This is a genomic window from Erwinia papayae (genome assembly GCF_058241465.1).
This window is the reverse complement of the sequence record NZ_JBZCHT010000009.1, coordinates 1661551-1892236: the sequence shown is the minus strand read 5'-3', so window position 1 is coordinate 1892236 and position 230686 is coordinate 1661551. Positions and strand designations below refer to the sequence as shown.

General features: G+C 53.4%; 207 protein-coding genes, 8 tRNA genes, 12 pseudogenes and 1 riboswitch (2 of these 228 running past the window's edge). Of the genes and pseudogenes, 118 read left to right on the top strand and 109 right to left on the bottom strand.

What is annotated here, in order from left to right; all coding sequences use genetic code 11:
• The 11 genes and pseudogenes from mrdA to leuS form a co-directional block, all read right to left on the bottom strand.
• A protein-coding gene (mrdA, locus tag AC3RPL_RS13775) for a peptidoglycan DD-transpeptidase MrdA (protein WP_034941717.1) crosses the window boundary here: on the bottom strand, positions 1-148 show its 5' end (the start). Its footprint begins 1757 nt before the window's first position; the window shows 148 of its 1905 coding nt (coding positions 1-148); the start codon lies at positions 146-148; its stop codon lies beyond the left edge, outside the window.
• A gap of 32 nt (positions 149-180) precedes the next feature.
• Positions 181-651 carry a 23S rRNA (pseudouridine(1915)-N(3))-methyltransferase RlmH gene (gene rlmH, locus AC3RPL_RS13770; RefSeq protein ID WP_034941715.1) on the bottom strand — a complete coding sequence of 157 codons (471 nt, stop codon included), beginning with the start codon at positions 649-651 and terminating at the stop codon, positions 181-183.
• A 3-nt stretch (positions 652-654) separates the two neighbouring features.
• Positions 655-972, bottom strand: a complete 318-nt coding sequence (gene rsfS / locus AC3RPL_RS13765) for a ribosome silencing factor (RefSeq protein ID WP_490740418.1) — start codon at positions 970-972, stop codon at positions 655-657.
• 588 nt (positions 973-1560) lie between these two features.
• Positions 1561-1872: a hypothetical protein gene (locus tag AC3RPL_RS13760; RefSeq protein ID WP_490740417.1), complete on the bottom strand. Its 312-nt coding sequence runs from the start codon at positions 1870-1872 to the stop codon at positions 1561-1563.
• On the bottom strand, positions 1869-2930 hold the full coding sequence (locus AC3RPL_RS13755; RefSeq protein ID WP_490740416.1) for a glycosyltransferase: 1062 nt from the start codon (positions 2928-2930) through the stop codon (positions 1869-1871). Before AC3RPL_RS13755 ends, AC3RPL_RS13760 begins: the two co-directional genes overlap by 4 nt.
• Positions 2851-3180, bottom strand: a complete 330-nt coding sequence (locus AC3RPL_RS13750) for a hypothetical protein (RefSeq protein WP_490740415.1) — start codon at positions 3178-3180, stop codon at positions 2851-2853. Before AC3RPL_RS13750 ends, AC3RPL_RS13755 begins: the two co-directional genes overlap by 80 nt.
• A gap of 189 nt (positions 3181-3369) precedes the next feature.
• Positions 3370-4464, bottom strand: a pseudogene (locus tag AC3RPL_RS13745) (chitinase); the annotation flags it as partial.
• Between the two features lie 846 nt (positions 4465-5310).
• Positions 5311-6039 (bottom strand): nicotinate-nucleotide adenylyltransferase, encoded by a 729-nt coding sequence (gene nadD / locus AC3RPL_RS13740; RefSeq protein WP_490740414.1) that lies wholly within the window; start codon positions 6037-6039, stop codon positions 5311-5313.
• Positions 5963-6994: a DNA polymerase III subunit delta gene (gene holA, locus AC3RPL_RS13735; protein ID WP_490740413.1), complete on the bottom strand. Its 1032-nt coding sequence runs from the start codon at positions 6992-6994 to the stop codon at positions 5963-5965. The genes nadD and holA overlap by 77 nt, the downstream gene beginning before the upstream one ends.
• Positions 6991-7587: an LPS assembly lipoprotein LptE gene (gene lptE / locus AC3RPL_RS13730; protein WP_034941701.1), complete on the bottom strand. Its 597-nt coding sequence runs from the start codon at positions 7585-7587 to the stop codon at positions 6991-6993. The genes holA and lptE overlap by 4 nt, the downstream gene beginning before the upstream one ends.
• A 14-nt stretch (positions 7588-7601) precedes the next feature.
• The gene (gene leuS / locus AC3RPL_RS13725; RefSeq protein ID WP_490740412.1) at positions 7602-10184 is read right to left on the bottom strand and encodes a leucine--tRNA ligase; all 2583 of its coding nucleotides are present in this window, start codon (positions 10182-10184) and stop codon (positions 7602-7604) included.
• 212 nt (positions 10185-10396) lie between these two features.
• Between leuS and AC3RPL_RS13720 the strand changes: the two genes are divergently transcribed.
• Both AC3RPL_RS13720 and cybB read left to right on the top strand, forming a co-directional pair.
• Complete coding sequence (locus AC3RPL_RS13720) at positions 10397-10879, top strand: zinc ribbon-containing protein (protein WP_490740411.1); 483 nt, start codon at positions 10397-10399, stop codon at positions 10877-10879.
• Between the two features lie 201 nt (positions 10880-11080).
• Complete coding sequence (gene cybB, locus AC3RPL_RS13715) at positions 11081-11617, top strand: cytochrome b561 (protein WP_490740410.1); 537 nt, start codon at positions 11081-11083, stop codon at positions 11615-11617.
• A 71-nt stretch (positions 11618-11688) separates the two neighbouring features.
• Here the strand turns inward: cybB and AC3RPL_RS13710 are convergent, their stop codons facing one another.
• From AC3RPL_RS13710 to miaB, 9 genes are all read right to left on the bottom strand, one after another.
• The gene (locus AC3RPL_RS13710; protein WP_261642693.1) at positions 11689-12414 is read right to left on the bottom strand and encodes an amino acid ABC transporter ATP-binding protein; all 726 of its coding nucleotides are present in this window, start codon (positions 12412-12414) and stop codon (positions 11689-11691) included.
• Positions 12415-13092, bottom strand: a complete 678-nt coding sequence (gene gltK, locus AC3RPL_RS13705) for a glutamate/aspartate ABC transporter permease GltK (protein WP_034941691.1) — start codon at positions 13090-13092, stop codon at positions 12415-12417.
• The gene (locus tag AC3RPL_RS13700; protein WP_490740409.1) at positions 13092-13832 is read right to left on the bottom strand and encodes an amino acid ABC transporter permease; all 741 of its coding nucleotides are present in this window, start codon (positions 13830-13832) and stop codon (positions 13092-13094) included. The genes gltK and AC3RPL_RS13700 overlap by 1 nt, the downstream gene beginning before the upstream one ends.
• A gap of 197 nt (positions 13833-14029) precedes the next feature.
• On the bottom strand, positions 14030-14932 hold the full coding sequence (locus AC3RPL_RS13695; protein ID WP_490740408.1) for an amino acid ABC transporter substrate-binding protein: 903 nt from the start codon (positions 14930-14932) through the stop codon (positions 14030-14032).
• Positions 14933-15493: 561 nt separating this feature from the next.
• Positions 15494-17029 carry an apolipoprotein N-acyltransferase gene (gene lnt / locus AC3RPL_RS13690; RefSeq protein WP_490740407.1) on the bottom strand — a complete coding sequence of 512 codons (1536 nt, stop codon included), beginning with the start codon at positions 17027-17029 and terminating at the stop codon, positions 15494-15496.
• Positions 17030-17035: 6 nt separating this feature from the next.
• Positions 17036-17920 (bottom strand): CNNM family magnesium/cobalt transport protein CorC, encoded by an 885-nt coding sequence (gene corC, locus AC3RPL_RS13685; protein ID WP_490740406.1) that lies wholly within the window; start codon positions 17918-17920, stop codon positions 17036-17038.
• Positions 17921-18008: 88 nt separating this feature from the next.
• Positions 18009-18482 (bottom strand): rRNA maturation RNase YbeY, encoded by a 474-nt coding sequence (gene ybeY / locus AC3RPL_RS13680; protein ID WP_034941679.1) that lies wholly within the window; start codon positions 18480-18482, stop codon positions 18009-18011.
• On the bottom strand, positions 18479-19543 hold the full coding sequence (locus AC3RPL_RS13675) for a PhoH family protein (RefSeq protein ID WP_490740405.1): 1065 nt from the start codon (positions 19541-19543) through the stop codon (positions 18479-18481). Before AC3RPL_RS13675 ends, ybeY begins: the two co-directional genes overlap by 4 nt.
• 208 nt (positions 19544-19751) lie before the next feature.
• The gene (gene miaB / locus AC3RPL_RS13670; RefSeq protein WP_034941885.1) at positions 19752-21176 is read right to left on the bottom strand and encodes a tRNA (N6-isopentenyl adenosine(37)-C2)-methylthiotransferase MiaB; all 1425 of its coding nucleotides are present in this window, start codon (positions 21174-21176) and stop codon (positions 19752-19754) included.
• 183 nt (positions 21177-21359) lie between these two features.
• Here miaB and ubiF point away from each other — a divergent pair, with 183 nt between their 5' ends.
• A complete protein-coding gene (gene ubiF / locus AC3RPL_RS13665; RefSeq protein ID WP_490740404.1) occupies positions 21360-22550 on the top strand; it encodes a 3-demethoxyubiquinol 3-hydroxylase in 1191 nt (396 codons plus the stop codon).
• Positions 22551-22698: 148 nt separating this feature from the next.
• On the opposite strand, the gene AC3RPL_RS13660 is transcribed toward ubiF, so the two are convergent.
• The 10 genes from AC3RPL_RS13660 to nagB all read right to left on the bottom strand — a co-directional run bounded on the left by AC3RPL_RS13660 (position 22699) and on the right by nagB (position 29797).
• Positions 22699-22773 (bottom strand) — tRNA-Gln (locus AC3RPL_RS13660).
• A 122-nt stretch (positions 22774-22895) separates the two neighbouring features.
• Positions 22896-22972 (bottom strand) — tRNA-Met (locus AC3RPL_RS13655).
• Positions 22973-23013: 41 nt separating this feature from the next.
• Positions 23014-23088 (bottom strand) — tRNA-Gln (locus AC3RPL_RS13650).
• A gap of 23 nt (positions 23089-23111) precedes the next feature.
• Positions 23112-23196: transfer RNA gene (locus AC3RPL_RS13645), tRNA-Leu, on the bottom strand.
• Between the two features lie 8 nt (positions 23197-23204).
• Positions 23205-23281, bottom strand: a tRNA-Met gene (locus tag AC3RPL_RS13640).
• 548 nt (positions 23282-23829) lie between these two features.
• The gene (gene asnB / locus AC3RPL_RS13635; RefSeq protein WP_490740403.1) at positions 23830-25503 is read right to left on the bottom strand and encodes an asparagine synthase B; all 1674 of its coding nucleotides are present in this window, start codon (positions 25501-25503) and stop codon (positions 23830-23832) included.
• Between the two features lie 279 nt (positions 25504-25782).
• Complete coding sequence (locus AC3RPL_RS13630) at positions 25783-26535, bottom strand: HAD-IIA family hydrolase (protein WP_034941882.1); 753 nt, start codon at positions 26533-26535, stop codon at positions 25783-25785.
• Between the two features lie 32 nt (positions 26536-26567).
• Positions 26568-27788 (bottom strand): DNA-binding transcriptional regulator NagC, encoded by a 1221-nt coding sequence (gene nagC / locus AC3RPL_RS13625; protein WP_490740402.1) that lies wholly within the window; start codon positions 27786-27788, stop codon positions 26568-26570.
• 7 nt (positions 27789-27795) lie between these two features.
• Positions 27796-28944, bottom strand: coding sequence for an N-acetylglucosamine-6-phosphate deacetylase (gene nagA / locus AC3RPL_RS13620; protein ID WP_490740401.1), 1149 nt, complete (start codon positions 28942-28944; stop codon positions 27796-27798).
• A 52-nt stretch (positions 28945-28996) separates the two neighbouring features.
• Positions 28997-29797, bottom strand: coding sequence for a glucosamine-6-phosphate deaminase (gene nagB / locus AC3RPL_RS13615; protein ID WP_034941667.1), 801 nt, complete (start codon positions 29795-29797; stop codon positions 28997-28999).
• A gap of 331 nt (positions 29798-30128) precedes the next feature.
• Here nagB and nagE point away from each other — a divergent pair, with 331 nt between their 5' ends.
• The 5 genes from nagE to AC3RPL_RS13590 all read left to right on the top strand — a co-directional run bounded on the left by nagE (position 30129) and on the right by AC3RPL_RS13590 (position 39058).
• Positions 30129-32153, top strand: a complete 2025-nt coding sequence (nagE, locus tag AC3RPL_RS13610) for an N-acetylglucosamine-specific PTS transporter subunit IIBC (protein ID WP_490740400.1) — start codon at positions 30129-30131, stop codon at positions 32151-32153.
• Between the two features lie 230 nt (positions 32154-32383).
• Positions 32384-34048 (top strand): glutamine--tRNA ligase, encoded by a 1665-nt coding sequence (glnS, locus tag AC3RPL_RS13605; protein WP_490740399.1) that lies wholly within the window; start codon positions 32384-32386, stop codon positions 34046-34048.
• Between the two features lie 705 nt (positions 34049-34753).
• Positions 34754-36169, top strand: a complete 1416-nt coding sequence (gene chiP, locus AC3RPL_RS13600; protein ID WP_490740398.1) for a chitoporin ChiP — start codon at positions 34754-34756, stop codon at positions 36167-36169.
• A 26-nt stretch (positions 36170-36195) separates the two neighbouring features.
• Entirely contained in the window at positions 36196-36390 is a 195-nt protein-coding gene (gene chiQ / locus AC3RPL_RS13595; RefSeq protein ID WP_490740397.1) for a ChiQ/YbfN family lipoprotein, read from the top strand.
• Between the two features lie 16 nt (positions 36391-36406).
• The gene (locus AC3RPL_RS13590; protein WP_490740396.1) at positions 36407-39058 is read left to right on the top strand and encodes a beta-N-acetylhexosaminidase; all 2652 of its coding nucleotides are present in this window, start codon (positions 36407-36409) and stop codon (positions 39056-39058) included.
• 224 nt (positions 39059-39282) lie between these two features.
• Here AC3RPL_RS13590 and fur read toward each other — a convergent pair whose 3' ends face one another.
• The 4 genes from fur to ybfF form a co-directional block, all read right to left on the bottom strand.
• A complete protein-coding gene (gene fur, locus AC3RPL_RS13585) occupies positions 39283-39726 on the bottom strand; it encodes a ferric iron uptake transcriptional regulator (protein WP_034941654.1) in 444 nt (147 codons plus the stop codon).
• Positions 39727-40092: 366 nt separating this feature from the next.
• Positions 40093-40623 (bottom strand): flavodoxin FldA, encoded by a 531-nt coding sequence (gene fldA / locus AC3RPL_RS13580; protein WP_034941651.1) that lies wholly within the window; start codon positions 40621-40623, stop codon positions 40093-40095.
• 153 nt (positions 40624-40776) lie between these two features.
• Complete coding sequence (ybfE, locus tag AC3RPL_RS13575; RefSeq protein ID WP_490740395.1) at positions 40777-41058, bottom strand: LexA regulated protein; 282 nt, start codon at positions 41056-41058, stop codon at positions 40777-40779.
• Positions 41059-41208: 150 nt separating this feature from the next.
• Entirely contained in the window at positions 41209-41973 is a 765-nt protein-coding gene (gene ybfF, locus AC3RPL_RS13570; protein WP_490740394.1) for an esterase, read from the bottom strand.
• Between the two features lie 262 nt (positions 41974-42235).
• Here ybfF and seqA point away from each other — a divergent pair, with 262 nt between their 5' ends.
• On the top strand, positions 42236-42784 hold the full coding sequence (gene seqA / locus AC3RPL_RS13565) for a replication initiation negative regulator SeqA (protein ID WP_490740393.1): 549 nt from the start codon (positions 42236-42238) through the stop codon (positions 42782-42784).
• 30 nt (positions 42785-42814) lie between these two features.
• Positions 42815-44455 (top strand): phosphoglucomutase (alpha-D-glucose-1,6-bisphosphate-dependent), encoded by a 1641-nt coding sequence (gene pgm / locus AC3RPL_RS13560; RefSeq protein WP_490740392.1) that lies wholly within the window; start codon positions 42815-42817, stop codon positions 44453-44455.
• Between the two features lie 93 nt (positions 44456-44548).
• On the opposite strand, the gene kdpE is transcribed toward pgm, so the two are convergent.
• Positions 44549-45232 carry a two-component system response regulator KdpE gene (gene kdpE, locus AC3RPL_RS13555; RefSeq protein ID WP_490740703.1) on the bottom strand — a complete coding sequence of 228 codons (684 nt, stop codon included), beginning with the start codon at positions 45230-45232 and terminating at the stop codon, positions 44549-44551.
• Between the two features lie 302 nt (positions 45233-45534).
• Between kdpE and AC3RPL_RS13550 the strand changes: the two genes are divergently transcribed.
• The 9 genes from AC3RPL_RS13550 (at position 45535) to nei (ending at position 53314) form a co-directional block, all read left to right on the top strand.
• Positions 45535-45741 carry a YbfA family protein gene (locus AC3RPL_RS13550; protein WP_490740391.1) on the top strand — a complete coding sequence of 69 codons (207 nt, stop codon included), beginning with the start codon at positions 45535-45537 and terminating at the stop codon, positions 45739-45741.
• 247 nt (positions 45742-45988) lie between these two features.
• Complete coding sequence (locus AC3RPL_RS13545) at positions 45989-46945, top strand: YbgA family protein (protein ID WP_490740390.1); 957 nt, start codon at positions 45989-45991, stop codon at positions 46943-46945.
• Positions 46946-46966: 21 nt separating this feature from the next.
• Positions 46967-48388, top strand: a complete 1422-nt coding sequence (gene phrB, locus AC3RPL_RS13540; RefSeq protein ID WP_490740389.1) for a deoxyribodipyrimidine photo-lyase — start codon at positions 46967-46969, stop codon at positions 48386-48388.
• A gap of 114 nt (positions 48389-48502) precedes the next feature.
• Entirely contained in the window at positions 48503-49246 is a 744-nt protein-coding gene (locus AC3RPL_RS13535; RefSeq protein ID WP_490740388.1) for a type 2 GTP cyclohydrolase I, read from the top strand.
• 111 nt (positions 49247-49357) lie between these two features.
• Entirely contained in the window at positions 49358-50014 is a 657-nt protein-coding gene (pxpB, locus tag AC3RPL_RS13530) for a 5-oxoprolinase subunit PxpB (protein ID WP_490740387.1), read from the top strand.
• Positions 50008-50940: a 5-oxoprolinase subunit PxpC gene (gene pxpC, locus AC3RPL_RS13525; RefSeq protein ID WP_490740386.1), complete on the top strand. Its 933-nt coding sequence runs from the start codon at positions 50008-50010 to the stop codon at positions 50938-50940. Before pxpB (AC3RPL_RS13530) ends, pxpC begins: the two co-directional genes overlap by 7 nt.
• The gene (gene pxpA, locus AC3RPL_RS13520; RefSeq protein WP_490740385.1) at positions 50930-51688 is read left to right on the top strand and encodes a 5-oxoprolinase subunit PxpA; all 759 of its coding nucleotides are present in this window, start codon (positions 50930-50932) and stop codon (positions 51686-51688) included. The genes pxpC and pxpA overlap by 11 nt, the downstream gene beginning before the upstream one ends.
• A 172-nt stretch (positions 51689-51860) precedes the next feature.
• On the top strand, positions 51861-52508 hold the full coding sequence (gene pcp / locus AC3RPL_RS13515; protein WP_490740384.1) for a pyroglutamyl-peptidase I: 648 nt from the start codon (positions 51861-51863) through the stop codon (positions 52506-52508).
• 14 nt (positions 52509-52522) lie between these two features.
• The gene (gene nei, locus AC3RPL_RS13510) at positions 52523-53314 is read left to right on the top strand and encodes an endonuclease VIII (RefSeq protein ID WP_490740383.1); all 792 of its coding nucleotides are present in this window, start codon (positions 52523-52525) and stop codon (positions 53312-53314) included.
• Between the two features lie 51 nt (positions 53315-53365).
• On the opposite strand, the gene AC3RPL_RS13505 is transcribed toward nei, so the two are convergent.
• Entirely contained in the window at positions 53366-54649 is a 1284-nt protein-coding gene (locus AC3RPL_RS13505; RefSeq protein ID WP_034941623.1) for a citrate synthase, read from the bottom strand.
• Between the two features lie 622 nt (positions 54650-55271).
• Here AC3RPL_RS13505 and sdhC point away from each other — a divergent pair.
• From sdhC to cydX, 11 genes are all read left to right on the top strand, one after another.
• A complete protein-coding gene (gene sdhC, locus AC3RPL_RS13500; protein ID WP_034941621.1) occupies positions 55272-55661 on the top strand; it encodes a succinate dehydrogenase cytochrome b556 subunit in 390 nt (129 codons plus the stop codon).
• Positions 55655-56002: a succinate dehydrogenase membrane anchor subunit gene (gene sdhD / locus AC3RPL_RS13495; RefSeq protein WP_490740382.1), complete on the top strand. Its 348-nt coding sequence runs from the start codon at positions 55655-55657 to the stop codon at positions 56000-56002. Before sdhC ends, sdhD begins: the two co-directional genes overlap by 7 nt.
• 1 nt (position 56003) lies before the next feature.
• Positions 56004-57770: a succinate dehydrogenase flavoprotein subunit gene (sdhA, locus tag AC3RPL_RS13490; RefSeq protein WP_261642646.1), complete on the top strand. Its 1767-nt coding sequence runs from the start codon at positions 56004-56006 to the stop codon at positions 57768-57770.
• An 18-nt stretch (positions 57771-57788) separates the two neighbouring features.
• Positions 57789-58505 (top strand): succinate dehydrogenase iron-sulfur subunit, encoded by a 717-nt coding sequence (locus tag AC3RPL_RS13485; protein WP_034941613.1) that lies wholly within the window; start codon positions 57789-57791, stop codon positions 58503-58505.
• 276 nt (positions 58506-58781) lie between these two features.
• Positions 58782-61589, top strand: a complete 2808-nt coding sequence (sucA, locus tag AC3RPL_RS13480) for a 2-oxoglutarate dehydrogenase E1 component (RefSeq protein WP_490740381.1) — start codon at positions 58782-58784, stop codon at positions 61587-61589.
• A 14-nt stretch (positions 61590-61603) separates the two neighbouring features.
• Positions 61604-62815: a 2-oxoglutarate dehydrogenase complex dihydrolipoyllysine-residue succinyltransferase gene (gene odhB / locus AC3RPL_RS13475; RefSeq protein WP_379892773.1), complete on the top strand. Its 1212-nt coding sequence runs from the start codon at positions 61604-61606 to the stop codon at positions 62813-62815.
• A gap of 106 nt (positions 62816-62921) precedes the next feature.
• Positions 62922-64088, top strand: a complete 1167-nt coding sequence (gene sucC / locus AC3RPL_RS13470) for an ADP-forming succinate--CoA ligase subunit beta (RefSeq protein ID WP_490740380.1) — start codon at positions 62922-62924, stop codon at positions 64086-64088.
• Positions 64088-64963 carry a succinate--CoA ligase subunit alpha gene (gene sucD, locus AC3RPL_RS13465; RefSeq protein ID WP_034941607.1) on the top strand — a complete coding sequence of 292 codons (876 nt, stop codon included), beginning with the start codon at positions 64088-64090 and terminating at the stop codon, positions 64961-64963. Before sucC ends, sucD begins: the two co-directional genes overlap by 1 nt.
• A 658-nt stretch (positions 64964-65621) precedes the next feature.
• Positions 65622-67190, top strand: coding sequence for a cytochrome ubiquinol oxidase subunit I (gene cydA, locus AC3RPL_RS13460; protein ID WP_490740379.1), 1569 nt, complete (start codon positions 65622-65624; stop codon positions 67188-67190).
• A gap of 15 nt (positions 67191-67205) precedes the next feature.
• Complete coding sequence (gene cydB, locus AC3RPL_RS13455) at positions 67206-68345, top strand: cytochrome d ubiquinol oxidase subunit II (RefSeq protein WP_490740378.1); 1140 nt, start codon at positions 67206-67208, stop codon at positions 68343-68345.
• Positions 68346-68359: 14 nt separating this feature from the next.
• Complete coding sequence (gene cydX / locus AC3RPL_RS13450; RefSeq protein WP_071995069.1) at positions 68360-68455, top strand: cytochrome bd-I oxidase subunit CydX; 96 nt, start codon at positions 68360-68362, stop codon at positions 68453-68455.
• Positions 68456-68593: 138 nt separating this feature from the next.
• On the opposite strand, the gene AC3RPL_RS13445 is transcribed toward cydX, so the two are convergent.
• Complete coding sequence (locus tag AC3RPL_RS13445; RefSeq protein ID WP_490740377.1) at positions 68594-68899, bottom strand: hypothetical protein; 306 nt, start codon at positions 68897-68899, stop codon at positions 68594-68596.
• A 2-nt stretch (positions 68900-68901) separates the two neighbouring features.
• Positions 68902-69252 (bottom strand): hypothetical protein, encoded by a 351-nt coding sequence (locus AC3RPL_RS13440; protein WP_490740376.1) that lies wholly within the window; start codon positions 69250-69252, stop codon positions 68902-68904.
• A 20-nt stretch (positions 69253-69272) separates the two neighbouring features.
• Here AC3RPL_RS13440 and AC3RPL_RS13435 point away from each other — a divergent pair, with 20 nt between their 5' ends.
• The 11 genes from AC3RPL_RS13435 (at position 69273) to AC3RPL_RS13385 (ending at position 75806) form a co-directional block, all read left to right on the top strand.
• On the top strand, positions 69273-69497 hold the full coding sequence (locus AC3RPL_RS13435) for a hypothetical protein (RefSeq protein ID WP_490740375.1): 225 nt from the start codon (positions 69273-69275) through the stop codon (positions 69495-69497).
• Between the two features lie 188 nt (positions 69498-69685).
• Positions 69686-70090 carry a tol-pal system-associated acyl-CoA thioesterase gene (gene ybgC, locus AC3RPL_RS13430; RefSeq protein ID WP_034941601.1) on the top strand — a complete coding sequence of 135 codons (405 nt, stop codon included), beginning with the start codon at positions 69686-69688 and terminating at the stop codon, positions 70088-70090.
• Positions 70087-70770, top strand: coding sequence for a Tol-Pal system protein TolQ (tolQ, locus tag AC3RPL_RS13425; protein ID WP_034941599.1), 684 nt, complete (start codon positions 70087-70089; stop codon positions 70768-70770). Before ybgC ends, tolQ begins: the two co-directional genes overlap by 4 nt.
• An 8-nt stretch (positions 70771-70778) precedes the next feature.
• Entirely contained in the window at positions 70779-71207 is a 429-nt protein-coding gene (tolR, locus tag AC3RPL_RS13420) for a colicin uptake protein TolR (protein WP_034941597.1), read from the top strand.
• A gap of 29 nt (positions 71208-71236) precedes the next feature.
• On the top strand, positions 71237-72496 hold the full coding sequence (tolA, locus tag AC3RPL_RS13415; protein WP_490740374.1) for a cell envelope integrity protein TolA: 1260 nt from the start codon (positions 71237-71239) through the stop codon (positions 72494-72496).
• A 120-nt stretch (positions 72497-72616) separates the two neighbouring features.
• On the top strand, positions 72617-73909 hold the full coding sequence (tolB, locus tag AC3RPL_RS13410) for a Tol-Pal system beta propeller repeat protein TolB (RefSeq protein ID WP_490740373.1): 1293 nt from the start codon (positions 72617-72619) through the stop codon (positions 73907-73909).
• A gap of 44 nt (positions 73910-73953) precedes the next feature.
• The gene (pal, locus tag AC3RPL_RS13405; protein ID WP_490740372.1) at positions 73954-74469 is read left to right on the top strand and encodes a peptidoglycan-associated lipoprotein Pal; all 516 of its coding nucleotides are present in this window, start codon (positions 73954-73956) and stop codon (positions 74467-74469) included.
• 9 nt (positions 74470-74478) lie between these two features.
• Positions 74479-75279 carry a cell division protein CpoB gene (gene cpoB / locus AC3RPL_RS13400; RefSeq protein ID WP_490740371.1) on the top strand — a complete coding sequence of 267 codons (801 nt, stop codon included), beginning with the start codon at positions 74479-74481 and terminating at the stop codon, positions 75277-75279.
• A gap of 164 nt (positions 75280-75443) precedes the next feature.
• Positions 75444-75519 (top strand) — tRNA-Lys (locus AC3RPL_RS13395).
• A gap of 71 nt (positions 75520-75590) precedes the next feature.
• Positions 75591-75666, top strand: a tRNA-Lys gene (locus AC3RPL_RS13390).
• A gap of 64 nt (positions 75667-75730) precedes the next feature.
• A tRNA-Lys gene (locus AC3RPL_RS13385) sits at positions 75731-75806 on the top strand.
• A gap of 66 nt (positions 75807-75872) precedes the next feature.
• On the opposite strand, the pseudogene AC3RPL_RS13380 reads toward AC3RPL_RS13385, so the two are convergent.
• Positions 75873-77323 (bottom strand): annotated as a pseudogene (locus AC3RPL_RS13380) (AlkA N-terminal domain-containing protein).
• Between the two features lie 174 nt (positions 77324-77497).
• Between AC3RPL_RS13380 and AC3RPL_RS13375 the strand changes: the two are divergent.
• The 3 genes and pseudogenes from AC3RPL_RS13375 to pnuC all read left to right on the top strand — a co-directional run bounded on the left by AC3RPL_RS13375 (position 77498) and on the right by pnuC (position 79937).
• Complete coding sequence (locus tag AC3RPL_RS13375) at positions 77498-78028, top strand: methylated-DNA--[protein]-cysteine S-methyltransferase (RefSeq protein WP_490740370.1); 531 nt, start codon at positions 77498-77500, stop codon at positions 78026-78028.
• 128 nt (positions 78029-78156) lie between these two features.
• Positions 78157-79196, top strand: a pseudogene (nadA, locus tag AC3RPL_RS13370) (quinolinate synthase NadA).
• Positions 79197-79232: 36 nt separating this feature from the next.
• A complete protein-coding gene (gene pnuC / locus AC3RPL_RS13365; protein ID WP_490740369.1) occupies positions 79233-79937 on the top strand; it encodes a nicotinamide riboside transporter PnuC in 705 nt (234 codons plus the stop codon).
• Here pnuC and zitB read toward each other — a convergent pair.
• Both zitB and AC3RPL_RS13355 read right to left on the bottom strand, forming a co-directional pair.
• Positions 79931-80854 carry a CDF family zinc transporter ZitB gene (gene zitB / locus AC3RPL_RS13360; RefSeq protein WP_490740368.1) on the bottom strand — a complete coding sequence of 308 codons (924 nt, stop codon included), beginning with the start codon at positions 80852-80854 and terminating at the stop codon, positions 79931-79933. The two genes, pnuC and zitB, sit on opposite strands and share 7 nt — an antisense overlap.
• A 308-nt stretch (positions 80855-81162) precedes the next feature.
• Positions 81163-81507: a protein YbgS gene (locus AC3RPL_RS13355; RefSeq protein ID WP_034941576.1), complete on the bottom strand. Its 345-nt coding sequence runs from the start codon at positions 81505-81507 to the stop codon at positions 81163-81165.
• Between the two features lie 283 nt (positions 81508-81790).
• On the opposite strand from AC3RPL_RS13355, the gene aroG reads away from it, so the two are divergent.
• Positions 81791-82855 carry a 3-deoxy-7-phosphoheptulonate synthase AroG gene (aroG, locus tag AC3RPL_RS13350; protein ID WP_367166563.1) on the top strand — a complete coding sequence of 355 codons (1065 nt, stop codon included), beginning with the start codon at positions 81791-81793 and terminating at the stop codon, positions 82853-82855.
• A 48-nt stretch (positions 82856-82903) separates the two neighbouring features.
• Here aroG and gpmA read toward each other — a convergent pair whose 3' ends face one another.
• From gpmA to modE, 6 genes are all read right to left on the bottom strand, one after another.
• Positions 82904-83656 (bottom strand): 2,3-diphosphoglycerate-dependent phosphoglycerate mutase, encoded by a 753-nt coding sequence (gene gpmA, locus AC3RPL_RS13345; RefSeq protein WP_034941572.1) that lies wholly within the window; start codon positions 83654-83656, stop codon positions 82904-82906.
• Between the two features lie 152 nt (positions 83657-83808).
• Positions 83809-84849 carry a galactose-1-epimerase gene (gene galM, locus AC3RPL_RS13340; RefSeq protein ID WP_490740367.1) on the bottom strand — a complete coding sequence of 347 codons (1041 nt, stop codon included), beginning with the start codon at positions 84847-84849 and terminating at the stop codon, positions 83809-83811.
• The gene (galK, locus tag AC3RPL_RS13335; protein ID WP_490740366.1) at positions 84843-85991 is read right to left on the bottom strand and encodes a galactokinase; all 1149 of its coding nucleotides are present in this window, start codon (positions 85989-85991) and stop codon (positions 84843-84845) included. Before galK ends, galM begins: the two co-directional genes overlap by 7 nt.
• A 2-nt stretch (positions 85992-85993) precedes the next feature.
• Positions 85994-87040: a galactose-1-phosphate uridylyltransferase gene (gene galT, locus AC3RPL_RS13330; protein WP_490740365.1), complete on the bottom strand. Its 1047-nt coding sequence runs from the start codon at positions 87038-87040 to the stop codon at positions 85994-85996.
• A 336-nt stretch (positions 87041-87376) separates the two neighbouring features.
• A complete protein-coding gene (modF, locus tag AC3RPL_RS13325; RefSeq protein WP_490740364.1) occupies positions 87377-88849 on the bottom strand; it encodes a molybdate ABC transporter ATP-binding protein ModF in 1473 nt (490 codons plus the stop codon).
• A gap of 75 nt (positions 88850-88924) precedes the next feature.
• Positions 88925-89704: a molybdenum-dependent transcriptional regulator gene (gene modE, locus AC3RPL_RS13320; RefSeq protein ID WP_490740363.1), complete on the bottom strand. Its 780-nt coding sequence runs from the start codon at positions 89702-89704 to the stop codon at positions 88925-88927.
• A gap of 143 nt (positions 89705-89847) precedes the next feature.
• On the opposite strand from modE, the gene AC3RPL_RS13315 reads away from it, so the two are divergent.
• From AC3RPL_RS13315 to modC, 4 genes are all read left to right on the top strand, one after another.
• Complete coding sequence (locus AC3RPL_RS13315) at positions 89848-90003, top strand: AcrZ family multidrug efflux pump-associated protein (protein WP_490740362.1); 156 nt, start codon at positions 89848-89850, stop codon at positions 90001-90003.
• Between the two features lie 149 nt (positions 90004-90152).
• Positions 90153-90926, top strand: a complete 774-nt coding sequence (gene modA, locus AC3RPL_RS13310) for a molybdate ABC transporter substrate-binding protein (protein WP_490740361.1) — start codon at positions 90153-90155, stop codon at positions 90924-90926.
• On the top strand, positions 90923-91618 hold the full coding sequence (modB, locus tag AC3RPL_RS13305) for a molybdate ABC transporter permease subunit (RefSeq protein ID WP_367166556.1): 696 nt from the start codon (positions 90923-90925) through the stop codon (positions 91616-91618). The genes modA and modB overlap by 4 nt, the downstream gene beginning before the upstream one ends.
• Complete coding sequence (gene modC / locus AC3RPL_RS13300) at positions 91612-92670, top strand: molybdenum ABC transporter ATP-binding protein ModC (protein ID WP_261641576.1); 1059 nt, start codon at positions 91612-91614, stop codon at positions 92668-92670. Before modB ends, modC begins: the two co-directional genes overlap by 7 nt.
• 6 nt (positions 92671-92676) lie before the next feature.
• Here the strand turns inward: modC and AC3RPL_RS13295 are convergent, their stop codons facing one another.
• Complete coding sequence (locus AC3RPL_RS13295; protein ID WP_490740360.1) at positions 92677-93495, bottom strand: pyridoxal phosphatase; 819 nt, start codon at positions 93493-93495, stop codon at positions 92677-92679.
• Between the two features lie 147 nt (positions 93496-93642).
• Between AC3RPL_RS13295 and pgl the strand changes: the two genes are divergently transcribed.
• A complete protein-coding gene (pgl, locus tag AC3RPL_RS13290) occupies positions 93643-94638 on the top strand; it encodes a 6-phosphogluconolactonase (RefSeq protein WP_490740359.1) in 996 nt (331 codons plus the stop codon).
• A gap of 77 nt (positions 94639-94715) precedes the next feature.
• Here the strand turns inward: pgl and AC3RPL_RS13285 are convergent, their stop codons facing one another.
• Genes AC3RPL_RS13285 through AC3RPL_RS13275 form a run of 3 tightly spaced genes read right to left on the bottom strand, consistent with a single transcriptional unit; the run spans position 94716 to position 96942 of the window.
• Positions 94716-95192 carry a kinase inhibitor gene (locus AC3RPL_RS13285; protein ID WP_034941547.1) on the bottom strand — a complete coding sequence of 159 codons (477 nt, stop codon included), beginning with the start codon at positions 95190-95192 and terminating at the stop codon, positions 94716-94718.
• A gap of 15 nt (positions 95193-95207) precedes the next feature.
• Positions 95208-95888 carry a type 1 glutamine amidotransferase domain-containing protein gene (locus AC3RPL_RS13280; protein ID WP_490740358.1) on the bottom strand — a complete coding sequence of 227 codons (681 nt, stop codon included), beginning with the start codon at positions 95886-95888 and terminating at the stop codon, positions 95208-95210.
• A 10-nt stretch (positions 95889-95898) separates the two neighbouring features.
• Entirely contained in the window at positions 95899-96942 is a 1044-nt protein-coding gene (locus AC3RPL_RS13275) for an NADPH-dependent curcumin/dihydrocurcumin reductase (RefSeq protein WP_490740357.1), read from the bottom strand.
• A gap of 627 nt (positions 96943-97569) precedes the next feature.
• On the opposite strand from AC3RPL_RS13275, the gene AC3RPL_RS13270 reads away from it, so the two are divergent.
• From AC3RPL_RS13270 to AC3RPL_RS13255, 4 genes are read left to right on the top strand one after another with little or no spacing between them, the layout of a single operon-like run.
• The gene (locus AC3RPL_RS13270) at positions 97570-98169 is read left to right on the top strand and encodes a fimbrial protein (RefSeq protein WP_490740356.1); all 600 of its coding nucleotides are present in this window, start codon (positions 97570-97572) and stop codon (positions 98167-98169) included.
• Between the two features lie 58 nt (positions 98170-98227).
• Positions 98228-98965: a fimbrial biogenesis chaperone gene (locus AC3RPL_RS13265; protein ID WP_490740355.1), complete on the top strand. Its 738-nt coding sequence runs from the start codon at positions 98228-98230 to the stop codon at positions 98963-98965.
• A gap of 27 nt (positions 98966-98992) precedes the next feature.
• Positions 98993-101536, top strand: a complete 2544-nt coding sequence (locus AC3RPL_RS13260) for a fimbria/pilus outer membrane usher protein (RefSeq protein WP_490740354.1) — start codon at positions 98993-98995, stop codon at positions 101534-101536.
• Positions 101536-102549 carry a fimbrial protein gene (locus AC3RPL_RS13255; RefSeq protein WP_490740353.1) on the top strand — a complete coding sequence of 338 codons (1014 nt, stop codon included), beginning with the start codon at positions 101536-101538 and terminating at the stop codon, positions 102547-102549. The genes AC3RPL_RS13260 and AC3RPL_RS13255 overlap by 1 nt, the downstream gene beginning before the upstream one ends.
• A gap of 46 nt (positions 102550-102595) precedes the next feature.
• On the opposite strand, the gene bioA is transcribed toward AC3RPL_RS13255, so the two are convergent.
• Positions 102596-103885, bottom strand: coding sequence for an adenosylmethionine--8-amino-7-oxononanoate transaminase (bioA, locus tag AC3RPL_RS13250; RefSeq protein ID WP_490740352.1), 1290 nt, complete (start codon positions 103883-103885; stop codon positions 102596-102598).
• 88 nt (positions 103886-103973) lie between these two features.
• Here bioA and bioB point away from each other — a divergent pair, with 88 nt between their 5' ends.
• The 6 genes from bioB to AC3RPL_RS13220 all read left to right on the top strand — a co-directional run bounded on the left by bioB (position 103974) and on the right by AC3RPL_RS13220 (position 108608).
• Positions 103974-105005: a biotin synthase BioB gene (bioB, locus tag AC3RPL_RS13245; protein ID WP_490740351.1), complete on the top strand. Its 1032-nt coding sequence runs from the start codon at positions 103974-103976 to the stop codon at positions 105003-105005.
• On the top strand, positions 105006-106163 hold the full coding sequence (gene bioF / locus AC3RPL_RS13240) for an 8-amino-7-oxononanoate synthase (protein ID WP_490740350.1): 1158 nt from the start codon (positions 105006-105008) through the stop codon (positions 106161-106163).
• Positions 106147-106902: a malonyl-ACP O-methyltransferase BioC gene (gene bioC, locus AC3RPL_RS13235; protein ID WP_490740349.1), complete on the top strand. Its 756-nt coding sequence runs from the start codon at positions 106147-106149 to the stop codon at positions 106900-106902. Before bioF ends, bioC begins: the two co-directional genes overlap by 17 nt.
• Positions 106895-107569, top strand: a complete 675-nt coding sequence (bioD, locus tag AC3RPL_RS13230; RefSeq protein ID WP_490740348.1) for a dethiobiotin synthase — start codon at positions 106895-106897, stop codon at positions 107567-107569. Before bioC ends, bioD begins: the two co-directional genes overlap by 8 nt.
• Positions 107570-107878: 309 nt before the next feature.
• Positions 107879-108106, top strand: coding sequence for a hypothetical protein (locus AC3RPL_RS13225; RefSeq protein WP_490740347.1), 228 nt, complete (start codon positions 107879-107881; stop codon positions 108104-108106).
• A 175-nt stretch (positions 108107-108281) separates the two neighbouring features.
• Positions 108282-108608 (top strand): hypothetical protein, encoded by a 327-nt coding sequence (locus AC3RPL_RS13220; RefSeq protein WP_490740346.1) that lies wholly within the window; start codon positions 108282-108284, stop codon positions 108606-108608.
• 429 nt (positions 108609-109037) lie between these two features.
• Here AC3RPL_RS13220 and AC3RPL_RS13215 read toward each other — a convergent pair whose 3' ends face one another.
• Positions 109038-109757: an ABC transporter ATP-binding protein gene (locus AC3RPL_RS13215; protein ID WP_034941501.1), complete on the bottom strand. Its 720-nt coding sequence runs from the start codon at positions 109755-109757 to the stop codon at positions 109038-109040.
• A 203-nt stretch (positions 109758-109960) separates the two neighbouring features.
• Here AC3RPL_RS13215 and AC3RPL_RS13210 point away from each other — a divergent pair, with 203 nt between their 5' ends.
• Positions 109961-110344, top strand: a complete 384-nt coding sequence (locus AC3RPL_RS13210) for a hypothetical protein (RefSeq protein ID WP_490740345.1) — start codon at positions 109961-109963, stop codon at positions 110342-110344.
• A 301-nt stretch (positions 110345-110645) separates the two neighbouring features.
• The gene (gene uvrB / locus AC3RPL_RS13205; RefSeq protein ID WP_490740344.1) at positions 110646-112670 is read left to right on the top strand and encodes an excinuclease ABC subunit UvrB; all 2025 of its coding nucleotides are present in this window, start codon (positions 110646-110648) and stop codon (positions 112668-112670) included.
• 174 nt (positions 112671-112844) lie between these two features.
• On the opposite strand, the gene AC3RPL_RS13200 is transcribed toward uvrB, so the two are convergent.
• The gene (locus AC3RPL_RS13200) at positions 112845-113753 is read right to left on the bottom strand and encodes a gluconeogenesis factor YvcK family protein (protein WP_490740343.1); all 909 of its coding nucleotides are present in this window, start codon (positions 113751-113753) and stop codon (positions 112845-112847) included.
• 181 nt (positions 113754-113934) lie between these two features.
• Positions 113935-114065, top strand: a riboswitch (molybdenum cofactor riboswitch).
• On the opposite strand from AC3RPL_RS13200, the gene moaA reads away from it, so the two are divergent.
• The 7 genes and pseudogenes from moaA to AC3RPL_RS13165 all read left to right on the top strand — a co-directional run bounded on the left by moaA (position 114052) and on the right by AC3RPL_RS13165 (position 118920).
• Positions 114052-115041 carry a GTP 3',8-cyclase MoaA gene (moaA, locus tag AC3RPL_RS13195; RefSeq protein WP_490740702.1) on the top strand — a complete coding sequence of 330 codons (990 nt, stop codon included), beginning with the start codon at positions 114052-114054 and terminating at the stop codon, positions 115039-115041. Its footprint overlaps the riboswitch before it by 14 nt.
• 17 nt (positions 115042-115058) lie before the next feature.
• Positions 115059-115574, top strand: coding sequence for a molybdenum cofactor biosynthesis protein B (gene moaB, locus AC3RPL_RS13190; protein WP_490740342.1), 516 nt, complete (start codon positions 115059-115061; stop codon positions 115572-115574).
• 3 nt (positions 115575-115577) lie between these two features.
• On the top strand, positions 115578-116063 hold the full coding sequence (gene moaC, locus AC3RPL_RS13185) for a cyclic pyranopterin monophosphate synthase MoaC (protein WP_490740341.1): 486 nt from the start codon (positions 115578-115580) through the stop codon (positions 116061-116063).
• The gene (moaD, locus tag AC3RPL_RS13180) at positions 116056-116301 is read left to right on the top strand and encodes a molybdopterin synthase sulfur carrier subunit (protein WP_490740701.1); all 246 of its coding nucleotides are present in this window, start codon (positions 116056-116058) and stop codon (positions 116299-116301) included. The genes moaC and moaD overlap by 8 nt, the downstream gene beginning before the upstream one ends.
• A 2-nt stretch (positions 116302-116303) precedes the next feature.
• Positions 116304-116756: a molybdopterin synthase catalytic subunit MoaE gene (gene moaE, locus AC3RPL_RS13175; protein WP_490740340.1), complete on the top strand. Its 453-nt coding sequence runs from the start codon at positions 116304-116306 to the stop codon at positions 116754-116756.
• Between the two features lie 112 nt (positions 116757-116868).
• Positions 116869-117972: a DUF1615 domain-containing protein gene (locus tag AC3RPL_RS13170; protein ID WP_490740339.1), complete on the top strand. Its 1104-nt coding sequence runs from the start codon at positions 116869-116871 to the stop codon at positions 117970-117972.
• Positions 117973-118210: 238 nt separating this feature from the next.
• A pseudogene (locus AC3RPL_RS13165) lies at positions 118211-118920 on the top strand (Bax inhibitor-1/YccA family protein).
• Positions 118921-119007: 87 nt separating this feature from the next.
• Here the strand turns inward: AC3RPL_RS13165 and AC3RPL_RS13160 are convergent.
• The 3 genes from AC3RPL_RS13160 to AC3RPL_RS13150 are packed head-to-tail and all read right to left on the bottom strand — an operon-like array spanning position 119008 to position 121954.
• Positions 119008-119958, bottom strand: a complete 951-nt coding sequence (locus AC3RPL_RS13160; RefSeq protein WP_490740338.1) for a lysylphosphatidylglycerol synthase domain-containing protein — start codon at positions 119956-119958, stop codon at positions 119008-119010.
• A complete protein-coding gene (gene clsB, locus AC3RPL_RS13155) occupies positions 119958-121190 on the bottom strand; it encodes a cardiolipin synthase ClsB (RefSeq protein WP_490740700.1) in 1233 nt (410 codons plus the stop codon). The genes AC3RPL_RS13160 and clsB overlap by 1 nt, the downstream gene beginning before the upstream one ends.
• 2 nt (positions 121191-121192) lie before the next feature.
• Positions 121193-121954, bottom strand: a complete 762-nt coding sequence (locus AC3RPL_RS13150) for an endonuclease/exonuclease/phosphatase family protein (RefSeq protein ID WP_490740337.1) — start codon at positions 121952-121954, stop codon at positions 121193-121195.
• Positions 121955-122136: 182 nt separating this feature from the next.
• Here AC3RPL_RS13150 and AC3RPL_RS13145 point away from each other — a divergent pair, with 182 nt between their 5' ends.
• The 5 genes from AC3RPL_RS13145 (at position 122137) to AC3RPL_RS13125 (ending at position 127912) form a co-directional block, all read left to right on the top strand.
• Positions 122137-122526: a YbhQ family protein gene (locus tag AC3RPL_RS13145; protein ID WP_034941476.1), complete on the top strand. Its 390-nt coding sequence runs from the start codon at positions 122137-122139 to the stop codon at positions 122524-122526.
• Between the two features lie 277 nt (positions 122527-122803).
• A complete protein-coding gene (gene rhlE / locus AC3RPL_RS13140) occupies positions 122804-124237 on the top strand; it encodes an ATP-dependent RNA helicase RhlE (RefSeq protein WP_490740336.1) in 1434 nt (477 codons plus the stop codon).
• Positions 124238-124390: 153 nt separating this feature from the next.
• Positions 124391-125338 carry a tRNA dihydrouridine(16) synthase DusC gene (dusC, locus tag AC3RPL_RS13135; protein WP_490740335.1) on the top strand — a complete coding sequence of 316 codons (948 nt, stop codon included), beginning with the start codon at positions 124391-124393 and terminating at the stop codon, positions 125336-125338.
• A gap of 198 nt (positions 125339-125536) precedes the next feature.
• A complete protein-coding gene (locus AC3RPL_RS13130) occupies positions 125537-126718 on the top strand; it encodes an MFS transporter (protein ID WP_490740334.1) in 1182 nt (393 codons plus the stop codon).
• A 165-nt stretch (positions 126719-126883) separates the two neighbouring features.
• Positions 126884-127912, top strand: a complete 1029-nt coding sequence (locus AC3RPL_RS13125; protein ID WP_490740333.1) for a CorA family divalent cation transporter — start codon at positions 126884-126886, stop codon at positions 127910-127912.
• A gap of 88 nt (positions 127913-128000) precedes the next feature.
• Here AC3RPL_RS13125 and AC3RPL_RS13120 read toward each other — a convergent pair whose 3' ends face one another.
• From AC3RPL_RS13120 to AC3RPL_RS13110, 3 genes are all read right to left on the bottom strand, one after another.
• Positions 128001-129233 carry a L,D-transpeptidase family protein gene (locus AC3RPL_RS13120; protein WP_490740332.1) on the bottom strand — a complete coding sequence of 411 codons (1233 nt, stop codon included), beginning with the start codon at positions 129231-129233 and terminating at the stop codon, positions 128001-128003.
• A 182-nt stretch (positions 129234-129415) separates the two neighbouring features.
• On the bottom strand, positions 129416-131230 hold the full coding sequence (locus AC3RPL_RS13115) for a glycoside hydrolase family 15 protein (RefSeq protein WP_490740331.1): 1815 nt from the start codon (positions 131228-131230) through the stop codon (positions 129416-129418).
• Between the two features lie 57 nt (positions 131231-131287).
• Positions 131288-131881 carry a DedA family protein gene (locus AC3RPL_RS13110; RefSeq protein WP_490740330.1) on the bottom strand — a complete coding sequence of 198 codons (594 nt, stop codon included), beginning with the start codon at positions 131879-131881 and terminating at the stop codon, positions 131288-131290.
• 297 nt (positions 131882-132178) lie between these two features.
• Between AC3RPL_RS13110 and AC3RPL_RS13105 the strand changes: the two genes are divergently transcribed.
• The 3 genes from AC3RPL_RS13105 to AC3RPL_RS13095 all read left to right on the top strand — a co-directional run bounded on the left by AC3RPL_RS13105 (position 132179) and on the right by AC3RPL_RS13095 (position 136541).
• Positions 132179-132766, top strand: coding sequence for a Yip1 family protein (locus AC3RPL_RS13105; protein WP_490740329.1), 588 nt, complete (start codon positions 132179-132181; stop codon positions 132764-132766).
• Between the two features lie 289 nt (positions 132767-133055).
• Complete coding sequence (gene pbpG / locus AC3RPL_RS13100) at positions 133056-133997, top strand: D-alanyl-D-alanine endopeptidase (protein WP_490740699.1); 942 nt, start codon at positions 133056-133058, stop codon at positions 133995-133997.
• A 90-nt stretch (positions 133998-134087) separates the two neighbouring features.
• On the top strand, positions 134088-136541 hold the full coding sequence (locus AC3RPL_RS13095) for a DUF3772 domain-containing protein (protein WP_490740328.1): 2454 nt from the start codon (positions 134088-134090) through the stop codon (positions 136539-136541).
• Positions 136542-136553: 12 nt separating this feature from the next.
• Here AC3RPL_RS13095 and dld read toward each other — a convergent pair whose 3' ends face one another.
• On the bottom strand, positions 136554-138263 hold the full coding sequence (gene dld, locus AC3RPL_RS13090) for a D-lactate dehydrogenase (protein WP_490740327.1): 1710 nt from the start codon (positions 138261-138263) through the stop codon (positions 136554-136556).
• A 198-nt stretch (positions 138264-138461) separates the two neighbouring features.
• Between dld and bglX the strand changes: the two genes are divergently transcribed.
• From bglX to idi, 3 genes are all read left to right on the top strand, one after another.
• Positions 138462-140759, top strand: a complete 2298-nt coding sequence (gene bglX / locus AC3RPL_RS13085; protein ID WP_490740326.1) for a beta-glucosidase BglX — start codon at positions 138462-138464, stop codon at positions 140757-140759.
• A 416-nt stretch (positions 140760-141175) separates the two neighbouring features.
• Positions 141176-143071, top strand: coding sequence for a methyl-accepting chemotaxis protein (locus AC3RPL_RS13080; protein WP_490740325.1), 1896 nt, complete (start codon positions 141176-141178; stop codon positions 143069-143071).
• Between the two features lie 150 nt (positions 143072-143221).
• Entirely contained in the window at positions 143222-143764 is a 543-nt protein-coding gene (gene idi, locus AC3RPL_RS13075) for an isopentenyl-diphosphate Delta-isomerase (protein WP_490740324.1), read from the top strand.
• 66 nt (positions 143765-143830) lie between these two features.
• On the opposite strand, the gene AC3RPL_RS13070 is transcribed toward idi, so the two are convergent.
• The 8 genes and pseudogenes from AC3RPL_RS13070 to AC3RPL_RS13035 form a co-directional block, all read right to left on the bottom strand.
• Positions 143831-143935 carry a protein YohO gene (locus AC3RPL_RS13070; protein ID WP_034941461.1) on the bottom strand — a complete coding sequence of 35 codons (105 nt, stop codon included), beginning with the start codon at positions 143933-143935 and terminating at the stop codon, positions 143831-143833.
• Positions 143936-144020: 85 nt separating this feature from the next.
• Positions 144021-144551, bottom strand: a complete 531-nt coding sequence (locus tag AC3RPL_RS13065; protein WP_034941458.1) for a DUF3833 domain-containing protein — start codon at positions 144549-144551, stop codon at positions 144021-144023.
• 23 nt (positions 144552-144574) lie between these two features.
• A pseudogene (locus AC3RPL_RS13060) lies at positions 144575-145798 on the bottom strand (class I SAM-dependent methyltransferase).
• Positions 145799-145801: 3 nt separating this feature from the next.
• Positions 145802-146515 (bottom strand): DUF1365 domain-containing protein, encoded by a 714-nt coding sequence (locus AC3RPL_RS13055; RefSeq protein ID WP_490740323.1) that lies wholly within the window; start codon positions 146513-146515, stop codon positions 145802-145804.
• Positions 146512-147789 carry an NAD(P)/FAD-dependent oxidoreductase gene (locus AC3RPL_RS13050; RefSeq protein WP_490740322.1) on the bottom strand — a complete coding sequence of 426 codons (1278 nt, stop codon included), beginning with the start codon at positions 147787-147789 and terminating at the stop codon, positions 146512-146514. Before AC3RPL_RS13050 ends, AC3RPL_RS13055 begins: the two co-directional genes overlap by 4 nt.
• 3 nt (positions 147790-147792) lie before the next feature.
• Positions 147793-148509, bottom strand: a complete 717-nt coding sequence (locus tag AC3RPL_RS13045) for an SDR family NAD(P)-dependent oxidoreductase (RefSeq protein WP_034941454.1) — start codon at positions 148507-148509, stop codon at positions 147793-147795.
• Positions 148510-148559: 50 nt separating this feature from the next.
• Positions 148560-148937: a nuclear transport factor 2 family protein gene (locus tag AC3RPL_RS13040; RefSeq protein ID WP_490740321.1), complete on the bottom strand. Its 378-nt coding sequence runs from the start codon at positions 148935-148937 to the stop codon at positions 148560-148562.
• Positions 148938-148945: 8 nt separating this feature from the next.
• Positions 148946-149677, bottom strand: a complete 732-nt coding sequence (locus AC3RPL_RS13035) for a MerR family transcriptional regulator (RefSeq protein WP_490740320.1) — start codon at positions 149675-149677, stop codon at positions 148946-148948.
• A gap of 172 nt (positions 149678-149849) precedes the next feature.
• On the opposite strand from AC3RPL_RS13035, the pseudogene AC3RPL_RS13030 reads away from it, so the two are divergent.
• Together AC3RPL_RS13030 and AC3RPL_RS13025 are read left to right on the top strand one after the other, a co-directional pair.
• Positions 149850-150364: pseudogene (locus AC3RPL_RS13030) on the top strand (GNAT family N-acetyltransferase).
• Positions 150365-150604: 240 nt separating this feature from the next.
• Positions 150605-151180 (top strand): Ail/Lom family outer membrane beta-barrel protein, encoded by a 576-nt coding sequence (locus AC3RPL_RS13025; RefSeq protein WP_490740319.1) that lies wholly within the window; start codon positions 150605-150607, stop codon positions 151178-151180.
• Between the two features lie 50 nt (positions 151181-151230).
• On the opposite strand, the gene speB is transcribed toward AC3RPL_RS13025, so the two are convergent.
• Positions 151231-152199, bottom strand: a complete 969-nt coding sequence (gene speB / locus AC3RPL_RS13020) for an agmatinase (protein WP_490740318.1) — start codon at positions 152197-152199, stop codon at positions 151231-151233.
• Positions 152200-152327: 128 nt separating this feature from the next.
• Here speB and AC3RPL_RS13015 point away from each other — a divergent pair, with 128 nt between their 5' ends.
• From AC3RPL_RS13015 to ybiB, 3 genes are all read left to right on the top strand, one after another.
• Positions 152328-153227, top strand: a complete 900-nt coding sequence (locus AC3RPL_RS13015; RefSeq protein ID WP_490740317.1) for a LysR family transcriptional regulator — start codon at positions 152328-152330, stop codon at positions 153225-153227.
• Positions 153228-153295: 68 nt separating this feature from the next.
• The gene (dinG, locus tag AC3RPL_RS13010) at positions 153296-155458 is read left to right on the top strand and encodes an ATP-dependent DNA helicase DinG (RefSeq protein ID WP_490740316.1); all 2163 of its coding nucleotides are present in this window, start codon (positions 153296-153298) and stop codon (positions 155456-155458) included.
• A gap of 71 nt (positions 155459-155529) precedes the next feature.
• Positions 155530-156501, top strand: a complete 972-nt coding sequence (gene ybiB, locus AC3RPL_RS13005; protein WP_490740315.1) for a DNA-binding protein YbiB — start codon at positions 155530-155532, stop codon at positions 156499-156501.
• 127 nt (positions 156502-156628) lie between these two features.
• Here the strand turns inward: ybiB and AC3RPL_RS13000 are convergent, their stop codons facing one another.
• The 4 genes from AC3RPL_RS13000 to hutH form a co-directional block, all read right to left on the bottom strand.
• The gene (locus tag AC3RPL_RS13000) at positions 156629-157219 is read right to left on the bottom strand and encodes a flavin reductase family protein (protein ID WP_490740314.1); all 591 of its coding nucleotides are present in this window, start codon (positions 157217-157219) and stop codon (positions 156629-156631) included.
• A 33-nt stretch (positions 157220-157252) separates the two neighbouring features.
• Complete coding sequence (locus AC3RPL_RS12995) at positions 157253-158431, bottom strand: M20 aminoacylase family protein (protein WP_490740313.1); 1179 nt, start codon at positions 158429-158431, stop codon at positions 157253-157255.
• A 116-nt stretch (positions 158432-158547) separates the two neighbouring features.
• A complete protein-coding gene (hutU, locus tag AC3RPL_RS12990; RefSeq protein WP_490740312.1) occupies positions 158548-160233 on the bottom strand; it encodes a urocanate hydratase in 1686 nt (561 codons plus the stop codon).
• On the bottom strand, positions 160233-161801 hold the full coding sequence (gene hutH, locus AC3RPL_RS12985) for a histidine ammonia-lyase (RefSeq protein WP_490740311.1): 1569 nt from the start codon (positions 161799-161801) through the stop codon (positions 160233-160235). The genes hutU and hutH overlap by 1 nt, the downstream gene beginning before the upstream one ends.
• A 206-nt stretch (positions 161802-162007) precedes the next feature.
• Between hutH and hutC the strand changes: the two genes are divergently transcribed.
• The gene (gene hutC, locus AC3RPL_RS12980; protein WP_490740310.1) at positions 162008-162763 is read left to right on the top strand and encodes a histidine utilization transcriptional repressor HutC; all 756 of its coding nucleotides are present in this window, start codon (positions 162008-162010) and stop codon (positions 162761-162763) included.
• A gap of 38 nt (positions 162764-162801) precedes the next feature.
• Here hutC and AC3RPL_RS12975 read toward each other — a convergent pair whose 3' ends face one another.
• Together AC3RPL_RS12975 and AC3RPL_RS12970 are read right to left on the bottom strand one after the other, a co-directional pair.
• Positions 162802-163377: a HutD/Ves family protein gene (locus AC3RPL_RS12975; RefSeq protein ID WP_490740309.1), complete on the bottom strand. Its 576-nt coding sequence runs from the start codon at positions 163375-163377 to the stop codon at positions 162802-162804.
• The gene (locus tag AC3RPL_RS12970; RefSeq protein WP_490740308.1) at positions 163374-164729 is read right to left on the bottom strand and encodes a formimidoylglutamate deiminase; all 1356 of its coding nucleotides are present in this window, start codon (positions 164727-164729) and stop codon (positions 163374-163376) included. Before AC3RPL_RS12970 ends, AC3RPL_RS12975 begins: the two co-directional genes overlap by 4 nt.
• Before the next feature lie 76 nt (positions 164730-164805).
• On the opposite strand from AC3RPL_RS12970, the gene hutI reads away from it, so the two are divergent.
• Entirely contained in the window at positions 164806-166026 is a 1221-nt protein-coding gene (hutI, locus tag AC3RPL_RS12965) for an imidazolonepropionase (protein ID WP_490740307.1), read from the top strand.
• Positions 166023-166802 (top strand): N-formylglutamate deformylase, encoded by a 780-nt coding sequence (gene hutG, locus AC3RPL_RS12960; protein WP_490740306.1) that lies wholly within the window; start codon positions 166023-166025, stop codon positions 166800-166802. The genes hutI and hutG overlap by 4 nt, the downstream gene beginning before the upstream one ends.
• A gap of 18 nt (positions 166803-166820) precedes the next feature.
• Here the strand turns inward: hutG and AC3RPL_RS12955 are convergent, their stop codons facing one another.
• Positions 166821-167348, bottom strand: coding sequence for a 5' nucleotidase, NT5C type (locus AC3RPL_RS12955; protein WP_490740305.1), 528 nt, complete (start codon positions 167346-167348; stop codon positions 166821-166823).
• A gap of 69 nt (positions 167349-167417) precedes the next feature.
• Positions 167418-168050, bottom strand: a complete 633-nt coding sequence (locus AC3RPL_RS12950; protein WP_490740304.1) for a flavin reductase family protein — start codon at positions 168048-168050, stop codon at positions 167418-167420.
• Positions 168051-168168: 118 nt separating this feature from the next.
• On the opposite strand from AC3RPL_RS12950, the gene rlmF reads away from it, so the two are divergent.
• Positions 168169-169062 carry a 23S rRNA (adenine(1618)-N(6))-methyltransferase RlmF gene (rlmF, locus tag AC3RPL_RS12945; protein ID WP_490740303.1) on the top strand — a complete coding sequence of 298 codons (894 nt, stop codon included), beginning with the start codon at positions 168169-168171 and terminating at the stop codon, positions 169060-169062.
• A gap of 98 nt (positions 169063-169160) precedes the next feature.
• Here the strand turns inward: rlmF and glnQ are convergent, their stop codons facing one another.
• The 5 genes from glnQ to rhtA form a co-directional block, all read right to left on the bottom strand.
• Entirely contained in the window at positions 169161-169883 is a 723-nt protein-coding gene (glnQ, locus tag AC3RPL_RS12940; RefSeq protein ID WP_490740302.1) for a glutamine ABC transporter ATP-binding protein GlnQ, read from the bottom strand.
• The gene (gene glnP, locus AC3RPL_RS12935) at positions 169880-170539 is read right to left on the bottom strand and encodes a glutamine ABC transporter permease GlnP (RefSeq protein ID WP_490740301.1); all 660 of its coding nucleotides are present in this window, start codon (positions 170537-170539) and stop codon (positions 169880-169882) included. Before glnP ends, glnQ begins: the two co-directional genes overlap by 4 nt.
• A 75-nt stretch (positions 170540-170614) precedes the next feature.
• Complete coding sequence (gene glnH, locus AC3RPL_RS12930) at positions 170615-171358, bottom strand: glutamine ABC transporter substrate-binding protein GlnH (RefSeq protein ID WP_490740300.1); 744 nt, start codon at positions 171356-171358, stop codon at positions 170615-170617.
• A 352-nt stretch (positions 171359-171710) separates the two neighbouring features.
• Positions 171711-172214, bottom strand: coding sequence for a DNA starvation/stationary phase protection protein Dps (gene dps / locus AC3RPL_RS12925; RefSeq protein WP_490740299.1), 504 nt, complete (start codon positions 172212-172214; stop codon positions 171711-171713).
• A 364-nt stretch (positions 172215-172578) separates the two neighbouring features.
• Positions 172579-173478, bottom strand: coding sequence for a threonine/homoserine exporter RhtA (rhtA, locus tag AC3RPL_RS12920; protein WP_490740298.1), 900 nt, complete (start codon positions 173476-173478; stop codon positions 172579-172581).
• Positions 173479-173839: 361 nt separating this feature from the next.
• On the opposite strand from rhtA, the gene ompX reads away from it, so the two are divergent.
• Entirely contained in the window at positions 173840-174352 is a 513-nt protein-coding gene (ompX, locus tag AC3RPL_RS12915; RefSeq protein WP_490740297.1) for an outer membrane protein OmpX, read from the top strand.
• 45 nt (positions 174353-174397) lie between these two features.
• Here ompX and AC3RPL_RS12910 read toward each other — a convergent pair whose 3' ends face one another.
• Complete coding sequence (locus AC3RPL_RS12910) at positions 174398-174523, bottom strand: hypothetical protein (protein WP_261641632.1); 126 nt, start codon at positions 174521-174523, stop codon at positions 174398-174400.
• A gap of 165 nt (positions 174524-174688) precedes the next feature.
• On the opposite strand from AC3RPL_RS12910, the gene mntR reads away from it, so the two are divergent.
• The 8 genes and pseudogenes from mntR (at position 174689) to AC3RPL_RS12870 (ending at position 184313) form a co-directional block, all read left to right on the top strand.
• Positions 174689-175141, top strand: coding sequence for a manganese-binding transcriptional regulator MntR (gene mntR, locus AC3RPL_RS12905; RefSeq protein WP_034941397.1), 453 nt, complete (start codon positions 174689-174691; stop codon positions 175139-175141).
• A 19-nt stretch (positions 175142-175160) separates the two neighbouring features.
• The gene (locus AC3RPL_RS12900) at positions 175161-176276 is read left to right on the top strand and encodes an SLC13 family permease (protein ID WP_490740296.1); all 1116 of its coding nucleotides are present in this window, start codon (positions 175161-175163) and stop codon (positions 176274-176276) included.
• 117 nt (positions 176277-176393) lie between these two features.
• Positions 176394-177512 (top strand): HlyD family secretion protein, encoded by a 1119-nt coding sequence (locus AC3RPL_RS12895; RefSeq protein WP_490740295.1) that lies wholly within the window; start codon positions 176394-176396, stop codon positions 177510-177512.
• Positions 177509-179077, top strand: coding sequence for a DHA2 family efflux MFS transporter permease subunit (locus AC3RPL_RS12890; RefSeq protein ID WP_490740294.1), 1569 nt, complete (start codon positions 177509-177511; stop codon positions 179075-179077). Before AC3RPL_RS12895 ends, AC3RPL_RS12890 begins: the two co-directional genes overlap by 4 nt.
• Before the next feature lies 1 nt (position 179078).
• Complete coding sequence (locus AC3RPL_RS12885) at positions 179079-180635, top strand: efflux transporter outer membrane subunit (RefSeq protein ID WP_490740293.1); 1557 nt, start codon at positions 179079-179081, stop codon at positions 180633-180635.
• Positions 180636-180912: 277 nt separating this feature from the next.
• Positions 180913-181761: pseudogene (locus AC3RPL_RS12880) on the top strand (YPO3983 family protein).
• Positions 181751-182211, top strand: a pseudogene (locus AC3RPL_RS12875) (DUF943 family protein). The pseudogenes AC3RPL_RS12880 and AC3RPL_RS12875 overlap by 11 nt, the downstream one beginning before the upstream one ends.
• A gap of 508 nt (positions 182212-182719) precedes the next feature.
• Positions 182720-184313, top strand: a pseudogene (locus tag AC3RPL_RS12870) (ABC-F family ATPase).
• Between the two features lie 80 nt (positions 184314-184393).
• Here the strand turns inward: AC3RPL_RS12870 and moeB are convergent.
• Together moeB and moeA are read right to left on the bottom strand one after the other, a co-directional pair.
• A complete protein-coding gene (gene moeB / locus AC3RPL_RS12865; protein WP_490740698.1) occupies positions 184394-185146 on the bottom strand; it encodes a molybdopterin-synthase adenylyltransferase MoeB in 753 nt (250 codons plus the stop codon).
• Between the two features lies 1 nt (position 185147).
• Positions 185148-186383, bottom strand: a complete 1236-nt coding sequence (gene moeA / locus AC3RPL_RS12860) for a molybdopterin molybdotransferase MoeA (RefSeq protein ID WP_490740292.1) — start codon at positions 186381-186383, stop codon at positions 185148-185150.
• A 292-nt stretch (positions 186384-186675) separates the two neighbouring features.
• Here moeA and AC3RPL_RS12855 point away from each other — a divergent pair, with 292 nt between their 5' ends.
• Positions 186676-187140 carry a helix-turn-helix domain-containing protein gene (locus AC3RPL_RS12855; protein ID WP_490740291.1) on the top strand — a complete coding sequence of 155 codons (465 nt, stop codon included), beginning with the start codon at positions 186676-186678 and terminating at the stop codon, positions 187138-187140.
• A gap of 257 nt (positions 187141-187397) precedes the next feature.
• Here AC3RPL_RS12855 and AC3RPL_RS12850 read toward each other — a convergent pair whose 3' ends face one another.
• Positions 187398-188309 (bottom strand): LysR family transcriptional regulator, encoded by a 912-nt coding sequence (locus tag AC3RPL_RS12850; RefSeq protein ID WP_490740290.1) that lies wholly within the window; start codon positions 188307-188309, stop codon positions 187398-187400.
• Between the two features lie 73 nt (positions 188310-188382).
• On the opposite strand from AC3RPL_RS12850, the gene AC3RPL_RS12845 reads away from it, so the two are divergent.
• Complete coding sequence (locus AC3RPL_RS12845) at positions 188383-189102, top strand: AzlC family ABC transporter permease (protein WP_490740289.1); 720 nt, start codon at positions 188383-188385, stop codon at positions 189100-189102.
• Positions 189099-189407: an AzlD family protein gene (locus AC3RPL_RS12840; protein WP_490740288.1), complete on the top strand. Its 309-nt coding sequence runs from the start codon at positions 189099-189101 to the stop codon at positions 189405-189407. Before AC3RPL_RS12845 ends, AC3RPL_RS12840 begins: the two co-directional genes overlap by 4 nt.
• On the opposite strand, the pseudogene AC3RPL_RS12835 reads toward AC3RPL_RS12840, so the two are convergent.
• Positions 189404-189882 (bottom strand): annotated as a pseudogene (locus AC3RPL_RS12835) (DDE-type integrase/transposase/recombinase); the annotation flags it as partial. The gene AC3RPL_RS12840 and the pseudogene AC3RPL_RS12835 overlap by 4 nt on opposite strands.
• Before the next feature lie 490 nt (positions 189883-190372).
• Here AC3RPL_RS12835 and AC3RPL_RS12830 point away from each other — a divergent pair.
• Complete coding sequence (locus AC3RPL_RS12830) at positions 190373-191404, top strand: IS630 family transposase (RefSeq protein ID WP_490740287.1); 1032 nt, start codon at positions 190373-190375, stop codon at positions 191402-191404.
• 19 nt (positions 191405-191423) lie between these two features.
• Here the strand turns inward: AC3RPL_RS12830 and AC3RPL_RS12825 are convergent, their stop codons facing one another.
• A complete protein-coding gene (locus AC3RPL_RS12825; protein ID WP_490740286.1) occupies positions 191424-191711 on the bottom strand; it encodes a hypothetical protein in 288 nt (95 codons plus the stop codon).
• 445 nt (positions 191712-192156) lie between these two features.
• Here AC3RPL_RS12825 and AC3RPL_RS12820 point away from each other — a divergent pair, with 445 nt between their 5' ends.
• The 6 genes from AC3RPL_RS12820 to AC3RPL_RS12795 all read left to right on the top strand — a co-directional run bounded on the left by AC3RPL_RS12820 (position 192157) and on the right by AC3RPL_RS12795 (position 198917).
• Positions 192157-193131 carry an isoaspartyl peptidase/L-asparaginase gene (locus tag AC3RPL_RS12820; RefSeq protein ID WP_490740285.1) on the top strand — a complete coding sequence of 325 codons (975 nt, stop codon included), beginning with the start codon at positions 192157-192159 and terminating at the stop codon, positions 193129-193131.
• Positions 193128-194990 (top strand): glutathione ABC transporter ATP-binding protein GsiA, encoded by a 1863-nt coding sequence (gene gsiA / locus AC3RPL_RS12815; RefSeq protein WP_490740284.1) that lies wholly within the window; start codon positions 193128-193130, stop codon positions 194988-194990. The genes AC3RPL_RS12820 and gsiA overlap by 4 nt, the downstream gene beginning before the upstream one ends.
• Before the next feature lie 43 nt (positions 194991-195033).
• Positions 195034-196566 carry a glutathione ABC transporter substrate-binding protein GsiB gene (gene gsiB, locus AC3RPL_RS12810; RefSeq protein WP_490740283.1) on the top strand — a complete coding sequence of 511 codons (1533 nt, stop codon included), beginning with the start codon at positions 195034-195036 and terminating at the stop codon, positions 196564-196566.
• A 61-nt stretch (positions 196567-196627) separates the two neighbouring features.
• Positions 196628-197548, top strand: a complete 921-nt coding sequence (gsiC, locus tag AC3RPL_RS12805; protein ID WP_490740282.1) for a glutathione ABC transporter permease GsiC — start codon at positions 196628-196630, stop codon at positions 197546-197548.
• Between the two features lie 9 nt (positions 197549-197557).
• A complete protein-coding gene (gene gsiD / locus AC3RPL_RS12800) occupies positions 197558-198463 on the top strand; it encodes a glutathione ABC transporter permease GsiD (RefSeq protein ID WP_034941306.1) in 906 nt (301 codons plus the stop codon).
• A gap of 4 nt (positions 198464-198467) precedes the next feature.
• Entirely contained in the window at positions 198468-198917 is a 450-nt protein-coding gene (locus tag AC3RPL_RS12795; RefSeq protein ID WP_490740697.1) for a DUF4385 domain-containing protein, read from the top strand.
• 126 nt (positions 198918-199043) lie between these two features.
• On the opposite strand, the gene rimO is transcribed toward AC3RPL_RS12795, so the two are convergent.
• Together rimO and AC3RPL_RS12785 are read right to left on the bottom strand one after the other, a co-directional pair.
• Positions 199044-200402: a 30S ribosomal protein S12 methylthiotransferase RimO gene (gene rimO / locus AC3RPL_RS12790; RefSeq protein WP_490740281.1), complete on the bottom strand. Its 1359-nt coding sequence runs from the start codon at positions 200400-200402 to the stop codon at positions 199044-199046.
• A 208-nt stretch (positions 200403-200610) separates the two neighbouring features.
• On the bottom strand, positions 200611-201264 hold the full coding sequence (locus AC3RPL_RS12785; protein WP_034941303.1) for an HAD family hydrolase: 654 nt from the start codon (positions 201262-201264) through the stop codon (positions 200611-200613).
• A gap of 272 nt (positions 201265-201536) precedes the next feature.
• On the opposite strand from AC3RPL_RS12785, the gene AC3RPL_RS12780 reads away from it, so the two are divergent.
• Positions 201537-202742, top strand: coding sequence for a serine hydrolase (locus AC3RPL_RS12780; RefSeq protein ID WP_490740280.1), 1206 nt, complete (start codon positions 201537-201539; stop codon positions 202740-202742).
• A gap of 110 nt (positions 202743-202852) precedes the next feature.
• Here AC3RPL_RS12780 and ybjG read toward each other — a convergent pair whose 3' ends face one another.
• Together ybjG and AC3RPL_RS12770 are read right to left on the bottom strand one after the other, a co-directional pair.
• The gene (gene ybjG / locus AC3RPL_RS12775; RefSeq protein ID WP_490740696.1) at positions 202853-203458 is read right to left on the bottom strand and encodes an undecaprenyl-diphosphate phosphatase; all 606 of its coding nucleotides are present in this window, start codon (positions 203456-203458) and stop codon (positions 202853-202855) included.
• Between the two features lie 372 nt (positions 203459-203830).
• On the bottom strand, positions 203831-205519 hold the full coding sequence (locus tag AC3RPL_RS12770; RefSeq protein WP_034941299.1) for an aspartate:alanine antiporter: 1689 nt from the start codon (positions 205517-205519) through the stop codon (positions 203831-203833).
• Between the two features lie 398 nt (positions 205520-205917).
• On the opposite strand from AC3RPL_RS12770, the gene ybjM reads away from it, so the two are divergent.
• Positions 205918-206289, top strand: a complete 372-nt coding sequence (ybjM, locus tag AC3RPL_RS12765; RefSeq protein WP_034941296.1) for an inner membrane protein YbjM — start codon at positions 205918-205920, stop codon at positions 206287-206289.
• A gap of 200 nt (positions 206290-206489) precedes the next feature.
• Here ybjM and AC3RPL_RS12760 read toward each other — a convergent pair whose 3' ends face one another.
• The 7 genes and pseudogenes from AC3RPL_RS12760 to nac all read right to left on the bottom strand — a co-directional run bounded on the left by AC3RPL_RS12760 (position 206490) and on the right by nac (position 211888).
• Positions 206490-207227, bottom strand: a complete 738-nt coding sequence (locus AC3RPL_RS12760; protein WP_490740279.1) for an amino acid ABC transporter ATP-binding protein — start codon at positions 207225-207227, stop codon at positions 206490-206492.
• A gap of 120 nt (positions 207228-207347) precedes the next feature.
• Positions 207348-207992: pseudogene (locus AC3RPL_RS12755) on the bottom strand (amino acid ABC transporter permease); the annotation flags it as partial.
• A 4-nt stretch (positions 207993-207996) separates the two neighbouring features.
• Positions 207997-208692 (bottom strand): amino acid ABC transporter permease, encoded by a 696-nt coding sequence (locus AC3RPL_RS12750; RefSeq protein WP_490740278.1) that lies wholly within the window; start codon positions 208690-208692, stop codon positions 207997-207999.
• Positions 208693-208732: 40 nt separating this feature from the next.
• Positions 208733-209482, bottom strand: a complete 750-nt coding sequence (locus AC3RPL_RS12745) for an SDR family oxidoreductase (protein ID WP_490740277.1) — start codon at positions 209480-209482, stop codon at positions 208733-208735.
• A 117-nt stretch (positions 209483-209599) separates the two neighbouring features.
• Positions 209600-210397: a LamB/YcsF family protein gene (locus AC3RPL_RS12740; protein ID WP_034941286.1), complete on the bottom strand. Its 798-nt coding sequence runs from the start codon at positions 210395-210397 to the stop codon at positions 209600-209602.
• Positions 210394-210825: an acetyl-CoA carboxylase biotin carboxyl carrier protein gene (locus AC3RPL_RS12735; RefSeq protein ID WP_490740276.1), complete on the bottom strand. Its 432-nt coding sequence runs from the start codon at positions 210823-210825 to the stop codon at positions 210394-210396. The genes AC3RPL_RS12740 and AC3RPL_RS12735 overlap by 4 nt, the downstream gene beginning before the upstream one ends.
• A 139-nt stretch (positions 210826-210964) precedes the next feature.
• On the bottom strand, positions 210965-211888 hold the full coding sequence (nac, locus tag AC3RPL_RS12730; RefSeq protein ID WP_490740275.1) for a nitrogen assimilation transcriptional regulator NAC: 924 nt from the start codon (positions 211886-211888) through the stop codon (positions 210965-210967).
• Between the two features lie 359 nt (positions 211889-212247).
• Between nac and AC3RPL_RS12725 the strand changes: the two genes are divergently transcribed.
• Complete coding sequence (locus AC3RPL_RS12725; RefSeq protein ID WP_490740274.1) at positions 212248-213450, top strand: pyridoxal phosphate-dependent aminotransferase; 1203 nt, start codon at positions 212248-212250, stop codon at positions 213448-213450.
• An 85-nt stretch (positions 213451-213535) separates the two neighbouring features.
• On the opposite strand, the gene AC3RPL_RS12720 is transcribed toward AC3RPL_RS12725, so the two are convergent.
• The 3 genes from AC3RPL_RS12720 to AC3RPL_RS12710 are packed head-to-tail and all read right to left on the bottom strand — an operon-like array spanning position 213536 to position 216084.
• Positions 213536-214522, bottom strand: a complete 987-nt coding sequence (locus tag AC3RPL_RS12720; protein ID WP_490740695.1) for a 5-oxoprolinase subunit C family protein — start codon at positions 214520-214522, stop codon at positions 213536-213538.
• 8 nt (positions 214523-214530) lie between these two features.
• Complete coding sequence (pxpB, locus tag AC3RPL_RS12715; protein ID WP_490740273.1) at positions 214531-215241, bottom strand: 5-oxoprolinase subunit PxpB; 711 nt, start codon at positions 215239-215241, stop codon at positions 214531-214533.
• A gap of 3 nt (positions 215242-215244) precedes the next feature.
• Positions 215245-216084 carry a transporter substrate-binding domain-containing protein gene (locus AC3RPL_RS12710; protein ID WP_490740694.1) on the bottom strand — a complete coding sequence of 280 codons (840 nt, stop codon included), beginning with the start codon at positions 216082-216084 and terminating at the stop codon, positions 215245-215247.
• A gap of 224 nt (positions 216085-216308) precedes the next feature.
• Between AC3RPL_RS12710 and AC3RPL_RS12705 the strand changes: the two are divergent.
• Positions 216309-217240 (top strand): annotated as a pseudogene (locus AC3RPL_RS12705) (DMT family transporter).
• Between the two features lie 300 nt (positions 217241-217540).
• Here AC3RPL_RS12705 and AC3RPL_RS12700 read toward each other — a convergent pair.
• Positions 217541-217804, bottom strand: a complete 264-nt coding sequence (locus tag AC3RPL_RS12700; RefSeq protein WP_034941273.1) for a GrxA family glutaredoxin — start codon at positions 217802-217804, stop codon at positions 217541-217543.
• 62 nt (positions 217805-217866) lie between these two features.
• Positions 217867-218076 (bottom strand): hypothetical protein, encoded by a 210-nt coding sequence (locus AC3RPL_RS12695; RefSeq protein ID WP_490740272.1) that lies wholly within the window; start codon positions 218074-218076, stop codon positions 217867-217869.
• A 204-nt stretch (positions 218077-218280) separates the two neighbouring features.
• Between AC3RPL_RS12695 and nfsA the strand changes: the two genes are divergently transcribed.
• Complete coding sequence (gene nfsA / locus AC3RPL_RS12690; RefSeq protein ID WP_490740271.1) at positions 218281-219003, top strand: oxygen-insensitive NADPH nitroreductase; 723 nt, start codon at positions 218281-218283, stop codon at positions 219001-219003.
• A gap of 262 nt (positions 219004-219265) precedes the next feature.
• Positions 219266-219745, top strand: a complete 480-nt coding sequence (locus tag AC3RPL_RS12685; RefSeq protein WP_490740270.1) for a YbjN domain-containing protein — start codon at positions 219266-219268, stop codon at positions 219743-219745.
• Positions 219746-219789: 44 nt separating this feature from the next.
• Here AC3RPL_RS12685 and AC3RPL_RS12680 read toward each other — a convergent pair whose 3' ends face one another.
• Positions 219790-219915, bottom strand: coding sequence for a hypothetical protein (locus AC3RPL_RS12680; protein ID WP_490740269.1), 126 nt, complete (start codon positions 219913-219915; stop codon positions 219790-219792).
• Between the two features lie 266 nt (positions 219916-220181).
• On the opposite strand from AC3RPL_RS12680, the gene potF reads away from it, so the two are divergent.
• From potF to potI, 4 genes are all read left to right on the top strand, one after another.
• Complete coding sequence (gene potF / locus AC3RPL_RS12675; RefSeq protein WP_261641657.1) at positions 220182-221291, top strand: spermidine/putrescine ABC transporter substrate-binding protein PotF; 1110 nt, start codon at positions 220182-220184, stop codon at positions 221289-221291.
• Positions 221292-221538: 247 nt separating this feature from the next.
• Positions 221539-222672: a putrescine ABC transporter ATP-binding subunit PotG gene (potG, locus tag AC3RPL_RS12670; protein WP_490740693.1), complete on the top strand. Its 1134-nt coding sequence runs from the start codon at positions 221539-221541 to the stop codon at positions 222670-222672.
• Positions 222673-222682: 10 nt separating this feature from the next.
• The gene (gene potH / locus AC3RPL_RS12665) at positions 222683-223645 is read left to right on the top strand and encodes a putrescine ABC transporter permease PotH (RefSeq protein ID WP_034941262.1); all 963 of its coding nucleotides are present in this window, start codon (positions 222683-222685) and stop codon (positions 223643-223645) included.
• Positions 223642-224487, top strand: coding sequence for a putrescine ABC transporter permease PotI (gene potI / locus AC3RPL_RS12660; RefSeq protein ID WP_034941260.1), 846 nt, complete (start codon positions 223642-223644; stop codon positions 224485-224487). The genes potH and potI overlap by 4 nt, the downstream gene beginning before the upstream one ends.
• Before the next feature lie 303 nt (positions 224488-224790).
• Here the strand turns inward: potI and AC3RPL_RS12655 are convergent, their stop codons facing one another.
• From AC3RPL_RS12655 to AC3RPL_RS12645, 3 genes are all read right to left on the bottom strand, one after another.
• On the bottom strand, positions 224791-226464 hold the full coding sequence (locus AC3RPL_RS12655) for a cyclic peptide export ABC transporter (RefSeq protein ID WP_490740268.1): 1674 nt from the start codon (positions 226462-226464) through the stop codon (positions 224791-224793).
• Positions 226465-226586: 122 nt separating this feature from the next.
• Entirely contained in the window at positions 226587-227465 is an 879-nt protein-coding gene (locus AC3RPL_RS12650; RefSeq protein WP_490740692.1) for a thioesterase domain-containing protein, read from the bottom strand.
• 120 nt (positions 227466-227585) lie between these two features.
• Positions 227586-230686, bottom strand: the 3' portion of a protein-coding gene (locus AC3RPL_RS12645; RefSeq protein WP_490740267.1) for a non-ribosomal peptide synthetase. Its footprint extends 748 nt past the window's final position; the window shows 3101 of its 3849 coding nt (coding positions 749-3849); the start codon falls outside the window, past its right edge; it ends in the stop codon at positions 227586-227588.

Here is a 230686-nt window from a genome sequence, read left to right as displayed (position 1 = left end):
CGTTATAACGAATAATTTGCAGGTGATAGAGATTGACCACCAGGATTATGGAAAGCAAAAAAATGCCCAGAAAAGCGACCAGCGCCCGGCGAACGAACAGTGCCTGTTCGGCTGTGTAGTCACGAAAAAAATTGCGCTGTAATTTCATCCGCTGTTTCAGGGTATCCGTATGTTTATGCGTTATTCACGATGATAGGGATGGTTAGCTGTGATGCTCCATGCCCGGTACAGGCTCTCGGCGACCAGTACCCTGACAAGCGGATGGGGCAGCGTCAGGGCAGAGAGTGACCAGCTTTGCTCCGCCGCCGCTTTGCAGGCGGGAGAGAGGCCTTCCGGGCCACCAATCAACAGACTGACATCGCGACCATCCTGTTTCCAGCGCTCCAGCTGACAGGCAAGTTGTGGGGTTTCCCACGGCTGGCCCGGAATATCCAGAGTGACGATGCGATTGCCTTTACCCACGGTGCTGAGCATCATTTCACCTTCTTTTTCAAGAATGCGTTTTATATCAGCATTTTTCCCCCGTTTACCGGCGGGAACTTCGCTCAGCTCAAGGGGCATATCTTTGGGAAAACGGCGCAGATACTCCATAAACCCGGTTTGCACCCAGTCCGGCATTTTGGTGCCGACTGCAACCAACTGCAACTTCACCTGTTAACTCCAGAGTTTTTCGAGCTCGTACAGACGGCGGCTCTCTTCCTGCATTACATGGACAATCACGTCACCGAGATCCACCACTACCCAGTCGGTGGAGATTTTACTGTCAACCGAAATAGGCTTCAGGCCTGCTGCCCGGGATTGCTGTACAACGTGGTCGGCAATGGAAGCCACATGACGGGTTGATGTGCCGGTGCAGATAATCATGCAGTCGGTGATACTGGATTTGCCCTGCACGTTAACAGCAACGATATCCTGGCCTTTCAAATCGTCGATTTTGTCAATGACGAAGTCTTGGAGTGTTTGACCTTGCAAAAGGTTCCCCTCTGATTTTGATGGAATTTCAATGAGCTATGGTATGCAGCCCGACATGGTTTTTCTGTTGCCAGACCCGTTTATTCAGGCGTATTGCCCTGCCTGACGGCTGAATGACGGTCTGATCGTGCTGAACCACGTTTTGCCAGCTTCTGAAGGTGGACCCACATGAGGTTTCTGGTCGCTGAAAAAACGGTTGATTATTGTGCCACCTGACACGAGGCATTTCGCCCGGCTGACGAAAAATCTTGTCAGCTTTTTTCACTTAATGTCAGCATCACTGAGCGGGTACTCACAGCAACGGCGCGGCCTTAAAAAACATGGCAGCGAAGGATAACAGCCTTAAGGTCGGTGTCAATGATGTGCTGGTTGATAATCTGCGGCGGCAGAACCCGGATGAGCGGTTTTATTTGTTCAGATGTCGTCATCGAACATCCGTCACCCGGATTATCCATGTTGAGTCCGCTTTTCTGAAGCCTGGTGCAATTCCTGCTTAAGAAGACAAAGCGTTGAGAGCTTACTCAGTTTCGGCTGATTTTCAGGGAGTGATAAAAAGGCTCAGGCCCCTGATGGTGTCCATGCCACTTTCTAAATTTCCATACGCACCACGGCGCTGGAGATGTCGATCAGCTGGTTGAGATTTTCAATGCCATGAAAATAAACATCATTTTCCAGACCATAAATTAAAATATTGTCAGGTCTGACTGCCAGTGCACAGTCAACATAATGATTTTCACAGAGATCATGCTCTCGGGTGATAATAAATAAATCTGTTTTCTGGCTGACGGCATCAGCATAAGCATCATAAAAGAAACGCCTGATTTCATCGCCTGTTTCACTGTCATCAGCGGCGGGAACGATAATCAGGGTAAATTCAGGATACAGTTCTTTATTTTTCACAGGGACAGCTCCGTCAGGCTGGTATGGTGGGCTGCCAGGCCAGCGTTAATCGCCGCGTCTCTGTCATGGGCCAGGCTGACGATACAATTATACCATTCATCCGTGCTGTGACATATCCAGCCGTTGACGCCGTGTTTGATAAACTGAGAAAACTCACTTACAGGCGAGGCGATAATGGGGACACCACATGCGGCCGCCTCAATAAATTTAATATTGGATTTTGCATTATTAAAAACAGTATCTTCAAGAGGAACTAAAACAACATCATGATGTGAAATAATGGTCATCATTTCTGCAAAACTGACAATGTCGATTTGTTGTACTGATGCACCCGCAGCCTTCAGCGTATCGGCATAATTCCCGGTTTTCCCAAGGAATGTTATTTCAAAATCATCGCGAGTTTGTGCAAGCTTCATCATCACGCCAGATATGATACTGAAGTCCATGATGTGGGTTTTAGTACCTGAAAGGTAGAGGATTTTTAATGACCGATTTTTCTCTTTTTTATTTTTCTGGTTTTCTGAGAAAAATCGTTTGGGTAATTTATTTCTACGTAATGAAACATTATTATGAGATTTTTTATATATTTCAACCAGCAGCGGGGTTGAGCAGACTATTTTGTCAGCAAGTAATAACAATGAAGAGTCGCATATCAGTATTTTTTCAAGCCAGTCTGCATCGGTATCATTTGAACGAACAGCACCCTGGCTGGCAACAAATTCAGGCAGCATTAAATCGTCGATATCCAGCGTGACAGTAACACCTGTTTTGCGGCAGAGAGTCATCAGGAATACGGTCAGAGGGTCGTAATTTGGACGAATAAAAATAACTTCATCAGCAGTGAATATACTTTCCAGCGTTTCTTTTAAAGTGCTGCCAGCATGATTAAATATGCAGTTTTTATCATTTTCGCCGGGAAATATGGCTCTGTATAAATTTGTTCCACTGTTGAGAGGTAATGTGGAATAAATTGTTTTTTTATGTTTTTTTTTCAGCAGTATACGTTTTTTTATGACGTAATTGAGGAATGTGAAAGGTGCGACCTTCTTTCTCACCATAGTCAAAGAAATGCCCGACGGCACATATACCGGATTCTTTAACGTCTGGATTATCGAGATAGTATTTTTCAACGTCCAGGATGAGTTCTTTGATCTCAGAAGGGGGAATATCCCTTCTTAACCGATGCAATTTTTCAACAAATGATTGTGGTTCTTGTTCAGACTGCACGGATTTATCCCTCACCTTGATTAACATCTTTTGAAACATAACGAGATCCATCTGAAGTATATGCGTCAGGTTGATTAACATCACTATATCATCTTATGTTGATTACAACAGAAGTGACCTTGTGGAGCCGATTAAATGCCACACTGCGGGGCAGTGCGCGAATAACCTGAAGAGATCCGCCGTGGATGGCGTGGTTTGGCAGAGAGTGCGGAAGGGCTGGTCGCTCCCTCCCGCCAACTGGGGTTATTTGTCAGTGATGGTCAAATCAGGGAAGTGCTCTTTGACGCACTGGATGTAATCACCTTTTTTAAATGCGCTGAACGGTGTCTGATAGCCAACCAGTTTACAGGCATAGCTTTTACCACCCGGATTGTGTTCGTTGTAATCCCAGTTCTGTTCCCAGTAAATGGGCAATGCGCCTGCACCGTTCTCCGAGAACTGCTTCATGTTCTTACAACCGAGGATCTCATCGGGCGCAATCGGCACACTGAGCTCTTTAGCAAAGGCCTGATAGTATTTAATACGATTCAGCGACTGAGCAATTTCAACACTGCCGCCACACTCCACGCCACCGTTGATGATCTGCGTGGTAACGCCAAAGCCGGGTAACAGGCCGTCGGCTTTATCGTATAAATTGGGCTGCCATGTTCCGTCTATAACAAACTGCATGCTGGGTTTAGGCGGCTGTGGATAGATGTAGAAAAAGATAGCGCTGGCCAGATTAAGCCAGGTATCGGCCACCAGCTCCGGTTTATTAAGCAGCACGCTGACATCACCAAACATGGCTTCAGAAAACGGACCATAGTTGTAGTTGTAGCTGAGCTGCTTGGCTCCCCGACCAAAATAGCTCAGATAGCGTCCCTGACTGTCAGTGCCACAGGGCCAGGCTTTGCCCTGCCAGGTAGCAGGATTACATTCACCGTTGTAACCGTTTGGTTGGCCTTCCACCCAGCCCATCTCGCGAACCCAGTGCAGCCCCTGACGCCATTCAGGAACCGTACCGTGAACATTATGCTCACCGGTTTCCTGGGCAAAATGCGCAAACATGGTTGCCAGCGTTTTGCGGCAAATCTGATCGGCATTGCGGCCATCATTAAAATCGCCGCAGAGGCGGGGGAATTTTCCTACGGCTTTCAGGAAATTATCATAAGTGTAGGCAGGGTCGCGATGCGGGAACAGGTATTCCCAGCGCTGGGCACCCAGGATATTTTCCACACGCCTGACATTGTCAGGATTATCTCTGGCGCCAGCGGTAATCTTTTCAACCCGATCGTTATCCAGTGTGGCAATTGAAGCCATCACGTCACTCATTAATCCGCCGCTGGTTAACTGCGCCTCTGTTTTTTCCAGTTCACTTCGCGACAGCACCATTGTCGGCTCGGGTTGTTTATCGTCTCCACCTTGATCGCTGCCCTGATAGACGGACCAGGCGGATTCCCAGCCATGGCCGACGCCGGGTTCATAAGCCAGCGCACTGCCGCTGCACCATGCGGCAACACCCTGTTTGCAGATGTAGTCTCTGCCGGCGTTGCTGACAATATCTCCCGATTTATAGGGGGTTCCTGCAACGTAAGGTGGAAAGTCAGAGGGCGTCACCTCCGGCTCAGGTTTAACCTCAGGTTGTGGTTGTGGTGCAGGCTCAGGTTGCACATCCGGAATGTTTGCACCACTCACCAGTTCCCAGGGGGTATCCCAGGGATTTGCCACCACTTCATCGGGACGCTGACCGGCGGCCACCCACCATTTGGCTAAATAAGTTTTACCGTTATGGATAACATAGGTGCCACCAGGATAACTTTGTTGTGGATTATATAAATCATAAGCAAAGGCATTAAAAGACAGCGCCATGCAGCCTGCCAGAAGCAGGCTTTTAACCATCATCTTTTCTTTTTTCATTTTAAGATATTCCGGAAAGAGAACTTAATCCCCATCTCCGATAACGGATTTTAAACCCGTGTCTGATGATGGGGTCCGGATGAATTTTTGTCTTCTGTTCCAGAGGGGGCAAATCAATAATAATAAAAAACCACCGCGATGATTCTCATAATCTTAATGTCATTATTAAAATAAAGTTATTACGATTTTTTAATCTTATTGCTGAGGTATAAATACTCATTAATTTATTAATGCGCTTTTATTCTTATCTGTTGCTTATCAGGTAATAACAATTACTTAAGGGGATGAAAAAAATTATGCTGCCGTGCGATGTGGCTATTTCACCTGCGGATATAAACCCTGCTGATTAATCCATTTAATTACCGCAGGGGGTAACAGATCATCACAGGGAAGCCCGGCATGACGACGTGCGCGAATTTCAGTGGCTGATACAGGCAGTAGGGATGTTTCCGCAAGGTAAACACAGCCGGCAGGGGATTGATGCAGGCGGGAGATATCTTTTGTCAGATGTGCCTGCAACCAGGTTTCAAGCTCCGCAGTGGGCATCCTTTCAGCATAACCGGGGCGCCTGAGAACCAGTAAGTGGCAATAGTCAGTCAGCGCCTGCCAGCGATGCCATTTATCTAATCCGAGCAGAGAGTCCTGACCAATAATAAATGCCAGAGGTTGAGTGTTACCGCGTTCTTTTCGTAAGGCCGCCAGTGTTTCAACCGTCCAGGAGGGCGTATCGCGCTGCATTTCCCGCAGATCTATGTCAAACAGCGGGTTTCCGGCAATCGCCTGTTCCAGCATTGCCGCCCGCTGTGCGGGAGAAGCCTCCGGTTGGGGGCGATGGGGCGGGACATTATTTGGCATCAGCGTGATTTTTTGCAGCCCAAGCTGTTTCGCCAGCGCTTCAGCGGGTTTCAGATGGCCGTAATGAATCGGATCGAAGGTTCCGCCGAACAGCGCCTGCAGACTGCGGTTATCAGATATCACAGAAGCTCTCCGGAAATGTCCTGCTGCACAGGAGCAACGACAGCGTCTCCAGTTCAGGCCAGACATTCTGTCCGTAGTCCTGCTTCAGGCTCAGCTCAGTTTTTGCCAGTAAACGCACAGCCTGCGCCAGTTGTTTTGCTGACAGGCGTTGCAGGGCTTCACTGAACAGAGGCCGCCGATTTTGCCAGACGCGATGTTGATCAAGCAGGGTGCGGAGTGGGGTGATGCCCATTTGTCGTTGCAGCGTCAGCAACAGCATCAGTTCACGCTGAAGGGTACGCATTAAAATGACCGGCTCACTGCCCTCAGCCTGCATCTGTCGCAGGATATGTTGCGAACGTTTACTCTTACCTGCCAGCAACGCATCAACCCAGTGAAAAGGGGTGAAATGTGCCGCATCATTAACCGCCTGCTCCACCCTTGGCAGGGTCAGTTTGCCATCCGGCCACAGTAGTGACAGACGCTCCAGCGCTTGTGATAACGCCAGAAGATTACCCTCATAGCAATAACACAACAGCTGAATAGCTGCCTCATCCAGCGACAGCCGCATGTTTTTTGCTCGTGAGGCAACCCAGCGTGGTAGTTGCGCCTGCTCTGGTGTCTGGCAGGGCACCACGACGCCATGCTGACTGATTGCTTTATACCATGCGCTGTTTTCCTGCGCTTTGGTCAGCCTGGGTAGCCGCAGCAGCAGGAGCAGATCGTTATGCAACAGAGTGGAGAGCGTCAGCAGCTGTTCTGCCATTGCGGCGTTGGGGCCATTTTCAGTAAATGTCAGTATCAGTATCTGACGGCTGGCAAACAGGCTCATCGACTGACAGGTGGAGAAGATCGACGGCCAGTCGGTGTAAGCGTCAATCTCTGTACTGAAGCATTCGACGAAACCCTCCGGCTGAGCAGCAGCGCGCACAGCATCCTGCGACTCCTGCAACAATAAGGGTTCATTGCCGGTGAAAAGGTAACAGGCGCGCAGCCCTTCATTGAGCTGCGCACGAAGTTGCTCAGGATAGATCCTGATCATCTGGCGTAAGAGGTGTCCGGCAGTGCGGAGCGGGGGGAGGTATCTTCAGCCGCTGCCGGAGTGGAACCCAGTGTGTTAACGGAAGCGTCAGTTTCTGCGACATGCACGGTAAGCAGCTTCCTCACCAACTGTTGTGCTGCCTGGGTGCGCATCTCACTCACAATAATTGACTGTTCAGAGTCTTTTGCCAACGCAGCCAGCGGGTTATCGAAGAACGAACGATAGACGGTGGCGTTAATCGGATAGATGCCTTTTTCCGGCACCAGAACCTGAGCACTGACGGTCATCATCAGAGAGTATTCGGCTGTTTTACCATCCTGGAAAATGGTTGCGGTATCCTGATGCTGGGTTTCCACACCCAGACGCAGCGAGGGAACATCCTTACGCATACCTGGTTTTTCCAGCACGGTGACGTTGTTAAGACGCAACTCTTCTCGCACTGCGCGAGCCAGTGGCCCGTAAGGATCGCCTGAATCGACAATCAGGGTTTTCATTTCGGGCGGGACCGACGTGGTCCCGCGCAGGTGAAAGCCGCATCCGGCGGTGATTAATACCGCCAGTCCTACCAGCAATGACATTATCGGATGTCGCACATTTCCTCCTGACATCAGCCCACAACCAGGTTTAACAGCTTGCCAGGAACATAAATCACTTTACGCACGGTGACGCCGGCAAGATATTTGGCGACCAGGTGTTCCTGCGCGGCGCGAGCCTGCACCTGCTCTTGTGTGCTGTCTGCCGCAACGGTAATTTTGCCACGTACTTTACCATTAACCTGTACCACCACCAGCAGAGAATCTTCGACCATCGCTGCTTCGTCAGCAACCGGCCATGCTGCGTTATCCGCATCCCCGGTACCGCCCAGCGCCTGCCACAGCGTAAAGCTGGCGTGGGGAGTAAATGGATATAACATTCTGACCACGGCCAGCAGGGCTTCCTGCATCAGGGCGCGATCCTGCTCGCTCTCTTGTGGCGCGCGGGCCAGTTTGTTCATCAGCTCCATAATTGCCGCTATAGCGGTGTTAAAGGTCTGACGGCGACCAATGTCATCAGAGACTTTGGCAATGGTTTTATGCAGATCGCGGCGCAACGCCTTCTGATCTTCATTCAGCGCGTCGATGTTCAACGCTGTTGTGGCACCTTTTTCGGTGTGGTCGAAAACCAGTTTCCAGACGCGCTTGAGAAAACGGTTAGCGCCTTCCACGCCCGATTCCTGCCACTCGAGCGTCATTTCTGCCGGGGAGGCAAACATCATAAACAGACGCACGGTATCTGCGCCGTAACGTTCAACCATCACCTGAGGATCAATGCCGTTGTTTTTGGACTTGGACATTTTGCTCATGCCGGCATAAACCAGCTCGCGCCCGTTGCTATCAGTGGCTTTGGTTATACGGCCTTTTTCATCCCGCTCGATGGTAACCTCAACCGGGGAAACCCAGTTACGCTCACCGTTCGCACCCTGATAATAAAAGGCATCAGCCAGAACCATCCCCTGGCACAGCAGGCGTTTGGCAGGCTCATCAGAGTTGACCAGACCAGCATCACGCAGCAGCTTGTGAAAGAAGCGGAAATAGAGCAGGTGCATAATGGCATGTTCAATGCCGCCTACATACTGATCCACCGGCAGCCAGTAGTTGGCCGCAGCCGGATCGAGCATACCTTTATTGTAATCAGGGCAGGTGTAACGCGCGTAATACCAGGATGACTCCATAAATGTGTCAAAGGTATCCGTTTCACGCAGGGCTGGTTGACCGTTAACCGTGGTTTTCGCCCATTGCGGATCGGCTTTAATCGGGCTGGTAATACCATCCATCACCACGTCTTCTGGCAGGATAACGGGCAGCTGGTCCTCGGGCGTTGGCATCACCGTACCATCTTCGAGCGTCACCATCGGAATCGGTGCACCCCAGTAGCGCTGCCGTGAGACACCCCAATCGCGCAGGCGGTAATTGACTTTGCGTACCCCGACTCCCCGTTCAGCCAGCCTGTCGGCAATGGCGTTAAAACCCTGTTCGTGAGACAAACCGTCAAACTCGCCGGAGTTGAACAGCGTTCCCTTTTCGGTCATCGCGGCGTCACACAGGTCAGGTTCGCTGCCATCGGCATTCAGGATAACCGGGACCACTGGCAGGCTGTATTTGGTGGCAAATTCCCAGTCACGCTGGTCATGGCCTGGAACCGCCATAACAGCCCCGGTGCCGTATTCCATCAGCACAAAGTTCGCCACCCAGACCGGCAGTTTCTCACCGCTCAGTGGATGAACAGCAAACACCCCGGTCGCCATGCCTTTTTTCTCCATAGTGGCCATATCTGCTTCGGCAACTTTGGTGTTCCGGCATTCAGCGATAAAATCAGCCAGCGCCGGTTGGCTGGCGGCAGCCTGAGCGGCCAGCGGATGACCCGCAGCCACAGCCAGGTAAGTGGCCCCCATAAAGGTATCCGGACGGGTAGTGTAAACGGTCAGTTTTTCACTGCTGTCGGCGACGTCAAAGGTGATCTCCACCCCTTCCGAACGACCAATCCAGTTACGCTGCATGGTCTTGACCTGTTCCGGCCAGCTTTCCAGTGTATCCAGGTCGTTGAGCAGCTCATCGGCATAGTCTGTGATTTTGATAAACCACTGAGGGATCTCTTTGCGCTCAACCTTGCTGTCACAGCGCCAGCAGCAGCCGTCGATAACCTGTTCATTAGCCAGAACGGTCTGATCGTTAGGGCACCAGTTAACGGCAGAGGTCTTTTTGTAGACCAGGCCTTTCTCATAAAGTCGGGTGAAGAACCACTGCTCCCAGCGGTAGTACTCTGGCTGGCAGGTCGCCAGTTCACGGCTCCAGTCATAACCAAAACCCAGCAGCTTAAGCTGGTTTTTCATGTAGGCAATATTGTCGTAAGTCCAGGGCGCGGGCGCGGTATTGTTTTTTACCGCCGCCCCTTCAGCAGGCAGGCCAAATGCATCCCAGCCTATTGGTTGCAGGACGTTTTTACCCAGCATGCGCTGGTAGCGAGAAATGACATCACCGATGGTGTAATTACGAACGTGGCCCATATGTAGGCGGCCAGAAGGATAGGGCAGCATGGAGAGGCAGTAATACTTCTCTTTACCTTCCTCTTCGACGACTTTAAAAGTTTGCTTCTCATCCCAGTGCTGTTGAACCTGGGATTCTATCTCTTCCGGGCGGTATTGCTCTTGCATGGCGGCCAGTGATCCTTTGTAAATGTTATGCTTTCGTTCAGATCCGCATAGCATAGCCGATTCAGGCCCGGCGCAACAACAGTATCCGGGGCGTCGGCAGGCATTTCTCTGCAAGCTGGAAGACGACAGGCAAATTTTATCGTCCCCTCTTCGTTATCAGCTAATCAACGCTAAACTGAAAATGTCACTAACTGGTCGCCACTGGAGGAAAAATGAACAAGGTTGCTCAATATTACCGGGAGCTGGTGTCATCGCTGACCGAGAGAATTAATAAAGGAGAGCACGACATTGATATGCTGGTGGAGAGCGCACGTCAGCGCATGAATAATCGCGGTGAGCTGACTCGCAGTCAGATTGATGATGTCGTGCGCGCGGTGCGCCGCGATCTGGAAGAATTTGCCCGCAGCTATGCGGAAAATAAGGACGACAGCACCGACAGCGTATTTATGCGCATTATCCGGGAAAGCGTGTGGAAGGAGCTGGCTGATATCACCGATAAGAGCCAGCTGGAGTGGCGTGAGGTTTTTCAGGATCTGAATCATCACGGGGTGTACCAAAGTGGCGAAGTGGTGGGGCTGGGCAATCTGGTTTGTGAAAAATGTCAGTTCACCCGTGCGATTTACACTCCGGAAACCCTGATCCGCTGCCCGGAATGTGGCAATGACCAGTTCCAGCGCCGGGCCTTTGCCCCCTGAATCATTCGCCCCTTACAGGCAGTTTTTTACATTCAGCCAGTTCTGCTGAACTGGCTCACCGGGTAACTTTCTGGTTAATAATTCCCTTCGTAACAGGCAATTTACAATAAACCATGAGGTTATTGTGGTAGTTGTACGGTTTGCGTAATACCTTCTTAAGCTGACAACAGTTAATAGTGCTGTATCTTGAGAGGGGAAAACGTGCAAAACAGGTATGCCACTTCACAAATTCTGCTTCACTGGCTGACGTTGTTACTGCTGGTTATTGTCTATGCGACGATGGAGTTTCGCGGACTGGCCAGCCACGGCTCATGGCAGAGAAGCCTGATGGTGGTGACGCATTTTAGTGCCGGTACGACGGTGTTGCTGATTATTCTTCTGCGTCTCTGGTTGCGAACACGCCACCGTACGCCTGCGATTGTTCCGCCCCTGCGCCTGTGGATGACTGCCGCGTCGCATTTGCTTCACACCTGCCTTTATGGGTTATTTATTTTGCTGCCGGTGCTCGGTATTAGCTCGCGTTATCTGAAAGGGAAAGAATGGATGCTGTTTGGCATCAGTATGCCGGTGTCCACCAGCCCGCTTCCTGAACTGGCTGCCAGTCTGACAGAGTGGCATGAGACGCTGGCACCCGTCGGCTACTGGCTGGTCGGTATACATGCACTGGCGGCATTAAGTCACCACTATCTTTTTCGCGACAATACCCTGCTCAGAATGATGCCATTCAGACAGAAGTAGTTGTCGGAGTCGTCTGCATGCAGAAAGTACCCTGAAAAGGACAGGGCGAACCGTCGCCCTGTCCGTTGGGTTTAGTGCAGGATTTTGGCGAGAAAGTCTTTGGCACGTTCAGATTGCGGATGACTGAAGAAGTCATCTTTGGCCGAATCTTCAATAATTTTTCCTTCATCCATAAAGATAACCCGGTTAGCCACTTTTCGGGCAAAGCCCATCTCATGGGTGACCACCATCATGGTCATTCCTTCGTTAGCCAGCTCAACCATGACATCCAGCACTTCGTTGATCATTTCAGGATCCAGTGCTGACGTAGGCTCATCGAACAGCATGGCTACGGGGTCCATGCACAAGGCGCGGGCGATGGCGACGCGCTGCTGTTGTCCCCCGGAAAGCTGACCGGGATGTTTATCGGCATGGGCAGAGAGGCCCACGCGCGCCAGCAGCTTCAGCCCTTTCTGCCTGGCTTCTTCTTTATTCCGTTTCAGCACTTTAACTTGTGCCAGCGTCAGGTTTTCAATAATGGTCAGGTGCGGAAACAGCTCAAAGTGCTGAAACACCATTCCGACTCTGGAACGCAGTTTAGCCAGGTCGGTCTGCCTGGCGCTTACCGCCGTGCCGTTGACCTCGATAATGCCTTGCTGGATGGGTTCGAGGCCGTTAACGGTTTTGATTAACGTTGATTTACCCGAACCGGAAGGCCCACACACCACGACCACTTCGCCTTTTTCCACGGAGGTTGAGCAGTCGGTCAGCACCTGGAAGTGACCATACCACTTGGAAACATTTTTCAGGGTAATCATTTACACTGTCCTTTTTTTCTTTAAATAGCCGACCAGCAGCGACGCGCTAAGGCTGATGACGAAATAGACTGCGCCGGCAAACAGCACCATCTCAATCTCGGTGCCATTGTTGATGCCGATGGTGTCGGCGGTGCGGAAAAAGTCAGCCAGGCTGAGTACGTAAACCAGCGATGTATCCTGGAAGAGAACGATCCCCTGAGTGAGCAACAGCGGCACCATTGCGCGGAAAGCCTGCGGTAAAATAATCAACTGCATCGATTGCCAGTGCGTCATCCCCAGCGCCAGAGCGGCATTGCCCTGACCACGGGCAATACTCAAAATCCCCGCACGAATAATTTCTGAATAGTAAGCCGCCTCAAACAGTGAGAACGCCACCATGGCCGAAATCAGACGGATATCGGTTTTCGGCGACAGCCCCAGCACCTGTTGCAGAAAGCCAGGCACCACCAGATAAAACCATAACAGGACCATCACCAACGGCACGGAGCGGAACAGGTTGACATACAGTCTGGCGAACCAGCTGATGGGTTTGAATGCCGACAGACGCATTACGGCCAGCAGGGTTCCCCAGAGAATGCCGAAAACGACCGCGGTCAGAGTAATTTTTAGCGTCACGACCATGCCATTCAGCAGCCACGGCAGGTTGGGTACAATCGTGCTCCAGTCAAATTCGTGCATTATTTGCCTCCCATGCTGCCGGGCAGGCGAACTTTTCGCTCTACCAGGCTCATCAACAGCATAATCACCATATTAATGGCGATGTAGGCCAGGGTGATGGCAGTGAAAGATTCATAGGCATGCGCGGAATAGTCCAACAGCTTACCAGCCTGAGCCGCCATATCTACCAGCCCGATAGTGGAGGCAATGGCAGAGTTTTTAACCAGGTTGAGCATTTCAGAAGTCAGCGGCGGAATAATGACCCGGTAAGCGTTAGGTAACAACACATAACGATAGGTCTGAGCTAACGTCAGCCCCATCGCCAGACCAGCGTTTTTTTGCCCACGCGGCAGTGACTGGATGGCTGCACGTACCTGCTCACAGACGCGGGCAGCAGTAAACAGCCCCAGGCAAATGACCGAGCAGCTGAAGAACTGAATATTGGGATCCAGCTCTGACTTGAACCAGCTGCCGGTGGATTCGGGCAACAGTTCCGGCACCACCAGATACCAGATAAAGAACTGTACTATCAATGGGATATTACGGAACAGCTCCACATAACAGGTGCCGACAGTCGCAAGCGCCCGGTTTGGAACGGTGCGTAAAATACCCAGCAGTGAGCCGACCAGGAAAGCAATAATCCATGCGCAGAGGGAAACGGCGATGGTGACCTGGAAGCCGGACCACAGCCATCCAAGATACGTGGTATTACCGAAAGGAGCCTGTTGCAGAAAAATTCCCCAGTTCCAGTCTGTTGACATAAATCACTCCGGTAGAAAAAAGGGTAGCTTGGCTACCCTGAAGATTGCTGGAAGGCTTGTGTCGCATGTCATGGGGAACGGCCACATCACGCTTTCAGCTGAGAATTGTACGCATCGCGTCCGACTCTCAGGCCGCTGTCTGTCCTCGCCTTTTTTGAACAATCACCGGGCAGCCTCGGCTGCCCTTATTGTCGTTATTAGTTAAGTGCCTTGTCGTTTGGCGTTTTGAACGTTGCTTTCATATCGTCAGACAGGGCGAAATTCATGTTGAGGTTTTTGGGGGGAATCGGCTGGCTGAACCATTTGGCGAACCATTTTTCCGCCTGACCTGAAGTTTGTGCCTTCGCGATGGTCTCATCCATCAGCTGTTTAAAGCTGTCGTCGCCTTTGCGCAACATACAACCATAGGCTTCTTTTGACTGTGGCGTGCCGACAATTTCCCAGTTATCAGGCTTTTTCGCTTTTGCCCGTTCGCCTGCCAGCAGCGCATCATCCATCATAAAGGCGACAGCGCGGCCGCTTTCCAGCGTACGGAAAGAGTCTCCATGATCTTTAGCGCTGATAATGCGCATACCCATTTTCTTCTCGTCGTTCAGCTTGTTCAGCAGAATTTCGGACGTGGTGCCTGACGTGACCACCACGGTTTTACCTTGCAGGTCCGGGAAATCTTTAACCGGGGTGCCTTTTTTGACCAGCAACCGTGTGCCGATAACAAAAATAGTATCCGAGAAGGCGGCCTGTTTCTGACGCTCAACGTTATTTGTCGTGGAACCACATTCGAAATCGTAAGTCCCGTTTTGCAGCAGCGGGATGCGGTTCTGCGAGGTGATCGGCAGCATTTTTACCTGCAAATCCGGCTTATTGAGCTTTGCTTTGATGGCCGCCACAATAGCGCTGGAATAATCCTGCGAGTAGCCGACAACCTGTTGCTGATTATCGTAATAAGAGAAAGGGACAGAGGATTCACGATGTCCTACCACAATCACCCCGTTTTTGGCGATTTTATCCAGAGTACCGGGCTGTGCCGCGTCTTCTGCATGAGCCATACCTGATACCAGTCCTGCCAGCGTCAGGCATAACCCCAGTTTCCGTAATTTCATCTGTGACTCCTTAAACTGCGCGCTCAACGGTGCGCCCGTGGTGGTGTGTAAATGATTGCCAGATCTGCTCTTTACTGTTCTCGCACGCCAGGGTGTGCAGAGCTTTAACATAGCTGAATGTTAATATAATGAAACAATAATGTTTCTTTTTTGCGAACTGCGCCGCACCAAATAAGGTCATCAATCCAGTAATTGCACCCAATGAGTGCTGATATCGCCCGGTAATAGTGCATATCTGCGTTGTCGATGCCCAGGTACGAGCAGCTACGCAATTTTCGGTGTAAATTTTTGCAACAAACATGCCAGAATGTTTGCAGGTGAAACATTTTTTGTTGCATTGGAAAGGTGCAGCATCGACAGGAGGTTATCTGTCCGCTTTCATACGGGGCAGGGTTGTTTTACTCCACCGGTGCAGGGCAGAGCGTCAAAATCATCTCTTTGCGGAAGGTTATTTTAAAGACAGGAGCCTGGCACCAGGTCAGCCTGGTCTTAATTCTGCGTGGCAGGATGTCAGGGAGCAAAGCAGCGCCGGATTTTTATAAATCCGGCGTTTAAGCAGAACTAAGGGTGACGCCTGTATTTGCTGCGGATCAGTGCGAGCAGGCTAAACAGCAACGTGATTATCCACACCGGCCAGTTGCCGAAACGTGCATAAGGTGTCAGGCCCTGAGTGGGCACGACATGGGTTGCCAGCACGCCAGATTTGAACTGGGGGATCATCTCATCGGCATTGCCATCGGCGTTAATCACCGCCGTGACGCCATTATTGGTATCACGCAGCAGCGGTCGGCCGAGCTCCAGTGCCCTCATGCGCGCCATCTGAAAATGTTGCCACGGCCCGATGGAATGACCGAACCAGGCATCGTTAGAAATGGTCAGCAAAAAGTCAGTGTCCGGACGAAAATTATCTCTGACCTGCTGTCCCAGCACGATTTCATAGCAGATTGCTGCGGTCAGATTGTAGCCTGCGACTTTCAGCTGAGGCTGAACGTAGGCGCCACGACTGAATGAGGACATGGGCAAGTCAAAGAAGGGCGCTAGTGGCCTTAGCAACGTTTCCAGCGGCACAAATTCACCAAATGGCACCAGATGGTTTTTCTGGTAACGGTCACCGCTGTTGTAGTCGTAGGGTTTGTCGCCACCCAGTACAATAATCGAGTTGTAGTCGTGATAGCGGTTATTCTGCAGGCGGGAGTCAACAATGCCGGTGACCAGGCTGCTGCCGCTGTTGCGCAGTGCCTGATCGATTGATTGTAAAAACGGCTGCTGATTGGTTTCCAGATCCGGAATGGCTGACTCCGGCCAGATGATCAGTGGCGCTTTACCCAACCAGGGACGACTGAGAGAGGTGTAGGTCCGCAGCGTATTGAGCAGCTGGTTCGGATCCCATTTCATCGACTGCGGAATATTTCCCTGAACCAGCGCGACGTTAACTTTGCGCTCTGGCTGAGTCTGATACCAACTAATTTGTCGCAGTGGCCACGGTAACAGCAGCAATGCCAGCGCAGCGACAGCGGTTATCCAGTGACGTTTTACCGCCGCAAAGACCGCCAGACCGGCCACCATCACCAGCACAAAGGTGATCCCTTCAACGCCGGTGAGCGGTCCAAAGCCTTTCAGCGGACCATCAATCTGGCTGTAGCCAAACTGCAACCACGGAAACCCCGTCAGTACCCAGCCGCGCAGAAACTCGGTAATTTGCCAGAGTGCGGGTGCAGCAACGACCAGACGCAGCAGCGAGGTTCGCGGGAAAAGACGGTTCAGCAGCGCGGCGAACAGCATGGGAAACAGTGACAGCCACGCGGCAAGCAATACCACCAGAAACACGTTAACCGGGCCAGGCATACCGCCAAAGGTGGCAATACTGACATACACCCAGTTGACGCCGCTGCCAAACAGACCAAAACCCCAAACAAAGCCAATGGCGGTAGCCTGTCGGGTGGTGCGATCAAGTGTCAGCGCCAGCAGGCCAAAAAGTGAAATCAGGGCGGCTGGCCAGAAGTCGTAAGGGGAAAATGCAAGCGTGCCAGCGGCACCGGTCAACAGCGCTGACAGCAGGCGGACCCACTGGCGCTGGTATATTGAGGCGATAGCCATCGGGGATTATTCTTCCAAAATCGGTTGCGGCGAGTTTTCCGGGATCCGGACGTGGACCTGTATGATTCTGCGGCTGTCAGACATTGCAACTTTAAACTGATAGCCGTCGATCACAATACTTTCCCCACGTGCAGGGAGATGGCCAAATGCCTGCATCACCAGACCACCGATGGTATCCACTTCTTCGTCACTGAAATGGGTGTCGAATACGTCATTAAAATCTTCAATGGGCGTGAGCGCACGAATGGTATAGGTATGACGGCTCAGCTGACGAATATCACGATCTTCTTCATCATCGTACTCGTCTTCAATTTCACCGACGATCAGCTCAAGAATATCCTCGATAGTGACCAGTCCGGACACACCGCCAAATTCATCAATCACAATCGCCATGTGGTAACGCTGAGAACGGAACTCTTTCAGCATCCGATCAACACGTTTACTTTCCGGCACCACGACCGCAGGGCGCAACACTTTTTCAATACTGAAGGGGGTTGACCCGCTACTCATGAATGGCAGCAAATCTTTTGCCATCAGAATGCCTTCAACGTGGTCTTTGTCTTCACTGATCACCGGGAATCGGGAATGTGCAGACTCAATGATGGTGCCAAGACACTCTTCCAGCGTCTGATTGCGCTTCAGGGTAATCATCTGCGAGCGTGGGATCATAATGTCGCGCACACGCTGTTCAGCAATATCCATCACCATCACCCCTTCAAGCATGTCCCGGGTATCCGGATCAATCAGGTCTTTTTGTTCGGAATCGCGGATCAGCTCCAGCAGGTCATCACGGTTTTTGGGTTCGCCGTGAAACAACTGGTTAAGGATAAGGGTAAAAAATCCCTTTTTACTACCGGGAGTGTCGTTGTTCTGTGAATGGTCATCGCTCATGGCGTTTTTGTTTTGTCACTCTTATCGTGATTGAAGGTTTCCATCCTGCCCGCAGGCAGGGAGGGATGATTGCAGGGCGTCAGGCTGCTCAGGGCAACGCTTTCTCCGAAATGTACGGATCGTTATAACCAAGAGCAAGCATTATCTCCGTCTCAATGGATTCCATTTCCTCAGCCTCATCATCTTCGATATGGTCATACCCCAGCAAATGCAGGCTACCGTGAACGACCATATGTGCCCAGTGGGCCAGCAAGGGCTTCTCCTGCTCGAGCGCTTCCTGCTCAACTACCTGACGGCAGATAACCAAATCGCCAAGCAGCGCCAGCTCTATACCCGGTGGGGCTTCGAAGGGAAAAGAGAGCACGTTGGTAGGTTTATCCTTGCCACGATAAGTGTGGTTTAGCTGATGGCTTTCAGCTTCGTCCACCACACGAATGGTCACTTCACTCTCGGCCTGAAACTGAGGCAGCACTGCCTCCAGCCAGCGGAGAAATTCGGATTCTGTCGGCAATCCTTCCGGCTGCTCACAGGCCAGTTGTAAATCTAAAATTACGTTACTCATTCAGACTCCTGCGAGGCAGACTTTTGCAGCGCCAGTGCCTCACGTTTGCGCTCTTCCGCTGCGGCTGCGCGGCGTTTCTCATCGGCGGCTTCCCAGGCTTCATAAGCAATGACCACACGCGCAACGACCGGATGACGCACCACATCTTCGCTGTGAAAGAAGTTAAAGCTTAATTCATCGACGTCAGAGAGAACTTCGATGGCATGGCGCAGACCCGATTTCAGGTTGCGCGGCAGATCAATCTGGGTGACGTCCCCGGTGATAACCGCTTTAGAATTGAAGCCAATACGGGTCAGGAACATTTTCATCTGTTCGATGGTGGTGTTCTGGCTTTCATCAAGGATAATAAATGCGTCGTTAAGAGTACGACCACGCATATAGGCCAGTGGCGCAACTTCTATCACATTGCGCTCAATCAGCTTTTCCACCCGTTCAAAACCCAGCATCTCAAACAGTGCGTCATATAAAGGCCGCAGATAGGGGTCGACTTTCTGGCTGAGGTCGCCCGGCAGGAAACCGAGTTTTTCACCGGCTTCAACGGCGGGGCGGGTTAACAGGATACGTCGAACCTCCTGACGTTCCAGCGCATCTACCGCAGCAGCGACAGCCAGATACGTTTTCCCGGTCCCTGCCGGACCGATACCAAAAGTGATGTCATGGTCGAGAATATTGGCAACGTATTGGGCCTGGTTAGGCGTACGCGGTTTGATCACCCCGCGTTTAGTCTTAATATTTATCGCTTTACCATATTCGGGAACGCTCTCTGCCGACTGCTCCAGCACCCGGCTCTCTTTGATGGCCAGGTGGATCTGTTCAGGGTCAATATCAGCAATGTGGCCGCGCAAAGGCGCAGTATCGACATACAGATCACGAAGGATATTGGCCGCTGCATCAATAATCAGCGCCTTGCCAACCAGTTTAAAGGCATTGTCACGGCGGTTTATCTCAATGCCTAACCGGCGTTCCAGCTGCTTGATATTGTCGTCAAATGGGCCACACAGGCTCAGCAGGCGCTGATTATCAGCAGGATCTAAGGTGATTTCGCGTATTTCAGTATTCAAACTAATCCTTTGGGTCGCTCAGGGCCAGGTTGAGAGTTTTATCATGGGCTTACATCACCACGTGGGTAAGGCAACACAGGGAAATTATTTATGGCGGCACGCTAATGCGCAAGCACGGGAAAGAATATTTGGGCGCGCTCCCGACAAAGCAAGGGGCGTTTGCTGAATTGCAGCGACGGACCTGCGAGATCCGCCGCAAAATAGCTTATCAGGGCTGGAAAGTACCCACGCCCAGTTCGTTTTCCCTGCGCGTTCGGGCAATCACCGAGGCGGGCGTTTCACTCACTCGCAGGCCCATTTGCTCTTCGGTGCGAATCACTTTTCCGCGCAACGAGTTGGTATAAACGTCGACGATTTCCACATCAACGAATTTACCGATCATCTCAGGCGTACCTTCGAAGTTGACCACGCGGTTATTTTCGGTACGTCCGGACAGCTCCATGACATTTTTCCGTGAGGTTCCTTCAACCAGAATGCGCTGGACGCTGCCAAGCATACGTCGGCTCCATGCCATGGCCTGTTGGTTGATCCTGTCTTGCAGGATCCACAGGCGCTGCTTTTTCTCTTCTTCCGGCACGTCATCCGGCAGGTCGGCTGCCGGCGTACCCGGACGGGCAGAATAGATAAAGCTGTAGCTGGTATCGAAATTGACATCGCCAATTAACTTCATGGTTTGTTCGAAATCCTGCTGCGTTTCACCAGGAAAACCAATAATAAAGTCTGAACTGATCTGAATATTTGGACGCGCGGCGACCACTTTTCGAATGATGGCTTTATATTCCAGCGCGGTGTGAGCGCGTTTCATCAGCGTGAGTATGCGGTCTGCACCGCTTTGTACCGGCAGATGGAGAAAACTGACCAGCTCCGGCGTATCGCGATAGACGTCGATAATATCATCAGTGAATTCAATGGGGTGGCTGGTGGTGAAACGGATACGATCGATACCATCAATCGCCGCCACCAGCCGCAGAAGTTCGGCAAAAGTGCAAATCTCACCGTTATAGTCTTCGCCGCGATAAGCATTGACGTTTTGCCCCAACAGGTTGACCTCACGCACACCCTGTTCCGCCAGTTGGGCTATCTCAAACAAAATATCGTCACATGGACGGCTGACTTCCTCACCGCGGGTATAAGGCACCACGCAGAAAGTACAGTATTTGTTACAGCCTTCCATAATCGAGACGAAGGCAGAAGGGCCATCTGCCCGGGGTTCCGGCAGGCGGTCAAATTTCTCAATTTCAGGGAAGCTGATATCTACCACCGGGCTTTTCGAACCACGCACGGTGTTAATCATCTCTGGCAGGCGGTGCAATGTCTGCGGACCAAAAACAATATCGACAAAGTTAGCCCGCTGACGAATATGATCGCCTTCCTGCGAGGCCACACAGCCCCCCACGCCGATAATGACATCCGGATTGGATTGTTTGAGCGTTCTCCAGCGGCCTAACTGATGGAAAACTTTCTCCTGCGCCTTTTCACGGATAGAGCAGGTGTTAAGCAGCAGCACGTCGGCCTCTTCTGCCACATCGGTCAGGGTGAAACCGTGGGTGCTGTTTAACAGGTCGGCCATCTTCGATGAATCGTACTCATTCATCTGACAGCCCCAGGTTTTAATATGCAGTTTTTTGGTCATCTGGTTGCCATTAATCATGCAGAAGTGGGTGCAGGGCGCGTATTGTAATGCTTTGCTGCGGTTGTGACCAGCATACCGGGCTTTTCTAACTCTCCTGCAAAAATCCGGTACACTATTGGGATCGGGCTGCGCTCTGGCCAGTGCAGGCGCATTGCCGCCGGATGTTGATAAAACGGGAAAATAATGACTGAAACAACAATGAGTTGGGATGTTGTCGTGGTGGGCGGCGGCATGGTGGGCGCAGCGTTGGCTAGCGGATTATCCGCGCAAGGATTCAGCGTGGCGGTACTCGAACAACAGCGGCCGGCAGACTTTGATGCGGCAAGTCAGCCGGATGTGAGAATTTCTGCGGTGGGCGCCGCCTCGGTGGATTTACTCAAACGTCTGCAAGTCTGGCCGCAGGTGCAGGCAATGCGCTGTGCGCCTTATCGCAGACTGGAAACCTGGGAATGGGAAAGTGCGAAGGTAGGATTTGATGCGCAATCGCTGGGGCTGCCCGAGCTGGGCTATATGGTGGAAAACAGCGTATTACAACTGGCGTTGTTGCAACGGCTTGAACAGCAGGGTGTCAGCCTCATCTCACCCGCCAGCCTGAAGGCATTGCAGTCGGTTGACGGTGGCTGGCGGTTAACCCTGAAGAGCGGCGAAATTTTTCAGGCTCGCCTGGTAGTCGGGGCGGATGGTGCTAACTCGCAGGTTCGCCAGCTGGCGGGTATTGGCATTCGCGGCTGGCAGTATGCGCAGTCCTGCATGCTGATTACTGCCCGGGGCGAAGAGGATTCGGGCGACTGCACCTGGCAACAGTTTACGCCTGACGGCCCGCGGGCTTTTTTACCGCTATCCGGACGCTGGGCGTCGCTGGTGTGGTACGACAACCCGGCTCGCATTCGTCAGCTTCAGGCAATGGATATGGGCCGGCTACAGCAGGAGATTGCGACACATTTTCCTTCCCGGGCAGGAAATCTTACTCCGGTGGCGGCGGGGGCTTTTCCGCTGGTTCGCCGCCATGCCTCGCGCTATGTGCTACCCGGACTGGCTTTGGTGGGCGATGCTGCTCACACCATTAACCCTCTGGCGGGTCAGGGGGTTAATCTGGGCTACCGTGATGTGGATGCATTGATCGCCACACTGACGTCAGCAAGGGAAAAGGCGGAGGACTGGGCGGCAAAAGAGGTGTTGAGACGCTATCAGCGTCAACGGCTGCAGGATAATCTGCTGATGCAAAACGGGATGGATCTGTTCTATTTCACCTTCAGCAACGCCGTTGCTCCCGTGCGTATTGCACGAAATCTGGGATTGATGGTCGCTGAACGCTCTGGCGTGCTGAAGCGGCAGGCGCTACGTTACGCCCTGGGTTTGCAAAGTCGGTTTTGAATGGGGAGTCGCAGTCACTGACGCTGAGCGGCTGCGGCTGCGGTTGGTGCCATGGTGCGTAGCGGTATCAAGGCAGCATAATCTTACGGCGTTGCGGAAACCGTTAATGTTCAGACGTAAAAAAGCTCGCCGTAGCGAGCTTTTTTAATGGCTGGGGTGCAGGGATTCGAACCCCGGAATGCTGGTATCAGAAACCAGAGCCTTACCGCTTGGCGACACCCCAATAATCATGTTGCGATTCACACTGCAAATCGTCTTTTGTATGGCTGGGGTGCAGGGATTCGAACCCCGGAATGCTGGTATTAGAAACCAGTGCCTTACCGCTTGGCGACACCCCAATAAAATTGGTGGCTACTACGGGAATCGAACCTGTGACCCCAGCATTATGAGTGCTGTGCTCTAACCAGCTGAGCTAAGTAGCCTGAACTTGCAAATCTTGAATTCTTTTTTCCGGAGAAAAAAATGGCTGGGGTACCTGGATTCGAACCAGGGAATGCCGGTATCAAAAACCGGTGCCTTACCGCTTGGCGATACCCCATCCCTGCAAACCGTTTATGGAAATGGTGCGGGAGGCGAGACTTGAACTCGCACACCTTGCGGCGCCAGAACCTAAATCTGGTGCGTCTACCAATTTCGCCACTCCCGCAAAAAAGATGGTGGCTACGACGGGAATCGAACCTGTGACCCCAGCATTATGAGTGCTGTGCTCTAACCAGCTGAGCTACGTAGCCATCTTTTTTCGCGTAACCTTCATCGGCGTTGCGGGGCGCATTATGCGGAGTTGACCTGGAAGCGTCAACAAATTTTTTCCTGTTTTTGCCCGGAACCGATTCGTTTGTCTGGCTTATAACCAGCATGGCGATTAAACCACCAGTCATCAGGTGTTTTCATCACTTCCGCGTTGATAACCCGGCGATTGTCGCGTGTGGACTTCGCCTTTTTACTGTTGGTCATTAAGGCGGAAAAAAGGCGAAAATCAACATTTTTATCGCCAGCAGGGCGCAGTTCAGCCCGCGCTCTGATGAGCAGTATTAACGGATTATCAGGAAAAAAGAGGATTTCGCTGATAACAGTCGCTTTGTTGTATCAGATGCTTTTGGTGATTACAGGTCAATATTCTGGCGGTCTGGGTGTTTTTTCAACACACAGAAGGGAATTCGCAGAAAGTGCCAGAGGTCATGCAGCTTACCGTCACCTGTTGTTCGTCAGGTAGCAAAAGCCGGGACAGAGGGAAAAGCGGGTTACCTCACTTTTTTGAGGCAACCCATAAAGACTGAGATTATTTAACCGCGTAGGCCGACTGATGGACACCAACAGCGCGTCCTGATGGGTCATCCATTGTTTTGAATGCTTCGTCCCATTCAATGGCTTTAGCAGATGAACAGGCGACCGAAGGCCCACCAGGAACGCACTCGGCGGCGCTGGCTAGTGGGAACAGCTGTTCAAAAATATCGCGATACAGGTAGCCTTCTTTTGAGGTCGGCGTATTGTACGGGAAGCGGAAATGGGCGGTCTGTAGCTGTTGGTCGCTTACCTGCTTAGCTGCAACTTCTTTCAGCGTGTCGATCCAGCTGTAGCCGACGCCATCGGAAAACTGCTCCTTCTGCCGCCATGCAACGCTCTCCGGCAGGTAAGAGGAGAAACATTCGCGCAGAATGTGCTTCTCCATCTTACCGTTAGCACCACACATTTTATCCGCCGGGTTGATACGCATTGCCACATCAAGGAATTTTTTATCAAGGAAGGGAACGCGGGCTTCAACCCCCCAGGCCGACATGGCTTTGTTGGCACGGGCACAGTCAAACATGTGCAGCGCCAGCAGTTTACGTACGTTCTCTTCATGAAACTCGCGGGCATCTGGCGCTTTATGGAAGTAGAGGTAGCCGCCGAAAACCTCATCCGCTCCTTCGCCAGATAACACCATTTTAATCCCCATCGCTTTGATTTTTCGCGACATCAGGTACATTGGCGTGGAGGCACGGATGGTGGTGACATCATAGGTTTCAATGTGATAGATAACATCGCGAATCGCATCAAGACCTTCCTGCACCGTAAAATGAATTTCGTGGTGTACGGTCCCCAGGTGATCGGCGACGGACTTAGCTGCTTTCAGGTCGGGAGAACCTTCCAGACCGACCGCAAAGGAGTGGAGCTGCGGCCACCAGGCTTCGCTTTTATCCTGATCTTCGATGCGTTTGGCCGCGAACTTTTTAGTGACCGCCGAGATAATTGAAGAGTCCAGACCACCGGAAAGCAACACGCCGTATGGCACGTCGGACATCAGATGGCTTTTAACCGATTCTTCCAGCGCATCTTTCAGCGCGGCGGCATCCGTTGTGTTGTGCTCAACGGCTTCATAGCTGAACCAGTCACGTTGCCAGTAACGACGAATTTCACCGTCGGTGCTGGACATATACCTTCCCGGTGGGAATTCTTTCAGCGTTTTGCACACCGGAACCAGCGCTTTCATTTCAGACGCGACAAACAGGTTACCGTGTTCATCGTTGCCCATATAAAGCGGGATAATGCCAATGTGATCGCGACCAATCAGCCAGGTTTTTTTCACCGCATCATAGAGGATAAAGGCAAACATGCCCTGCAAGTCATCAAGGAAATCAACGCCTTTTTCCTGGTAGAGCGCAAGAATTACCTCACAATCTGATTCAGTCTGAAACTGATATCGGTCGCTCAGTTCGGCACGCAGAGCCTGGTGGTTATAGATTTCACCGTTCACCGCCAGCACGTGGGTTTGCGCGGCATTGTACAGCGGCTGTGCGCCGTTATTGACGTCAACAATAGACAAACGTTCATGAGCCAGAATCGCGTGATCGTCAGCATAAACGCCGGACCAGTCCGGCCCGCGGTGACGCATCAGACGGGAAAGCTCAAGGGCTTTCTTACGCAGCTCAACAGGATCGCTTTTAAGATCCAACACTCCAAACACAGAACACATAGTTAACTCCCTGACAGCATCCCTTAACGGTGATGGTTATAGGTGAATATGACCAGCGAAGGCTTCGCCCGATGCATAAGAAAATGCTCTATCTTGCTATGCTGATGCAAGCAATTTAGCTTTTCTCTGAAAAATAGTCTGTTGCCTTGCTGACTGTGTTGATGTTTATTCAATAAAAGCGGTCTTAAAATGAATAAACGATAATTTTCTGGCGGGAGTGAGTGAAAAATAACCACTGGACATGACAATGAAACGACCCGCCGTGCTGGCGGGTGTGGTTCAGATAATGTCAATGTCTGCGACGGAAGGGTAAATCCAGCTGGGGCGGAAGGGCATTGCATCAACGTCGCTGAGGGTGGAAACGCCTGACAGCACCAGAATAGTTTCCAGTCCGGCCTGGAAACCAGCCAGAATATCGGTACGTAAATTGTCACCGACAATGACCGTCTCTTCTGAATGTGCCTGCATTTTGTTCAGCGCAGCGCGAATTATCCAGGGGCTGGGTTTGCCAACATAGAAAGGTTTTCTGCCGGAAATCGTTTCAATGCCGGCGCAAAGTGCACCGCAGGCGGGCACAAAGCCACGCGCATGGGTATCGGGATTGGTCGCAATAAAGCGTGCGCCGTTCGCCACAAAAAAAGCCGCCTTGTGCATCATTTCCCAGTTGTAGGAACGGGTTTCCCCGACTATCACAAAGTCCGGATTAATATCGGTGATGGTAAAACCGGCTTTGTACATTTCATGAATCAGTGCACCTTCACCCACGACATACGCTTTTTTTCCTTCCTGACGACGAAGGAAATCTGCGGTCGCCATCGCTGAGGTATAAAATACACTGTCTGGCAGGTCAATCCCGGCAGAAGCGAAACGATTGGCAAGGTCAGGAGCGGTTTGTGAAGGGTAATTCGTCAGCACCACCAGCGGCATTTCTTTCGCCATGATACGTTGCAGAAACTCTTTTGCTCCTGGCACCGGTGTGTTGTCATGCATCAGCACACCGTCGATATCGCAAATCACATTTTTAATGGTCATTATTTCGCTGTCCGTCAGGGTTAACGCAGGCATTAACCTTCCAGTAAATGTTGTAATAAAATCCCGTTAAGCATGGCGCGTTTTACCAGTGCAAAGGCACCAATCGCAGAACGATGATCGATTTCTGAACGCACCACCGGCAGATTTTTCCGGAAGGCTTTCAGTGCCTGAGTGTTGATGCAGCCTTCAATGGCTGGCAGCAAAACTTTATCGGCTTCGATAATTTCTCCGGCAATCACCACTTTCTGCGGATTAAACAAATTAATGGCAATGGCGATGGCTTTACCCAGATGGCGGCCAACGTGCTCAATGACCTCCGCCGACAGTGCGTCGCCACGGTTGGCAGCGGCACAGATTGACGAGATCTGGCATTTTTCTACCGTCAGCGCGCTGGGATGTCCCTGGGTCAACAGATGACGCATCCTGTTTTCAATGGCGGTGTTTGCCGCTATGGTTTCCAGACAGCCAAAATTGCCACAGTGGCAGCGTTCTCCCAGTGGATCGACCTGAATGTGTCCCAGTTCACCCACGTTGCCATTACTGCCAAGGAAAACCTGACCGTTGGCAATAATTCCGGCACCGGTTCCCCGATGGACACGCACCAGAATGGAGTCTGCGCAGTCGCGTGACGCCCCAAAATAGTGCTCAGCCAGTGCCAGACTGCGGATGTCATGACCTACAAAACTGGTGACGTTAAAACGTTTTTGCAGATTAGCCACCAGTGGCCAGTGTTGGACCTCTATATGTGGCATATAGCGGATCACGCCGTTATCCGGATCCACTAAGCCGGGAAGGATCACTGAAATAGCTATCAGCTCGCGCAGTTTGCGCTGATGCAGTCCACAAAAGTCAGCAATGGCACTGAACAGTGCGCTTTCCAGGGATTCCTGTGATTCTTCCGGTAGCGAGTAATCCTCCTGCGCCAGGGGCTTACCGCTGAGGTCAAAAAGGGTGAGGGTGGCATCGCTGCGCCCAAGACGCACTCCGATAGTATTGAAACCACGGGTTTCGGTAACAATAGAGATGGCGCGACGGCCACCGGTAGAGGCCTGTTGATCAACTTCTTTAATCAGGCCGCGTTCAATCAGCTGGCGGGTAATTTTGGTGACACTGGCGGGAGCGAGCTGACTGTGTTCGGCAATCTGTATCCGCGAAATCGGCCCCTGCTGGTCGATCAACCGATAAACGGCCGCGCTGTTGAGTTGCTTAACTAAATCGACATTTCCTATTTGTGACGGGCCGCCAGTGGTCATTGTGTATCTACTCGCTATAGACCTCGTCACCATTAACGATGGTCTTGATTATTTTATAGTCACGGGTGAAAACCGTCAGGTTAGCGACTTTACCAGCATCGAGCGAACCTAATTTATCATCCACACCCATTGCGCGGGCCGGATAGAGCGTTGCCATTCGTAACGTCTCATCCAGGGCGATGCCCACATGTTCGACACTGTTCGCCACAGCTTCAATCATAGTCAGGGCGGAACCACTCAGCGTACCCTTCTCGTCAACGCAGAGTCCGTCGCGATAGTATATTGTTTTTCCAGCGAAAATGAACCGATCAATACTTGCACCTGCCGGGGCAGTGGCATCTGTGACCAGAATCAGCCTGTCACCTTTGATGCGTTTGGCATTGCGGATGTTGGCATAATGGACGTGCAGACCATCAGCAATGATTCCGCACCAGACATCCGGCGAATCAAACAACGCGCCGATCAGGCCCGGTTCACGGCCTGTGATGGTGGGCATGGCATTATATAAATGGGTGGCGAAGCTGACGCCAGCGGCAATACCCTGGCGTGCTTCAGCATAAGTGGCGTGCGAATGTCCTGCGGAAATAACAATACCGGCGTCGCGTAACTGGCGGACAACTGAGCCATTAACCTGTTCAGGCGCCAGGGTGATTTTCGCGATGACATCAGCGTTTTCACAAAGAAAATCAACCAGCTCTGGTTCGGGCGTGCGAATGAGCGCCGGATTGTGTGTGCCTGGTTTACGCGGGCTCAGCCATGGGCCTTCCAGATGCAGGCCCAGTGCCTGACTGGTATGCTGAGCCAGATAAGCCCGCATCACTTCAACCGCCCGCCTGATCATTTCATCACTGCTGGTGATAAGTGTGGGAAGAAAGCTGGTACAGCCGGATTTTTCGTTAGCTTTCTGCATGATATGCAGGGTTTCACTGCTGATTGCTGCCAGATCATCGTTAAATTGCACACCGCCGCAGCCATTGAGTTGCAAATCGATAAAGCCGGGAGCAATGAGTGCACCATTGACATCGCGCAGTGCCACCCTGGCAGGAAGCGCGTCCCGTGCGCAAACGCGGTCGATCATGCCATCAGAAATGACAACAGCATGATTATCAAGTAATTCGTGACCCGTGTAGATACGGCCATTGGTTAAAGCGTACATAATGTTCTCCCGGCATTATCCGCTACTGAGCGGTTAACGGTGCGCTGATGACTTACAGATTTTTCATGTTTTCCGCTTCCATTTCGCGGAAATATTTTACGGTTTTTACTTTCAGTTCCATGGTGGCGGGTTCGTCGCAAACCACGACAGATTTGGCATGCAGTTGCAGACAGCTTATGGTCCACATATGGTTGACATTGCCCTCGACCGCGGCCTGCAATGCCTGAGCTTTCACATGGCCGGTCACCAGAATCATCACTTCTTCCGCATCCAGCAGCGTACCGACGCCAACGGTCAGAGCATATCTGGGCACCTGATCCACATTACCGTCAAAGAAGCGCGAATTAGCCACGCGGGTATCATGCGTCAGCGTCTTGATTCTGGTGCGTGATGCCAGCGACGAAGCTGGCTCATTAAAGGCAATGTGACCGTCATTACCCACGCCACCCATAAACAGATTAATTTTTCCGTACGCGCGGATTTTCTCTTCATACTGGCGACATTCTGCGTCAATATCGGCAGCATTACCATTCAGAAGATTGATGTTTTCACTTTTAATATCAACATGATCGAAAAAGTTACGGTACATAAAACTGTGGTAACTTTCGGGGTGTTCTTTTGGCAGGCCAACATACTCATCCATGTTGAAGGTCACGACGTGGCGGAAACTAACCTGGCCTGCTTTATGCATAGCGATGAGGTGTTTGTAAGCTTCCAGTGGCGTACCGCCGGTTGGCAGTCCAAGAACAAACGGGCGTTCGTCGGAGGGGTTGAAAGCATTGATACGGTTCACGATATGGCGGGCGGCCCATTTCCCAACCTGTGTCGGGGTGGCCAGAGGAATCAGTCTCATAGTTGACCTCGTTTAAACGTAATTTGAAATAAGTCTGGCGGAGCCCTGCAATCAAGCATTAAAGCGTAACGATCTGGTCTGCTGTTCGCGAGGGATAAATCCGTGATGATTTTTCGAATCATAAAATAAGTTGGTATGTAATGCCACTTTCAGCAGAAAAAAATGCAGTATTTTGGTGATTTAAATCACATTAGTTGCGGTTTTAATTTGCGTAGCGAATTAAATTTTTTTTACACTCGGGCGTATTATTTTATGTCACTGAGAAAACAGTTTACCGCTGAAACAATACGACGAAGGTACCTTGACAGGTGCTCACAGGGGGAAGGGGAACATGCTTAGTTATTTACAAAAAGTAGGTCGGGCACTGATGGTACCGGTAGCTACGCTACCTGCTGCCGCTATCCTGATGGGAATAGGTTACTGGCTCGACCCCGATGCATGGGGTAATGGCAACGCTTTTGCGGCGCTGTTGCTGAAGTCTGGTTCGGCAATTATTGAACATATGTCCGTCCTGTTTGCTATCGGTGTGGCTTATGGCATGTCGAAAGATAAAGATGGCGCGGCGGCATTAACCGGCTTTGTCGGCTTTTTAGTGGTAACCACACTCTGTTCTCCTGCCGCTGTGGCCATGATTCAGAAAATTCCTGTCGATCAGGTGCCTGCGGCATTTGGAAAAATCGAAAACCAGTTTGTCGGTATTATGGTGGGGATTATTTCGGCGGAAATGTATAACCGCTTCAGCCACGTAGAACTACCCAGGGCGCTCTCGTTCTTTAGTGGGCGTCGTCTGGTGCCGATTCTGGTTTCTTTTCTGATGATCCTGATTGCCTTTATTCTGATGTACGCCTGGCCGATAATCTTTGGCGGGCTGGTCAGCTTTGGTGAGCAGATACAGAAACTGGGTTCTGTGGGGGCCGGCGTGTATGCGTTTTTCAACCGGTTGCTTATCCCGGTTGGCTTACATCATGCGCTTAACTCAGTGTTCTGGTTTGATGTGGCGGGAATTAATGACATACCAAATTTCCTGGGCGGCGCTCAGTCGCTGGAAAGCGGCAAAGCCGTGGTCGGCATTACCGGGCGTTACCAGGCTGGTTTCTTCCCCATCATGATGTTTGGTTTGCCGGGGGCAGCGTTGGCGATTTACCACTGTGCCCGTCCTGAAAACCGGGCCAAAGTCGGCGGGATCATGCTGGCTGCCGCCTTTGCGGCCTTCTTTACCGGCATTACCGAACCGCTGGAATTCTCCTTTATGTTCGTGGCGCCGGTACTTTATTTTATCCATGCGGTACTGACGGGGATTTCGGTATTTATCGCTGCCAGCATGCACTGGATTTCAGGTTTTGGTTTCAGTGCCGGGTTGGTTGATATGGCGCTTCAAAGCCGTAATCCGCTGGCTACACACTGGTATATGTTAATCCCGCAGGGCCTGGTGTTCTTCGTGATTTACTATGTGGTTTTTCGCTTCACGATCAAAAAATTCAATTTGCTGACGCTAGGACGCGAACTGGCAGTGGAAGGCGATGAAAGCGATGGCTATGATGTCAGTGTCGAAAAAAACCACACTGACGAATCAGAAATTGATTCACTTGCCCGCCGCTATATCGGTGCCATTGGTGGTTCTGACAATCTGAGCGCGATTGATGCCTGCATTACCCGGCTGCGTCTGAGTGTTAAGGACAGTAGTGCAGTAAATGAATCGGTTGCACGTCGTCTGGGTGCTTCAGGGGTGATTCGCCTAAACCAGCAAAGCGTGCAGATTATTGTCGGTACGCGCGCGGAAACCATTGCCTCAGCAATGAAAACCGTGTTGTCCAAAGGTCCGGTAGCATCGTCCTCTCTCTCCTCTGCCCCGTCGGCGGTTGCGGCCCCGAGTGTGACCACGGCAACTGAAAAGAAAGTCGTTGCGACTCTGGTCGCCCCGGTCAGCGGTGATGTCGTTGCCCTGGAGCAGGTACCCGACGAAGCCTTTGCCAGTAAAGCGGTGGGTGATGGCGTGGCAATCGTCCCAACCAGTAGCAAGGTGGTTTCGCCAGCTAATGGTACGGTGGTGAAAATTTTTAATACCAATCATGCCTTCTGTCTGGAAACGGATAAAGGGATTGAAGTGGTGGTCCATATGGGACTTGATACGGTGGCACTGGCCGGCAAAGGTTTCACGCGTCTGGTGGATGAGGGCGCTGTCGTGACCGCCGGTCAGCCGGTACTGGAAATGGATCTGGTTTTCCTGAACGCCAATGCCCGTTCAATGATAAGCCCTGTCGTGGTCAGCAATATCGATGACTTTAGCGGTATTACGCTGGTGGCGGGTGATAAAGTGGTTGCTGGCGAAAGCCCGTTGTATGAAATCAATAGCTGACGTCAGACTGGATTAAACCCGAAGGGTGGGGAGTCATTCCCGCCCTTTTTTATTGTATTGCTGTAACAAACGGTTGTTTCCCTTCTCGGCTTTGTGGATCATACTCCGTTATTTCACACACCATACCCGTTATCGACAAGTTGTCGTTGTGCTGGCCGATTCGCCAGTCGCTTTGCTGAAGTTGGACATAGTCAGGGTATCGTTACCACCGCATTACTGAGGAAATTAAGATGAGTGAGGCTGAAGCCCGCCCAACTAACTTTATTCGTCAGATCATCGACGAAGATCTGGCTTCTGGTAAGCACAGCAGCATCCATACTCGCTTTCCGCCGGAACCAAATGGTTATCTGCACATTGGTCATGCCAAGTCTATTTGCCTCAATTTTGGTATTGCACAAGACTATCAGGGGCAGTGCAACCTGCGGTTTGATGATACCAACCCGGTAAAAGAAGATCTGGAATACGTTGAATCAATAAAACATGACGTGCAGTGGTTGGGCTTTAGCTGGACGGGGAACGTTCGCTACTCTTCAGATTATTTCGATCAGCTGCATCTGTACGCCATTGAGTTAATCAACAAAGGGCTGGCTTATGTGGATGAGCTGACACCCGAACAGATCCGTGAATATCGCGGTACGCTGACGTCTCCCGGTAAGCACAGCCCATACCGTGATCGCAGCGTGACTGAGAATCTGGCGTTGTTTGAAAAAATGCGTAATGGTGAGTTTGCCGAGGGAACAGCCTGCCTGCGCGCTAAAATTGATATGGCATCCAGCTTTATTGTGATGCGCGATCCGGTGCTGTATCGCATCAAGTTTGCTGAACATCATCAGACCGGTAATAAGTGGTGCATCTATCCGATGTACGATTTTACCCACTGTATTTCTGATGCGCTGGAAGGGATCACCCATTCTCTATGTACCCTTGAGTTTCAGGATAACCGCCGCCTGTATGACTGGGTGCTGGATAATATCTCCATTCCTGCTCACCCACGGCAGTATGAGTTTTCCCGGCTGAATCTGGAATACGCCATCATGTCCAAGCGTAAGCTTAACCTGCTGGTAACTGAAAAGATCGTCGAAGGCTGGGATGATCCCAGGATGCTGACGGTATCGGGTCTTCGTCGCCGTGGGTATACCGCCGCCTCCATTCGCGAGTTTTGCCGTCGCATTGGCGTCACTAAGCAGGACAACATTGTGGAGATGGCATCGCTTGAGTCGTGCATTCGTGACGATTTGAATGAAAATGCGCCTCGTGCGATGGCGGTGCTTGATCCGCTCAAGCTGGTGATCGAAAACCTGCCGTCAAATCACGAAGAAATTCTCACCATGCCTGTCCATCCGAATAAACCGGAAATGGGGACGCGCGAGGTGCCCTTTAGTCGGGAAATCTATATTGATCGGGCGGATTTTCGTGAGGAAGCGAATAAACAGTACAAACGACTGGTACTGGGTAAAGAGGTGCGCCTGCGGAATGCTTACGTAATTAAAGCTGAACGTATCGCAAAGGATGAACAGGGGAACATAACCTGCCTGTTCTGCACCTGTGATGTGGATACGTTGAGCAAAGATCCTGCCGATGGACGCAAAGTAAAAGGCGTTATTCACTGGGTATCGGCTGTGCATGCCCATCCGGCAGAGTTCCGGCTCTACGATCGTCTGTTCAGCGTGGCAAATCCGGGCGCGGCAGAGGATTTTCTGACCACAATCAATCCTGACTCTCTGGTGATTCGCCAGGGATTCGTTGAGCCAGGTTTGCAGCAGGCGCAGGCCACCAGCCCGTACCAGTTTGAACGTGAAGGTTACTTTTGCGCCGATCGCCATTCTGCCTCTGACAGGCTGGTATTCAACCGCACCGTCGGATTGCGTGATACCTGGATGAAAACCAGCGAATAATCCCCTTAATCGCAAAGACAACGCAGCCTTCAGGCTGCGTTTTTTTTATAAATCGCGGTATGACTTTTACGAGGAGTGGCAGATAAAGTTATCTTTTCACTTTTATTTAAAAAATAAACAGCAATTCGTCTTCATATTTTTTAAACTGCCTGTCTGTCAATGTTGACTGGTTGCCAGACGAATAAAATTTTTATTCAAACTGGCAATCTATTTATCGGCAGTCCCCTGCTGCTGATGGTATTTATCAGTCAATCATTTTTGCCGTAAGCGTTGATGTAAGACAGCTTACAGTAATGAAATTTCCTTAACGAAGAAATGTAACGATTTACGCTAATAAGAATAATCCCTGTTCCTGTCAGATTGCGAAGAGTTAAATGCAATCTGTATCAAAACGGTTTATTTATCTTATTATTTTTTTAGTAATAATTATATTATTAAAAATGTTTTTCTTATTGTTATTATATGAGGTTTTCAGTTGATAGATATTTTCATTCTCATAAATTTGTATTAATAACTGGTTTACATTCGCCGTGAGGATGTGGCCTGTGTCATGTTTTTATCGCGAAATATGCATAATTAATTGATAATTCGCGACGCGAAAAATATCATCCTGTTAATCGATTTTCGTGCTGTCAACACCAATAACTGTACTGATAATAACATCAGAATGAATTAATAATATCCTTTAAAAAAAGGACATAAAATATGTTCAGAACTATAAAAAAACAAAAACCGTTAGCACTGGCTGTTGCTTTATGTTCGGCTGTAAGTGGTGGTTTTTATTTACCCTCTGCCGCTGCCACAGGCTTTGTAGATGACTCATCACTGAGTGGAGGAATCTATTACTGGCAGCGTCACCGTGAGCGTAAAGACCTCGATGCAGGCAGTGAAAAATACGGTCAGTATGAGCAAAATCTTCATCACTCCACTTTCAATGCCAATCTGGATTTCTCTTCTGGCTATGCAGCGAATTTTATTGGACTGGATTTAGCGGCATTTAGTGCCGTTGAATTATCTGGCACGGGACCAGCAGCACCCAATGAAATTGGTTTCAGTAATGCAAAAGGTCGCTGGAGTGAAAAATGGGATGGCGATACAGGTGGAGCCAGTATTTACAAAGCAGCAATAAAAATGAAGCTTGATAATTACTGGCTACGTGGGGGTTATTTACAACCTGTCGGGCAGACTTTATTAACACCTCAGTGGGGTTTTTTACCAGGAACTTATCGTGGTGTGGAAGCCGGGGCAGTGTATGATTTCTCTGATGCCGGAGAATTATCGCTTTCTTATATCTGGACAGATGAATATAAAGCGCCCTGGTACAGGAATATGTACAACTTCCGTAAAGCAGATGGCATTACCGCAATCAGTTATCTGCATTCCATTGGGGCAAAATACGATTTTAAAAATAACCTGGTACTGGAAGGTGCATTTGGCCAGGCGGCTGATTATATGGATCAGTACTTCACCAAAGTTTCTTATGCTTTTCCGCTGGCAGGAAATAATCTGAAAACCAGCTGGCAGTTTTATGGTGCAAAAGATAAAGAGAGCGGCGGTATTTCTGATGTGAATAGTGTTTATGACGGACTTGCATGGTTGCAGGCTGTCACGTTTGGCTACACAACAGGGCCATTTGACTGGCGCCTTGAAGGGACCTGGGTAAAAGCAGAAGGGAATCAGGGATTTTTTCTGCAACGTATGACGCCGGGTTATGCCACCTCAAATGGTCGCCTGGATGTGTGGTGGGATTCACGCTCTGACTTCAATGCTAACGGTGAAAAGGCGCTGTTTGCGGGGGTGATGTATGACCTGAAAAACTGGCAGCTGCCCGGCTGGGCGATTGGAACCTCTTACGCTTATGGCTGGGATGCCAGACCGTCCACCAAACCTGTTTACGATCAGAATCAGCGGTTGAGAGAGTCTGCATGGAATATGGACCTGCTTTATACCGTTCAGCAAGGGGCGGCCAAAGGCACATTATTCAAACTGCACTATACCCGTTACAACAATCATTCTGATCTTCCAAGCTGGAGCGGGGGATATGGCAACGTATTTCAGGATGAAAAAGACGTGAAATTCATGGTTATTGCTCCGTTCACTATTTTTGAGCCAGCCAGATAACCTCGTACCCGAAAAGGATCAACAGAATGAAATATGTGCTTGTCGCTGTCACGGCTTTTTTACTCAGTGGATGCGTTGAAAAAAACGTTGTTCCGCAGAAAGAGCCAATCCCCAGCCTGGACTATCAGCACTGTCTGGATGCAAGGCATGAGGGGGGCGGTGAAGGGATCTCAAAGGAATGCGGTCAACTTCAGCACGACATTGAGCAAACTTCCAACTAACTGGTAAGGAAAACGGATGAATAAATTCAGAGCAAGTCTTCTGGCGGCGCTTATTTCTGCACTTTCAGGCGGTAATGCACTGGCAAATCAACAAGTTGTCGATCAGATTAGTCAGTTTGGGATTAAGTATCAAGTGGTCGATAATCATGCTGCACAGCATGGCGTTGACTGTGCGGCACTGGGGGCTGACTGGGCTTCCTGCAACCGGGCAATCATCACTCTGACTAATCCGGGAGAGGCGATGACCAGTCATGACTGGGCTATCTATCTGCCAAATATTCGCCAGACACTGAGAGTGGATAACGATCAATTTCGCATGGTGCATGTCATTGGTGATTTAACCCGGCTGGAGCCTACAGAAAAATTCAAAGGCTTTGCGGCCGGTGAGTCTGTCGAAATCCCAATCATTAATGAGTACTGGCAGCTGTTTGTTACTGACGTTATGCCTCGCTGGTATGTGACATCCGTTGATGCCAGTCCAAAAATTATCGCCAGCACGGACACTGAAGATCTGAGCAGCTTTGTTGAACCCATTGGTGAACAGTGGAAACGAACGCCGGATGATAAAAATATTCTGATGATGCCGGGAAGTCGCTTTGATAAGAACAGTGACGTCGCATTGCTACCAGAATCTGCCCTGCGCGGACAGATTGTTCCGACACCCTTACAGGTAAAAGTGCTGCCCGGTGATGCCGATCTGTCGAAAGGTGTGAGTCTGAATCTTACCGCTTTATCAGAGGCTAAGGCCGAGGCAATTAAGCAGCGCTTCAAACTGTTGGGGGTAGAGGAAAATGCTGAAGGCTATCAGATAGCCACCCGAATCGATCAAAAAGCGCTGAAAAAACAGCTGGCGGTCTCCGGTGCCTATACGTTGACCGTCGGCAAAAATAAAGCTGAAGTGGTCGGATATGATGAAAGCGGCGTGCTTTATGGTTTGCAATCGATCCTTTCACTGTTACCGGCAGATGGCAGTGCTGTTATCGCCACCCTGAAAGTCAGTGATGCTCCACGCTTTGCCTATCGTGGTGTTTTTCTTGATGTGGCGCGTAATTTTCACAGTAAAGATGCCGTTTTGCGAATGTTGGATCAACTGGCGTCGTGGAAAATTAACGTCTTCCATTTCCATCTGAGTGACGATGAGGGCTGGAGAATTGAGATCCCTGGTTTGCCTGAGCTGACCGAAGTGGGAAGCCAGCGCTGTCACGACCTCAGTGAGCAGCGCTGTCTGTTGCCACAGCTGGGGTCAGGCCCGGAAAATAACAATCATGGCAGTGGCTACCTCAGCCGTGAAGATTATATCGAAATAGTAAAATACGCGGCAGCGCGGGGTATTCAGGTGATCCCTGAAATAGATATGCCGGCACATGCGCGTGCAGCGGTGATCTCTATGGAAGCGCGCTACAACCGACTGATGAAGGAAGGCAAAACGGCTGAGGCATCTGAATACCGTTTGCTGGATCCGACCGATACGTCTAATACCACCTCAGTACAGTTTTATGACCACACTAGCTATCTGAATCCTTGCCTGGATTCTTCCCTGCGCTTCAGTGACAAGGTGATTGGTGAAATTCAGGCGATGCACCGCGAAGCAGGACAGCCGTTGCAAACCTGGCATTTTGGTGGTGATGAAGCCAAAAATATTCGCCTCGGTACGGGCTATTCTGATGTCAGCAACCCTGTGGCAGGGACCGGGCGTCATGATATGAGCCGGGAAGATAAGCCCTGGGCAAAATCTCAGGCGTGCCAGAAAATGATTGCCGATGGCAAAGTGGAAGATATGGAACATCTGCCCAGCTATTTCGCAGCCCAGGTCAGTCAACTGGTTAAGCAGCATGGCATTGAAAAAATGCAGGCATGGCAGGATGGTCTGAAGGATGCTGAAGGGGCTAAAACATTTGCCACTGAGCGAATGGGAGTCAACTTCTGGGATACCTTGTTCTGGGGAGGGTTTGATTCCGCTAATGACTGGGCCAACAAAGGCTATGAAGTGGTTATCTCTAACCCGGATTACGTCTATATGGATTTCCCTTATGAAGTCAATCCATTAGAGCGCGGCTATTACTGGGGAACTCGTTTCAGCGATGAGCGTAAAGTATTCAGCTTTGCCCCGAATAATTTGCCACAGAATGCTGAAACCTCAGTGGATCGCGATGGCAATACCTTTAGTGCCAAATCAGATAAGAGCTGGCCCGGAGCGTATGGATTATCTGCACAGTTGTGGAGTGAAACCGTCAGATCTGATGAGCAGATGGAATATATGATTTTCCCGCGTATGTTATCCGTGGCTGAGCGTGCATGGCATCGTGCTGCCTGGGAACAGGATTACCAGGCAGGAAGAGAGTATGTGGGTGGGAAAACCACCTTTGTTGACCAGCAGGCACTGCTGAAAGACTGGCAGCGCTTTGCCAATCTGCTGGGGCAACGAGAGCTGGCCAAACTCGATAAAACCGGAATCCACTACCGACTGCCTGTACCAGGAGGAAAAATAGTTGATGGTAAGCTCGAGGCAAATATCGCGCTGCCTGGTCTGACCATCGAATACAGCCTTGATGCAGGCAAAAACTGGCAACGCTATGATGCCACTGCACAACCTGCGGTAAGCGGTGATGTGATGGTCCGCTCGGTCAGTCCGGATGGAAAACGTTACAGCCGTGCTGAAAAGCTTTGATGGTCAGGTTCACAGGCTGACTTCAGTTGTTTTTTTGTTATCAGTATTAAAACGCCAGACTGGCGCCTTCGTTACCGGGCGCCAGCTTTAATGACAGTGAAAACAGGCCATCTGTCATCTTTCACATTTCGGAAGAAAAGCGGTGTTTTACTTCAGGGAAGCACTGACTATGAGGCTGATTGACAGAAATATGAAGCAAATCACCTGCAAAGCAGGTGATTTATTTAATCGTCATGCAGTGTTTCGTCTTCGCGGCAGTCGCCTGTTGCGCAATGGCCGTAGAGATAAAGACTGTGGTTGCTGAGCTTGATACCGTGGCGCGAAGCGATATCACGCTGACGGGATTCAATGGATTCGTCACTGAATTCGATCACTTTGCCGCAGTCCAGGCAGATAAGGTGATCATGATGGTGCTGTTGAGTAAGCTCGAAAACGGACTTGCCACCTTCGAAGTTGTGGCGGGTGACGATGCCTGCATCATCAAACTGGTTAAGCACACGGTAGACCGTTGCCAGACCAATTTCTTCGCCCATATCAATCAGGCGTTTGTACAAATCTTCCGCACTGACGTGATGGCACTCTGGTTCCTGAAGCACTTCCAGAATTTTCAATCGGGGAAGCGTGACTTTCAGGCCGGCCTTCTTTAATGCGGTGTTATTGTCAGTCATGCGGATATTGTCCTGTTACTTTGCTTGTCACTAAGTGGCTGAAAAACCCTGAACATCGGCCTAAACAAAAGCTAAGCTACCCAGTATAGAACTGATGTGTCGAAATGAAAACCACCGGAAAGGCGCAGAACCGCCGCAGAGGGCAGGGCAAAAACCTGTACATCCGGGGGAAGCAACGACACCGTGCGGGTTTACATTTCGCTCTGTTTCCGGCTTGACGCACTCCAGGCAGATACCCGAAGCGCGAAGGGTCGATGGCGATATTGTACAGTGTTGCAGATGAAAGTTACAAAAATGTTCCTATTATATTCATAGGAAAAAACCACAGATATGTTGCGTGATTGGCATCCTCAGCAGAGGAGCAAATCAGGCTTCAAGAATCTCTTTAAGCTGTAACTCTTCGTAGATCTGTTTAACCCACTTTTCAGTGCGTTCATTTGTCAGCTCAGGCTGGCGGTCTTCATCAATGGCCAGACCAAGGAAATGCGTGTCATCTGCCAGCCCTTTAGAGGCTTCAAAATGATAGCCCTCAGTAGGCCAGTGACCGACAATCACTGCGCCATTTGGCTCAATAATGTCGCGAATGGTGCCCATCGCATCGCAGAAATATTCAGCATAATCTTCCTGATCGCCACAGCCAAACAGCGCCACCAGTTTGCCGTTGAAGTCAATTTCTTCCAGCGTCGGGAAAAAGTCGTCCCAGTCGCACTGCGCTTCGCCATAGTACCAGGTTGGAATGCCCAGCAGCAGAATATCAAAGGCTTCAAGGTCTTCTTTGCTGCTTTTAGCAATATCATGAACTTCCGCAACCTCATTACCCAGCTGCTTCTGTATCATTTTTGCAATGTTTTCCGTATTGCCTGTATCGCTGCCAAAGAAAATGCCTACGATTGCCATGAGTTTAATAACCTCTTGAATCTTAAAAAGGGACGGCTGATCTGAAAATATTAGCGGCAATGATAGCAGACCGCATCGGGTGGATAAATGAGGAATCCTCCCGCATTTGTCGCTTTGTGCTCTGTGCCGTGGAATTCTCTGAGGCCGACTTGCTCAACATGATGAATTGACCAGTTGCGTCATGATCATTTCTTCAATCAGTTCGCTGCGACTGATATTGCGGGCTTCTGCCAGCTGGTTCAGTGCATCAACGGCGTCACTATTCATTTTTAGTTCCACGCGCCGCAGACCGCGCACTTTATCACGCCTGAGCTGGTTGCGTTTGTTAATACGCAGCTGCTCGTCGCGTGCCAGCGGGTTGGTTTTGGGACGACCAGGGCGACGCTCTTCTGCAAACAGATCGATCGTAGTACGGTCGGTGTTCTCTTTTGCCATAGGATTGTGTTACTGAAAAAGACTGGAGTTCTGATGGACCAGGCGGTCATGCTGGCTGAATACCGACCACCAACAAAATTTTAGCGCGCCATCATACCCCAGTGAAAGTGATGACGACAATCATTTAGCTGCACTGACAAATATTTGTTTTTACTGTGCAATAAAACGCCGAATGGCACGTAAAACGGCATCAGGCCTTTCAGCATGGACCCAATGTCCCGCTCCGGCAATCACCCAGGCCCGCGCTGCTGGAAACTGTTGCAACAACAGATCGCGGTACTGGTCATCGAGATAGGGCGAAAGCTCACCACGAATAAACAGAGTCGGATGAGGCCAGGCGGGCACGGACTGCCAGCCGATCAGTTGGTCATATTCAGCCATTAATACCGGCACATTGAAACGCCATTCACCTTCATGAAATGACTTCAGCAAAAACTGAATGATGCCTTCTTCCTTTATTGTCTCACGCATCAGCGTCGCGGCGTCACTGCGCTGCTTTATCGCCGCTGCGCTTACTGCATTGAGCGCAGCGAAGATAGTATCGTGATGGCGCGCCGTGTAAGCCACCGGCGCCATATCAATCACCACCAGCTTTGCCACGCGCTCAGGCGCGGCCGCAGTAAGCGACATGGCAATTTTGCCGCCCATTGAGTGACCGATGACAACAAACTGTTCGACACCAAGGCTGTCCAGTGTTTCTGTCACATCCTGCGCCATCGCGGCGTAGTGCATTTCAGATGAGCGTGGCGACAATCCATGATTACGGACGTCAATCTGGATAACCTGCCGCTCCGCTTTGAGCCCTCTGGCCAGGCCGGCAAGGTTATCAAGACTGCCAAACAGGCCGTGGATAAGGACCACCGGTAAGCTGGCAGCAGCAGATTGTTCAGATTGCAGGCGGACATTCAATTTCATAGCAAAGTTCTTACAGGGTAAACGAGCGGTTAGGTTATCATGGAACCACGATTTCCTGTCTGCGCGACCCATTTATTCAGCCCTTCCTTTTTGCGGCATTATCTGACTTTTACTGGCATTAAGGGCTGGCGCTACACCCCGGCAGGATTTAACTTTATAATCCTCGTGTTAGAGCAGGCGTTTTTCATACATATGCGCATCGCTTTTTATATATGTATGACCGGCCCCGGCTCTTAATAAGCAATAACTGTACTGGATCAAGATGAAAACTATCGAAGTTGATGAAGAGCTTTACCGTTATATCGCCAGCCACACTCAGCATATTGGTGAGAGCGCCTCTGACATTTTACGCCGTATGCTTAAATTCACTGCCGGGCAATCTTCACCTGCCTCTCAGGAGACAGTGTCTTCTGCCCCGGTAGTAAAAGAGACGGCAACGGATAAGGCAGGTTCTCGCCCGCAGGATCGCGTTCGTGCCGTGCGCGAGCTGTTGTTGTCAGATGAGTATGCTGAACAGAAGAAAGCGATTAACCGGTTCATGTTGATTCTGTCGACCTTGTACCGTCTGGACCCCAGTGCATTCGGCGCTGCAACCGAGTCTCTGCTGGGCCGGACGCGCGTCTATTTTGCCGGTAACCAACAAACCCTGGTACAAAATGGCACGCATACCAAGCCACAGCATATTCCTGGCACGCCGTACTGGGTCATTACCAATACCAATACAGGTCGCAAACGCAGCATGATTGAACACCTTATGCAGTCAATGCAGTTCCCAGCGGAACTGGCTGACAAAGTTTGCGGCACCCTCTAACTGATTAATAAGCGTCAGGGAGAAGCGCCAATGGCCAATCACCCCCGTGCCGGGCAACCAGCCCGCCAGAGCGATTTGATTAACGTTGCACAATTAACGTCACAGTATTACGTCCTGCAACCTGATCCGGTCAATGCGGAACATGCGGTGAAATTCGGCACATCCGGCCATCGTGGTAGTGCAGGGCGTCACAGCTTTAACGAAACCCACATCCTGGCGATAGCGCAGGCGATTGCGGAAGAACGTAAGAAGAACGGTATCACCGGCCCTTGCTACGTAGGTAAAGATACGCACGCACTTTCCGAGCCCGCCATCATTTCTGTCCTGGAAGTGCTGGCAGCTAACGGCGTTGATGTCATCGTGCAACAGGGCAATGGCTATACCCCGACGCCTGCCATCTCCAATGCAATTCTCGAACACAACAAGGCGGGGGGTGCGCAGGCTGACGGTATCGTTATTACGCCTTCACACAACCCGCCAGAAGATGGTGGCATTAAATACAATCCACCGAACGGTGGCCCTGCTGATACCAACGTCACTAAAGTCGTGGAAGAGCGGGCTAATGTCCTGATTAAAGAAGGGCTTCAGGGGGTCAAACGCATCGCACTGGATAAAGCCTGGGCCAGCGGACATTTGCAGGAGCAGGATCTGATCCAGCCTTACATTGAAGGCCTGGCGCAGATTATTGATATTCCGGCCATTCAGAAAGCCGGGCTGAAAATCGGTGTCGATCCGCTGGGCGGATCGGGCATTGCCTACTGGCAGCGAATTGCAGAGTTCTACAATCTGGATTTGACCATTGTTAATGATTCCGTCGACCAGACCTTCCGCTTTATGCATCTGGATAAAGACGGCGTTATCCGCATGGATTGCTCTTCTGAAAGCGCGATGGCGGGTCTGCTGGCGCTGCGCGATCAGTTTGATCTGGCGTTTGCCAACGATCCTGACTATGACCGTCATGGTATTGTCACTCCTTCAGGATTGATGAATCCGAACCACTATCTGGCGGTGGCGATCAACTATCTGTTCCAGAACCGTCCACAATGGGGCAAACAGGTAGCGGTAGGTAAAACGCTGGTTTCCAGTGCGATGATCGACCGGGTGGTCAATGCTATCGACCGCAAGCTGGTTGAGGTGCCGGTTGGCTTCAAGTGGTTCGTTGACGGACTGTTCGATGGCAGCTTTGGTTTTGGTGGCGAAGAGAGCGCGGGGGCTTCTTTCCTGCGTTTTGACGGTACGCCGTGGTCAACCGATAAAGACGGCATCATCATGTGCCTGCTGGCCGCAGAGATCACCGCCGTAACCGGTAAAAATCCACAGCAGCACTACGATGAGCTGGCTGAACGTTTCGGTGCGCCAAGCTACAACCGCTTACAGGCTTCTGCCACCTCGGCACAGAAAGCCGCCTTGTCTAAGCTGTCGCCAGAAATGGTCAGCGCCGATACGCTGGCCGGCGATCCGATTACTGCACGTCTCACCGCCGCGCCCGGTAACGGTGCGTCAATTGGCGGTCTGAAAGTGATGACGGAAAACGGCTGGTTCGCTGCACGGCCTTCCGGTACTGAAGACGCTTATAAGATCTACTGTGAGAGCTTCCTGGGTGCTGAGCACCGCGAGAAGATTGAAAAAGAGGCGGTAGAAATTGTCAGTGAAGTGCTGAAAAACGCCTGATAAAGCATTGAGGCGTGGCGTCTGCGCGCCTGCTGCTGGTAAAACCCACCTTCAGGTGGGTTTTTTTATGCTGCTGAGTTCTCCGATGTGGTCTCAGGGCACGAAACGATAGCCTACGCCCGTTTCGGTAATCAGATGACGAGGCTGGGCGGGATCGTCTTCCAGTTTTTGTCGCAAATGGCCCATATAAATCCGCAAATAGTGGCTGTGCTCTACGGCGTTAGGTCCCCACACCTGATTGAGCAACTGGCGCTGGGTCATCACTTTTCCTGCATTATTTAGCAGGCTGACCAGCAGGCGAAACTCAATAGGCGTCAGATGTAGCTCCTGACCACGTCGGGTTACCCGTCGGGCAGCAATATCCACCTTTACTTCACTGAATCTGACCTCAGCCTGCGGTGCCGTGTCGGCGGCTCTGCGATGACGAAGCGCTGCCCGCACCCGGGCCAGCAATTCGCCTATGCCAAAGGGTTTGGTCAGGAAGTCATCTGCTCCGGCATCCTCCAGTGCGGCAATTTTGTCCTGCTCATCGCTGCGGGCCGACAGGACAATCACCGGGATCGACGTCCACTGACGAATTTCACGAATAAATTCAATACCATCACCATCCGGCAGGCCGAGGTCAAGAATGGCCAGATCGGGTTTCCTGGTTGCCGCCTCGATCAAACCGCGTTGCAGCGTCTCTGCATCAAACACGCGCAGATTTTCTCCTTCGAGGGCAACACGCAAAAAACGGCGGATCTCTTTTTCATCTTCAACGATCAGAACTGTAGTCACCATACTTCACTCTTTGATTAACCGTGGCCGCACAGGGTCACCAGCAGATCGCTCAACAATCAACGTGGCTTAATTTAGCAAATAAAGTCAGGTCGCGCTGCCGGTAATCACAGCCCACTCTTTGTTGATCAAAAGTTAACTCACAGCGTTTTTTTTACCTTTATGTAACCGGGTTACAGAACCAGGGCAATTTATGGTGAAATTTTCCACAAAATAATGGTCGGATGAGTAGTAAAGTTACAGCGCAAAGGCTATTATTCGAGCCATCTTACAGCGTTAATTACCAGCCTTAAGGGGGATGCATGAATCTTTATCAACACTATTCACCACAGCGGATTGTCATGCGTCGTGTCGGCGTGGTGGTTCTCGGCACGGTTGCATTGCCGGTGATGTTATTCCGCAACGATCGGGCAAAATTCTACAGTTATCTGCACCGCGTGTGGTCAAAAACCAGTACTAAACCGGTCTGGCTGGCCCAGTCAGAAGCGGTGGGCGGCGATATCTGGTAACGCCTCGGATTTTGTGAATGGCAAACAGTAGCCTCTCCGGCTTTTTTGCCATTCCGCATTAGCTGAAAACAACAAACTAAACCTGCGAAACAAAAATCAGCCAACGATGACGCTGGTTTTCTGGTCATTTCCCCCCAGACTCCCTGCTTTTATCCGCAACAGATGGCAATTCCCGGTACTGAACGCGCTTAACGACAGAAATTCGGCTACACTTAAACCTCTACAGGAAGTTGGAGGTTGTACAACTATGAGTGATAAAATTCCTGTCGGCATCAGTGCCTGCCTGCTTGGAGATAACGTCCGTTTTGACGGTGGCCATAAGCGCTGCGCCTTCGCTGCGGATGAGCTTTCTCCCTTTGTTCGTTATCAACCCGTTTGCCCGGAAATGGCGATTGGCCTGCCGACGCCACGTCCTGCGTTACGCCTGACCGAAACCGATAACCACACGGTTGAACTCAGATTCAGCATTGGCAAAGACCAGCCTGTTACCGGAGCAATGCAGAAATTCTCCGAGCATAAAATCGCCTCGTTACATCACCTTTGTGGTTACATTGTTTGTGCGAAATCGCCAAGTTGCGGCATGGAGCGGGTACGCATTTACCAGCCGGACAACAACAATAATCGCAAAGAAGGCACTGGCATCTATACCCGCGAGCTGATGTCGCAAATGCCCTGGCTGCCGGTAGAGGAAGATGGACGTCTTCATGATCCGCAACTACGGGAAAATTTTGTTGAACGGGTTTACACCCTGCACGAGTTTAACGAAATGTGGCGCGATGGACTGACGCGCGGCAAGCTGATTGCTTTCCACAGCCGTTACAAATTACTGCTGCTGGCACACTCACAGCCTGAATACCGTAAGCTGGGCCGTTTTGTGGCGGCGATTGAGGAGTGGTCTTCACTGGAAGAGTACGCTTTTGAGTATCGTCAGCGTCTGATGGACCTGCTCAAACAGCAGGCGACCCGACGTAATCACACCAATGTCCTGTCGCATGTACAGGGCTATTTTCGTCCACAGCTGACCTCGCAACAGCGTCAGGAGCTGGCCTCGTTGATTGATCACTATCGCCAGGGATTACAACCGCTGCTGGCGCCAATTACGCTGCTTAAACACTACATGGCGGAATTTCCCGACCCCTATCTGTCGCAGCAACGTTACTTTGAACCCTATCCCGAAGCGCTTCGTCTGCGCTACGGCCATTGATTTTTAACTTCAGGGAGCGTTATGGCCACTCATCTGGTCTGGTTACGCAACGATTTGCGTATCCATGATAATTCCGCATTACATGCTGCATGCCAGGACAGCAAAGCCAGGGTTCTGGCGCTGTTTATCGCCACGCCCGGACAGTGGCAATCGCACCATATGGCACCCAAACAGGCCGCCTTTATTTATAAAAGCCTGCTGGAAGTGCAGCAATCACTGGCTGAAAAAGGGATCCCCTTACATTTTGCACAATGCGACGATTTTGCTGCCTCAGTGACAGCACTGAAAGACTTTTGTCAGCAGCACAAAGTCAGTCGGGTGTTTTACAACTACCAGTACGAAGTCAATGAACGTCAACGTGATGCGCAAGCCGAACGCGAACTCTCCGCACTGGAGATTACGCCACAGGGATTTGATGACAGCCTGTTGCTTCCTCCCGGAAGCGTAATGACCGGCAGCGGTGAAATGTACAAAGTGTTTACGCCATTCAGTAAAGCCTTTGTGCGACGTTTGCAGGAAGGGCTGCCGGAATGTATGCCCGCGCCGAGAGCACGTACAGACGCGCCGTTGCAAAAAACACCTGCCATCAAATCCTTTGATTATCCACAGGAAGAATTCGATGAGACGCAGTTCCCGGCGGGTGAGGCTGCGGCCCTCCGGCGTCTGAGGGCATTCTGCCAGCAGCCGGTTACCCGTTATAAGGAGCAGCGCAACATTCCCGCCGTTGACGGCACCAGCCGGTTATCCGTTTATCTGGCTACCGGAGTACTCTCACCGCGCCAGTGTCTGCACCGCTTACTGCATGAACATCCGCACGGACTGGACGACAGCCAGGTCTTCGTCTGGTTGAATGAGCTTATCTGGCGGGAATTTTATCGTCATCTGCTGGTTGCCTGGCCCTCGCTGTGTCGCCATCAACCATTTATCGACTGGACTAAAAAAGTGAAGTGGCAGCACCATCCCCGTCATCTGGAAGCCTGGCAGCAGGGTAAAACCGGCTACCCGATAGTCGATGCGGCGATGCGTCAGCTCAATGCACTGGGCTGGATGCACAATCGTTTGCGGATGATTGTTGCCAGTTTCCTGGTGAAAGATTTGTTAATCGACTGGCGGGAAGGTGAACGCTATTTTATGTCGCAACTGATTGATGGCGACCTGGCGGCTAATAACGGAGGCTGGCAGTGGGCTGCGTCCAGCGGTACGGATGCGGCCCCTTACTTCCGCATCTTTAATCCAACCACCCAGGGCGAACGTTTTGATGAAGATGGCACCTTCATCCGTCAATGGTTGCCTGAACTGAAAGCGGTGCCACAGCAGCATATTCATCAACCGCAGGCCTGGGCTAAAAAAAATCAGGTATCACTGGACTACCCTCAGCCGATTGTCGACCACAAAGAAGCGCGAAAAACCACGCTGGCGGCTTTTGAGGCGGCGAAAAAATAACCCTTCAACAGCGAGCGGTATCCGCCGCTCGTTCTCATCATTTTCCCCGTCTGTTATTGTTGCCCTGACTGCCATCTGCCGGTCATTTTCAGATCGGCCGCTTAAGGAAAAGATATGCGAAATACTGAGCTTGAACACATTGTTAACCAACTGCTGAATACCAGCGCTTTCAGTGACTATGCGCCTAATGGCTTGCAGGTTGAGGGAAGGGATGAGGTAAAAAAAATCGTCACCGGCGTAACTGCCTGCCAGGCCCTGCTGGATGAGGCGGTTCGTCTTAAAGCGGATGCCGTGCTGGTCCATCATGGCTATTTCTGGAAAAACGACGCTCCCGTTATTACCGGGATGAAGCGGAAAAGGCTGAAAACCCTGCTGGCGAATGATATCAATCTCTACGGCTGGCACCTGCCGCTGGATGCGCATCCCTTAATCGGTAATAACGCCCTGCTGGCAAAGGATCTGGCTGTTGAAGTGTGCGGAGAGGTGATGCCACTGGTCCCGTGGGGAGAGCTGAAAGAGCCGCTCAGCGGGGAGTTGCTGACTGAACGCCTGAAGAAGGTTCTGGGCCGGGAGCCACTTCACTGTGGCGATAATGCGCCGCATCTGATCCGTCGCGTTGCCTGGTGTACCGGTGGTGGGCAGGGATTTATTGATGCGGCCGCCGCCTTCGGCGTCGATGCGTTTATTAGCGGAGAGGTGTCAGAAAAAACCATCCACAGCGCTCGCGAGCAGGGAATACACTTCTTTGCTGCCGGACATCATGCCACCGAGCGCGCGGGGATCCGGGCGCTGGGCGAATGGCTGACGGAAAATTATGCCCTGGATGTCACCTTTATTGATATTGACAATCCGGCCTGATTTTCCGGATGGCTTATGCAGCCACCGATACCTTTTGTTGACACATCAGTAACATTTACGGATAACTATTAGCCACTAATCAGCCCGGAAAAACCGTTCAGGAGAAGTGTTTTGCAACAAGCACGTTGTTACCTGCTGGGTGAGCGCGCGGTTGTGCTTGAGCTGCCCGCCCCTGTCTCCCTTGCTGTTCAGCAACGAATCTGGGGATTGTCGGCACAGCTGATGACCTCTCCGCAAGTGACAGAGGTCATCCCCGGAATGAATAACATCACCGTTATTCTCAGTGATCCGCAGCAGACGGCACTCTACGCCGTTGACTGGTTGCAGGCCCGGTGGGAAAAAAGCGAAGCGCTGGAAATGGCCATGCGCCAGGTTGATATTCCGGTGGTGTACGGCGGTGTAGCCGGACCGGACCTGGAAGAGGTGGCCCGTCATTGTGGCCTGACGCCACGGCAGGTGGTGGAAGCTCATGCAGTCGCAGACTATGTGGTTTATTTCATCGGTTTTCAGCCCGGATTTCCTTACCTTGCCGGTCTGGATCCACGTTTACATACTCCACGTCGTGCCGAACCTCGCGTTCAGGTGCCTGCCGGTTCTGTCGGTATTGGCGGCAGTCAGACCGGTGTTTACCCGCTCTCTGCGCCGGGTGGCTGGCAGTTGATCGGCCAGACGCAGGTCGGGCTGTTTGATCCCCTGTCCCGGCCTCCGACCTTGTTAAGGCCGGGTGACAGTGTGCGCTTTGTGCCGCAGAAGGGGGGAATATGCTGAAAATTATTCGTGCCGGAATGAGCACCACCCTACAGGACGCGGGGCGCAGTGGCTGGCGTCAGTACGGTGTCGGAACGGGCGGCGTGCTGGATCATCCGGCGATGGAAACCGCTAACCTGCTGGTGGGTAATGCCCGGAGTAGCGCGGTGCTGGAAATCACCCTGGGACAGTTTTGCGCAGAGTTCACCCGCGATGGCTGGATCGCCCTGACCGGCGCGGGATGCGATGCCGTACTGGGCACTCAGCCCGTCTGGACCGGCTGGCGCACCGCCGTTAAAAAGGGCCAGCGACTCACGTTGAAGATGCCGGTTCGGGGTATGCGCAGTTATCTGGCGGTGGATGGCGGTTTTGCCGTCACGCCGGTACTGGGATCGTGCAGCACCGATGCGAAAGCCGGCTTTGGTGGTTTTGCCGGCCGTCGGCTGGAGGAGGGGGATTGTCTGCCGCTGGGGCAGCCACAAAACCGATTCAGTAAATCTGTCGGCGTACGGCAACTGCTGTCCGGCAACCGGGTTCGTGCCGTGATCGGGCCGGAGTATCACCATTTCAGTGCTGAAAGCCGTGACATGTTCTGGCGTACCGCGTGGCAGCTTAATCCGCAAAGCAACCGCATGGGCTATCGCCTGCAAGGGCAACCCCTGACGAGGGAACATCCGCAGGAGATGCTGTCCCACGGGCTGCTGCCCGGTGTTGTTCAGGTGCCGCCAAACGGCCAGCCGATTGTGCTGATGGCCGATGCGCAGACCACCGGGGGCTACCCGCGAATTGCCTGTGTTATCGAGGCCGATCTTTATCATCTTGCCCAGTTACGACTGGGAGAACCGGTTCATTTCATCGAATGCTCGACTGAAGAGGCGTTGCTGGCGATCCGTGAACAGCGACGCGGTCTTGAGCAGATGGCATGGGGATTACACCATGAAAATTGATCTTAATGCCGATCTTGGTGAAGGCTGTGAAAATGACCATGCGCTGCTGCAACTGGTTTCTTCAGCCAATATCGCTTGCGGATATCATGCCGGTGATGCACTGACCATGCGCCAGAGTGTGCGTTGGGCGCTGGAGCTGGGCGTGGCTGTTGGCGCGCATCCCAGTTTTCCCGACCGTGAAAACTTCGGCCGCACGCGCATGCAGCTGCCACCTGAAACCGTCTACGCACAAATGGTTTATCAGATTGGTGCTTTGCAGGCTATCGCCCGCAGTGAAGGAGCACAGCTGGTCCACGTCAAGCCTCACGGTATGCTCTATAACCAGTCGGCGCAGGAACCTGAGCTGGCTGCGGCGATTGCGCGGGCGGTGCGTGCAGTTGATCCTGCTCTCGTCCTGGTAGGGCTGGCTGGCAGCGAATCGATTCGTGCGGCGCAGGCACTTGGGCTGACCACCCGACAGGAGGTGTTTGCCGATCGCGGCTATCAGGACGATGGCTCACTGGTTCCCCGTTCGCAGCCGGGGGCGCTGGTGGCCGATGAGCAGCAGGCAATCGGCCAGACGCTGGAGATGATCCAGCGTGGCAGGGTACTTAGCGTCAGTGGTCAGTGGGTCAGCGTGAAAGCCGAAACGGTGTGCCTGCACGGCGACGGGGCGCAGGCTCTGAACTTTGCCAGACAGCTGCGTGAGGCTTTCAACCAGCACGATATCAGCGTCAGCAGCCAGCCAGTCTGGGTGCCACGGGCATAACATCGTTTCCGTTGATCTTTGACAGCCATTTGCCTGCCATCGCGCTGATAAATGGCACGATCGCAGATCGAGCAGCAAGCAGCTGCGGCGAAACAGGTGTCCTCAGAGCTTGTGCTATTGTTAACAGCAAATGCCGTTTTGCGAAGAATGTTGATGCTTATGTGAGGTGTGGATGAAAACGGTTCTGATAACGGCTTTTGAGCCTTTCGGGGGTGAGAGGATTAACCCGCCCTGGGAGGCCGTGAGTCAGCTGCATGAGCGGCTGGTGTGTGGCGCTAAAGTCATCGCTAAACAGCTACCCTGCGTATTTGGCGATGCCCTGACGGCGCTGTATGGCGCTATTGATGAACTACAACCCGAAATGGTGATTGCCGTCGGGCAGGCAGGGGGCCGGACAGATATCACCGTTGAGCGCATAGCAATTAACGTTGACGATGCGCGTATCCCGGACAATGCCGGTAATCAGCCTGTTGATGAACCGATAGTTAAAGGTGGCCCGGCTGCTTACTTTTCCACGCTGCCGATTAAAGCTATCGTCGAGGGGATCCGTGAAGCCGGTATTCCGGCTTCTGTTTCACAAACGGCAGGCACCTATGTCTGCAACCATGTGATGTACGGTTTGCTGCACTATCTGGCGAAGCACAAAAATAAAATACGCGGCGGATTTATTCATATTCCTTATTTGCCGGAGCAGGCGGTCAGCCATCCTGGTGTTGCCAGTATGCCTGCGCCGACGGTGGCACTGGCACTGGAGATGGCGTTGAGTATTGCGCTGACTGTCGAAGAGGACGTCCGCCTGACAGGCGGCGCAACGCACTAACAGGGATGGAGTGAATGCCGGAAGGTCCTGAAATCCGCCGTGCGGCGGACAAGCTGGAAAAAGCGATTGTCGGGAAAACGCTGACTGCGGTCTGGTTTGCTTTTCCTCAGCTTAAAACTTATGAATCCTCGCTGGTCGGTGAACGGGTTGACGCGATTGAAACTCGCGGCAAGGCGATGCTGACCCACTTCTCAAATGGCCTGACGCTCTACAGTCATAATCAGTTATATGGCGTCTGGCGGGTGACAAAAACCGGCAAAGATCCTGAAACCGGACGCGTGCTGCGCGTCAGGCTCGCGGCGCAGGATAAAACGTTACTGCTCTACAGCGCCTCGGATATTGAGCTGTTAAATGCAGATACTCTGGCGGCGCATCCGTTCCTGCTGCGGGTGGGGCCGGACGTGCTGGACATGACGCTGACTGTGGCACAGGTGGCTGAACGGCTCTGCTCTCCTCGTTTTCGCCGTCGTCAGTTCAGCGGACTGTTGCTGGATCAGGCTTTTCTGGCCGGGCTGGGCAACTATCTGCGGGCGGAGATCCTCTGGCAGGCGGGGGTGGCCGCGCAGCATAAAGCGCAGGATCTCACCGCTGAACAGCTGGACAAGCTGGCTGATGCGCTGCTGGCGGTGCCACGGCTCTCTTATCAGACCAGAGGGGTCGCCAGGGAGAATAAGCACCACGGCGCGTTATTCAGCTTTAAGGTGTTTCATCGGGGAGGGAAGTTGTGTGAACGCTGCGGCGGTACCATTGAAAAAACCACGCTTTCCTCACGGCCATTTTACTGGTGTCCCGGCTGTCAGAAATAGTTACGATCTGACTGAAAAAAGCGCCGCAGGGGCGGCGCAGAGAAGAGGTTGTTACTTACTGATACTGGACGTGAAATCGCGCTGGTCATAACCGGTGTAAAGCTGACGCGGACGGGCGATTTTAACGCCGTCGTCATGCATCTCTTTCCAGTGTGCAATCCAGCCAACGGTACGCGCCATGGCAAAAATAACCGTAAACATCGAAGAAGGAATGCCCATCGCTTTCAGGATCAGACCGGAGTAGAAGTCAACGTTAGGGTAGAGTTTTCGCTCAATAAAGTACGGGTCGTTCAGCGCAATGTGTTCCAGCTCCATCGCCACTTCCAGCAGATCATCTTTCATTCCCAGCTCATTGAGAACTTCATGGCAGGTTTCACGCATTACGGTAGCGCGCGGATCGTAATTTTTGTAGACGCGATGACCGAAGCCCATCAGGCGGAAAGAATCGTTTTTATCTTTGGCGCGACGCAGGAATTCAGGAATATGATCGACAGAACTGATCTCTTCCAGCATCCGCAGGCAGGCTTCATTCGCGCCACCGTGTGCAGGTCCCCACAGGGAAGCTATACCGGCTGCAATACAGGCGAATGGATTCGCCCCGGAAGAGCCTGCGGTACGCACGGTAGAGGTTGAGGCATTCTGCTCGTGATCGGCATGCAGGATCAGGATGCGATCCATTGCGCGTTCAAGCACCGGATTCACCACGTAATCTTCGCAAGGGGTGGCGAACATCATATTAAGGAAATTACCAGCGTAAGAGAGGTCGTTACGTGGGTAAACAAAGGGCTGACCGATGGAATATTTGTAGCACATTGCTGCCACGGTGGGCATTTTGGACAGCAGACGGAAAGCGGCAATCTCGCGGTGACGCTCAATATTAACGTCCATTGCATCGTGATAGAAGGCGGCCAGCGCGCCGGTGACGCCGCACATTACTGCCATCGGATGAGAGTCACGGCGGAAGCCGCGGAACAGATGGTGGATCTGCTCATGGATCATGGTATGCCGGGTAACAATGGTGCTGAATTCGTCAAACTGTTCCTGAGTCGGCGCTTCACCGTTGAGCAGGATATAGCACACTTCGAGATAGTTGGAATGCAAAGCCAGTTGATCGATAGGAAAGCCGCGATGAAGCAGAATGCCCTCATCACCATCTATATAGGTGATTTTCGATTCACAGGACGCCGTAGAGGTGAATCCCGGATCAAAGGTGAAGTAGCCTTTGGAACCCAGGGCACGGACATCAATCTCTTCCTGGCCTAATGTGCCGCTCAGCACGTCAAGTTCAATAGCCGCTTCGCCGGGTAGGGTTAGCGTTGCCTTTTTATCAGCCATTTACAGTCTCCTTAGCGCCTTATCGGTGGATCTTTGACATCCAGAAAGCCAGTTTGTCCGCAGTTGCGTTAAGCGGCACATATTCCGCTCTGTGGCATCTTTTAGTGTGCAGGGTACAGAGAGGAGGGCGCTCGCCTTACGGAGGGCAGGTCTGACTTCGTTTTGCAGTTGTTAAAGATCCGGTCTGGTCTTAACTTTTTTAGGTAACCATTACCTGATACGTAGTCTGTCTGACTCACCAATGTTACATAACTTGTGCTTAGGAGAAAGTGTATCCCCATAACTTTTATGCATCATACTTTTTTATCCTTCATTTGTAACAGTTATGTTGATCTTTTGTCAAATCAGATAATTAAATTTGTATAAATTGTGAAAAACGTGAGAGGGATCACTGTTCCACCTAAATTTCCCCAAGATGTTTGTAGGGGAATTGTAATGAGTTTGTGAACCACCTATACTTCCGCCAGGTCTCCGGAACCCCCTGCCGTAGGAGCCACCCAGCGTTTTATACGCGGCGTTTTGACACTGGACGTTGTCGTTTTAGTGCCTGACGCAGTGTTTCACCGTTAACGCTGTCTGACCCGCCCTCAGGGACCGGAGGAAGCAAAATAAGAAAAGCTGTGTGGGCAAAACCGTGAAAAAACAAAGACCTGTCAACTTGGATCTCTCAACGATCCGGTTTCCCGTTACTGCAATAGCGTCTATTCTCCACCGTGTATCCGGCGTCATTACTTTTGTGGCAGTTGGTATACTTCTCTGGTTACTGGGCCTTTCTCTCTCCTCACCCGAAGGCTTTCTTCAGGCCTCCGCCATCATGAGCAGCTTTATTGTTAAGTTTATCTTCTGGGGCATTCTGACCGCACTGGCGTATCACATCGTCGGCGGTATACGTCATCTGATGATGGACTTTGGCTGGCTGGGTGAAACCTTGCAAACGGGTACGCGTTCGGCGCAAATTTCTTTTGGTATCACTGTCGTGCTTTCAATTCTGGCTGGAGTCCTCGTATGGTAAGCAATGCTTCTGCACTGGGTCGCAATGGCGTTCATGACTGGTTGCTGCTGCGTGCTGCTGCGATGATCATGACCCTGTATATCCTTTATATCGTTGGTTTTATCGTTATGTCCGGTCATCTGACCTGGGACATCTGGCGCGGTTTTTTCTCCTCCTCATTTACCAGGGTATTCACCCTGCTGACACTCTTTTCCATTCTGGTGCATGGCTGGATTGGGATGTGGCAGGTACTGACGGATTACATCAAACCTCTCGCGCTGCAGCTGTCGCTGCAACTGCTGGTAGTGGTGGTGCTGTTGGTCTATGCCATTTATGGAACTGTTGTCGTATGGGGTGTGTAAAATGAAGTTGCCAGTCAGAGAATTCGATGCCGTGGTGGTCGGCGCAGGTGGTGCCGGAATGCGTGCTGCCCTGCAAATTTCCCAATCGGGCCAGAGCTGTGCCCTGTTATCAAAAGTATTTCCAACCCGTTCTCATACCGTATCCGCACAGGGTGGCATCACCGTGGCGTTAGGTAACTCCCATGAAGATAACTGGGAGTGGCATATGTATGACACGGTAAAAGGTTCCGACTATATCGGTGACCAGGACGCCATTGAATATATGTGTAAAACCGGCCCGGAAGCGATTCTGGAACTGGAACACATGGGCCTGCCTTTTTCCCGTCTGGATGATGGCCGCATCTATCAGCGCCCGTTTGGTGGGCAGTCAAAAAACTTCGGTGGCGAGCAGGCGGCACGAACTGCTGCTGCGGCTGACCGTACCGGCCATGCGCTACTGCATACGCTTTATCAGCAAAATCTGAAAAACAAAACCACCATCTTCTCCGAATGGTACGCGCTGGACCTGGTAAAAAATGCCGACGGTGCCATTGTCGGTTGTACCGCACTGAACATTGAAGATGGTGAAGTGGTTTATTTCAAAGCGCGTGCCACGGTGCTGGCTACCGGTGGCGCGGGTCGCATTTATCAGTCCACTACCAACGCACACATCAACACCGGTGACGGCGTGGGTATGGCGCTGCGTGCCGGTGTGCCGGTGCAGGATATGGAGATGTGGCAGTTTCACCCAACCGGCATTGCCGGTGCCGGCGTGCTGGTGACCGAAGGTTGCCGTGGCGAAGGGGGATACCTGCTGAACAAACACGGTGAGCGTTTCATGGAGCGCTACGCACCTAATGCCAAAGACCTGGCAGGTCGTGATGTGGTGGCCCGTTCGATGATGATCGAAATCCGTGAAGGCCGTGGTTGCGAAGGTCCCTGGGGACCGCATATCAAGCTGAAACTGGACCACCTTGGGCATGAAGTTCTTGAGGCGCGTCTGCCCGGTATCCTCGAGCTGTCCCGCACCTTTGCCCACGTCGATCCGGTTAAAGAACCGATTCCGGTGATTCCAACCTGCCACTATATGATGGGTGGTATCCCGACCAGAGTCACGGGGCAGGCGATCACCCTGAACGAGCAGGGTGAAGATGTGGTGGTGCCAGGCCTGTTCGCCGTCGGTGAAATTGCCTGTGTATCAGTACATGGCTCTAACCGTCTCGGCGGCAACTCATTGCTTGACCTGGTGGTGTTTGGTCGCGCCGCCGGTCTGCACTTGCAGGAATCCATTAAGGAACAGGGTGAGCTACTGGACGCGACGGACGAAGAAATTGACGCCTCGCTGGCACGTATGCAGCGTTGGAATAACAACGTGGACGGTGAGGATCCTGCTGAGCTGCGTAAAGCGCTGCAAACCTGTATGCAGAATAACTTCTCCGTATTCCGTGAGGGTGAGGCAATGGCGAAAGGTCTGGCAGAGCTGAAAGTGCTGCGTGAGCGCCTGAAAAATGCCCGCCTGGATGACCGCTCGCCGGACTTTAACACCCAGCGCATTGAGTGCCTCGAACTGGATAACCTGATGGAAACCGCCTACGCCACAGCGGTTGCCGCTAACTTCCGCACCGAGAGTCGTGGGGCGCACAGTCGCTTCGACTATCCGGAACGTGACGATGCAAACTGGTTATGTCACAGCGTCTATCTGCCGCAAAGTGAAAGCATGACCCGCCGTGAGGTGAACATGCAGCCAAAATTGCGCCCGGCCTTCCCGCCGAAAGCACGTACCTACTAGTTTGCGGAGATTAATGCGATGAGACTCGAATTTTCTATCTATCGTTACAATCCGGATGTCGATGATGCGCCCCGGATGCAGGACTACAGCCTGGAGTCGGAAGAAGGGCGTGACATGATGTTGCTGGATGCGCTGATCCGCCTGAAAGAGAAAGACCCGACGCTTGCTTTCCGCCGCTCCTGCCGCGAGGGCGTATGTGGCTCTGACGGTTTCAACATGAACGGCAAAAATGGCCTCGCCTGCATCACCCCCGTTTCTGCCCTGGGGGGAGGGAAACGTAAAATTGTGATCCGCCCACTGCCTGGCCTGCCGGTGATCCGTGATTTGGTAGTGGACATGGGACAGTTCTACACTCAGTATGAGAAAATCAAACCTTACCTGTTGAATAATGGAGAAAATCCGCCAGCGCGTGAGCATCTGCAACAGCCTGAACAGCGTGAAAAACTGGATGGTTTGTATGAATGTATTCTTTGCGCATGTTGTTCAACCTCCTGCCCGTCATTCTGGTGGAATCCGGATAAATTTATCGGGCCGGCGGGTTTACTGGCGGCTTACCGTTTCCTGATTGACAGCCGTGACACGGAAACTGATGCGCGTCTGGATAATCTTAACGATGCTTTCAGCGTATTCCGCTGTCACAGCATTATGAACTGTGTGAGCGTTTGTCCGAAAGGACTGAACCCGACACGCGCCATCGGCCATATCAAGTCGATGCTGTTACAGCGCGGAGCATAATTATCACCGTGCGGGAACTCCAGGGTTCCCGCGTAAACTCACCAGGAAATCCTGGCAAGAGAATTTTGCGCTGATCAAGATTTCTTGCCAGGGTTCCCTTACGGGCCCGGTCGCCAGCAGCCGCGTACTGCGCTCGTATCGATGAACTTTCAGGCTGTATCCCGCACTTTATTGGCGGAATTCAGCCGAGGGCAAGCCGCTTATGCGGCGCGGAACAGAGCTTGTTCCATTAAATAACCACGGCGAAAAAAAGCACAAAATGCTTAAGGGCTCACAATGCAGAACAGCGCGATGAAACCCTGGCTAGACTCCTCCTGGCTGGCCGGCGCGAATCAGACCTACATCGAGCAACTCTATGAGGACTATTTAACCGATCCTGACTCTGTTGATGTTGCCTGGAAAACACTGTTTCAGCAGCTTCCTGGACAAGGCGTCAAACCTGAACAATTCCACTCCACCACCCGCGAGTACTTTAAGCGTCTGGCGAAAGATGCCACGCGCTATACTGCCTCCGTCAGCGATCCCGACATCAATGCCAAGCAGGTTAAAGTCCTTCAGTTAATTAACGCCTTCCGTTTCCGTGGTCATCAGCAGGCTAAGCTCGATCCGCTTGGGCTGTGGCAGCAGGAGTCGGTGCCGGATCTTGATCCTGCGTTTCATGATCTGACCCAGGCTGATTTTGAGGAAACCTTCAACGTGGGTTCCTTTGCCTTCGGCAGGGACACCATGAAGCTGTCCGATCTCTTTGTGATGTTACAGCAGACTTACTGTGGTTCGATCGGTGCAGAATATATGCACATCACCAACACCGAAGAGAAACGCTGGATCCAGCAGCGCATTGAATCCGTAGCCGGTCAGGCCTCTTTCTCTGATGCGGAGAAAAAAGGTTTCCTGAAACAGCTAACCGCTGCTGAAGGCCTTGAGCGCTATCTTGGGGCCAAATTCCCCGGCGCGAAGCGTTTTTCGCTGGAAGGCGGAGATGCGCTGGTACCGATGCTCAATGAGATGATCCGCCATGCGGGCAACAACGGCATCCGTGAAGTGGTACTGGGGATGGCTCACCGTGGTCGTCTGAATGTGCTGATCAACGTGCTGGGTAAAAAGCCACAGGATCTGTTTGACGAATTCTCTGGCAAGCATAAAGAGCATCTTGGCACCGGTGACGTGAAATACCACATGGGCTTTTCATCCGATGTGGAAACCGACGGCGGCATGGTTCACCTGGCGCTGGCGTTTAACCCGTCGCACCTTGAAATTGTCAGCCCGGTGGTAATGGGATCGGTACGCGCTCGTCAGGATCGCCTTGATGCGCCTGGTAGCCATCAGGTTCTGCCGGTCACGATTCATGGCGATGCGGCAGTAACCGGGCAGGGTGTGGTGCAGGAAACCCTGAATATGTCGCAGGCCAGAGGGTATGAGGTTGGTGGTACGGTACGTATCGTCATCAATAACCAGATTGGTTTTACCACCTCAAATCCGAAAGACGCCCGTTCGACACAGTACTGTACTGATATTGGAAAAATGGTGCTGGCACCGATTTTCCACGTTAATGCTGACGATCCCGAAGCCGTTGCTTTTGTCACCCGTCTGGCGTTGGATTTCCGTAACACCTTCAAACGCGACGTATTTATCGATCTGGTCTGTTATCGCCGTCATGGTCATAACGAAGCCGATGAGCCCAATGCGACTCAGCCGGTGATGTACCAGAAAATCAAGAAACACCCGACGCCGCGTAAAATCTATGCTGACCGCCTGGAACAGGAAAAGGTTGCCAGCCTGGAAGATGCCACGGAAATGGTCAACCTGTATCGTGATGCGCTCGATCAGGGCGAATGCGTGGTGCCGGAATGGCGTCCGCTAAGTCTGCACTCTTCCACCTGGTCGCCATTCCTCAATCACGAATGGGATGAAAGCTATCCTTCTACCCTGGATCCAAAACGGTTACAGGAGCTGGCAAAGCGGATCAGCCAGGTGCCGGAAGCGATTGAGATGCAGTCGCGCGTCGCTAAAATTTACAACGACCGTGCGGAAATGGCGGAAGGCAACAAACTTTTCGACTGGGGCGCGGCTGAAAACCTCGCTTACGCTACGCTGGTGGATGAGGGCATTGCCTGCCGGCTCTCCGGTGAGGATATGGGGCGCGGCACCTTCTTCCATCGTCATGCGGTGATCCATAACCAGTCAAACGGTTCCACTTACACCCCACTCCAGCATGTTCATAACGGCCAGGGTACTTTCAAAGTCTGGGACTCGGTACTTTCGGAAGAGGCGGTACTGGCCTTTGAATACGGTTATGCCACAGCAGAACCTCGCACGCTGACCATCTGGGAAGCGCAGTTTGGCGACTTTGCTAACGGTGCGCAGGTGGTTATCGATCAGTTCATCAGCTCCGGCGAGCAGAAGTGGGGCCGGATGTGTGGCCTGGTCATGCTGCTGCCTCATGGCTATGAAGGACAAGGGCCGGAGCACTCCTCCGCCCGTCTGGAGCGCTATCTGCAACTCTGCGCGGAACAGAACATGCAGGTTTGTGTGCCATCCACCCCGGCTCAGGTCTATCATATGTTGCGTCGTCAGGCGCTGCGTGGGATGCGCCGCCCACTGGTGGTGATGTCGCCGAAATCGCTGTTGCGTCATCCGCTGGCGGTGTCTTCGCTGGAAGATCTGGCGACCGGTGACTTCCAGCCTGCCATTGGCGAGATCGATTCCCTTGATCCACAAGGTGTTAAGCGCGTGGTGCTCTGCTCCGGCAAGGTGTATTACGACCTGCTGGAAAAACGCCGCAAAAACGAACAAACCGATGTGGCCATCGTACGTGTTGAACAGCTTTATCCTTTCCCGCATAAAGCGGTACAGGACAAACTGCAACAGTTCTCCCACGTCCACGATTTTGTCTGGTGCCAGGAAGAGCCGCTTAACCAGGGCGCCTGGTACTGTAGTCAGCATCATTTCCGTGAAGTGGTGCCATTCGGTGCTTCATTACGTTACGCCGGTCGTCCTGCTTCCGCTTCACCTGCGGTTGGCTATATGTCCGTTCACCAGCAGCAGCAGCAAGATCTGGTCAACGACGCGCTGAACGTTAATTAATCAAAGGAAAAATAATGAGTAGCGTAGATATCTTCGTTCCCGACCTGCCCGAATCCGTTGCCGACGCCACCGTGGCGACCTGGCACAAAAAACCGGGCGATACCGTTCAGCGCGATGAAGTGCTGGTTGAGATCGAAACCGACAAGGTGGTGCTGGAAGTTCCTGCCTCCGCAGATGGTGTGCTGGAAGCCATCCTCGAAGATGAAGGCGCGACGGTCACCTCGCGTCAGCCGCTGGGCCGCCTGAAAGAGGGTAACAGTGGCGGTAAAGAGAGTTCTGCCAAAGCAGAACCTCAGGAATCCACGCCGGCACAACGCCAGAGCGCATCCCTGTCTGATGAAAGTAATGACGCCCTCAGTCCTGCAATTCGCCGTCTGATTGCAGAACACAGCCTTGATCCGGCTGCCATCAAAGGCACCGGTGTGGGTGGCCGTCTGACCCGAGAAGATGTTGAAAAACATCTGGCGAAAAAATCCGAGGGTGGGGCAGCCGCCTCCGCCTCTGCGCCAGCCCCGGCCCTGGCGGGTCGCAGTGAAAAACGTGTGCCTATGACCCGTCTGCGCAAGCGTGTGGCCGAACGTCTGCTGGAAGCAAAAAACAGCACCGCCATGCTGACGACTTTCAACGAAGTCAACATGCAGCCGATCATGAATCTGCGCAAACAGTATGGCGAAGCCTTTGAAAAGCGTCACGGTGTACGTCTGGGCTTTATGTCCTTCTACCTGAAAGCGGTGGTTGAAGCGCTGAAACGCTTCCCGGAAGTCAATGCCTCTATCGATGGCGATGATGTGGTTTATCACAACTATTTTGATGTCAGCATCGCCGTCTCCACACCGCGTGGTCTGGTCACCCCGGTGTTGAAAGATGTTGATGCGCTGGGTATGGCCGACATCGAGAAAAAAATCAAAGAGCTGGCGATTAAAGGGCGCGACGGCAAGCTGACCGTTGAGGAACTGACCGGCGGAAACTTTACTATCACCAACGGTGGTGTGTTTGGCTCGCTGATGTCCACGCCGATCATCAACCCACCGCAGAGTGCCATTCTGGGTATGCATGCGATCAAAGATCGTCCGATGGCCGTCAATGGCAAGGTGGAAATCCTGCCAATGATGTATCTGGCGCTCTCCTACGATCACCGCCTGATTGACGGTAAAGAGTCCGTCAGTTATCTGGTGGCGATCAAGGAACTTCTGGAAGATCCGTCCCGCCTGCTGCTGGACGTCTGACTGGTCCGGTGCGGCCAGCTCGCCGCACCTTTCCCTGTGTATGGCCGACATGCCGGCAACCTGCCGGATGCGGCTGAGTCTTTTCCGACCTGAGTGGATTATCATCATGAACTTACACGAATATCAGGCAAAACAGTTGTTTGCACGGTATGGTTTACCGGCACCAACCGGTTATGCCTGCACCACACCACGTGAAGCAGAAGAAGCCGCCTCCAAGATTGGGGCCGGTCCGTGGGTAGTGAAATGTCAGGTTCATGCCGGAGGCCGTGGTAAAGCGGGCGGCGTGAAAGTGGTCAAAAGCAAGGAAGAGATCCGTGCTTTTGCTGAGCACTGGCTGGGTAAACGCCTGACGACTTACCAGACTGACGCCAACGGCCAACCGGTTAACCAGATTCTGGTTGAAGCGGCGACTGATATTGACCAGGAGCTGTACCTTGGCGCAGTGGTTGACCGTGGAACCCGTCGCGTGGTGTTCATGGCCTCAACCGAAGGCGGTGTGGAAATTGAAAAAGTGGCGGAAGAAACCCCGCACCTTATCCACAAAATGGCGCTCGACCCGCTGGCCGGTCCTCAGCCTTATCAGGGACGCGAACTGGCATTCAAACTGGGTCTGAGCGGTAAGCAGGTTGGTCAGTTCACCAAAATCTTTATGGGGCTGGCAACGATGTTCCTTGAGCGCGATCTGGCGCTGGTGGAGATCAACCCGTTGGTGATCACCAGGCAGGGTGACCTGATCTGCCTGGATGGCAAACTGGGCGCCGATGGCAATGCTCTGTTCCGTCAGCCTGAACTGCGCGAAATGCGCGATCCAAGCCAGGAAGACTCCCGTGAAGCACACGCTGCGCAATGGGAACTGAACTACGTGGCGCTGGAAGGCAACATTGGCTGTATGGTTAACGGCGCAGGTCTGGCGATGGGCACGATGGACATCGTCAAACTGAGCGGCGGCCAGCCAGCTAACTTCCTCGATGTTGGCGGCGGTGCAACCAAAGAGCGTGTTACCGAAGCCTTTAAAATCATCCTGTCTGATGATGCGGTGAAAGCGGTCTTTGTTAACATCTTTGGCGGCATCGTGCGCTGTGATCTGATCGCAGATGGCATCATTGGCGCAGTAGCAGAAGTCGGTGTCAATGTGCCGGTGGTGGTGCGTCTGGAAGGGAACAACGCCGAGCTGGGTGCCAAAAAACTGGCAGACAGCGGGCTGAATATTATTGCAGCAACCAGCCTGAGCGACGCGGCGCAGCGCGTTGTTGCCGCAGCGGAGGGAAAATAATGTCCATTTTGATCGATAAAAACACCAAAGTAATCTGCCAGGGCTTCACCGGTGGACAGGGCACTTTTCACTCAGAACAGGCGCTGGCTTATGGCACACAGCTGGTCGGTGGCGTGACGCCGGGTAAAGGCGGCACCGAACATCTTGGTCTGCCGGTATTTAACACCGTGCGTGAGGCTGTTGAAGCCACTGGCGCAACGGCTTCAGTGATCTACGTTCCTGCGCCGTTTTGTAAAGACGGCATCCTGGAAGCAATCGATGCGGGCATCAAACTGATCATCACCATCACCGAAGGCATCCCGACGCTGGATATGCTGACTGTGAAAGTAAAACTGGATGAAGCTGGCGTGCGGATGATTGGTCCAAACTGCCCGGGCGTGATCACGCCTGGCGCCTGCAAAATCGGTATCATGCCGGGTCACATTCATAAGCCAGGCCGGGTCGGCATTGTTTCCCGCTCCGGTACGCTGACTTATGAAGCGGTTAAGCAGACCACCGATATTGGCTATGGTCAGTCCACCTGCGTTGGGATTGGCGGTGACCCGATTCCGGGTTCTAACTTCATCGACATTCTGAAACTGTTCCAGGACGATCCGCAAACCGAAGCGATTGTCATGATCGGTGAAATCGGCGGGAGTGCAGAAGAAGAAGCTGCGGCCTTTATCAAAGAGCATGTTACCAAGCCAGTAGTCGGTTATATCGCGGGCGTCACTGCGCCAAAAGGCAAGCGTATGGGCCACGCCGGGGCCATTATTGCCGGAGGTAAAGGTACGGCAGATGAGAAGTTTGCTGCTCTTGAAGCGGCGGGCGTCAAAACTGTGCGTAGCCTGGCCGATATTGGTGATGCGGTGAAAGCGGTTCTTGCACCGAACTGATTACATAGATGGATACCTCAGGCCACCTTCGGGTGGCTTTTTTTTGCTCTTGCGGCGATAAAATCTGCTATCAGGCAAAATGTGAAAATCGGACTAAGCTTTTGTAACGTGGCTGGCGGATTAACGCTGCCGTTGCGCATGAATCCGTAATGCGGATTACTGCTTAAATAAAAGCATGGTTAAAAATATTATGTCATTGTTATTCAAATGAGTGTATTTCTGATTTTTTAAATATAATTATTTAACATTGCCATTTCCAAAGCACATTTAACCGCTTTCCGACATTAATCAGGATCAAGAAAAACAGAGCTAAATCAATTGTTATTGCTGGATTAAAAATTGGTTTTTCGATTAAATTGTTCCACATCAAAAAATAGTTTTCAGCGCATTAATAATAAATTCATATGATTTGATAAAACAGTTTATCCGTCACGGACTCTCGTTTATAAAGAGAGGATTGTTGTGTGGGAAACAGCTGCAATTTCCACTGTGATTTTGATTTATTTTGTTAAATTTTGGTTATTAAGGTGATATCAAATTTCATTTCCTTAATACCATGACAGGATTTTTCTTCTTAAAATTACTGGTACTGACCGGTGCAGGCCTGATGGGCAATGGCACTGTGTTATCTCCCTCAGGCGAGGAGCAAGGAGTCAAGATGTTTGATATCGTCGAACTGTCGCGCTTACAGTTTGCTCTGACGGCTATGTATCATTTCCTGTTTGTCCCGTTAACGCTGGGTATGGCGTTTTTACTGGCGATCATGGAAACGGTGTACGTGCTGTCCGGCAAACAAATCTACAAAGATATGACTAAATTCTGGGGCAAGTTATTTGGTATTAACTTTGCGCTGGGTGTGGCAACCGGGCTGACTATGGAGTTTCAGTTTGGCACCAACTGGTCATATTACTCACATTACGTTGGTGATATTTTTGGTGCCCCACTGGCCATTGAAGGTCTGATGGCTTTTTTCCTTGAATCCACTTTTGTCGGCCTGTTCTTTTTTGGTTGGGACCGGCTGAGTAAGGTCCAGCACCTGGCTGTGACCTGGCTGGTTGCTCTCGGGTCTAATCTCTCCGCGTTATGGATCCTGGTTGCCAATGGCTGGATGCAAAATCCGGTAGCATCGGAATTCAATTTTGAAACGATGCGTATGGAAATGGTCAGCTTCTCCGAACTGATCTTCAACCCGGTTGCTCAGGTTAAATTTGTCCATACCGTTGCGGCGGGGTACACCACCGGTGCGATGTTTATTCTTGGCATCAGTGCTTATTATCTGTTGCGTGGGCGCGATGTGGCTTTTGCCAAACGCTCTTTTGCTATTGCGGCAAGCTTTGGCATGGCGGCAGTGCTGTCGGTTATCGTGTTGGGTGATGAATCCGGCTATGAAATGGGCGACGTACAAAAAACCAAACTGGCAGCCATTGAGGCTGAATGGGAAACGCAGCCTGCACCGGCGGCATTTACCCTGTTTGGCATTCCGGATCAGGATCGTCAGCAAAATCACTACGCTGTACAGATTCCCTGGCTGCTGGGATTGATTGCCACCCGTTCTGTTGATAAACCAGTGACCGGTATGAAAGAGCTGATGACTGAGCATGAAGTACGCATTCGTAACGGGATGAAAGCCTGGCAGCTGCTTGAAGAGTTACGTTCTGGTTCTGAAGATCCCGCCGTGCGCGTGGCTTTCAACGAGACGAAAAAAGATTTGGGTTATGGCTTGCTGCTGAAACGCTACACGCCCAATGTCGCCGATGCCAGTGAGGCGCAAATTCGTCAGGCAACAAAAGACTCAGTGCCACGTGTGGCACCGCTCTATTTCTCTTTCCGCATTATGGTGGCGGCCGGTGGTCTGATGCTGCTGATTATCGCTTGTTCTTTCTGGACGGTGATTCGCAACCGCATTGGCAAAAATCGTTTCCTACTTAAATGCGCGCTGTATGGCATTCCGCTGCCATGGATTGCGGTCGAGGCAGGCTGGTTTGTGGCTGAATATGGCCGTCAGCCCTGGGCGATTGGTGAGGTGCTGCCAACTGCTGTGGCAAACTCCTCACTGACCGTCGGCGATCTTTTGTTCTCAATGGCGCTGATATGCGGCCTCTACACGCTGTTCCTGATTGCGGAAATGTATCTGATGTTCAAATTTGCCCGGCTGGGACCCAGTAGCCTGAAAACCGGCCGTTATCACTTTGAACAGTCTGATATCGCCAGCCAACCGGCACGCTGAGAAAGGAACCTGAAAATGATCACTTATGAACTGTTACGCTTCGTCTGGTGGGTGCTGGTAGGCGTCCTGCTGATTGGCTTTGCCGTGGCTGACGGCTTTGATATGGGCGTGGGGATGCTGAGCCGGATTCTGGGTCGGACCGACAGCGAACGCCGCGTGATGATCAACAGCATCGCGCCACACTGGGACGGCAATCAGGTGTGGCTTATTACCGCTGGCGGTGCCTTATTTGCCGCCTGGCCAATGGTCTACGCCGCCGCTTTTTCTGGCTTTTATGTGGCGATGATCCTCGTGCTGGCCTCGCTCTTTTTCCGCCCTGTCGGTTTTGACTATCGTTCGAAAATTGAAGATATGCGCTGGCGTGGTATGTGGGACTGGGGCATTTTTATCGGCAGCTTTGTGCCGCCACTGGTGATTGGCGTGGCTTTTGGCAATCTGTTACAGGGTGTGCCTTTCCACGCCGACCAGTATCTGCGTCTGTTCTATACCGGCAGCTTCTTTCAGTTGCTCAATCCTTTTGCACTGCTCGCGGGGATTGTCAGCCTCACGATGATCCTGACGCAGGGAGCGACCTATTTGCAGATGCGCACCGTTGGCGAACTTCATCATCGTTCCCGTGCTGCGGCACAGATTTCGGCGCTGATTATGATGGTCTGTTTTCTACTGGCGGGCATCTGGGTGATGTATGGTATCGACGGATACCTGCTGACTTCCACGCTCGATCATAATGCTGCGTCAGATCCACTGAACAAGCACGTCACTCGCGAAGCCGGGGCCTGGCTGGTTAATTTCCGGCAGATTCCTCTGCTATGGGTTATTCCGGCACTGGGTGTGGTGCTGCCGTTGCTGACGGTGCTTTGTTCACGTTTTGAGAAAGGAGCCTGGGCATTTGTTTTCTCTTCTCTGACTCTGGCCTGCGTGATCCTGACGGCGGGTGTGGCGATGTTTCCGTTCATTATGCCATCCAGTACGGTGCCGGATATCAGCCTGACCATGTGGGATGCGACTTCCAGCTTCCTGACGCTGAAAATTATGACCGTGGCGGCGATAATATTTGTGCCGATCATCCTGGCGTATACAACCTGGTGTTACTACAAAATGTTCGGTCGTCTGACCAAAGAACAAATTGAAGCCAACACCCATTCTCTCTACTGATTGAGGAGCTGACTATGTGGTATTTTGCCTGGATCCTCGGCACGCTGCTGGCCTGTGCAATTGGTGTTATTACCGCACTGGCGATTGAGCATCTGGATAAGTCTTCATAAAGATAGTGTTCATAACGCGAGAAAAACGGATCGGGCAACCGATCCGTTAATATTTTAAGCTGAGGTCTGAAGCCTGTACGAGAGGAGTAATAACAGGGAGCCGTGTTGCTGCAAACACTCTTATTTTAAAACAGTGCATTAAATACGATCGCCGATCCCTTGCCATTCGCATAACAGAAGGCAGGTTTTCTCAGAATGGATCAGAAATGATGCAGTGCATTTTACTCCAGGATATTTTTTCTGATGATCGCCGAGAGTTAATTCATTAATTAGTTCCTCTTTAGATTCCAGATTATACAGCTCTTTATATTTGTTCTTGTTCCGGTGATCAAAATCATATTCCTTCTCGTAAAATGAAAATTTATAATCTGCTCTGGTTATATCCTGTTTCAATCCCCTGATGCTTTCTTCGCTTGAAGAGTGACCAAAACGCTCATTAATCAAATTCAAAGACCGTGTTGATCTTCAGGTAGTCCAATTTTACGTTCACTTCTATCCACATCATCAATTTTAATTTTTATCGAATTATCATCTAAGCTAAATTTGAATCTGTTTTTATATGCTGGTGAAACCAGATTGATGAGTGTGAAAAATGCGTTTAATTTTTGTTTATTGTCGGTAGCCTCGTTATAGATCTCATAAAGACATATTTTAGCTTTTTCCGTTTTTGTGCCACAAAACCAGTCTTTGATTTTTCCCCACAGGCTGGTTACGTCATTTTTATTTGTTGCCTTCTGGATCCTGTCTATTTCCGATAAGCTGATATGTGCGTTTACCCTGCTGCTCCGTATTTCCATAATGCTATCTCTGGTTAATGATGATTTGTTGTATCTACAGCAGTGCAGAAAGAATTTCTTTAAAAAAAACGCGCAATGCTGAACTGTTTTCAGTTGTTACCGAGCGTCTGCTGAGCAGTTTGCCTGTGGGTGTAATGCCGAAGATCAGAAAAGTTGTGCAGAGGGGCGAACGATATGCTGAGCCTGGTGGTCAGCGCGCTTTGGCTGCTGTCACTCTGGCGATGAATGTTCAGGCGTTGGAATGAAGCGATAGCTGAGCTGGATTTCCTTGCAGATTTGTTCTTCTCCGGTCAGGAAATGTTTAAGAATTATCCGTAAGTGATCATTATTGTTACCAAACGATAATTATTTACTTCCACGTCTGGCAATCCATTCCAAAGGCGTATTCTCTTGCGTATAGTAGCAACGTTTAAAAGCATTGCCGGGATGTAGAGTGAGTACAACGCTGTTTCGATGGCCGGTTCGCGTCTATTACGAAGACACCGATGCCGGTGGGGTGGTCTACCACGCCAGCTATGTTGCTTTTTATGAACGGGCACGGACTGAGATGCTGCGCCAGCATCATTTCAATCAACAGGCGCTGCTGGAACAGCAGGTTGCGTTTGTCGTTCGTCGGATAACGGTTGACTACCTCGCCGCAGCCCGCCTTGACGATCTTCTCGAGGTGCAGTGTGAGGTGAGCAAAGTGACCAGAACGACGATGACGTTCGCACAACGTATTGTTAATGCAGAAGGCCGGACGCTGAACGAAGCAGAAGTCCTGATCGCCTGCATCAATCCACATCTGATGAAGCCCATTGCGCTTCCCAAGTCTATTGTCGCGGAGTTCAAGCAGTGACTGACATGAACATTCTTGATTTGTTCCTGAAGGCCAGCCTTCTGGTTAAACTTATCATGCTGATTTTGATTGGTTTTTCAATCGCCTCCTGGGCTGTCATTATTCAGCGTACCCGTATTCTGAATACTGCGGGGCGCGAAGCAGATGCGTTTGAAGACAAATTCTGGTCCGGGATCGAACTGTCTCGGTTGTATCAGGAAAGCCAGGCACGCCGTGATGAACTTGCCGGCTCTGAGCAAATTTTCTATGCGGGCTTTAAAGAGTTTGCTCGCCTGCATCGGGCCAATCACCATGCGCCGGAGGCTGCGGTTGAAGGGGCGACCAGGGCAATGCGTATTTCCCTCAATCGTGAACTGGAAACCCTGGAAACACACATTCCTTTTTTAGGTACGGTCGGCTCAATCAGCCCTTACATCGGCCTGTTTGGCACGGTCTGGGGGATTATGCATGCGTTTATTGCACTGGGTGCGGTGAAACAAGCTACGTTGCAGATGGTGGCACCGGGTATTGCAGAAGCGCTGATTGCTACCGCTATCGGTCTGTTTGCTGCGATTCCGGCAGTGATGGCTTACAACCGGCTCAACCAGCGGGTGAATAAGCTTGAGCAGAATTACGATAACTTTATGGAAGAGTTCACGGCTATTCTCCATCGTCAGGCCTTCTCCAGCGAATCAAGGTAGGGGGCAGCATGGCCAGAAAACGTGGTCGCGGTCGCCGCGAACTGAAGTCTGAAATCAATATCGTTCCCTTACTGGATGTGCTACTGGTGCTGCTGCTTATTTTTATGGCAACAGCGCCGATTATCACCCAGAGCGTGGAAGTGGATCTGCCCGACGCAACGGATTCAAAAACCGTCTCCAGCGATGATAACCCTCCGGTGATCGTTGAAGTGGCAGGCGTGGGGCAGTACAGCCTGGTGGTTGATCATGATCGAATGTCGCAGTTGCCGCCAGAGCAGGTTGTTGCTGAAGCGCAGCGCCGAATTGAGGCGAATCCTAAGACGGTATTCCTGATCGGTGGTGCGAAAGATGTGCCTTACGATGAGATCATTAAGGCGCTGAACCTGCTGCATCAGGCAGGTGTGAAGTCTGTCGGTTTAATGACGCAGCCAATTTAAATTTTTCGAACCGTTTTTGGGAACCGAGAGTGTCGAAGGTAGCCGAGCAAAACGATAAGTTAAAGCGTGCCATCATTATTTCAGTAATTTTGCATATCATCCTGATTGCATTGCTGATCTGGAGCTCGTTTGACGAACACATCGACGCCAGCAGCGGCGGTGGCGGTGGCGATATTGATGCCGTAATGGTCGATCCCGGCGCGGTCGTCGAGCAGTACAACCGACAACAAAACCAGCAGAGCGACAGCAAGCGCGCCGAACAACAACGGCAGAAGCAGGCGCAACAGCAGGCTGAGGAATTACAACAGAAACAGGCCGCTGAGCAGCAGCGGCTGAAAGCGCTGGAGAAAGAGCGCTTACAGGCCCAGCAGGAAGCAAAAGAACAGGCGGCAGAGCAGGCCGCACAGCAGAAACAGGCAGAGGAACAGCAAAAGCAGGCTGAGGCCGCAGCGGCAAAAGCAAAAGCCGACGCGAAGGCAGAGGCTGATGCTCAGTTAAAAGCTCAGGCAGATGCTAAGGCGAAAGCGCAAGCTGATGCGAAAGCACAGGCCGATGCTCAGGCGAAAGCTGCAGCCGATGCGCAGAAAAAAGCGCAGGCTGAGGCCAAAAAAGCCGCAGCAGAGGCAAAAAAACAGGCTGAAGCAGAGGCGAAACAGGCCGCAGCAGAAGCCGCTAAAGTAAAAGCCGCTCAGGAAGCAAAAGCGAAAGCGGCAGAGGAGCAGGCCAAAGCAGCACAGGCTGCGAAAGCAAAGGCCGCCCAGGAAGCTAAAGAGGCTAAGGAACAGGCCGCAGCTGAAGCGAAAGAAAAAGCTGAAGCTGCCGCAAAAGCGAAAGCCGAAGCGGCGGTAAAAGCGAAAGCAGCCGCAGCTGCTAAAGCTAAGGCGGCGGCGGACGCAGCTAAACAGAGTAGTGATGTTGACGATTTACTGGGCGGCCTCTCTTCCGGCAAAAATGCGCCGAAAGAAGGTAAAGCTGGCGGCGGAGCCGCAGGGCAGGGGAATCAGAAGAAGGCCGGTGCATCTGGCGCAGCGGTTGACAGCTACCTGGGACAGGTTAAAGGTGCAATTGAGAGTAAGTTTTATGACGCTGATACCTTCAAAGGGCGAACCTGTGATGTGCATATTAAACTTGCGCCGGATGGTTTATTAATTTCGGCCACCCCGGCAGGTGGCGATGCAGCACTTTGTCAGGCAGCAATTAATGCCGCGCGCATGGCAAGAATGCCAAAGCCGCCCAGTGCTGAAGTTTATCAGGCAGTTAAAGATGCAACGCTGGTTTTCAAACCTTAAGAATCCGGCAATAAACGGCATGTTGAACTAAGGTCAACATGCCGTACTCTACAGATTGATTATTTGTTGGTTGAACACTGCTAATTATCGTGGACGTTACGTTCAGATAAGGGAGAAAAGATGAAGCAGGCATTTCGCGTAGCACTGAGTTTCTTACTGCTGTTCGTCGCCGTGGCGAAGGCAGAAGTTCGCATTGAAATTACCCAGGGTGTTAACACCGCACGTCCTATCGGGGTTTTGCCTTTCAAATGGGATGGCCCTGGCGCCGCACCAGAAGATATTGGCGGTATCATCGCTGCCGACCTGCGTAACAGCGGAAAATTTAATCCACTGGATCGGGCGCGCCTGCCACAACAGCCGACTTCAGCCGCTGAAGTGCAGCCTGCGGCCTGGACCGCTCTCGGTATTGATGCCGTGGTAGTCGGACAGGTCCAGCCAGGCGCTGACGGCAGCTATCTGGTTTCTTACCAGTTGGTGGATACCTCGGGCAATCCCGGCACCGTTCTGGCACAGAACCAGTACAAAGTGACCAAACAGTGGTTGCGCTATGCCTCGCATACTGCCAGTGATGAATCCTTTGAGAAACTGACCGGCATCAAAGGTGCTTTCCGTACCCGTATCGCTTACGTGGTGCAGACTAACGGCGGCCAGTTCCCGTATGAACTGCGCGTATCAGACTATGATGGTTACAACCAGTTCGTCGTGCATCGTTCACCGCAGCCGCTGATGTCGCCAGCCTGGTCGAAAGATGGCAGCAAACTGGCTTACGTCACCTTTGAGAGCGGTAAGTCCGCGCTGGTAGTACAAACGCTGGCGAACGGCGCTATCCGGCAGGTCGCTTCATTCCCTCGTCATAATGGTGCGCCATCTTTCTCTCCTGATGGTAGCAAGCTGGCTTTTGCCCTCTCCAAAAGCGGCAGTCTGAACCTCTATGTGATGGACCTGGCATCAGGTCAGATCAATCAGATCACCGACGGGCGTTTTAACAGTACTGAACCCACCTGGTTCCCGGACAGCCAGAGTCTGGCTTATACCTCCGACCAGGCTGGTCGTCCGCAAATTTATAAAATCAGTGCTAACGGCGGTGCGCCGCAGCGCCTGACCTGGGAAGGTTCTCAGAATCAGGACGCCGATGTCAGCTTTGATGGAAAATCTCTGGTGATGATTAGCACCAATGGCGGCGCACAACACGTCGCCAGACAGGATCTGGAAACGGGAGCCGTTCAACAATTAACGGACACGTTCCTGGATGAAACGCCAAGCCTCGCACCGAACGGTACAATGGTAATCTACAGCTCTACTCAGGGCATGGGTTCTGTATTGCAGTTGGTATCGACGGACGGGCGTTTCAAAGCGCGTCTTCCGGCAACCGATGGACAGGTCAAATTTCCTGCCTGGTCGCCGTATCTGTGATGCATGTGTAAATATGTATGGCAAACAATAATAGGATTGTAGAAATGCAACTGAATAAAGTGCTGAAAGGCTTAATGCTGGCACTGCCAGTAATCGCAGTGGCTGCATGTAGCTCACACAAAAATAACAACAACGACCAGACCAACGGTATGGGCGATGGCTCTGCTAACAGCGGCATGAACGGCGGTAATATGTCCTCTGATGAGCAGGCTCGTCTGCAAATGCAGGAACTGCAAAAAAACAACATCGTTTACTTTGGTCTGGATAAGTTCGATATCCAGTCAGAGTTCGCTCAGATGCTGGATGCGCACGCCACCTTCCTGCGTAGCAACCCGTTTTACAAAGTGACTGTAGAAGGTCATGCGGATGAGCGTGGTACGCCTGAGTACAACATCGCCCTGGGCGAACGTCGTGCGACTGCGGTGAAAATGTACCTGCAGGGTAAAGGTGTGTCTGCTGACCAGATCTCTATCGTTTCTTATGGTAAAGAGAAGCCAGCTGTACTGGGCCATGACGAAGCGGCTTACGCCAAAAACCGTCGTGCCGTACTGGTATACTAAGAGAATCATATGATTAGTAACTTCAGACTTCACTTGTTGAGTCTGTCGTTACTGGTTGGCGTAGCGGCTCCCTGGGCCGCTAATGCCCAGGCGTCAATCAGTAACGTTGGCTCTGGCTCGGTCGAGGACCGTGTCACTACCCTTGAGCGTATTTCTAATGCTCAGGGACAACTTGTTCAGCAACTTCAGCAGCAGCTCTCCTACACACAACGCGACATCGACTCTCTCCGTGGACAGATTCAGGAAAATCAGTATCAACTGAGTCAGGTTACAGAACGTCAGAAAAACATCTATCAGCAGCTTGATACACTCAGCAGCAGTAACAGCAGCAGTGCAGCCTCACCTGCCGCCAGTGACGCTGCCGCAGGTGCAGCGGCGAGCAGCGCCGGAACGCCTGCGCAGGACAGCAGCAGTAACGCCGCCCCGGTGCAGAGCGGGGATGCCAATACCGATTACAATGCGGCTGTGGCGCTGGTGCTGGAGAAAAAGCAGAATGAACAGGCTATTGCGGCTTTTCAGGCCTTTGTGAAGAAATACCCGGATTCGACTTATCAGCCTAACGCTAACTACTGGCTTGGTCAGTTGAATTACAACAAAGGTAAAAAAGACGACGCGGCATACTATTTTGCAACGGTAGTAAAAAATTATCCCAAATCGCCTAAAAGTGCCGAAGCTTTGTACAAGGTTGGGGTGATCATGCAGGAGAAAGGCGACAGTGCGAAAGCGAAAGCCGTTTTCCAGCAGGTGATAAAACAGTATCCCAACAGCGATGTGGCAAAACAGGCGCAAAAGCGTGCTGCGGCCCTTTAACTGACAGCCTTTCTTCGTTAACTGGATGTTTTCTGCTCTGCACGGATGAAAGTCAGGCAGTTGAACGGCTTATCTGAAAATAGTGGTTGCGCTGTGACGTCAAATCAGTAATATATGCCGCCGTTGCCGGGACATATGTTAAAACGTTCTGACAGTGTAAAAGTGGGTCGTTAGCTCAGTTGGTAGAGCAGTTGACTTTTAATCAATTGGTCGCAGGTTCGAATCCTGCACGACCCACCACTTTAAGCGATAATAATACAGTTATCGTCAACGGCATGGCAGGTAGTCGCAAGGGCAGTTCATCGCACGGCGGGTCGTTAGCTCAGTTGGTAGAGCAGTTGACTTTTAATCAATTGGTCGCAGGTTCGAATCCTGCACGACCCACCAGTTTAAGCATGATGGTATCTGTTACCCGCAAGACATAAAGCAGTAAAAATAATTTATTCAGAGCGGGTCGTTAGCTCAGTTGGTAGAGCAGTTGACTTTTAATCAATTGGTCGCAGGTTCGAATCCTGCACGACCCACCAGTGTAGAAAGGCACCCTAAAGGTGCCTTTTTGCTTTTGTAAAATCGTGCAGGGTTCGAACCTGCCGCTAACGGGTTTTCTCTGGCGTCAGGTTTTTCCAGATATGCATCACCGCATAACTTCGCCACGGGCGCCACGCCTGGGAAATCTCTTCTGCCTGCCGGGCGGTAACGCCACCCAGATTTTTTCTGATCACCACATCTCCGCCGGGGAACGCGTCCGGCCAGCGCAAAGCACGCATCGCGATATAATGTGCCGTCCATTCACCGATACCGGGCTGAGCGATCAACTGCGCAATAGCCTGCTGGGGATGTAACACAGGTTCAACGGGCAAGACGCCGCGGGCAAAGGCTTCAGCGAGGCCGATCAGCGTTCTGGATCGGGCGCTGACGATACCCAGGCTGGCAATCTGATCCACCGTACTCTCTGCCACGCGGCACGCCTGCGGTGAAAGCGAAGTCAGTTCAGTAAAAGGCGTAGTGAAAGGTTCTCCAAAAGCAGCCGTGAAGCGCCCCCCAAGAGTGGTGGCGGCTTTAACGGTGATCTGCTGACCCAGTACCGCTCTGATCACCATTTCGAAGCCGTCAAAAACGCCAGGAACGCGTAAACCCGGATTATCAATTACACTCTGCCGCAACAATTCATCTTTTTGCAGATGACTGGCAATCAGCTGGGGATGTGCATCCAGATCGAACAAATTCCGCAAGCGGCGAAGTAAGACAGGCAGTGCCGGCGTGAGGGAATGGCTGAACTCTACCTGCAATGCATCCCGACGAGCCTCTGTAACCCGGATCCAGCCTTTATGTTCCCCAAGGCATACCGTGCGGGAATAGCTGTCAGCATCAACCCACTCCACCCCCTTCAGCGCGCGCAGGCGCAGAAAGGCGAGCATCGCAGCCCAGTCATAAGGTGGGCGATAGCTGAGCAATAAGGTTGAGCTCTGATCCACCCCAGTCGCACTCCTTATATTGCCGCTTTCTTTACGCAGACGACTGGGCGAGAGTCGGTACTGCGCACTGAAAACATCATTGATGCGTCGCAGGCTGCCAAAGCCACTGGCATAAGCCACCTCGGTTACCGGCAACGACGTTTCCGTCAGTAGTTGCTTTGCCAGCAGAAGGCGGCGGGTTTGTCTCAGTTCAACCGGTGATACCCCCAGTTCTTTCTGCACGATACGCCGTAACTGCCGGGAGCTGATTGCAAGCTCTCTGGCTATTTCATCAAGCGTAATAACCTCTTCACTCAGTCCCTGCTCAATTTTTTGCAGTAACAGATGGGCTAAACGCTTGCTGTTATCTACCGGTGCATTACCGGGCGGCAGCGCAGGCAGGGACGAAAGGCGGCTTTTTCAGCGGCTTCGGCGCTGGAGAAAAACTGGCAGTTTTCCTCACGAGGGGATCTGGCCGGGCAGACCGGCCGACAATAAATCCCGGTAGAGGTCACGCCGACATAAAAGACGCCATCAAAGCGATTATCGCGGGAAGTTAAGGCACGGTAAGCGACTTTTCCATCAATCATAGTCAGTTCCTGCATACGGTTTTCTCGCAGGTTAAGTCTATTTTGTCAGCTGTACCAGCCGTTTTCGGACAACGATATAAAAGTTTTTTGCTGTCCGAAAACGGCTGGCGCACAGAAGAGATTCGCGGATAATAAGTGCAGTGCGAGCGATACAGGTGACAGGGGAGAAACGTAATGAGCTGTTTTGTCAAAACAATGTCTTCGCCTGTGGGCGAACTGAAATTAGTCGCCAGCGAAAAAGGCTTAATGGCTGTGTTGTGGGAGAATGACCCACCCGGTCGCGTACGGCTGCCGGATCAGCTGGAGGATGCTCAACATCCTCTGCTGTTGGAAACGGAAAAGCAACTAAGTGAATATTTTAACGGCAGTCGTCGGCGCTTTACATTAGCCCTCGACTTTCGGGGAACGGAATTTCAGAAAAAAGTCTGGCATGCACTGCTGGCCATTCCCTTCGGTGAAACCCGTAGTTACCGGGAGATTGCACAGGAAATTGGTCATCCCAAAGCGGTCAGAGCTGTTGGCGCAGCCAATGGCAGAAATCCCCTTTCTGTTATCGCTCCCTGTCATCGGGTGATTGGTGCAAATGGTAAGCTGACGGGTTTTGCCGGGGGGCTGGCAGTGAAAGCCTTTCTGCTGGAAATGGAAAACCGGCCATGTGGAGAACCTGTTCAGCTTCCGACGCTTGCTGGTGCAGGAGGTGTGTAAAAAACTGAGCGACACGGGTTGTAATTAAGGTTATCTTGTTTAGCATATAAAACAATGATGACCTTGCAGGCGGTGGGTAAAGGCAGTTTTCCGCTTGTTTGTTCAGTCAGGAAAACGTGAGTAGTGCTATGAGCCTGATGTTCGATCCCGACACCGCTGTTTATCCGTTCCCGCCTAAGCCAGCACCGCTTGCTGCGGATGACAAACAGTTTTACCGTAATAAAATCAAAAAATTACTCAAAGAGCGCAGTGCCGTCATTGTCGCTCACTACTACACCGATCCTGAAATCCAGGCGCTGGCTGAAGAAACCGGTGGCTGTGTAGCCGACTCACTGGAGATGGCGCGCTTCGGCAGTCAGCATAGTGCATCAACTTTACTGGTTGCGGGTGTGCGTTTTATGGGGGAAACCGCTAAGATCCTCAGCCCCGAAAAAACCATTCTGATGCCCACTTTACAGGCGGAATGCTCGCTCGATCTGGGCTGCCCGGTTGAACAGTTTAGTCAGTTTTGCGACATGCATCCCGAGCGCACCGTAGTGGTTTATGCCAATACCTCAGCGGCGGTAAAAGCGCGTGCTGACTGGGTGGTCACTTCCAGCATCGCGGTCGAGCTGATTGAACATCTTGACGGCCTGGGGGAAAAGATTATCTGGGCGCCGGACCAGCATCTGGGCCGTTACGTAATGCGGCAGACCGGTGCGGATATCCTGTGCTGGCAGGGAGCCTGCATCGTTCATGACGAGTTTAAAACCCAGGCACTGCACCAGATGAAAACGATGTTTCCCGATGCGGCGGTGCTGGTACACCCGGAATCACCACAATCCATCGTTGAGCTGGCCGATGCGGTGGGGTCGACCAGCCAGCTAATCCAGGCAGCTAAAACCTTACCGCACTCCCGAATGATTGTTGCGACCGACCGGGGTATTTTTTACAAAATGCAGCAGGCTTGCCCGGATAAAGAGCTGCTGGTGGCACCCACGGCAGGAGAGGGGGCAGTCGTAGCTGCGCACACTGTCCCTGGATGGCGATGAATGGTCTGAAAGCCATTGCTGAAGGGCTGGAGAAAGGCGGCAAGGCGCATGAGATTGCAGTGGATGAGCCACTGCGTGAAAGAGCGTTGTTGCCACTGAATCGTATGCTAACCTTTGCTGCACGTTTAAAAGGGTAACCCTGGCCCCTTGCTGCTCAGGACAACGGTGTTGATATGGATTTTTTTAGTACGCATAACATTCTGGTTCATATTCCTCTGGGCACCGGGGGATACGATCTTTCATGGATCGAGGCGATTGGCACCGTGGCGGGGCTGCTCTGCATCTGGCTGGCCAGCCTGGAAAAAATCACCAATTATGCTTTCGGACTGATCAACGTCACGCTCTTCGCCGTGATCTTCTTTCAGATTCAGCTCTATGCCAGCCTGCTGTTACAGATTTTTTTCTTCGTAGCCAATATTTATGGCTGGTATGCGTGGAGCCGACAGACGGCAGACAATCAGAACCTGTTGCAGATCCGCTGGATGAGTCTGCCAAAAAGGTTGGGATGGACGATAGCATGCATTGTGGCTGTTGCATTGATGACGGTATATATCAATCCGGTTTTTGGTTGGCTGACCAGGGTGGCGGTGTCGTTGATGCAGGCGCTGGGTATGTCGGTAATGATGCCTGTGCTACAGCCGGATGCTTTCCCGTTTTGGGACGCCTGCCTGCTGGTGCTGTCGGTGGTAGCGATGATCCTGATGACGCGGAAATATGTTGAAAACTGGCTGCTCTGGGTAGTGGTCAATATTATCAGTGTGATGATTTTCGCCCGCCAGGGTGTCTATGCCATGTCGCTGGAGTACGCTGTTTTAACCCTGATTGCCCTGAACGGCTGCTGGCTGTGGATTAAAAACGCCCGTCAGGGCGCTCAGTGATGATGGTGGGCATGCCCACCGTTGTTCAGACTTAACCCACAGTCGCTGTCTTCGCAACGCTGATATTCCATCTGCACCGTGGCGTGTTCAATCTGATAGTTTTCATGCAAAAAGCCATGAATACGCCGCAGCAGGGCATCGTGGTCATGAGGCGGGACAACCTGCACATGCAGGGTCATTACCGGTTTTTCGCCCACCTGCCATACATGCAAATGATGAACATTGCGCACTTCAGCAATCCCACGGGTTAATGCCCGCTGTACTTTTTCCACGTCCAGTGAGGCAGGTGCGCCTTCCAGCAGCTCATGCAGGCTCTCTTTCAGCAAGGTCCAGGCACTGCGCAATACCAGCATTGAAACCAGTACCGACAGCAGAGGGTCAATGGGGGTCCAGCCGGTAAAAATGATGATCAGCGCGGCGACAATGGCTCCAACCGAACCCAGCAGATCGCCCATCACATGCAATGCGGCGGCGCGCACATTAAGGTTTTTCTCCTCATTTCCCTGATGCAGCAGCCAGAAGGACAGCAGATTCGCCAGCAGTCCGGCCACGGCAATACCCAACATGAAGCTCCCCATTACCGGGGCCGGGTGCAGAAAGCGTTGCACGGCTTCCCAGACGATCAGTGCAGTGATCGCAACCAGAGCAATAGCGTTGACAAAAGCGGCCAGCGTGGTCAGCCGTAAAAGGCCAAAAGTATGGCGGGAATTGGGTTTACGCCTGGCAAACTGCACCGCCAGCAGGGCCATCAACAAGGCTGCGGTATCGGTGAGCATATGTCCGGCGTCAGCCAGCAAAGCAAGCGAGCCGGACAGTAAACCCCCGATGACTTCTGCCACCATAAAAACGGCGGTCACCAGAAAAGCAGCCAACAGCCTACTGCGATTACTGTTGGATTCAGAGTGGGTGTGTGCCATAGATTTCCGTTTTCTAAATTTACCTGGTTCAATGATATCAACTAATTCAGGGCAGCAGGAGAGCGATGTTGTGCGATACCCCGTAAGGTCTGAGTTCAGAACGACCTTGAGCACTACGCGGAATGTCCTCCGTTCGCCACTTTTTTCGGGCAGGTCGGTGGCTGCGGGTGTTAACAGCTAACCCTTTTCTCCAACGGCAAAAGGAGATTTTCAGATTATCGGCCATCTTTCATCAGTCATGCGGCAGGGATGAGTTGAAATAAAAAAGGAGAGCCGAAGCTCTCCCCGATGACAACGAGTGAAATGGATTACTGGGTGGTGCCGTCAGTTTTGGTATTCGCATCCGGTCCAACTTTCTTGTTCACGTCCGGACATTTACCGTCTTTACACTCGCTGTTTTTGTGAACCTGGGTAGCCGTCATCTTTTTAGTATGGTGTTTAGTTTTTTTATGATGGGTAGTGGCATCACCCGTATTGTTAATTTTACTGTTATCAACCCCATTAGGAGCCAGTTTCTGAGCGGCGCCACCAGACACGGCACCCGCAGCAGCGGCCTGATTAGCTGTGCCATTGTTGCTGTCTTCGGCCATTGCTGCGCCACCAGTCAGAGTCATCGCTGCTGTCAGAAATACAATTGCAAACTTATTCATCATCATTCTCCATCACTATTTGCACTTTGCAGAACCAGGCCCAATTGCAGGCGGCTGGATAAAGGTCTTTCATCTGAGGCAATCTTCTTGAGAAGTTACCTGAGCCAGATTGGTAACAAGGAATTGTTTTAAAATGTTGATAACAAAGTGTAGTTAAGAACCCCAAAACAGCAAACCAGTGTGAAAGGAATTTGCGCAAAGTTGATTTACAGCATCCGGCCCACACGATAAATTGGAGGAGATACGCCCGTTGCAAGTTACGGTTTAGAAAATATCTGGAAAGACTATGAATTATCAGAACGATGACTTAAGAATCAAAGAGATAAAAGAATTACTTCCTCCTGTTGCTTTATTAGAAAAGTTTCCGGCTACTGAAAAGGCGGCGCAAACCGTTGCCAGCGCCCGCCAGGCTATTCATCATATTCTGAAAAAGAGTGACGATCGGCTGTTAGTGGTCATTGGTCCCTGCTCGATTCACGATACCGTTGCGGCAAAAGAGTATGCCGGACGTCTGCTGAAGCTGCGTGAAGAACTCAGTGATTCGCTGGAAGTAGTGATGCGGGTTTACTTTGAAAAACCTCGTACGACGGTAGGCTGGAAAGGGTTGATCAACGATCCGCATATGGATGGCAGTTTTCAGATCAACGATGGTCTGCGCATTGCCCGTAAATTGCTGCTGGAGATTAACGATACCGGGCTGCCCACTGCGGGAGAGTTCCTGGATATGATCTCTCCGCAATATGTCGCTGACCTGATGAGCTGGGGAGCGATTGGTGCACGTACCACGGAGTCACAGGTTCATCGTGAGCTGTCATCCGGATTATCCTGTCCGGTTGGTTTTAAAAACGGTACGGATGGCACGATCAAAGTGGCGATTGATGCCATCAATGCTGCCAGCGCACCACACTGTTTCCTCTCAGTGACCAAATATGGACATTCTGCCATCGTTGAAACCGCCGGCAACAGCGACTGCCACATTATCCTGCGCGGTGGTAAGGAACCTAATTACAGTGCACACCATGTCAGTCAGGTTAAAGCCGGACTGGAGAAATCGGGTCTCGACCCGCAGGTCATGATTGACTTCAGCCATGCCAACAGCAGCAAACAATTTCAGAAACAGCTGACCGTCGCTGAAGATGTTGCACAGCAGATTGCTGGCGGTGAAAAGGCAATTATCGGGGTGATGATTGAGAGCCATCTGGTTGAGGGTAATCAGAGTCTGGAAAGCGGTGAAGCGCTGGTGTATGGCAAAAGCGTGACGGATGCCTGCATCGGTTGGGAAGATACGGAGAACGTGTTACGCCAACTGGCTGAAGCCGTAAGGCGTCGTAAAACTGGCTCTGGTGTCTGAATAACAACCCCACCGGTGGTGGGGTTTGACGTTATACAGGATCAAAAATTACTTCGCTTTACCCTGGTTAGCCACGGCAGCCGCTTTGGCTGCAATCTCGTCGGCATCACCCAGATAGTAGTGTTTGACTGGTTTGAAGTTTTCGTCAAATTCATACACCAGTGGCACACCGGTAGGGATATTCAGTTCGAGGATCTCTTCTTCACTCATATTGTCGAGATATTTCACCAGCGCACGCAGCGAGTTACCGTGAGCAGCGATGATCACTTTCTCGCCTTTTTTCATGCGTGGCAGAATGGATTCATTCCAGTAAGGCAATACGCGATCGATGGTCAGCGCCAGGCTTTCGGTGGTAGGGAGCTGCTCAGCAGTCAGTGACGCATAACGCGGGTCATGGCCGGGAAAACGCTCATCAGCACGATCCAGCTCTGGTGGGGTTACTGCAAAACCACGACGCCACTGTTTAACCTGCTCGTCACCGTATTTCTGGGCCGTTTCCGCTTTGTCCAGACCCTGAAGTGCACCGTAATGGCGCTCATTCAGACGCCATGATTTCTCCACAGGTAACCATACCTGATCCACTTCATCCAGAATGTTCCACAGCGTGTGGATGGCACGTTTCAGCACGGAGGTGTAAGCGAAATCGAAGGTAAATCCTTCTTTTTTCAGCAGCTGACCCGCTGCTTTCGCTTCGGTACGCCCTTTATCGGAAAGGTCCACATCGTACCATCCGGTAAAGCGGTTTTCGTTATTCCACTGGCTTTCGCCGTGACGTACCAGAACCAGCTTGGTTACAGCCATTGCTTAACTCCTTAATAATCTGACGTTTCTGAGATAATGGTAAACCGAAAATTGCCTGATGCAGCCGTCGCAATTTTTGCTGGTCAATACCATAGCTGAAATCTTCACGGCAAGTAAGCCTGTAGCGTACACCATGCGCGATTTTCATGCGCTCAGTCAAATGCTGTCAGACGATAGTGGGTCACTGACTGATACGATTCACCTGGCTGCAACCAGCAGTCAGGTTGGGGCCACTCCGGATGATTTGGCGAGTCGGGCAGAAACTCACTTTCCAGCGCGATCCCCTGAAATGCACCATAAACACCCTGTTCGCGAGCCGGCGTACCTTGCAGATAGTTGCCAGAATAAAATTGCAAAGCGGGGGCGGTGGTGAACACGCTGAGTTCAAGCTTACCATCCGCTGACCACAGCCGGGCGGCGGGCTGCGAGGCGCTCTCTTTATTCAACAGGAAAGCATGATCGTAGCCCTTCACCGCACGCTGGTCGTCATCCTGTAAAAAGTCCTGCGCCACGAGTTTTGGCTGGCTGAAGTCGAAGCTGGTGCCTGTCACTTGTTTTAAATCGCCGTTCGGAATGCCTTCACCGTCAACCGGCAGATAATGTGTGGCATTAAGTTGCAGGCGATGATGGCGGGCATCACCATGTTCGGCATCCAGATTGAAGTAGGCGTGGTTGGTCAGATTGACCGGGCAGGGTTGGTCGACTTCTGCCCCGAAACTGACTGACACCGTATTATCATCATCCAGCCGGTAAAGCAGCGTGACCTTTAAATTTCCGGGATAGCCCTGATCGCCATCGGCAGAAACCAGCTGATATTCCACTTCCTGCTCTGCCTGACGCACTATCTGCCAACGGCGATAATGAAAGCCGGTCGGGCCGCCATGCAACTGATGTGCGCCCTGATTTGCCACCAGTTGCCAGCTTTTACCCTCTCTGCTGAAGGTCGAGTGGGCAATGCGATTGGCGTACCGGCCTATCGCTGCGCCCAGATAGGCTGACTGATGCAGATAATCGGAGGGTGTGGCGCAGCCCAGCAGCGCCTCACGCACCGTGCCGTCATGCATTGGTACGCGGGCGGAGAGCCAGGTGGCCCCCCAGTCCATAAATGTTGCTACCATACCCCCGGCATTTCGCAAGGTGGTGATATGCCACGGCTGACCATCCGGGGCATGAGAAGTTTGTTCGTTCAGCATTGTCCTGCTCCCGCCGAAGCTTTGCAGACATAAAAGGTTTCTTTAATCCCGGATTTCGCTTCGTACTGTTCTGCCACGGCGGTTCTCACGGTATCGACCAGCGCCTGTGGCATCAACGCCACCACGCAGCCACCAAAACCCCCGCCGGTCATACGCACGCCACCGCGTTCACCCAGCGTGGCTTTGACAATCTCAACCAGCATATCAATCGGCGGTACGGTAATTTCGAAGTCATCGCGCATCGAAGCATGAGATTCTGCCATCAGCACGGCCATCCGCGAAAGATCGCCTTTTGCCAGCGCATCGGCGGCTTCCAGCGTGCGGGCATTCTCGGTCAGTACGTGGCGAACGCGTTTTGCCACCACAGGATCCAACTGCTGTTCGACCGCTTTAAACTGGTTCAGTTCCACATCGCGCAGTGACGTCTGGCTGAAGAAGCGTGCGCCGGTTTCACACTGCTGACGGCGGGTATTGTATTCACTTCCCACCAGACTGCGGCGGAAGTTTGAATTAATGATTACCACGGCAATATCTTCCGGCATAGGTACAGGGCGGGTGCCCAGCGTCCGGCAATCCAGTAGCATGGCATGATCTTTTTTGCCCAGGGCGGAAATCAGTTGATCCATAATGCCGCAGTTACAGCCGACGAACTGATTTTCTGCTTCCTGTCCGTTCAGCGCAATCCCGGCCCCGTCCAGCGACAGATGATAGATTTGCTGGAAAACCGTACCGACCGCGACCTCAAGAGAGGCTGAAGAGCTGAGACCTGCCCCCTGTGGCACGTCCCCGCTAATCACCATATCCATGCCGCCAAAGCTGGCATCGCGTTTTTGCAGATGTTTCACCACGCCGCGCACATAGTTTGCCCACATCTGATCCGGATGGCTGAGAATCGGTTGATCGAGAGAAAAAATATCCTGCTGATTATCGTAATCCGCCGCGATCACCCGAATTTGCCGGTCGTCACGTTTCGCGCAGGCAATCACCGTCTGGTAATCAATGGCGCAGGGCAGAACAAAACCGTCATTGTAATCAGTGTGTTCACCAATAAGATTCACCCGACCTGGTGCCTGGATGGTGTGGCTGGCCTGATAGCCAAATTGATCGGCAAAAATCTGGTGGGCAGAGGTCTTTAAAGTCATTGTTATGCTCCCGTCTCGCGGAAATGAATATCACTGACGGAACGCAGACGCTCTGCTGCCTGCTCCGCCGTTAAATCGCGTTGCGTTTCTGCCAGCATTTCATAGCCCACCATAAACTTGCGCACTGTGGCAGAGCGCAATAACGGCGGGTAGAAATGGGCGTGTAACTGCCAGTGTTCGTTGGCTTCGCCATTGAACGGTGCGCCATGCCAGCCCATTGAGTAGGGGAAAGAGCACTGGAACAGGTTGTCATAGCGGCTGGTCAGTTTTTTCAGCGCCAGCGCTAAGTCCCGGCGCTGGGCATCGGTCAGCTCAACCAGGCGTTTGATATGCGCTTTAGGTAACAGCAAGGTTTCGAATGGCCAGGCTGCCCACCACGGGACCACTGCCAGCCAGTGTTCGGTTTCCACTACCGTCCGGCTGCCATCTTTCAGCTCGCGGGTGGTGTAATCCAGCAACATCGGTGACTGATGCTGTTGGAAATAAGTGCGCTGCAAATCGTCTTCACGTTTTGCTTCATTTGGCAGAAAACTGTTCGCCCAGATCTGGCCGTGCGGATGGGGATTTGAGCAGCCCATCGCCGCCCCTTTATTCTCAAATACCTGCACCCAGGGATAGTGTTGCCCCAGGTCGGCCGTCTGCTCCTGCCAGGTGCGTACTATCTGCTCCAGCGCGGTAAGAGAAAGCTCCGGCAGCGTTTTGCTGTGATCGGGTGAAAAGCAGATCACCCGGCTGGTTCCTCGCGCACTTTCACATCGCATCAGCGGATCGTCACTCTCTGCGGCATCCGGCGTGTCGGTCATCAGCGCGGCAAAATCATTGGTAAAAACCCAGGTGCTGGTGTAATCAGGATTTTTATCACCCGTAACGCGACTGTTGCCAGGACAGAGAAAGCAGTCAGGATCGTGAGCGGGAAGTTGTTGTGATGATGCCGTCTCCTGCGCACCCTGCCAGGGACGCTTCGCCCGATGAGGTGAAACCAGAATCCACTGATCGGACAGCGGGTTGTAGCGGCGGTGCGGGTGGTCGACCGGGTTGAATTTTTGCATGTTAAATCCTGATAGCCTTCTTATGCCTCGGGTGATTAAAAAAAAATAGCACAAAGCCGGGTAATAAAGCGTGATCGAGTCTGGATAAATGGAATCGTTTACACAAGGTGAAAAATCCTGATTATAAGGCGTTATGCCCTAATCATTCATGCATGTGAAACTCAAAGTGCAATATATTGGTAACGGTTACACTAAAATGATACGGGGCGTGTGGCCAGCGCACACTGGCCACAGGAGGTTGAACCGCGCTGAAGATCCTGGTTCAGTTTTGTCCAGATACGCGGGCTGCGGTGGGCATTCTGGCTACCGGCAGGGTCTTTCCATTGCTGGCATCGCTCAACATTCTGTCTTTTGCTGGTGATAGCGCCAGCTGTCTCCATCGGGGATAAAGGTCAGGCGATGGGTGATACACCGGGGCGCATCCGCAGCGTGATGAGAGACGAACAGCAGCTGAGTTTTGCCTTCGCCAATCAGCACATCAACAAAACGGCGCACCAGCTGGCGATTGATCGCGTCCAGCCCCTGCAAGGGTTCATCCAGAATTAACAGCGTGGGATGTTTCACCAGCGCTCGGGCAATCAGCACCAGCCGTTGCTGTCCCCATGACAGGGTGTTAAAGGGGGCATCGGCCACTGGCGTATCCATGCCAAGCAGGTGCAGCCACTGCCCGGCAAGAAAACGCTGGCGATCGGAAACCGCCTGGTAAATGCCAATCGAGTCAAAAAAGCCGGAGATAATCACGTTGCGAACGCTGCTGCTGATGTGGTAATCCAGATGCAGCGCGCTGCTGACGTAGCCGATGTGTTTTTTAATATCCCAGATAGTCTCGCCGCTGCCGCGACGACGGCCAAACAGGGTCAGATCGTTGCTGTAACCCTGTGGATGATCGCCGGTGACCAGGCTCAGAAGCGTGGATTTTCCTGCGCCATTGGGGCCAACAATTTGCCAGTGTTCCCCCGGATTCACCTGCCAGCTCAGCTGATTGATAACTGGCCGGTCGTTCCAGCTGACCACGCCGTTACGCAGGATGATAAGTGGCGTATCTGCCGCCAGTGCCGGTTGCTGGTCATTGTCAGACTCTGGCAGCGCCATGCCCTGTAAATTCTCACTGTGAGCCAGCTGCGCAATCAGGGCCTGGGCCAGGATCGTCTGGCGAGGACCAACCTCAATCAGTGAGCACTCCGCCAGTACACCCACGCTGTCAATAAAATCGGGAATGTCGTCAAAGCGATTTAAAATCAGCACCAGAGTGTGGCCCTGTTGGTGCAGCTCCGCCAGGATCTGCGTCAGACTGGCACGCGAAGCCACATCCAGCCCGTCAAAAGGCTCATCAAGAATAAGCAGGTCTGGCCGGGACATCAGTGCCTGGCACAGCAGCGTTTTACGGGTTTCACCGGTAGAGAGATATTTAAAACGGCGCGGCAGCAGTGGGGTGATGGCAAACTGGCTGGCAAGCTGCTGACAGCGAAGGGGATCTTTCACCTCATCCTGAATAATTTCGGCGGTGGTGCGTCCGCTATCCTCTTCATCAACACCGAGCATATCGGTGTTGTTACGTTGCCATTCATCCGCTACCAGTTTTTGTAACTGCTCCAGTGACAGGCGAAATGGTCGCAGAAAAGTACTTTCCAGTTGGCCTTTTCCGACGGGCAGCTCGCCGGAAAGTACCCGGGCCAGCGATGATTTCCCGCTGCCGTTAGCGCCGACAAAGGCCCAGGCTTCTCCGGCTCGCAGGCTGAAATCGCCCAGAGAGAGCGTCTGATTGCCGCCGGGGTAAAACTGGCCTTGCGAAATGTGCAACGTTGACATTCTTTATTCCATTTAGTGCATGACCTGCCCACTATGAATAATCGCTGGCGATGCTGTCAAATTACGGCTCAGCGTTCAGAGCAGCGTAGCGACAATCACCCGGTCTGCATCAAAATGCGCGATGACCTCCATACCCTGTTGAAGTTTTTGCTGCGCCACATGTTGCCTGGGCAGTGTGGCGCACAAGGTTTCGTTGCCTGGCAGGGTAATCAGCACTTCGCTGTGGGTGGTGCCGTGCTCAATATGCGTGAGGATGCCGCTCAGCTGGTTATCGGCTGTCGAACAGGCCAGGGTGACGTCAATCCACGGCGCTTTAATCAGAACCAGAACCTCTTTACCGTTTTCCAGCGCCAGCCGGTTAGCGCTCTGCTCCGTCAGCGCAGCGGTAATTCGGGTCGTGCCGTCTTTCAGTAAAATCTCTACCTGTTGCTGTACCGATTGCATTCGGCGTGCCACCACGGTGCCGTGCCACTGGTTTCGGGCACTGGTCTGAAGGGAAAGCCGGGCGATAGCCCCCAGCAGGCTGACGGGAGGGGCATCGTCCTGCAGAACATCAAATGCTTTTTGCTGGATCTGTTCCATCAGCGCAAACAGCTGGATTAATCGCTCGCCATAAGCGGTAAGCTGTGCGCCGCCGCCGCCTTTGCCCCCGGTTGAGCGGTCAACCAGTGGCCTTTCAGCTAACTGGTTCATCTCATTAACGGCGTCCCAGGCGCTTTTATAGCTGATGCCCGCCAGCCTGGCTCCCTGGCTGATTGAGCCGGTGTGGCGAATTTGTTTCAGCAATTCAATCCGGCGGGGGTCGGCAAACAACCGCTGTTGCAGTTTCAGGATCAGGGTAAGTTCGGCCTGCATAATGGCTCCTGGAAAAGGTCAGTGTCCTGATTTTACACGCCTGAATGCCGGACAGTAAAAATGGCTGAAACGCACAAAAGGTCAGTGCACTTTTTTTGGGCTGTCGATACTATAGCTTTTTTATATCAGACAGTGGAGACATCATGCTGGAATTACTGATTGGTCTGGGTGAAGCGATCCTGATGGTTCCCGTGGTGATGGCGATAATCCTGGGCCTGATTTATGGACTGGGTGAAGTCTTTAATATCATCTCTAAAATTGGTCACCGCGACCACCAGCCGGCAAAAAACCGGCAGTAACGCAATTTCCCTTCACGCCCGGCTTCTGCCGGGCGTCTGTTTTTATTGTTCTGGCTCAACTTCCTGCTATTTCTGCCGATAATCCCAATGACAGTGTTTTTTGTCTCGTTATAGTATCCCGTACATAACGACACCCTCTGGAGAACACCATGTCTGTGAAATTACGCTGTTTTTTTGCCGTTGCTGCTATCAGTATTGGCGCTGGCGGCTGTGCCGTTGCGGCAGATAACGTGACCGTTTTTGCGGCGGCCTCATTGACCAATGCCTTGCAGGAAATCGCCACGCAATATCAGAAAGATAATGCGGTGCAGGTGGTCAGTTCGTTTGCTTCATCTTCCACGCTGGCCCGCCAGATAGAGCAGGGGGCACCTGCCGATATCTTTATCTCTGCCGACCAGCAGTGGATGGACTATGTGGCTCAGAAAAAAGCCATTGATTCCGCAAGCCGTGTCACTCTGCTGGGCAACGATCTGGTGCTGGTGGCCCCGGCGGCGAGTCAGACGCAGCAGGTCCGGCTATCGACCTCCACCGACTGGAAAAGCTTGCTGAAGGGACAACGGCTCTCTGTCGGCGATCCGGACCACGTACCGGCAGGTATTTATGCCAGGGAAGCATTGCAACATCTCGGCGTCTGGTCTGAACTTGAGCCCCAACTTGCCAGAGGTAACAGCGTGCGTGCCGCACTGGCACTGGTAGAGCGCAATGAAACGCCTTATGGCATTGTTTATGGTTCGGATGCGGTAGCCAGTAAAAAAGTCACCGTGGTGGGATTGTTTCCTGAAAACAGCCACCGGCCGGTGGAATACCCGATGGCAATGGTTGGCGAACGTCACCCGGCCGCCGTATCCGGTTTTTATCAATATCTGAAAGGGCCGCAGGCGGCTGCGGTATTTAAACGTTACGGATTCACACCAAAATCATGATCCTGACCGAGCCCGAATGGCAGGCTGTTGCCCTCAGCCTGAAAGTCTCCACCGTTGCGGTGTTGTGCAGTCTGCCTTTCGGGGTACTGGTTGCCTGGCTGCTGGTGCGGTGTCGTTTTCCGGGTAAAACCCTGCTCGACAGCCTCGTCCATCTGCCGCTGGTACTGCCGCCGGTAGTCGTGGGATATCTGTTGCTGACAGGATTTGGCCGTCGCGGCCTGATTGGTGAATATCTTTACGACTGGTTTGGCTTCACCTTTGCTTTCAGCTGGCGCGGCGCGGCGCTGGCTTCAGCGGTGATAGCTTTTCCGCTGATGGTCAGGGCTATTCGTCTGGCGTTAGAAGGCGTGGATAGCAAAATCGAGCTGGCGGCCCGAACCCTGGGCGCTGGCCGCTGCCGGGTATTTTTTACCATCACCCTGCCGCTGATTTTTCCTGGGATCATCACCGGAATGGTGCTGGCTTTTGCCCGCTCGCTGGGGGAATTCGGTGCGACCATCACCTTTGTTTCCAATATTCCCGGCGAAACCCGGACCCTGCCTTCCGCTATGTACACGCTGATTGAAACGCCGGGTGCTGAAAACGCCGCCGCGCGACTTTGTGTCATGGCGATTGTGCTGGCACTGGTTTCTCTGTGGTTGTCGGAGTGGTTGTCCCGTTGGGGGCGTAAGCGTCTGGGGGGCAAATGTTAGAGCTGAACTTTACTCAGCGTCTTGGTGAACACCAGCTGAAAATTAATGCCCGCCTACCCGCGAAGGGAATTACCGCCATTTTTGGCGTCTCAGGGGCGGGGAAAACCTCATTGATTAATGCCATCGGCGGGCTGTCGCAGCCGCAGGAAGGGCATATTATGCTGAACGGCAGACCGCTGTTCGATGCGGCCAGACGGCTGAACCTGCCGCCGGAAAAACGCCGTATTGGTTATGTCTTTCAGGATGCGCGGCTGTTTCCGCACTATCGTGTGCGGGGCAATCTCAGCTATGGCATGGCGAAGTCGATGCGGCCGCAGTTTGACTCACTGATCACCTTGTTGGGCATAGCGCACCTGCTGGAGCGTTTTCCGGCAGAGCTGTCCGGCGGAGAAAAACAGCGCGTGGCTATTGGCCGGGCGTTACTGACGGCCCCGGAAATTTTGCTGATGGACGAGCCGCTGGCGTCACTGGATTTGCCACGTAAACGTGAGCTGATGCCGTATCTGCAATCGCTGGCGAAGCAGGTGGAAATTCCTGTCCTGTATGTCAGCCACAGCCTTGATGAAATTCTGCATCTGGCGGATAACGTCATGATACTGGATAACGGCGAGGTGAAGGCGCTGGATACGCTGGAGAAAGTCTGGGGCAGCAGCGCAATGCGACCGTGGTTGCCACGTTCAGAGCTCAGCAGCGTACTGCGGGTGCAGGTGCTGGAACAGCATCCGCACTACGCGATGACGGCGCTGTCGCTGGGCGATCAGCATATCTGGGTCAGTCGGATCGATGCGCCAGCGAAAACGCCGATGCGCATCCGTATCCAGTCAGACGATGTTTCGCTGGTGTTACAACCGCCGGTTAACAGCAGCATTCGCAACGTTATCCCGGCTCAGGTGGCAGAACTGCTGGATACGGACCAGCAGGTTGAGGTGAAACTGCTGGTTGGACTGAGCGAAATCTGGGCACGGATCACGCCGTGGGCCAGGGATGAACTGATGATCAAACCGGGAATGTGGTTGTATGCGCAAATTAAAAGCGTCGCCATCACCCCCTGAACAGTCTCAGAGTATTTCGCGATAAATCGTGTCGGCGATGCCTGTTTCGAGATTGCTGCCGATGGTGCGGCCCGCACGGGCCTTGATGGCGTCGTCGGCATTTCCCATCGCCACCCCCAGTCCCACCGTTTCCAGCATACTGAGATCGTTATAATTATCGCCGAAAGCCAGTACGTCACTCATCTGCAATCCTTGTGCGGCCACCCACTCTGCCAGCCGTTTTCCTTTACTGTTACCCGCTCTGGCAATATCCACCTGGTCATGCCAGGACCATTCACAGGCCAGACCGAGGGTGCTTTCCACCTTGTCGACAAACTGTTGCAGGGCAACGGTGTCCGGGTGGGAGAGGGCAAATTTCCAGATATTGTCAGCCTGGCGCGCGGCCTCTGCCAGATCCTCTACCTGAATAAAGACCGCACGCTGATGTTCTGGCAGCGTCAGTCCCCATTGCATGGTGCGGGTGACATGTCCGGTTTCGGTCTGCCAGAGCATGGCGTTGTCCACGTACAGCAGCCCGTGAATAGCTGATTCATCCAGCAGGGTAATAACCTGCTGAGCCTGCTCTTTGGGCAGGGGATCGGACTTTAGTACCTTTTTTGCATGATAATCATACAAATAGGTGCCATTACAGCAGATTGCAGGTGTATCCAGCGCCAGTGCCTGATAAAAAGGATGGATAGCAACATGATGGCGGCCGGTGACAATAATCACCTTAACGCCAGCCTCACGGGCCTTTTTCAGTGCGGTCAGTGACTCAGGAAGAATAGTTTTACGGGGTGTTAACAGGGTGCCATCGAGGTCCAACGCAATGATGCGATAACTCATAAACAGTTCCGGAAGTAACTGAACAGGAACGATCAAGTGTACACCGTGTGAGCGGCTTAACAAAACCAGCCGCGATAAAAGCTGCCTCGTCGGCAGAAAAAACGCGCTACGCTTTGCTGAAAAGATGATGCCGAGAAAGGAGAACTGATGAAACAAATCGTGTATACCGCCAGCCCGGAAAGCCAGCAGATCCATGTCTGGCAGCTTGACGATGAGGGCGCACTGACGCTGTTACAGGTTGTGGATGCGCCCGGGCAGGTACAGCCAATGGTGGTCAGTCCGGATAAACGTTTCCTCTATGTGGGAGTACGCCCGGCGTTTCGTATTGTCGCCTTTAAAATTAGCGCTGACGGTAAGCTGGCCGAGGCCGGTCACGCTGCGCTACCTGGCAGCCCGACGCATATCTCTACCGATCGTCGGGGACGCTTTATCTTCGTCGGGTCTTACAATGATGCCTGTGTCAGCGTTTCTCCGATCGGAGAAGATGGTCTGCCGGGAGCGCCGCTCCAGGTGATCAATGGCCTGGAGGGGTGTCACTCAGCAAACATTGATCCGGATAATAAGATCCTCTATGTCCCGGCGCTGAAGCAGGATCGCATTTGCCTGTTTGATTTGCAGGAAAACGGCGAGTTACAGCCACACCGACAGCCTCAGGTGAATACGTTGGCAGGCGCGGGCCCGCGGCATATGGTGTTTCATCCGGGCGGGCAATATGCTTACTGCATTAATGAGCTGAACAGTACCGTGGATGTCTGGCAGCTGAATAATGCCAGTGAAGAAGTCGAGCGGGTACAAAGTCTGGATATGATGACAGCGGATTTTACCGGTACACGTTGGGCAGCAGATATCCATCTGACGCCAGATGGCCGCCATCTGTACAGCTGTGATCGTACCGGCAGCATTCTGACCGCATTCAGCGTCAGTGAAGACGGGGGACAGTTGTCCGTCATCGGCTATCATCCTACCGAAACGCAGCCGCGTGGCTTTAATATTGATAACAGCGGCAACTACCTGGTGGCCGCCGGGCAGAAGTCACACCACATTGAAGTCAGTAAAATCAGTCCTCAGCAGGGGACGCTGCAACCGCTGGCGCGTTATGCCGTTGGCCAGGGACCGATGTGGGTGGTTATTACGGAAATCTGAGCAGTCAGCAATGGCATACAGGAAAAATAAAGGGGCGAATTTTCGCCCCTTACTTTGCCGCAGACGTCGCGACATACTCAGCTGTAGATCGCCGTAATCGACGCACTGCCAAGCTGATGGAAATGAATATTGAAGCCCAGATAAGCGCCACTGGCATTCTCATCCACCTCCAGTTTTTCCACGTCTAACGCATACACGGTGAAAATATAGCGGTGACTTTCACCTTTTGGTGGTGCTGCGCCGCCGTAACCAGCCTTGCCAAAATCGGTACGGGTCTGTACCGCACCGGATGGCAGTTCAGCCACGCCGGAACCGGCCCCCTGTGGCAACACGCGGGTATCCGCCGGCAGATTGGCGACGCCCCAGTGCCACCAGCCGGAACCGGTAGGCGCATCGGGATCATAGCAGGTGATGGCAAAACTTTTGGTGCCGGGCGGAACCTCGTCCCAGGCCAGATGCGGTGACAGATTATCACCGCTATAGCCCATGCCGTTGAACACCTGACGTTCAGGCAGCTTCGCGCCATCGTTAAAATCCTGGCTTAACAGTTTCATTCCACCTCCTGGTGTTTATTGATGTAACAGTTTCAGCAACGCTTCGGCTGCCGCAGCGGAAGATGCAGGGTTCTGCCCGGTGACCAGATGCCCATCGGTCAGGGTATAAACGCCCCAGTCCGCAGTCTTTTCATAGTGGGCCCCGAGCGCAGTCAACGCATCTTCGACCAGAAAAGGTACCACATCCGTCAATCCAACGGCGTGTTCTTCACTGTTGCTGAAGCCGGTCACGCGTTTTCCCGTCACCAGCATGCTGCCATCTGGCTTTTTGACATGACGCAGCACGCCGGGTGCATGGCAAACTGCGCCTACGGGTTTACCGTTGGCATAAAAATTTTCAATCAGTTCAATACTGTGCTGAACTTCCGCCAGGTCCCAGAGTGGACCATGACCACCCGGGTAAAAAACCGCATCGAACCTGCTGCTGTCGATAGTGGCCAGTTGTTGCGTGTTAGCCAGAGCCTGCTGGGCGGCAATATCCTTACGGAAACGTTCGGTATCAGATGTTTGTGCTGCCGGCTGATCACTGACCGGGTCCAGCGGCGGCTGGCCTCCGGCCGGAGAAGCCAGTACCACAGTTGCACCCGCATCGCGAAAGACATACCAGGGCGCGACAAATTCTTCCAGCCAGAAGCCGGTTTTTTTGCCGGTATCACCCAGCCGATCGTGAGACGTCAGCACCATCAATATTTTCATCACGCTCTCCTCAAGGGTGGTCGCCTGCCACTTTGATCAGTACCTTGCCGAAGTTTTTACCCTCCAGCATACCGATGAAAGTTTCCGGGGCGTTATCCAGTCCGTCAATGATGTCTTCGCGAAAGATGAAGCGGTCTTCCGCCACCCACTGGCTCATCTGACGGAAAAACTCGTCGAAGCGATGGCCGTAGTCCTGATTGATAATAAAACCCTGAACGCGAAGGCGTTTGCGCAGGATCGCGCTCTGAAATTGCGCAAGCTCTCCGGCAGTCCCACTTTTTTCAGTGCTGTTATAGTCCGCGATCAGGCCACATACCGGAATACGTCCTTTGGTGTTCATTAACGGCAGCACCGCATTGAAAACTTTGCCGCCTACGCTTTCAAAGTAGACATCAATGCCGTCGCGACAATAACGCTTAAGCGACCCGGCCAGTCCCTCACTGCGATGATCGAGACAGCGGTCAAAACCCAGCATCTCTTCGGCGTAGCGGCATTTATCTGCACCACCGGCAATGCCGACCACATAGCAGCCTTTCAGTTTGGCGATTTGGCCGACTATCGAGCCGACTGCACCGGTAGCCGCTGCCACCACCACGGTCTCACCCGGCTGCGGATTACCGATATCCAGCAGTCCCATATAGGCTGTGAAACCGGTCATCCCCAACATGCCCAGCGCCCAGGAGGGATGTTTCAACACCGGGCCATTAAGTTTGAATAAGCCCTGACCGTCAGACAGCGCAAAATCCTGCCAGCCGTTCTGGCTGACCACCCAGTCACCCACCTGGTAACCCTCATGGTTGGACTGTTCGACGACGGCAACCGTACCGGCACCAATTACCTCATTGATTTGCACTGGGGCAACATAGGAAGGCGCATCGCTCATCCGACCGCGCATATAAGGATCTAATGACAGCCAGACGGTGCGGAGTAACACCTGTCCTTGAGCGGGGTTGGGACGGTGTTCGGTTTCCATGCGGAAGTTGGCAGCGCCCGGTGCACCCTGGGGGCGTGAGGCAAGCAGGATGCGACGGTTGGTCTGTTTATCTTGCGGCATATTTTCCCTCCTTTATGACATGATATTGCCAGCTGAAAGGGTAGTGCATCTGTGTCAGTTGTGCCCGGACTGGACGGGTAGAGCATCACTGGCTGAAAAAAATATTATTCAGCAGAACTAAATGTTTTTACGGTTATGTATTATGACCGCTCTGTTTACTGTCAATATCAGAAGCGTTTATTGATGTGTTATTTCTGAATATATGGTGAAGCGGATTCCTGATGGTGAATGGTTTTTATTAATATGTTAACAGTTAGTTGTTAGCAAACCAGAAACGAATAAATTACCGGAAAGATGGCTGCTTTTTTTTCGGCTAATCAGCGGCAGAGATTCTTGCTGAGTCCTTTTATTTTGCACCTGATGTTGCAGCCAGATATCTTGCTGTATTTTGTTAAAAAAATCCGGTTATCTCCTGAAGTAAAATATTATATCAATTGAATAATTAGCCTGTTATCAGTTTTTAACTGAATTTAATTTGAACTGATGCTATTTACTTCTCACCATAAAAAGATAGAAAATGTTTTGCGGAAATTGATTTTGCTGGCAAGTAAATCAGCATTGTCTTATTTCTGCTGTTTTTTTCAGGAGATTACACACTGTAATATTGCGGAATTAAAAGGGACAAAAATGAATAAAAAAAATTTGATTTGTGGCATTGGTGCACTAATGGCAACGATGTTCGCCGGTAATACCGTTGCTGCAACAGATAGTGCGGTTGCAGGTGGCGTGATTACCTTCAGTGGCGCGGTCAGTGACACAACCTGTGATGTGACAACGAATAACGGATCTGATTTCACCGTTGACGTTTCGCCTGTCACCAGAGATGCATTAGGCACGGCGATTGGCGTAGTCAGCGCCAGCGCAACGCCTTTTACCATTAACGTTTCAGGTTGTACCGGCTTCGACAATACCAGTGCGGCCGCCCAGGCGCTGAATATTGTTTTCACAGGATCTAATGTTTCTGACGATATGAGTTATCTGAAAAATGAGTCAGGTTCGGCAGAGGGGGTAGGGATCGCTATTACCAGCGACGGTTCCACATTGCTGAAAATGAATGAAGCCATTGATACCGGCCTTAAGACCACTAAATTTACCACTACTGGTTCGTTTGATACCGGGGCGCAGGGAAACATGACTTTTTACGCCAATTATTATAATTATGGCGGCATCAACGCTAAAACAGGTTCGGTTGTGAGCACCGCTACCTATACATTCAGCTACGAATGATCTGATAACGGGAAGGCATTTGCCTTCCTGCTTTGCTAATTTTATTTCTGGAGGATCGGTGAGAAAAATTATTCTCCTCTCCATTTGCACTCTTTTCATTTTTCCGCTCAGAGCGAATGTGATTATTAATGCAACACGCATCATCTTTCCTGCTGGCAGCAAAAGCGTATCAGTGCAGCTTATCAACAAAAGTAAGGAGCAACATCTTATTCAGACCTGGATAGATGATGGTCGGCAAAATGAAAAACCGGAGAGTATCTCTACACCTTTCATGATTATTCCGCCGGTGGTAAAAATAAATGGTAATGATGGGCAGGTTTTAAAAATAAATCATAATCACCAGGTGACTGAACTACCTGATGATCGTGAGTCGGTTTTCTGGCTTAACGTACTGGATATTCCACCCACGCCTGAGAGTCTGGATACCGGTAAAAATTATATGCAGTTTGCTATTCGTAACCGAATAAAATTATTCTGGCGTCCGGAAAAATTAAATTTTTCACCCCGGGATATACCGCAGCATTTATCGATAATAAGTGATTCACACAAGGCCTGTGTTGATAATGCCACGCCCTATTATCTCACCGTCATTCAACTGATGAAATGGGATGGTAAAAGTCATCGCATACAGCAGGGAAAAAAGCAGGATAATCTGATCGATAAAACCCTCTTTATTCCTCCTTTCAGTTGTCTTGCACCGGCAGATAAATCATTCAGGCCGGCTTCAGGCAAATACCAGTTGGTATACATTGATGATTATGGCAGCCGCGTTCCTGTTATTGCGGTGCTGAAATAATAAAAAACGGATTTTATCGGGGATGCTATGAAAGCACTGAGCACTTTGCTCTCCCATGCCATGTTGAAAGCGTTATTTTCTGGTGGAGTCATCACTTTGTTATGTTGCGAGGTACAGGCCTCAGCCAGTTTTAATACCAGCCTGATGGTGGGAGACTCTGCAAAAGCGGAATGGAATGATGCCGGTAAGACGCTGTCAGCAGGCCTTTACTCTCTGGATATTTATGTTAATGGTGAATGGCGGGGTAATCTTCCTGTAAAAATTGCCGACAGTAAAACTTTTTCAGTCCAGCCGGACACGATTAAGCTGCTTTCAGTTCGCTATAAAAATAATAACCCGGCTGATAATGCCGAATGGATTAACGTGTCGGAACTGCTTCATGGTGGTAATGCAAATCTTAATTCGGGTTTATTAAGACTGAATCTGACCATTCCTCAGGCGTATGTCATCACCCGGGATCCCCGCTGGATCGCGCCTGAATTGTGGGACAGCGGCATCAATGGTGCTTTCACTAATTACAACCTCAACTATTACAATTTTCAGCGTAAAGACGGCTACAGCAATATTGATAATATTTTTCTTACTCTGAATAACGGGCTGAATATGGGCGGCTGGCAACTACTTGACAACAGTAATTATCTCCGTAGCCGACGTCATCAGGGGTTATGGACCACCCAGTCTCGTTATGTTGAGCGTGCACTGCCATCTTATCGTTCGCTGGTCCGTTTTGGAGACAGCTATACCCATTCGCCCTGGTTTGAAAACCTGCGTTTTCGGGGCGTTACGCTCAGGCAGGAACAGAGAATGTTTCCGGATGCTTATCGCACTTACATGCCGGTGATTCGCGGCATCGCCACCGCTAACTCGCTGGTCAGGGTGTATCAGAATAATACGCTTATTTATCAGCTTACTGTGCCGCCTGGTCCGTTTGAAATTGCCGATTTGATGCCATCAGGGGCGCGCAACGATCTGACCGTTGAGGTGGCGAATGCCGATGGCACCACGGAACGTTTTATTGTTCCCTGGTCAACCGTCAGCGACATGCTACGAACCGGTTCAGCTGAATGGATGCTGAATGCGGGCAATGTGCAGATTCGTGGAGTGGAATACCATCCGGACTTTGTTCAGGGAAGCGCCTCTTATGGCCTCAACAATTACCTGACCGGCTACGGGGGCACCACACTGGCCAGAGACTACCACTCTTTGCTGCTGGGAAGTGCCATCAGCGTACCGATGCTGGGATCATTTTCCAGCTCGGTGGATCTTGCTTCTGCACGTTTTAACGATGACGGAGTCAGGCAGGGACAACGCTGGAAATTATCCTGGAGTCGCTATTTTCCCGGTAATCTTAATCTTTCGCTGGCAGGCTGGTACTACCGCACTCCGGACTATTACTCCTTTTATGATGCTGTCCAGGTTAACGCCATCAGGCTGAATAAATCTGGCAGCCAGACATGGAAAAGAAGTCGGCAGAGTTTCAGCATCAATCTTGACCAGACGCTTCCGCCCGGGTGGGGGCGTGTCGCCATGACCGGGCTGTGGCGGCAATACTGGAACAGTGAACAGTCATCCCGCCAGTTCAGCCTGAGCTGGAGCAATATGTTTCATCAGGCAAACTGGAGCCTGGCGATTAGACGTAGCTTTTACCAGTACGACAGTAATGACGGCAGCGACGACGATCAGCTGCAGAGTGATGTTAATCGTAAACGCTATGATGAAAGCCGCATCGATTTTACCGTTACCCTGCCTTTTAACTGGTCTGGCAACAGCACCAGTGCCACGCTGCGCAGCACCCTGAAAAACGGTAAATACAACGGTATTCAGACCGGGATCGCCGGTTCAACATCGCACCTCGATTACCATCTCAATTACAGTGAAGACCGTGCTGACCATTCGTCGGTAGCCGGATTGTGGAGTGCCTGGCGTACACCTTATGCGCGACTCAGCAGCAATTTAAGCCAGGCATCCCGTTACCGTCAGGTAGGTGCGGGCGTCAGTGGCAGCGCGGTACTCTGGCAGGGCGGTGTGCTGGCCTCCGGCACCAGTGGAAATACCTTCGCCATTCTCGATGCACCGGGTATTGCCGATGCAACGGTGAATGGCAATGCCAACGCCAGCACCAATCGTAACGGGCAGGTGCTGGTCACTTCAGTGACGCCCTACAAAATGAACAGTTTCCGGCTGCTGGAGAGGAATGACCGGCAGGATGATGGCGAACTGAAGGGCAATATAGGTTATGTCGCGCCCTGGGCGGGCAGTATCAGCTATATCAGATATCAGACCGACACCCGCAAGGTTTATACCCTTACGGCCGGATTAGCTAACGGCGAACCTCTGCCTTTTGGGGCTGATATTACCGATGCTGATGGCACTCCGCTGGGCTATGTTGCCCAGGGGAGTGAGCTCTACATTAAATCAGAGAGGCTACCGGCATCACTGGTTATCAGGCTGACAGCAGGGACAACACGCAAAAGCTGCCGGATAGCGAATCCAGATATCAATAGTCATAACCGTTGCGTGCCGTCAGACGATGCTGGCTTTCAACGGGCCGCTGAAACAAAGGAACAGTAATGATGAATATCCGATTGCGGCTTTGCGCCGGAGTGCTGCTGATGTGTTCCTCTGGTTCCTGGGCAGGATGTGCGCTGAAAAGTGGCTCCACGGTGCAGGCCACAGATGCGATAAATCTTTCCGATTTGCTCACCAGTCAGGACAGCTATACAGAGACACGGGCAGGAAGCTGGATGATCCCGATAACCTGTTACGCTTTATTTATTAATTCGAATAACGTGCATTACATCAGCCCACTGGCAAACGGTTACTGGATAAAATTCAGCGATGCATCAGGCACCGACCGCTGGCTTAAACTGAAGACCAGCAATTATCTCAGTCCGGAAAACCACACCAACGGTGACTGGATACTGAATGGTTCTACTTACCTCTACACGCTGACGGTGACATTATTGACGGAGGATCCGGGGATCACTGACAGTAATTATTACAGCATTGCCTCAGGCAACAGCGCCACGGTGGTGACCATGGCCCTGAATAATGCCAACCTTGATTTTACCGGAAAGGTTCCGACGGTAGACGAAGTTGCACAGGTGGTGGCAGCGGGCAGCTGGACCAATAACTATCTGGGTTATCAGTCGCTGACGATAACCTTCAACCCGGCGGAAACCACCTGCCAGATGCCCGACCAGACGATAACATTACCCTCGGTGTCGCTGGACATGTTGCGCACTGGTCTGACTGATGGCCGCACCGCTTTCACCCTGCCGGTCAGCTGTAGCAACACGCTGGGGGGCGTTGCAAGCCGTTCGGTTAATGCCCGGCTTTTCAGCACCGACCTGATTGACAGTAACCAGCAAATCATGCGCAACGCTTCCTCGGGCTCATCCGGTGTGGGAGTGGCACTGACCACCGCCACAGGGGATCCGGTCACGCTATCCACAACTGCCGGTGCTGAGGGGCAACGTCGCTGTTCAGACTCGCCAGAGGCGCGGCCATCGTCGATCCGATCATTGAACTCTACGCGGCTTATAAAATCTTCGACGCCTCAGCGCTCAGTCCGGGAACGGTGATTGCCACCGCCACGCTGTGGTTTAACTATGACTAGCCGGGCTGCGGTCAGCGGCTGAATAGCGAAGGATCATCCAGCGCATCGGCTATAGCCTGGCTCAGCTTTGACAGGGCTTCGGGTGCGATCAGATAGGGTGGCATCAGATAAATCAGTTTGCCGAATGGGCGTAGCCAGACACCCTGCGCCACGAAGAAGGCCTGGATGCGTGCCATATCAACCGGCTGGTGGGTTTCAATCACCCCGATGGCCCCCAGCACTCTGGCATCAGCAACCACCGGCTTCTTCTTCAACGGCAACAGGGCCGCGCGCAGCGCAACTTCAATGTTGGCAACCTGCTGCTGCCAGAGGCCTTCCTGCAATATTGCCAGGCTCTCCGAGGCGACCGCGCAGGCCAGCGGATTAGCCATAAAGGTGGGACCATGCATAAAGCAGCCTGCTTCTCCGTTGCTGATGGTGCTGGCGACATCGCGCGTGGTGAGCGTGGCGGAGAGCGTCATGGTGCCGCCGGTCAGCGCTTTGCCAACACAGAGAATATCCGGCGCAATTTCCGCATGCTCACAGGCAAACAGCTTGCCGGTACGACCAAAGCCGGTGGCGATCTCGTCGGCAATCAGCAGCAGATGGTGGCGGTCGCACAGCTCGCGAACCTGCTGCAGATAGCGGGGGTGGTAAAAGCGCATGCCGCCCGCGCCCTGTACCACCGGCTCAAGGATCACGGCGGCCAGCTCATTGGCGTGCAGGGCAATCAGACGGGCAAAATCATCAATATCGTCCTGCTGCCACTCTGCACCAAAACGGCACCGTGGCGCGCGGGCAAACAAATGGTCAGCAAGATAGCCCTGATACAGGCTGTGCATTGAGTTTTGCGGATCGCATACCGACATGGCTGCAAAGGTGTCGCCATGATAACCGTTGCGCAGCGTGAGAAAACGCTGGCGGCGTTGACCACGGGCCTGCCAGTATTGCAGGGCCATTTTCATCGCCACTTCAACCGCCACTGACCCGGAATCTGCCAGAAAAACACAATCCAGCCCCGCTGGTGTCATCGCTACCAGCTTACGACACAAGGCCACCGCCGCCGGATGAGTAATGCCGCCAAACATCACATGTGACATCTGTTCAATCTGTGTAGTCATCGCCTGGTTCAGACGGGGATGGTTATAGCCGTGAATAGCGGCCCACCAGGAAGACATACCGTCAACCAGCTCGCGTCCGTCATCCAGAAAAAGCGACGTTCCGCGTGCAGCAACCACCGGGTATACCGGCAGGGGATGACTCATGGAGGTGTAGGGATGCCAGATGTGGTCACGGTCAAACGCCAGGTCGGAAGGAGTCATAAATGTCTTGTAAACCAATTTCAAAAAAATTAGTTTACAGCCACAAGCAGTCAAAAACCATAAACGACCGACTTTTTTGGAGCAAGCAATGGCAAATCGCTGGACAATTCCACAGGCTCAGGCCCTGTTTGACAAGCCTTTTTTAGAACTGATGTTCGAGGCACAGCAGGTTCATCGCCAGCACTTTGACCCCCGTCAGGTTCAGGTCAGCACCCTGCTGTCGATTAAAACCGGTGCCTGCCCGGAAGACTGCAAATATTGCCCGCAAAGTGCGCGTTACAAGACCGGACTGGAATCCGAACGGCTGATGGAAGTGGAGGAGGTGCTGACCTCTGCCCGTAAAGCCAAAGCCGCAGGATCTGACCGTTTTTGCATGGGCGCGGCCTGGAAAAATCCCCATGAGCGTGACATGCCTTATCTGGAACAGATGGTGAAAGGGGTAAAAGCCATGGGGCTGGAAACCTGCATGACACTCGGTACGCTTAGCGGCGACCAGGCGGCACGTCTCGCCAGTGCCGGGCTGGATTTCTACAATCACAATCTTGATACCTCGCCGGAATTTTATGGCAGCATCATCACCACCCGCACCTATCAGGAGCGTCTCGATACCCTGGGTAAAGTCCGTGATGCGGGGATCAAAGTCTGTTCCGGTGGCATCGTCGGCCTGGGAGAAACGGTCAACGACCGTGCCGGCCTGCTGGTGCAACTGGCTAATCTGCCTACCCCACCGGAAAGTGTGCCAATCAATATGCTGGTGAAGGTAAAAGGCACCCCGCTTGCAGACAACGAGGATGTCGATCCTTTTGATTTTATTCGCACCATTGCCGTTGCCCGCATTATGATGCCTGCCTCTCACGTCCGTCTGTCTGCGGGGCGCGAGACGATGAGTGAACAGACCCAGGCGATGTGCTTTATGGCCGGAGCAAACTCCATTTTCTACGGTTGTAAACTGCTGACCACGCCGAACCCGGAAGAAGACAAAGATCTGCAACTGTTCCGCAAGCTGGGGCTGAACCCGCAGCAAACCACCACGGATGCCGGGGATAACGAGCAGCAGCAGGCGCTGGCGGGGCAGCTTCTTCATGCCGATACTGACCTGTTCTATAATGCGGCGCTGTAAATGAGCTGGTCAGAACGTATCAGCCTGGCGCTGACGCAGCGCCGGGAAAAAGGACTCTTTCGCCAGCGCAGCGTGAATCACCACGCCGATGCGCGAACGCTGCACACTGGCGGGCGTCGCTACCTCAACTTTTCCTCCAATGACTATCTGGGATTGAGTCGGCATCCACAGATCGTTGCGGCCTGGCAGCAGGCGGCGGAAGAGTATGGCGTTGGCGCAGGCGCTTCCGGGCATGTCAGCGGATATGGCTATCGGCACCAGCAGTTTGAGCAACAGCTGGCAGAGTGGCTTGGCTATCCCTGTGCGCTGCTGTTTATCTCCGGTTTCGCGGCCAATCAGGCGGTGATTACGGCAATGCTGGCTAAAAATGACCGCATCTTCGCTGACCGGCTGGCCCACGCCTCGTTGCTGGAAGCGGCGGCCCTCAGTCCTGCCACCCTGCGGCGCTTTACCCACAATCAGCCTGAATCACTGGCACAGCTGCTGCGTCATCCACATACAACAGGTGAGACGCTGGTGGTGACCGAAGGCGTATTCAGTATGGACGGCGACAGTGCGCCGCTGGCAGAACTGCACCGGCTGACCCGGCTTCACGAGGGCTGGCTGATGGTGGACGATGCCCACGGTATCGGCATAGCTGGCGAGCAGGGCAGGGGAAGCTGCTGGCAGCAGCAGGTAAAACCCGAACTGCTGGTGGTGACCTTTGGGAAAGCGTTTGGCATCAGCGGTGCAGCGGTGCTGTGCAGCGATGACACGGCTGACTACCTGCTGCAATTTGCCCGTCATCTGATTTACAGCACCGCCATGCCTCCCGCACAGGTCTGCGCATTGCAGGCATCACTTTCCTGTATTCAGCAGGGGGATGAATTACGCCATCGACTGCGCAGAAATATTGCCCTTTTTCGTCAGGGGGCAGCGCAGCTGGGGCTGAATATATTGCCGTCCGACACGGCTATACAGCCGCTGATCGTGGGCGATGAACATCTGGCGATACAACGGGCGCAGGCGCTGAGAGAACAGGGCTGCTGGCTGACCGCTATTCGTCCGCCGACGGTCCCGCCGGGTACGGCACGGCTGAGAATAACCCTGACCGCGCAGCACCAGACAGAAGATATTCATCGCTTACTGGAGGCGTTGCAAAATGCAAACCGTCAATAAACCTGCCATTGCACAGGCTTTTGGTCGGGCCGCCACCGGCTATGATCAACACGCGGAACTGCAACGACAAAGCGGTGACTATCTGGCCACCTTTGCGCGGCGACAGCAGGGCCAGAAAATACTTGATGCGGGATGCGGAACCGGCTGGTTCAGTCAGCGCTGGCGGCGGTCCGGGAATCATGTCACCGCGCTGGATTTATCAGCCGATATGTTGCGTCATGCGCGCTCCCAGCAGGTTGCCGATGGTTATCAGTCAGGTGACATCGAAGCCCTGCCGTTTGCTGATGCGAGCTTTGACCTTTGCTGGAGCAACCTTGTCGTGCAATGGTGCAGTGACTTAAGGGTGGCCCTGTGTGAAATGCATCGGGTGACCCGGCCAGGCGGCCAGGTGCTGTTCTCAACGCTCGCCGCCGGCAGCCTGAGCGAACTGAATATTGCCTGGCAGCAGCTTGATTTATCGGCACCTGTCAATCGCTTTCTGACTGTTGATGCGATACAGCGGGCAGGTCAGCCACTGGCGGCACGTTTTCAACAGCAGACGTTGACGCTGGCATTTCCAGATGTACTTAGTGCCCTGCGCTCTCTGAAAGGCACCGGGGTGACCCATTTGCATCAGGGGCGACAGACTGCCCTGTTCAGCCGTCGGCATTTACCGCTGTTAACGCGTTACTGGCCGCAGGACAGACGCGGATTTCTGCTCAGTTACCACCTGATGTATGGAGTGATTGATTGTGACTAAACGTTGGTTTATTACCGGTACAGATACCGAAGTGGGCAAAACGGTTGCCAGCACCGCTCTGTTACAGGCGGCGAAGGCGGCAGGCTATCGTTGTGTTGGTTACAAGCCGGTGGCGTCGGGCTGCGAGCAGACGCCTGAAGGCATTCGTAACGAAGATGCACTGGCGCTGAAGCGCAACAGCGCGGTATCACTGCCTTATGATGATATTAATCCCATGGCGTTTCTGGAGCCGACTTCTCCCCATATTGTCAGCGCAGAAGAGCAGCGGCCCATTCTGTTTTCACAACTGTCAGCCGGGCTGGCAAAGTTGTCCAGTCAGGCTGACTGGGTATTAACCGAAGGTGCCGGCGGCTGGTATACGCCGCTTTCGACTGAAACGACCTTTGCCGACTGGGTAAAGCAGGAGCAGTTACCGGTGGTGCTGGTGGTAGGGGTTAAGCTGGGGTGTATTAATCATGCGATGCTTACTGCGCAGGCAATTGAGAGCAGCGGGCTACGGCTGGCAGGCTGGATTGCTAACGGCATCCACCCTCCTGGCAGACGACATGCTGAGTATCTGGCAACGCTACAACACCGCCTTTTCGTACCCATGCTCGGCGAGATCCCTTATCTGACCGACATCAATCAGTTTGACAGCCTTGCGGATTTCGTCCGGCTGCCGGAGTAATTTGATGGTCGGGTAAACAGGCCTGCGCTCTTATTTTTTTATCGGAAATTAAATTAGCGAAAGAGGGGAGTTTTCAAGAAACTGTCCATTATTCTTTGCCGCTTTATCAGATTAAACAGCCGTCTGGCATTGTTTAATCTGGTACAGGCTATTACAAAAAATCAATATTACCCGTTTTTCATCTGAGTGATCATTCAACCGGATGATCCTGCTCAGTATTAAATGCGTTTTTTCACATTTTTCTCTTCAGGGATAATGTATTATTTTCACGCTTTTTTATCAGATTGATTTTTATGATAGGGATTTAATATGGGACCTGTAAAGACGGAAGGAAGTGTCGGTTCACAAAAAATTTACCCTGATTTATCTTCAGAGTATAAAAATGGAGAGAAAAAGAATCCGGGAGGATTCTCAAAAAATTTATCATCGGTTATTAATCTTAGTGAAGATAAGCCCATTCTCACAAAGCCAGACTCATTGAAATTATCGCACGTAAAAACTTTTGGTACACTGTTAAGTAATTGTATTAAAAAATAAAGTCAGTTTTTTTGATGTCGGCAAACCGACAGATTAATGCATCTGATAACGACGTAGAGAAAGAAATTTTTCTCAGTGACGGTAGAACCTATAGAATGGTTCCGGAGCAGGAAAACACTAAAAAAACCAATAATCTGTGTGCTGGGAAAGACAATTTAACTATGAAAAAATTTTTATGTATTCAGCAACAGCAGTTGCCGCTTGTGGAGTGGGCTATTTAGTCTGTCACCGGTTTTTTGGTGAAAATAACAGTCATGATGGAGGGCTGCCTGATGGCCTGAAACCTGATAACAGTTGCGATATGAGCACAATTTCAGGTCTGGAAAAGGGTATTTCACAGGCTTATTCCGGCTGGCAGTCTGAATATGCCAATTCTCCTGAAATGAACTTCAGTTCTGATAAAATCGAGCTGGCCTCGAGTGGAGATGGATATGACTATGGCGACCAATATGGCGACGACTATGATGGTATAGATGGAAGTGGCGATAAAACTGATATTTAACTTCCTGCTATATACAGGAAGTTAAACCTGGAAAAGCCTGAACCGAAAAGAGATATTTTTCAGAACGATTGTTCTGTTAAGTATGGCGTTGTGGGCAGGGAAAAATATCGCCCGTCTGAATATGATAGCTGCCAGGTGACAGAAATATCTGAAGATTGAAAAATCCATTTAGCTGTTTTGATTTTAGCGCTCAGCTTTTACGGTGAGTGTAAAACAAGCAGAGAACGGATCTGAATCAGAGGTACGGGACTCGGTTCATCGTTACCGATATTTATCCTGCTGATCCCGACGTATCTGAGGCTCATTCTGCGTAAAAGTCATGCAGCAACAGGTTTCCGGGCTGAATAATGTCTGATATTCAGCCCGGGTGTTTCGGGAACAAACTGGCAGCGGATCTGCGCATCCATACAGGTGTCTGGCTGAAAACAATCATGTCACCGTCAGCCAGGTATTAATAATGCGTTCATCCAACTGGGCAACCCTGCCATGAGCAACATTGCGCCCACGGTGCAGCAGTAAAAAATAGTCGGCCACGCGGCGAATAAATGAAATGCGTTGTTCCAGTAGCAGGATAGTCAGACCAAAATCGTGATTCAGCCGGTGGATCAGATTACCCATTTCTTCTTCCAGCCAGGGCGACATCCCCTCCGTTGGCTCATCGAGAATTAACAACTTTGGCTTTAACACCAGCGCTCTGGCCAGCGCCAGCTGCTGCTGCTGGTCAGGCATTAACTCACCGCTGCGCTGGTGTCGCAGGGAATAGAGTGCGGGAAACAGGTCATAAACCATCTGAGGAATGGCGCGATGACGTTCATGGCCCGCGCCTGCCAGCAGGGCAATTTGCAGGTTTTCTTCCACGCTTAACTGCGAGAAAATCTGCCGCCCCTGTGGCACATAGCCAATGCCTAACGCTGCACGCTGTTCCATCGGTTGTAGCAGCAAATTCTGCGGTGGCAGATTCGCCTCCTGCCAGATCATCGAGCCGCTGTTAATGGGCAGATGGCCCATGATGCAGTTAACCAGGGTGGTTTTACCCATTCCTGACTGCCCCAGCACGCCGGTACAGGTGCCAGGAGGCAAATCCAGATCTACGTCCCAGAGAATGTGATTTTGCCCGTAGAACTGGTTGATTGAACGTAAGCTGAGCATCTGACACTCTCCTTCATACAGTTTTAGATCGCACCTGATTGCATCCACTTTCCGCTGTCTGGCTAACGGTCTTAGCTGCGCATGGCCTGCGGTTGTTGTTTCCCGCGTCTCTGCACAGGGCGGTTGTGGTAAATCATGCAACTAACGGGCCAGTTTTCAAAAACACCGAAACAGGGTAATAAAGTAAATAATCAGCCGCGTTAATGGTCAGAATTGTTAAACAATTGCCCCAGGTCATTTTCATCTGCACTTTTGTGGTGCCTGCCACCTCTTCTCCAGCACGACGGAAAGAGCCAGGGGGTAAAAAAGGCCAGCAAAAAACTGAAAAAAAAAGTAGTACTTATTCTGTAAATATGCAGTTCAGTCCCGCTAATACTTACGAGCCGGAAAAAAAAATTCAAAAAAAAATATTTGCCGCCTGCTTTATGGCGCTGGAACAATTTATACACATCAGACGGCTCAGGCGCTGTAATCAGTTATCCACTATTCCTGTGGATAAACTTGTGCATGAACGGCTGAAAACCTGCGAGAAACGAGAGCGGGTGCGGGCTGCGCTTAAGTTGGTGCGAAACTTAACTAAAATATAAAGTTGTTATATTTCAATATTTTGAATAAAAGCAAGCGACAGGAAACGCCACCTGATACCAACTCAGGCATTTTGTCAGCACATCTTGACAAATGTTAAAGCATGGCCCCCCCCTGGGGATAAAATGCCGTGCAGGGGAAGGGGGAAACATTGCGCGCATTTTCAAAAATCATTTTCCCAACAGTGGATAAACATCATGCAACACAACTGTAATTATATCCAGTATTTTTTTCTGGAAAAAATGTCAGGGCAGAGTAAAATCAGAATCCGGTGGATGTAATTTTTATGCGGGTAGCCTTGTAATGAGCAAAGTTTTTAAACTCAACTCCGAATTCAAACCTTCCGGCGACCAGCCTGAAGCCATCCGCCGCCTTGAAGAGGGACTGGAGGACGGTCTGGCTCATCAGACGCTGCTCGGCGTAACCGGCTCAGGTAAAACCTTTACCGTCGCCAATGTGATTGCCGATCTTAACCGTCCCACTATGGTACTGGCACCCAATAAAACCTTAGCAGCTCAGCTTTACGGTGAGATGAAGGAATTTTTTCCGGATAACGCCGTGGAGTATTTTGTTTCTTACTACGACTATTATCAGCCTGAGGCTTATGTGCCCAGTTCTGATACCTTCATTGAAAAAGATGCGTCAGTTAATGAACATATCGAGCAGATGCGCCTTTCCGCCACCAAAGCGCTGCTGGAGCGCCGCGATGTCATCGTGGTCGCCTCCGTATCGGCAATTTACGGTCTGGGCGACCCCGATCTTTATCTGAAGATGATGCTGCACCTGACGCGCGGAATGGTCATCGATCAACGCGCCATCCTGCGCAGACTGGCGGAACTGCAATATACCCGTAACGATCAGGCTTTTCAGCGCGGCACCTTTCGCGTGCGCGGTGAGGTGATTGATATTTTCCCGGCAGAGTCTGATGACTACGCGCTGCGGGTCGAGCTGTTTGATGAAGAGGTTGAACGGCTGTCAATCTTCGATCCCCTGACCGGGCAGATTGATTCGGTGATCCCGCGTTATACCATTTATCCAAAAACGCACTATGTTACCCCGCGCGAGCGTATTCTTCAGGCGATGGAAGAGATCAAAGTGGAACTGTCCGACAGGCGTAAAAACCTGCTGGCAAACAATAAACTGCTGGAAGAACAGCGGCTGTCTCAGCGGACCCAGTTTGATCTTGAAATGATGAATGAGCTGGGTTACTGCTCGGGCATTGAGAACTACTCACGCTATCTGTCGGGCCGCGGGCCTGGCGAACCCCCGCCGACGCTGTTTGACTATCTTCCCGCTGACGGTTTACTGGTGATTGATGAGTCGCACGTAACCATTCCGCAGATTGGCGGCATGTATCGTGGGGACAGGGCGCGTAAGGAGACGCTGGTGGAGTATGGTTTCCGGCTGCCTTCTGCGCTGGACAACCGACCCATGAAATTTGAAGAGTTTGAAGCGCTGGCACCGCAAACTATTTATGTCTCTGCCACACCCGGCAATTATGAACTTGAGAAGTCCGGTGGTGAAATCATCGATCAGGTGGTGCGTCCAACCGGGCTGCTTGATCCACTGGTTGAAGTCCGGCCCGTCGCGACCCAGGTAGACGACCTGCTGTCGGAAATTCGTAAAAGGGTGGCGATTAACGAACGTGTGCTGGTCACCGTGCTGACCAAACGGATGGCGGAAGATTTGACCGAATATCTTGAAGAGCACGGCGAACGGGTGCGCTATCTGCATTCGGATATTGATACCGTCGAGCGTGTGGAGATTATCCGTGACCTCAGACTGGGTAAATTTGATGTTCTGGTGGGGATCAACCTGCTGAGAGAAGGGCTGGATATGCCGGAAGTCTCGCTGGTGGCGATTCTGGATGCCGATAAAGAGGGCTTCCTGCGTTCTGAACGCTCGTTGATTCAGACTATCGGGCGCGCCGCGCGTAATGTGAACGGCAAAGCCATTCTTTACGGCGATCGGATCACCCCATCCATGAGCAAAGCCATTGGTGAGACGGAGCGTCGCCGTGAAAAGCAGGAACTTTATAATCAGCAGAACGGTATTGTTCCGCAGGGGCTTAACAAAAAAATTGCCGATATTCTGGAGCTGGGGCAGGGGATTAATAAGAACAAAACCAGATCCCGGGGCAAATCTTCCCGCAGTATCGTTGAAGAGGATGCGGTGGCGCTGGATATGTCGCCAAAAGGGTTGCAGAAGAAAATCCACGAGCTGGAGGCAAAAATGCAGGAGCATGCGCAGAATCTGGAGTTTGAGGAAGCGGCGCAGGTTCGTGATCAGCTGCATCAGATGCGTGAATTGTTTATTGCGGCTTCCTGAAGCTGCCCGTCGGGTGGCCGTAGCCCCGGCTGGACGGCCACTGGGTTCCGGCCGACAAAGCGTACCAATCAGCAAGCCATTTTTTCTGCCCGGTTTTGCCGTTCCGGCGCTGCCTGACAGCAGTGCCGGGCGTCTCACTCCATAAAGCTCAGCGGACAACAGGGTCGAAATGATTCAGCCAAACGACTGAACGGCGCGTTCCAGCGCGCTGTGAAGTAACTGACGATCGTGGCGGTACTGAATATCTGCCGCTTCCAGTGGTTGCTGAATAATCAGGCGATCGGTGACATTGCTGGCATTTACCGCAGGCCCAATCACCACCGCATCAATGACTTTTTTGCCAATGTATTTTTCCATCATTGCCAGCTTGTCTGACAGTGTCAGCTGCGCGGCCGCCGGGCTTAACTCTTTGCCAAGATTGCCAATAAACACCATAGTCGCAGGCGTACGGCGCAATGCCTGCGCCATCTCCGGCATCAGCAGAACCGGCATCAGGCTGGTATAAAAGCTGCCGGGCCCTATCAGGATCAAATCCGCTTCGCCCACGGCCTCAATGGCTTCCCGCGTGGCGTTGACCGTTGGCGATAACATCAGCTCCTGCGGCGGTTGCTGCATCTGATCAATTTCTGTTTCGCCATAAATCTGATGACCATCGTTGTCGATGGCGACCAGGTCAACCGGCTGTTCTGACATGGGGATCAGAAACGCATCCACCTTCAGCAAATTACGGATCAGATTGATCGCCTCCAGAGGCCGCACGCTGAGATGATCCAGCGCCTTCAGCATCAGATTGCCCAGATTATGTCCTGCCAGCTCACCATTGCCGGAAAAACGGTACTCGAACATGGCGGAAGCAATACCCGGTTCAGTGATCATCTGGTTCAGGCAGTTATGCATATCACCCCAGGCGATGCCACCTTCCGAGCGCCGGATACGTCCAGTGGAACCCCCATTATCCGTGGTGGTAACAATGCCGGTCAGACGTGATCCCAGAGGAGATAGGGCCGACATCACGCGACCAAGTCCGTGGCCGCCTCCCAGTGCCACCACGCGGTCAAGGTCGGCTAAGGTGCGATTACGCATAGAATTTTGTCCAAATGTTAAGAATTTACTGGAAAATACACGGCATTATTTTCTTATATTACGCTGACATGAGGTAAAAACGGGGTAAAAAATCGTTATATATCAAAATGTATAGCGTAATGCCGAACTGGTAAGCGTGCTGTATTAGCGGTACTATTTCGCCACCAAGACTTACCGGCCTGCGGTAAGTCACACTTAGCCCTGGCACCTAAGTCTGCGGATAGGGTGCCCCGGCCGCAACTGTTGTTGCCAGGGTGCAGAAAGAAATGCCTGCATCTCCCGTCTCTGGAAAGGTGTACTGGTGCCACAATTTACCGATAGCTTCGACCGCCGGTTTTATTATCTGCGTCTGTCGATTACTGATGTCTGCAATTTTCGTTGCAGCTACTGCCTGCCTGATGGTTACAAACCGCAGGGCACAGCCAACAAAAGTTTCCTTTCACTGGATGAAATCCGGCGGGTAACCCGTGCTTTTGCGGCAGCGGGCACGGAAAAAGTTCGCCTCACCGGCGGGGAACCCTCACTGCGTCGTGATTTTACCGATATCATCGCTGCCGTGCGCGAAAATTCTGAAATTCGTCAGCTGGCGGTGACTACCAACGGTTACCGCCTGGCGCGTGATGTGGCAAAGTGGCGCGCTGCCGGGCTGACGGCACTCAATGTCAGCATCGACAGCCTTGACGCGCGACAGTTTCATGCCATTACCGGACAGGATAAATTTCAGCAGGTGATGAGCGGTATTGATGCGGCGTTTGATGCCGGGTTCAGCAAGGTAAAAGTCAACGCCGTGCTAATGCGTCATATTAATCTTCACAGCCTGCAAACCTTTCTTGACTGGATCCGTCGCCGGGCCATTCAGCTGCGCTTTATCGAACTTATGGAAACCGGCGACGGAGGCGAACTGTTCCGCCGGCAGCATGTTGCCGGCACCGTTATCCGTGACCATCTGCTGCGGGAAGGCTGGGTTTGCCAGCCTCGCGGGCGCAGTGATGGTCCGGCACAGGTGTTTCGTCATCCGGATTACCTTGGTGAAGTGGGGCTGATCATGCCCTACGAAAAAGACTTCTGCGCCAGTTGTAACCGCCTGCGCGTGTCGGCCACCGGGAAGCTGCATCTCTGCCTGTTTGGCGACGGGGGCATTTCGCTGCGTGATTTACTGGCAGAAGATAATCAACTCAACCAGTTGCAGGCACGGATAACTGAGGCTTTGCAGGGGAAAAAGCAGACCCATTTTTTGCACCAGGGAGATACCGGCATCACGCAAAATCTCTCTTATCTCGGTGGCTAATCTTAAGGAGATCAGTAATGGCAAAATCCACGGTTGAATTTATCCCGCTTAATATTGCTCTGCTCACCGTCTCGGACAGCCGCGATGTGGCCAGTGACACCTCTGGTGACTGGTTGCAACAGACAGTGAGTGAAGAGGGACATCGGCTGGCAGACAGGGCGTTGGTGGCCGATAACCGCTACGCGATCCGCGCCGTGGTATCTGGCTGGATCGCCAGCGAAAATGTGCAGGTGGTAATCATCAATGGCGGCACCGGTTTCCACAGCAAAAACAGCACGCCGGAAGCATTGCTGCCGCTGTTTGATCGGGAAATCGAGGGATTTGGCGAGCTGTTCCGGATGATCTCCTGGGAGGAGATTGCCAGCGCGACCCTTCAGTCCCGCGCGCTGGCCGGGATGGCAAATCAGACGCTGATTTGCGCCGTTCCCGGTTCGACCGGGGCCTGCGAGAGTGCCTGGGAAAGGATCATCTGCCAGCAACTCGATGCCCGCACGCGCCCCTGCAACTTTGTTTCTCATCTGAAGAAGTGCTGAACCATGTCTGACCTGACCCACATTAACGCCGCAGGTGAAGCCCATATGGTGGATGTCTCGGCAAAAAAAGAGACCGTCCGTGAAGCCCGTGCAGAGGCCTTCGTGGTCATGCATCCCGGCACCCTGCGGATGATCATCGACGGCAGTCACCACAAGGGTGATGTGTTTGCCACGGCGCGCATTGCCGGTATTCAGGCGGCAAAACGCACCTGGGAGCTGATCCCGCTGTGCCACCCGCTGCTGCTGAGTAAAGTCGAAGTCAGCCTGAGTGCGGATGAAGAAAACAGCCGGGTAAGGATCGAATCCCTCTGCCGCCTGACCGGCAAAACCGGGGTGGAAATGGAGGCGCTGACGGCGGCCTCGGTCGCGGCGCTCACCATCTATGACATGTGCAAAGCGGTGCAGAAAGATATCCGCATTGAGTGCTGTCGCCTGCTGAGCAAACGCGGGGGGAAATCAGGAGATTTTCAGGTGGAAGATGATGATTAACGTACTGTTTTTTGCGCAGGTGCGCGAGCTGACAGGCAGCGCAGGGCTCACCGTGGACGGGGAGTATGCGACGGTGGAAGCCCTGCGTGCGGCGCTGGCGGCGAAAGGTGAGCGCTGGACGCTGGCGCTGGAATCCGGCAGGCTGCTGGCGGCGGTCAATCAGACGCTGGTTTCACCACAGCATCCGCTGCATTCCGGCGATGAGGTGGCGTTCTTTCCTCCGGTTACCGGGGGATAAAAATGGAAACCCGTATTGTTGTCGACGCCGCCCCTTTCAGCGTGGATGAAGCGTATCGCTGGTTGTCGGCCAGTGATGAAGATGGTGCGGTCGTTACCTTCACCGGTAAGGTTCGCAATCATAATCTCGGCGATAAAGTGGCCGCCCTGACGCTGGAGCACTATCCGGGGATGACGGAAAAAGCGTTGGTGGCGATTGTCGCGGAAGCCCGCCAGCGTTGGGCAGTGCAGCGCGTTATGGTTATCCACCGCACGGGTGAGCTGTTTCCGGGCGAAGAGATTGTGCTGGTTGGCGTCAGCGCGGCTCACCGTTCAGGCGCATTTGCCGCAGCGGAGTTTATTATGGATCAACTGAAAACCCGCGCCCCTTTCTGGAAACGCGAAGCCACGGCAGAGGGCGAGCGCTGGGTGGCCGCCCGGGACAGTGACCAGCAGGCGGCCGCTCGCTGGAAATAATCCTGAGACGACCGCTGCTCTGATGCAGCGCGCGGCAGAACCGATATCCTTACCTCCGCATACTGACAGAAAAATAAATGGCCTGACGGAACCGGCCGTGACAAGGAAAATAATGAATTACTCCCCCATTAAGCGTGTTGCGCTGTTGGCCCTGCTGGTGCTGGCAGGCTGTAGCAGCAAGCCGACGTCGCAGGGGCCGGAACGACGTCCGGCCGATATTAAGGCGCAGATTAACCAGCTGCTCCCCCCGAAAGTCACCGACCGCCAGGGCTGGAGTGACGACATTATGGTCGCCATAAACAGCCAGGGAATTGACCCTTCCGTCAGCAACCTGTGCTCGGTGATTGCCGTTGCCGACCAGGAGTCCGGTTTTAATGCTGATGCCAGCGTGCCCGGCCTGCCGAAAATTGCATGGGGAGAGATTGACCGTCGTGCCGCGAAGTTGCACATCCCGGCTATCCTCGTGCGCACCGCGCTGATGATTAACTCATCCAACGGCAAAAGTTACGCCGAACGCCTGGACAAGGTTAAAAATGAAAAAGAGCTGAGTGCCATTTTTGACGATTTCATCAATATGGTGCCAATGGGACAGAAGCTGTTCGGCAACCTTAACCCCGTCCATACCGGCGGACCAATGCAGGTGAGTATTGCCTTTGCAGAGGCCCATGCCAGCGGCTATCCATACCCGATTAACGGTACCCTGCGTCAGGAGGTGTTTACTCGCCGTGGCGGCGTCTGGTTTGGCACTCAGCATCTGCTGGGCTACCCGGCCAATTACAGCAAACCGCTGTATCGCTTCGCTGATTTCAATGCCGGTTGGTATGCCAGCCGCAATGCGGCTTTCCAGGCGGCGGTCACCCGCCTGAGTGGGATCCGGCTGGCGCTCGACGGCGATCTGATCCAGTACGATTCCGATGTGGCCGGTTCAACCGAACTGGCGGTACGCACGCTGGGGAAACGTCTGGATATGAGCAACAGCGCTATACGACGTGCGCTGGAAAAGAGCCAGACGCAGGCATTTGAGAAGACGACTTTATGGCAGCAGGTGTTTACGCTGGCGGATAAAGAGGCCGGAAAACGCCTGCCGCGTGAGATGCTGCCGGGCATCAAACTGGAAAGCCCGAAAATCACCCGTAATCTGACCACGGCGTGGTTTGCTCAACGGGTGGATGGCCGCTATCAGAGCTGCCTCAGCCGTGGCGGCGCTGCCCGCTGATCGTGCTGAACGGTTTTTTCTGCTGAAAAAAAGCGCGGTGGGGGCTGGCTTGACCTGGTGTGACTGTGCCAGACTCACTGCTTACCGTTTTATATCCTTCATATTTCAGGTTGCAGGTGCGTTGGCTGCACAAGCGCACCCCGGTCACTTACCTGAGTAAGCCTCCGGGGATTTACTTGCTGCAACCTGAATTATCTGGGGCATACAATTACCTTCACGTTCTTAAAAGGGGAGCATCATGGACAGATATCCACGCAATGGCGGTTCCATTGTTTCGCCTGCCAGACCGGGCTACAAACCTATATGGCCCAGGTATATGGCTGGATGACCTGCGGTCTGCTGCTGACCGCCTTCGTTTCGTGGTTTGCGGCCAACACCCCGGCGGTGATGGAGCTGGTTTTTGCCAACCGCATCACCTTCTTTGGCCTGATTATTGTTCAGTTGGGGCTGGTGTTTGTCCTGTCCGGCATGGTGCATAAACTCAGTGGCGCGGTGGCGACCGGGCTGTTTATGCTCTACTCGGCGCTGACCGGCCTGACGCTGGCCAGCATTTTCCTCGTCTACACCTACTCCTCAATCGCCAGTACTTTTGTGGTGACCGGCGGTATGTTTGGCGTAATGAGTTTCTGGGGATACACCACCAAACGCGACCTCAGTGGTTTTGGCAGCATGTTGTTTATGGCGCTGATTGGTATCGTGCTGGCATCCCTGGTCAATATCTGGCTGAAAAGCACCGCGCTGATGTGGGCTGTGACTTACATCGGAGTGCTGGTGTTTGTCGGGCTGACCGCCTATGACACGCAAAAACTAAAAAATATCGGTGAGGAGATCAACGTCAACGACAAAGAGAACCTGCGCCGTTACTCAATTTTGGGCGCGCTGACCCTCTATCTGGACTTTATCAACCTGTTCCTGATGTTGTTACGTATTTTTGGCAACCGGCGTTAACCGGCGTGGCGGGGGCGGCCCCCCGCCAGCCACCGATGGGCGTTATATAACGCCCTTTTTATTGCTGGCGTGAACAGACTCCGCTCTTCACCGGTCGATCGCCTGCTGATTTTTCCGGCGCAGGCTTTTTGCCTGACTCTCCAGCCCCAGATAGAGCACCAGCGCCAGCAACAGCGGCGCGATAAAATAGAGCACCCGATACGCCAGCAACGCCGCAATAATTGCGCCATGCGAGAGGTGTTCGCCGCTAAGCAACGCCAGAAACACCGCTTCCAGCACGCCGATGCCTGCCGGAATATGAATAATCACCCCGGCAATACTGCTGATCAACAACACCCCCAGCACCTGCGGATAGTCCACCTTCTGCGCCAGCAGCAGCCAGATAATGGCTCCCATCACCAGCCAGTTAGCCCCGGATACCGCAAACTGCAACATCGCCATGCGAAATGAGGGCAGTGCCAGCTGATGGCCCTTTACCGCCCAGCGGCGGCGCGGGGAGAAGGCACAAAATGCCAGCCACACCACCACAAAAGCCAGCAGCGCCACGCCGATTACCCGTAACGTCCCTGCGCCGATAAACCAGCCGGCAGGCACCGGCACCCAACCTGCACTGAACACCACGCCAGAAACCAGCACATAGCCCAGCCAGTTAGTGGCAATACTGAGCGAAAAAATGCGGGTGATGGTCCTGCTGTCCAGTCCCAGCCTGGAGTAGAGTCGATAGCGCATTGCCACGCCGCCAACCCAGGTGCTGAGGGTCAGATTAAAGGCATAGCAGATAAACGACACCAGCATCACCTGGCGCTTTTGCAGCTTATGTCCACAATACGCCTGGCCAATCAGATCGTAGACGCCATAGGTCAGGTAGCTTACTGCCACCAGCGCCACCGAAACCAGAACAGCCACCCGGTTGTAGTGGAGAATGACCTCCATCACTTCCTGCCAGTCCACTTTGCTGGCGTAAAGCACCAGCAGCACCGTGACCGCAATAAAAAACAGCCACGTCAGCACTTTTTTGAACCATTTCCGGCGGGTCATCAGGATTTCATCCTCTCTTCAGCGTCCACGCGATCCTGCGTTTCCATTTCAGGCTGCACTGGCGGGGGCACCTGGGCAAGTTTTGGGGTATGGGCAGGCAGCCAGCCTGCGATGGCCGGGAAGTGGCGTAAAAAATGGAACACCACCACGTTTTTAACCATCTGCCAGGCGTTTTGCGGCGGCAGTTCATCTGCCATCACCTGTCGGCACTCGTCCTTCAGCAGCCTGTTAAGTTCGTGACGTAATACCTGGGTGAAAGCAGGATCGTCGATCATCAGGTTGGCTTCGAGATTAAGCGACAGGCTCAGTGGGTCGAGATTGCTGGAGCCCACGGTGGACCGGGCCTCATCCTGTACGGCAATCTTGGCATGCAGCGGGCGGCGGATATATTCATAAACTTCCACCCCCCCGCCCACCAGATAGTTATAGAGCAGCTCAGCACCCACCTTAACAATCGGCATATCGGGTTCGCCCTGCACAATCAGCTTTACCCTGACGCCACGCTTTGCCGCGTGACGCATCTCCCGCAACAGATGGTAACCCGGAAAAAAGTAGGCGTTGGCGATGATCACTTCCTGCTTTGCCTCACGCAGCATGGCAAGATAATGCTGCTCGATATCGTCGCGATGGTCTTCGTTATCCCGCCAGACAAACAGCACCTGAGTCTTACCCGGCGTGGCGTGGCGTGAGGGCCGAGCTGAGCGCGCACGTCGCCAGCGCCCGGGCGTTTGCTGGCTGAACGCCTGAAGCAGATAGCGACTGATATCATCCACCACCGGACCACGCACCTCCACGGCATAATCCTGTTTAGCCTCGGGGCCAAAGCTGACGTTGTGCTCGGCAGAAAAGTTAATCCCGCCAACAAAGGCAATCACGCCGTCGCAGACCACGGTTTTGCGGTGCAGACGACGAAAAATATTGGTTCGCATACCAAACACCCGTGGTCGCGGGTCGTACCAGATAAAGCGCACGCCTGCTGAAGTGAGGCTACTGATATAATCTTCAGACAGTTCGTGCGAACCGTAACCATCGACCATCACTTCAACCTTCACACCGCGTCGGGCGGCTGCCAGCAATACATGATGCAGCTGGTTCCCCACCTCATCTTCAAACAGAATGAAGGTTTCCAGCAGCACCGTTTCTCTGGCCCGTCGGATAGCTTCAAACACGCGGGGAAAATAGTCCTCGCCGTTGATCAGCAGCCGCAGCCGGTTACCGTCACGCCATTGCATATTCACAGATGAATCTCCACTGCCAGAGGGGCGTGATCGGAAAGATGTGACCAGGGCCGCAGGGGAATGGTTTGCGGATGGCTGACTCGGGCGTTGCGCACGTAGATACGGTCAAGGCGCAGTAGGGGAAAGCGGGCAGGGAAGGTGCGTGCCGGGCGGCCTGACTGACGGCTGAATACTTCTTCCATCCCGGCTTCGTGATGCAGGATGGCATTGGCTTTTTGCTGCCAGTCGTTAATGTCGCCCGCCACCACAACCGGCGCTTCTGTTGGCAGGCTGTTGACCAGCTCACACAATAACGACAGCTGGCGTGCCCGATGCGCATCGCGCAGGCCGAGGTGCACACAGACCACATGCAGAGTATCCAGGGCATGGGGAAGGCTAATCTGGCAGTGCAGCAATCCCCGCTTTTCGGTGCCTTCTACCGAAATGTCCCGGTTCTCATATTGCACAATTGGCAAGCGGGAGAGCACGGCATTACCGTGATCCCCTTCCGGGTAGACAGCATTACGGCCATAGGCAAAATCATTCCACATGGTATCAGCCAGAAATTCGTAGTGAGGCGTATCGGGCCAGTCAGCAACCTGAAGTTGATGGACCTTGTGCGCTCCCATAACTTCCTGTAAAAAAACAATATCGGCCGCCGTTGCTCTGACCGCATCACGCAGTTCAGGCAGGATAAAACGACGATTTGAGGCGTTAAAACCTTTATGTGTATTGATCGTCAGGACTTTTAATGAAAATCCTTGCGGCTCCTGTGGCATACTATGCGCGCTCTCCTTTTCGAAAAGTGAAGAGTAAAGTGTAGTCTTTGTCACAAAAGAGTGGCATCGGGCCGCGATCTTTGCGGCATTATCTGAAAACTGCGTTAGTCTGAGGAGATTCGTTATCACCCGTCGTGTTAACAAAGCTGGGCGACCCCGGTTGGGTCTGCCAGGAGAAAATCATGAAATGGTCTAATCGTGTGCAGATTGTCACCGGACAAACCTGGGTACATATTACGCTGCACCTGATGTTGATTGCCGCGCTGGTGTTGGGCTGGAAGCACCAGGCACTGTTGCAGGTCAGCGTGGTGTTACTTGCGCTTTACGCCAGCGTATTCGCCGCCATGTTACTGACCCAGCGTCTGAGCGGTTTCCGCCGGACAGGTGACTTTCTTGAAGACGTCACCACCACTTACTATTTTGGGGCCGCCATGTTGGTGCTTTACCTGCTTTCGCAGGTTATCCACAACAATCTGCTGCTTGGTATTGCCGGTGTGCTGATGCTTACCGGACCCGCAGTGGTTTCGCTGCTGGCGAAAGAGACGGCCCGCGCCCGCCAGCGTCAGCGCTGAGCCACAACGGACCACCCGCTGGTGGTCCGTTCTCCCTCTGATTTCTCCTGAGTCAATACCCTGTTAACTGTTGCGCAATGAGCTGCCTCTGATACCCGCGCGGGATGAGGCCAAAAGAAATGCTCTCTGTGTCAGGATAATCTCTGGTATAATCTGCGTCTTACGCACCGTGGTTTGTGCCCCCTTTCAAGCGTCAGACAATGCCTGGCGTCATATTTTCCCCCTGGAAACTACACCGCCTGGCGCGGTCAGGGCGGATCCGGAGTCTGTCAATTTTATGTCATTCGATTCTCTCGGCCTGAATGCCGATATTTTGCGCGCAGTTGCTGAACAGGGCTATAACGAGCCGACGCCCATTCAGCGTCAGGCGATTCCGGTGGTACTGGCGGGCCGTGACCTGATGGCCAGCGCTCAGACCGGCACCGGTAAAACCGCCGGTTTTACACTGCCTTTGTTACAGCGACTCAGCAGTGCGGAGCCGAACCCGAAAGGGCGGCGTCCGGTTCGTGCCCTGATCCTCACCCCCACCCGCGAGCTGGCGGCACAGGTGGGTGAAAATGTGCATGATTACAGCAAATACCTCAATCTGCGTTCGCTGGTGGTGTTCGGCGGCGTCAGCATTAATCCGCAGATGATGAAGCTGCGTGGTGGCGTTGACGTGCTGATTGCCACCCCCGGCCGCCTGCTCGATCTCGAACACCAGAACGCGCTGGATCTGTCTAAAGTGGAAATCCTGGTACTGGACGAAGCCGATCGCATGTTGGACATGGGCTTTATTCACGATATCCGTCGCGTGCTGGCTAAACTGCCCGCCAGACGTCAGAACCTGCTGTTTTCCGCCACCTTCTCCGATGAAATTAAAGGGCTGGCAGAGAAGCTGCTGCACAATCCGGAACAGGTTGAGGTTGCGCGTCGCAATACCGCATCCGAACAGGTGACTCAGCATGTGCATTTTGTTGATAAGAAGCGTAAGCGGGAGCTGCTGTCACTGATGATTGGCCGTGATAACTGGCAGCAGGTGCTGGTGTTCACCCGGACCAAGCACGGTGCTAACCATCTGGCGGAACAGCTGAATAAAGACGGTATCACCGCTGCGGCGATCCACGGTAATAAGAGCCAGGGTGCCCGCACCCGTGCGCTGAGCGATTTTAAAGAGAATAAAATTCGCGTGCTGGTTGCCACCGATATTGCCGCGCGTGGCATTGATATTTCTGAGCTGCCTCATGTGGTGAACTATGAGTTGCCAAACGTGCCGGAAGACTATGTTCACCGCATAGGACGCACAGGTCGCGCGGCGGCAACCGGCGAGGCGCTGTCGCTGGTTTGTGTCGATGAACACAAACTGCTGCGTGACATCGAACGTCTGCTAAAACGTGAGATCCCACGTATTGCTTTAGACGGATTTGAACCAGACCCGTCGATTAAAGCAGAGCCGATCCAGAATGGGCGTCAGCAGCGCGGCGGCGGCGGTGGACGGGGCGCACCTCAGGGCCAACGCGGCGGAGGTCGTCAGGGCGGCGGCGGCAAAAGCAACAGCAACAGCAACAGCAACAGCAATGGCGGCGGAGAGCGCGGTCCCTGGTCGGGCGCCGAGCGCAACCAGAGTGGTGGTCAACGCCGTCAGGGCTCTGGCTCCGGGGCGAAACCTGCCGCTGGCGGCAACGGTGCTGCGCGTAATAAACCCCGCCAGCGCCGCTCTGATCCGGCATAACGGCTTTTGCAGGGGGAGGTCAGCTCTCCCTGCGGTTGCGGGCTGACACATACAGATCCCGGCAGGCAGTGCACTCTGCTGTTCGATGGCTGATGCCGCCGGGAAAAGCCAGCCTGTCAGACTCCCTGTCTTTTATTGTGGACGGCTTGTGATATGCGCGTTTTACTGGCCCCGATGGAGGGCGTGCTGGACTCACTGGTGCGTGAACTGCTTACCGGCGTCAACGACTACGATCTCTGCATTACCGAATTCCTGCGGGTGGTTAACCAGCTGCTGTCGATCAAATCCTTTTACCGTCTCTGCCCTGAACTTCACCATGCCAGCCGCACACCTTCCGGCACCCGGGTGCGTGTTCAGCTGCTGGGACAGCATCCTTCATGGCTGGCGGAAAATGCCGCACGTGCGGTGTCACTGGGTTCCTGGGGCGTTGATCTTAACTGTGGCTGCCCGTCAAAAACGGTGAATGGCAGCGGGGGTGGGGCCACCTTGCTGAAAGATCCCGAACTAATTTTTCAGGCCGCCAGCGCCATGCGTCAGGCGGTGCCGGCATCATTGCCGGTGACGGTAAAAGTCCGGCTGGGATGGGAGTCCGGCGAGCGGCAGTTTGAAATCGCTGATGCGGTGGAGCAGGCGGGTGCCACCGAGCTGGTGGTGCATGGCCGTACCAAAGAGGATGGCTACCGGGCTGAGCGAATAAACTGGCAGGCGATTGCGGACATCCGGCAGCGACTGAACATTCCGGTTATAGCCAACGGTGAAATCTGGGACTGGCAAAGCGCGCAGGCCTGTATGCAGGTAACCGGTTGCGATGCGGTGATGATCGGACGCGGTGCATTGTGCATCCCCAATCTGAGCCGGGTAATAAAAGAGAACGCGCCACCGATGCCGTGGCCGGAAGTGCTGCTGTTGTTGCACCGCTACATTCAGCTGGAAAAACAGGGTGATACCGGGCTGTACCACGTGGCGAGGATCAAACAGTGGCTTGGCTATCTGCGGAAACAGTACCCGCAGGCCAGCGATCTGTTCAGCCTGATCCGGGCAATGAAAAATTCTGCAGAGATTGCGGTAGCTATCGACGTTAATGTGCAGGCACTGGTCTGATTGGGCTGAAGCCCACGGCACATCTCTGAGGCGCACCCTGCGGGGAAAAGCCGCCACGTCGCCAGCTGAAGCTGCGTCTTAAGGGGGATCTTTGACTCTCTGTTGCAGGCTGAGACATTTTTTCCTGCTGCGGTCGCGATCTCTTAGCCTGCTACGCGTATGATATAAATCACATCGCATTAATTTTCTGGTTCTGACATGTCTTCTGCTCCCACACTGTCCGGCTCACAGCTGAACAAACGTATTATCTCAGTGGTGATTTTTACCTTCTTTTGCTACCTGTCGATCGGCCTGCCGCTGGCGGTACTGCCCGGCTACGTCCAGCATCATCTGGGTTACAGCTCATTTATTGCCGGTCTGATTATCAGTCTGCAATACTTCTCCACCCTGGTCAGTCGCCCGCAGGCCGGGCGCTATGCTGATTTGCTTGGCCCGAAAAAAGTGGTGCTGGTGGGCTTACTGTTTTGTGGTGCCAGCGGATTATTCAGCCTGCTGGCGGTACTGGCCGCAGGCACACCGTTAACCAGCCTGCTGCTGCTGGCGGCAGGGCGCGTGGTGCTGGGTATCGGAGAAAGCCTGACGGCGACCGGCTCGACGCTGTGGGGAATTAACCTGGTGGGGACGGTGCAGAGTGCCAGAGTGATTTCCTGGAATGGTGTGGCAACCTATCTGGCGATGGCGCTCGGGGCACCGTTGGGGGTGATGCTCAACAGCGCCTTCGGTATCCCCGGTTTTGCGGTGCTGATTATGCTGATGGCAGTTTTAGGCTTCTGGCTGGCGACCCAGCGTCCCGCCGTGGTGGTGGCGGTGGGACAGCGCATTCCGTTTCATAAAGTTTTCTCACGTATCTGGCTGTATGGCCTGTGCCTTGGACTGGGCACCGTGGGCTTTGGCACTATTGCCACCTTTATCACCCTCTATTTCTCCAGTCACAACTGGCAGGGAGCCGCCTTTTCGCTCACGTTGTTCAGCCTGGGTTTTGTGGCCATGCGGCTGGTGTTCAGCAACGCGATTGGTCGCTTCGGCGGCATTCGCGTCTCACTGGTTTCGTTTGCCATTGAGAGCGCTGGCCTGCTGATGATCTGGCAGGGCAACTCGCCGCTGATGGTGGATATCGGGGCTTTTCTTACCGGCTCGGGTTTTTCGCTGGTGTTCCCGGCACTGGGCGTCGAAGCCATCAAACAGGTGACGCCACAGAATCAGGGTTCGGCGCTGGGCCTTTATTCCGCTTTCCTTGACTTCGGGCTGGGCATCACCGGCCCGCTGGCGGGGCTGCTGATTGGCTGGCAGGGCGTGGATTCCATCTACCTGGCCGCCGCGCTGATAGTCTTGTTCGCATTTATGATTATTCTGCGGCTGCAAATCAGCCGTAAAAGTTAGCTGTGTCAGGGGGGGCCGTGCTGTTCTGCAAGGTCGCCACCCTCCGGCAGCAGGCCCGGTGATAACAAGCCGAAAAATGTCACCTCTTCTCTGAACCGGTCGTCAATTCTCTGTCACAGAGTTGCGTTACAGTCTGGTGACATTTTACTGACAGACGGGATTTTCATGACCCATCGCCAGCCATTAACTTTGCAACACCCTGATTTCAGTGATGAGGTGGCCGGTCTTATTTATGGCTACTGGTTTTGCGACAGTGCAGGCCCGCAACGTCTCTCTGCACAGCAGGCCTGCGATCGCTGGAGGCAGTCTGAGAGCAACCATCATTTTCTCTGGCTGCATATTAATCTCAGTCACGCCGCCGCCGCCCGCTGGCTGAAAAATAACTTCAGTGTCGATGACGCCTTCTTTGATGAAATTCGCCATGGTTCTCCTACCACCCGGATTGAGAGGCAAAATGAGGCGTTGATGGCGGTACTCAACGACGTCATTTTTGATCCTGCGGAAACTGTTAACGAGAATGCCACCTTGTGGATCTGGTGTCGGGCGGGGTTGGTGGTCAGCGCCCGCTACAAACCGGTGCGGTTGATCGAGCGGTTGGTCAGCAAGCTGGACGATTTGGCATTGCAATCTTCCACCGAACTGTTGGCGCAGCTGTTGGTGGAACAGGAAACATTATTGGAGCAGATAGTCCGTCATGCCAATCTCTGTGTTGATCAAATCGAAGAGCGCCTGCTGACTCACCATATCAAAAACAACCGCAGCGACCTGGGCAGGCTGCGTCGGACGTTGCTACGTTTTCAGCGTCTGCTGGCCCCGGAACCAGCGGCGCTGTTTCGCCTGATCAATCGTCCACCGGGCTGGCTCGATCGACAGGTCGTACAGGATTTGCGGCAGTTCACCGAGGAATTTACGGTGGTGCTGAATGACCTGACCAGCCTGACAGAACGCATCCGGCTGTTGCAGGAGGAGATCGCCTCGCGGCAAATGGAACAGAGTAACCGCACGCTTTACACGCTGACGGTGATCATCGTGCTGGCGCTGCCGATTAATATTGTGGCGGGCTTTTTTGGCATGAATGTTGGAGGGATACCGTTTTCTGCCAACCCACACGGTTTTATCGTACTGGTGCTGCTGGTAACGCTTTTCACCTGTGTTGCAGGCTGGCTGGCGTTGCGTCAGCGGGACAGAATGTAACGCAGAATGCGATCTTTACTGTAGCTGGCTGATAACGGGCAATAAAAAACGGGCCATTACGGCCCGTTTATTGACCGGGCGTGACCGGTTACTGACTGGCCGTCCCGCTGCTGTTTTTTGCTGCATCCGCCGTGGATTTATCTTCATAAACCGGGCCGGGCTGGCTGGGCACCACAAAGCTGCCATCGGTGTTGGCCGCCGCGGGCTGGCCGCTGGCAGGCGCAGCCTGGGCTGGTGCGGACTGATCCTCAGCATCCGCCTGCGGGTTCTGCGCGGGGGCGGCATTCTGATCAACTACGTTGGCACCCTGGCTGGTGACCGGCGTCATCGGTTCCTCTTTGGGCATCGCGCCCTCCGCCTGAGGAACGGCGACCGGTGTGGCAAAGCTGTTGTCCGCGCCGGTGTTCACTTTAACCGGCATCCCGCTACGGGCTTTCATCGCATTATCCAGCGCCGCGCTGTCAACGCTGGCATCACCCACCACTTTATTGACTGCCGGGGTGATGGACAGCGGAACCGGCTCGCGAGAGTTGAACTGCTCCTGGGTCTGTGACAGAGGATTATGCACTTCCACTACCCGTGAACCATCCGGCTCAACCGAGGCTTTAATTGGCTGATCGATAAACTGCACGCGGGTACCTGCCGGCACGTTGTCGAACAGCCACTTGATGTCGTCCGCCCGCAGACGAACGCAGCCGTGGCTGACGCGCAGGCCAATACCAAAGTTGGCGTTAGTTCCGTGGATGGCGTAAAGGCGACCGATATACAGCGCATACAGTCCCATGGGGTTATCCGGTCCGGCAGGGAAGTAGGCAGGCAATGGTGCGCCTGCGGCGGCGGCATCTTCATGCATCTTTTTAGTCGGTGTCCAGGTCGGGCCATCTTTTTTACGTTCGACCTTGGTAGTCCAGCTGATTGGCGTGTCTTTACCCAGCTCACCGACACCGATCGGCAGTACCACCACGGTTTTGGTGCCTTTCGGATAGTAATACAGGCGCATTTCAGCGCTGTTGATCACAATACCTTCACGGGGAGCATCAGGCAGGATCAACTGCTGAGGAATAACCAGTTTTGAACCGCCTTTCGGCAGGTAGACATCCACCCCCGGATTGGCTTCCAGCATGTTGCTCAGGCCCATCTGGTACTGTGCGGCAAAGGCTTCAAGCGGTAGCTTACTGTCCTGAGGCAGGGTGATTTCAAGGTTCTGACCAATCAGACGACTGTTTGCCGCAGGCAGGGAGTAAACAACGGCTGAGGCGGATTGGCTGTATGCCGTTACGGCCAGGGCTAAAGCGGCTAATGCGCGGATGCTCTTTTTCATATTTTTCAGGTAAAGCGCCATGTAATCAGTGGATAAATAAACCTGTACCGGCAGATGTGACCGGCTGCACATTATATGGTCATAATTCGCCAGGATAAACCTGGATTTGTGGTTCCTTAACTAAATTTACCCGGAATTATCTGTAAAGCCTGGCTCTGCCGGGATTAAACCGCATTTTGTCTTCAGGGTTGCCACTGTGGATCGTCACCATCAAGTTTACGATTGAGAAAAAAAGCGGCGCTAATCAGCGCCAGATGCGTGAGCGCCTGTGGGGTATTACCCAGCGCATCGCCCTGATGGTCAAACTCTTCGGCATACAACCCCAGTGGACTGGCATAGCTGAGCAGCTTTGCAAATTCAAAATGGGCTTCATCCACCCGGCCTGCTCTGGCGAGGCATTCAACATACCAGAACGAACAGGCGGCAAAGGCGCCTTCTTCCCCTGACAGCCCGTCAGCCGGGGTTTGCGCTAAATTATAGCGTCTTACCAGACCATCACTAACCAGCTGTAGTTTGATGGTGTCCAGCGTGGCCAGCCAGTCAGGATCGGTGGCACCGACAAAACGCACCAGCGGCATCAGCAGCATAGAGGCATCGACAAAGTCACCGTGGCGGGTGGCGGTAAAATGGCCGCGTTCCGGGTTCCAGAAATTCTGCCAGATATCTTCACGGATCTGATCACGTGCCTCGCACCAACGGGCGCAGGGGAAGGCGAGGGAGCGTTTATTCGCCAGCCGGATGGCGCGATCCAGCGCCACCCAGCACATCAGACGGGAGTGCAGAAAATGCTGAGGTTCGCCCCGCATCTCCCAGATCCCGGCATCGGCCTGATTCCAGTTTTCGCTGACGTAATCGATCATTTTACTGACATGCATCCAGCCACGGTGCGAGATGGCTTCACCGTATTTGTTTGCCAGATAGACGGCATCCATCAGTTCGCCGTAAATATCCAGCTGCGTCTGTCGCCAGGCCGCGTTGCCAATCCTGACCTGCGTGGAACCGGCATAGCCGGAGAGATTTGGCAACTCGCTTTCCTGAAGTTCGGTGCCGCTGTCCAGCCGGTACATCACCTGCAATTTTTCAACCTCGTCATGGCTGTTTTCGACGCAGCGCCCGACCCAGCGAGTAAAGTGGCGCGCTTCATCAACGTAGCCAAGGCGCATCAGCGCATACATGCTGAATGAGGCATCGCGGATCCAGGAGGCGCGGTAGTCCCAGTTACGCTCACCGCCTGGCTCCTCCGGCAGGCCAAAGGTTGCTGCTGCCGCGATGGAACCGTGCTGTCGTGAGGTTAACAGTTTTAAGGTCAGGGCAGAGCGGTTGACCATCTCCCGCCAGCGCCCGTTATAGGTGCTTTGCGCGCTCCAGTTCCGCCAGAAGTTCAGCGTCTCCTGAAAGCACTTTTCGCTGCTCAGTTGATTAAGCCGTTCATCATCGGCGGCACCGAAGGTAAATTCGCGGTATTCACCGGCTTTTAAGGTGAACGTCGCCACGGCGGCTGCCTCATCCAGCGTAAAGTCCAGATCGCCGCAAAGCCGCAGGTCGGGCTGCTCACTGGCGCGGAACAGCACGCTGTTTTGTTGCAAACGGGCGGTGGTGCTGGCTCTGGCATAGTCATGTACCGGCGCGCAGCGCAGGCTGAACGTGGCTTCCCCCTTGACCATTTTTATCCGGCGGATAATGCGTGGCGACTGCGCTTCCTGCGGGCAAACCGGCATATAATCGGTCATTTCCGCCACGCCCTGTTTTGCCAGCCAGCGGGTTTGCAGCATGGCAGTATCCGGCAGATAGATCTGCTGGCGCTTAACGTCCTGCCAGTCAGGCGAAAGAGAAAAAAGTCCGGCCTTATCGCTGTCCAGCAGGGCAGTAAATACCGACGGGCTGTCCAGATTTGGCCAGCAGAAGTAATCAATACTGCCATCGTTGGCAACCAGCGCGCAGGTCTGTAAATCGCCTATCACCCCATGATCTTCAATCCGGCGTTTTATCTCACTCATTCTTTCCCCCGTGGTTAACGCAATAAGATTTCGTCCCGTGATAACGACAGCGCGGCCTCAGTCCGTATTGCCCTTGTCCTCTGCATGGTTTTCGTGCTGTGAGCGATGCTTAACATAAAGCCGGACCAGCCAGACCAGCAGCACCATTAGCGCCACCCAAAACAAAGGTTTAAGGTGCTGGTCCAGACTGTGTAGCCAGGGCGCGATAACCCGCCCGCCCGCATAGCCCAGTGAGACAAAGATCAGCGCCCAGAGCACGGCACCGATAACGTTAAACAGCATAAATTTTTGTGGTTTTATCCGGCTGGCACCAATAATCACCGGGCCGACGATGCGCAGTCCATACATAAAGCGCACGCCGATGACAAACAGCACCGGACGTTTGCGGATCAGCAGCCTGGCGCGGGCGATGTGCTGCTGATGTTTTTGAAACCGCTCCAGCACGGCCGGGCCATAATAACGGCCGATAAAAAACAGCACGGTGTCACCCAGAATGCCACCCAGAGTTGCAGTCAGCACCACCAGCCCATAGTTGAGCAGCCCCTGATGTGCCGCCACGCCTCCCAGCAGGGTAAAGGTTTCTCCTTCCGCTAGGCAGCCAACAAACAGCGCCAGATAACCGTATTCTGTGATCAGATGATTAACATCCATATGCCTTTCCTCCTGCGGGTGTGGCGCGGTCATATTGCGACAACGGGGGCGAATGGTGGGCGACGATTTAATCAGCCAGCAGATCCATTTCTGCCGTCAGTCAGACGCGGCGCGAAAACATTCAGTCTATACGCTGGTGCTTAAAACGCGCTGAAAAGCAATTTTTTAACCGGAAATTGAACGAATTAGTTTTAAATGTGGCTGTTTAAAAAATAAACATTTCAGCCCGCATTATACTTGAAGAGATCCGCCATCAGCCCGATGGCGTCCATCCGTCGGCAGCAGAGGAGTGAAGAAATGAACCATGTATGGGGACTTCTGGCGCATCCTGATCGCGAGATGCACGATATCCGGCAGGAAAATGAAACCGTCTCTCATCATTACACACATCATGTTTTGCTGATGGCGCTGATCCCGGTGATCTGCGCTTTTATCGGTACCACCCGGGTTGGCTGGGATGTTGGCGCACAGCAGAGAATTTTGCTGTCGCCTCTTACCGCTCTGTCACTGGCGGTGTTGTTTTATGGCCTGATGCTAACGGGAGTGGCGGTGATGGGACGGGTCATTTTCTGGATGGCGCGTGACTATCCACAACCTCCTGCTCTGGCGCGTTGTACAATCTTTGCCGGATATGTTGCCACCCCGCTGTTTATCAGTGGTGTGGTGGCGCTTTATCCACTGGTCTGGCTTTGTGTGCTGACTGGCGCACTGGCACTGCTTTATACAGGGTATTTGCTCAGTGTCGGCATTCCGACATTTCTGAATATTGACCGGCAGGAGAGCCTGCGCTTTTCTGGCTCCATCCTGGCAACGGGCATCCTGGTGCTTGAAGTATTGCTGGCGCTGACGGTATTACTCTGGGGTTATGGTTATCAACTGGTTTGATCGACCGGTCAGTGAAAGCCTTTTGCCCGACAGCGCCCGGAAGCATTATCTCAGCACATCATGCTGCCGGGCGCGGTAAGCTGCAACACTCACCCACCACCCACCCTGGCTGTCATCATCTGTCGTAAAACTGTTAATAGTTTATTAACGCTCGGAAACGAATAACCTTTAGGAAATAACTGAATACCCGCTGTATGATGCGCAAGCCAGTCCCCGTTAAGACCTTATGGCACGGTGGCAGCGTGCAGCCTGGCTGCATCTGAATCATCACCCGGTTAAGTTTTATAAAATGCCTGCAAAAATTCGCTTATCGCTTCTCACTCTGGCTCTGCTTTTTTCCACACCGGCCTTTCTGCATCAGGTTTCTGCCAGTCCCCGTCAGCCGCAACTGGCTGCCCAGCCGGAGATTGCTTCTGGCAGCGCGATGATTGTCGATCTGAACACCAATAAGGTGATCTACGAAAGCCATCCTGACCTGGTGCGGCCAATGGCCTCGATCACCAAACTGATGACGGTCATGGTGGTGCTGGATGCGCATCTGCCGATGGATGAGATGCTGAGTGTGGATATCAGCCACACCGCAGAGATGCGCGGCGTTTATTCCCGCGTGCGGCTCAACAGTGAAATCAGCCGTAAGAACATGATGTTGCTGGCGTTGATGTCTTCTGAAAACCGTGCGGCGGCCAGCCTGGCCCACCACTATCCGGGGGGATATGACGCCTTTATCCGCGCGATGAACGCCAAAGCGCATGCGCTGGGAATGACCCATACCCGCTACGTCGAGCCGACCGGGCTGTCGATCCTCAATGTCTCCACCGCGCGCGATCTGACAAAGTTGCTGATTGCCACCAAACGCTACCCATTAATTGGTCAGCTTAGTACCACCCATGAGCAGATGGCGACCTTCAGAAGTCCGAACTACACTCTGCCTTTTCGCAACACCAACCACCTGGTGTACCGCCCTGACTGGGATATTCAGCTGACCAAAACCGGCTTCACCAATCAGGCAGGGCATTGCCTGGTGATGCGTACGGTGTTTAATCACCGTCCGGTGACGCTGGTGGTACTGGATGCATTTGGTAAATACACCCATTTTGCCGACGCCAACCGGCTGCGCAACTGGCTGGAAACCGGCAAGATTTCTCCGGTGCCGCCTGCCGCGCTGAGTTACAAAAAGCAGAAGGCGGCCGAGATGGTCAGCAATGACGGCGCGCCCGATGTGGTCGAGTAATCAACCCGTCCGACCTTTTCAGGCGGAATAAACGCATCCCGATTTTTCGGGATGGCATTTAACGGTCTTGTTTTTTATCCGGAATTTTTCATGTCTCATTTACGCCTCTTCTTTCGTTATTTTCTGTTGGTGCTGATTACCCTGCTGCCGGTCATCGGCCAGGCTGCCAGCGATGAAACCAGCCAGCAAACCGGTGAAGCGCCGGTTAAAGTCAACGCGGCAGTTGAGCTGCCGAAGATGCAGAAAGTGCTGGATAAAATTAAGCAGCAGGTTTCAGGTGAAACCAACGACAGCCGCCTGTCAGCACTGAATGATATGGCTCTGGAGCTTTCAGGTGATGCCGACACCCTGATGCAGGGGATCATTCCTCAGCGCGCCCAGTTGCAGGCGCAGCTGGCGGTATTAGGACCGGCACCAAAGGCGGAAAGTGGCGTAAAAGAAACCGCTGAAGTGACCAGTAAGCGTAAGAATCTGGAAAACCAGAAGGCAAAAATGGATGACCAGGTTCAGCAAACAGAAGCAATCAAAAGCGGGGCAATTAACCTCTCTGCACAGATCGTTAACCTGCGTCGCGAAGGACTGAAAACCCAGCTGGCACTGAATGCAGGCAGTATTTTCGGCCCACGTTTCTGGTCACCGATGTTCAATACCCAGAGCGATGACGGCGCTAAAGTCAGTGATTTTGTCAGCGAGCTGGGCAATACCGCTTTGCTCTCCTGGCAACCCGGCTGGCGTCTGGGCACGATAATCTGGGTGATGCTGGCCCTGCTGGTCGCCACTCAGGGACGCCGTTATCTGGAAGAGTTTCTGGCCTGGGTTGGCATTCACCTGCTGCCGGAAGGGCGTCTGCGCCGCAGTTTCCTCGCGGCGGCCACCGCCCTGACCACGCTGGTGGCGGTGGTGCTGGCGTTTAACTTTCTGAATCTGGCGTTTACCCGGCATGACGAGGTAGTGGATGATGTGCGCACCTTTGCTGACAAGCTGGTGGGCCTGAGCATTTTTTGCGGATTGATTGCCGGTCTTGGCAGGGCGTTCCTCTCCACCCGGCGTCCCTCCTGGCGCTTACCGAATATCTCCAATCAGGTCGCGCTGGCGCTGAAGCCATTCCCTCCGCTGCTGGCCTCGCTGGTATTTATCTTCCAGATGCTGGAATTTCTTAACAACAGCGCCAATACCAGCGTCGCCACCACCGTGCTGGCAAACGGTATCACCGCGCTGCTGATCGGCAGCACTGCACTGTCTATCAGCTTCCGCACCAATCGCGCCCGACGCAAAATGGCGCTGGAAGGCGGGCATCCGGAAGCCAAATCGACCCTGGTAGGGCTTATCCAGATGGCAATCACCCTCGCTGGCGTGGCCATCCTGCTGTTGCTGCTGATTGGGTATGTCACACTCGCACGCGTCCTCGCTTACGAACTGATCTGGGCCGGGATTGTGTTTGGTTCGTTCTACATTCTCAGCCAGCTGGTGGCTGACACTTGTGAAAGCCTGTTTTCAGTCAATAATGCCTCCGGTAAAAGCATCCAGCGTTCGCTGAATATTGATGCACGTCACCTGGGGCAGGTGGCAACCCTGCTGGGCGCGGCGGGTAAAACGATTCTGGTGCTGGTGGCGGCGATGGCGCTGCTCAATGGCACTTTTGGCAGCGCAACGCCGATTGAACTGGTGCAGAAAGCCATTGAATTCTGGGGTGGTAAAGGGCTGGAAACGCTGAACATCGTCCCTGCGCATGTCCTGAATGCGCTGCTGTGTCTGATTGTCGGCATCAACGTGCTGCGCTCCGCCAGACGCTGGCTCGATCAGGATTTCCTGCCAAAAACCACCATGGATGCGGGGATGCGCGTCTCACTGGTCACCCTGTTCAGCAACCTCGGCTATGTGCTGGTGTTCCTGCTGGCGCTGTCGATCATGGGCCTGCAATGGAACAAACTGGCATGGATCGTCAGCGCCCTGTCGGTCGGTATCGGTTTTGGCCTACAGGAAATTGTGAAGAACTTTATCTCCGGTCTTATCCTGCTGACCGAACGTCCGGTCAAAGTGGGGGATCTGGTCAGCATCAGCGGTATTGAAGGGGATATACGCCGCATTAACGTGCGCGCCACGGAAATCCAGCTGGGCGATCGTTCGACGGTCATCGTGCCTAATTCGCAGTTTATTTCGCAGAACGTCCGCAACGCCACGATGGGCAATGCGCAGGGGGTGGCGACCATCACCCTGACTTTCCCGCTGGATATCGATCCGGTACGGGTACGTCAGCTGCTGCTGGATGTCTATATTGAAAATGAGCGCATTCTGGAGACGCCGGAACCTTCGGTGACTTTCAAGGATTTGATCCCGGCGGGGATTGTGCTGTCAGTCACCGGCAACGTTGCCAGCCCGCGTCAGGTTGCCGGTGCCAAAAGCGATCTGCTGTTTGATATTCTTACCCGCCTGCGCAAAGAGGGCGTGGTGCTGTCATCGCCACAGACGATGATTGTCGAGCGGCGCAACGGTCAGAAAGTGGTGGTGGACGACAGTCAGGAGTCTCTGGAAGGTGGCCGCTGATCCGGCCATTTTTCACTCTCCCCAGTCTTTCGCTTTGCTGGTCTTACCAATGCCCGGATTGAAGCGGTTAGTCGGGTCCAGCTGCTGGTAAAAAGCCTTCAGCTGGGGTTTGGCCTGATAAAGATGACCGACGTTGTGCTCTGCGGGATATTCCGCGCCACGCTCGCTGAGCAGCGCCAGCATCTTCTCTTTCAGCGCGTGGACATCGACCCCTTTGCGCACGATGTAATCCTGATGGAAGACATGGCAGAAGAAGTGGCCATAATAGAGGCGGTGAACCAGCGCATCATCAAATTCGGCGGGTAGCTGTTCAAACCAGTCACGATCGTTGCGGCGCAGAGCGATGTCCAGCGCCAGAATATCTTCCACCTCATCATGGTGCACTGCGTGATAGCGCACCGCCGCACCGGCAGCGGCGAAGCGGTGCAGAAAGGCTTTGGCCCCTTCTTCGGCGCTACACTCGAAATAGTCGCCTGCCGCAGCGGTAAAATAACCTTGCAGGTACTGGCGGGCTTCCTCAATACCGGGACCGGACATTTTCAGCATCAGATGATGTTGATAACGATTGCGAAAGGCCAGCAGCCGTGGCGGCAGATGTTCCGGCAGAAAAGTGCTGAGCTTTTGCAGCAGACGGTCGGTCAGGTTTGGTTTCAAAAAGCGGGCCTTGTTCAGCCACGCATCCACGCGACCCTTCAGGGTGAAAAACAGCGGCATTTTATCGGTGCCAAGTTTATCGATCATCACAAAGGTGTCCTTACCATAGACGCGAGCGATGTCAAAAATGTCGCGGTGCAGATATTCAGCGGCGACCGGCAGCTCGCGGAACTGACTGAGAATATGGCGTCGCAGCGTATCCAGTACCTCCGGCTGGTCGGTGCCAATATAAAAGACCTGCTGCGATCGCTCGCTGACAAAGGTATCCAGCCGCACGGCAAACACCGCCAGTTTGCCCGCACAGCCCGCAGCTTCAAACAGACGCCGGGGATCGGCATTGAAGCGTGAGGGGCTGTCTGCTTCCACGTCCCGCACCCGCGCGGCATAGTCATGGTCCGAAGCCTGTCGCCCGTCGTGTTGCACGTCGTCCGGTTGCCAGCGTTGATTATCCAGCGTGGTCAGCATCTGCTCCGGGGTGCTGCCCAGTTCAATGCCAAGATGGTTGACCAGTTCGAGCCCACCGCTGGCGTTTATGCGGGCAAACAGCGCCATTTCGCTCCACGCCGGACCGCGTTTTATCAACGATCCTCCGGAGTTATTACAGATCCCGCCCACCACCGACGCGCCGATACAGGAAGAACCAATCACCGAGTGCGGTTCCCGTCCCAGTGGCCGCAGAATTTTTTCCAGCTGATACAGCGTACTGCCCGGAAACGCCAGCACCTGTCTGCCGCCGTCGATCAGCTGGATGTTATCCATCCGCAGGGTGCTGATAATCACCAGATCGCCGGGATAATCGTTGCCATCCGGCGTCGAGCCTTCGGTCAGACCGGTGTTCGCCGCCTGCATCAGAATAACCACCTCAGCCGCCACGCAGGCATGCAACACGCGCCACTGTTCCAGCAGCGTGCCGGGAAAAACCACCGCCAGCGCCTCGCCGCCGCCGGAGCGAAATCCCCGGCGATAGCGTTCGGTCTGTTGTGGATCGGTCAGCAGGTGGGGGCGGCCGACAATGCGGGCCAGTTGTTTGACCAGCTGCTGGCTGGCCGGAGAGGGGGAGTTATGCATGTCCTTTGTCCTTTTATCTGCCACGCCATAACTTTAGCACCGCCTGAAAAGGCTGCCGCTGGATAAAAAATCAGATCCGTCTCGCAGCCGTGTGCGGAAAACTATCTGCTATCCTCAACTTATGGCACACTGAGCGCCTTACAATCCTGTAACACAATAACTCCCTGTTTTTGCCGCTATTTGAGAGAAACCAATCTGATGAAATGGATTTGCTCTGTCAGCCTTGCTGCCGCCCTCATTATGCAGCCGGCTTTTGCTGAAGAACGGCCTGCCCCCCACGCCCTGACCCCGGAAGCCCGCGATGCCTTCGTCACGGACCTGTTAAAAAAAATGACCCTGGACGAAAAAATCGGCCAGCTGCGGTTGATAAGCGTAGGGCCGGATAACCCGAAAGAGGCGATCCGCGAGATGATTAAGCACGAGCAGGTCGGTGCCATTTTCAATACCGTCACCCGGGAGGATATCCGTGCCATGCAGGATCAGGTGATGCAGCTCAGCCGCCTGAAGATCCCGCTGTTCTTTGCCTATGACGTGGTCCACGGTCATCGCACTGTCTTTCCTATTCCGCTGGCGCTTGCTGCCAGCTGGGACCTGGATGCGGTGTCACAGGTGGGACGGATTTCTGCTTATGAAGCGGCAGACGACGGACTGAACATGACTTGGGCGCCGATGGTGGATGTCACCCGTGAGCCGCGTTGGGGCCGGGTTTCGGAAGGACTGGGCGAGGACACGTACCTGACTTCACAGATGGGGCGTGCGCTGGTGATGTCAATGCAGGGTAAAAGCCCGGCCGACCGCTATTCGGTAATGACCAGCGTCAAGCACTTTGCCGCTTACGGTGCGGTGGAAGGCGGGCGCGATTACAATACCGTTGACATGAGCCCACAGCGACTGGCGCAGGATTATCTGCCGCCGTATAAAGCCGCACTGGATGCGGGCAGTGGCGGGGTGATGGTGGCGCTTAATTCACTGAATGGCGTGCCGGCGACCGCAGACAGCTGGCTGCTGAAAGATCTGCTGCGTCATGACTGGAAATTCAAAGGCATTACCATCAGCGATCACGGTGCGATCAAAGAGCTGATCAAACATGGCGTGGCCAGCGATCCGAAAGAGGCGGTGCGCATTGCCATTCAGTCCGGCGTCAACATGAGCATGAGCGATGAATACTACAGCAAATATCTGCCGGACCTGGTGAAGAGTGGCGCAGTCAGTGAACAGGAAATTGATGACGCCACCCGCCATGTGCTGAACGTCAAGTATGATATGGGCCTGTTTAACGATCCTTACAGCCATCTGGGGCCGAAAGAGAGCGATCCCCAGGATACCAATGCAGAGAGCCGTCTGCATCGTGAGGAAGCACGCGACGTGGCACGCAAAAGTATGGTGCTGCTGAAAAACCGGCTGGATACGCTGCCGCTGAAAAAGTCCGGCACCATTGCCCTGATTGGCCCGCTGGCCGACAGCCAGCGTGACATCATGGGCAGCTGGTCAGCGGCAGGCGTCGCCTCACAGTCGGTCAGCGTGTTGCAGGGGCTGAAAAATGCCACCGCCGGGAAAGCCACCGTGCTGTATGCCAAAGGGGCCAACGTAACGGACAACAAAGGCATTCAGGACTTCCTCAACCTTTACGAAAAAGCGGTGGTTGTCGATTCCCGTTCGCCGCAGGCTATGCTGGATGAGGCGGTGGCGACGGCGAAAAAATCTGATGTGGTGGTGGCGGTTGTCGGTGAGGCGCAGGGTATGGCACATGAGGCTTCCAGCCGCAGCGATATCACCATCCCTCCGAGCCAGCTGGCGCTGATTGATGCGCTGAAAGCCACCGGGAAACCGCTGGTTCTGGTGCTGATGAACGGGCGTCCGCTGGCGCTGGTGAAGGAAAACAGGCAGGCAGATGCGCTGCTGGAGACCTGGTTCAGCGGCACGGAAGGCGGTAATGCCATTGCCGATGTGCTGTTTGGTGACTACAACCCGTCAGGCAAGCTGCCGATGTCATTCCCTCGCTCTGTCGGGCAAATTCCGATTTACTACAACCATCTCAACACCGGTCGTCCTTATGACGCGGAAAAACCGAACAAATACACCTCGCACTACTATGATGCCGCCAACGGTCCGTTGTTCCCGTTCGGCTACGGTCTGAGCTATACCACCTTCCGGGTATCGCCGGTGACGCTGTCAGCTAAAACGATGCCGCGCAACGGCACGGTCAACGCCAGCGTCACGGTAACTAACACCGGCAAACGCGACGGTGCCACCGTGGTGCAGCTCTATCTTAACGATGAAGTGGCCAGCATCAGCCGTCCGGTGAAAGAGCTGAAAGGCTTTAAGCGTATTATGCTGAAGGCCGGTGAAACGCAGACGGTGACCTTCCCGATTGATGTGCAGGCGCTGATGTTCTGGAACGCGAAGATGCAGCAGGTGGCTGAACCGGGCAAATTCAGGGTGATGATTGGGCTGGATTCCGCCCGCACCAACAGCGCGGAATTTGACTATCTGTGAGGTGCATCCTCTGGTTGTTTGCGGCCAGACAGCGCGGTAGAACAGATGGCTACTGCGGCTTTCTGAATGTCACGCCGTGCTGAACTCATCTTCAGGCACCCCTCCGCTGGGTGCCGCCACAGGGGACGAATGCTTCGTCCCTTTTTTTATCTGAAACCGCTAACCCGCAACCGCGATATTTTCGCTGCGGGATAGCCTCCAGCCGTGCCCTGTGCGGCCAACGATCCGGCGATGGATGCACGTGGCGGAAAAACGCCGTTTTCTGGCGCACAGTGGGCGATATAGTGCATCAGAAATGCATAATTAACCCCGATGTAAAATATGCTGTTTGTGAGCAGGATTACCTCAAGAAAGCCATCGGCGCGCCGTTAATTCGATCAGGCAATTGTGCCTTATTGAGTTTAACGAGGCTCTCCATGTTAAAAACTACCCAGGGCAGATTTACCCTCCTGATCATCAGCTTCTTCGTGTTGCTGCTGTTGATCACGGTAGTGGTGATAAAAATATTTGTAGCGCCTCAGCTCACGACCAGTGAGAGTCGGCTGGTGCGTTATGAAGTCGATACGATTGGCTCACGTATCACCGATATGATGAACCGTATTCAGGCGCAGCAGCGCAGCATTACCGAAACCGTAGCCGTGCTGGACAGCGACACCATTGATAAAGTTTTGCCGGCGCTGGTTAACCAGTACCAGGACGTCAACGTCTTTGGTGGCGGTATCTGGCCTCTGCCAAAACTGCGTGACCCGGCAAAAGATAAATTCAGTACTTTCTTCGCGCGCGACAGCAGCAATACGTTGCAGGTCAACACCTTCTGGAACTCCGCCGAAGCGCCGAATTATTACGAACAGCCCTGGTATAAAGACGGTATGGCAGCGGCAAAAGGGCAGTGTGCCTGGGCGAAAGCCTATCAGGACGCCGCCAGCCCGCAGCCCCGTACCAACTGTGCGATGGGCATTTATCGCAATGGCAGCGCATGGGGCGTGGCGACCATCGATGTGACGCTGGGTTTCTTTAACCATCTGGCGAAAGAGATGAGCAGCGCGGTGCAGGGGCAGGTGCTGATTGTGGAAGCCGACGGGAAAGTGGTGGGGGATGCCAGCTTGGTGGATGCCACGCCAACCCTGCGTAACCTGAGCGAGCTTTCTGTGCCGATGGCCACGCCGCTGCGCGCCCTGTTAGGGCAGGCGGCATCAGGCCCGGTGCAAAGCAACTACGAAGGTAAAGACGGCGACCACACGCTGTTTGTTCAGCAAATCAGCGGCAGCCCCTGGTATATCGCCAGTGATGTGCCCACCGCGCTGTTGTCAAAACAGAGCAACGCTATCCTGACCCGTCTGGGTCTGGTGCAAATCCCGCTGGCCATTGTGCTGCTGCTGGTGGTGCTGGGCTCTGTGCGCGCAATGATGAAACGCCTCAGCGGACTGAATGACAACATTATCGCGCTCTCTTCCGGCGGTGCTGATTTAACCCGACGTCTGCCTGCCAGCGGTAGCCCGGAATTTGACGCGGTGGCGCAGAGCTTTAACAACTTTATCAGTTACCTGCAGGGCCTGTTGCGTCAGGTGGGGGACAGTGCACTGGCGATCACCTCGGCCTCGAAAGAAATCGCCAGTGGTAACCTCGATCTCTCTGCCCGTACCGAAGATCAGTCCAGTTCAATTGTGGAAACTGCCGCTTCAATGGAGCAGCTGACCGGCACCGTGCGGCAGAATGCGGATAACGCCACCCATGCAAACCAGCTGCCCGGAGACGCGTCCCGCGTGGCAGAACGTGGATCCAACGTGGTGAAGCAGGTGGTTACCACCATGGGCGAAATCAATACCTCTTCACGCAAAGTGGTCGATATCATCGGCGTTATCGACAGCATTGCCTTCCAGACCAACATCCTTGCCCTCAACGCTGCGGTGGAAGCCGCCCGTGCGGGTGAACAGGGGCGTGGTTTTGCCGTGGTGGCTTCTGAAGTGCGTAACCTCGCTCAGCGTTCAGCAAACTCCGCCCGTGAGATTAAAAAGCTGATTGAAGAGTCGGTTGCCAATATCGACCACGGCAGCCTGTTGGTGCAGGAAGCGGGCAGCACCATGGATGAACTGATGAACGGCGTCAGCAGCGTGACCACGCTGATGGCCGAAATCATGTCAGCCAGCCGTGAACAAAGTATGGGCATCGATCAGATCAACACCGCCATCAACCAGCTCGACAGCAGCACCCAGCAGAACGCCTCGCTGGTGGAGCAGGTTTCTGCCGCCGCCCAGGCGATGGAAGAGCAGAGTGTCCAACTTGAGCGTGTAGTCAGCAGCTTTAAACTCTGACCTCCGGCCCGGCCTGCCAGTGGCAGGTCGGGCTGAATCAACCCTCTGTGCTGTTTCAGCCTGCCGTTTTGTCACAAAATTGCACGAATTTTCCCGTCGGCCTGTTGCAGGATATGCCACACTATGCGGACGACGTTTAGAGAAGTCTGCATGTCTGCGATTGAAGTGGTTCTGGTTGATGGCAACGATCGTGCCATTGGTAGAATGGAAAAACTTGAAGTGCACCAGAAAGGGTTACTGCATCGCGCCGTCACCGTTTATGTGTTCAATTCACGCCATCAGCTGTTATTGCAACAGCGCGCCACCGGTAAATATCACTGCGGCGGATTATGGAGTAATACCACCTGCGGTCATCCTTATCCCCATGAATCTGCTCAACATGCGGCAGAGCGTCGTTTGTGTGAGGAAATGGGGCTGCAAATCCCCCTCTGCCCGGTGTTTGAGCTTAGCTATAACCTGAAGCTGAACAACGGCCTGACTGAACACGAATACGGTCATGTCTTTTTTGCCCACAGCGATGAGCAGCCTGTACCCAATCCCGAAGAAGCAGACGGGTGGCGCTGGTCGTCACTGGCGGAGATTCAACAGGAAACTGAACGGTATCCGGAGCGTTTTACGCCCTGGTTTTTATATACCTTCCCGCGTATCCCGGCGGAACTGCAACGTTTTACCGCACAGCAGCTGGCAGGCTGAGCGAAGGGCACCTGGTGGTTGTTGCGCCTGGCCTGTTCGCTGCCTTATTTTCCGGCCCCGGCCAGCCTAAGAGCGGATCAAAATGGTATAACCGGTAAGCATCACGCCACCGATGCCGCCAAGGGCCATCATCAGAAAGAGAGAGATCACTGCAATTTTTTGCCAGTTCATGCCGTTGCCCGTTTAAGCTGAAGCGAAAAGAGCGCGAATTATAGCGCCATTGCTGATGCAGGGTTAAGCCTTTGCCGACTTTTTATTACCCTGCATCGTGCGCTTTGTTAAAAAACAGCGTGACGCGGGCCACTTCAATGCCAAATTTTTTCATTGAGGTGACATTCATCAGGTGCTGAGCGTCCTGTTGAAAAATCCAGTCATCGAAATTGAGCGTGTGGCTGCCGGAGGCGGTTTTTACCGTCATGGTATAGCGCCAGTTAAAGGCGTTGCCTGCGGTTTTGCCGGTGGCCGTGCCGATAATATCCCCGGCGGTGCCGGTGTAGCTGCCATCGGCCTGTTTGCGGATCTGCCAGCGGCGGGTCTGTTTTTCGCCATCGTCATAAACAAAGTGTTCGTCCAGCGTCAGCGTATCGCCGCTCACGGTGCCATGGATAGCGACCTCAAAACGGCGAATCTGTCTGCCCCGGTAATCCTGCACCATTCCCCAGGCGCGGGAGTCACCGCTGAACCAGCTGAAAATATCGATTTTTGGCAGCGCCTGCTGATAATTTTCGACCTCCACACCGCAGCCGCTCAGCAGCAGACTGGCGGCCAGTAACAGGGATTTCCACATTATTCACCTCCGGTTCAGCCGCATTATTTCCGCGTGGCGGTCAGTTGCACCGTGCCTATGGTTTCCGCAAGAAACCCGGCTTCGCAATAGCATAAGTAAAACAGCCACATCCGGCGGAAATGCGCATCAAAACGTCCGTTCTGCAACGGGTGCCAGGCCGCCTCGAAGCGCTCCCGCCAGGCCTGTAAGGTGCGGGCATAGTCCGCTCCAATATCCAGGCGGTAGTGCAGCTCGAACCGGTTTTCGGCGAGGTTTTTTTCCAGCAGACTCAGCGCGGGAAGAAACCCACCGGGGAAGATATAGCGTTGGATAAAATCGACGTTGCGGGCATAGCTGGCATAGCGCGCCTCGCTGATGGTAATGGCCTGTAATGCCAGCCGTCCGCCAGGCTTCAGAAGCTGGTTGCAGCGGGCAAAGAACAACGGAATATAGTGCTAACCGACCGCTTCGATCATCTCTACTGACACCAGCTTGTCATACTGACCACGCAGATGACGATAATCTTCCTTCAGGATTGTCACCCGCTCACTCAGCCCCGCCTCAGCGATACGCCGACAGCTGAAATCATACTGCTCCTGTGAAATGGTGGTGGTGACGCGACAGCCATACTCCCGTGCGGCGAATTCTGCCAGCGCGCCCCAGCCGGTGCCGATTTCCAGCAAATGATCGTCACAGGTTAGTGCCAGCTGATCGCATAAGCGGCGCATCTTCGCCTGCTGCGCCTGTTCCAGTGACATCTCTGGCTGTTGATACCAGGCGCTGGAGTAAAGCATCGATGGGTCGAGAAACGTGCGGTAAAAATCGTTCCCCAAATCATAGTGCGCGGCGATATTACGTTGCGCCTGACGGACGCTGTTGTTACGCAACAGATGGCGGGTTTTATTCACCAGCGTGGGTAGCAGGCTGAAGCGCGAACCCAGCTTATCGACCACGCTGATATTCGTTGCCAGCACCTGAATCACTGCGGTAAGGTCGGGCGAGTCCCAGTCACCATCCATAAAGGTTTCCGCTGCGGCGATGCCGCCCCCGCCGAGGATCCGACGATAGACGCGGGAGTGATGCACGCTGACTTCAGCTTGTAATGCTGCCCCCGGTTCGCCAAAAAAACGGCTGCCGAGATGGGGATCGCGCAGATGCAGTCCGGCTCCCTGAATGCGCTGTAACAGCGAGAAAATTAACCGCCGTGAGGTGGAAAACCGTTTGCCCGAATCGGCGCGAGAGGTGCAGGTGAGCTCAGGTGGATACATCAGTTATTTCTCCGATCCGGGATGGGGATAAACCGGTGCGCCTTTACGCCACAGTTTCCATGCCTGCCAGTAGATAGCCAGCGCATTGCGCAGGGTGATAAGTGGAAAGCGCCAGAGATGATAACGCAGCGTTTTTCGGTTCAGCGGTTGATGGCGAAGATGCAGGGTGGCATCAAATGCTTTGCCCGCCCGATGATTTTCAATGTGCACTGACAGCGATTTTCCCGGTGCCGACAGCCGCCAGTGATAGAGCATATCCAGTGGGTTAAAGGGCGTGACGTGAAAGGTCTTTTGCGTGGTTTCGTGCCCGTCAGGGTTTACCGCATAGGTATGTCGTTCATTCCAGGGCGTGTTACGCACTTCGGCCAGCATCCAGCGCAGCTGCTCCTGCTCATCATAGAGATAGTAAAAATTCACCGGATTAAACGAGCAGCCAAAATAGCGCAGCTGGGTCAGCAACATCACCCGTCCGGTCAGCCGTTCGCCGGTCAATTCGGCAATGCGCGCCTGTGCCTGCTCTCTGATATTGCCACCGCCCAGATAGTCAGCGGCGCAGAACGACGCCGCTGAAAATTTACCCTCGCGGATACCGACGCTTCGTAACTGCGGCAGTTCGTCGGGATCAATAAGCAGCATAAACAGGCGGTAGCTGAACTGATGTTCAACCGGCATAAAGCGGCGATGGCGGACATGACCGCGATAAAGTGCGCTGTTCACAGCAGGCCTGCCCGTTCCATTGCGGCAACCACATCGAGGCCACTGCGAATGCCATCTTCATGAAAACCGTTATAGCTCCAGGCACCACAGTACCAGCTACGATTTACGCCATTCAGCAGCAGGCGGGATTGCTGGGTCAGCAGACTTTGCAGGCCAAACTGAGGATGGTGATAAACATAGCGACCAAGGATTTTACCGGCATCGATCTGTTCTGTGGCATTCAGCGTGACGCAGAAGGTGACCGGCGCCTGCAGGCCCTGCAAGCGGTTCATATTGTAAGTCACCGTCGCCCCCCGGTGGTCATCCTCACGCTGTGCCGTATCCAGACGATAATTCCAGCTGGCCCAGGCGCGACGGTTTTCCGGCAACAGGCGGGTGTCAGTGTGCAGCACCACTTCACTGGCGCTGTAAGGAACACCTGCCAGCATCTGCTGCTCTTCAGCAGTCGCGTCGCTGAGCAGGTTCAGCGTCTGGTCGCTGTGACAGGCGAAAATAACTTGGTCAAATGTCTCGCTGCCCGCTGCGCTGTGCAACGTCACCCCTTCGGCATGACGTTCAACCCGCAGCACCGGCGTGTCGAGGTGGACGGTAAGCTGGTCACCGATCAGCGCCATCAGCCTGCGGATATATTCACGTGAGCCGCCGGGGATAACGTACCATTGCGGACGTCGGGTTAAGTCGAGCAGACCGTGATGATTGAAAAAGTGCAGAAACAGGCTCAGCGGCATCTGGCGCACTTCACCGACTGAGCAGGACCAGATAGCTGCACCCATCGGCAGAATATAGTGCCCGATAAAAAATGGGCTGAAATTCTCCTGTTGCAGGAAATTCTCCAGCGTATCCTGATGCCCGACTGTCTGCTGATGCGCCGCCAGCCACTGTTTGCCACGGCGGTTGAAACGGAAGATTTCGCTCAGAAATCGCCAGAAAGATGGGCGTAGCAGGTTACGACGCTGGGCAAACAGGCTGCTGAGTGAATGACCGTTATACTCCAGTCCGCTCTGAAGATTACGCACAGAAAAACTCATCTCAGTGGGCTGACCTTCCAGCCCCAGCTCCGCCAGTAGTGCATTAAATTGCGGATAGGTACGATCGTTAAAAACAATGAAGCCGGTATCAACCGCCCAGTGTTGACCATTAACCTCAACATCCACCGTCGCAGTGTGACCGCCCAGCGTTTTACCGGCTTCAAACAGGTGTACATCGGCCCGTGAGGCCAGTTTCGACGCACAGCTGAGCCCGGCAATACCACTGCCGATAATGGCTGTTTTCAATTTTTACCTCGCTATTTGCTGAGTAAGAAGACGTTGTAAGGCATAGGGCAGCCGGGAAGTGACGCGCAGAATAATGGAGAACAGGCGCGGGAAGGCGAATTCTGCTTTACCTTTTGCCAGACCCCGACGGATGTAGCGCGAGGCCTGTTCGACGTTGACGATCATCGGCATGGCAAAATCATTGCGTCGGGTCAGGGGCGTATCGACAAAACCGGGCAGCACCAGACTGATAGCAATTTGTCTGGCTTTAAGATCCTGTGCCAGACTGCGCGCAAAATAAGCCAGCGCCGCCTTAGATGCACCATAAGCTTCGGCCCGCGGCAGAGGAACCAGGCAGGCGGTTGAACCGACCAGCGCCACACGACTACCCGGTGCCAGCTGTGGCAGCAACGCATCAAGACAGTTCACCGGACCGTTAAAATTGGCGTTCATTACCCGATGGACTTTCTCTGCTTCGACTTCGCCATCATTCAGGTATTCACAGGTTCCGGCACATAAGATGACCAGGTCGGCGCTTTTGCCGTCCAGCGCCTGGCGGGTTTGCGCAAGATCAGTGATGTCAAATTCGCATAACCTGATGCTGCTGAACTTTTCATGCAGCGTCTCTAATTTGCTGGTGCTACGGCCGCAAGCCGTGACATGCCAGCCTTCGCTGGCATAATCCAGCGCCAGCTGATAGCCAATCCCGGAGCTTGCGCCGGTAATCAGAACGCGTTTCATGGTTGTAACCTCTTTTTGAGCTGCCTGATTACCGATCCCAGCACGGGAATTTATTCATACAACATGGCGCCCATGTCGTAGTAGTCCCGCTGAAAAATGATTTTTTCATCGCGAAAGCGCAGGTGGCTGCTACCAGACAGATGCTTTTCACTACCGCGTTGCAGAGCCGGATGGGCATAGATCATTTGCCAGATCAGTAATGCAGTGCCGTTAAAAAGGTGGCATTCACTCACCTCAAACCGGCAGTAATGCAGGTTGTTAAGCAGGGAGGCGAAGTAGTTTTCCACCACGTGCAGACGGGTGTGTTCAGCAACAGGATCGATAAGGCAGATGTCGTCGTGATAGACCTCGGCCAGTTGACTCAAATCGATTTTGTCCAGCTGCTGATAAAGGGTCACCAGTCTTTCTAACGTCGCCTGCTGAGTCATACTCCTCCTCAGTTGCCCTGAGAGGCTACCAGTAATCCCTGCTCCTGCCAGAGGCTCAGCTGCTCCTGCTGACGTCGGGTCAGTGGCTTGCCGGTAAAAAGAAAAATATGCTGGCCGGGAAAGAGGTCAGGCCGGGGGAGTTCCAGCGGTTCAGCCAGAACATCCATGCGCCACCCCTGCTGCGAAAGCCGCCAGGCTTCCAGCCAGATGCGCGTCCGGTCTTCTGCTCCCCAACCCATAATCAGTGCATCATGACCGGCTTTCTTCCTGCAACCGGTTAAACAGAAGGCGACATAATCAATTAAAGCACCATCCAGTAAACTGCACATAGTTCTTGCGGTATTTTGATCCAGTCCCAGTCGCTGTCTTACCGGAATGAAAACGTGGTCAATAAGCAGCTCTGCGGGGGTTTCTGGCCCCAGAGCCGCAATTCTGGCTCTCAGTTTAGACGGTCTCGCCAGGCGAAGCAGGCTGATAAGCTCTTCCTGGGTTGCTGACCATTCATCATTTTCATTAATGATTTGGCCCTCAATCAGGGCTTTTACTTTTCCGACGGGAACACCGCTTTCAATCCAGCGCTTAATGTCCTCAATGCGCTGAATATCTTCATCGTCAAACTGACGGTGACCGCCTTCGGTACGCTGCGGTTTTAATAACCCGTAACGACGTTGCCACGCCCGCAGGGTGACCGGGTTAATTCCACAGCGTTCGGCAACGTCACCAATACTGTACAGTGCCATAAACGTCCTCTTTACTGACCTGACTGATTAAACCGTAGCGGACTTAGCCAGGTTGTACAACTATTTTTTATCTGTACAAGTTAGCCGGGCTGCTTTTTCCCCTGTACATCCTGCCGTCAGGCGGGTTAATTTTTTTCGGAAAGTTATCATATTTCAGATCTGAGGCGGAAGAATGTGTGATGTGAGTTATCAATATCTGAACAGTGACGAGGCCGCAGCCGAGCTGCCCTCGCTGCTGCATGTCCTTAGTGGTTGCGTGGCAGAGGGTGCCAGCGTCGGCTTTATCAGCATCGATCCACAGCCGATGAAAAGGTTCTGGCAGGGGGGGATAAACAGTTGCTGGTTGCCCGGCATCATGGCCGTATCGTCGGCACGGTGATTCTGGTGCTGGGAATGATGCCTAACGGTGAACACCGGGCGGAAATTGCCAAATTGCTGGTACATCCGGAGGCTCGTCGGCAGGGAATTGCCCGTGAGCTGTTACGCCAGGCAGAACGGCGGGCGGCAGAGGCAGGCAAAACCCTGCTGGTGCTGGATACACGCAGCGGAGACGTGGCAGAGCAGCTCTACCTGCGCGAAGGGTGGCAAATCAGCGGTAGAATACCTGACTTTGCGCTGTCGACCAGTGGAGAGCTGGAGGGGACCACGGTGATGTACAAAATTGCGGGCAGTCAGGAGGTGTGCTGATGCCGTAGCACGGTGAGGCCGTCTGATGCTACGGCACCGATGCCGTAACGGCGGGCAATTGTCTGAAAAATATCCAGAAACCATTGCGTCAGCAGGGTATATTCCCTAAAGTTGCCGCACCAGAACAGGCCCTGACGGGTTTTCCCTGTGGTTTATTCTCTGGCTGTGGATCTGTTCCGGAGAGAAGCGGGTGAGCTTATTCCGCCCGGTTTAATGGACTCAATGATAAGGATATTGCACATGTTGAAGAGGCTTTCATCGGCAGCCGTGGCTGCCATTTTTTTGATGGGGACCGCACAGGCTGAAACACACTCTCTTTCCGCCGGATACGCTTATCAGGAAGTGAAGCATTTCAACCACTTCGCCGGTATCAACCTGAAGTACCGCTACGAATTCACTGACCGCTATGGCCTGATCGGCTCCTTCAGTTTTGTCTCAGGCAGTGACGCATACGACGCGCTGAGCAGCACCGGCAACACGGTGAAAAACAATCTGCGGGTAAAAACCACCAGCTTACTGGTCGGGCCGACTTATCGCGTCAACCGCCATGTCAGCCTGTACGCCCTGGCCGGGGTCAATAATGCGCAGGTCAGCTACTCTCCGCTTCGGGATCGCAGCGGTGCGCGCCTGTATGAGAGTGACGACACTCTCCACAGCCTGAAACACGCCACCGGCTTTGCCTGGGGCGGCGGTCTGCAAATTAATCCTACCCATTATCTGGTGCTCGATCTGGGCTACGAAGGCAGTCGTAAAAGTATTGAAGGCCGCAGATATACCATGAGCGGTTTCAACGTGGGGATGGGGTACGCTTTCTGAGCCAACAGCTGGCGGCAGCGATAACCTGTTCGGCGCGCTGCCACCTTGCGTCACCCGTTATATTTCACGCCGGGTAAGATACAAAGCATCTCATAGAGCATATTCGCCGCCAGTTGCGAGGTGGTGCCACTGATATCATACGGCGGTGAGACTTCAACCAGATCGGCACCAATCAGATTCAGCCCACGGCAGCCACGCACGATCTCCAGCCCCTGAACCGACGTCAGGCCGCCGATTTCCGGGGTGCCGGTCCCCGGTGCCCAGGCAGGGTCAAAGCTGTCAATATCATAAGAGAGATACACCGGCTGACTGCCCATTCGCTGTCGCACCCTTGCCATCAATGGTGCTAACGACTGATACCAGCATTTTTCGGCTGGGATCATCTCGAAGCCCTGATTAATGCCCCACTGAAAGTCCCCGGCGTCATAGCCCTGGGCACGCTGACCAATCTGCACCACGCGATTAACATCCAGCAAACCCTCTTCGACCGCACGACGAAACGGGGTGCCGTGCGCGATTTTTTCCCCGAACATTTCATCATTGGTGTCGGTATGGGCATCCACATGAATCAATCCCAGCGGTCCATGTTTTTTCACCAGCGCCCGCAATACCGGCAGCGTCAGCGTATGGTCGCCCCCCAGAGTAAGAGGGATCAGCGGAAAATCATTCAGACGGCTGTAGTAATCCTCAATAATCTGCACAGACTTGTGCAGACTGTAAGGATTGATCGGCACCCCCCCAAGATCGGCGACCTGGAGGGAATCAAAAGGCGCTGCGCCGGTCGCCATATTGTAAGGGCGGATCATCACCGAATGCGCACGAATCGCTCTGGGACCGTAACGCGTCCCGGCGCGCTGTGAGGTGCCGGTATCCAGCGGCACACCTATAAAGGCCGCGTCCAGACCGTGCGGATGTTCGACGGCGGGCAGGCGCATCATGGTGCCGCGCCCGGCAAAACGCGGCATCTCATTACCGCTTTGTGGCTGAAAAAAAACATCATCGCGTTGGTTATCTGTCATCTGACGTTCCGGATATCTGCTGAACAGATCCCCATTGTCGGGCGGCAGCCGTCACAGAAAAATCATTGACAGCAAATAATCAGTTCAGAGATTACTTAACTGTCTTTTTTACCCCGAAGGAAAATGCCGTGAATGCTGGTCGTCTGCCCAATCTGAAACTTCTGACCATATTTACCACCGTGGTGCGTTGTCAGGGCTATTCCCGCGCCCAGCAGGCGCTGAACATGACCACCCCTGCTATCAGCAGCTATATGAGTGAACTGGAACACCAGCTGGGCTTCATTCTTTGTCAGCGTGGGCGCAGCGGATTTGCGCTGACGCCCAAAGGTGAGCAGTTTCTGCACTACTGTCACCAGTTACTGGCAACGCTGACAGACTTTGCCAGCCAGGTTGACGGCCTGAAGGCGGAGCAGGGGGGCGTATTTTCTGTTGGCGTGGTGGATTCGACCACCACCGACAGAGAGCTGGCATTAGCCGGGATGATCAGCCAGTTCAGCGTACGCTTTCCTGCTATCTATCTGAATCTCACGGTCAGCAGCCCGAACGAATTGCAACAGCAGGTGCTGGATAACCGGCTGGATCTGGCAATTGGTCACTTTCCGGTTAATGTCAGTAATCTGCTGAGCCTGCCGCTGCATGATGAGCAGCACTGGCTCTACTGTAGCAACCGCCACCCGCTGTATGCCGTAAGTGATGAAAAGATCGAAGACCTGGCGGATTGTGGATTTGTCACCCGCAGCTACTGGAATGCTGCGGAGCTGTCGCGCCGTGGCTTTAAGGTCAGCGCCGCCTCGGTCGAAAGCATGGAGGCGCAGCTGATTCTGATCCTCTCCGGTCGCTATATCGGCTACCTGCCGGAGCATTATGCCCGCTCCTGGGTAGAACAGGGACAGCTGCGGACACTGTTGCCGCAGCAGTTCAGCTATCGGGCACCGTTTTCACTGATTTTTCGCCGTGGCCGCAGCCGCGAAACGCTGATCCGCGCCTTTCGTGACCAGGTTAGATTGCGAGCCGGGCTGAAGGAATAGTCGGAACTGGCTGACGCCGAAGAAATACTGTGTAAAAATACAGGCTATTTTGGTGAAAAGTGGTTGTTATGGCGCTGAATACCGCGTTAAAAGCGCAAATTGCCGGATGGTACAAAGCCCTCCAGCAGCAGATCCCGGATTTTATCCCCCGCGCCCCGCAACGGCAGATGATTGCGGCGGTGGCCAGGACGCTGGCCGGAGAAGAGGGCCGTCATCTGGCGATTGAGGCACCCACCGGCGTGGGCAAAACCCTTTCCTATCTGATACCGGGTATTGCGGTCAGCCGCGATCAGGAAAAGCCGCTGGTGGTCAGCACCGCCAATGTGGCGTTACAGGATCAGATCTACAGTAAAGACCTGCCGCTGCTGAGGAAAATCATTCCCGATCTGCGCTTTACCGCTGCCTTTGGTCGTGGGCGCTATGTCTGCCCGCGCAATCTGTCGGCGCTGGCAACCGACGAAGAAAAGCAGGGCGATTTACTGCTGTTTCTGGATGATGCGATGACCGCCAGCAAGGATGAGCGGGCGCGGTGCACACAGCTGGAGAGCGAGCTGAAACGGTATCAGTGGGACGGCCTGCGCGATCACTGTGACGAGTCGATTGAGGATTCGCTCTGGCAGCGCCTCAGCACGGATAAGGCCAATTGTCTCGGCAGCAGCTGCCACTGGTTCCGCGAATGTCCGTTTTACGTGGCGCGGCGTGAAATTGAACAGGCTGATGTGGTGGTGGCTAATCATTCGCTGGTGATGGCGGCGCTGGAGACGGAATCGGTGCTGCCGTCGCCCAAAAATCTGCTGCTGGTGTTGGATGAGGGGCATCATCTGCCGGACGTGGCCCGTGATGCGCTGGAAATGAGTGGCGAAATCACGCCGGGCTGGTACGGCGTTCAGCTTGATCTGTTCTGTCGGCTGGTGGAGCAGTGTATGGCTCAGTTCCGGCCCAAAAGACCCCCTGCGCTGAGCGTGCCGGAACGGCTGAAAGGGCACTGCGATGAGCTGCGTGAGCAGTTGCAGCAGCTGTCGCAGATACTGGTGCAGTGGCTGCCGCCAGACAATCAGGAAGGGGAGTATCGTTTCGAGATGGGACGCCTGCCCGAAGAGGTGCAACAGTTGTGCGCCCGACTGTTCAGACTCAGCGATGGTCTGCGTGGGCTGGCGGAAGCCTTTGTCAACGATCTGAGCGACAAATCCGGGCAGTTTGACGTGGTCAGGCTGCATCGTGCGTTGTTGCAGATGAACCGTGCGCTGGGCTGGTTTGAAGCCAGCAGCAAGCTGTGGCGGCTGGCCGCGCTGGAACAGGCTTCCGGCGCGCCCGTCTCGAAATGGGCCACGCGGGATATCCGTGAGGGCAGTGCGCACCTCAGCTTTCACTGCGCCGGTATTCGCGTCAGTGAGCAGCTGGAAAAGCTGCTGTGGCGCAAAATTCCCCATGTGGTACTGACTTCCGCCACCCTGCGTTCTTTAAGCAGCTTCCAGCGTTTGCAGGAGCTGTCCGGACTGAGTGAGAAAGCGGACGATCGCTTTGTGGCGCTGGATTCGCCCTTTAATCACATTGAACAGGGCAGGCTGATTATTCCGCAGATGCGCTATGAACCGGCGCTGGCCAGTGAAAGCGAGCATCTGGCGGAGATGGCGCATTTTTTTCGCCAGCAGATTAAACAGGCTGAGCACAAAGGTATTCTGGTGTTGTTTGCCAGTGGCCGGGCGATGCAGCAGTTTATTGCTTATCTGCCCGAACTGCGGCTGATGATGCTGGTGCAGGGGGATAAACCCCGTCCGGCATTGATCGCCCTGCACCGCAAGACGGTGGAACAGGGTAAAACCAGTATTCTGATTGGCCTGCAATCTTTTGCCGAGGGGCTGGATTTAAAAGGTGAACTGCTGTCGCAGGTGCATATTCATAAAATTGCATTTCCTCCCGTGGACAGCCCGGTTATTTTGACCGAAGGTGAGTGGCTGAAAAGCCTGAAGCGCTATCCGTTTGAGGTGCAGAGCCTGCCCAGCGCATCCTTTAACCTGATCCAGCAGGTGGGCAGGCTGATCCGCAGCCATGAATGCTACGGCGAAATTGTGATTTATGACCGGCGGCTACTGAGTAAGCGTTACGGTGCCAGGCTGCTGGGAGCATTGCCGGTGTTTCCGATTGAGCAGCCGCCAGTGCCGGAGGGTGAACTGCCTAAAGTAACAACCGCTCGCGCAGAGATGAAGATAAACCGACGCCGACGTCGCTGAACTGCCCAGGTACACACCACTGACAGCCAGGGCCAGTATCCGTGGCCGCTAATTTTCTGACTGAGAAGGTTATGGAATACAAAAAAATCATCAAAGAAGTGGGGCGCGGTAAAAATCACGCCCGCGATCTCGATTTTACCACCGCATATCAGCTCTATTGCCGCCTGCTGGACGGCGAGGTGCCGGATCTTGAGTTGGGCAGTATCCTGATTGCCCTGCGCATCAAAGGCGAAGGCGAAGAGGAGATGCCGGGATTTTATCAGGCGATGCAGGAGCGGGTGCTGAAGCTGATGCCGCCCGACGGTCTGGCGATGCCGGTGGTGATCCCCAGTTATAACGGCGCACGTAAGCAGGGCAACCTGACGCCCCTGCTGGCGCTGCTGCTGAGTGCCGCCGGCTTTCCGGTGGTGGTTCACGGCGTCAGTGACGATCCGACACGGGTCACCAGCGAAGCCGTCTTCGCCGCACTGGATATGCCGCCGGTCACCACTGCCGCCGAAGCGCAGGCCAGGCTCGGGCAGGGTAAAGCGGTATTTATGCCGGTTGGGGCGCTCTGCCCGCCACTGGAAAAACAGCTGGCGCTGCGCTGGCGGATGGGCGTGCGTAACAGTGCCCACACGCTGGCTAAATTGCTGACGCCTTTTGCAGAACAGGCCGCGTTGCGTCTCTCCAGCGTGTCCCATCCGGAATATATTCCCCGCGTGGGAAAATTCTTCCAGACCATTGCCGGGCGTGCGCTGTTGCTGAATGGTACAGAAGGGGAAGTCTACGCCAGCCCGCTGCGTTGTCCGTCCATTAGCCTGATTGCCGGTGCCGAGCCTCAACTGTTACTGCCCCGTCAGCAGGCGTTCGATATTCCTCACGACGGGTTGCCGCAGGCAAAAGATGCCGTTACCACGGCCAAATGGATTGCCCGCTGCCTGCGACGTGAAGTCGCTGTTCCGCAGTCGCTACGTCTGCAGATAGCCTGTTGCTATGTGGCAACCGGACGGACAGCCACCGTCGATGAGGGGCTGGTGCTGCTGGAGAAGCTGGGGTACTGAACGATGGGATCGGTTAGCGCCGGAAAGCCTTTGCGACCCTGAAGCGTTGTCTGAAACTGCCCGGTTGTTGTGTGCGGGGCTGTGGCTCAGCCGGGCAGGATAAGGTGGTGCTGATGAGCCATCATTTTCACGCACTCTCCCCGCCGCTTTGTGTGACATTCAGCGATTCACCGGTGGCCCAGAACTGTCCGCCTGCGACATAATGCAGGCTACGTAGCGACGGGTCGGCGCTGTCGAAATGCCAGTGACCGTCGCGGAATACGCGGGTATCTGCCCAGGCCCCGGTCACTTCGCCAATAAACAGATCGTGTGCCTGCTGATTATGCGGTTCGGCTATCAGTCGGCAGGCCAGCCATGCTGTACACCCACGGACGAAGGGCAGCTCAAAACCGTCAAAACTGAACAGTTCCACGCCGCATGTCGCCAGTTTGTTCGGTTCGGTAAACAGACTGCGGGTGCCAACGGCGTGGGTCAGTTTGATCTGCGCCACGCAGGGAACCTGAATGACAAAGGTTCCGCTGGCCTCAACCAGCTGGCGGGTTCTGGCGATTTTATCAATCACCACGGTGAGTTTTGGCGGCGAAAAGTCCAGCCCGCAGTCCCAGGCCGCCGCCATCACGTCGTCACAGCCATGATGTCGCGCAGACAGCAGGATCGTCGGGCCGTGATTGATTAAACGATAAGCTTTATCCAGTTCAACCGGTGCAATGGTGTCCATTGATGTTTCCTTACTGAGGGTTTAGTCGCGCTTTTATGCTGTATCGTGCCGGGCCCTGTCAACCGGAAGGCGTCGTTCAGCCAGCGTGGTCCACAGGGTGACACCCTCAGCGATGATTTGGTCGTTAAAATCATAGTGGGCATTGTGTAACGGCCTGGAGGGGGTTGGCCCATCGGCACCGATCCAGAAGTAGGCTCCCGGACAGGCTTCCAGCATACAGGCAAAGTCTTCCGAGGCCATCGAGGGGTTAATCTCCCAGTGCACCTGCTCTGCGGGCAGCAGTGACAGCGCGCAGTCCCGCACTTTTTCCGCTTCGGCGGCGTGATTACAGGTGACAGGATAATCGGTCAGCCAGCTGATGCGACCAGCAATACCCAGCGGGGCGGTCAGGGTAGTGACAAACTCTTCGATCATCCTGCGCACGTTTTGCCGCACTTCGCTTTGCAGGCAGCGCAGGGTGCCGCGCAGTACCACCTCCTCCGGGATGACATTAATTGCATCACCCGCGTTGATTTGCGTAATGCTCACCACCGCCGACGCCAGCGGTGACAGGCGGCGCGCAGGAATGGTTTGCAGTGCCAGAATCAACTGGGCGGCAGCCACAATCGGATCGGCACCGTTTTCCGGCATCGCCGCATGGCAGCTTTTTCCTTGCAGCGTAATGGAAAAGGCATCGAGCGAGGCCATCATTGCACCACTGTTGACCGCCAGATGTCCCACCGGCAGCCCCGGCCAGTTATGCATTCCGTAAATAGCCGCCATTGGAAAGCGCTCAAACAGTCCGTCGGCCACCATTTTGCGTGCGCCGCCAAGGTTCTCCTCGGCGGGCTGAAAGACAAAATGGAGGGTGCCGCTGAAGTTGCGGGTGGTGCTGAGGTGACGGGCCGCTGCCAGCAGCATCGCCGTGTGACCATCGTGACCACAGGCGTGCATCACCCCGGCGCGGGTGGAACGCCAGGGCACATCGCCCAGTTCACTGAGGGGCAGGGCATCCATATCGGCACGAAAGCCAATGGCGTCGCCGGGGCCGTTTTCCAGCGTACCCACCACGCCCGTGCCGGCCAGGCCGGTGTGAACCCGAAGTCCGAAGGTTTGCAGCAGTTCCGCCACCCGGCGTGAGGTGAGATGTTCCTGGTAGCCCAGTTCCGGTGTGGCGTGAAACGCTCTGCGCCAGCCGATGGCCTCTTCAATCAGCGATGCGGGAATAGTCATATCCTCTCCTTTTCAGGTGACCGTTTCTGGCAACGGGCTGACTTAAAGTAGCATAAAAAGGCAGGAGGATGGGGGATGACACTCCGGACCGGCCGCAACAGGCCAGTCCGTCATCGTCAGTCAATCATGGGCAGATTAAGCTGATGCCGGATAGCGCACTGTTGCGCCAGTTCGTAGCCTGCATCAGCATGGCGCATCACGCCGGTTGCCGGATCGTTCCATAACACCCGTTGCAGACGCTGGTCAGCTTCCCGACTGCCATCGCAGACAATCACCATCCCGGCATGTTGTGAGAAGCCCATCCCCACGCCGCCGCCATGATGCAGGCTGACCCAACTGGCCCCCCCGGCGGTGTTCAGCAGAGCATTGAGCAGCGGCCAGTCGGAAACGGCATCAGAACCATCCTGCATGGCTTCTGTTTCGCGGTTTGGCGATGCCACCGAACCACAATCCAGATGATCGCGACCAATCACCACCGGAGCTTTCAGTTCGCCATTGCGCACCATTTCATTAAACGCCAGCCCGGCAAGATGACGCTCACCCAGACCCAGCCAGCAGATACGGGCGGGCAGCCCCTGAAAGGCGATGCGCTCCTGCGCCATATCCAGCCAGCGGTGCAGATTTTTATTATCCGGGAACAGCTGTTTCAGTCTGGCATCGGTTTTAAAGATATCCTGCGGATCACCGGAGAGCGCCACCCAGCGGAACGGGCCCTTGCCTTCACAGAACAGCGGGCGAATGTAGGCGGGGACAAAACCTGGGAAGTCAAAGGCGTTTTTCACCCCTTCATCCAGCGCCACCTGACGGATATTGTTGCCATAATCAACGGTGGGTATGCCCATATGATAAAAATCGAGCATTGCCTGCACGTGAACCGCCATCGACGCCCGTGCGGCTTTTTCTACCGATTTGGGATGCTGCTGGCGCGCGTCATGCCACTGTTCCAGGCTCCAGCCTGCGGGCAGATAACCGTTTAGCGGGTCATGAGCCGAAGTCTGGTCGGTGACGATATCCGGCTTCATGCCTCCCTTGCGGGCGCGTTCAACCAGTTCCGGCAGGATCTCCGCCGCGTTGCCCAACAGACCGACCGAAATGGCCTGTTGTTCCTGATTCGCCCGGGTAATCATCGCCAGCGCTTCATCAAGGCTATGCGCCTTATAATCGAGGTAGCGGGTGCGCAATCGAAAATCAATGCGCGATTCCTGACACTCGATCGCCAGCACCGATGCGCCCGCCAGCACGCCCGCCAGCGGCTGCGCACCGCCCATTCCGCCCAGTCCGGCAGTGAGGATCCATTTGCCGCGCAGGTCACCCTGGTAATGCTGGCGACCTGCCTCGACAAAGGTTTCCCAGGTGCCCTGCACAATGCCCTGCGCACCAATGTAGATCCAGGAACCGGCGGTCATCTGGCCGTACATCATCAGACCGGCTTTATCCAGCTGGTTAAAATGGTCCCAGTTGGCCCAGTGGGGCACCAGGTTGGAATTGGCGATTAATACGCGTGGGGCATCGGCATGGGTACGAAACACGCCGACCGGCTTTCCGGACTGAACCAGCAGGGTTTCGTCCGGTTGCAGCAGCTGCAATGTGCGCAGGATCTGCTCAAAGCAGGGCCAGTTGCGGGCTGCTTTGCCGATGCCACCGTAGACCACCAGATCGTCCGGGCGCTCGGCCACATCGGGATCGAGGTTGTTCTGAATCATGCGAAAGGCGGCCTCAATCAACCAGTTGGCACAGTGCAACTGATTGCCATGCGGCGAACGGATCACGCGGGCCACGGCGTTGCTTAATCTCTCACTCATCATTGATTCCTCAGGGTAGCGGAAGCGAGCGCCCGGCTGGGCAGCAGTGCCGCAACCGAAGCAGGCCAGCTGTCGCCGCTGGCCCATAAACGCATCTGTTCAATATCGGGTGCCATCAGGCGATCCTTTGCAAGAAATGCCACGCGCTGGCGCAGGGCGGCCAGTTCGCGTTCAAGAGGGGCTGAACTCTGTAGCGGGCGATGGAATTCAATGCCCTGCGCGGCAGCCATTGCTTCAATGCCCACCACCGCCGCGGTGTTAAAACACATAGAGCCCAGCCGACGTGCGGCCCAGGTCGCCATCGATACGTGATCTTCCTGATTGGCCGAGGTCGGCAGGCTGTCAACGCTGCCCGGATGGGCCAGTGATTTGTTCTCGGAGGCCAGCGCGGCGGCCGTCACCTGGGCGATCATAAACCCGGAGTTGACGCCGCCATCGTTGACCAGAAAGGGCGGCAGGCCGGAGAGCGCGCTGTCCAGCAGCAGGGCCATGCGCCGTTCAGAGATGGCCCCGATTTCGGCCACCGCCAGGGCGATAATATCGGCGGCAAACGCTACCGGCTCGGCGTGGAAGTTGCCGCCGGAAATCACCTCTCCGCTGTCACTGAACACCAGTGGATTATCCGAAGCGGCATTGGCTTCAATTTGCAGAATGCGGGCGGCGTGGCTGAGGTTATCGAGGCAGGCGCCCATCACCTGTGGCACACAGCGCACGGAGTAGGGATCCTGTACGCGCCCACACTCAGCATGAGAGTGGAGAATCTCGCTGCCATCCAGAAAGGTGCTGACCGCCGCCGCCACCGCGATTTGTCCCTGTTGACCACGGGCTTCATGAATACGTCTGTCGAACGGTTTAATCGAGCCTTTTATCGCTTCCAGCGACAGCGCACCCGCCACCAGCCCGGCCGCAAAGACATTTTCGGCTTCAAACAGGCCGCGCAGCGCCAGCGCGGTGGAAACCTGGGTGCCATTCAGTAGCGCCAGTCCCTCTTTCGGGGCCAGTACGAAAGGCTGCAACCCGGCCAGCGCCAGCCCCTCGACGGCCGGGATCAGTTTGCCCGCCACCCGGACCTCGCCTTCGCCCAGCAGCATCAGCGAGAGATGCGCCAGCGGCGCGAGATCGCCCGATGCCCCTACCGAGCCTTTCTCCGGAATACAGGGCATGACTCCGGCATTAAACAGGGCCAGCAAGGCCTCAATCAGTTCGATACGCACGCCGGAGTGACCCCTGGCCAGACTGATAATTTTGCAGGCCATAATCACCCGAACCACATCATCGGGCAGCAGTTCGCCAACCCCCACGCTGTGAGACAGTACCAGGTTGCGTTGCAGCTCTGCCAGACGCTGTGCCGGAATAGTGGTCTGCGCCAGCTTGCCAAAGCCGGTGTTGATGCCGTAGGTCACTTTTCCTGCGTTGACGATAGCGTCCACCGTCCTGCGGGCGGCATCTGTACGGGCAAGGGCATCATCATCAAGTGACAGGCGCACGTTGCCCTGCCAGATGCGTTTCAGTGTGGTCAGCCCGACTTCACCTGGTGCCAGCTGACAATTATGTGGGGTGACTGACATGGTATACTCCTGTATAGACAAGTTCTTTTGCGCTTGTCCCCTGAGGATCAGCGGCAATGGGTTATTGAAAAAAACAGAGCATGTTTCGCAGTGAACCAGATATGTATAATCTTGTCTATACAATTCGGCGTGCTGGCTACAGATGTCTATACATTTAAGCTCCTGCTCGCTACACTGCCGCCATAATTTTCAGTAAGGATACCGTGATGGCCGCACAGACTGCCGTTTCACAACTCTCCGCTGCCATGAGCGATCAGCCAGCGCCCATCTATCAGCGGGTCAAACAGGCGATTATCAGCCAGATTGCGGAAGGCGTCTGGCAGCCGAATCAGCGCGTCCCTTCCGAAAGTGAGCTGGTCGGTGAACTGGGCGTCAGCCGGATGACGATTAACCGGGCGTTACGCGAACTGACCAGCGAGGGCTACCTGATCCGTATGCAGGGCGTTGGCACCTTCGTCGCCGAGTCGAAAGGCTATACCGCGATGCTGGAGGTCCACAATATTGCGGAAGAGATTACGCAGAGTGGGCATCGCCACCGCTGTGAGATTGCCGCGTTAGGTGAGATCCGCTGCGATGCAGAGCAGGCGGCCTTACTGGGGTTGTCACCGGGCAGTGCGGCGTTTCATTCGCTGATTGTTCATTATGAAAACGACCTGCCGGTGCAGCTGGAAGACCGTCTGGTCAATCCGCAGGCGGCCCCTGATTATCTGCGTCAGGATTATCTTCAACAGACGCCTTACATCTATCTGATGCGCGTCGCCCCACTCACGGCCGGTGAGCATATCGTGGAAGCGGTATTGCCGGATGCTCAGCAGTGCAGCCTGCTGGAGCTGGACGCCACCGAGCCCTGCCTGCTTATCCATCGTCAGACCTGGAGCGAAGCAAAGGTGGTTACCGCCGCCCGGCTGCTCTATCCCGGCTCCAGATACAAGCTGCTCGGCAGATTTAAAGGGCACGGCTGAAAGGCCGGTCGACGTTTTGCCAGCGGCCTGAGACGGCTTCAGCTGGCAACAATCTCTGCCAGCAGCAGCAGGGCATCGTCGCTCGCCGGTTGCAGCCAAAGATCTTTATTGCTGGCAAACAACCCCTTGTCGTCCGGCTGCCACCAGACGCCCTGGCCCTGGTGGAGCGAACGATCACCCGCCTGCCACGTCCCGGAAAGCACATACACCAGCCCATCGCCAGAAGGTTCAGGCGTGAAAGCCTCGCTCACCCGCCTGACCTGGGCCTGATGGGTTGCCCGGCGGATCATCAGGTTGAAGTCGGTGCTGGTGCCTGCGGTCAGTTTTGCCTTTATCGACTCTTCACCAGCAAAAGCGTAAGGCTGGTACTGGCGCAGTATCAGACTGTGAGTCGTGTCGCTGTGCAATGCGATACCGTCACCGGTTAACAGCACAATCACCCGGTCAATACCCGGCCAGAGTGAAAAGTCTCCGTCGGCGGTGATGGTCGCAATACTGGCCCGCCAGCTGAAGTTTTCCGCATCTGGCGGAATGCGGATAATCTCCCGCGTTTCACCTCCGCCTTTACGCCAGCGGCTGAGCGGTAACGTCTGAGCGTCATAGAAATGGATCATTTCAGCGCCTCCAGCACCTGGCGGAAAGCCGTTGCAATCTGCTGCTGTCGTGGATGTTGTCCCTGGCAGATCACTGCGTTGCCCGCGACATACACATCCTGGATCTGACCTCGATGCCCGGCAAACAGCCAGCGGCTGAGCAGCGCGCTGTCATCGGTGCCCCCCAGCAGCGCATCGTCAGCCAGCACCAGCCAGTCGGCCCGGTAACCCGGTGCCAGACATCCCATCTTCACGCCGCAGGCCTGCGCACCACCCGCCAGTGCCAGGTGATAAAGCAGGTCCCCCGTCGCGGTATGCTGTTGTGAGGTCAGACGATTACGTCGACGATCCCGCAGACGTTGACCATATTCCAGCCAGCGCAGCTCCTCCACCACATCCAGCGAGACATGGCTGTCAGACCCGATGCCCCAGCGTCCTCCCTGGCTGATATAGTCCGTTGCCGGGAAAATTCCGTCCCCCAGATTGGCTTCGGTGGTTGGGCAAAGTCCGGCTACCGCCTGGCTGGCAGCCAGACGGGAAATTTCCTCTTTATCAAGATGCGTGGCATGGATCAGGCACCAGCGGGCATCGGGATGAAAGCGATTAAACAACCAGCTTACCGGCCGTTCACCGCTCCAGGCCAGACAGTCACTCACCTCTTTTTCCTGCTCGGCAACGTGAATGTGCACGGGCAGATCGGTGGGGCTGGCGGCCAGCACCTCACGCATCTGCACTTCACTGACCGCCCGCAGCGAATGGAAACAGATCCCGCGCTGATGCAGTGGCTTACCGGCAATCAGCTGTTGCAGACGTTGCTGTTGTTGCAGATAGCGGTCGCTGTCCTGGATAAACCGTTGCTGTGCAGGCTGCGGCGGTTGTGCACCAAATCCGGCATAGCTGTAAAGCACCGGCAGCAGGGTCTGTCCGATTCCGGCCTGCTCAGCGGCGGCAATCAGCGCCGTCAGCATCTCATCAGCCGGGTAAGGCTGGCCGTGCGGGTCATGGTGCAGATAGTGAAACTCAGCCACCTGGGTGTAACCGCCTTTCAGCATCTCCACGTAGAGGTGGCTGGCGATGATGCCAACCTGCTCCGGCGTCAGGCGTGCCACCATGCGATACATCAGGTCGCGCCAGCTCCAGAAGCTGTCCTGTGGGTCAGCCGCCACTTCAGCCAGCCCGGCCATCACTCGCTGGAAAGCATGAGAATGCAGATTTGCCATTGCCGGGATCACCGTGCCATGCAGGTATTGCGCTTTTCCGGCTGAGGCGTTGGGGGTCAGCTTTTGCAGGCTGCCGTCGGCGTTAACCTCAATCAATACGTGACGATGCCAGCCATCGGCCAGCAGGGCGCGGGGCGCAAAAAAGTGACTCATGGTGGTTGTTTCCCGGATAATGTGCTTGTATATACATATACATACTTATAGGTCAGCAGTAAAGCCAGGAGAGACAATGAGCGAAGAACTTCGCTGTGATCACCTGTGGTATGGCGCGGATATTGTCACCATGCAGGGCGGGAAATACAGCATCATCAACGACGGCGCGCTGGCCGTTTCCGGCGATAAGATCGTCTGGACCGGGCCGCGAGAGGGCGCAAAGCAGATTAAAGCCGAAGTCCGTAGCCGTTTTGATGGCGGGATCATCACGCCGGGGCTGGTCGATTGCCACACTCACCTGGTATTTGGCGGCGACCGTAGCGATGAGTTTGAGCAGCGTCTCAATGGCGTGAGTTACAGTGACATTGCGGCACGGGGTGGCGGTATTCTTTCGACAGTCGATGCCACCCGACGCGCCAGTCTGGAGCAACTGGTCAGCAGCGCGGCCTGGCGACTGGAGCATCTGCTGGCAGAGGGCGTGACCACCGTGGAAATTAAATCCGGTTACGGTCTGGATCAGCAGACTGAGCTGCGGATGTTGAGGGCGATCCGTCAGCTGGAACAGCAGGTCCCGGCGCAGCTGCGCGCCACCTGCCTGGCTGCTCACGCCATCCCCCCCGAGTTTCTCCGCGATCCGGACGGCTGGATCACCCTGATTTGTGAGCAGCTGCTGCCGCAGGTGGCGCAACAGCAGCTGGCCGATGCGGTGGATGCATTCTGTGAGCATCTGGCGTTTTCACCGTCACAGGTGGAACGGGTGTTTGACGCCGCCAGGCGTTTGGGACTGCCGGTCAAACTGCATGCTGAACAGCTCTCATCACTCGGCGGCAGTGCGCTGGCGGCGGGATTTAATGCGCTTTCCGCCGATCATCTGGAATACGCCACTGAGAGTGATGTGGCGGCAATGGCAGGCAGCGGTACGGTGGCGGTGTTGCTGCCCGGCGCATTTTATCTGCTGCGCGAACGGCAGCGCCCGCCGATCGAACTGTTTCGCCGCTATGGTGTACCCATGGCGCTGGGCAGTGATGCCAATCCCGGTACGTCTCCTGCGCTGTCGCTCAGGTTAATGCTGAATATGGCCTGTACGTTATTTGGTATGACGCCGGAAGAAGCACTGGCAGGGATCACTCTGCACGGTGCCAGAGCGCTTGGGCTGGCAACGACGCACGGGTCGCTGGAGGTGGGAAAATTTGCCGACTTTGTTCACTGGCCGCTACAACGTCCGGCAGAACTGGCTTACTGGCTTGGAGGGCAGCTGCCCTGTCAGGTGGTGTTCAGGGGAGAAAGAGTGCGATGAAACCGTATGAATTTATCCAGGGAAGATTACCCCTGCTGATCAGTATTCCTCACGCCGGTACGGCGCTGACCGACGAAGTGGCACAGGGGCTGAGTGCAGCTGCGCAGGGCCTGCCGGATACCGACTGGCATTTGCCACAGCTGTACGATTTTGTGTATGAAATGGGTGCCAGCGTGCTGGTGGCAAACTATTCCCGCCTGGTTATCGATTTGAACCGTCCGGCAGACAATGCTGCGCTCTACACCACCGCCACCACCGGGCTTTATCCGGAAACCCTGTTCGATGGCACGCCTACCTTCAGGCCCGCCATGGCTCCGACGGCGGCTCAGCGTCAGGGATATCTGGAAAATATCTGGACACCGTATCATCACAAAATCGGTGAGGAACTCAGGCGCATCAGACAACAGTTTGGCTATGCGCTGCTGTTTGATGCTCACTCTATCGCCTCCGTCATCCCCCGGTTGTTCGACGGCAGGTTGCCGGATCTGAACCTTGGCACCAACGGCGGACTGAGCTGCGATCCGCGTTTCACTGCCAGACTGGAAGATCTGTTAGCCGCCCAGTCAGCGTTCAGCTGGGTGGTGAATGGTCGCTTTAAGGGCGGCCACATCACCCGAGCATGGGGCAGGCCCGCAGAGAATATTCATGCGTTACAACTTGAGCTGGCCCAACTGAACTATATGAATGAACTGCCGCCGTATGCCTGGCAGCAGCAGCATGCCGTCAGATTGCAGCCGGTGCTGAAAAGTGTTATCGACGCCTTGCTCCGGCCCTGACCGGTCTGGTCAGAAGCGTTAGTCTGGCAGCAACAGGCTGGCTATTTCCTGCCAGTTATTCACCCGTTTGTAGCCCGTCACATGCTGGTTATGTGGTGCAGAGTAAAGGATGCCTTCGCCACAAAAATTCTCAAAATTGAAGGCGTTGTCATCAATCATATAGTCGGCACGGATAATACTTTTATCGCCACAGAAAACAATATGGCTGGGTTTAATCGCCGGGAAGTGCTGCTTTAACCACTGAAATTTCGCGTTGAACGAGCTGGGCATTGCCATGGCGGCAGTGGTGATAAACACCTCATAGTGGTGGCTCAGGGCGGCGATCACCTGCTGACTGTCAGCAATCACCTCCAGATCGGCAAAAAAATCGGCATCGCTGAGCAGCAGCATAATCTGTTGCAGGCGTTCCGGTTTTTCCCGGTGCAGGCTGAACAGATTGAGATCCTGGAGGCTGAAGGTGGTGGCGAAATGCTGGTTAACTGTCTGTACCATTTTGGGATGAAAATCGGCAATAACCTCATCCATGTCGATGGCTATTCTTTTCATTGATCGCTCCATGACGGGAAAAAAGAGTGCACATCATAGCAAAAAGCAGCGGCGATGATGGCACCAGGCTCAGGATTTTCGCGCATCGGGGCGGAGCAGATCAAAGCGCAAATCCTCGCTGATACCGTAGTAAGCCGTTGGCCCGCCAGCGCGCAGAATGGGCCGGGCTTTTGCCGTCTGGTAGACGCCATCCTCCAGCAGGCTGCTGTCGATATGTACCGCCACCACTTCTCCCAGTACCAGCCACTGATCCAACTGGTTGCCTGCTGCATCCTGCAACTGAATCAGCTGAGTGAGCCTGCACTCGAAATTCACCGGACTTTCGGCCACCATGCTGACGTTGACCTGTCGAGCGGGCAGGGCGCTGACGCCAGCCAGCACAAACTCATCCTCACCCGGGGGCACCGTTGCGGAGCTTTCGTTCATCGCCACGGCCAGATCGCGCGTTGCCAGGTTCCAGACGAATTCACCCGTCTGGTGGATATTCGCCACGCTGTCTTTCCAGCCCTGGCTGGCAAAACCGATTACCGGCGGCTGATAATTAAAACAGTTAAAAAAACTGTAGGGCGCCAGATTGCGTTCACCCTGGCTGCTTTGTGAACTGATCCAGCCTATCGGGCGGGGGCCAATGATGGCGTTCAGTGGATCGTGTGGCAGACCGTGGCCAAGCCGGGGTTGATAATAGTGGCGGGAACGGGTCATCAGAACTCCCTGGTTGCTATGTTTACCCCTCAGCGTGACGGGGCGGAAATAAGCGACAATGGTTTACGATTGCCGTGGCAGCAGGTATCTTACGCGCCTTCAGACAAGAGATCCGCCCATGAAAAACACCGCCGAAAAGAACCCACTGCATCCCCGCAATCGTCATCGGGGCCGCTATGACTTTGCTGCACTTATCGCCACGCATCCTGCGCTGGCAGAGTTTGTGGCAGTGAATCAGTATGGCGATGAATCGGTGGATTTTGCCAATCCGGCAGCGGTCAGGATGCTGAATCAGGCGCTGTTGCACCATTTTTACCAGATTGCGCACTGGACAATTCCGGCTGGTTTTCTCTGTCCGCCGATACCCGGTCGGGCTGATTATCTGCACTATCTGGCGGATTTACTGGCGGAAGATAACAAAGCCGTGCCACCGCGCAATATTAATGTGCTGGATATTGGCTGCGGGGCCAACTGCATCTATCCGCTGATTGGTCAGTATGAGTATGGCTGGCGTTTCACCGGCAGTGAAGTCAATGAAGAGGCGATGCGATCCGCCAGTGCGATTGTTGCTGCTAATGCAGGTCTGAACCGGACTGTTCCTCTGCGCAGGCAGAAAGATCCCCAGGCAATTTTTAACGGCATCATTCACAAGAATGATTACTATCAGGCGGTGATTTGCAATCCCCCTTTTCACGCCTCTGCCGATGATGCACAGCAGGGCAGCCGCCGTAAGGTGCGCAAACTCGGGCTCGACAGCCGTGCGCCGCTTAATTTTGGCGGTCAGCAGGCTGAACTCTGGTGTGACGGGGGTGAAAAGGCGTTTATCAGCCGGATGATTACCGAAAGCGTTCTTTTTGCCCGTCAGTGCATCTGGTTTACCTCGCTGGTCTCGCGCAAAGAAAACCTGCCTGAAATATGGCGGGCGCTGGAACAGGTAGGTGCCACGGCAGTACGCACGATTAATATGGCCCAGGGGCAGAAGCAAAGTCGCTTTGTCGCCTGGACCTTCTAGGAAAAACCGCAGCGGGAGCGGCTGATGTCCCGCGTTTAATCGGGAAGAAGAGTGACGGGAGCGTGGGCAGCCCGTCAACTTTTCTCACGGTCATTTTCTTACGATACGTGTTGCAAAAACTCACGAAGTCGCGGGCTGGGAGGATTATCAATCAGCTGGTCCGGATGGCCATCTTCAGCAATATGCCCCTTATCGATAAAGATCAGCCTTGAGGCGACTTTTTTCGCAAAGCCGACTTCATGCGTCACAATCACCATTGTCATCCCTTCTTCTGCCAGATCCTGCATGACTTTCAGCACTTCATGGCGTAGCTCCGGGTCCAGCGCCGAGGTCGGCTCGTCAAACAACATCATCTTTGGCCTGACGGCCAGTGCGCGGGCAATCGCCACTCGCTGCTGCTGACCTCCCGATAATTCTGAAGGAAAATGGTGGGCGCGCTCCGCAAGACCGACTTTGCCAAGCAGCTCTCTGGCAAGCTGGTGAGCGGACTCTTTTTTCATCCCGCGCACGCGGATTGGACCAAATGCCACATTATCCAGCGCGCTCATCTGTGGAAAAAGGTGAAATTGCTGGAAAACCATACCGGCTTCCTGACGGATCAGCCGCTCATCGACTTTAGGATCGTTGACCATCAGACCATCGACAATCAGTTCACCGCTGGTTATTTCTTCCAGCTTATTAATGCAGCGTAGCAGGGTGGACTTACTCGAGCCGGACGGGCCAATAATGACCACCACTTCTCCTTTATTGATGGTCAGATCGATATTGTGCAGCACCTGCGTTGCACCAAAGTGTTTTGAGACGTTCTTAAATTCAATCACAGGATTTTCATCCTTCTTTCAATGCGACGCAGAACAAAGCTCAGCACCAGAGTAATTATCAGATAGATAACGGCCACGGCGCTCCAGATTTCCAGCGCGCGAAAATTGCCGGCGATAATTTCCTGCCCCTGTCGGGTCAGCTCAGCAACGCCGATAACGATAAACAGTGAGGTATCTTTGATGCTGACGATCCACTGGTTGCCCAGCGGTGGCAACATACGGCGAAGAGCCAGCGGCATGATGACATAGCGCAGGGTTTCACGGTGCGAAAGGCCCAGCGCCAGCCCGGCTTCGCGAAACCCTCTGTTAACAGAAAGCACCGCACCGCGGGTGATTTCTGCAATATAGGCACCGGAGTTAATGACAATGGTAATCACTGCTGCGCTGAAAGGATCGATTCTCAGGTCACTGAATGCCATCGGCAGGGCGAAGTAAATGAACATTACCTGCACCACGATCGGCGTACCACGAATCAGTTCGATAAATACCAGGGCGATATTACGTGAAGCCCAGCCACCATAAGCGCGGGCAAAACTGGCCAGCAGGCCAATAATCAGGCCGCCTCCTAGGCCCAGTACCGATATCCACAGGGTCAGCCTTGCCCCCTCAAGCAGGGCAGGAATTGAAGGCCAGATAGCACTCCAGTCAAACTGCATTATTCTTTCTCCGGTTCAATAACCCGTACGGGGGGAAAGGCAGACGCGAGTGCCTGTAAAAGTCTGACAAAGAAATTATTCAGGTTCGGTGCCGAACCATTTTTTGTAGAGGGTGTTCCAGGTGCCATTTTCGCGCAGCGTCTTCAGTGCGCTGTTAACCTGTTCGCGCAACGTATCGCTGCCTTTTGGAAAGGCAATACCATATTGCTGTGCTTGAAGTGAGCTGCCGACAGCTTTGAACTGGCCTTTGCCCGCCGTGTGGATAAAGTAGAGGATGTTTGGCGTATCATGCAGAACGGCATCTGCCCGGCCAGTAGCCAGTTCCATGTAAGCATTATCTATGTTAGGAAACTGGCGCAGGTCTTTGGTCCTGATATGTTGTTTGGCGTAGTCCACTGAACCCGTCCCACTCTTCACCGCCACCACTTTACCGTTCAGATCGTCGAGGCTTTTAATCTGATCGTTACTGGCTTTGACCATAACCTGCAGGCCACTTTTATAGTAGCCATCGGAGAAATCAACAGCCTGTTTACGCGCTTCAGTGATGGTAATGCCTGCCATTGCCACATCAATATTGCGCGTTTGTAGGGCGGGAATAATGCCGCTGAAATCCATCGGCTTCAGGGTGTAATCAATGTTCAACTGACTGGCAATGGCATCCCACAGCTCAACGTCAAAGCCGACATATTTGTTGCCCTGCCTGAACTCAAAGGGGACGAAAGCGGTATCCGTTGCCACCACCAGTTTTTGTTCAGCAGCAGAAGAAAAAGCGAACGCCAACGTCAGCGCAGCCAGTGAGAATTTAACAATTGACTTCATTCTGTGTTCCTTATGCGTCAGGCGGAATGCGTACCTGATTAAATGCCAGCATCCATATGAAAAAAAAATATGCCACCTTTACGGAATATATTTAATGCAGAATTTTAAGTCAAATAAGCGACTAAATTCTGTTTTGTTAGTTAATAATACTGTTAATTTTATTTAAAATAGTGTGCAATTTTTATTGCTGTGCAAATAGGATGTAGCCAGACTGGAAATAAATACCAACTTCATGGAGAGAGGAATAGCGGGAAGCGACAGGAAGGAGCGGCATTGGAAAAGAAAAAGGCAGATGAATTATTCATCTGCCCGTTAATTGTTACGCTAACAGGCCGCGAGCGGCCTGTGACAATTATTCAATGTTTGATTCGATAAACCACAGGAATTTATCCAGGTCGCGGGATGCGGCGGTGAAGATATCCGCCGTGTCTTCATCTTCAACTTCACTGATCGCCTTGCGGGTATCGTTAGCAACGACCGCATAACGTTCAGCCAGGGCTTTAAGATGGTCCTGCACAGTATGAATATTTAGTGGGTAGCTCTTCAGCGGCGTTCTGTCGTTAACGATCTGGGTTGTACCCAGCGCCACGCCGCCCAGCTGAACCACACGCTCGGCGATAGTATCCTGATGATCGGTAATAGCAGTACGGAACCCGTCCAGCATTTCATGAACACCAATAAAGTTTGCACCACGCATATTCCAGTGGGCCTGCTTGGTGATCAGCGATAAATCAATAAACTCTGTTACCAGACGATTAAGCACCTCAATGGTGGCTCTTTTTTCATCGTCGGCCACGTTGTTACGGGTGTAAATCAAATCAGAAGATTTCGTTTTAACCAGTTTAGCGGTACTCATCATTAATATCCTCTTAATAGACGTTGACCTTAAAGCTAAGCAATCATTATAGCACCAGTTTTTAACTCTGCCGGAAAGTTAATGCCTATCGGTTAAATTGTATTTTCCTCAGATTATGCCGGGGAAAATAAATGAGGGTTATTCTCTCTCTGAATAATAATGATAAAGATTATCAGTTAAAGTAATTATATAATATATTGATATTATTGATTTTTATTTTTTTATGTGACGCTATTTGTATAAAATTTGTTTACAGTTATTCTCTCAGATAAATGCTATTGCTATGTCATTGGTTTAATTAATAACCCTCATTCGCCGGTAATTCCTTTTTGGCCGGGTCTGCCTGATAAATAAAACGGCGGGATTACTCTCGCCGTTCACTGACTGGGGTAATTTTCGATTTTGCTGGTCGCATGGTCAGCGTTGAACCCACCGATGCCAGCACCACGGCCAGCAGCCCCAGCCACTGCATCATGGTGAGCATTTCACCCAAAAACAACATTCCTGAAAGTGCTGCCATGGCGGGCTCCATGCTCATCAGCGTGCCAAAAATCCTGGCCGGCAGGCGGGTTAATGCCACCATCTCAAGAGAGTAGGGCAGAGCGCTGGACAGGATTGCAATAGCCAGGGCAATGGGTAACAGGGAAAGATTCCAGATCCCACTGCTGGCAAAGGTCAGACCGAGAGGAACAAAAACCAGTGAGGCAATCAAAGACCCCATTGCTACCGTTGCCGGACCGTGCTGCGCGCCTGCCCGCTGTCCACACAAAATATAAATTGCCCAGAATGCACCCGCCAGTACCGCCAGCAGTGCGCCATGCAGGTCAATACTGGTAATATCCTGACCGAGCGGCAACAGAAGCCACAGGCCCAACAGTGCCAGCAGCACCCAGACAAAATCGAGGGGTCTTCGTGAACCAGCCAGCGCCAGCGCCAGTGGCCCGGTAAACTCCAGGGCGACGGCAATGCCCAGCGGAATAGTGCGAAGCGCCAGATAAAAAGAGTAATTCATTCCCCCCAGCGCAAGGCCATACATCAACAGAGGGATGAGCTGTTGACGGGTAAATCGCAGACGCCAGGGTTTGAAAATAATACATAAGATTGCCGTGCCCAGCCCCAGACGAAGGGCGGTAATACCTGGCGCTCCAACCAGTGGGAACAAGGTTTTAGCCAGAGCGGCCCCCCCCTGAATGGAGGTCATGGCGATTAACAAAACCAGAACAGGCAGCCAGAGTGGGGAACGTGAAGAAGATGAAGAAAACATCCTGTAGACCAACCTTTTTTTGTCCATGCAGGGGAGAGTGCTTACAGTGTAACGGACAGCGGAGACAAACCTTCAACATATGACATAAAAAAGTCTGCAACCTGTCAGCGGAAGCCTTTTTTTAGTAAAGAAGCGTCAAAATCAATTAAGAATTAACCGGATGAACATTTTTTTACACAGTGGTTAAAAGCCTGAGGGAACTCTTAAATTATAAGAAAAAAGAATGACATATGAAACTTCATTAACGTCCTGTTACACCAAACTTTGTCTTGGACAACAAAATCGGGGCAGAGTTTCTTTCTGAGTTTTGTTATATTTTCAGGGTTGTCAGGAGATAAGTATTTTCACATTTGAGGTGGTTATGAAAAAAATTGCATGTCTTTCCGCATTAGCTTGTGTGCTGGCTGTAACTGCTGGTTCTGCAATGGCACAAAGCACTGTTTCCGGTGGTTATGCCCAGAGCGATATGCAGGGCAAAATGAATAAAGCCAACGGTTTCAACCTGAAATACCGTTATGAAGACGGTAGCAACCCACTGGGTTGGATTGGTTCATTGACTTACACTGCTAAAAATAACACTGATGCTGGCGTTTACAACAAAGCTCAGTATTACGGTGTGACCGGTGGTCCTGCTTTCCGTCTGAACGACTGGGCAAGCATCTACGGCGTTGTGGGTATCGGTTACGGTAAATTCCAGGCCAATGGCCAGGATCGTAACAAATCTGACTCCAGCGATGTTGGCTTCTCTTACGGCGCAGGTATGCAGTTTAACCCAGGTATCGAAAACGTTGCCCTGGATGTTGGTTACGAGCAAAGCCGCATCCGTAGCGTTGACGTTGGCACCTGGATTGCTGGCGTAGGTTACAGCTTCTAAGTTGTTTCCGCTTTGCCAGCTACGGCTGGCAAAAAAAATCCGCTCTCAGTGGCGGATTTTTTTATGGCTGAATTCTGGCGTATCTGGCCTGGCAGTTAACATTTCCAGTAGCTGGAGCCGCAGAGTAAATGGCGACCGACAAAGCAGCTGCAACAGAAGTGGTTTATTCATGGTGAATTCCTCCGTTCACATTATCCACAGATATAGCACAGGCTATATTTCATAGCCAGTGCTGTTGCGTGAAAATTTGTGCTTCTTTGAGCTTCGTTTACAATGTGGCACTACCAGGTTGATGCGGCTGTGTCTGTGCGTCAGTGATAATAATGAGGAAGCTGAATGAGTCGTCGCGCAAAAACGGCAGTATCCACGCCATTAAAAGATATTGAAGAGCATGTTGAAGGTTTTCGTCAGGTGCGCGAAGCTCACCGCCGTGAACTTATTGATGATTATGTTGAGCTGATTTCCGATTTAATCCGTGAATTTGGGGAAGCGCGTCAGGTGGATATGGCCGCTCGTCTGGGTGTTTCACAACCGACCGTGGCGAAGATGTTGAAAAGGCTGGCTGGTGGTGGGCTTATTGAACAGATCCCCTATCGTGGCGTGTTTCTTACCGCAGAAGGTGAGGCGCTGGCTGAAGAGAGTCGCAAACGCCATCACATTGTCGAAACGTTTCTTCTGGCGTTGGGGATCAGTCCCGACACTGCCCGCAGGGATGCGGAAGGACTGGAACATCACGTGAGTGATGAAACGCTGGCGATTTTCCAGCAATTTTATGAAAGCCGTCAATAATCCCTCTCAGTGAGTCTCTATGACAACCTTGCTCAGGCCGTTTCTGCACGATCGCTTTCTGCATCTGCTGGTGTTGCTTGGTCTGCTGCTGGCCTGCCTGGCACCCTTTTCACTGGCTGAGCTTCCGGCTGCAATAGACTGGCAGACCATGATTACCCTTTGTGGTCTGCTGATGCTGACGAAGGCGATTGAAGCAAGTGGCTACTTTGATGTGCTGGGACGGCGTCTGATACAACGCTTTCGTTATCAGCGATCGCTGGCGCTGTTTTTTGTCGCCGCTGCCGCATTACTTTCCACCTTTCTGACCAACGATGTGGCGCTGTTTATTCTGGTGCCGCTGACCCTGTCGTTGCGGCAGTACTCCGCGCTGCCTCTTTCCCGACTGATTATCTTTGAAGCGCTGGCGGTCAACGCCGGTTCTATGCTGACGCCAATCGGTAATCCGCAAAATATTTTGCTGTGGCGACATGGCGCAATGGATTTCGGCCAGTTTGTCTGGCAAATGCTGCCGCTGGCTTTGGTGCTGATGGCCAGCTTGCTGGTGCTGACGTTTTTTTGCTTTCCCCGCCGCCAGATTGAACGCTCATCCCATCAACAGGAACAGGAGTGGCAGCGCCCGTTGCTGATAACCGCTGTGCTGCTTTATCTGCTGTTTATCGTCCTGCTGGAACTGAACTTTGCCGGTTGGGGACTGGTGGTGGTGTTTGCGGTCTTACTGTTAACCGCCCGTCGTATTTTGTTAACCATTGACTGGAGCCTGCTGGCGGTATTTATCGCCATGTTTATTGATGTGTTCCTGCTGACAAAGATACCGGAACTTCAGCATCTTCTGCATCAGGTAACCCGGTTACCGGCGGGCGGGCATTATCTGGTGGCAGCAGGTCTGTCGCAGGTGATCAGTAACGTTCCCGCGACTATCCTGCTGCTGCACAGCCTGCCCGCCAGCACCTTACTGGCCTGGGCGGTGAATATTGGTGGTTTTGGATTACTTCCCGGATCGCTGGCCAATCTTATTGCCCTGCGGATGGCGGAAGATCGCAGCATCTGGTGGCGTTTTCATCTCTATTCTGTGCCGATGCTGGGCTGGGCCATGCTGGTCGGCTGGGGCCTGCTTTTAGCTTTGAATGCGGCATAGACGCATTATCAGGCTGGCAAGTAAAGAAACGCTGACTTTTGTCATTTTACGTCTTATTGTTATAGCTGCATAAATTTTGCGGGCCTGACAGAGGTCCACAGCGAACCGATGAGACCTATGGACAACCAATCAACTTCTCAGCCTGATGATAAGCAGCATCACACCCAGCAACAGGACAATCCCCAACAATCTGAACGTCAACGCCCCGGCAAAAAGCCACTGATTATCCTGGCGATAGTGGTGGTCATTGCGCTGGTTGTTGCACTGTGGTTCTGGCTCACCACCCGCAATATCGAATCCACCGATGATGCCTTCACCGAAGCCGATGCGGTCACCATTGCGCCAAAAGCTTCCGGCTATGTGACGCAATTACTGGTGCGTGATAACCAACGGGTGAAAAAGGGCGATTTGCTGATGGTGATCGATCCGCGTGACAACACCGCACAGCGCGATCAGGCTCAGGCGCAGCTTGGGCTGGCGGTGGCGCAGTTGCATCAGGCTCAGGCTCAGCTGGCGTTGTCCGAAGTGCAGTATCCGGCACAAAAAGATCAGGCGCTGGCTCAGCAGGCGAAAGCAGAAGCTAACATGCTCAACGCGCAGGAAGATTATAAGCGCCAGCGCGGCGTGGACCCCCGTGCCACCTCCCAGCGCAATATCGATGCGGCCAGCGCACAGCTGAGAAGCGCGAAAGCCGAACTGGAAAGTGCAAAAGCACAGGTGGAGGTCGCATCGCAAATTGCGCTGCAAATCCGTCAGCAGAAAACCAATGTGGAAGCCCGCCAGTCGCAGGTGCAACAGGCACAGGCGCAACTCAATACCGCCAGTCTGAATCTCTCCTATACCGAAGTGCGGGCACCTTACGATGGCTTCGTCACCAAACGTAATGTGCAGGTGGGCACCCTGGTACAGGCCGGTAGCGCGTTGTTCTCACTGGTTTCCCCGGATGTCTGGATAACCGCTAATTTCAAAGAGTCACAGCTAAGACGCATGAAACCCGGCGACAAAGCTGAAATCACCATTGATGCATGGCCTGACAGAAAATTACATGGACATGTGGACAGTATTCAGATGGGATCGGGCTCTCGCTTCTCCACGTTCCCTGCGGAGAACGCCACGGGTAACTTCGTGAAAATTGTGCAGCGCGTGCCGGTAAAAATTGTTATCGACGAAGGGCTGGACCCCAACAAGCCTTTGCCGCTGGGGCTGTCGGTCGAGCCTGAGGTGACGGTTGAATGAGTCACAGCGAAAACTGGCAACCGGCCAGCAATCCCTGGCTGGTTGCGATGACGGTCACGCTGGCGGTATTTATGGAGATCCTCGATACCACCATTGTTAACGTGGCGCTGCCCCACGTTGCTGGTTCGCTCTCTTCCAGCTATGACGAGTCTACCTGGGTGCTGACCTCTTACCTGGTGGCTAACGGCATCGTGCTGCCTATCTCGGCGTTTTTCAGCCGCCTGTTTGGCCGCAAGCAGTTCTTCCTGATCTGCATTGTGATGTTTACCATCTGTTCTTTTCTCTGTGGTATCGCGACGGAACTGTGGCAGATCATTCTGTTTCGGGTGCTACAGGGCTTTTTCGGTGGCGGATTGCAGCCGGTACAGCAATCGGTACTACTGGACTATTTTAAACCGGAAGATCGGGGTAAAGCATTTGGGCTTTCAGCCATCGCGATCATTGTGGCACCGGTTCTTGGTCCGACGTTGGGTGGCTGGATTACCGATAACTACAGCTGGCGATGGATCTTCTTTATTAACATCCCCATCGGGATAATCAGCGTACTGGCTATCTATCAGCTACTGGAGGATCCGCCGTGGGAGCGCAAATGGGCAAACGGCAAACTGAATATCGACTACATTGGCATCGGTCTGATTACGCTCAGTTTGGGCTGCCTGCAAGTGATGTTGGATCGTGGTGAAGATGATGACTGGTTCCATTCAAATTTCATTGTCACCTTTGCCGTACTGACGGCGATTGGCCTGGTTGGCGCAGTCTACTGGCTGATGTACGCCAGAAAACCGGTCGTCGATTTGCATGTGCTGAAGGACCGCAACTTCTGGGTTGCCAGTCTGCTAATGGCAGGAATGGCGATGATACTTTATGGTAGTTCAGTGGTGATCCCGCAGCTGGCGCAGCAGGATCTTGGCTATACCGCCACTTGGTCGGGATTAGTGCTTTCGCCTGGCGCGGTGCTGATTGTCTTGTCGATCCCGCTGGTGCTGAAGCTGATGCCGCTGATACAGACGCGTTGGATTATCGCCTTTGGCTTTACCTGCCTGTTTTCGTCATTTATCTATTCCATGACCCTAACGCCAGATGTGGATTTTACCACGCTGACATTGATGCGCAGCACACAAAGCATTGGGCTGGGCTTTCTGTTTGTGCCGTTGACCACTATTGCTTACGTTACGATCCCGCAGCGACTGAATGCCGATGCTTCGGCGCTGTTTACCATGTGCCGTAACGTTGCGGGATCGATTGGGATTTCTCTCTCCACTGCGATGATCACCGAACGGGAGCAGGTGCGCAGCGCAAACATGGTGCATAACATGACGCCGTTAAACGAGCCTTTCAATCTGACGGTAGAACGCTGGGCACAGGGTATTCGGGACTTTACCTCGGCGGTGGGCGATCCTGTCACCCTGGCAACCGGTCAGATCTATAAACAAATGATCGTGCAGGCACGTTTCCTGGCTTATATCGACGTTTTTATGGGCCTTAGCGTTATTGCGCTGATCCTGATCCCTTTTTGTTTACTGCTTGCGCCAATTAAGAGCGAAGGCAGTGCTGGAGCACACTGACATGAACGTTTTCCCTTCTTCTGCGCGTTCGCGATTCAGCGTGCTGCTGGTCGCCACGCTGGCGCTCTCAGCCTGCTCGGTCGGCCCGGACTATCAGACGCCAAAACCCGCCACGCCCGCTGCTTTTAACAGTCTGTCGTCGGACCGTGACTCAAAGCCCCAGGCCACGGCGACCAGCCCGGCCTGGTGGAAATCGTTTAACGATCCGCAGCTTGACAGTCTGATCACGCGTGCCATCGCCGGAAATCTGAGCCTGCAACAGGCGGTGCTGCGTATCGCCGCATCGCGTCAGCAACTTAATCAGGCGCGTGGAGCATGGTATCCGTCGGTTAATGGTAAAGTTTCCGCCCAACGTCAGCAGCTTGGTTTACAGGGTGAGCTGGAGTCGAAAGGCGTTTACCAGCAGGTCGATCAGACCAACCCTCAGCTCAGTTCAACGCTGGATGGGCTGACCAAACCTGTCGGCCTCTACCAGGGCAGTTTTGATGCCTCCTGGGAGCTGGATTTATGGGGCAAGGTTCGCCGCCAGGTTGAAGCAGCGGATGCCCAGCAGCAGGAGTCGCTGGAGAGCCGCAATGATGCGCTGGTGTCGCTGGAAGCGGAAGTAGCGCGCACCTGGCTACAGCTGCGCGGTGCGCAGGCGATTGTTCAGACGCTGGAAACGCAGATTTCGGTAGCGCAGCAAACGCTGGATCTGACGCAAAGCCAGCAGAAAAACGGTCTGGCACCGCTGATGGATGTGGAAAATGCCCGCGCCCAGCTCAGTTCTTTGCGCGCGCAGCTGCCGCAATATCAGGCGCAGATCCACCAGGCGATGAACGGGCTGGCAGTATTAACGGGCAAAGCACCGGGCGCGCTGGATGCCGAGCTGATGACGGTCAGAGCGATGCCTGCTCTACCAAAAGCAGTACCGGTCGGCCTGCCGGCCACCCTGGCGCGACGCCGTCCTGATGTGCGTCAGGCGGAAGCAAAGCTGCATGAGGCGACGGCCAATATTGGTGTTTCCGTGGCTCAGCTGTTTCCGGACCTGTCGCTCACCGGCCAGTTCGGGATGCGCAATACTGATATCAGTTATCTGGATAACTGGAGCAGTCATTTCTACAGCTTTGGCCCGTCCGTCTCCATTCCGATATTCCAGGGAGGCCGTCTGGTATCGGGGGTGAAGATGGCGCGTGCTGAGCAGGCAAGCGCGGCACTGAACTACCGTCAGACGGTTCTGACCGCGTTGCAGGATGTGGAAAATGCGCTGGTCAGCTATCGTAGCGATCAACAGCAGGTGGAAGCACTGGACCAGTCGGTGGAGGCGTTTCAGAATGCCTTCAACCTGGCGAATGACAGCTACTCCAAAGGATTGTCATCGTTTATCGACGCACTGGATGCCCAGCGGCAGCTGAGCCAGGCACAACAGCAGGCTATTTCCGCCAGGATGCAGAGTAGTCTGGATCTGGTGGCGTTGTATAAAGCGTTGGGCGGCGGCTGGGAGCTGTATCAGAATGTGAAGCTCCCGGACTATTCGGTGTTTGGCCCGGCTGCAAGCGGCGATACCCCGTCTGGCTGATTGACTTACTGGTTCTTATCACCGGGCTGAAACCTGCCTTCTTCGCAGGGTGCGGCGTTTAAAAAAATCTGTTTTCAACCACCCTGCAAGCAACACGCCGGCAGGGTGTTTTTTTGGTGAAGGTTGTGGCTCAGGCCTTCACCTTATTATTACGATGCCCATATATAACCGCTAAAATTGCGGATATTTGATCGTGCTGAATTATTATTTTCGGCGTTCAGCGAGTAATATTTTATGTGCTGACCACAACGGACGATAACACATGGAGTGTATCACCATGAGCGCATTACCCTTTCCCTGTACCATTTTTAAAACGCAAAACCGGATGGACGATGACAATACGAAGGATATGCGTTGCGGGGATTTATCCGCATTACAGTTAAAAACGCACTACGGACTGAATTACCTCTCTGATCGGGTTGATCCCTGGACGCTGACGCGCCGCTCGGCGCTGGATAGCCCCCGTAGCCGATACTGCTGTAATATGCGCCCGACCGGCGAGAAGGTAGCCCTGGAGCAATATGCCGCAATACTGTTTGATGAATTTCGCCAGCTGTCCCGTCGGTTCTCACTCGGTGGCCCGTACCGGCATCTTATCGAAAAAATGATCAACCATATGCAGTACGGCAAGGGTAAACCTTTCCGGGATATGTCACTGGACAGGGCACTGAAGGCGCAAATTCTGCAAGACAGCTCTGAGGAAAACAGTACGCGTTTACTTCTGAGAAAATCCCTCAGCATAAATATTGACTGGGAAAAGCAATGCCTTGCAGCCGATAAAAAAGATGTATTGAGAGCAGCTATTCTGAGAGGGAAACTCCCTAAATTCGACAGATATGGAGATACTTTTAACGGTATGGGTATCACCGTTCATGATACCTGGGCGACCCATATTACTATAAAGTCGCTCCAGATTGATAATGACCGTTACCGTGCAGTAGTCCATTACAAAGTACAGGATCATTTTGGTCTGGATGACGAAGATATTTTTAATAAGATATTCAGAAATTTTAACTTTTTCCGTATCTGAATTGTGCTTCAACGATACAATAAATTCGGCTTTAAGCCATTTATAACCAATATGGAGGCCAGTGTGGAAATTACTGTAAGCTGTAATGAAATTTAAAAATAAAAAAGTCAATACGATGCTTTTATGCCTCATGTGTCTACTGATTGCCATTGCTGTTTGGTTATCGTTGCGAACGGTAGATATTATAGCTATTCACAAAGATGGTAGTCACAGTTATGTGCTGGTAAAAAATTTCCTTTTATCGAAAAAGGGAGAATAAAGTGGTGGTTGAAAAATAAGGATATTTTGGAAGATAAGTATAAAATACCCTCTCGTGATTTTGATGGCTCCTTTGTTGTTACTTTTTGGGATTTCGGTGAAGGTTATAAGGAAACCGATGGTTATGACAGGCTCTGTTTTGTGGATATGCCACCGCCGCTTAATTGTATCGATAAAGACGCTGTTCTTATGGTGCGAAACAGTAAAAATACCGGGCTTTATTTTATTCTGGATGAGGGAATCTATCGGGTAAAAGAAGGGAAAATAGTGGGAATTAAATCTGATTAACTCTGCCTGCTTCGATCTGAAAATCTTTCTCCTGCCGCCTTTTTGTGATGCGGCAGTTGCCCCGGTAATTAAACTTCATTGAGAGATGAAGTTAACCAGCAATATGCTGTCAGTGATGACTATGGCCTGGCGCGACACCAAAGTTAATACTCTTGTGATGCAGACTTCATACCGACCGTCACGTCAGATGCTGCCAGTATCAGCAGGCATCAGCTGTTGGTTGATCGCAGTCCAGGTTGGTAGCCTGGCCCATCACAGGGCTGGTTTACTTGTTATTCTGAACCTGAGTGGTGCTCTGAATCCTCACGTACTCCGTGTACGCGCCGGTTTATGCGCGCTGTTCGTGTGCAGACTGGCTGCGAAAATAACGCCTGGTAAGCCACGCTCTGAGCGGCTGATATCGCCATGCCCGTCAGCGGCTACGCGGAGCTGGTATATCCGCCTCTCCATTTTTTTGGCATAATGCGCGCTGGTTCACATTCCCCTGTCAAAAAAGTAAGGCAATCCTGTGCTAGTTTCCAGCAACGTCACCATGCAGTTTGGCAGTAAGCCGCTGTTTGAAAACATCTCTGTCAAGTTTGGCGGAGGCAACCGCTATGGCCTGATCGGTGCCAACGGCAGCGGTAAGTCTACCTTTATGAAAATTCTGGGTGGCGATCTGATGCCCAGCGCCGGAAATGTCTCAACAGACCCGAATGAGCGTATCGGTAAACTGCGCCAGGATCAGTTTGCGTTTGAGCAGTTCAGCGTGCTGGATACGGTGGTTATGGGCCATGCTGAGCTGTGGCAGGTGAAGGAAGAGCGCGATCGCATCTACGCGCTGCCGGAAATGAGTGAAGAGGACGGTTACCGGGTGGCCGATCTGGAAGTGACATACGGTGAAATGGATGGCTACACCGCCGAAGCCCGCGCCGGAGAACTGTTGCTGGGCGTGGGTATCCCGCAGGAACAGCATTATGGCCCGATGAGCGAAGTGGCTCCGGGTTGGAAGTTGCGTGTGTTGCTGGCGCAGGCGCTGTTCTCTAATCCGGAAATCCTGCTGCTGGATGAACCGACCAACAACCTCGACATCGACACGATTCGCTGGCTGGAGCAGGTGCTGAATGAACGTAACAGCACCATGATCATTATTTCCCACGACCGTCACTTCCTGAACATGGTCTGTACGCATATGGCCGATCTGGATTATGGCGAACTGCGCGTTTATCCCGGCAACTATGATGAATATATGACCGCCGCGACCCAGGCGCGTGAACGTCTGCTGGCCGATAACGCGAAGAAAAAAGCGGCAAATCAACGAGTTGCAATCCTTTGTCAGCCGCTTCAGCGCTAACGCCTCCAAATCGCGTCAGGCTACGTCCCGTGCGAAGCAAATCGATAAAATCAAACTGGAGGAGGTGAAAGCCTCCAGCCGCCAGAATCCGTTTATCCGCTTTGAACAGGATAAAAAACTGTTCCGCAACGCGCTGGAACTGGAAGCCCTGACCAAAGGCTTCGATCAGGGGCCGCTGTTCAAAAACCTCAACCTGCTGCTGGAAGTTGGTGAAAAGCTGGCGATCCTCGGGCCAAATGGTATCGGTAAAACCACGCTGTTGAAAACGCTGGTGGCTGACCTGCAACCTGATAACGGCGCGGTAAAATGGTCGGAGAATGCGCGAATTGGCTACTATGCGCAGGATCACGCCCATGACTTCGCCAACGACCTGACGGTTTTTGACTGGATGAGTCAGTGGAAGCAGGAAGGTGATGACGAGCAGGCGGTGCGCAGTATTCTCGGGCGTCTGCTGTTCAGCCAGGATGACATTAAAAAACCGGCTAAGGTGCTGTCGGGTGGTGAGAAAGGGCGGATGCTGTTCGGTAAGCTGATGATGCAAAAGCCGAATGTACTGATTATGGATGAACCCACCAACCACCTGGATATGGAATCGATCGAGGCGCTGAATATGGCGCTGGAAATGTACGAAGGTACGTTGATTTTCGTCTCCCACGACCGCGAGTTTGTCAGCTCACTGGCTACCCGGGTGATTGAAATGACCCCGACAAAACTGCATGACTTCACCGGTAATTACGAAGATTATCTGCGCAGTCAGGGTATCGTCTGACGACAGCGGCTCTCCGCCGATGGAGTAATAACAGGGGACCGCTGCGTCTCCTTTTTACTGCGCCAGAGACGGCCGCCATGTCACTGCCCACAGACCTCGCAGGCCGGATCTTTCGCGACTCGCATTTCGCGGAACTGTAAGGTCAGCGCATCGTAAAGCAACAGTTTTCCTGTTACATCCTCACCATAACCGGCCAGCAGACGTATCGCTTCCATCGCCTGAAGTGAGCCGATCATCCCCACCAGCGGAGCCATAACCCCTGCCTCCACGCAGCTTAGTGTGGTATCGCCAAACAGCCTGCTGATACAGCGGTAACAGGGAGCATCCTTCTGCCAGCGAAAAACGCTGATTTGGCCTTCCATGCGAATTGCTGCCCCGGATATCAGCGCCGTTTTACTGGCAAAGCACAGGCGATTAAGTTGCTCACGGGTGGCGACATTATCACAGCAGTCGACCACCACATCCTGAGTGCTTATCAGTTCTGCCAGCGCCATATCACTGAGCTGAGCATTCACCGTTTGCACGCTGATATGAGGATTGATGGCCTGCAACTGTTGGCAGGCAGAGACGACTTTCGGCTGACCAATCAGCGCATCGCGATGCAGGATCTGCCGTTGCAGATTAGAGAGCGAAACGGTGTCAAAATCCAGCAGCGTCAGTTGGCCCACGCCAGCGGAGGCCAGATAAGCACTGGCGGCACAGCCCAGCCCGCCAAGTCCGACAATCAACACCTTCGCCGCTTTGAGCTTTTCCTGCCCGTCAAAGTCAAAACCCCGCAGCACAATCTGGCGATTGTAGCGTAGCGCTTCGTCGTTACTCAGTTCGGGATGCATCTTATCCAACCAACAGCGCGTTAAACGGTTCGACATCCACCCACTCACCCGCGGCGACATGACCGCGATCCCGCTCCAGCACAATAAAACAGTTGGCCTGGGCGAATGAGCTGAACACATGGGATCCCTGTGGACCGGTGCTACGAACTTCCAGTTCCCCCGACGGATTACGCAGCAGCACACCGCGCTGGAAATCCACCCGTCCCGGCGTTTTTTTCAGGGCATCGGCGGTTCTGACCCGCTGGCGTGGGGGCAGGGCCGCCGCCTGCTGTCCGGACAGTTTCACCAGCAGCGGTTGTACCAGCTGATAGAAGGTCAGTGCCGCTGATACCGGATTACCGGGCAGGCCACAGAACCAGCTGCGATCTAAACGGCCAAAGGCAAAGGGTTTACCCGGTTTGATAGCCAGTTTCCAGAAGGCGATCTCGCCCAGCTCCTCCAGCATTGCTTTGGTGTAGTCTGCTTCTCCCACCGAAACGCCGCCGCTGCTGATTACCACATCAGCCTGACTGTCTGCCCGGATAAAGGCGTTACGCAGCGCCTGCTGATGGTCAGCAATGATGCCGAGATCGATAACCTCACACCCCAGTTTATTCAGCATCAGCTGCACCGCAAAGCGATTGGTATCGTAAATCTGACCGGCGGCCAGCGGCTGACCGACCGGTTGCAGCTCATCGCCGGTGGAGAAAATCGCCACCCGCACTTTGCGCATCACCTTAACCTCTGCAATACCCAGAGAGGCCAGCAATGGCAGTTCAGCCGCGCCGAGACGTACGCCGGGTTGCAGCACGCTGGCACCTTGCACGATATCATCACCGGCCAGACGGATATTCTGACGCGGAAGGACCTCTGCGATAATTTCCACCGCATCACCGAGCTGGCGCGTTTCCTCCTGCATCACCACAGCCTCTGTGCCTTCGGGCACCGGGGCCCCGGTCATGATGCGGATACAACTGCCGGCGGGCCACTGGCCCTGCCAGGGGGCCCCGGCAAAGGCTTTCCCGGCAACAGGTAATGGCTGGCTGGTTTGCAGATCCGCCATGCGCACGGCATAGCCGTCCATTGCTGAGTTATCGAATGGCGGCACGCAGACAGGTGAGGTAACTGACTCCGCCGTAACGCGTCCGGCAGCGGCGGCGAGCGGCAGGGTTTCTGTTTCAGTGAGCGGGTGGATGCGTGTCAACATGGCAGACAGAGCATCATCAAGCGAGATAAGTCCCGCAGTAAAAGCTTCCATAAAATCTCCGGCGTGCCTGAATGATCGGGCGGTCATACTGTCAATAGCGGGCATTATGGCGTGATTTGCAGACAGGGTCACGAAAACCCGCCGGTTCTGGCTACGGGCAGGGCGACAGGGCTGTGCGCGTGTAATGGATTTGTCATCAGCTGTTCGTTTCGTTTATTGCGTTTTTCGTTTATTTCGTATAGCCATCGTTGATGGTATACCTTAATCGGGCTTGCGTTGTTGGCTTCAGAAAAGAGTGCTACTGATCTACGAGCATACGAACTTGATAAACCGGAAAACACTTATGACAAACTCAATTCCTGATAACGTGAGCCTGCCTGCTCCAGGAGAAATTGAGGCCGCTGTACGTGGTCAGAGAGAACTTGCAGCTTACCTGTCCACAAAACTGGAAACACAAAAGATATCGATTCAGGATGCTGACGACAATACGCATCAGATTGAATTACCTACCACTTCCCTCACGCTATTGATGACAATTTTGGGTGAGCTGGCAATGGGTAATGCGGTTCAGGTTGTCCCTGTCCATGCTGAATTAACTACGCAGGAAGCGGCCAATATTCTGAATGTTTCACGCCCTCATATGGTGAAACTTCTGGAAGAGGGTAAGCTTCCTTTTCATAAAACGGGTCGCCACCGCCGAGTGCTGTTTGCCGATTTGATGGCTTATAAAAATCATCGGGATAATGAAAGCAACAACGCGATGCAGGAACTGGCAGACCTCAGTCAGGATCTCCGACTTTACTTATGATTCATTCACCTTATCCCGTGGTTCTGGATGCCTGTGTTATTTATCCGTCATTACTACGGGATGTATTAATCAACTTAGGATTAAAGGGCTTATATCAACCCAAATGGACGGCCATCATTCAGGATGAATGGCAACGTAATCTGATAGCTAACAGGCCCGCTCTGAATCCGCAGCAAATAGCGCGAACCGGCCGAACTAACTGAGCAGAAGGTCTGCTGTGAGCGAGCAGCGGACGTTGAGACACCTTATAAATCGTCTCAACTTTCAACCTTTCTTACCCTTAATGTCCTGATTAGCAAATCATACAAACTATCCACAGCTGAAGAACCTTGAGAAGCACGACTCCTGAACAATGCTACTTCCATAGGTTCAAGGGGCCCCAAAAGATGTTCACTGCCAAGAACTTGCAAATGGGGTGGCACGCTGCACTGGGTCAGAACGGCAACAGCCAGGCCACTTTCTACTGCTGTAATTTGCCCCGACAGGCTGGAGCTGTTGTACACCACCCTATATCTACGCCCCTGTAATGCTAATGCATTGATAGCACTACGCTTAGCAAGGCTCGTGCTTTCATATACCGCAATGGGCAATGGATCACGCCTCCACACTTCAAATTGCGGAGAACCTACCCACACCATTGGTTCATAAAATAATAACAAGCCCTGGCTGTGATGTTCCCGGGAGACCAGGGCCAAATCGAGATCGCCGCTCTCAACGCGAGGAATTAGTGACGTTGATTGTTCACAACTAAGTTCGATCTCGATTGATCCAAAGTTAGGCGCAAACCTCTTCAGAGCAGGTGTAAGGTATTTTGCTGCATAATCATCAGGAACCCCCAGACGAATACGCCCTGTTAATTCCTTACCGTGGAATGCTGCCTGCGTTTCAGCATGAAGGTCGAGCATCCTTCGAGCATATCCCAACAGTTTTTGTCCTTCAGACGTGAGTTGATGCTGGCGAGGACCGCGAAGTAAGAGCTGACATCCTAATGCGGATTCCAGCTTTTTAAGCTGCATGCTGACCGCAGACTGTGAGCGATGAACCTCAGGTGCCGCAGCTGACAGTGACCCCGCGTCCACTACCGCAACAAAACAATTGAGCCAGTCCATCTGGAGATCTTGATAATGCAACTTTGAACCTTGTATTTGAATATCAAATAATAACGTCAATTATTATGCGTTTTTATTGATTTCACAACACTGTCATAGTGGCGCTGTGTTTAACATTACTGAGAGGAAGATCATGAGGCCTCAGCTGGAGTATCACGAGCGCGATTTATCTCAACTTAATCATTCACTTATTTGGGCTGGTTTTCGTCAGCTTATCCCGGTTTCACTCTTTGTCGCTGTTTTTGGTGCCGCCTTTGGCCTGGATGCATCACAGAAAGGATTGGACCAGATGACCGCGACAATGATGAGTCTGTTGGTTTTTGCCGGTTATGCGCAATTCGCCACGTTAGAGCTTTGGACGTCTCATGTTTCTGTAATAACGCTAATAGCCACCGTCTTTGCCATTAATGCCAGGCATCTGTTGATGGGGGCCACCTTATACCCGTGGTTGCGCTCTTTAACACCTGCTAAACGCTACGGAATCATGATGGTTGCATCTGATGCTAACTGGGCTATGTCCATTCAGGCATTCAGCAGGGGAAGTGCGGGTCTGGGATTGCTCTTTGGCGGCGGTCTTGCATTATGGTTTTTTTGGGTCGTAGGGACCGTCGTAGGGCTTTATTTCGGTAGTGCTATCCAGGATCCCAAAAGCTATGGACTTGATATGGTAATGGGGTGTTTCCTTCTTTCCATGGTGTTCGAAGGAGAAAAAAGCCTGAAGATGTTTTGTATCTGGGCCATAGCGGCCGGTGCTTCGCTGATAGCTTATAAAGGGTTACCAGAAAATAGCCACGTGATCGCCGGAGCCCTCGCCGGAGGCATTGCTGGAATTATCATTAGAGATCAAAGATGAGTATTGAGACGGTAGGTTTTGGGCCAATGATTATTATCATTATTATGGTCCTGGTTACTCTTGCTACCCGATGGGGTGGCGTCTGGGTTATGTCTTTTGTTCCTTTTAATAACAGAATAAAAGCCTTTATTCAGGGCATGTCAGGCTCCGTCCTCGTTGCGATTTTAGCCCCCAAGGCTATTACCGGCGACAAAGGAGCTCAGATGGCATTATTAACCACCGCCATCTTAATGCTGGTTTTTAAAAGGCCTTTGCTTGCTATCACTTTTGGAATTGTCGTTTCAGCCCTGGTTAGATATTTTTAGCCGGTCTTACTAATAAATTGTAATGGTCTACAAAAACTGGCCGCGACTTCAGAGTTTCTGCAGAACAATCGCTCTGATTCATTCGGCGTCAAGCCACCATTATATCGATAGGGTCTGAGCTTGCTATAATATTCCGCAATGTAGTTCGTTATCGCTCCATCGGACTGTTATCCCGGCAATTTCCCCGGCGACTCAGGCTTTGCTTTATCTGATATATCCACAGTAACTTTCTGAAATTTTTGCTGCTATAGTGACTACCTTGACCCGAGTGAGACAGTAAATTAGCGGGCTTTCTTCGTGCTTCCCTGGCCATGGACAGCGCTTTCGTTGTCAGTGCAGAGTCCGGGAAAAATGACATCGTCCAGTCAACCGGTTTACGTGAAAACAGATCACGCACAACGGCTAAATAAGCCCGGCGTTTACCCGCCCGGATATAAATTACATCGCCATACCAGACCTGATTAGGCTCTGTTACCCCTGAGTTTTTCAATTAATGAGATCAATTAAAGTTAATAGTTACTCATGAAACTCACTGAACGTTTTCGGTTTGTTGGGCATATTTACACTGCTGTGTTCCATGGTAAGCAGGTTTACTTTTGGAAATATCATCTCATCAGGTAAATTTAGGTTTCTCATTTTCAGAGCGTTTTACCATGCTGAAGGAATAGATGTAATTTTAATGAAACAAGCAGCTCAATGAGCTCTATTGGCAATATTGTGGCATATTTGTTCAGGAAGTCATCGATTCCAGAACTGAGTTTTGAGTTCTCCTGATCGATGTAGTTCCCCAATAACATCCTGCCTTTAACGTATCTCGTTTCATCAGATAAGAAATCTTGCCTGCAAATTTGGTCATAGTAACTAAATAAGCGTTCCAAATAGTAGATCACTTTAGGGGAACTCAGCCCGGATTGTGCGATCTGCTCAATCGCCAAAAAGAAACAAACCACCAACCGGACTGAGCGATGCCGATCATAACACCCATCCCCCGCACTGAACGACGCCTGATGCAGAAAACTATCCCTAAAACGCGTGACAAAAATCATGCACGCAGACTCACTGCCCTGCTGATGTTGCACCGGGGCGATCGTGTCAGTGACGTAGCCAGAACGCTCTGTTGCGCCCGTTCATCCGTCGGCCGCCGGATTAACTGGTTCACGCTGTCAGGAGTTGAAGGCCTGAAATCATTACCCGCAGGACGTTCCCGTCGCTGGCCATTTGAGCATATCTGCACATTATTACGTGAACTGATAAAACACACGCCGGGCGATTTTGGTTATCAGCGTTCCCGCTGGAGTACGGAACTGATGGCAATAAAAATCAGAGAGTTAACGGGCTGCTGTCTGCATGCTTCTACGGTGCGTCGCTGGTTACCCGCCGCCGGTCTGGTGTGGCGTAGAGCCGCGCCCACACTGCATATTCGCGACCCGCACAAAGATGAAAAAATGGCGGCAATCCACAAAGCGCTGGACGAATGCAGTGCAGAGCATCCGGTGTTTTACGAAGATGAGGTGGATATCCATCTCAATCCTGAAATCGGTGCAGACTGGCAGAGACGGGGCCAGCAGAAACGCGTTATCACGCCGGGGCAGAACGAAAAATATTATCTGGCGGGAGCACTCCACAGCAGTAGCGGCCGGGTCAGTTATGTGGGTGGCAGCAGTAAAAGTTCGGTGCTGTTCATCACCCTGCTGAAGCACCTGAAAGCGACTTACCGGGGGGCAAAAACCATCACGTTAATCGTTGATAACTATATTATTCACAAGAGCAGAGAAACGCTGCGTTGGCTGAAGCGCAATCCAAAGTTCAGAGTCATTTATCAACCTGTTTACTCGCCGTGGGTTAATCACATTGAAAGGCTATGGCAGGCGCTGCACGAAACTATCACCCGGAATCATCAGTGCCGGTCAATGTGGCGGTTGTTGAAAAAAGTACGCCACTTTATGAAAACCGTCAGTCCGTTCCCGGGTGGCAAACACGGACGGGTAAAAGTGTAGCGATATTAGGATCACTTATTTAGTCGAAATCATAATTAGCGAGCTCATTTAATAACTCAGTGTCATTCCTGTATTTAACGCTCAGCTCTTGCTTTTTCTTTTTAGTCTCAGTGCAATATTTATCAGCCTGCCTTTCTGTTTCAAGCTGGCGCGCTTTGGCGAGATTACTGTCCCACTCACCCGAGAAAAATTCACAGTTGTCAGCGCTCTCTTTGAATGATTTCATATCAAGCGCTTTTGTCTGGCTTGTTGCTGAAGATGCAGATCCGATAAAAGTAAGCAGTATCGAAACAGGTAATATTTTCATTTATCTTCCCTCTGTTGACCAGAAAAGCGCATCCTGATAGCTGCGGTAACAGTTAAAGACGAACTTTTTTTGCCACGTTTGTGGTTGAGCGTTTATCACTGAACGAGGAAATTTTGATTGCAAATGCTTCTTAAGCACTGATGATGTTCAACGTATTTCCCATGAACTATCCATACCAATGGCCTTAACGCCCGATGTCAGCAAAATGCTGCTTTAAGCCACTCATTGGTGCAGGTTAATTTCAGCATTCTGAGACAGAAATGATCCGCTCTGGCGAACAAACCCCGCCAGCTATGAGATAGAACATTTTGTTATTACCGGCCACTGAACATTCTGCTTTACATCACTTTACAGCCTGCCTATAGTCGAAAACCAGTTCATTTCCAGAAAAATCATTCTAACCTGTTATTTTTCATGCTGATTTACCACGCAGGGTAACCGGATTATGGTCAGAGCAGTGATTGCCATTCACGGTGGTGCGGGTGCGATTGCCCGTGCCAGCATGAGTGCAGAAAAAGAGCAGCACTATATTCAGGCGCTTTCAGCGATTGTTGCCAGCGGACAGGATATTCTGCAAGCTGGCGGCAGCGCGCTGGATGCGGTCACCGAGGCGGTTCGGCTGCTGGAGGAGTGTCCGCTGTTCAACGCCGGTAAAGGTGCCGTCTTTACCCATGAGGGCACGCACGAGCTGGATGCCAGCATTATGGATGGACGTACGCTGGAAGCCGGTGCGGTGGCCGGGGTAAAACGGGTATGTAATCCGGTACTGGCGGCGCGTGCCGTGCTGGAACACAGCCCGCATGTGCTGTTGATCGGTGAGGGTGCCGAAGCGTTTGCCTTCAGACAGGGACTGGAAGAGGTGGCAACCGATTTCTTTTCCACCCCTTTCCGTCATGAACAGTTACAGCGGGCGTTGTCTGCGGACACCCTGGCGCTCGATCACGATGTTGCTGTAGACAGTGATGGCGCACCGCTGGATGCCGACCGCAAATTTGGCACCGTCGGCGCGGTGGCACTGGACAGGCATGGCAATCTGGCGGCGGCGACCTCCACCGGGGGAATGACCAATAAGCAGGTGGGCCGGGTCGGGGATTCGCCGTTAATCGGTGCGGGCTGCTATGCCAGCAATGCCAACGTGGCCGTCTCCTGTACCGGCACTGGTGAGGTCTTTATGCGCACGCTGGCCGCCTATGATATTGCGGCGCTGATGGAATACGCGGGCCTGTCACTGAAAGAAGCCAGCGAGCGGGTGGTGATGGAAAAAATCAAGGTGCTGGGCGGCAGTGGCGGCATTATTGCTGTCGATCGCGAAGGCAATGTGGCGCTGCCCTTTAACAGTGAGGGGATGTACCGCGGCTATGGCTATGCCGGGGATGCGCCAAACGTCGGTATTTATCGTGAAGACCAGGGGGCGGGATGACAGGGAACCACCAGGTCGCGTTGTCGGCCGGACAGGTATTAGCCATCAACAACCTGAGCGTCAGCTTCAGCCAGCAGGGCGAAGTGGTGCGGGCGGTGAACAATCTGTCGCTGGAGGTTAATCGTGGCGAAACGCTGGCGATTGTCGGTGAATCCGGCTCAGGAAAATCGGTCACCTCACTGGCGTTAATGCGGCTGGTGGAGCAGGGGGGAGGCAGCATTGACAGCGGCCAGATGCTGCTGCGACGGCGCAACAGTCAGGTGATTGACCTGGCTACCGCCCGGCAATCAGCGTTGCGCACCATTCGCGGTGCCGATATGGCGATGATCTTTCAGGAGCCGATGACCTCGCTGAACCCGGTATTCACCATTGGCGAGCAGATTGCGGAATCCATCCGCCTGCATCAGGGCAAAAGCCATCGGGACGCGTTGCAGGAGGCGCTGCGTATGCTGGATCTGGTGCGCATTCCGGTAGCAAAAGATGTGCTGACTCGCTTTCCCCACCAGCTGTCGGGCGGTATGCGCCAGCGGGTGATGATTGCCATGGCGCTCTCCTGCCGACCAGCCCTTCTGATTGCCGATGAACCCACCACCGCGCTGGATGTCACCATTCAGGCGCAGATCCTGCAACTGATCCGCGTATTGCAAAAAGAGATGCAGATGGGGGTGATTTTCATTACCCATGACATGGGCGTGGTCGCCGAAATGGCTGACCGTGTGCAGGTGATGTATCGCGGTGATGTGGTGGAAACCGGTTCGACAGAAAATATCTTCCGTCATCCACAGCGGGACTATACCAAAGCGCTGCTGGCCGCCGTGCCACGGTTGGGGGAAATGACCGACCGGGCCTTCCCGATGCATTTCCCGGTGTTTAACCCTGAGGGGAACCAACTTGACGGCTCTTTGCAGGACACGGTGATTACCGATAAGGGACCGGTTTTACAAGTGCGCGATCTGGTTGCGCGTTTTGATATCCGCAGTGGCATTTTCAACCGCGTGACCCGGCGGGTTCACGCGGTTGAAAAGGTCAGCTTCGATTTGTGGCCGGGTGAAACTCTGGCGCTGGTGGGGGAATCCGGCTGCGGCAAATCCACTACCGGACGGGCGCTGCTGCGGCTGGTAGAAAGCCAGGGCGGCACCATTACTTTTAACGGCCAGCGTATCGATCAACTGAGCGGCCCGGCGCTTTCTCATTTGCGACGGGATATTCAGTTTATCTTTCAGGACCCTTACGCCTCGCTCGATCCGCGACTGACCGTCGGGTTCTCGATCATGGAACCGTTGTTGATTCATGGCATTGCCAGGGGCAAAGAGGCAGAAGAGCGCGTCGCCTGGCTGTTGGAAAAAGTGGGCCTGCTACCGGAATACGCCAGACGCTATCCCCATGAGTTTTCTGGTGGTCAGCGCCAGCGCATCTGCATTGCCAGAGCGCTGGCCCTCAATCCCAAAGTGGTGATTGCCGATGAGTCGGTTTCCGCGCTGGACGTGTCAATCCGTGCGCAGATTGTCAACCTGATGCTGGATTTACAGCGCGAATTTGGCATTGCCTTTCTGTTTATCTCGCATGATATGGCGGTGGTGGAGCGGATCAGCCACCGGGTGGCGGTGATGTATCTCGGGCAGATCGTCGAAATTGGCCCGCGACAGTCGGTTTTTGAGCGCCCGCAACACTCTTACACCCGCAAACTGTTGTCTGCCGTCCCGGTGGCCGATCCCGATCATCCCCGGCGGGAGAGAGCGCTACTGGCGGATGAGATCCCAAGCCCCATTCGCGCCCTGGATGATTACCCGGAAGTCGCACCGCTGGTCGAAGTCAGCGCAGGACATTACGTTGCCCGCCATACTATTGGCGGCGTCTGAATTGGCTGTAAAACAACAAGGAACGACAGGAGAAACACGCAACATGATAATTTCTAAACGCACACTGTTAGCGGCGGGCTTACTGAGCAGTTTTGCTGCGCTGCCGGCTTACGCAACAAAAGATGTGGTGATTGCTGTTGGTTCTAATTTCACCACCCTCGATCCTTACGATGCCAACGATACGCTGTCACAGGCGGTGGCTAAATCCTTTTATCAGGGGCTGTTCGGCTTTGATAAGGATATGAAAGTCACTAACGTGCTGGCCGAAGGCTACGACGTCAGTAAAGATGGCCTGACCTGGACCATCAAACTGAAAAGTGGCGTGAAATTCCAGGACGGCAGCGACTTCAATGCTGAAGCGGTGAAAGTGAACCTGGATCGTGCCAGCAACCCTGACAATCATCTCAAGCGTTATAACCTGTTTAAATCAATCGCCACCACTGAGGTGGTCGATCCTTCCACGGTGAAAATCACCCTGAAGCAGCCATTCTCCGCCTTTATCAACACCCTTGCCAGCCCGGCCGCGGCGATGATTTCTCCCACTGCGCTGAAGAAATACGGTAAGGAAATCGGCTTCCATCCGGTGGGCACCGGCCCGTATGTGCTGGACACCTGGAATCAGACCGATTTTGTTAAAGTAAAAAAATTCGACGGCTACTGGAAGAAAGGCTATCCAAAACTGGATACCCTTACCTGGCGTCCGGTGGTTGATAACAACACCCGTGCGGCGATGTTGCAGACGGGCGAAGCCAACCTGGCTTTCCCGGTTCCTTATGAGCAGGCTGGCCTGCTGGCAAAAAACAGTAAGCTGGCGCTGGATGTTTCGCCATCCATTATGCAGCGCTATCTGAGCATTAACGTCACGCAGAAGCCGTTTGATAATGTCAAAGTGCGTGAGGCGCTCAACTATGCCATCAACCGCCAGGCGCTGGTGAAAGTGGCCTTTGCCGGTTACGCCACGCCGGCAACGGGCGTGGTACCACCGGCCATTCAGTATTCACAAAGCTATCCGGCAGCGGAATACAACCCGGCGAAAGCGCGCCAGCTGTTGAAAGAGGCCGGTTTCCCGAATGGCTTCACCACCACCCTGTGGTCGTCTCACAACCACAGCACCGCGCAGAAAGTGTTGCAGTTCACTCAACAGCAGCTGGCGCAGGTGGGGATCAAAGCCACGGTCACCGCAATGGATGCCGGACAGCGCTCGGCTGAGGTGGAAGGAAAAGGGCAGAAGGAGAGCGGAGTGCGCCTGTTCTACACCGGCTGGTCTGCTTCTACCGGTGAAGCTAACTGGGCGTTGACGCCGCTGTTTGCCACTCAGTCCTGGCCGCCAACCATTTTCAACACGGCGTTTTACAGCAATCCTCAGGTGGATAACGATCTGGCCGACGCGCTGAAAACCACCGACAGCGCGAAAAAAGCGGCGCTGTACAAGGATGCTCAGGATAAAATCTGGCAGGACAAACCCTGGGTGCCTCTGGTGGTGGAAAAGCTGGTTTCCGCCAGAACCAAAAACCTCAGTGGTTTCTATGTGATGCCTGACACCTCGTTCAATTTTGATGATGCCGATTTGCAGTAACCCCCGCTGAAAACCCGCCGCGCAGCATCAGGGCGCGGCTGTCTCCGGCGCAGGAAAACCTATGTTCAACTATTTTATTAAACGCTTACTGGGACTGATCCCCACGCTGCTGATTGTGGCGGTGCTGGTGTTCCTGTTTGTTCATATGCTGCCGGGCGATCCGGCCAGACTGGTCGCCGGTCCGGAAGCGGACGCCACCGTGGTGGCGATGGTGCGTCAGCAGCTTGGGCTTGACCAACCCATCTGGGTGCAGTTCTGGCATTTTATCACTCAGGCTGTGCAGGGTGACTTTGGTCAGTCGATGGTGTCAAAACGGCCTGTTTCATCCGAAATTGCACAACGCTTTTTCCCCACCCTGTGGCTGACGCTCAGCAATATGGGGTGGTCGGTGATATTTGGTATGGCGCTGGGCATTGTCTCGGCGGTATGGCGCAACCGCTGGCCGGACCGTATCGGCATGACGCTGGCGGTATCGGGCATCTCTTTTCCCGCCTTTGCGCTGGGAATGTTGTTGATGCAGGTATTCTCCGTCGAGCTGGGCTGGCTACCGACGGTTGGCGCTGACAGCTGGCAGCACTACATTTTGCCCTCCATCACCCTGGGCGCCGCCGTCGCCGCCGTGATGGCTCGCTTCACCCGCGCCTCTTTTGTGGAGGTGATGCAGGAAGATTACATGCGCACCGCGCGGGCGAAAGGGGTGTGTGAGACGGTGGTGATCATCAAACATGGTCTGCGTAACGCGATGATCCCGGTAGTGACCATGATGGGCCTGCAATTTGGTTTCCTGCTGGGCGGCTCGATTGTGGTGGAGGTGGTTTTCAACTGGCCGGGGCTGGGTCGTCTGCTGGTGGACTCGGTGGCGATGCGAGATTACCCGGTGGTTCAGGCAGAAGTGCTGCTGTTCTCGCTGGAGTTTATCTTGATCAATTTGATTGTTGATATGTTGTATGCCGCGATCAATCCGGCGATACGCTACAAATAAGGATCGGTGATGAAAAACTGGCGACGTGATGCGGCCCTGTCCGCGATGCCAACCCTGACTCAGCATCGAGTGCGTACCCCGTGGCGGGAATTCTGGCGACGGTTTCAGCGCCAGCCGGTTGCGCTGGTATCAGCTGCTTTCGTGGTACTGCTGATTTTGCTGGCGGTGCTTGCGCCCTGGCTTGCACCTTTTGATGCGGAAAATTACTTTGACTACGACAGGTTGACCGAAGGGCCGTCGATGATGCACTGGTTTGGCGTTGATTCGCTGGGGCGTGATATTTTCAGTCGCGTGCTGGTGGGTACCCGGCTGTCACTGGTTTCGGGCTTTTTTTCGGTGGCACTTGGCGCAGCAATCGGCACCTTTCTGGGCCTGCTGGCTGGCTATTATGAAGGCTGGTGGGACCGGATTATTATGCGTATCAGCGACGTACTGTTTGCTTTTCCCGGCATCCTGCTGGCAATAGCGGTGGTGGCGATCATGGGCAGCGGCATGTCAAATGTCGTTATCGCGGTGGCCATTTTCAGCATCCCGGCGTTCGCCAGACTGGTTCGCGGCAACACGCTGGTGCTGAAGCATCTGACCTATATCGAATCAGCCCGCAGCATTGGTGCATCTGACCTGACCATTATTCTGCGTCATATCCTGCCAGGAACCCTCTCGTCCATCGTGGTCTATTTCACCATGCGAATTGGCACCTCGATTATCAGCGCAGCCAGTCTGTCATTTCTCGGATTGGGCGCGCAGCCACCCACGCCGGAATGGGGGGCGATGCTGAATGAGGCGCGCGCAGATATGGTAATGGCTCCGCATGTTGCTGTTTTCCCCAGCCTGGCGATTTTTCTTACCGTGCTGGCATTTAACCTGCTGGGCGACGGCCTGCGTGATGCGCTCGATCCACGCCTGAAGACCTGATGTGATGAAACCCTTCGATTATCAGCAGGATTTCAACAATACCGACTTCCGCCAGCATCCTGAACGTTATCAGGTGGGGCGGGGGGAGCAGGGCGTACTGAAGGTGGAGCCCTATAAAAGTGAGATTCTGCCGCACTGGCGCTTTAAAACGCCGGCGCTGGCGCAGGCTTCCGCAGACAAAATCATGCAGCTTTTCGAAGCGTATCGCGCAGCCGATGATTTTGTTGGTATGGACATGGCGAGAAAATTTATTCAGATGGGCTATACCCGCGCGCGGCGTTACGCTAATCATCAGGGCGGTAAAAAATATGCTGCTGACGGTGAGCTGTTGCCACGGACGCTTGATGCTGAAAAAGCCGCAGCCGCGGCGATTTTTAAAGCCTGCTGGGACGGCATCCGCGCTGATGACGATTATCTGCAACGACGCAAACAGCATCAGGCACGCTATGGCTGACCGGCCAAAGCGGATATTTAAAATCGGGCGGGGCGTGTCCGGGTCAGTAAAATGAAACCAGCTTCAGAGGGGCAACGACGCTGAGGCATGGCCCGCTGGCAGAGCGCAAGCGGGCTGGTCAGGGTGTTAAAGCCGGGTGGCCCAGAGATCGTATTCGTCGGCGTTGTCGACGCGTGCACGGATCACATCGCCGGGCTTGACGTTTTTCTCACCGTTGAGATAAACCGCGCCGTCGATTTCCGGCGCATCAGCCATACTGCGACCAATAGCCCCTTCCTCATCCACTTCATCAACGATCACCAGAATCTCGCTGCCCACTTTTTCCTGAAGACGGCTGGCAGAAATAGCCTGTTGCAGTTGCATAAAGCGGTCATAGCGCTCTTCTTTTACCTCTTCCGCCACCGGGTCTGGCAGCTGGTTGGCGGTCGCCCCTTCCACCGGGCTGTATTTAAAGCAGCCCACTCTGTCCAGTCTGGCTTCTTTAAGGAAGTCGAGCAGCATCTGGAAATCTTCTTCCGTCTCGCCGGGGAAGCCAACAATGAAAGTGGAGCGCAGCGTCAGCTGTGGACAGATTTCACGCCAGCGTTTGATCCGCTCCAGCGTGCGCTCAACCGCGCCAGGACGTTTCATCAGCTTGAGGATGCGTGGGCTGGCGTGTTGCAGCGGAATATCCAGATACGGCAGGATCTTCCCTTCAGCCATCAGTGGGATCACCTCATCCACATGCGGATAAGGGTAAACGTAGTGCAGGCGCACCCACACGCCGAGTTTAGCCAGCTGTTCGCACAGGCTGACCATGCTGGTCTTAACCGGGGAGCCGTTCCAGAAACCGGTGCGGTGTTTAACATCCACCCCGTAGGCGGAAGTATCCTGGGAGATAACCAGCAGTTCTTTCACGCCGGATTCCACCAGGCGTTTCGCCTCATCCAGCACGGAACCAATCGCCCGGCTGTCCAGGTCGCCGCGCATCGACGGAATAATGCAGAAGGTACAACGGTGGTTACAGCCTTCGGAAATTTTCAGGTATGCATAGTGGCGTGGCGTCAGTTTTACGCCCTGCTCAGGCACCAGGCTGAGAAACGGATTGTGCTGTGGCTTCGGCACATACTGATGGACATGTGAAAGCACCTGTTCATAGCTGTGCGGCCCGGTGATTTCCAGCACGCGGGGATGTACCTCGCGGATCTGGTTCTCTTTTGCGCCCAGGCAGCCGGTGACAATCACTTTGCCATTTTCATTCAGTGCTTCGCCAATCGCTTCCAGCGACTCCTGCACCGCGCTGTCGATAAAGCCGCAGGTGTTGACGATAACAATCTCGGCGTCATCGTAACGCGGGACCACTTCGTAGCCCTCAGTACGCAGCTCGGTGAGGATCCGTTCAGAATCGACAAGATTTTTTGGGCAGCCTAAAGAGATAAATCCCACTCTGGGAGACGCGTTTTTGGGTTGTATCACGATATTGTCAGGTGTTTCGTTGCAGGACATTGCTTATTTCCGGTTCTGAGCAGGAATGGCGCGAGATTCTACAGAGGGAGCAAGCAAAATCCTACTTCTTTGTACCCGGATCAGCAGGAAAAAGCTGCCCCGGGCACGAATAAGAACCGGATAATCTGCTGAAACAGCAGGCAACGGATGGCTAAAAAAAGCACCCGTCAGGGTGCGCAAAATAACAGTAAAACAGCCCGGCAGCTGCTTAACGCTGCCACTGGCAGACCTGCCAGCCGCGCTCATCAGCTAACTGCTTTAAAGGCTCAGCCGGATTGATGACATGCGGATGATCGGCATGTTCCAGCATGGGCAGATCGTTCATTGAGTCGCTGTACGCCCAGATATTATCGAACGCCAGGCCCTGCTGTGCTAACCACTCATTCAGCCGCGTCACTTTGCCTGCTTTATAGGTCATGGTGCCATATATCTGACCGCTGTAACGTTCATCGACAATCTCCACCCCAATCGCCAGTGCGCCATTTGCATCCAGCTGTTCAGCAATGGGTGCCACCAGATGTTCACCGCTGGCGGAGATCACCAGAATCTGGTCGCCGCGCTGCTTATGCCAGGCCAGTTTTTCCCGCGCAGCAGGATAAACCCTTGGCATGATATCGCGATGAATAAAGCGTCTGATCCAACCTGCCACGGTGAGTGTGCTCATACCCGTCAGCGGCGAAAGGATGGTATGCATATACTCTTCAATAGCCAGCGTTCCCTGATAATACTGGGTCATTAATGCGCGTTCATGTTCAAGAAGCGCAGCCGGGGCATAGCCCTGAGAGACCAGCCAGCGTAACCACAGGCCGGTACTGTCTTCACAGATCAGTGTTTCATCAAGATCGAACAGGGCTAAATCCATTGTCATTACTCCTCTGAAAACTTTACACAGGGTAGCGGAATTTTGTGACCAACTTAACTGTTCTGCGAAAAATCGGAATTACACCTGGAGCCTGTCGCCATAAATCGTCAGAAGCTGCCATATAGTGCGTTATCTCCAGGATTTATCAAATAAAGTCTAAGAAACTTTACGGTAATGCTGTTCATTTTGCCTGGCAGACAGGATAGCGTAACTCACCGCTCGGTCTGAAGGCTGAAAATATCTATCTTTCAAATGGATATCCGGATTTTGTCATGAAGAGAACAGGTTTGCCCTTCCCCAAAGTGCTGCTAACTTTTTCCTGGTCGCTACTGTTGGTTCTGAGTTTTGCTACCCGTGCTGAACAGGCTCCGGCTCCCCCGCAGATTGATGCCAGAGCCTGGATACTGATGGACTACCACAGTGGAAAAGTGCTGACAGAGTCACATGCCGATGACCGCCTCGATCCCGCCAGCCTGACTAAAATTATGGCCAGCTATGTTATTGGCCAGGCCATTAAAGCCGGAAAAATCACCAGTGACGACATGGTGACCGTCGGGAAAGACGCCTGGGCGACCGGCAATCCGCTGTTGCAGGGATCGTCACTGATGTTCCTCAAGCCTGGCGACCGCATTCCGGTGTCGGAGTTAAATAAAGGTATCGTTATTCAGTCAGGCAATGATGCCAGCATTGCGCTGGCAGATTATGTCGCCGGCAGTCAGGATTCCTTTGTCAGCCTGATGAACAACTATGCCCGTGCGCTTGAACTGAAAAATACCCATTTCAAAACGGTACACGGGCTGGATTCAGACGGGCAGTACAGCACCGCTCGCGATATGGCGTTGTTAAGCCAGGCGCTGATCCGCGATGTACCGGAGGAATATGCGCTGCACAAGGAAAAGGAATTTACCTTTAACAACATCAAACAATACAACCGCAATCGCCTGCTGTGGAGCAGTAATCTGCATGTTGATGGTATTAAAACCGGCTACACCAGCGGGGCAGGCAACAGCCTGGTGGCATCGGCCACTGAGGGCAATCAACGGCTTATTTCTGTGGTGCTCGGCGCTGCCACCGATGCGGTACGTTTTCGTGAAAGCGAAAAACTGCTCACCTGGGGATTTCGTTTTTATGAAACGGTGACCCCGGTTAAAGCAGATAAACCCTTTACCACCCATCGCGTCTGGTATGGCGACAGGAAAGCGATCCCGCTTGGTGTCGCCGGTGATGCTTCAGTGACGCTGCCCAGGGGGCAGATGAAAAATCTCAGGGCCAGCTTCACGCTGTCACAGCCGGAACTGCTGGCACCGCTGAAAAAAAATCAGGTAGTGGGAACCATTGATTTCCAACTGGATGGCAAAATCATTGAGCAATGGCCACTGGTGGTCATGGAAGAGGTAAAAGAGGGGGGATGGTTCAGCAGGGTGATGGATTTTGTCATGCTGAAGCTTAACGGCTGGTTTGGTAAGTGGTTCCATTAAAGGTACTGGCCGTCTGCGCCAGCGCAACCTGTCAATTAAAGAGTGCGTTCACCCGGTAAAGTTAACGGCATCCGCCACTGGCTTCGCAGTGACGGATAAGCCGTGGCCGTTCAGTTACGTACCCAGCCTTTACGAATAGGAATGGCAAACAGCAGCCGGTAGAGCGACGACGTGTTCTGTAACAGGCGTCTGCCGCAAAAGTGCCAGGCGACCTGAGCAAACAGGCAGGAGAGCATGCCGACCAGCAATCCACCGAGCATATCCATCGGCCAGTGGACACCCAGATAGATCCGTGACCAGGCAATGGCTGAGGCCACCACCATCAGCACGGCACCCGACCAGATACGGTGCCAGCAGAGAAACGCGATAGCAAAAGTAAAGATGGCGGTGCCGTGATCGCTGGGATAAGAGTCATCCGCCGCATGCGGTAAAAACTGGTGGCCCAGACCGATAACAAAGGGGCGCGGGTGTGGCAGTAAATTGCCGGTGCACCAGGAGATGGTCAGTGCGTAGACCAGCGCAATAGAGGTCTTCAGCACCAGCTGCCGTTGCGACGCGACCTGGCTTCTGGGCCCCCATAACCACAGTGCAACAATCAGCAGCGGTACGATGGCAATCAGGTCTCTGGCGATAAAGGTTGCCGTGGTAATCATCCAGTGGGGCGATTCCGGCGTGGCGTTGATCCAGAGAAATAAAATCCGGTTCAACTCTTCCATCATACTTATCTCCTCGTCTTGTTCAGCAGAAACAAAAGGCATCCGCAGGTAAAATCCGACTCAGCCATGGCTGCTCCGGTAATGTGGGGGCAAAGCATAGAAGCAACAACAGAGAAGATAAACAGGTATGTTCCTGATTATATGCGTGGTTGTACTTTCGTTAAGAATTGCCGGGGTTTTAATCTTTTATGAAATAAATAAGAATAATCGCCGACAAAATATCGCCGTAAAAGTTGGGGGGATACGGAAAATAAAAAACCCGCTAAGTATTTTCTTAGCGGGCTCCACAATTTGAGGATTTCAAAGAAAAGCAGTGGCACTTATTATGACCAGCGGCTGATACAAAAGTTCTCAACTCTTTTGAAATTAATTTCAATTACCAAACATTGGCCAGACTATCACGATTAACGTTCCTGCCAGGGTCAGTAGAACGTTAGCAATCGCATAAGTTCCGGCATAACCCAGCGCGGGGATATTACTGCGTGCAGTATCGCTGATGATCTCCATTGCCGGAGCACAGGTGCGTGCGCCCATAATGGCCCCAAACAATAAGGCGCGATTCATTTTCAGCACATAAGCGCCAAACAGAAAGCAGAGTACGACCGGCAGCAGACTGACGGCCAGTCCGGCCGCCAGCATCAGGATGCCGGTATCCCCCAGTCCGTGCGACAGACCGGTTCCGGCGCTCAGACCAACCCCAACCATAAAAATCATCAGACCGAACTCTTTTAACATGGTCAGAGCACCCTGCGGAATGTAACCGAAAGTCGGGTGATTGGCGCGCAGAAAGCCGAGCATAATGCCGGAAAACAATAAACCTGCCGCATTGCCAATGCTGAAATTAAAGTTGCTGAATTGCAGGGTGATCATCCCGGTCATCAGTCCGATAATAAAGAAGGCACAAAAAGCGAGAAGGTCGGTCAGCTGACTGTGAATTGAGATAAATCCGATGCGATCGGCAACCGATTTAACGCGACGCGCCTCGCCACTGATTTGCAGAACATCACCTTTATTGAGAATGATGCTGTCGTCTATGGGCATTTCAATCTGACTGCGGATAACCCGGTTGAGAAAACAGCCGTGGTCGGTCAGTTTAAGATGACTGAGACGTTTATTTACCGCATTGTTATTTTTAACCACGATCTCTTCATTAATGATCCGCATATCCAGTAAATCGCGATCGAACACTTCTTTTCCGTTACGGAAGCTGGGATCGAGACGTGAATGGGCATCCGGATAGCCGACCAGCGAAATCTCATCACCCTGTTGCAGCACCGCATCGCCATCCGGACTGGCGAGAATGCCGTTGCGCCGAATGCGCTCAATGTAACAGCCGGTCTGACGATAGATCCCCAGCTCGCGCAGGTTTTTGCCATCGGTCCAGGCAACCAGCTCCGGACCCACGCGATAGGCACGGATAACCGGCAGATAAACCTTACGCTGGCTGTCGGGATCCAGCCCCCGCTCCCGGGCGATGGTCAGCGCGCTGGTGGAGAGGTCCTGGCGCTGCAATTTTGGCAGATACCGCGCCCCAAAAATCAGGCTGACCAGGCCGATCAGATAGGTCAACGCATAGCCCAGGCTGAGATTAGACTGGGCGGTGCTCAGTGCATTTCCTGTCGGCCAGGTTTGTCGCAGCGTGTCTCCGGCACCCACCAGAACGGGGGTTGAGGTCATCGAACCTGCCAGCATGCCCGCAGTCAGGCCAATATCCCAGTTGAACAGCTTGCCCAGAATCAAAGCAATGACCATGGCGCTGACCACCATTACCGCAGCGAGCATCAGATAATTCTTGCCATCACGAAAGAAAATAGAAAAAAAGTTAGGTCCGGCTTCAACACCAACGCAAAAAATAAATAACATAAAGCCCAGATTCAGCGCGTCGGGATTAATACCAAAATGCTGCTGACCAAGTAACAGCGAGACGACTAAAACACCAATAGAATTACCCAGTTGTACCGAGCCAAGGCGTAATTTACCCAGACATAATCCCAGCGCGAGCACGACAAATAATAACAGAATGTCATTTCTACTTAACAAATCTGCGACGTTTATATTCACGGTTTAACTTCTTGTTTACGAGTAACGCATTGAAATAATGGGTGTTTTGCGCTAAATTTTTCACACAGCCAACAGAGCAGTGGCAATATTTAACCTCTGTCTCACCCGACATAACAGTTGCAGGCCGTCTTAATACGGACAACAGATGCAGCCCGGGGAATGTCAAATAGTGTCGGTGACAGAGTGAAAAATAAAACAGCCTGATGGAGCAGGCTCAGAGGGTTTTAGCAAATACAGCCCAGGCCAGTTAAAAACGGCGGCCATTTTAAACGTTTCATTCTTTTTCAGCCAGTAAAAGCCGTGTGCATTTGTAACGGTTTTTTGCTTTTCGCCAGCAGGAAAAAGGGTACGGAGTGTCTCTGGCCCGGTGACTGGATCAATTACCGAGAGAAAAGCTTATGATGTTAAGGGGTGTGTCGTGGACCGCTGGAATAATCAGTTTTGTCCTGTACTGCATTGTTTTTCTGGTGGTGCGCTATGACATGTTCATCGAAGGTGCGGCGGTCATGCAGGCGCGTCCTGGCTTGTTGATGTTGGTTGTACCCGGCGCGGTAGCGGCGATGACATCTAAAGAGGCACCGCTCACGGTGTCACTCCTGTCTGCATTATTCGGAACCTTTCTGTCGGTCGTCATTCTGAATTTTTACGCTGTCCTCTGTTACGACCCCATGCAGGAACTGGCCTTTGATGCCAGCGCCATTTTCTGGTGTGGCTCGGGGGCGCTGTTAGTCATGCTGATCAGAACCGTATTCTGGCCTTCACACGGTTAATCAGGATACCAGGGCGTTACCTTAGCGCAGTGAAATGCAATCAGGGTTAAACAGATAGTAAAGAGAGGAGAAGGGGGGTTGTCGCGGGTTAACCAGTGCGCCATCAGCAGACGGGAAAAAATCGGTGAGTCTGTGGATTGTCGGCGCAGTATTGCGCCGCTCAGCCCTGTTATTCGCGGCTAAAGGGGCTGAGCCGTTTATCAGTTGTAATGCAGGTCGCTCAGAAACTTCTGTGCTCTGGCGTGTTGCGGGCGGGTAAAGAAGTTCTCCGGTGTGGATTGCTCCAGAATCTTCCCCTGATCCATAAACCAGATGGTATCCGCCACTTCCCGGGCAAAATTCATCTCATGGGTGACGCACATCATGGTCATACCTTCGCGGGCCAGGCCGCGCATCACGTTTAAGACTTCGCCTACCATTTCCGGATCCAGCGCCGACGTCGGTTCATCGAACAGCATGACCGGCGGTTTCATCGCTAACGCCCGGGCAATAGCCACCCGCTGTTGCTGACCACCGGAAAGCTGTGCCGGATAGGCGTTGGCTTTGTGCGATAACCCGACGCGCTCCAGCAGTTCACCCGCCTGCTGGCGAGCCTCATGACGCTTCACCCCGAGGACTTTCACTGGCGACATCATGATGTTCTCCAGCACCGAAACGTGTGGGAACAGGTTAAAGTTCTGGAACACAAAACCTATCCGGGTGCGCAACTGATTCAGGCGCGTGCTGGTGCCGTGGATGTCGATACCATCAAACAGAATCTGACCTTCTTCAATCGGCTCCAGCCGGTTAACGGTGCGGATTAACGTTGATTTCCCTGAGCCGGACGGGCCGCAGACCACCACCACTTCGCCAGGTTTGATTTCAGCACTCAGATCGGTCAGCGCCTGGTATTCGCCATACCATTTATTGACCTGATTAAATAAGATCATTGGTCGCATCGTCGCTCCTTATTGTGATTGAGTCCGGGAGAGCAGCAGGGCTTGCGCCATGTTGTCGGCTTCCGGCATCCGGTTTTGCCTTTTACGCGTGATACGCGCTTCCAGCCTGTTGGCCAGCTAGGTCAGACTGAAACAGATGAGGTAATAGCCCGCCGCGACAATCGCGAAGACCTGAAAAGGTTTAGTCAGCAGCTGGTTATTGACCTGGTTGGCGGCGAAGGTCAGCTCCGGCACGTTGATCACGTAGCCCAGCGTGCTGTCTTTGATAATGGAAACCAGCTGGCTGACCAGACTGGGCAGCGAGTTATATAACGCCTGCGGCAGAATAATCAGGCGCAGCGTCTTGCAATAACTCATCCCCAGCGCTCTGGCCGCTTCGTACTGGCCGCCCGGCAGCGCCTGAATGCCGCCGCGCACGATCTCAGCAATGTAGGCACTTTCATAAATCACCAGCGTGCACAGCATGGTACTGAATCCGCTGATGTTGTGACCAATCAGCAGCGGGACGCAGAAGTATGTCCAGAACACCACCATCAGCAGCGGAATGCCCCGCAAACAGTAAACCCAGCAGGCGGCGGGCCAGCTTAGCCAGCGAAAAGGCGACAATCGCGCCAGTCCGAGCAGCGTGCCCACCGGTAATGCTAACAGGATCGCCAGCACCGAAATCAGCAGCGTGCAGAGTATGCCGCCAAGGGGCCCCTGCGGGTATTGTCCCATCAGGAACAGCATCCCGTTGTCATGCAAAATCGTAAATATGTCGGGCATGGGATTACCTCGCATAAACCCGCTGGAAACGGCGGGCCAGCAGCGCACCAGCCCCCATCAGCAGCAGAGAGAAGAACAGATAACCGGCAGAGGCCACCAGATACGACTCGAAAGTACGGAATGTCTGGTTCTCAATATCACGGGTGACATAAGTCAGTTCGGCCACCCCAATCACCATCGCCAGGCTGGTGTTTTTAAACAGTAAAACGGTGTGATTGAGCAGCGACGGCAGCGCGTTACGGATACCCTGCGGCAAAATGACCGAACGCAACGAGCGGGTATAGCTCATGCCCAGGGCGCGGGACGCCTCAGTTTGTCCTTCCGGGATGGCACGCAATCCGCTGCGGATATCTTCAGAAAAATACGCCGCCTGACACAATCCCAGCGCCAGCATCGAAAACAGAAACTCGGCGTTTAAATCGTTAATCCACATCTGCACAGATTCAGGCAGCAGGGTCGGAATAGCGAAATACCACATCATTAACTGAATAAGCGTCGGCACGTTGCGATGATACGAGACGTAAATGCGGACAAAATATTCAGCGAAGCGCTGGTGCGTTAAGCGAATCACCACCAGCAGCAGGGCAATCAACATCGCCAGCAGCCAGGCCCCCAGCGCCAGCTCGAGGGTGACAGCCATACCATCGACGATCACCTGCCCAAACTGACCGGTCAGGATCCTGCTGAAATCGAGCGTCATCGTCTTTTCACCCTCCTGTTTTTAATGCTTTGTCGATCGATCACACGCCTTCACCGGGGCGCATGGTGGAAAGTCCCCCCGGCACCTGCAACGTCGGGGTGATTTCGATATTGCCAATGTTGACGGCAATCGGCGCTGAAACGGCAAAGGCCACGCAGTCGGCGATATCTCTGGCGGTGGGCAGCTCAAAACCGTCAATGAAACGGCGGCGGGCGTCTTCATGATCGCCGGACACATTGCCGAAAATATCGGTCGCCACCCGACCCGGACAGATCTCGGTAACCCGCACGCGTTTGCCGTAGCAGTCAACGCGCAGCTGGCGCGAAAGGGCATGAACGTCCGCTTTGGTGGCGTGGTAAATCGAGTTGCCGCCGAAGTTATAAATCGCCGCAATCGAGGTGATGTTGATGATGTGTCCACGATCGCGCGCCATCATTCCCGGCACCAGCAGGCGGCAGAGATGCAAAACGGCGCGCAAATTGACATCCACCTGGGTATCAATCGACTCTTCATCGGCGCTGAGGATCGAGCCGGGGCGGGAAACACCGGCATTGTTAACCAGGATGTCCACGCTGATTTCGCTGCACAGGCGCGTTACCGCCGTAAGATCGCTGACATCCAGCGCATGAGGAATACAGCCAGTGCGGGCGGCGAGTGCTTCCAGCTCATCGGCGCGGCGTGCCACGGCATGAACCGTCAGCCCTTCCTGGCAGAGGCGTTCGACAATGGCTTCACCCATTCCGGCTGATGCGCCGGTGACCAGCGCAGTTTGGTAATCTGAAAATGGCATGTGACTCTCCTGTTAAACCCCCGCGACATCATCTTCTGCCGGTGGCGTGTTTTCTGACTCTATCCAGTAATGCCCTGAGGGGATAAGACATAAACCCTGTGAGGCGATAAGCGCGACTTATAACCGTGCTTTTTCCTCTGTCAACTGGCGCTGTTGCTGGCCTGGCGGCATCAGCACGATGCCCATTTCGGCAATAATTTCCCGCAGGGTATGCACCATGCCGAGAGATTCCGGCGTATCACCGTGGACCAGGATCGAGGTGGCATTGACCGGCAGGGTGATGCCGTCGATGCTTTCTACCGTGCCTTCCCGCAGCAACTGGCGCACGCGCGTGCGCACCTGCTCTTTATCATGAATTACTGCACCCGGTTTCGACCGGCTGACCAGCAGGCCGTTGCTTTCGTAAGCGCGGTCGGCGAGAAAGGTGCAGACAACCGGCAGGTTCAGCGCCCGCGCCGCAGACTCGACGGCGTTGCCGGGCAGGGTGCTGACGATCATTTTTGCATCGAAGTTGCTGACGGCCTGCAACAGCACCTGTGCGAGTGCGGCGTCTTCGGAAACCATATTGCCCAGCGCGCCGTGAAAACTCATATGCGTCAGCGGATAATCGGCCGCTCTGGCAAACGCAGACAGGGCACCCAGTTGATAGGTTACGTAATGGGCCATCACCTCCGGTTCGATATGCATCCGGCGACGGCCAAATCCGGCCAGATCGGGAAAACCAACGTGCGCGCCGAGATCTACCTGATACTTTTTCGCCAGCGCGACGGTATTCGCCATAATGACCGCGTCTCCGGCGTGGAAACCGCAGGCAACATTGGCAGAGGTAATCAGCGGCATCAGTGCGGCGTCATCAGCGATGGTGTAATCGCCAAAGCCTTCACCAATATCGGCGTTGAGATCGATAAATTTCATGCGGCCAGCGCCTCCTGACGTAAGGTAAAAATTTCTGCGCCATACTCCACGCCGTCACCGTTCTGCACCGTCAGAGATTCAACCGTACCCTGCACCGGACTGCGCAGCGGCAGATAAATGCCCCCCACTTTCAACAATCCGAGCAGGGCATTTTTTTCGACTTTTGCACCAGGCTGAGTAAATGGCAGATTGTTCAGGGGATGCTGTAGCAGCACGATGCCGGGGAAAGGCGCACAAAGCTTTTCCGCTGCGGGAAGGTCAGGCACCGTTTCCGGCAGCGAGGGTAAGGAGACGGCGGGGCAACCGGGTGCACATTTCATGCTGATGCGAAAGCCGCTGCCGGTGAGTGCAATCTCGCTCAGACCGGACTGACGCATCTTACGGGCAATATCGCGCAGCGCTCTGAATTCTGGTGCTTTTTTTTCCATATCTCTCCCGTCAGACAGCCTGTGTTCCCGAGGCTGGCGACGAAAAAACGGCCCGCCGTACGGGCAGAAAACGCACTCTAGCGTGGTACGCCGACCATCAGGAAAGAGGATTTCGCTTTACGGCAATAAGACAGGCTTATTACCCGACCAGCGTCAGGGGGCGGTTATCCACCGTGCGGTTAGCCATCAGGGAGAGCAGAATCGCTTTCACCGCTTCTGCGGGCTGGGAAAGGGGCAGATGGTCGGACATACAAAATGAGAGCGCGACCTGAATATCAGGATTATCAATTTTCGCCATCCACGAACCGGCGGCGTCAGGCATGGCACGGGCAGCGGACTCCGGCATGATCGTACAGCCGGAACCTGCCGCCAGTGCGGCATTGAGGGTGGTTTGCGATTCGATTTCGCATTTCACCCGGTAAGTCAGTCCCTGATGAACAAAGGCATCATCAATGGCTTTGCGCATGATGTTGTAGATGCGTGGCAGGAACAGATCGTAGTTTGCCACCTGCGCCAGACTGACCGATTTCAGCGGCTTGCTCAGGGTGTGCGGGCAGACAAAGTACAACTGTTCTTTCATCAGCGGCATAAAACGCAAACCATGAATTTCGCGGTTACCGTAAATCACCGCCATATCCATCCGGCCATTCATAATCAGTTCGCTGAGGGTGGTGCCAAAATTTTCATTAAAATACAAAACGATGCCGGGATACTGCCGGTGAACTTCCTCCATCAGCGGCAACGCCAGCTGCTGGGCTGCGGTGCCGGGTGCCAGACCAACGGAGACGCTGCCGGACAGGGCCAGCGCCGAGCGGTCGATGGCACTCTGTGCCTGATCGCACTGGCGTAAAATGGTCTGGGCGTGGATATACAAAATCTTGCCTGCCTCGGTTGGCGTAACGCCACGTTTGGTGCGGATCAGCAACTGCTGATTCACTTCGCCTTCCAGCGTTGCCAGCTGCTGGCTGAGCGCAGGCTGTGCAATGTGCAGGATATCTGCGGCCTGAGTGAGGCTCCCGACATCGACAATCTTGATAAAATATTTCAGGCGGCGGAGATTCACGATGGCGTCCTCATGGCAGAAACAGGCGTTGATAGCAGTTATCAGAACACAGCAAGATGAGTGCCAACACGTCCTCAGCAGCCGATTTATTCCCCGACTTCTGCTGGTTCTGCTGATTTCACCTCCATGTCTCTCCGGCACTGCCGTGCATTATCAGCGGCTGGCGGAAAAGAAATCAGCTCTCCCTGCACTGCGCTGGTGCAAAATGCCGTTTTCCTGCGTTCAGCCATTGCTTTGTGTTATGTCACCACACTAAAGCGCTATTGGTCCGGGGGGATGCTTCCTTATTACTCTTTTTCGGGTAATGCCTTATCGCTGTCCGTCTTTCACCTTCGATAAAAAATTGGAACCCCAGCCCCATGCCTGATATCGCCGATCGCTTAAAAAATGTTTCTGTTTCTGCCTCTGTCGCCATGACGCAAAAGGCCCGCGATCTCGCGGCGGCAGGCGTGAACGTTATCGCACTTTCCACCGGAGAACCCGATTTTCCGACGCCGTCCCATGCAACCGAAGCGGCTCACGCCGCGGCGTTGGCTGGCGACACCCGTTATCCTCCTGTTGATGGCACCCCGGCGCTGCGCGCGGCCATCGCCGCTAAATTTCAGCGTGATAACCACCTGAATTTTAAGCCGAGCCAGATCCTGACCGCTGGCGGGGCAAAGCAGATTATCTTTAACGCGATGCTCGCCACCATCAATCCGGGTGACGAAGTGGTGATCCCGACGCCGTCGTGGATCAGCTATGCAGACATCGTTAAATTCGCGGGCGGCATTCCGGTGCCGGTGGTCTGTCCGGAAGAGAATAATTTCAAGCCGTATCCGCAGGATATTGCCGCAGCGATAACCCCCGCAACCAAATGGCTGCTGCTGAACTACCCGAGCAACCCGACCGGCTCTGTGGCAACGCAGCAGGAGTTGCAGGCGATTGGCGAGGTGATGCTGCGCTATCCGCAGGTATGGATCCTGAGCGATGATATTTATGAACATCTGATTTATGACGGCGTGACTTTCCACACGCTGGCAGAAGTTGAGCCACGTTTGCAGGACCGCGTGCTGACGGTCAACGGCGTGTCGAAAGCCTGGGCCATGACCGGATGGCGCTTAGGTTTTTGCGGCGGCCCGCAGGATTTGATCAACGCCATGAGCAACGTCAATACGCAAAACAGCGGCGGCGTCACCACACTGACCCAGGCGGCGGCTGTTGCCGTGCTGAATGGCCCGCAGGGGTTGCTGAAAGAACGCGCCGCCATCTATCGTCAGCGTCGGGATTACGTGCTGGAGCGGCTGTCCGCCGTCCCGACGCTACGCTGCCATAAACCGCAGGGGGCATTTTATCTGTTCGTCAATATCGCTGGCTGCATCGGTAAAACCACCGCAGGCGGGCGTTATATCAGTAACGATGCGGATTTTGTCATGGCGCTGATCGAAGAACAACATGTGGTCACCGTGCAGGGCGCAGCCTATGGCATGAGTCCGTACTTCCGCCTTTCCTACGCCACCAGCATGGCAATGCTGGAAAAGGGCTGTGACAGGATTACGGAATTTTGTGCGGCCCTGAAATAACCCACCCGGCCCGACGAGGAAAACTGCCCGCCAGCATGATTAATGTTGTCGGGCAGTGCTTTTTTTTGGCGGTTAAGCGCGGATATCAATATCCCATCACTTTTTTCACCGGCATAAAGCTGTCGCGCAGGCGGGTCAGCCAGTGGTTGATCTGCTCAGCAACATAGACAGCTTCGCGGGCATCGCTTTTAATCAGCTGGATGCGCTGACCGGGCTGCACCTGTGCCAGACGCCACAAATCCTCTTCAATGATACCGGCAATTTTCGGATAGCCACCGGCGGTATTGGCATCGGCCAGCTGAATAATCGGCTCACCCGCCGGGGGCACCTGAACGATGCCAGGGATCAGTCCGTAGGAGCGCATTTCAATGACTTTCGAGGGGATGAGCGGCGTCCCCGACAGACGATAACCGGTACGATTGCTGTGCATGGAGACCGTCCACGGCTGTGACCAGAAGCGGGGCAGACAGGCTTCAAACAGGGCATACTCCCCGGCGGGGATCGCCCGCAGTTGCACCACACCTTCAGGGCTGGTGGGCAGCAGCGTTGCCAGCGCGATATCAGGGGGTTCGATACCCATCCCTTCAGCGGGCAGGGGCGAGGTTGATGTTTTACCTGCGCTAAGGCGATCGTTTTGCGCCAGCGGTCGCCCGTCGAAACCACCAAAGCCGCCGCGCAGTGCGGTACTGCGTGACCCCATTACCAGTGGAACATCAATGCCGCCGCCGAGGCACAGATAGCTGCGCGCCCCGCTGCGCGGAAACTGCATTTCCAGCACCTGTCCGGCGTGGACAGAACATGCCCACCACGGGGGCAGCGGCGTGCCGTCCAGCATCGTGCGGCAGTCCGCGCCGGTGACCGCAATGTTGGCGTCTTTGAGAAAGCGCACCTTAAACGGAAACATCTGTACCTCGATACAGGCGGCGTTTTCGTCATTGCCCAGCATGATATTACCTGCCCGGAACGCCAGCGGATCCATCACACCGCTGACGGACACGCCGATATCGCGGAAACCTGTGCGTCCGGCGTCCTGCACGGTATTTAGCGGGCCGGTTTTTATAATTTCAATCACCGCTTCGCTCACCATTCTGTCCTCTCTGGCAGAAACCGTACGCGGTCACCCGGTGCCATCAGCGCCGGAGGGTCGGCGTAAGGATCAAACAGTGTCAATCCGGCATAGCCAATGGCGTTCCAACCGTTTGGCCCGGTCAGCGCGGAAACCCCGGTCTGTGCGCCGCCAATAGTCACGGTGCCTTTAGGCATACTCAGCGAGGGGACTTTTTTGCGCGGCGTGGCGAGAGTGGGGTCCAGCCCGTGCAGATAGCCAAAACCGGGCGCGCTACCCAGTGAAAATACCGTGTAGCAGCCCTGGGAATGGCGGTGAATGACCTGGCGCGGCGACAGTCCGGTATGGCGGCAAACCGCATCCAGATCGCTGGCCTGTTCGCTGCCGTAAATCACCGGAATTTCGATCACTTTTCCTTGTGGATGGATGGCCTGCGCCCGTTCCCACGCGGTGCTCAGCAGGGTGAAAGCCGCATCGTAATCCTTCGGCGTCTGGCGAAACAGCACCAGCAAATTGGTGACGCCAGGGATCAGGGATTCAACCTCTTCGTGCCTGCGCAGCGTGGCCGCCAGCGACCAGATACGGCGCTGGGCGGGGAGATCGAAATCTCCCGGTGCTTCTATCAGCCATGCGCGGCTGCCAATGGTGGAGATTTTGATTTTTTCGCCCTGTCCCGCCAGCATAAAACCGCCGGGGGAGGGCGCATGGTGCGACACCGTGCTCATTGGCTATTCCAGAGGTTCAAATTTCAGGCTGGAGAGCGGTTGAACTTTGTCTTCGCGCACCATTTTGTATTCGGTATTGGGGCCAAGCCAGCTGTCCCAGATTTTGCCGAGGGTGCCATCGTCCTCCATGGCTTTCAGGCTGCCGTTCACTTTTGCCAGCAGCGCCGGTTCATCCTTTTTCATGCCAACGCCAATCGGTTCCAGCGCCATGGGTTCTTTGATCATGCCCAGTTCGATGCCATCTTTACCGGCCTGCGAAATCATCTTCACCGCCGTCATGGTGTTGGTCACAAAACCGACCACTTTGTTCTGCTCCAGCGCCAGAAAGGCCGATGCGGCATCCTGGAAGGTCACGGCTTTTGCCCCGGCCAGGTGAATGGACTGTTCAGAGGTGGTGCCTTTGGTGGCGCTGATGCGCTTGCCTTTAAAGTCCGCACGGGTTTTATCAACGTTCGGCTTTTTCACCACCAGCATCTCTTTCGCCACGTAGTAGGGGTTGCTGAACTGAATCTGCCGGGCGCGGGTTTTGGTATAGGCCAGATTGGCAATCAGCACGTCAGCGCGCCCGGTGGCGATCACCGCGATACGTGCTTCAATCGACGTGGGCACCAGATTGAGTTTTACCCCCATCTGTCTGGCTAACGCCGAGCATAAATCGACGTCCATCCCCGCCAGCTGGCGCGTTTTTGCATCCGGCGACGAGAACGGCGGCACATCGGAATAGACCGCACAGTTGAGTGCGCCACGAGCCTGAATATCGGCCAGTCCATCGGCTCTGGCAGGGGAAAGGGCTGCCATCAGCGGGAGTGCCAGCAGGGAACAGGACAGGAATTTCAGCTTCATCATTCATTCTCCGGGGTCTTTTAATGCGCTTTCTGTGACGACAATGTTGCCAGAACCGGCGGCAGTTTTTCGTTACGACAGCCCGACTATATAAGCGCCGTCTGGCGTTGTATAAGAAGTAAACCCTGTATGGCAATACGCTTTTTATATGACCGATGAAAAGGCGGCTCTGACAGAATAGTGTTCACTTTCAGAGCACTACTCACCGATAACGAAGGTCAATGATGAACGCCAGAATGGGTGTTTCGCTGAAAATATTATCAGCCCTGTGTGCCACTTTAATGCTGGCCTGCGTGAAAGGGTTGGGCGGAAATATTCCTACCGGAGAAGTGATATTTTTTCGCTCTTTTGTTGCTCTGTTGCCCTTGCTGATCTGGTTAAAAATGCAGGGTAGGATATATCCCCAGATCAAAACAAAGAATATCTTTGGCCACTTAATTCGCGGATTTTCCGGGACGGGCGGCATGTATTTTAACTATCTGGCGCTGGTCTATATCTCGCTGGCGGACGCCACGGCAATCAGTTATGCCGCGCCGCTTTTTACGGTGATCATGGCCGCTGTTCTGTTGCGTGAACATGTGCATGCTGCCCGCTGGCTGGGGGTGGTAGTGGGGTTCAGCGGGATTATTGTGATGCTGTGGGCGCATCTGAGCGACAGCGGTTCACTGCTTTCAGGCGGTGTTGCTCAGGCCTCGGCGGGTGCAGGTGTCCTGCTGGCGCTGCTGGCGGCGCTCTGTACGGCGGTATCTTCGGTGCAGATCCGCTTTCTTAACGGTATCGAAAGACCGGGAGCAATTGTTTTTACTTCTCACTGATGACCATGCTGATTGGTCTGGCAACCCTCTTGCTGGGCTGGAAAATTCCCGATAGCCGGCAGCTTTTACTGCTGACGGGCTGTGGTTTTTTTGGCGGCATGGCGCAAATCCTGATTACCATGAGCCTGCGCTATGCCGATGCCTCGCTGCTGGCCCCGTTCGACTACACCTCGCTGGTGTGGTCGATGATCATTGGTTTTGTTTTTCTTAACAGCCTGCCGACGGCCTCAACGCTAACTGGCGCATCAATTATTGCCGCAGCCGGGATACTGGTGGTGTTAACGGAAAGGCATCGCGGAAAGGTGCGGCAGGCAGAGGCTGTAAAGGTAAAACAGTCATAAGCAAAGGGTGATGCGGGCCGGGGCTGACTGAAAAGCAGATAAGCCACTGGCGCTGACACGGAATTGCGCAGGCCGGACGGCATTGGTTGGTGCGTGGTTGCTGAGTCAGGAGGGATTGCTTGCTGGACCCGGATGCGTGGCGGCTGCTTAACCGGCGGCCCATAAGAGATAGCTGACAGAGACTAAAAAGCGTGCTGTTTAATAACAAACAGCACGCTTAATCACTGTACCAGGACTCAGCCAGCAACACCGGGCTCCCGACTGTTACTGGTCCGTACAGTCCCGGTGTTCGGCCATTGACTACTGAAACAGCCCCAGGTTTTCTTTGGCATAGGCTTCAAAATCGGTGCAGCCGCCAATATGGTTTTGATCAAGGAAAATCTGTGGCACGGTTTCAACCGGTTTACCAACGGTTTTCTCCAGATCGGCCTTGGTGATGCCTTCTGCGTGAATATCAACATAACGGAAGTTGAAATCGTCACGATCTTCGGCCAGCTTTTCAGCCAGCTCTTTGGCGCGAACACAGTAAGGACAACCCGGGCGTCCGAAAATGACTGCAAACATACGTTTCCCCTTAATGGTCAAAATATGTGATTCGAATCACAAAAAAGTGCTACTGGCGCTCATCATGCCCGCTTCACCGGGTGATGGGAAGAAGGATTTACCTGTTGATACGATTTGTTCAGGCTATACCTTATCGCCGCAGCCGAATTATTCTGCCACATGCCACATGCCACATGCCACATGCCACATGCCACATGCCACATGCCACATGCCACATGCTGGGCTTCAAAGAACTGGGTTGAGAGAGCGGTATTAAGCAGCATGCCCTGCACAGGCCGCTCCCGGCACTATTGTGAAACTTTCTTACCGCCTGCTGCACCAGATGCTACCCTTGCCAACGACATTTCCGGCACAGCGCTGATGACCTTGATGCTTTTACTGCGGCCCTGATGCTGCCCGCAGTAAGTGGCAGATAGCGTCACTGATGCCGCCGGATTTTTTTGCCTGCGGCGACAAATTTTTTTCGGGAGATAAGCATGACCCCAACCATCGATTTACTCTGCTCACACCGTTCGATTCGCGCCTTTACCGACCAGCCGATCAGCGATGCCCAACGACAGGCGATCCTTGCCGCCGCGCAGTCCGCCTCCAGTTCCAGCTTTTTGCAATGCTCTTCGGTGATCCGTATTACTGACCCGGCGCTGCGCGATGAGCTTGCTGAACTGAGCGGCGGCCAGCACTATGTTGCTCAGGCGGCGGAATTCTGGGTGTTCTGTGCCGACTTTAATCGTCATCTGCACATTTGCCCACAGGCTCAGCTGGGGCTGGCAGAACAACTGCTGCTGGGCTGTGTTGATACCGCACTGATGGGCCAGAACGCCATGATCGCCGCCGAGTCCCTGGGGCTTGGCGGCGTATTTATTGGTGGTATCCGCAACGGTATCGCCGGGGTGACAGAACTGCTGGCATTGCCAAAATTTGTCCTGCCGCTGTTTGGTCTTTGTCTGGGCTGGCCCGCGCAGTCACCGCAACAAAAACCCCGTATGCCTGCGGCCATGATGATGCATGAAAATCGCTATCAGCCAGTTAATCAGCAGGTGCTGGACGATTACGACCGCCAGCAGGAAGAGTATTATCTGACGCGTGACAGCAACCCGCGTCGTGAAAGCTGGAGCGAGCACATCCGGAAGACCATTATCAAAGAGAGCCGACCCTTCATGCTCGACTATCTGCATAAGCAGGGATGGGCAACGCGCTAAAGCCTCTTATCTCAGCGGTGATTCACCACCGGGCAAAGCGGTCGTCTGACTGATATTGACGCCAGACGACCCGCTCTGACGAGGTTCAGACCCGCTTTCAGGCTGAAGCGGGCCGATACACCCTCAGTGCTGAATCAGCTTTTATTGCCGGGACTCTGTCTGAAAAGGTCTGGTTGATGTCATATTTATGTCGCAGTCATGGTGTTTCGCAGCGTTTTTCCGTAAGCTAAGGCGCAATTTTAAGGCAGTATGAGAACATCACATGGATTCACTCGTCATCCCGGACATCGACCTGATTCGACGCTGGCTGGATCTGCAAAGTGTCACCTGGTTTGAGTGTGACACCTGTCAGGCACTCCACCTGCCACACATGCAAAACTTTGATGGCGTATTCGATGCCAAACTCGATCTGGTAGACAACGTTATTCTGTTCTCCGCACTGGCAGAAGTTAAACCTACCGCACTGATCCCTCTGGTGGGTGACCTGTCGCAAATCAACGCCAGCTCTCTGACGGTTAAAGCCTTTGTTGATATTCAGGATGATAATCTGCCGAAACTGATCGTCATGCAGTCACTGAGTGTGGCGGCAGGCGTGACTTATGGGCAGTTCGTTCATTTTCTTAAGCAGAGCGAAGAGCAGGTTTCGATGGTGGTGATGGAAGCCTTCGCCAACCACCTGTTGATGATAGGTGAAGATGACGAACGTAATGACTATGCTTTTCCTCATTCCATGCTGCACTAATTTCTTCTGCTGAAGCCTCCGGGTTGGCCTGCTGCCGACCTGGTTTATCCCGCAACGCGCGACACTTCCTTGCTGTTACCCTGAAGATTGTCTTTTTCCCCGCATTTTATGGTGTCATCACCCGTTTTTCTGCTGCTGTTAAGCGCTTTTTGCCGGATTTTCAGCGGCATTTACCATGCCTGTGGCGTATCACCCAGAGGCAAAATGCATTAAAAATCGATAAAAGGCGTTTTTTACGGTCAACGCTGGCCTGAGTTTAAGAGTGCGGCTATGCTTGCGTGGCTGCATTTTGCGTGCAACGTCGCCGTGGGTATAGGTTTTTTCTATTAACAGCATGACGAATAATCATTCATTGTTATAGCCATAACAGGGCCAGTGTGGAAAAAACCGGAGCCTGTGGATGCTGTGTATATCTCTTTTCGCGAGGATGGAAAACATGTTCAACCAACGTAAAAAATGGTTGTCAGCTGTGGTGGCTGGGGTGCTGATGGCGGTTTCCGCTGGTTCAACGGCTGCTGATAAGACGCTGCACGTTTATAACTGGTCTGATTATATTTCGCCGGACACGGTGCCAAATTTCGAAAAACAGTCGGGTATCAAGGTCGTTTATGACGTCTTTGATTCGAACGAAGTGCTGGAAGGCAAGCTGATGGCAGGAAGCACCGGTTATGATGTGGTGGTGCCGTCCTCCAGCTTTCTTGCCCGTCAGTTGCAGTCCGGTGTCTTCCAGCCGCTGGATAAAAGCAAGCTGCCTAACTACAAAAACCTCGATCCTGACCTGCTGAAAAAGCTGGAACAGCACGATCCGGGCAACAAATATGCCATCCCTTACCTGTGGGCAACCACCGGCATTGGCTACAACGTCGATAAAGTCAAAGCGGCACTGGGTAAAGATGCGCCGGTTAACAGCTGGGATCTGGTGTTGAAACCAGAAAACCTCGAAAAACTGAAAAGCTGCGGTGTTTCCTTCCTTGATGCGCCAGAAGAGATTTTTGCCACCGTGCTCAATTATCTCGGCAAAGATCCTAACAGCAGTGACGCAAAAGATTACTCTGGCGCGGCCAGCGACCTGCTGTTGAAACTGCGTCCTTCTATTCGTTACTTCCATTCATCGCAGTACATTAACGATCTGGCTAACGGTAACACCTGCGTGGCGATTGGCTGGGCGGGAGATGTATTGCAGGCGAAGAACCGTGCCTTGCAGGCTAAAAATGGCGTGAACATTGCCTACAGCATCCCGAAAGAGGGGGCCCTGGCGTTCTTTGATATGCTGGCGATCCCGAAAGATGCCAAAAATGTCGATGAAGCCTATCAGTTCCTCAACTATCTGATGGAGCCGAAGGTGATTGCTGACGTTTCCAACAAAATGTTCTATGCCAATGGAAACAAGGCTTCCGTGCCTTTGATTAACGCTGACATTCGCAACAATCCGGCTATTTTCCCGACGCCAGATACCATGGCAAAACTGTTTGTGCTGAAAGTCCAGGATCCAAAACTGGATCGTGTGCGTACCCGTGCATGGACTAAAGTTAAAAGTGGCAAATAGCTGAACGGATCTTCTCCTGAGCGCAAGAAAACAGAGGCCTGGCGGCCTCTGTTTTCTTGCCTGCTGAACACCCTGTCCGGTGGCGACGGTTTCGGGAGAGGGCCGGCCTGATATGTGACAGAGTGGGCAATGATTCATTCTGTCAGCCTCGCACCGGGCGGCGAAGAGAGTCAGCGCCGCGCTCTGTGAAGCTGGATTTTTACTTTTTACGGCAAAGCCTGCTGTTACGTGCCGGAGAATTATGGACGTGAAAGATGCAATCCCCCGCCCCCAGACAAAAGTGGGCAAGGCATTAACGCCGCTGTTGGAAATCCGTAATCTGACCAGATCGTTTGACGGGCAGCACGCGGTTGATGACGTCAATCTGACTATCTATAAAGGTGAAATTTTTGCGCTGCTGGGGGCTTCCGGCTGCGGCAAATCGACACTGCTGCGGATGCTGGCGGGCTTTGAAACGCCAACCTCAGGGCAGATTATGCTGGATGGTCAGGATCTTTCCAACGTGCCACCCTATCAGCGCCCCATCAATATGATGTTCCAGTCCTATGCCCTGTTCCCACACATGACGGTGGAGCAGAATATCGCCTTTGGACTGAAGCAGGACCGACTGCCAAAAGACGAAATCGCCAGTCGCGTGGCAGAAATGTTGACGCTGGTCCATATGCAGGAATACGCCAGACGCAAGCCGCACCAGCTTTCCGGCGGTCAGCGTCAGCGGGTAGCGCTGGCCCGCAGCCTGGCCAAGCGGCCCAAGCTGCTGTTGCTGGATGAGCCGATGGGCGCGCTGGACAAAAAGTTGCGCGACCGTATGCAGCTTGAAGTGGTCGATATTCTGGAGCGCGTTGGCGCGACCTGTGTGATGGTCACCCATGACCAGGAGGAAGCGATGACCATGGCAGGACGCATTGCCATTATGAATCGCGGCAAGTTTGTGCAGATTGGCGAGCCGGAAGAGATTTACGAACATCCAACCACGCGCTACAGCGCAGAATTTATCGGCTCGGTGAATCTTTTTGAAGGGTTATTGCGCGAACGCCAGTCGGATGGCCTGATTGTTGACAGTCCGGGACTTGTTCACCCGTTGAAAGTGGATTCTGATGCCTCGGTGACGGAGGGCGTTCCGGTTCACGTGGCGCTGCGCCCGGAAAAAGTGATGCTGTGTGAAGAGATCCCGACTGACGGTTGTAATTTTGCCGTCGGGGAAGTCGCGCACATTGCCTACCTCGGCGATCTGTCGATTTATCATGTGCGGCTGCACAGCGGACAGATGATCAGCGCGCAGTTACAAAATGCTCATCGCTTTCGCAAAGGGACGCCAACCTGGGGAGACGAAGTGCGTCTCTGCTGGGACGCGGACAGCTGTGTGGTATTGACGGTGTAGTGGGGGAGTTATGAGCCAGCATTCTTTAAAGACCCGCAAACCACCCGGCGCGACGGCCGGTGTGTTGCAGGCCTGCATCCGTCGACTGCAAATGAAGTCGGGCCGCAAAATGGTGATTGCCTTACCTTATCTGTGGCTGGTACTGCTGTTCCTGCTGCCCTTTTTGATCGTGCTGAAAATCAGCCTGGCGGATATTGCCCGTGCGATCCCACCGTACACCGATTTGCTCAGCTGGGCCGATGGGCAACTGACGATGGTGGTTAATCTCGGCAACTATCTGACGCTCACCGACGATCCGTTGTATATCGATGCCTATCTGCACTCATTGCAGGTGGCGGCCATTTCCACGGTGATTTGCCTGCTGATTGGTTATCCGCTGGCGTGGGCGGTGGCGCACAGTTCTCCCTCTACCCGCAACATTCTGCTTTTGCTGGTAATACTTCCTTCCTGGACCTCCTTTCTGGTGCGGGTTTACGCCTGGATGGGGATCCTGAACGATAACGGTATCCTTAACCGTTTTCTGTTATGGACCGGCGTTGTCGATCATCCGTTGACCATCCTCTATACCAACGTGGCGGTCTATATCGGCATTGTGTACTGCTATCTGCCTTTTATGGTGTTGCCAATCTACACCGCGCTGACCCGCATTGATTATTCGCTGGTGGAAGCCTCGCTGGACCTGGGCGCACGGCCATTAAAAACATTCTTCAGCGTGATCGTGCCGCTGACCAAAGGCGGCATTATTGCCGGTTCCATGCTGGTGTTTATCCCGGCGGTTGGCGAGTATGTTATCCCGGAGCTGCTCGGTGGCCCCGACAGCATCATGATTGGCCGCGTGCTGTGGCAGGAATTCTTTAACAACCGTGACTGGCCGGTGGCCTCGGCGCTGGCGGTGATTATTTTGTTGATCCTGATCCTGCCGATCATCTGGTTTCATAAACATCAGAATAAAGAAATGGGGGAGAAGGAATGACCTCGTTACCCGTTGTGCGTTCGCCGTGGCGCATCGCCATCCTGGTGGTCTGCTTTTTCTTTCTGTACGCGCCGATGGCGTTGCTGGTGGTGTACTCCTTTAACTCATCACAGCTGGCCGCGTGGGAGAGTTTCTCCCTGCACTGGTACAGGGTGTTGTTCCATGATGGGGCGATGATCGGGGCGGTCACCCTCAGCCTGAGTATTGCCGCGCTGGCGGCAACGGCGGCCGTGGTGCTGGGCACCATTGCGGCGGTGGTGATCGTGCGATTTGGTCGTTTTAAAGGCTCGACCGGCTTTGCTTTTATGCTCACCGCGCCGCTGGTTATGCCGGATGTGATCACCGGCCTGTCGCTGCTGCTGCTGTTTGTGGCGATGGGCAATGCCTTTGGCTGGCCTGCCGATCGTGGCATGTTAACCATCTGGCTGGCACATGTGACCTTTTGTACCGCTTATGTGGCGGTGGTGATCAATGCAAGACTGAGGGAGCTGGACCGCTCAATTGAAGAAGCGGCGATGGACCTGGGGGCGACCCCGCTGAAAGTGTTCTTTGTTATTACCGTGCCGATGATTGCCCCGGCGATTGTCACCGGTTGGCTGCTGGCCTTTACCCTGTCGCTGGATGACCTGGTGATTGCCAGCTTTGTCACCGGACCGGGTGCCACCACGTTGCCGATGCAGATTTTTGCTACCGTGCGGCGTGGCGTCAATCCGGAGATCAACGCGCTGGCGTCACTGATTCTGTTCGTGGTCGGTATCGTCGGGTTTATCGCCTGGCGCTTGATGGCGCATGAAGAGAAGCAGCGTCTGAAAGATATACAGAAGGCGCGGGGCGGACATTAAGGGATGAGCGGGGATATTCCGGAGGCCTTATCTTCGGCCTGGTCTGACCTCTGGGATATCCGTTTTCTCCCCGACTGGCACAGGCCATTATGGAGCCAGGGCGCGTCAACATGACGCTGTCTCTGATGATGAAGATTATCGCCGCCGGTTCCTGACACACCACAATGGTGTTCAGGCAGAGCGTCGGGTGCACCGGGCACTCTTTTCTCTGCCCGGTGCTGGGATACTTCGCAACAGCGGCCATTTTTTGTTGCAGCAAAATGTGCTGTTTGCCGCAGTTCAACTTTGATAACAGCCTGAACGTTATACCTGCCCGTCTGAGGCAAAATGGTTGATATCGAGCAGGCCATTTTCCAGTTTGATACAATGATCGGCCAGATGGAAAAAACGCTCGTCGTGGGTGATAGCCAGTACCGCCTTGCCGCGAGCAGCCAGTTCAGGAAGTAGCTCCTCATAGAATACTTTCCTGAACAGCGGATCCTGATCGGCAGCCCATTCATCGAACAGATAAAATGGACGATCCTCCAGGTATGCAACTACCAGCGCGAGGCGTTTTCTCTGCCCTTGTGATAAATCCTGGGTTGAAAAGTAACCATTTTCAATTTTCAACTTATGGTCGATATGAAGTTTGACCAGTAAGGCATTAGCCTGCTCATCCAGGGTGCCGTTGCCAGTATTCAGGCCGATCAGTGATTCGAACAGATGAAAGTCGGAGAAAATTGCTGAGAAAAGCTGGCGGTAGTGAATACGGTTATGGTCGTCAATGGGGTAACCATCAACGGTAATGGTGCCACTTTCCGGGATGTAAAGACCCGTCAGAAGCTTGGCAAGGGTGGTTTTTCCGCTGCCATTTCCACCAATCAGGAACGTAATTTCTCCCCTTTTAAGTTCAAGTTCAACAGGGCCGAGCTGAAATATTCCGCCTTCCTTCTCGCGATAATAGCTGTGCTTGATCCCGGACAAATGTAGTGAAGTTGCATTGCCAAACGCATTTACAGAGAAAGAGCCTTTTATCGATTCTTGCTCATTCAGTTCAGAAAGTATTTTTCCAATACGATTCAGCGATACGCGAGCTGCATTCAGCGTCGGTATATTATTTAGCAGGCTGTCTAAAGGCATTAGCATAAATAAGAATATTATCACGTAGCCTGCCAGCGCCATTTTATCCAGACCCGATATTACGCCAGGAAAAAATATAATTACCCCCAGAAACAGGTAGAACAAAGAAAGGAGCCAACCAACGCCAAAGGCGTAAATACTAAAAGCATGGGTGCGGTGCTGACCTACCGCGTCAATTTCGCTGTTGAGTGAGTGATTAAGAAAGTTCTGGCTACGGATACTGTGTAGTTTCAGTTCTTTTGCTCCGGAGAATAATGCACTGAAATGGGTAAAGAGCCGATCCTGAGCCTTACCTGCTGCTCTGAACGACGCAAGTGCTCTGGAGCCACTTATGCAGTAGCCCAGAGAGCCCGAAAGCACAATGGTTAATGCCAGACCGAAAACGGGCCATGACAACCATGCCAGATAGGCCAGGCAGCCCAATATCATCGATCCTTGCATAACAATGTTAGGCAGCGTGAAGAACAAAAAAGAGACATTAGTGGCGTCATCAGTAATAACAGACTGAGCGCGTGAGGCACCCAGTTTTTCAATTTGCCGGAATGACGCGCAGGCAACCCGATACGAGATAAGTTTTCGCATTCGAGCCATTGTTCCCTGGCTCAAACGGGCGAAAAAAATACCGCTCAGTACCCGACAGCTAATCGTCACGACGGTCAGCAAGATAAAATACCCGGCCAGTGCGTGATAATTAGTTTCAGTGCTGTTCAACGTTTTGTTAATCAGGGTGATCAACAAAACACTGGCAATACCGTTTGCTATGCTGGCGGCAGTGGCAATAACTAGCGTCCAGCGTGAGCGATAGAGGAGGGAAAATAAAAGCGTCAGGACTGGAGATTGATTGGTCAATTTTTTCATTTAAAATCCATATATTCCTGTAGGGCAGCCGATTTCCATGCCCTTAAAAACAGTTAACCTGTCAACAATAAGTCATCAGCTGCCAGCCCCAACGGGCTGGCAGTGAAGCCAGTAGTATTAAGTCAGATTTTTATCTTTTTTGTTAACCCTTCGGCTAACTTCCTGACATTGGGTTCGGATAACATCGTCATGTGATTTCCCGGTACAAATGTCGTATTTAATTGAGTGGCATGAATTTTCCAGTTTTGGATATCCAACGAGGTTTCATCATTGTCTCCTTCTTCTGCGTTTATTAAATGAAGCAGCCCCTGATAACAGGTACGGGGAATATAAATGGTATTCAGATTGGCATGCATAACCTGAACGATACCCTGCAACAGTGAGAGCGGCGCATTCGCTGGGAAAAAGCCAACTTTGATTAAAGTTTCGGACAAAAGCTCAATTTGTTCACAAGGCTCCAGGCCGATAAAATCATGTCTCGTCAGCGGTAATGTGTGTGGCAACATCATGTTGTAGATATCGGTCAACTTTAATAACGCCTCTGTCTGGTCGACCGTTTTCTGAATGATATTCTGCGGATCGGGTGAGTTTGTATCTACGAGTATCAGGGCACCAATATTTTCTCCCTGTGCCTGCAATTGCAATGCCATTTCAAAAGCAATCCAGCCGCCGAATGAGTGCCCAAGCAGATGCCAGGGACCCTCAGATTGCGTTTGGCGGATTACCTGAATGTAAGATCGGGCCGCTTCCTCGACACTGATAAAAGGAGGAAGTTCTGGTGCCGTCAGTCCCCTTGCCTGCAAAGCATGTACAGGCAAATGTGATGGCAGAGCCAGGGCCAGTTCAATGAAACTGGAGGCACTGGCACCTGCGCCAGGGAGACAGAAGAGCGGAGGAACAGACTGAGAACCACGCTGGATGATGACGCCTGGTGTGTGAGACGCAGGTAACAGATAGCCGGTAACTGAATCGGCTATCTGATTGAGTCGCGGTGGTTGCATAATAGTTTGATGGCTTCCGCCGACAGGATGAAGCTCTGAACCTGCGCCAACAAGATCGCGCCAGCCGCGCCACGCATCCTCGCCGGGTAAAGTCTCAGCGGTATAGAGATGAACAGGCACTTATGAAGCAGATGCGTGATAGCGTTTGCTAAGTTGTCCAAACATCTTTTGAGTATTGATACGAATCAGCACATCCTCTTTTGTTATCCCTACGGGCAACCATTGGTGCTGATGGCAAAAGTTAAAAATTTGCTCTATATCATTGAGTGCATATATATCCCTCAGCTTCTCTTCATCAGTAATATTCATTTTGTGGCGCAGATAATTAATAACCAGATTGACCTCTTCCTGCTCCTTACTTAAATATTCCCCGGCATTGCCAGTCTGCTTATTCTGGCATTGGGTTTTGATGTAGTTCGGATTAAATGAATCGATCATGCCAAGGAAACCAATCTCCTCTCCATGATTGATCAGCTGACCGGCGATCTCCCGCGCAATCACCCCGCCAAGAGACCATCCGGCGAGATGATAAGGCCCGTGGGCCTGTATACGTCGAATTGCCTGTATATGATAACTGGCCAGCGCTTCCAGGGAGTCTGGCGGGGTGTCCAGCGTATGCATACCGAGGGCCTGAAGTGCGTAAACGGGCTGTTCGGCAGGAAGCAGTCTTGCCAGAGGCGAATAGACCAGCGGATCGCCGCTGGTTTCGTGGACCAGGAACAGGGGCGGTAAACGCCCTTCGGGGCTTAAAGGAACGGGGAGCGCCCCGAAAGACGATTCTGTTATTGCCGGGTTGTTCTTAATGGCCTGAGCCAGATCGCACAACGTTGGAGATGAAAATAGCGTGGTTAATGATGCTTGCATGCCTTGTTTGCTCAGATGATTGATTAACTGAATAGCCAGCAGCGAGTGTCCGCCGAGCTCGAAGAAGTGGTCGTGACGGCCGACGCGCGCCAGTCCGAGCAGGGCCTGCCAGATGGCGGCGATGCGCGTTTCCAGCTCACCTTCGGGGGCTTCATAGCTGCGGACGGCGACGGCGGCCTGGTCAGGCACCGGCAGCGCCTTCCGGTCGAGCTTGCCGTTCGGGGTGAGCGGAAAGGCGTCGAGGGTGACGAAGGCGGCGGGGATCATATATTCCGCAAGCTCAGCGGCCAGCCGGCGGCGCAGGTCGGCCGGTTCGGGCCTGGCGCCGTGCTGCGGGCGCAGATAGGCGACGAGTCGCCTGTCGCCGGGGGTGTCCTCGCGGGCGATCACCACCGCGTCCAGCACGCCGGGGCAGCGGGCCAGGCGGGCTTCAATCTCGCCGGGCTCAATGCGGAAGCCCCGGAGCTTGAGCTGGAAGTCGTTGCGCCCGAGGAATTCAATGCTGCCGTCGGGAAGCCAGCGGCCGAGGTCGCCGGTGCGGTAGAGGCGGGCCAGCGGGTCGTGGGAGAAGGCGTCGGGAATAAAGCGTCCGGCGGTAAGCTCCGGGCGGTTAAGGTAGCCGCGCGCGACGCCCGCGCCGCCGATGTGGATCTCCCCGGCGACGCCTTGCGGCACCAGCTGTCCGCGGGCGTCAAGGATATAAATACGGGTGTTGGCGATGGGGCGACCAATACAGGGGCACGGCAGCGCGGCAGAGACGGTACAGGCGGTGGCGTCGACCGTGCACTCCGTGGGGCCGTAGACGTTAATGAAGCGGGTGGAGGTGTTCTGCTGCATCGCGCGCCATGCCTGCGGCGAAATGGCATCCCCGCCGGTCAGAACCCGGCGTGGCTGATAGCCGGACGAGGTGCCGAGGCCGCTTTCCAGCAGGCCCTGCAGCTGAACCGGGGTGCAGTCAACGATGTCGACGCGGTGGCGGGCAAAATAGCGCCAGAGCAGGCGGCTGTCACGGCGTACGGCCTGGGGCACCATCACCAGGGCATGGCCGGAGAGCAGCTGAAGCCAGCACTGTACCGAGGCATCAAACACAATGCCCGCATTCATGGCCACCCGGCAGGGTCGGGTGATGTCGAGCAGGGCGTCAAGCCCGGCGTGCAGGTTAATGACGCTGCGATGCTCAACCATTACCCCCTTTGGCTTCCCGGTGGTGCCGGAGGTATAGATGACGTAGGCCAGATTTGCAGAGGTCAGGCCCGGCACGTCGGGGTTACCCTCGCTGAAGGGGCGGGTTGGTGGCACATCAAGCAGGATCACCGGCAGGCTGCCGCCCGGCATTTCGGCCAGCGATGACTGCGTCAGCAGGGCGACCGGCGCGGCATCGTCGAGCATAAAGGCGAGGCGCTCCGGCGGGTATGCCGGGTCAAGCGGCAGGTAAGCGCCGCCGGCCTTTAGGATGGCGAGCAGGGCGACGATCATTCCGGCACCGCGTTCGGCACAGAGCGCCACGCGGTCGTCGGGCCGTACGCCGAGTGCCAGCAGGTGATGGGCGAGGCGGTTGGCACGGCGGTTAAGTTCGGCGTAGCTGAGTGTCTCATCGTCAGAGATGAGGGCGGTGGCCTGCGGGGTGCGTTCAGCCTGCTGCTCGAATAACTGATGGATCAGCGCCTCGCGGGGGAAGTCGGCGTCGGTGGCGTTGAAATCCCGGAGTAACAGCTGACGTTCGGCAGACGGCAAAATTTTCGCGCTTCCTGCTGGAGTATCAAGTGATTGAATAGCTTCTTCTGTCAGAACCGCCAGGCGGGATTGTAGGGCGATGATTTCTTCACGACGGAAGTAGTTTGGATCAAAATTGAATTCGATTGTGGCTGGTTGGTCGGAGTTGTCTTCAATTTGAGTCAATATGTATTGATGGATCGCTACCGAAAGAGGGAACATTGTTTCCCGGTACGATTTCTGAAGTTGAGTAACACAATTTGTCATATCAACGTTAAGTTCGAATAACTCAAATGATAAAGTAATATCAAAAAGTTGAGAGCGTCCGGTTTTTTGTTTTAACTTTGTAAGTTGATTGATTTCGGTAATTGGTAAACGTTGGTGCTTGTAACAATGACGCAGTTCAGCTGCTGCTTTGTACATGACGTCAAGAAAAGAGTCACGGGCAAGGTCAATGGTGATTTTGACAGGGATAACTAACGAAAACATCCCCATGGTGCGTTTTTGTTTTGCGTTTTTTCTATTATGTACAGGTATACCAATAACAATTTCTTCTTCGCCTGTACTTCGTGCCAGGTAGCAGGCCAGGACAGCATACATAAAGTGAAGGATGGACAATCCATGTTTCGCCATTGTGCCCTTGA

Excerpts from the sequence above, each read along its gene's own strand:
- AC3RPL_RS13755 (WP_490740416.1), bottom strand. The coding sequence starts at position 2,930 with ATGGTGAGAAAGAAGGTCGCACCTTTCACATTCCTCAATTACGTCATA.
- AC3RPL_RS13750 (WP_490740415.1), bottom strand. The coding sequence starts at position 3,180 with ATGTTAATCAACCTGACGCATATACTTCAGATGGATCTCGTTATGTTT.
- nadD (WP_490740414.1), bottom strand. The coding sequence starts at position 6,039 with ATGTCTGGCCTGAACTGGAGACGCTGTCGTTGCTCCTGTGCAGCAGGA.
- holA (WP_490740413.1), bottom strand. The coding sequence starts at position 6,994 with ATGATCAGGATCTATCCTGAGCAACTTCGTGCGCAGCTCAATGAAGGG.
- leuS (WP_490740412.1), bottom strand. The coding sequence starts at position 10,184 with ATGCAAGAGCAATACCGCCCGGAAGAGATAGAATCCCAGGTTCAACAG.
- AC3RPL_RS13720 (WP_490740411.1), top strand. The coding sequence starts at position 10,397 with ATGAACAAGGTTGCTCAATATTACCGGGAGCTGGTGTCATCGCTGACC.
- AC3RPL_RS13710 (WP_261642693.1), bottom strand. The coding sequence starts at position 12,414 with ATGATTACCCTGAAAAATGTTTCCAAGTGGTATGGTCACTTCCAGGTG.
- gltK (WP_034941691.1), bottom strand. The coding sequence starts at position 13,092 with ATGCACGAATTTGACTGGAGCACGATTGTACCCAACCTGCCGTGGCTG.
- AC3RPL_RS13700 (WP_490740409.1), bottom strand. The coding sequence starts at position 13,832 with ATGTCAACAGACTGGAACTGGGGAATTTTTCTGCAACAGGCTCCTTTC.
- AC3RPL_RS13695 (WP_490740408.1), bottom strand. The coding sequence starts at position 14,932 with ATGAAATTACGGAAACTGGGGTTATGCCTGACGCTGGCAGGACTGGTA.
- lnt (WP_490740407.1), bottom strand. The coding sequence starts at position 17,029 with ATGGCTATCGCCTCAATATACCAGCGCCAGTGGGTCCGCCTGCTGTCA.
- corC (WP_490740406.1), bottom strand. The coding sequence starts at position 17,920 with ATGAGCGATGACCATTCACAGAACAACGACACTCCCGGTAGTAAAAAG.
- ybeY (WP_034941679.1), bottom strand. The coding sequence starts at position 18,482 with ATGAGTAACGTAATTTTAGATTTACAACTGGCCTGTGAGCAGCCGGAA.
- miaB (WP_034941885.1), bottom strand. The coding sequence starts at position 21,176 with ATGACCAAAAAACTGCATATTAAAACCTGGGGCTGTCAGATGAATGAG.
- ubiF (WP_490740404.1), top strand. The coding sequence starts at position 21,360 with ATGACTGAAACAACAATGAGTTGGGATGTTGTCGTGGTGGGCGGCGGC.
- asnB (WP_490740403.1), bottom strand. The coding sequence starts at position 25,503 with ATGTGTTCTGTGTTTGGAGTGTTGGATCTTAAAAGCGATCCTGTTGAG.
- AC3RPL_RS13630 (WP_034941882.1), bottom strand. The coding sequence starts at position 26,535 with ATGACCATTAAAAATGTGATTTGCGATATCGACGGTGTGCTGATGCAT.
- nagC (WP_490740402.1), bottom strand. The coding sequence starts at position 27,788 with ATGACCACTGGCGGCCCGTCACAAATAGGAAATGTCGATTTAGTTAAG.
- nagA (WP_490740401.1), bottom strand. The coding sequence starts at position 28,944 with ATGTACGCTTTAACCAATGGCCGTATCTACACGGGTCACGAATTACTT.
- nagB (WP_034941667.1), bottom strand. The coding sequence starts at position 29,797 with ATGAGACTGATTCCTCTGGCCACCCCGACACAGGTTGGGAAATGGGCC.
- nagE (WP_490740400.1), top strand. The coding sequence starts at position 30,129 with ATGCTTAGTTATTTACAAAAAGTAGGTCGGGCACTGATGGTACCGGTA.
- glnS (WP_490740399.1), top strand. The coding sequence starts at position 32,384 with ATGAGTGAGGCTGAAGCCCGCCCAACTAACTTTATTCGTCAGATCATC.
- chiP (WP_490740398.1), top strand. The coding sequence starts at position 34,754 with ATGTTCAGAACTATAAAAAAACAAAAACCGTTAGCACTGGCTGTTGCT.
- chiQ (WP_490740397.1), top strand. The coding sequence starts at position 36,196 with ATGAAATATGTGCTTGTCGCTGTCACGGCTTTTTTACTCAGTGGATGC.
- AC3RPL_RS13590 (WP_490740396.1), top strand. The coding sequence starts at position 36,407 with ATGAATAAATTCAGAGCAAGTCTTCTGGCGGCGCTTATTTCTGCACTT.
- fur (WP_034941654.1), bottom strand. The coding sequence starts at position 39,726 with ATGACTGACAATAACACCGCATTAAAGAAGGCCGGCCTGAAAGTCACG.
- fldA (WP_034941651.1), bottom strand. The coding sequence starts at position 40,623 with ATGGCAATCGTAGGCATTTTCTTTGGCAGCGATACAGGCAATACGGAA.
- ybfE (WP_490740395.1), bottom strand. The coding sequence starts at position 41,058 with ATGGCAAAAGAGAACACCGACCGTACTACGATCGATCTGTTTGCAGAA.
- ybfF (WP_490740394.1), bottom strand. The coding sequence starts at position 41,973 with ATGAAATTGAATGTCCGCCTGCAATCTGAACAATCTGCTGCTGCCAGC.
- seqA (WP_490740393.1), top strand. The coding sequence starts at position 42,236 with ATGAAAACTATCGAAGTTGATGAAGAGCTTTACCGTTATATCGCCAGC.
- pgm (WP_490740392.1), top strand. The coding sequence starts at position 42,815 with ATGGCCAATCACCCCCGTGCCGGGCAACCAGCCCGCCAGAGCGATTTG.
- AC3RPL_RS13550 (WP_490740391.1), top strand. The coding sequence starts at position 45,535 with ATGAATCTTTATCAACACTATTCACCACAGCGGATTGTCATGCGTCGT.
- AC3RPL_RS13545 (WP_490740390.1), top strand. The coding sequence starts at position 45,989 with ATGAGTGATAAAATTCCTGTCGGCATCAGTGCCTGCCTGCTTGGAGAT.
- phrB (WP_490740389.1), top strand. The coding sequence starts at position 46,967 with ATGGCCACTCATCTGGTCTGGTTACGCAACGATTTGCGTATCCATGAT.
- AC3RPL_RS13535 (WP_490740388.1), top strand. The coding sequence starts at position 48,503 with ATGCGAAATACTGAGCTTGAACACATTGTTAACCAACTGCTGAATACC.
- pxpC (WP_490740386.1), top strand. The coding sequence starts at position 50,008 with ATGCTGAAAATTATTCGTGCCGGAATGAGCACCACCCTACAGGACGCG.
- pxpA (WP_490740385.1), top strand. The coding sequence starts at position 50,930 with ATGAAAATTGATCTTAATGCCGATCTTGGTGAAGGCTGTGAAAATGAC.
- pcp (WP_490740384.1), top strand. The coding sequence starts at position 51,861 with ATGAAAACGGTTCTGATAACGGCTTTTGAGCCTTTCGGGGGTGAGAGG.
- nei (WP_490740383.1), top strand. The coding sequence starts at position 52,523 with ATGCCGGAAGGTCCTGAAATCCGCCGTGCGGCGGACAAGCTGGAAAAA.
- AC3RPL_RS13505 (WP_034941623.1), bottom strand. The coding sequence starts at position 54,649 with ATGGCTGATAAAAAGGCAACGCTAACCCTACCCGGCGAAGCGGCTATT.
- sdhD (WP_490740382.1), top strand. The coding sequence starts at position 55,655 with ATGGTAAGCAATGCTTCTGCACTGGGTCGCAATGGCGTTCATGACTGG.
- sdhA (WP_261642646.1), top strand. The coding sequence starts at position 56,004 with ATGAAGTTGCCAGTCAGAGAATTCGATGCCGTGGTGGTCGGCGCAGGT.
- AC3RPL_RS13485 (WP_034941613.1), top strand. The coding sequence starts at position 57,789 with ATGAGACTCGAATTTTCTATCTATCGTTACAATCCGGATGTCGATGAT.
- sucA (WP_490740381.1), top strand. The coding sequence starts at position 58,782 with ATGCAGAACAGCGCGATGAAACCCTGGCTAGACTCCTCCTGGCTGGCC.
- odhB (WP_379892773.1), top strand. The coding sequence starts at position 61,604 with ATGAGTAGCGTAGATATCTTCGTTCCCGACCTGCCCGAATCCGTTGCC.
- sucC (WP_490740380.1), top strand. The coding sequence starts at position 62,922 with ATGAACTTACACGAATATCAGGCAAAACAGTTGTTTGCACGGTATGGT.
- sucD (WP_034941607.1), top strand. The coding sequence starts at position 64,088 with ATGTCCATTTTGATCGATAAAAACACCAAAGTAATCTGCCAGGGCTTC.
- cydA (WP_490740379.1), top strand. The coding sequence starts at position 65,622 with ATGTTTGATATCGTCGAACTGTCGCGCTTACAGTTTGCTCTGACGGCT.
- cydB (WP_490740378.1), top strand. The coding sequence starts at position 67,206 with ATGATCACTTATGAACTGTTACGCTTCGTCTGGTGGGTGCTGGTAGGC.
- cydX (WP_071995069.1), top strand. The coding sequence starts at position 68,360 with ATGTGGTATTTTGCCTGGATCCTCGGCACGCTGCTGGCCTGTGCAATT.
- AC3RPL_RS13440 (WP_490740376.1), bottom strand. The coding sequence starts at position 69,252 with ATGGAAATACGGAGCAGCAGGGTAAACGCACATATCAGCTTATCGGAA.
- AC3RPL_RS13435 (WP_490740375.1), top strand. The coding sequence starts at position 69,273 with ATGATTTGTTGTATCTACAGCAGTGCAGAAAGAATTTCTTTAAAAAAA.
- tolR (WP_034941597.1), top strand. The coding sequence starts at position 70,779 with ATGGCCAGAAAACGTGGTCGCGGTCGCCGCGAACTGAAGTCTGAAATC.
- tolB (WP_490740373.1), top strand. The coding sequence starts at position 72,617 with ATGAAGCAGGCATTTCGCGTAGCACTGAGTTTCTTACTGCTGTTCGTC.
- pal (WP_490740372.1), top strand. The coding sequence starts at position 73,954 with ATGCAACTGAATAAAGTGCTGAAAGGCTTAATGCTGGCACTGCCAGTA.
- cpoB (WP_490740371.1), top strand. The coding sequence starts at position 74,479 with ATGATTAGTAACTTCAGACTTCACTTGTTGAGTCTGTCGTTACTGGTT.
- AC3RPL_RS13375 (WP_490740370.1), top strand. The coding sequence starts at position 77,498 with ATGAGCTGTTTTGTCAAAACAATGTCTTCGCCTGTGGGCGAACTGAAA.
- pnuC (WP_490740369.1), top strand. The coding sequence starts at position 79,233 with ATGGATTTTTTTAGTACGCATAACATTCTGGTTCATATTCCTCTGGGC.
- zitB (WP_490740368.1), bottom strand. The coding sequence starts at position 80,854 with ATGGCACACACCCACTCTGAATCCAACAGTAATCGCAGTAGGCTGTTG.
- AC3RPL_RS13355 (WP_034941576.1), bottom strand. The coding sequence starts at position 81,507 with ATGATGAATAAGTTTGCAATTGTATTTCTGACAGCAGCGATGACTCTG.
- aroG (WP_367166563.1), top strand. The coding sequence starts at position 81,791 with ATGAATTATCAGAACGATGACTTAAGAATCAAAGAGATAAAAGAATTA.
- gpmA (WP_034941572.1), bottom strand. The coding sequence starts at position 83,656 with ATGGCTGTAACCAAGCTGGTTCTGGTACGTCACGGCGAAAGCCAGTGG.
- galM (WP_490740367.1), bottom strand. The coding sequence starts at position 84,849 with ATGCTGAACGAACAAACTTCTCATGCCCCGGATGGTCAGCCGTGGCAT.
- galK (WP_490740366.1), bottom strand. The coding sequence starts at position 85,991 with ATGACTTTAAAGACCTCTGCCCACCAGATTTTTGCCGATCAATTTGGC.
- galT (WP_490740365.1), bottom strand. The coding sequence starts at position 87,040 with ATGCAAAAATTCAACCCGGTCGACCACCCGCACCGCCGCTACAACCCG.
- modF (WP_490740364.1), bottom strand. The coding sequence starts at position 88,849 with ATGTCAACGTTGCACATTTCGCAAGGCCAGTTTTACCCCGGCGGCAAT.
- modE (WP_490740363.1), bottom strand. The coding sequence starts at position 89,704 with ATGCAGGCCGAACTTACCCTGATCCTGAAACTGCAACAGCGGTTGTTT.
- AC3RPL_RS13315 (WP_490740362.1), top strand. The coding sequence starts at position 89,848 with ATGCTGGAATTACTGATTGGTCTGGGTGAAGCGATCCTGATGGTTCCC.
- modA (WP_490740361.1), top strand. The coding sequence starts at position 90,153 with ATGTCTGTGAAATTACGCTGTTTTTTTGCCGTTGCTGCTATCAGTATT.
- modB (WP_367166556.1), top strand. The coding sequence starts at position 90,923 with ATGATCCTGACCGAGCCCGAATGGCAGGCTGTTGCCCTCAGCCTGAAA.
- modC (WP_261641576.1), top strand. The coding sequence starts at position 91,612 with ATGTTAGAGCTGAACTTTACTCAGCGTCTTGGTGAACACCAGCTGAAA.
- AC3RPL_RS13295 (WP_490740360.1), bottom strand. The coding sequence starts at position 93,495 with ATGAGTTATCGCATCATTGCGTTGGACCTCGATGGCACCCTGTTAACA.
- pgl (WP_490740359.1), top strand. The coding sequence starts at position 93,643 with ATGAAACAAATCGTGTATACCGCCAGCCCGGAAAGCCAGCAGATCCAT.
- AC3RPL_RS13285 (WP_034941547.1), bottom strand. The coding sequence starts at position 95,192 with ATGAAACTGTTAAGCCAGGATTTTAACGATGGCGCGAAGCTGCCTGAA.
- AC3RPL_RS13280 (WP_490740358.1), bottom strand. The coding sequence starts at position 95,888 with ATGAAAATATTGATGGTGCTGACGTCTCACGATCGGCTGGGTGATACC.
- AC3RPL_RS13275 (WP_490740357.1), bottom strand. The coding sequence starts at position 96,942 with ATGCCGCAAGATAAACAGACCAACCGTCGCATCCTGCTTGCCTCACGC.
- AC3RPL_RS13270 (WP_490740356.1), top strand. The coding sequence starts at position 97,570 with ATGAATAAAAAAAATTTGATTTGTGGCATTGGTGCACTAATGGCAACG.
- AC3RPL_RS13260 (WP_490740354.1), top strand. The coding sequence starts at position 98,993 with ATGAAAGCACTGAGCACTTTGCTCTCCCATGCCATGTTGAAAGCGTTA.
- AC3RPL_RS13255 (WP_490740353.1), top strand. The coding sequence starts at position 101,536 with ATGATGAATATCCGATTGCGGCTTTGCGCCGGAGTGCTGCTGATGTGT.
- bioA (WP_490740352.1), bottom strand. The coding sequence starts at position 103,885 with ATGACTCCTTCCGACCTGGCGTTTGACCGTGACCACATCTGGCATCCC.
- bioB (WP_490740351.1), top strand. The coding sequence starts at position 103,974 with ATGGCAAATCGCTGGACAATTCCACAGGCTCAGGCCCTGTTTGACAAG.
- bioF (WP_490740350.1), top strand. The coding sequence starts at position 105,006 with ATGAGCTGGTCAGAACGTATCAGCCTGGCGCTGACGCAGCGCCGGGAA.
- bioC (WP_490740349.1), top strand. The coding sequence starts at position 106,147 with ATGCAAACCGTCAATAAACCTGCCATTGCACAGGCTTTTGGTCGGGCC.
- AC3RPL_RS13225 (WP_490740347.1), top strand. The coding sequence starts at position 107,879 with ATGGGACCTGTAAAGACGGAAGGAAGTGTCGGTTCACAAAAAATTTAC.
- AC3RPL_RS13220 (WP_490740346.1), top strand. The coding sequence starts at position 108,282 with ATGTATTCAGCAACAGCAGTTGCCGCTTGTGGAGTGGGCTATTTAGTC.
- AC3RPL_RS13215 (WP_034941501.1), bottom strand. The coding sequence starts at position 109,757 with ATGCTCAGCTTACGTTCAATCAACCAGTTCTACGGGCAAAATCACATT.
- AC3RPL_RS13210 (WP_490740345.1), top strand. The coding sequence starts at position 109,961 with ATGGTCAGAATTGTTAAACAATTGCCCCAGGTCATTTTCATCTGCACT.
- uvrB (WP_490740344.1), top strand. The coding sequence starts at position 110,646 with ATGAGCAAAGTTTTTAAACTCAACTCCGAATTCAAACCTTCCGGCGAC.
- AC3RPL_RS13200 (WP_490740343.1), bottom strand. The coding sequence starts at position 113,753 with ATGCGTAATCGCACCTTAGCCGACCTTGACCGCGTGGTGGCACTGGGA.
- moaB (WP_490740342.1), top strand. The coding sequence starts at position 115,059 with ATGGCAAAATCCACGGTTGAATTTATCCCGCTTAATATTGCTCTGCTC.
- moaC (WP_490740341.1), top strand. The coding sequence starts at position 115,578 with ATGTCTGACCTGACCCACATTAACGCCGCAGGTGAAGCCCATATGGTG.
- moaD (WP_490740701.1), top strand. The coding sequence starts at position 116,056 with ATGATTAACGTACTGTTTTTTGCGCAGGTGCGCGAGCTGACAGGCAGC.
- moaE (WP_490740340.1), top strand. The coding sequence starts at position 116,304 with ATGGAAACCCGTATTGTTGTCGACGCCGCCCCTTTCAGCGTGGATGAA.
- AC3RPL_RS13170 (WP_490740339.1), top strand. The coding sequence starts at position 116,869 with ATGAATTACTCCCCCATTAAGCGTGTTGCGCTGTTGGCCCTGCTGGTG.
- AC3RPL_RS13160 (WP_490740338.1), bottom strand. The coding sequence starts at position 119,958 with ATGACCCGCCGGAAATGGTTCAAAAAAGTGCTGACGTGGCTGTTTTTT.
- clsB (WP_490740700.1), bottom strand. The coding sequence starts at position 121,190 with ATGCAATGGCGTGACGGTAACCGGCTGCGGCTGCTGATCAACGGCGAG.
- AC3RPL_RS13150 (WP_490740337.1), bottom strand. The coding sequence starts at position 121,954 with ATGCCACAGGAGCCGCAAGGATTTTCATTAAAAGTCCTGACGATCAAT.
- AC3RPL_RS13145 (WP_034941476.1), top strand. The coding sequence starts at position 122,137 with ATGAAATGGTCTAATCGTGTGCAGATTGTCACCGGACAAACCTGGGTA.
- rhlE (WP_490740336.1), top strand. The coding sequence starts at position 122,804 with ATGTCATTCGATTCTCTCGGCCTGAATGCCGATATTTTGCGCGCAGTT.
- dusC (WP_490740335.1), top strand. The coding sequence starts at position 124,391 with ATGCGCGTTTTACTGGCCCCGATGGAGGGCGTGCTGGACTCACTGGTG.
- AC3RPL_RS13130 (WP_490740334.1), top strand. The coding sequence starts at position 125,537 with ATGTCTTCTGCTCCCACACTGTCCGGCTCACAGCTGAACAAACGTATT.
- AC3RPL_RS13125 (WP_490740333.1), top strand. The coding sequence starts at position 126,884 with ATGACCCATCGCCAGCCATTAACTTTGCAACACCCTGATTTCAGTGAT.
- AC3RPL_RS13120 (WP_490740332.1), bottom strand. The coding sequence starts at position 129,233 with ATGAAAAAGAGCATCCGCGCATTAGCCGCTTTAGCCCTGGCCGTAACG.
- AC3RPL_RS13115 (WP_490740331.1), bottom strand. The coding sequence starts at position 131,230 with ATGAGTGAGATAAAACGCCGGATTGAAGATCATGGGGTGATAGGCGAT.
- AC3RPL_RS13110 (WP_490740330.1), bottom strand. The coding sequence starts at position 131,881 with ATGGATGTTAATCATCTGATCACAGAATACGGTTATCTGGCGCTGTTT.
- AC3RPL_RS13105 (WP_490740329.1), top strand. The coding sequence starts at position 132,179 with ATGAACCATGTATGGGGACTTCTGGCGCATCCTGATCGCGAGATGCAC.
- pbpG (WP_490740699.1), top strand. The coding sequence starts at position 133,056 with ATGCCTGCAAAAATTCGCTTATCGCTTCTCACTCTGGCTCTGCTTTTT.
- AC3RPL_RS13095 (WP_490740328.1), top strand. The coding sequence starts at position 134,088 with ATGTCTCATTTACGCCTCTTCTTTCGTTATTTTCTGTTGGTGCTGATT.
- dld (WP_490740327.1), bottom strand. The coding sequence starts at position 138,263 with ATGCATAACTCCCCCTCTCCGGCCAGCCAGCAGCTGGTCAAACAACTG.
- bglX (WP_490740326.1), top strand. The coding sequence starts at position 138,462 with ATGAAATGGATTTGCTCTGTCAGCCTTGCTGCCGCCCTCATTATGCAG.
- AC3RPL_RS13080 (WP_490740325.1), top strand. The coding sequence starts at position 141,176 with ATGTTAAAAACTACCCAGGGCAGATTTACCCTCCTGATCATCAGCTTC.
- idi (WP_490740324.1), top strand. The coding sequence starts at position 143,222 with ATGTCTGCGATTGAAGTGGTTCTGGTTGATGGCAACGATCGTGCCATT.
- AC3RPL_RS13070 (WP_034941461.1), bottom strand. The coding sequence starts at position 143,935 with ATGAACTGGCAAAAAATTGCAGTGATCTCTCTCTTTCTGATGATGGCC.
- AC3RPL_RS13065 (WP_034941458.1), bottom strand. The coding sequence starts at position 144,551 with ATGTGGAAATCCCTGTTACTGGCCGCCAGTCTGCTGCTGAGCGGCTGC.
- AC3RPL_RS13045 (WP_034941454.1), bottom strand. The coding sequence starts at position 148,509 with ATGAAACGCGTTCTGATTACCGGCGCAAGCTCCGGGATTGGCTATCAG.
- AC3RPL_RS13040 (WP_490740321.1), bottom strand. The coding sequence starts at position 148,937 with ATGACTCAGCAGGCGACGTTAGAAAGACTGGTGACCCTTTATCAGCAG.
- AC3RPL_RS13035 (WP_490740320.1), bottom strand. The coding sequence starts at position 149,677 with ATGGCACTGTACAGTATTGGTGACGTTGCCGAACGCTGTGGAATTAAC.
- AC3RPL_RS13025 (WP_490740319.1), top strand. The coding sequence starts at position 150,605 with ATGTTGAAGAGGCTTTCATCGGCAGCCGTGGCTGCCATTTTTTTGATG.
- speB (WP_490740318.1), bottom strand. The coding sequence starts at position 152,199 with ATGACAGATAACCAACGCGATGATGTTTTTTTTCAGCCACAAAGCGGT.
- dinG (WP_490740316.1), top strand. The coding sequence starts at position 153,296 with ATGGCGCTGAATACCGCGTTAAAAGCGCAAATTGCCGGATGGTACAAA.
- ybiB (WP_490740315.1), top strand. The coding sequence starts at position 155,530 with ATGGAATACAAAAAAATCATCAAAGAAGTGGGGCGCGGTAAAAATCAC.
- AC3RPL_RS13000 (WP_490740314.1), bottom strand. The coding sequence starts at position 157,219 with ATGGACACCATTGCACCGGTTGAACTGGATAAAGCTTATCGTTTAATC.
- AC3RPL_RS12995 (WP_490740313.1), bottom strand. The coding sequence starts at position 158,431 with ATGACTATTCCCGCATCGCTGATTGAAGAGGCCATCGGCTGGCGCAGA.
- hutU (WP_490740312.1), bottom strand. The coding sequence starts at position 160,233 with ATGAGTGAGAGATTAAGCAACGCCGTGGCCCGCGTGATCCGTTCGCCG.
- hutH (WP_490740311.1), bottom strand. The coding sequence starts at position 161,801 with ATGTCAGTCACCCCACATAATTGTCAGCTGGCACCAGGTGAAGTCGGG.
- hutC (WP_490740310.1), top strand. The coding sequence starts at position 162,008 with ATGGCCGCACAGACTGCCGTTTCACAACTCTCCGCTGCCATGAGCGAT.
- AC3RPL_RS12975 (WP_490740309.1), bottom strand. The coding sequence starts at position 163,377 with ATGATCCATTTCTATGACGCTCAGACGTTACCGCTCAGCCGCTGGCGT.
- AC3RPL_RS12970 (WP_490740308.1), bottom strand. The coding sequence starts at position 164,729 with ATGAGTCACTTTTTTGCGCCCCGCGCCCTGCTGGCCGATGGCTGGCAT.
- hutI (WP_490740307.1), top strand. The coding sequence starts at position 164,806 with ATGAGCGAAGAACTTCGCTGTGATCACCTGTGGTATGGCGCGGATATT.
- hutG (WP_490740306.1), top strand. The coding sequence starts at position 166,023 with ATGAAACCGTATGAATTTATCCAGGGAAGATTACCCCTGCTGATCAGT.
- AC3RPL_RS12955 (WP_490740305.1), bottom strand. The coding sequence starts at position 167,348 with ATGAAAAGAATAGCCATCGACATGGATGAGGTTATTGCCGATTTTCAT.
- AC3RPL_RS12950 (WP_490740304.1), bottom strand. The coding sequence starts at position 168,050 with ATGACCCGTTCCCGCCACTATTATCAACCCCGGCTTGGCCACGGTCTG.
- rlmF (WP_490740303.1), top strand. The coding sequence starts at position 168,169 with ATGAAAAACACCGCCGAAAAGAACCCACTGCATCCCCGCAATCGTCAT.
- glnP (WP_490740301.1), bottom strand. The coding sequence starts at position 170,539 with ATGCAGTTTGACTGGAGTGCTATCTGGCCTTCAATTCCTGCCCTGCTT.
- glnH (WP_490740300.1), bottom strand. The coding sequence starts at position 171,358 with ATGAAGTCAATTGTTAAATTCTCACTGGCTGCGCTGACGTTGGCGTTC.
- dps (WP_490740299.1), bottom strand. The coding sequence starts at position 172,214 with ATGAGTACCGCTAAACTGGTTAAAACGAAATCTTCTGATTTGATTTAC.
- rhtA (WP_490740298.1), bottom strand. The coding sequence starts at position 173,478 with ATGTTTTCTTCATCTTCTTCACGTTCCCCACTCTGGCTGCCTGTTCTG.
- ompX (WP_490740297.1), top strand. The coding sequence starts at position 173,840 with ATGAAAAAAATTGCATGTCTTTCCGCATTAGCTTGTGTGCTGGCTGTA.
- AC3RPL_RS12910 (WP_261641632.1), bottom strand. The coding sequence starts at position 174,523 with ATGAATAAACCACTTCTGTTGCAGCTGCTTTGTCGGTCGCCATTTACT.
- mntR (WP_034941397.1), top strand. The coding sequence starts at position 174,689 with ATGAGTCGTCGCGCAAAAACGGCAGTATCCACGCCATTAAAAGATATT.
- AC3RPL_RS12900 (WP_490740296.1), top strand. The coding sequence starts at position 175,161 with ATGACAACCTTGCTCAGGCCGTTTCTGCACGATCGCTTTCTGCATCTG.
- AC3RPL_RS12895 (WP_490740295.1), top strand. The coding sequence starts at position 176,394 with ATGGACAACCAATCAACTTCTCAGCCTGATGATAAGCAGCATCACACC.
- AC3RPL_RS12890 (WP_490740294.1), top strand. The coding sequence starts at position 177,509 with ATGAGTCACAGCGAAAACTGGCAACCGGCCAGCAATCCCTGGCTGGTT.
- AC3RPL_RS12885 (WP_490740293.1), top strand. The coding sequence starts at position 179,079 with ATGAACGTTTTCCCTTCTTCTGCGCGTTCGCGATTCAGCGTGCTGCTG.
- moeB (WP_490740698.1), bottom strand. The coding sequence starts at position 185,146 with ATGCATCCCGAACTGAGTAACGACGAAGCGCTACGCTACAATCGCCAG.
- moeA (WP_490740292.1), bottom strand. The coding sequence starts at position 186,383 with ATGGAAGCTTTTACTGCGGGACTTATCTCGCTTGATGATGCTCTGTCT.
- AC3RPL_RS12855 (WP_490740291.1), top strand. The coding sequence starts at position 186,676 with ATGACAAACTCAATTCCTGATAACGTGAGCCTGCCTGCTCCAGGAGAA.
- AC3RPL_RS12845 (WP_490740289.1), top strand. The coding sequence starts at position 188,383 with ATGAGGCCTCAGCTGGAGTATCACGAGCGCGATTTATCTCAACTTAAT.
- AC3RPL_RS12840 (WP_490740288.1), top strand. The coding sequence starts at position 189,099 with ATGAGTATTGAGACGGTAGGTTTTGGGCCAATGATTATTATCATTATT.
- AC3RPL_RS12830 (WP_490740287.1), top strand. The coding sequence starts at position 190,373 with ATGCCGATCATAACACCCATCCCCCGCACTGAACGACGCCTGATGCAG.
- AC3RPL_RS12825 (WP_490740286.1), bottom strand. The coding sequence starts at position 191,711 with ATGAAAATATTACCTGTTTCGATACTGCTTACTTTTATCGGATCTGCA.
- AC3RPL_RS12820 (WP_490740285.1), top strand. The coding sequence starts at position 192,157 with ATGGTCAGAGCAGTGATTGCCATTCACGGTGGTGCGGGTGCGATTGCC.
- gsiA (WP_490740284.1), top strand. The coding sequence starts at position 193,128 with ATGACAGGGAACCACCAGGTCGCGTTGTCGGCCGGACAGGTATTAGCC.
- gsiB (WP_490740283.1), top strand. The coding sequence starts at position 195,034 with ATGATAATTTCTAAACGCACACTGTTAGCGGCGGGCTTACTGAGCAGT.
- gsiC (WP_490740282.1), top strand. The coding sequence starts at position 196,628 with ATGTTCAACTATTTTATTAAACGCTTACTGGGACTGATCCCCACGCTG.
- gsiD (WP_034941306.1), top strand. The coding sequence starts at position 197,558 with ATGAAAAACTGGCGACGTGATGCGGCCCTGTCCGCGATGCCAACCCTG.
- AC3RPL_RS12795 (WP_490740697.1), top strand. The coding sequence starts at position 198,468 with ATGAAACCCTTCGATTATCAGCAGGATTTCAACAATACCGACTTCCGC.
- rimO (WP_490740281.1), bottom strand. The coding sequence starts at position 200,402 with ATGTCCTGCAACGAAACACCTGACAATATCGTGATACAACCCAAAAAC.
- AC3RPL_RS12785 (WP_034941303.1), bottom strand. The coding sequence starts at position 201,264 with ATGGATTTAGCCCTGTTCGATCTTGATGAAACACTGATCTGTGAAGAC.
- AC3RPL_RS12780 (WP_490740280.1), top strand. The coding sequence starts at position 201,537 with ATGAAGAGAACAGGTTTGCCCTTCCCCAAAGTGCTGCTAACTTTTTCC.
- ybjG (WP_490740696.1), bottom strand. The coding sequence starts at position 203,458 with ATGGAAGAGTTGAACCGGATTTTATTTCTCTGGATCAACGCCACGCCG.
- ybjM (WP_034941296.1), top strand. The coding sequence starts at position 205,918 with ATGATGTTAAGGGGTGTGTCGTGGACCGCTGGAATAATCAGTTTTGTC.
- AC3RPL_RS12760 (WP_490740279.1), bottom strand. The coding sequence starts at position 207,227 with ATGCGACCAATGATCTTATTTAATCAGGTCAATAAATGGTATGGCGAA.
- AC3RPL_RS12750 (WP_490740278.1), bottom strand. The coding sequence starts at position 208,692 with ATGACGCTCGATTTCAGCAGGATCCTGACCGGTCAGTTTGGGCAGGTG.
- AC3RPL_RS12745 (WP_490740277.1), bottom strand. The coding sequence starts at position 209,482 with ATGCCATTTTCAGATTACCAAACTGCGCTGGTCACCGGCGCATCAGCC.
- AC3RPL_RS12740 (WP_034941286.1), bottom strand. The coding sequence starts at position 210,397 with ATGAAATTTATCGATCTCAACGCCGATATTGGTGAAGGCTTTGGCGAT.
- AC3RPL_RS12735 (WP_490740276.1), bottom strand. The coding sequence starts at position 210,825 with ATGGAAAAAAAAGCACCAGAATTCAGAGCGCTGCGCGATATTGCCCGT.
- AC3RPL_RS12725 (WP_490740274.1), top strand. The coding sequence starts at position 212,248 with ATGCCTGATATCGCCGATCGCTTAAAAAATGTTTCTGTTTCTGCCTCT.
- pxpB (WP_490740273.1), bottom strand. The coding sequence starts at position 215,241 with ATGAGCACGGTGTCGCACCATGCGCCCTCCCCCGGCGGTTTTATGCTG.
- AC3RPL_RS12710 (WP_490740694.1), bottom strand. The coding sequence starts at position 216,084 with ATGAAGCTGAAATTCCTGTCCTGTTCCCTGCTGGCACTCCCGCTGATG.
- AC3RPL_RS12700 (WP_034941273.1), bottom strand. The coding sequence starts at position 217,804 with ATGTTTGCAGTCATTTTCGGACGCCCGGGTTGTCCTTACTGTGTTCGC.
- nfsA (WP_490740271.1), top strand. The coding sequence starts at position 218,281 with ATGACCCCAACCATCGATTTACTCTGCTCACACCGTTCGATTCGCGCC.
- AC3RPL_RS12685 (WP_490740270.1), top strand. The coding sequence starts at position 219,266 with ATGGATTCACTCGTCATCCCGGACATCGACCTGATTCGACGCTGGCTG.
- AC3RPL_RS12680 (WP_490740269.1), bottom strand. The coding sequence starts at position 219,915 with ATGCCGCTGAAAATCCGGCAAAAAGCGCTTAACAGCAGCAGAAAAACG.
- potF (WP_261641657.1), top strand. The coding sequence starts at position 220,182 with ATGTTCAACCAACGTAAAAAATGGTTGTCAGCTGTGGTGGCTGGGGTG.
- potH (WP_034941262.1), top strand. The coding sequence starts at position 222,683 with ATGAGCCAGCATTCTTTAAAGACCCGCAAACCACCCGGCGCGACGGCC.
- potI (WP_034941260.1), top strand. The coding sequence starts at position 223,642 with ATGACCTCGTTACCCGTTGTGCGTTCGCCGTGGCGCATCGCCATCCTG.
- AC3RPL_RS12655 (WP_490740268.1), bottom strand. The coding sequence starts at position 226,464 with ATGAAAAAATTGACCAATCAATCTCCAGTCCTGACGCTTTTATTTTCC.
- AC3RPL_RS12650 (WP_490740692.1), bottom strand. The coding sequence starts at position 227,465 with ATGCAACCACCGCGACTCAATCAGATAGCCGATTCAGTTACCGGCTAT.